The 208,481-nt window shown below is 43.0% G+C and carries 192 protein-coding genes, 5 tRNA genes and 12 pseudogenes; 115 read left to right on the top strand and 94 right to left on the bottom strand.

Annotation, left to right across the window (positions count from 1 at the left end; genetic code table 11):
- Positions 1-125: 125 nt before the first annotated feature.
- The 12 genes and pseudogenes from Bealeia2_RS09285 (at position 126) to Bealeia2_RS09230 (ending at position 11,519) form a co-directional block, all read left to right on the top strand.
- Positions 126-1,337: an MFS transporter gene (locus tag Bealeia2_RS09285; protein WP_331256753.1), complete on the top strand. Its 1,212-nt coding sequence runs from the start codon at positions 126-128 to the stop codon at positions 1,335-1,337.
- Positions 1,338-1,404: 67 nt separating this feature from the next.
- Complete coding sequence (locus Bealeia2_RS09280; RefSeq protein ID WP_331256752.1) at positions 1,405-3,003, top strand: hypothetical protein; 1,599 nt, start codon at positions 1,405-1,407, stop codon at positions 3,001-3,003.
- A 10-nt stretch (positions 3,004-3,013) separates the two neighbouring features.
- Positions 3,014-3,349, top strand: coding sequence for a hypothetical protein (locus Bealeia2_RS09275; protein WP_331256751.1), 336 nt, complete (start codon positions 3,014-3,016; stop codon positions 3,347-3,349).
- 154 nt (positions 3,350-3,503) lie between these two features.
- Entirely contained in the window at positions 3,504-4,244 is a 741-nt protein-coding gene (gene ubiG, locus Bealeia2_RS09270) for a bifunctional 2-polyprenyl-6-hydroxyphenol methylase/3-demethylubiquinol 3-O-methyltransferase UbiG (RefSeq protein WP_331256750.1), read from the top strand.
- 160 nt (positions 4,245-4,404) lie between these two features.
- The gene (locus Bealeia2_RS09265) at positions 4,405-4,632 is read left to right on the top strand and encodes an enoyl-CoA hydratase/isomerase family protein (RefSeq protein WP_331256749.1); all 228 of its coding nucleotides are present in this window, start codon (positions 4,405-4,407) and stop codon (positions 4,630-4,632) included.
- A 47-nt stretch (positions 4,633-4,679) separates the two neighbouring features.
- Entirely contained in the window at positions 4,680-5,303 is a 624-nt protein-coding gene (locus Bealeia2_RS09260) for an IS607 family transposase (protein WP_331255279.1), read from the top strand.
- Positions 5,287-6,483: an RNA-guided endonuclease InsQ/TnpB family protein gene (locus Bealeia2_RS09255; RefSeq protein WP_331255280.1), complete on the top strand. Its 1,197-nt coding sequence runs from the start codon at positions 5,287-5,289 to the stop codon at positions 6,481-6,483. Before Bealeia2_RS09260 ends, Bealeia2_RS09255 begins: the two co-directional genes overlap by 17 nt.
- Before the next feature lie 45 nt (positions 6,484-6,528).
- Positions 6,529-7,377, top strand: a pseudogene (locus Bealeia2_RS09250) (enoyl-CoA hydratase/isomerase family protein); the annotation flags it as partial.
- A gap of 18 nt (positions 7,378-7,395) precedes the next feature.
- Positions 7,396-8,286 (top strand): 3-hydroxyisobutyrate dehydrogenase, encoded by an 891-nt coding sequence (mmsB, locus tag Bealeia2_RS09245; RefSeq protein WP_331256748.1) that lies wholly within the window; start codon positions 7,396-7,398, stop codon positions 8,284-8,286.
- Positions 8,287-8,357: 71 nt separating this feature from the next.
- Positions 8,358-8,711: a hypothetical protein gene (locus Bealeia2_RS09240; protein WP_331256747.1), complete on the top strand. Its 354-nt coding sequence runs from the start codon at positions 8,358-8,360 to the stop codon at positions 8,709-8,711.
- A gap of 190 nt (positions 8,712-8,901) precedes the next feature.
- On the top strand, positions 8,902-9,360 hold the full coding sequence (locus Bealeia2_RS09235; RefSeq protein WP_331256746.1) for a MarR family winged helix-turn-helix transcriptional regulator: 459 nt from the start codon (positions 8,902-8,904) through the stop codon (positions 9,358-9,360).
- 89 nt (positions 9,361-9,449) lie between these two features.
- A complete protein-coding gene (locus tag Bealeia2_RS09230) occupies positions 9,450-11,519 on the top strand; it encodes a transglycosylase domain-containing protein (RefSeq protein ID WP_331256745.1) in 2,070 nt (689 codons plus the stop codon).
- Here Bealeia2_RS09230 and Bealeia2_RS09225 read toward each other — a convergent pair.
- Positions 11,463-12,095, bottom strand: a complete 633-nt coding sequence (locus tag Bealeia2_RS09225) for a thymidine kinase (RefSeq protein WP_331256744.1) — start codon at positions 12,093-12,095, stop codon at positions 11,463-11,465. The two genes, Bealeia2_RS09230 and Bealeia2_RS09225, sit on opposite strands and share 57 nt — an antisense overlap.
- Before the next feature lie 94 nt (positions 12,096-12,189).
- Between Bealeia2_RS09225 and Bealeia2_RS09220 the strand changes: the two genes are divergently transcribed.
- Entirely contained in the window at positions 12,190-14,370 is a 2,181-nt protein-coding gene (locus Bealeia2_RS09220; protein ID WP_331256743.1) for a GGDEF/EAL domain-containing response regulator, read from the top strand.
- A 103-nt stretch (positions 14,371-14,473) separates the two neighbouring features.
- Here the strand turns inward: Bealeia2_RS09220 and Bealeia2_RS09215 are convergent.
- Positions 14,474-14,549 (bottom strand) — tRNA-Lys (locus Bealeia2_RS09215).
- 250 nt (positions 14,550-14,799) lie between these two features.
- The gene (locus Bealeia2_RS09210; protein WP_331256756.1) at positions 14,800-16,053 is read right to left on the bottom strand and encodes a NupC/NupG family nucleoside CNT transporter; all 1,254 of its coding nucleotides are present in this window, start codon (positions 16,051-16,053) and stop codon (positions 14,800-14,802) included.
- A 162-nt stretch (positions 16,054-16,215) separates the two neighbouring features.
- On the opposite strand from Bealeia2_RS09210, the gene Bealeia2_RS09205 reads away from it, so the two are divergent.
- A complete protein-coding gene (locus Bealeia2_RS09205; protein WP_331256742.1) occupies positions 16,216-17,454 on the top strand; it encodes a DNA recombination protein RmuC in 1,239 nt (412 codons plus the stop codon).
- A gap of 3 nt (positions 17,455-17,457) precedes the next feature.
- On the top strand, positions 17,458-18,936 hold the full coding sequence (locus tag Bealeia2_RS09200; RefSeq protein WP_331256741.1) for a DUF4139 domain-containing protein: 1,479 nt from the start codon (positions 17,458-17,460) through the stop codon (positions 18,934-18,936).
- A gap of 9 nt (positions 18,937-18,945) precedes the next feature.
- Here the strand turns inward: Bealeia2_RS09200 and Bealeia2_RS09195 are convergent, their stop codons facing one another.
- Together Bealeia2_RS09195 and Bealeia2_RS09190 are read right to left on the bottom strand one after the other, a co-directional pair.
- Positions 18,946-20,268: an ABC transporter ATP-binding protein gene (locus Bealeia2_RS09195; protein ID WP_331256740.1), complete on the bottom strand. Its 1,323-nt coding sequence runs from the start codon at positions 20,266-20,268 to the stop codon at positions 18,946-18,948.
- Positions 20,269-20,277: 9 nt separating this feature from the next.
- The gene (locus Bealeia2_RS09190; RefSeq protein WP_331256739.1) at positions 20,278-22,026 is read right to left on the bottom strand and encodes an ABC transporter permease; all 1,749 of its coding nucleotides are present in this window, start codon (positions 22,024-22,026) and stop codon (positions 20,278-20,280) included.
- A gap of 328 nt (positions 22,027-22,354) precedes the next feature.
- Here Bealeia2_RS09190 and ftsZ point away from each other — a divergent pair, with 328 nt between their 5' ends.
- Both ftsZ and lpxC read left to right on the top strand, forming a co-directional pair.
- Entirely contained in the window at positions 22,355-23,836 is a 1,482-nt protein-coding gene (gene ftsZ / locus Bealeia2_RS09185) for a cell division protein FtsZ (protein WP_331256738.1), read from the top strand.
- 120 nt (positions 23,837-23,956) lie between these two features.
- A complete protein-coding gene (lpxC, locus tag Bealeia2_RS09180; protein WP_331256737.1) occupies positions 23,957-24,904 on the top strand; it encodes a UDP-3-O-acyl-N-acetylglucosamine deacetylase in 948 nt (315 codons plus the stop codon).
- Between the two features lie 24 nt (positions 24,905-24,928).
- On the opposite strand, the gene recR is transcribed toward lpxC, so the two are convergent.
- From recR to Bealeia2_RS09155, 5 genes are all read right to left on the bottom strand, one after another.
- The gene (gene recR / locus Bealeia2_RS09175; RefSeq protein ID WP_331256736.1) at positions 24,929-25,522 is read right to left on the bottom strand and encodes a recombination mediator RecR; all 594 of its coding nucleotides are present in this window, start codon (positions 25,520-25,522) and stop codon (positions 24,929-24,931) included.
- A 6-nt stretch (positions 25,523-25,528) separates the two neighbouring features.
- Positions 25,529-25,852 (bottom strand): hypothetical protein, encoded by a 324-nt coding sequence (locus Bealeia2_RS09170; protein ID WP_331256735.1) that lies wholly within the window; start codon positions 25,850-25,852, stop codon positions 25,529-25,531.
- A 150-nt stretch (positions 25,853-26,002) separates the two neighbouring features.
- Positions 26,003-28,087, bottom strand: coding sequence for a mechanosensitive ion channel family protein (locus Bealeia2_RS09165; protein WP_331256734.1), 2,085 nt, complete (start codon positions 28,085-28,087; stop codon positions 26,003-26,005).
- A gap of 287 nt (positions 28,088-28,374) precedes the next feature.
- Complete coding sequence (locus tag Bealeia2_RS09160) at positions 28,375-29,367, bottom strand: MBL fold metallo-hydrolase (RefSeq protein ID WP_331256733.1); 993 nt, start codon at positions 29,365-29,367, stop codon at positions 28,375-28,377.
- A 12-nt stretch (positions 29,368-29,379) separates the two neighbouring features.
- Entirely contained in the window at positions 29,380-30,156 is a 777-nt protein-coding gene (locus Bealeia2_RS09155) for a sulfite exporter TauE/SafE family protein (protein ID WP_331256732.1), read from the bottom strand.
- A gap of 88 nt (positions 30,157-30,244) precedes the next feature.
- On the opposite strand from Bealeia2_RS09155, the gene gatC reads away from it, so the two are divergent.
- Genes gatC through fliP form a run of 8 tightly spaced genes read left to right on the top strand, consistent with a single transcriptional unit; the run spans position 30,245 to position 37,151 of the window.
- Positions 30,245-30,532 (top strand): Asp-tRNA(Asn)/Glu-tRNA(Gln) amidotransferase subunit GatC, encoded by a 288-nt coding sequence (gatC, locus tag Bealeia2_RS09150; protein WP_331256731.1) that lies wholly within the window; start codon positions 30,245-30,247, stop codon positions 30,530-30,532.
- Between the two features lie 6 nt (positions 30,533-30,538).
- Positions 30,539-32,050 (top strand): Asp-tRNA(Asn)/Glu-tRNA(Gln) amidotransferase subunit GatA, encoded by a 1,512-nt coding sequence (gatA, locus tag Bealeia2_RS09145; RefSeq protein WP_331256730.1) that lies wholly within the window; start codon positions 30,539-30,541, stop codon positions 32,048-32,050.
- On the top strand, positions 32,047-33,522 hold the full coding sequence (gene gatB / locus Bealeia2_RS09140) for an Asp-tRNA(Asn)/Glu-tRNA(Gln) amidotransferase subunit GatB (RefSeq protein ID WP_331256729.1): 1,476 nt from the start codon (positions 32,047-32,049) through the stop codon (positions 33,520-33,522). Before gatA ends, gatB begins: the two co-directional genes overlap by 4 nt.
- Positions 33,523-33,563: 41 nt before the next feature.
- A complete protein-coding gene (locus tag Bealeia2_RS09135) occupies positions 33,564-35,459 on the top strand; it encodes a polysaccharide biosynthesis protein (protein WP_331256728.1) in 1,896 nt (631 codons plus the stop codon).
- A 60-nt stretch (positions 35,460-35,519) separates the two neighbouring features.
- Positions 35,520-35,732, top strand: coding sequence for a carbon storage regulator (locus Bealeia2_RS09130; RefSeq protein WP_331256727.1), 213 nt, complete (start codon positions 35,520-35,522; stop codon positions 35,730-35,732).
- Between the two features lie 13 nt (positions 35,733-35,745).
- Complete coding sequence (locus Bealeia2_RS09125; protein ID WP_331256726.1) at positions 35,746-36,087, top strand: hypothetical protein; 342 nt, start codon at positions 35,746-35,748, stop codon at positions 36,085-36,087.
- Between the two features lie 37 nt (positions 36,088-36,124).
- Positions 36,125-36,412 (top strand): hypothetical protein, encoded by a 288-nt coding sequence (locus Bealeia2_RS09120; protein WP_331256725.1) that lies wholly within the window; start codon positions 36,125-36,127, stop codon positions 36,410-36,412.
- Between the two features lie 4 nt (positions 36,413-36,416).
- Positions 36,417-37,151 (top strand): flagellar type III secretion system pore protein FliP, encoded by a 735-nt coding sequence (fliP, locus tag Bealeia2_RS09115; protein ID WP_331256724.1) that lies wholly within the window; start codon positions 36,417-36,419, stop codon positions 37,149-37,151.
- Between the two features lie 2 nt (positions 37,152-37,153).
- On the opposite strand, the gene erpA is transcribed toward fliP, so the two are convergent.
- Entirely contained in the window at positions 37,154-37,492 is a 339-nt protein-coding gene (gene erpA / locus Bealeia2_RS09110) for an iron-sulfur cluster insertion protein ErpA (protein ID WP_331256723.1), read from the bottom strand.
- Between the two features lie 85 nt (positions 37,493-37,577).
- On the opposite strand from erpA, the gene argS reads away from it, so the two are divergent.
- The 10 genes from argS (at position 37,578) to Bealeia2_RS09060 (ending at position 45,523) form a co-directional block, all read left to right on the top strand.
- Complete coding sequence (argS, locus tag Bealeia2_RS09105; protein ID WP_414437885.1) at positions 37,578-39,335, top strand: arginine--tRNA ligase; 1,758 nt, start codon at positions 37,578-37,580, stop codon at positions 39,333-39,335.
- Positions 39,332-40,201, top strand: coding sequence for an SPOR domain-containing protein (locus tag Bealeia2_RS09100; protein WP_331256721.1), 870 nt, complete (start codon positions 39,332-39,334; stop codon positions 40,199-40,201). Before argS ends, Bealeia2_RS09100 begins: the two co-directional genes overlap by 4 nt.
- On the top strand, positions 40,185-41,135 hold the full coding sequence (nagZ, locus tag Bealeia2_RS09095) for a beta-N-acetylhexosaminidase (RefSeq protein ID WP_331256720.1): 951 nt from the start codon (positions 40,185-40,187) through the stop codon (positions 41,133-41,135). The genes Bealeia2_RS09100 and nagZ overlap by 17 nt, the downstream gene beginning before the upstream one ends.
- A complete protein-coding gene (locus Bealeia2_RS09090; protein WP_331256719.1) occupies positions 41,122-41,559 on the top strand; it encodes a site-2 protease family protein in 438 nt (145 codons plus the stop codon). Before nagZ ends, Bealeia2_RS09090 begins: the two co-directional genes overlap by 14 nt.
- Positions 41,560-41,593: 34 nt before the next feature.
- A complete protein-coding gene (locus Bealeia2_RS09085; protein ID WP_331256718.1) occupies positions 41,594-41,794 on the top strand; it encodes a hypothetical protein in 201 nt (66 codons plus the stop codon).
- Between the two features lie 71 nt (positions 41,795-41,865).
- Positions 41,866-42,057: a twin-arginine translocase TatA/TatE family subunit gene (gene tatA, locus Bealeia2_RS09080; protein WP_331256717.1), complete on the top strand. Its 192-nt coding sequence runs from the start codon at positions 41,866-41,868 to the stop codon at positions 42,055-42,057.
- Positions 42,054-42,284: a Sec-independent protein translocase family protein gene (locus Bealeia2_RS09075; RefSeq protein WP_331256716.1), complete on the top strand. Its 231-nt coding sequence runs from the start codon at positions 42,054-42,056 to the stop codon at positions 42,282-42,284. The genes tatA and Bealeia2_RS09075 overlap by 4 nt, the downstream gene beginning before the upstream one ends.
- Positions 42,277-43,053, top strand: coding sequence for a twin-arginine translocase subunit TatC (gene tatC / locus Bealeia2_RS09070; protein ID WP_331256715.1), 777 nt, complete (start codon positions 42,277-42,279; stop codon positions 43,051-43,053). Before Bealeia2_RS09075 ends, tatC begins: the two co-directional genes overlap by 8 nt.
- Entirely contained in the window at positions 43,053-44,336 is a 1,284-nt protein-coding gene (gene serS, locus Bealeia2_RS09065) for a serine--tRNA ligase (protein ID WP_331256714.1), read from the top strand. Before tatC ends, serS begins: the two co-directional genes overlap by 1 nt.
- Positions 44,333-45,523, top strand: coding sequence for a LysM peptidoglycan-binding domain-containing M23 family metallopeptidase (locus Bealeia2_RS09060; protein WP_331256713.1), 1,191 nt, complete (start codon positions 44,333-44,335; stop codon positions 45,521-45,523). The genes serS and Bealeia2_RS09060 overlap by 4 nt, the downstream gene beginning before the upstream one ends.
- Here the strand turns inward: Bealeia2_RS09060 and Bealeia2_RS09055 are convergent, their stop codons facing one another.
- From Bealeia2_RS09055 to Bealeia2_RS09045, 3 genes are all read right to left on the bottom strand, one after another.
- Positions 45,524-47,326, bottom strand: a complete 1,803-nt coding sequence (locus tag Bealeia2_RS09055) for an ABC transporter transmembrane domain-containing protein (RefSeq protein ID WP_331256712.1) — start codon at positions 47,324-47,326, stop codon at positions 45,524-45,526.
- Positions 47,327-47,329: 3 nt separating this feature from the next.
- Positions 47,330-47,632 (bottom strand): iron donor protein CyaY, encoded by a 303-nt coding sequence (cyaY, locus tag Bealeia2_RS09050; protein ID WP_331256711.1) that lies wholly within the window; start codon positions 47,630-47,632, stop codon positions 47,330-47,332.
- A 33-nt stretch (positions 47,633-47,665) separates the two neighbouring features.
- Positions 47,666-47,741 (bottom strand) — tRNA-Ala (locus tag Bealeia2_RS09045).
- 154 nt (positions 47,742-47,895) lie between these two features.
- On the opposite strand from Bealeia2_RS09045, the gene Bealeia2_RS09040 reads away from it, so the two are divergent.
- On the top strand, positions 47,896-48,243 hold the full coding sequence (locus Bealeia2_RS09040) for a hypothetical protein (protein ID WP_331256710.1): 348 nt from the start codon (positions 47,896-47,898) through the stop codon (positions 48,241-48,243).
- 287 nt (positions 48,244-48,530) lie between these two features.
- On the opposite strand, the gene Bealeia2_RS09035 is transcribed toward Bealeia2_RS09040, so the two are convergent.
- Together Bealeia2_RS09035 and Bealeia2_RS09030 are read right to left on the bottom strand one after the other, a co-directional pair.
- Positions 48,531-48,674, bottom strand: a complete 144-nt coding sequence (locus Bealeia2_RS09035) for a hypothetical protein (protein WP_331256709.1) — start codon at positions 48,672-48,674, stop codon at positions 48,531-48,533.
- An 18-nt stretch (positions 48,675-48,692) separates the two neighbouring features.
- Complete coding sequence (locus Bealeia2_RS09030; protein WP_331256708.1) at positions 48,693-49,826, bottom strand: ISAs1 family transposase; 1,134 nt, start codon at positions 49,824-49,826, stop codon at positions 48,693-48,695.
- Between the two features lie 189 nt (positions 49,827-50,015).
- On the opposite strand from Bealeia2_RS09030, the gene truB reads away from it, so the two are divergent.
- From truB to Bealeia2_RS09000, 6 genes are read left to right on the top strand one after another with little or no spacing between them, the layout of a single operon-like run.
- Complete coding sequence (gene truB, locus Bealeia2_RS09025; RefSeq protein WP_331256707.1) at positions 50,016-50,933, top strand: tRNA pseudouridine(55) synthase TruB; 918 nt, start codon at positions 50,016-50,018, stop codon at positions 50,931-50,933.
- A 16-nt stretch (positions 50,934-50,949) separates the two neighbouring features.
- Positions 50,950-51,219 (top strand): 30S ribosomal protein S15, encoded by a 270-nt coding sequence (gene rpsO / locus Bealeia2_RS09020; RefSeq protein WP_331256706.1) that lies wholly within the window; start codon positions 50,950-50,952, stop codon positions 51,217-51,219.
- A 56-nt stretch (positions 51,220-51,275) separates the two neighbouring features.
- Complete coding sequence (gene pnp, locus Bealeia2_RS09015; protein ID WP_331256705.1) at positions 51,276-53,399, top strand: polyribonucleotide nucleotidyltransferase; 2,124 nt, start codon at positions 51,276-51,278, stop codon at positions 53,397-53,399.
- 25 nt (positions 53,400-53,424) lie between these two features.
- Positions 53,425-54,822: an NAD(P)H-dependent flavin oxidoreductase gene (locus tag Bealeia2_RS09010; RefSeq protein ID WP_331256704.1), complete on the top strand. Its 1,398-nt coding sequence runs from the start codon at positions 53,425-53,427 to the stop codon at positions 54,820-54,822.
- Between the two features lie 50 nt (positions 54,823-54,872).
- Positions 54,873-55,292, top strand: a complete 420-nt coding sequence (locus Bealeia2_RS09005) for a rubrerythrin family protein (RefSeq protein WP_331256703.1) — start codon at positions 54,873-54,875, stop codon at positions 55,290-55,292.
- Between the two features lie 12 nt (positions 55,293-55,304).
- Entirely contained in the window at positions 55,305-56,666 is a 1,362-nt protein-coding gene (locus Bealeia2_RS09000) for a (Fe-S)-binding protein (protein WP_331256702.1), read from the top strand.
- Here the strand turns inward: Bealeia2_RS09000 and glnA are convergent.
- Positions 56,663-58,069 (bottom strand): type I glutamate--ammonia ligase, encoded by a 1,407-nt coding sequence (gene glnA, locus Bealeia2_RS08995; protein ID WP_331256701.1) that lies wholly within the window; start codon positions 58,067-58,069, stop codon positions 56,663-56,665. The genes Bealeia2_RS09000 and glnA overlap by 4 nt on opposite strands.
- Before the next feature lie 587 nt (positions 58,070-58,656).
- Between glnA and Bealeia2_RS08990 the strand changes: the two genes are divergently transcribed.
- Both Bealeia2_RS08990 and Bealeia2_RS08985 read left to right on the top strand, forming a co-directional pair.
- The gene (locus Bealeia2_RS08990; RefSeq protein WP_331255234.1) at positions 58,657-58,995 is read left to right on the top strand and encodes an IS630 transposase-related protein; all 339 of its coding nucleotides are present in this window, start codon (positions 58,657-58,659) and stop codon (positions 58,993-58,995) included.
- A 22-nt stretch (positions 58,996-59,017) separates the two neighbouring features.
- Positions 59,018-59,518, top strand: a complete 501-nt coding sequence (locus tag Bealeia2_RS08985; RefSeq protein ID WP_331256568.1) for an IS630 family transposase — start codon at positions 59,018-59,020, stop codon at positions 59,516-59,518.
- Positions 59,519-59,569: 51 nt separating this feature from the next.
- On the opposite strand, the pseudogene Bealeia2_RS08980 reads toward Bealeia2_RS08985, so the two are convergent.
- Positions 59,570-59,794: pseudogene (locus Bealeia2_RS08980) on the bottom strand (helix-turn-helix domain-containing protein); the annotation flags it as partial.
- A gap of 363 nt (positions 59,795-60,157) precedes the next feature.
- Here Bealeia2_RS08980 and Bealeia2_RS08975 point away from each other — a divergent pair.
- The 4 genes from Bealeia2_RS08975 (at position 60,158) to Bealeia2_RS08960 (ending at position 63,532) form a co-directional block, all read left to right on the top strand.
- Positions 60,158-60,361 (top strand): cold-shock protein, encoded by a 204-nt coding sequence (locus Bealeia2_RS08975; protein WP_331256699.1) that lies wholly within the window; start codon positions 60,158-60,160, stop codon positions 60,359-60,361.
- A 98-nt stretch (positions 60,362-60,459) separates the two neighbouring features.
- Positions 60,460-62,046, top strand: a complete 1,587-nt coding sequence (locus Bealeia2_RS08970; RefSeq protein WP_331256698.1) for a DEAD/DEAH box helicase — start codon at positions 60,460-60,462, stop codon at positions 62,044-62,046.
- A gap of 186 nt (positions 62,047-62,232) precedes the next feature.
- The gene (locus Bealeia2_RS08965; protein ID WP_331256697.1) at positions 62,233-63,153 is read left to right on the top strand and encodes a bifunctional helix-turn-helix transcriptional regulator/GNAT family N-acetyltransferase; all 921 of its coding nucleotides are present in this window, start codon (positions 62,233-62,235) and stop codon (positions 63,151-63,153) included.
- A gap of 10 nt (positions 63,154-63,163) precedes the next feature.
- Positions 63,164-63,532 (top strand): cupin domain-containing protein, encoded by a 369-nt coding sequence (locus Bealeia2_RS08960; protein ID WP_331256696.1) that lies wholly within the window; start codon positions 63,164-63,166, stop codon positions 63,530-63,532.
- A gap of 18 nt (positions 63,533-63,550) precedes the next feature.
- Here the strand turns inward: Bealeia2_RS08960 and Bealeia2_RS08955 are convergent, their stop codons facing one another.
- From Bealeia2_RS08955 to fsa, 3 genes are all read right to left on the bottom strand, one after another.
- Positions 63,551-64,015: a hypothetical protein gene (locus tag Bealeia2_RS08955; protein WP_331256695.1), complete on the bottom strand. Its 465-nt coding sequence runs from the start codon at positions 64,013-64,015 to the stop codon at positions 63,551-63,553.
- Between the two features lie 145 nt (positions 64,016-64,160).
- The gene (locus Bealeia2_RS08950) at positions 64,161-65,114 is read right to left on the bottom strand and encodes a tyrosine recombinase XerC (RefSeq protein WP_331256694.1); all 954 of its coding nucleotides are present in this window, start codon (positions 65,112-65,114) and stop codon (positions 64,161-64,163) included.
- Positions 65,111-65,764, bottom strand: a complete 654-nt coding sequence (gene fsa / locus Bealeia2_RS08945; RefSeq protein WP_331256693.1) for a fructose-6-phosphate aldolase — start codon at positions 65,762-65,764, stop codon at positions 65,111-65,113. Before fsa ends, Bealeia2_RS08950 begins: the two co-directional genes overlap by 4 nt.
- A gap of 78 nt (positions 65,765-65,842) precedes the next feature.
- Here fsa and priA point away from each other — a divergent pair, with 78 nt between their 5' ends.
- Entirely contained in the window at positions 65,843-67,825 is a 1,983-nt protein-coding gene (gene priA / locus Bealeia2_RS08940; RefSeq protein ID WP_331256692.1) for a replication restart helicase PriA, read from the top strand.
- Positions 67,826-67,882: 57 nt separating this feature from the next.
- Here the strand turns inward: priA and Bealeia2_RS08935 are convergent, their stop codons facing one another.
- From Bealeia2_RS08935 to Bealeia2_RS08895, 8 genes and pseudogenes are all read right to left on the bottom strand, one after another.
- Positions 67,883-68,383, bottom strand: a complete 501-nt coding sequence (locus Bealeia2_RS08935) for an IS630 family transposase (protein WP_331255963.1) — start codon at positions 68,381-68,383, stop codon at positions 67,883-67,885.
- Between the two features lie 22 nt (positions 68,384-68,405).
- Positions 68,406-68,744 carry an IS630 transposase-related protein gene (locus tag Bealeia2_RS08930; RefSeq protein WP_331255234.1) on the bottom strand — a complete coding sequence of 113 codons (339 nt, stop codon included), beginning with the start codon at positions 68,742-68,744 and terminating at the stop codon, positions 68,406-68,408.
- A gap of 647 nt (positions 68,745-69,391) precedes the next feature.
- Positions 69,392-70,369 (bottom strand): methylmalonyl Co-A mutase-associated GTPase MeaB, encoded by a 978-nt coding sequence (meaB, locus tag Bealeia2_RS08925; RefSeq protein WP_331255265.1) that lies wholly within the window; start codon positions 70,367-70,369, stop codon positions 69,392-69,394.
- A 70-nt stretch (positions 70,370-70,439) separates the two neighbouring features.
- A pseudogene (locus Bealeia2_RS10690) lies at positions 70,440-71,446 on the bottom strand (integrase core domain-containing protein).
- Between the two features lie 187 nt (positions 71,447-71,633).
- Positions 71,634-73,010 (bottom strand): Trk system potassium transporter TrkA, encoded by a 1,377-nt coding sequence (gene trkA / locus Bealeia2_RS08910; protein ID WP_331256689.1) that lies wholly within the window; start codon positions 73,008-73,010, stop codon positions 71,634-71,636.
- A gap of 12 nt (positions 73,011-73,022) precedes the next feature.
- Positions 73,023-74,399 (bottom strand): nitrogen assimilation response regulator NtrX, encoded by a 1,377-nt coding sequence (gene ntrX / locus Bealeia2_RS08905; RefSeq protein WP_331256688.1) that lies wholly within the window; start codon positions 74,397-74,399, stop codon positions 73,023-73,025.
- Between the two features lie 14 nt (positions 74,400-74,413).
- Positions 74,414-76,615, bottom strand: coding sequence for a sensor histidine kinase NtrY-like (locus Bealeia2_RS08900; protein WP_331256687.1), 2,202 nt, complete (start codon positions 76,613-76,615; stop codon positions 74,414-74,416).
- A gap of 366 nt (positions 76,616-76,981) precedes the next feature.
- Positions 76,982-77,953, bottom strand: a complete 972-nt coding sequence (locus Bealeia2_RS08895; protein WP_422388038.1) for an IS701 family transposase — start codon at positions 77,951-77,953, stop codon at positions 76,982-76,984.
- 20 nt (positions 77,954-77,973) lie between these two features.
- Here Bealeia2_RS08895 and Bealeia2_RS08890 point away from each other — a divergent pair, with 20 nt between their 5' ends.
- Together Bealeia2_RS08890 and Bealeia2_RS08885 are read left to right on the top strand one after the other, a co-directional pair.
- Entirely contained in the window at positions 77,974-78,999 is a 1,026-nt protein-coding gene (locus Bealeia2_RS08890; RefSeq protein ID WP_462346304.1) for an integrase core domain-containing protein, read from the top strand.
- Positions 79,000-79,374: 375 nt separating this feature from the next.
- A complete protein-coding gene (locus tag Bealeia2_RS08885; RefSeq protein ID WP_331256685.1) occupies positions 79,375-80,646 on the top strand; it encodes a porin in 1,272 nt (423 codons plus the stop codon).
- Here Bealeia2_RS08885 and Bealeia2_RS08880 read toward each other — a convergent pair.
- The gene (locus Bealeia2_RS08880; protein WP_422388038.1) at positions 80,630-81,601 is read right to left on the bottom strand and encodes an IS701 family transposase; all 972 of its coding nucleotides are present in this window, start codon (positions 81,599-81,601) and stop codon (positions 80,630-80,632) included. The two genes, Bealeia2_RS08885 and Bealeia2_RS08880, sit on opposite strands and share 17 nt — an antisense overlap.
- Before the next feature lie 286 nt (positions 81,602-81,887).
- Between Bealeia2_RS08880 and Bealeia2_RS08875 the strand changes: the two genes are divergently transcribed.
- From Bealeia2_RS08875 to Bealeia2_RS08845, 7 genes are read left to right on the top strand one after another with little or no spacing between them, the layout of a single operon-like run.
- A complete protein-coding gene (locus Bealeia2_RS08875; protein WP_331256684.1) occupies positions 81,888-83,375 on the top strand; it encodes a replicative DNA helicase in 1,488 nt (495 codons plus the stop codon).
- A gap of 21 nt (positions 83,376-83,396) precedes the next feature.
- Positions 83,397-84,527: an alanine racemase gene (alr, locus tag Bealeia2_RS08870; protein ID WP_331256683.1), complete on the top strand. Its 1,131-nt coding sequence runs from the start codon at positions 83,397-83,399 to the stop codon at positions 84,525-84,527.
- Positions 84,527-85,300 (top strand): MlaE family ABC transporter permease, encoded by a 774-nt coding sequence (locus Bealeia2_RS08865; protein WP_414437884.1) that lies wholly within the window; start codon positions 84,527-84,529, stop codon positions 85,298-85,300. The genes alr and Bealeia2_RS08865 overlap by 1 nt, the downstream gene beginning before the upstream one ends.
- Positions 85,297-86,085: an ABC transporter ATP-binding protein gene (locus Bealeia2_RS08860; protein ID WP_331256681.1), complete on the top strand. Its 789-nt coding sequence runs from the start codon at positions 85,297-85,299 to the stop codon at positions 86,083-86,085. The genes Bealeia2_RS08865 and Bealeia2_RS08860 overlap by 4 nt, the downstream gene beginning before the upstream one ends.
- Entirely contained in the window at positions 86,085-87,482 is a 1,398-nt protein-coding gene (gene radA / locus Bealeia2_RS08855) for a DNA repair protein RadA (RefSeq protein WP_331256680.1), read from the top strand. The genes Bealeia2_RS08860 and radA overlap by 1 nt, the downstream gene beginning before the upstream one ends.
- Entirely contained in the window at positions 87,472-88,179 is a 708-nt protein-coding gene (locus Bealeia2_RS08850) for a CvpA family protein (protein ID WP_331256679.1), read from the top strand. The genes radA and Bealeia2_RS08850 overlap by 11 nt, the downstream gene beginning before the upstream one ends.
- Entirely contained in the window at positions 88,157-88,900 is a 744-nt protein-coding gene (locus tag Bealeia2_RS08845) for an SDR family NAD(P)-dependent oxidoreductase (RefSeq protein WP_331256678.1), read from the top strand. Before Bealeia2_RS08850 ends, Bealeia2_RS08845 begins: the two co-directional genes overlap by 23 nt.
- A gap of 18 nt (positions 88,901-88,918) precedes the next feature.
- Here the strand turns inward: Bealeia2_RS08845 and Bealeia2_RS08840 are convergent, their stop codons facing one another.
- From Bealeia2_RS08840 to Bealeia2_RS08825, 4 genes are all read right to left on the bottom strand, one after another.
- Positions 88,919-89,326, bottom strand: coding sequence for an EVE domain-containing protein (locus Bealeia2_RS08840; RefSeq protein WP_331256677.1), 408 nt, complete (start codon positions 89,324-89,326; stop codon positions 88,919-88,921).
- Between the two features lie 15 nt (positions 89,327-89,341).
- Positions 89,342-90,328 (bottom strand): NAD(P)H-dependent glycerol-3-phosphate dehydrogenase, encoded by a 987-nt coding sequence (locus tag Bealeia2_RS08835; RefSeq protein WP_331256676.1) that lies wholly within the window; start codon positions 90,326-90,328, stop codon positions 89,342-89,344.
- Position 90,329: 1 nt separating this feature from the next.
- Positions 90,330-91,349: a tRNA (adenosine(37)-N6)-threonylcarbamoyltransferase complex transferase subunit TsaD gene (tsaD, locus tag Bealeia2_RS08830; protein WP_331256675.1), complete on the bottom strand. Its 1,020-nt coding sequence runs from the start codon at positions 91,347-91,349 to the stop codon at positions 90,330-90,332.
- A 119-nt stretch (positions 91,350-91,468) separates the two neighbouring features.
- Entirely contained in the window at positions 91,469-91,885 is a 417-nt protein-coding gene (locus Bealeia2_RS08825) for a hypothetical protein (RefSeq protein ID WP_331256674.1), read from the bottom strand.
- A 148-nt stretch (positions 91,886-92,033) separates the two neighbouring features.
- Here Bealeia2_RS08825 and Bealeia2_RS08820 point away from each other — a divergent pair, with 148 nt between their 5' ends.
- From Bealeia2_RS08820 to Bealeia2_RS08805, 4 genes and pseudogenes are all read left to right on the top strand, one after another.
- Positions 92,034-92,387 carry a cupin domain-containing protein gene (locus Bealeia2_RS08820; RefSeq protein ID WP_331256673.1) on the top strand — a complete coding sequence of 118 codons (354 nt, stop codon included), beginning with the start codon at positions 92,034-92,036 and terminating at the stop codon, positions 92,385-92,387.
- Positions 92,384-92,842 carry an NUDIX domain-containing protein gene (locus Bealeia2_RS08815; RefSeq protein ID WP_331256672.1) on the top strand — a complete coding sequence of 153 codons (459 nt, stop codon included), beginning with the start codon at positions 92,384-92,386 and terminating at the stop codon, positions 92,840-92,842. Before Bealeia2_RS08820 ends, Bealeia2_RS08815 begins: the two co-directional genes overlap by 4 nt.
- Positions 92,843-92,862: 20 nt before the next feature.
- Positions 92,863-93,120 (top strand): annotated as a pseudogene (gene tnpA, locus Bealeia2_RS08810) (IS200/IS605 family transposase); the annotation flags it as partial.
- A 3-nt stretch (positions 93,121-93,123) separates the two neighbouring features.
- Entirely contained in the window at positions 93,124-93,543 is a 420-nt protein-coding gene (locus tag Bealeia2_RS08805; RefSeq protein WP_331256671.1) for a hypothetical protein, read from the top strand.
- Positions 93,544-93,760: 217 nt separating this feature from the next.
- Here Bealeia2_RS08805 and Bealeia2_RS08800 read toward each other — a convergent pair whose 3' ends face one another.
- From Bealeia2_RS08800 to Bealeia2_RS08785, 4 genes are all read right to left on the bottom strand, one after another.
- Entirely contained in the window at positions 93,761-94,273 is a 513-nt protein-coding gene (locus Bealeia2_RS08800; protein ID WP_414437876.1) for a DNA-3-methyladenine glycosylase, read from the bottom strand.
- Between the two features lies 1 nt (position 94,274).
- The gene (locus Bealeia2_RS08795; RefSeq protein WP_331256669.1) at positions 94,275-94,700 is read right to left on the bottom strand and encodes a hypothetical protein; all 426 of its coding nucleotides are present in this window, start codon (positions 94,698-94,700) and stop codon (positions 94,275-94,277) included.
- A 3-nt stretch (positions 94,701-94,703) separates the two neighbouring features.
- Positions 94,704-95,531: a GNAT family N-acetyltransferase gene (locus tag Bealeia2_RS08790; RefSeq protein WP_331256668.1), complete on the bottom strand. Its 828-nt coding sequence runs from the start codon at positions 95,529-95,531 to the stop codon at positions 94,704-94,706.
- Between the two features lie 209 nt (positions 95,532-95,740).
- On the bottom strand, positions 95,741-96,724 hold the full coding sequence (locus tag Bealeia2_RS08785; RefSeq protein ID WP_331255236.1) for an IS5 family transposase: 984 nt from the start codon (positions 96,722-96,724) through the stop codon (positions 95,741-95,743).
- A gap of 204 nt (positions 96,725-96,928) precedes the next feature.
- Between Bealeia2_RS08785 and Bealeia2_RS08780 the strand changes: the two genes are divergently transcribed.
- The 6 genes from Bealeia2_RS08780 (at position 96,929) to Bealeia2_RS08755 (ending at position 106,558) form a co-directional block, all read left to right on the top strand.
- Entirely contained in the window at positions 96,929-99,418 is a 2,490-nt protein-coding gene (locus Bealeia2_RS08780) for a penicillin-binding protein 1A (protein ID WP_331256667.1), read from the top strand.
- Positions 99,419-99,430: 12 nt separating this feature from the next.
- Positions 99,431-100,541, top strand: a protein-coding gene (gene prfB, locus Bealeia2_RS08775) for a peptide chain release factor 2 (RefSeq protein WP_331256666.1) whose coding sequence is annotated in 2 segments (ribosomal slippage) — positions 99,431-99,499 and positions 99,501-100,541 — 1,110 coding nt in all. Because the reading frame shifts where the segments join, the coding sequence is not laid out codon by codon here.
- 74 nt (positions 100,542-100,615) lie between these two features.
- Positions 100,616-101,881 (top strand): MFS transporter, encoded by a 1,266-nt coding sequence (locus Bealeia2_RS08770; RefSeq protein ID WP_331256665.1) that lies wholly within the window; start codon positions 100,616-100,618, stop codon positions 101,879-101,881.
- Between the two features lie 182 nt (positions 101,882-102,063).
- Entirely contained in the window at positions 102,064-103,839 is a 1,776-nt protein-coding gene (gene rpsA / locus Bealeia2_RS08765; protein WP_331256664.1) for a 30S ribosomal protein S1, read from the top strand.
- Between the two features lie 72 nt (positions 103,840-103,911).
- Positions 103,912-105,126: a Bcr/CflA family efflux MFS transporter gene (locus Bealeia2_RS08760; protein WP_331256663.1), complete on the top strand. Its 1,215-nt coding sequence runs from the start codon at positions 103,912-103,914 to the stop codon at positions 105,124-105,126.
- Between the two features lie 109 nt (positions 105,127-105,235).
- Positions 105,236-106,558 (top strand): MFS transporter, encoded by a 1,323-nt coding sequence (locus Bealeia2_RS08755; RefSeq protein ID WP_331256662.1) that lies wholly within the window; start codon positions 105,236-105,238, stop codon positions 106,556-106,558.
- Here the strand turns inward: Bealeia2_RS08755 and Bealeia2_RS08750 are convergent.
- Both Bealeia2_RS08750 and Bealeia2_RS08745 read right to left on the bottom strand, forming a co-directional pair.
- Complete coding sequence (locus Bealeia2_RS08750) at positions 106,555-108,363, bottom strand: diguanylate cyclase domain-containing protein (RefSeq protein WP_331256661.1); 1,809 nt, start codon at positions 108,361-108,363, stop codon at positions 106,555-106,557. The two genes, Bealeia2_RS08755 and Bealeia2_RS08750, sit on opposite strands and share 4 nt — an antisense overlap.
- Before the next feature lie 19 nt (positions 108,364-108,382).
- On the bottom strand, positions 108,383-108,763 hold the full coding sequence (locus Bealeia2_RS08745; protein ID WP_331256660.1) for a response regulator: 381 nt from the start codon (positions 108,761-108,763) through the stop codon (positions 108,383-108,385).
- A 96-nt stretch (positions 108,764-108,859) separates the two neighbouring features.
- On the opposite strand from Bealeia2_RS08745, the gene Bealeia2_RS08740 reads away from it, so the two are divergent.
- Both Bealeia2_RS08740 and Bealeia2_RS08735 read left to right on the top strand, forming a co-directional pair.
- Positions 108,860-109,465, top strand: a complete 606-nt coding sequence (locus tag Bealeia2_RS08740) for a DUF3501 family protein (protein ID WP_331256659.1) — start codon at positions 108,860-108,862, stop codon at positions 109,463-109,465.
- On the top strand, positions 109,462-110,088 hold the full coding sequence (locus Bealeia2_RS08735; protein WP_331256658.1) for an SCO family protein: 627 nt from the start codon (positions 109,462-109,464) through the stop codon (positions 110,086-110,088). The genes Bealeia2_RS08740 and Bealeia2_RS08735 overlap by 4 nt, the downstream gene beginning before the upstream one ends.
- On the opposite strand, the gene Bealeia2_RS08730 is transcribed toward Bealeia2_RS08735, so the two are convergent.
- Together Bealeia2_RS08730 and Bealeia2_RS08725 are read right to left on the bottom strand one after the other, a co-directional pair.
- Positions 110,081-111,547, bottom strand: a complete 1,467-nt coding sequence (locus Bealeia2_RS08730) for an NAD(P)H-hydrate dehydratase (protein ID WP_331256657.1) — start codon at positions 111,545-111,547, stop codon at positions 110,081-110,083. The genes Bealeia2_RS08735 and Bealeia2_RS08730 overlap by 8 nt on opposite strands.
- A gap of 23 nt (positions 111,548-111,570) precedes the next feature.
- Positions 111,571-112,317 carry a hypothetical protein gene (locus tag Bealeia2_RS08725; protein WP_331256656.1) on the bottom strand — a complete coding sequence of 249 codons (747 nt, stop codon included), beginning with the start codon at positions 112,315-112,317 and terminating at the stop codon, positions 111,571-111,573.
- Between the two features lie 117 nt (positions 112,318-112,434).
- Between Bealeia2_RS08725 and Bealeia2_RS08720 the strand changes: the two genes are divergently transcribed.
- Positions 112,435-112,524, top strand: a tRNA-Ser gene (locus tag Bealeia2_RS08720).
- A 61-nt stretch (positions 112,525-112,585) separates the two neighbouring features.
- On the opposite strand, the pseudogene Bealeia2_RS08710 reads toward Bealeia2_RS08720, so the two are convergent.
- From Bealeia2_RS08710 to uvrA, 3 genes and pseudogenes are all read right to left on the bottom strand, one after another.
- Positions 112,586-113,400, bottom strand: a pseudogene (locus Bealeia2_RS08710) (TIGR00282 family metallophosphoesterase).
- An 18-nt stretch (positions 113,401-113,418) separates the two neighbouring features.
- The gene (locus Bealeia2_RS08705; protein WP_331256653.1) at positions 113,419-113,781 is read right to left on the bottom strand and encodes a gamma-glutamylcyclotransferase family protein; all 363 of its coding nucleotides are present in this window, start codon (positions 113,779-113,781) and stop codon (positions 113,419-113,421) included.
- Positions 113,782-113,808: 27 nt separating this feature from the next.
- Positions 113,809-116,640, bottom strand: coding sequence for an excinuclease ABC subunit UvrA (uvrA, locus tag Bealeia2_RS08700; RefSeq protein ID WP_331256652.1), 2,832 nt, complete (start codon positions 116,638-116,640; stop codon positions 113,809-113,811).
- An 82-nt stretch (positions 116,641-116,722) separates the two neighbouring features.
- Between uvrA and miaA the strand changes: the two genes are divergently transcribed.
- Both miaA and Bealeia2_RS08690 read left to right on the top strand, forming a co-directional pair.
- The gene (miaA, locus tag Bealeia2_RS08695; protein ID WP_331256651.1) at positions 116,723-117,610 is read left to right on the top strand and encodes a tRNA (adenosine(37)-N6)-dimethylallyltransferase MiaA; all 888 of its coding nucleotides are present in this window, start codon (positions 116,723-116,725) and stop codon (positions 117,608-117,610) included.
- A gap of 123 nt (positions 117,611-117,733) precedes the next feature.
- Positions 117,734-117,808: transfer RNA gene (locus Bealeia2_RS08690), tRNA-Thr, on the top strand.
- A 14-nt stretch (positions 117,809-117,822) separates the two neighbouring features.
- Here the strand turns inward: Bealeia2_RS08690 and tssG are convergent.
- Positions 117,823-118,845, bottom strand: coding sequence for a type VI secretion system baseplate subunit TssG (tssG, locus tag Bealeia2_RS08685; protein WP_331256650.1), 1,023 nt, complete (start codon positions 118,843-118,845; stop codon positions 117,823-117,825).
- Between the two features lie 89 nt (positions 118,846-118,934).
- Positions 118,935-119,753: pseudogene (locus Bealeia2_RS08680) on the bottom strand (IS701 family transposase); the annotation flags it as partial.
- Here Bealeia2_RS08680 and Bealeia2_RS08675 point away from each other — a divergent pair.
- Complete coding sequence (locus Bealeia2_RS08675) at positions 119,739-120,719, top strand: IS701 family transposase (protein ID WP_462346303.1); 981 nt, start codon at positions 119,739-119,741, stop codon at positions 120,717-120,719. The pseudogene Bealeia2_RS08680 and the gene Bealeia2_RS08675 overlap by 15 nt on opposite strands.
- 62 nt (positions 120,720-120,781) lie before the next feature.
- Here Bealeia2_RS08675 and Bealeia2_RS10685 read toward each other — a convergent pair.
- Both Bealeia2_RS10685 and tssF read right to left on the bottom strand, forming a co-directional pair.
- Positions 120,782-121,114 (bottom strand): annotated as a pseudogene (locus Bealeia2_RS10685) (IS701 family transposase); the annotation flags it as partial.
- 32 nt (positions 121,115-121,146) lie between these two features.
- Positions 121,147-122,928 carry a type VI secretion system baseplate subunit TssF gene (gene tssF, locus Bealeia2_RS08665; protein ID WP_331256647.1) on the bottom strand — a complete coding sequence of 594 codons (1,782 nt, stop codon included), beginning with the start codon at positions 122,926-122,928 and terminating at the stop codon, positions 121,147-121,149.
- 73 nt (positions 122,929-123,001) lie between these two features.
- Here tssF and Bealeia2_RS08660 point away from each other — a divergent pair, with 73 nt between their 5' ends.
- The gene (locus tag Bealeia2_RS08660; protein ID WP_331256646.1) at positions 123,002-124,723 is read left to right on the top strand and encodes an ABC transporter ATP-binding protein/permease; all 1,722 of its coding nucleotides are present in this window, start codon (positions 123,002-123,004) and stop codon (positions 124,721-124,723) included.
- Positions 124,724-124,869: 146 nt separating this feature from the next.
- Here the strand turns inward: Bealeia2_RS08660 and Bealeia2_RS08655 are convergent, their stop codons facing one another.
- The 3 genes from Bealeia2_RS08655 to Bealeia2_RS08650 are packed head-to-tail and all read right to left on the bottom strand — an operon-like array spanning position 124,870 to position 126,886.
- Positions 124,870-126,135: an AAA family ATPase gene (locus tag Bealeia2_RS08655; protein WP_331256645.1), complete on the bottom strand. Its 1,266-nt coding sequence runs from the start codon at positions 126,133-126,135 to the stop codon at positions 124,870-124,872.
- 44 nt (positions 126,136-126,179) lie between these two features.
- On the bottom strand, positions 126,180-126,527 hold the full coding sequence (locus Bealeia2_RS10630; RefSeq protein ID WP_414437814.1) for an IS1 family transposase: 348 nt from the start codon (positions 126,525-126,527) through the stop codon (positions 126,180-126,182).
- Positions 126,464-126,886 carry an IS1/IS1595 family N-terminal zinc-binding domain-containing protein gene (locus tag Bealeia2_RS08650; protein WP_331255242.1) on the bottom strand — a complete coding sequence of 141 codons (423 nt, stop codon included), beginning with the start codon at positions 126,884-126,886 and terminating at the stop codon, positions 126,464-126,466. The genes Bealeia2_RS10630 and Bealeia2_RS08650 overlap by 64 nt, the downstream gene beginning before the upstream one ends.
- Positions 126,887-127,497: 611 nt before the next feature.
- On the opposite strand from Bealeia2_RS08650, the gene Bealeia2_RS08645 reads away from it, so the two are divergent.
- From Bealeia2_RS08645 to Bealeia2_RS08635, 3 genes are all read left to right on the top strand, one after another.
- Entirely contained in the window at positions 127,498-127,620 is a 123-nt protein-coding gene (locus Bealeia2_RS08645; RefSeq protein ID WP_331256644.1) for a hypothetical protein, read from the top strand.
- Between the two features lie 75 nt (positions 127,621-127,695).
- Positions 127,696-128,778: a GNAT family N-acetyltransferase gene (locus tag Bealeia2_RS08640; protein ID WP_331256643.1), complete on the top strand. Its 1,083-nt coding sequence runs from the start codon at positions 127,696-127,698 to the stop codon at positions 128,776-128,778.
- A 61-nt stretch (positions 128,779-128,839) separates the two neighbouring features.
- Positions 128,840-129,247 carry an HIT family protein gene (locus Bealeia2_RS08635; RefSeq protein WP_331256642.1) on the top strand — a complete coding sequence of 136 codons (408 nt, stop codon included), beginning with the start codon at positions 128,840-128,842 and terminating at the stop codon, positions 129,245-129,247.
- 6 nt (positions 129,248-129,253) lie between these two features.
- Here the strand turns inward: Bealeia2_RS08635 and Bealeia2_RS08630 are convergent, their stop codons facing one another.
- On the bottom strand, positions 129,254-130,018 hold the full coding sequence (locus Bealeia2_RS08630) for an NAD kinase (RefSeq protein ID WP_331256641.1): 765 nt from the start codon (positions 130,016-130,018) through the stop codon (positions 129,254-129,256).
- A 129-nt stretch (positions 130,019-130,147) separates the two neighbouring features.
- On the opposite strand from Bealeia2_RS08630, the gene Bealeia2_RS08625 reads away from it, so the two are divergent.
- Positions 130,148-131,563 carry a hypothetical protein gene (locus Bealeia2_RS08625; protein ID WP_331256640.1) on the top strand — a complete coding sequence of 472 codons (1,416 nt, stop codon included), beginning with the start codon at positions 130,148-130,150 and terminating at the stop codon, positions 131,561-131,563.
- Between the two features lie 8 nt (positions 131,564-131,571).
- On the opposite strand, the gene fliW is transcribed toward Bealeia2_RS08625, so the two are convergent.
- Genes fliW through Bealeia2_RS08610 form a run of 3 tightly spaced genes read right to left on the bottom strand, consistent with a single transcriptional unit; the run spans position 131,572 to position 133,532 of the window.
- Positions 131,572-132,090 (bottom strand): flagellar assembly protein FliW, encoded by a 519-nt coding sequence (gene fliW / locus Bealeia2_RS08620; RefSeq protein ID WP_331256639.1) that lies wholly within the window; start codon positions 132,088-132,090, stop codon positions 131,572-131,574.
- A 15-nt stretch (positions 132,091-132,105) separates the two neighbouring features.
- The gene (locus Bealeia2_RS08615) at positions 132,106-132,987 is read right to left on the bottom strand and encodes a hypothetical protein (RefSeq protein ID WP_331256638.1); all 882 of its coding nucleotides are present in this window, start codon (positions 132,985-132,987) and stop codon (positions 132,106-132,108) included.
- An 8-nt stretch (positions 132,988-132,995) separates the two neighbouring features.
- Positions 132,996-133,532, bottom strand: coding sequence for a hypothetical protein (locus Bealeia2_RS08610; RefSeq protein ID WP_331256637.1), 537 nt, complete (start codon positions 133,530-133,532; stop codon positions 132,996-132,998).
- Between the two features lie 106 nt (positions 133,533-133,638).
- Between Bealeia2_RS08610 and Bealeia2_RS10625 the strand changes: the two are divergent.
- Together Bealeia2_RS10625 and Bealeia2_RS10680 are read left to right on the top strand one after the other, a co-directional pair.
- Positions 133,639-134,067: pseudogene (locus Bealeia2_RS10625) on the top strand (IS701 family transposase); the annotation flags it as partial.
- Positions 134,068-134,092: 25 nt separating this feature from the next.
- Positions 134,093-134,425, top strand: a pseudogene (locus tag Bealeia2_RS10680) (IS701 family transposase); the annotation flags it as partial.
- A 62-nt stretch (positions 134,426-134,487) separates the two neighbouring features.
- Here Bealeia2_RS10680 and Bealeia2_RS08595 read toward each other — a convergent pair.
- Complete coding sequence (locus Bealeia2_RS08595; protein WP_422388038.1) at positions 134,488-135,459, bottom strand: IS701 family transposase; 972 nt, start codon at positions 135,457-135,459, stop codon at positions 134,488-134,490.
- A gap of 74 nt (positions 135,460-135,533) precedes the next feature.
- Between Bealeia2_RS08595 and Bealeia2_RS08590 the strand changes: the two are divergent.
- Positions 135,534-135,845 (top strand): annotated as a pseudogene (locus Bealeia2_RS08590) (transposase); the annotation flags it as partial.
- Here Bealeia2_RS08590 and Bealeia2_RS08585 read toward each other — a convergent pair.
- The 7 genes from Bealeia2_RS08585 to Bealeia2_RS08555 form a co-directional block, all read right to left on the bottom strand.
- On the bottom strand, positions 135,829-137,172 hold the full coding sequence (locus Bealeia2_RS08585) for a FlgK family flagellar hook-associated protein (protein ID WP_331256636.1): 1,344 nt from the start codon (positions 137,170-137,172) through the stop codon (positions 135,829-135,831). The pseudogene Bealeia2_RS08590 and the gene Bealeia2_RS08585 sit on opposite strands and share 17 nt — an antisense overlap.
- Positions 137,172-137,636 (bottom strand): hypothetical protein, encoded by a 465-nt coding sequence (locus Bealeia2_RS08580; RefSeq protein WP_331256635.1) that lies wholly within the window; start codon positions 137,634-137,636, stop codon positions 137,172-137,174. The genes Bealeia2_RS08585 and Bealeia2_RS08580 overlap by 1 nt, the downstream gene beginning before the upstream one ends.
- A complete protein-coding gene (locus Bealeia2_RS08575) occupies positions 137,614-137,964 on the bottom strand; it encodes a hypothetical protein (protein ID WP_331256634.1) in 351 nt (116 codons plus the stop codon). The genes Bealeia2_RS08580 and Bealeia2_RS08575 overlap by 23 nt, the downstream gene beginning before the upstream one ends.
- On the bottom strand, positions 137,961-139,130 hold the full coding sequence (locus Bealeia2_RS08570) for a flagellar basal body P-ring protein FlgI (RefSeq protein ID WP_414437882.1): 1,170 nt from the start codon (positions 139,128-139,130) through the stop codon (positions 137,961-137,963). Before Bealeia2_RS08570 ends, Bealeia2_RS08575 begins: the two co-directional genes overlap by 4 nt.
- A gap of 153 nt (positions 139,131-139,283) precedes the next feature.
- On the bottom strand, positions 139,284-141,044 hold the full coding sequence (locus Bealeia2_RS08565; RefSeq protein ID WP_331256633.1) for a hypothetical protein: 1,761 nt from the start codon (positions 141,042-141,044) through the stop codon (positions 139,284-139,286).
- A 13-nt stretch (positions 141,045-141,057) separates the two neighbouring features.
- A complete protein-coding gene (locus tag Bealeia2_RS08560; protein ID WP_331256632.1) occupies positions 141,058-143,562 on the bottom strand; it encodes a hypothetical protein in 2,505 nt (834 codons plus the stop codon).
- A gap of 147 nt (positions 143,563-143,709) precedes the next feature.
- Positions 143,710-144,348, bottom strand: coding sequence for a histidine phosphotransferase family protein (locus tag Bealeia2_RS08555; protein ID WP_331256631.1), 639 nt, complete (start codon positions 144,346-144,348; stop codon positions 143,710-143,712).
- 114 nt (positions 144,349-144,462) lie between these two features.
- Between Bealeia2_RS08555 and Bealeia2_RS08550 the strand changes: the two genes are divergently transcribed.
- The 5 genes from Bealeia2_RS08550 (at position 144,463) to Bealeia2_RS08530 (ending at position 151,590) form a co-directional block, all read left to right on the top strand.
- A complete protein-coding gene (locus Bealeia2_RS08550; RefSeq protein WP_331256630.1) occupies positions 144,463-145,521 on the top strand; it encodes an efflux RND transporter periplasmic adaptor subunit in 1,059 nt (352 codons plus the stop codon).
- Positions 145,522-145,548: 27 nt separating this feature from the next.
- Complete coding sequence (locus tag Bealeia2_RS08545; protein WP_331256629.1) at positions 145,549-148,644, top strand: efflux RND transporter permease subunit; 3,096 nt, start codon at positions 145,549-145,551, stop codon at positions 148,642-148,644.
- A 106-nt stretch (positions 148,645-148,750) separates the two neighbouring features.
- Complete coding sequence (gene lpdA, locus Bealeia2_RS08540) at positions 148,751-150,142, top strand: dihydrolipoyl dehydrogenase (protein ID WP_331256628.1); 1,392 nt, start codon at positions 148,751-148,753, stop codon at positions 150,140-150,142.
- A 14-nt stretch (positions 150,143-150,156) separates the two neighbouring features.
- Positions 150,157-151,050, top strand: a complete 894-nt coding sequence (gene lipA / locus Bealeia2_RS08535) for a lipoyl synthase (RefSeq protein WP_331256627.1) — start codon at positions 150,157-150,159, stop codon at positions 151,048-151,050.
- A gap of 114 nt (positions 151,051-151,164) precedes the next feature.
- A complete protein-coding gene (locus tag Bealeia2_RS08530) occupies positions 151,165-151,590 on the top strand; it encodes a type II toxin-antitoxin system RatA family toxin (protein ID WP_331256626.1) in 426 nt (141 codons plus the stop codon).
- Positions 151,591-151,694: 104 nt separating this feature from the next.
- Here Bealeia2_RS08530 and Bealeia2_RS08525 read toward each other — a convergent pair whose 3' ends face one another.
- Entirely contained in the window at positions 151,695-152,405 is a 711-nt protein-coding gene (locus Bealeia2_RS08525; RefSeq protein WP_331256625.1) for a M15 family metallopeptidase, read from the bottom strand.
- Positions 152,368-154,209: a PHA/PHB synthase family protein gene (locus Bealeia2_RS08520; protein ID WP_331256624.1), complete on the bottom strand. Its 1,842-nt coding sequence runs from the start codon at positions 154,207-154,209 to the stop codon at positions 152,368-152,370. Before Bealeia2_RS08520 ends, Bealeia2_RS08525 begins: the two co-directional genes overlap by 38 nt.
- Before the next feature lie 763 nt (positions 154,210-154,972).
- On the opposite strand from Bealeia2_RS08520, the gene Bealeia2_RS08515 reads away from it, so the two are divergent.
- A complete protein-coding gene (locus Bealeia2_RS08515) occupies positions 154,973-155,431 on the top strand; it encodes a flagellar basal body-associated FliL family protein (RefSeq protein WP_331256623.1) in 459 nt (152 codons plus the stop codon).
- Position 155,432: 1 nt separating this feature from the next.
- On the opposite strand, the gene Bealeia2_RS08510 is transcribed toward Bealeia2_RS08515, so the two are convergent.
- The gene (locus Bealeia2_RS08510; RefSeq protein ID WP_331256622.1) at positions 155,433-155,987 is read right to left on the bottom strand and encodes a RidA family protein; all 555 of its coding nucleotides are present in this window, start codon (positions 155,985-155,987) and stop codon (positions 155,433-155,435) included.
- A gap of 16 nt (positions 155,988-156,003) precedes the next feature.
- Between Bealeia2_RS08510 and Bealeia2_RS08505 the strand changes: the two genes are divergently transcribed.
- Together Bealeia2_RS08505 and Bealeia2_RS08500 are read left to right on the top strand one after the other, a co-directional pair.
- Positions 156,004-156,753, top strand: coding sequence for a 3'(2'),5'-bisphosphate nucleotidase CysQ family protein (locus tag Bealeia2_RS08505; protein ID WP_331256621.1), 750 nt, complete (start codon positions 156,004-156,006; stop codon positions 156,751-156,753).
- A 10-nt stretch (positions 156,754-156,763) separates the two neighbouring features.
- A complete protein-coding gene (locus Bealeia2_RS08500) occupies positions 156,764-157,669 on the top strand; it encodes an L-threonylcarbamoyladenylate synthase (RefSeq protein ID WP_331256620.1) in 906 nt (301 codons plus the stop codon).
- 30 nt (positions 157,670-157,699) lie between these two features.
- On the opposite strand, the gene Bealeia2_RS08495 is transcribed toward Bealeia2_RS08500, so the two are convergent.
- From Bealeia2_RS08495 to metK, 3 genes are all read right to left on the bottom strand, one after another.
- Entirely contained in the window at positions 157,700-158,080 is a 381-nt protein-coding gene (locus Bealeia2_RS08495) for a hypothetical protein (RefSeq protein WP_331256619.1), read from the bottom strand.
- Between the two features lie 138 nt (positions 158,081-158,218).
- Positions 158,219-158,899, bottom strand: a complete 681-nt coding sequence (gene trmB / locus Bealeia2_RS08490; RefSeq protein WP_331256618.1) for a tRNA (guanosine(46)-N7)-methyltransferase TrmB — start codon at positions 158,897-158,899, stop codon at positions 158,219-158,221.
- Positions 158,892-160,079 carry a methionine adenosyltransferase gene (metK, locus tag Bealeia2_RS08485; RefSeq protein WP_414437881.1) on the bottom strand — a complete coding sequence of 396 codons (1,188 nt, stop codon included), beginning with the start codon at positions 160,077-160,079 and terminating at the stop codon, positions 158,892-158,894. Before metK ends, trmB begins: the two co-directional genes overlap by 8 nt.
- A gap of 213 nt (positions 160,080-160,292) precedes the next feature.
- Between metK and Bealeia2_RS10675 the strand changes: the two genes are divergently transcribed.
- The 5 genes and pseudogenes from Bealeia2_RS10675 to Bealeia2_RS10615 all read left to right on the top strand — a co-directional run bounded on the left by Bealeia2_RS10675 (position 160,293) and on the right by Bealeia2_RS10615 (position 163,863).
- The gene (locus tag Bealeia2_RS10675) at positions 160,293-160,712 is read left to right on the top strand and encodes a hypothetical protein (RefSeq protein WP_331256616.1); all 420 of its coding nucleotides are present in this window, start codon (positions 160,293-160,295) and stop codon (positions 160,710-160,712) included.
- A gap of 133 nt (positions 160,713-160,845) precedes the next feature.
- On the top strand, positions 160,846-161,292 hold the full coding sequence (locus tag Bealeia2_RS08475; protein WP_331256615.1) for a ferritin-like domain-containing protein: 447 nt from the start codon (positions 160,846-160,848) through the stop codon (positions 161,290-161,292).
- A gap of 124 nt (positions 161,293-161,416) precedes the next feature.
- On the top strand, positions 161,417-161,632 hold the full coding sequence (locus Bealeia2_RS08470; protein ID WP_331256614.1) for a ChaB family protein: 216 nt from the start codon (positions 161,417-161,419) through the stop codon (positions 161,630-161,632).
- 260 nt (positions 161,633-161,892) lie between these two features.
- The gene (locus tag Bealeia2_RS08465; RefSeq protein ID WP_331255186.1) at positions 161,893-162,930 is read left to right on the top strand and encodes an IS630 family transposase; all 1,038 of its coding nucleotides are present in this window, start codon (positions 161,893-161,895) and stop codon (positions 162,928-162,930) included.
- 118 nt (positions 162,931-163,048) lie between these two features.
- Positions 163,049-163,863 (top strand): annotated as a pseudogene (locus Bealeia2_RS10615) (transposase).
- Positions 163,864-163,898: 35 nt separating this feature from the next.
- Here Bealeia2_RS10615 and Bealeia2_RS08450 read toward each other — a convergent pair.
- Positions 163,899-166,010: a polysaccharide biosynthesis protein gene (locus tag Bealeia2_RS08450; RefSeq protein ID WP_331256613.1), complete on the bottom strand. Its 2,112-nt coding sequence runs from the start codon at positions 166,008-166,010 to the stop codon at positions 163,899-163,901.
- A gap of 39 nt (positions 166,011-166,049) precedes the next feature.
- On the bottom strand, positions 166,050-167,957 hold the full coding sequence (gene acs, locus Bealeia2_RS08445) for an acetate--CoA ligase (protein ID WP_331256612.1): 1,908 nt from the start codon (positions 167,955-167,957) through the stop codon (positions 166,050-166,052).
- Positions 167,958-168,293: 336 nt separating this feature from the next.
- Between acs and Bealeia2_RS08440 the strand changes: the two genes are divergently transcribed.
- Positions 168,294-168,827: a transposase gene (locus tag Bealeia2_RS08440; RefSeq protein ID WP_414437874.1), complete on the top strand. Its 534-nt coding sequence runs from the start codon at positions 168,294-168,296 to the stop codon at positions 168,825-168,827.
- Positions 168,828-169,228: 401 nt separating this feature from the next.
- On the opposite strand, the gene Bealeia2_RS08435 is transcribed toward Bealeia2_RS08440, so the two are convergent.
- Genes Bealeia2_RS08435 through Bealeia2_RS08425 form a run of 3 tightly spaced genes read right to left on the bottom strand, consistent with a single transcriptional unit; the run spans position 169,229 to position 173,114 of the window.
- Entirely contained in the window at positions 169,229-169,609 is a 381-nt protein-coding gene (locus tag Bealeia2_RS08435) for a hypothetical protein (protein ID WP_331256611.1), read from the bottom strand.
- An 11-nt stretch (positions 169,610-169,620) separates the two neighbouring features.
- Positions 169,621-170,958 (bottom strand): HlyD family type I secretion periplasmic adaptor subunit, encoded by a 1,338-nt coding sequence (locus tag Bealeia2_RS08430; RefSeq protein ID WP_331256610.1) that lies wholly within the window; start codon positions 170,956-170,958, stop codon positions 169,621-169,623.
- Entirely contained in the window at positions 170,958-173,114 is a 2,157-nt protein-coding gene (locus tag Bealeia2_RS08425) for a type I secretion system permease/ATPase (RefSeq protein ID WP_331256609.1), read from the bottom strand. Before Bealeia2_RS08425 ends, Bealeia2_RS08430 begins: the two co-directional genes overlap by 1 nt.
- Before the next feature lie 115 nt (positions 173,115-173,229).
- On the opposite strand from Bealeia2_RS08425, the gene Bealeia2_RS08420 reads away from it, so the two are divergent.
- The 10 genes from Bealeia2_RS08420 to Bealeia2_RS08375 all read left to right on the top strand — a co-directional run bounded on the left by Bealeia2_RS08420 (position 173,230) and on the right by Bealeia2_RS08375 (position 181,677).
- Complete coding sequence (locus tag Bealeia2_RS08420) at positions 173,230-174,534, top strand: TolC family outer membrane protein (RefSeq protein ID WP_331256608.1); 1,305 nt, start codon at positions 173,230-173,232, stop codon at positions 174,532-174,534.
- Positions 174,535-174,602: 68 nt separating this feature from the next.
- Positions 174,603-175,394 carry a 4-hydroxy-tetrahydrodipicolinate reductase gene (gene dapB, locus Bealeia2_RS08415; protein ID WP_331256607.1) on the top strand — a complete coding sequence of 264 codons (792 nt, stop codon included), beginning with the start codon at positions 174,603-174,605 and terminating at the stop codon, positions 175,392-175,394.
- The gene (gene nth, locus Bealeia2_RS08410; protein ID WP_331256606.1) at positions 175,391-176,050 is read left to right on the top strand and encodes an endonuclease III; all 660 of its coding nucleotides are present in this window, start codon (positions 175,391-175,393) and stop codon (positions 176,048-176,050) included. Before dapB ends, nth begins: the two co-directional genes overlap by 4 nt.
- Positions 176,051-176,061: 11 nt before the next feature.
- Complete coding sequence (locus tag Bealeia2_RS08405) at positions 176,062-177,045, top strand: adenosine kinase (protein ID WP_331256605.1); 984 nt, start codon at positions 176,062-176,064, stop codon at positions 177,043-177,045.
- Between the two features lie 10 nt (positions 177,046-177,055).
- Entirely contained in the window at positions 177,056-178,876 is a 1,821-nt protein-coding gene (typA, locus tag Bealeia2_RS08400; protein WP_331256604.1) for a translational GTPase TypA, read from the top strand.
- A 61-nt stretch (positions 178,877-178,937) separates the two neighbouring features.
- Positions 178,938-179,300 carry a hypothetical protein gene (locus Bealeia2_RS08395; protein ID WP_331256603.1) on the top strand — a complete coding sequence of 121 codons (363 nt, stop codon included), beginning with the start codon at positions 178,938-178,940 and terminating at the stop codon, positions 179,298-179,300.
- Positions 179,301-179,458: 158 nt separating this feature from the next.
- Complete coding sequence (locus Bealeia2_RS08390; protein WP_331256602.1) at positions 179,459-179,809, top strand: NADH:ubiquinone oxidoreductase subunit NDUFA12; 351 nt, start codon at positions 179,459-179,461, stop codon at positions 179,807-179,809.
- Positions 179,806-180,282, top strand: a complete 477-nt coding sequence (gene mlaD, locus Bealeia2_RS08385; protein ID WP_331256601.1) for an outer membrane lipid asymmetry maintenance protein MlaD — start codon at positions 179,806-179,808, stop codon at positions 180,280-180,282. The genes Bealeia2_RS08390 and mlaD overlap by 4 nt, the downstream gene beginning before the upstream one ends.
- A 23-nt stretch (positions 180,283-180,305) precedes the next feature.
- A complete protein-coding gene (locus Bealeia2_RS08380) occupies positions 180,306-180,965 on the top strand; it encodes a DUF2155 domain-containing protein (protein ID WP_331256600.1) in 660 nt (219 codons plus the stop codon).
- Positions 180,966-181,041: 76 nt separating this feature from the next.
- Entirely contained in the window at positions 181,042-181,677 is a 636-nt protein-coding gene (locus Bealeia2_RS08375) for a hypothetical protein (protein WP_331256599.1), read from the top strand.
- A 64-nt stretch (positions 181,678-181,741) separates the two neighbouring features.
- Here Bealeia2_RS08375 and grxC read toward each other — a convergent pair whose 3' ends face one another.
- Together grxC and Bealeia2_RS08365 are read right to left on the bottom strand one after the other, a co-directional pair.
- Positions 181,742-181,996, bottom strand: a complete 255-nt coding sequence (gene grxC, locus Bealeia2_RS08370; protein ID WP_331256598.1) for a glutaredoxin 3 — start codon at positions 181,994-181,996, stop codon at positions 181,742-181,744.
- A 32-nt stretch (positions 181,997-182,028) separates the two neighbouring features.
- Complete coding sequence (locus tag Bealeia2_RS08365; protein WP_331256597.1) at positions 182,029-182,778, bottom strand: ComF family protein; 750 nt, start codon at positions 182,776-182,778, stop codon at positions 182,029-182,031.
- Positions 182,779-183,026: 248 nt separating this feature from the next.
- On the opposite strand from Bealeia2_RS08365, the gene Bealeia2_RS08360 reads away from it, so the two are divergent.
- The 4 genes from Bealeia2_RS08360 (at position 183,027) to Bealeia2_RS08345 (ending at position 186,945) form a co-directional block, all read left to right on the top strand.
- Positions 183,027-184,511: an ATP-binding protein gene (locus Bealeia2_RS08360; protein ID WP_331256596.1), complete on the top strand. Its 1,485-nt coding sequence runs from the start codon at positions 183,027-183,029 to the stop codon at positions 184,509-184,511.
- Positions 184,508-184,945: a response regulator gene (locus Bealeia2_RS08355; RefSeq protein WP_331256595.1), complete on the top strand. Its 438-nt coding sequence runs from the start codon at positions 184,508-184,510 to the stop codon at positions 184,943-184,945. Before Bealeia2_RS08360 ends, Bealeia2_RS08355 begins: the two co-directional genes overlap by 4 nt.
- Before the next feature lie 196 nt (positions 184,946-185,141).
- Positions 185,142-185,765 (top strand): IS607 family transposase, encoded by a 624-nt coding sequence (locus Bealeia2_RS08350; RefSeq protein WP_331255279.1) that lies wholly within the window; start codon positions 185,142-185,144, stop codon positions 185,763-185,765.
- Complete coding sequence (locus Bealeia2_RS08345) at positions 185,749-186,945, top strand: RNA-guided endonuclease InsQ/TnpB family protein (protein ID WP_331255280.1); 1,197 nt, start codon at positions 185,749-185,751, stop codon at positions 186,943-186,945. Before Bealeia2_RS08350 ends, Bealeia2_RS08345 begins: the two co-directional genes overlap by 17 nt.
- 16 nt (positions 186,946-186,961) lie before the next feature.
- Here Bealeia2_RS08345 and Bealeia2_RS08340 read toward each other — a convergent pair whose 3' ends face one another.
- The 10 genes and pseudogenes from Bealeia2_RS08340 to coxB all read right to left on the bottom strand — a co-directional run bounded on the left by Bealeia2_RS08340 (position 186,962) and on the right by coxB (position 197,130).
- Positions 186,962-187,279, bottom strand: a complete 318-nt coding sequence (locus Bealeia2_RS08340; protein WP_331256594.1) for a hypothetical protein — start codon at positions 187,277-187,279, stop codon at positions 186,962-186,964.
- 4 nt (positions 187,280-187,283) lie between these two features.
- Positions 187,284-187,880 carry a hypothetical protein gene (locus Bealeia2_RS08335; protein WP_331256593.1) on the bottom strand — a complete coding sequence of 199 codons (597 nt, stop codon included), beginning with the start codon at positions 187,878-187,880 and terminating at the stop codon, positions 187,284-187,286.
- A complete protein-coding gene (locus Bealeia2_RS08330; RefSeq protein ID WP_331256592.1) occupies positions 187,877-189,259 on the bottom strand; it encodes a hypothetical protein in 1,383 nt (460 codons plus the stop codon). Before Bealeia2_RS08330 ends, Bealeia2_RS08335 begins: the two co-directional genes overlap by 4 nt.
- The gene (locus Bealeia2_RS08325) at positions 189,259-190,470 is read right to left on the bottom strand and encodes a type II secretion system F family protein (RefSeq protein ID WP_331256591.1); all 1,212 of its coding nucleotides are present in this window, start codon (positions 190,468-190,470) and stop codon (positions 189,259-189,261) included. The genes Bealeia2_RS08330 and Bealeia2_RS08325 overlap by 1 nt, the downstream gene beginning before the upstream one ends.
- Positions 190,470-192,143, bottom strand: a complete 1,674-nt coding sequence (locus Bealeia2_RS08320; protein WP_331256590.1) for a GspE/PulE family protein — start codon at positions 192,141-192,143, stop codon at positions 190,470-190,472. The genes Bealeia2_RS08325 and Bealeia2_RS08320 overlap by 1 nt, the downstream gene beginning before the upstream one ends.
- A gap of 318 nt (positions 192,144-192,461) precedes the next feature.
- Positions 192,462-192,974 (bottom strand): hypothetical protein, encoded by a 513-nt coding sequence (locus tag Bealeia2_RS08315; protein WP_331256589.1) that lies wholly within the window; start codon positions 192,972-192,974, stop codon positions 192,462-192,464.
- Between the two features lie 82 nt (positions 192,975-193,056).
- Positions 193,057-193,584: a cytochrome c oxidase assembly protein gene (locus Bealeia2_RS08310; protein ID WP_331256588.1), complete on the bottom strand. Its 528-nt coding sequence runs from the start codon at positions 193,582-193,584 to the stop codon at positions 193,057-193,059.
- A 113-nt stretch (positions 193,585-193,697) separates the two neighbouring features.
- Positions 193,698-194,598 (bottom strand): annotated as a pseudogene (locus Bealeia2_RS08305) (heme o synthase).
- A 4-nt stretch (positions 194,599-194,602) separates the two neighbouring features.
- Positions 194,603-196,204 (bottom strand): cytochrome c oxidase subunit I, encoded by a 1,602-nt coding sequence (gene ctaD / locus Bealeia2_RS08300; protein ID WP_331256586.1) that lies wholly within the window; start codon positions 196,202-196,204, stop codon positions 194,603-194,605.
- Between the two features lie 11 nt (positions 196,205-196,215).
- A complete protein-coding gene (coxB, locus tag Bealeia2_RS08295; protein ID WP_331256585.1) occupies positions 196,216-197,130 on the bottom strand; it encodes a cytochrome c oxidase subunit II in 915 nt (304 codons plus the stop codon).
- Positions 197,131-197,255: 125 nt separating this feature from the next.
- On the opposite strand from coxB, the gene tldD reads away from it, so the two are divergent.
- Genes tldD through Bealeia2_RS08270 form a run of 5 tightly spaced genes read left to right on the top strand, consistent with a single transcriptional unit; the run spans position 197,256 to position 203,242 of the window.
- Positions 197,256-198,716 carry a metalloprotease TldD gene (gene tldD / locus Bealeia2_RS08290; protein ID WP_331256584.1) on the top strand — a complete coding sequence of 487 codons (1,461 nt, stop codon included), beginning with the start codon at positions 197,256-197,258 and terminating at the stop codon, positions 198,714-198,716.
- Between the two features lie 11 nt (positions 198,717-198,727).
- Positions 198,728-200,542, top strand: coding sequence for an extracellular solute-binding protein (locus tag Bealeia2_RS08285; protein WP_331256583.1), 1,815 nt, complete (start codon positions 198,728-198,730; stop codon positions 200,540-200,542).
- An 11-nt stretch (positions 200,543-200,553) separates the two neighbouring features.
- Positions 200,554-201,348, top strand: a complete 795-nt coding sequence (locus tag Bealeia2_RS08280) for a cytochrome c oxidase subunit 3 (protein ID WP_331256582.1) — start codon at positions 200,554-200,556, stop codon at positions 201,346-201,348.
- The gene (locus Bealeia2_RS08275) at positions 201,273-202,001 is read left to right on the top strand and encodes an SURF1 family protein (RefSeq protein WP_331256581.1); all 729 of its coding nucleotides are present in this window, start codon (positions 201,273-201,275) and stop codon (positions 201,999-202,001) included. The genes Bealeia2_RS08280 and Bealeia2_RS08275 overlap by 76 nt, the downstream gene beginning before the upstream one ends.
- Before the next feature lie 17 nt (positions 202,002-202,018).
- Entirely contained in the window at positions 202,019-203,242 is a 1,224-nt protein-coding gene (locus tag Bealeia2_RS08270) for a M16 family metallopeptidase (RefSeq protein WP_331256580.1), read from the top strand.
- Between the two features lie 257 nt (positions 203,243-203,499).
- On the opposite strand, the gene Bealeia2_RS08265 is transcribed toward Bealeia2_RS08270, so the two are convergent.
- From Bealeia2_RS08265 to Bealeia2_RS08235, 7 genes are all read right to left on the bottom strand, one after another.
- Positions 203,500-203,576: transfer RNA gene (locus tag Bealeia2_RS08265), tRNA-Met, on the bottom strand.
- An 83-nt stretch (positions 203,577-203,659) separates the two neighbouring features.
- Positions 203,660-204,832 (bottom strand): hypothetical protein, encoded by a 1,173-nt coding sequence (locus Bealeia2_RS08260; protein WP_331256579.1) that lies wholly within the window; start codon positions 204,830-204,832, stop codon positions 203,660-203,662.
- Between the two features lie 3 nt (positions 204,833-204,835).
- Entirely contained in the window at positions 204,836-205,747 is a 912-nt protein-coding gene (locus Bealeia2_RS08255; RefSeq protein ID WP_331256578.1) for a hypothetical protein, read from the bottom strand.
- A complete protein-coding gene (locus Bealeia2_RS08250; RefSeq protein ID WP_331256577.1) occupies positions 205,744-206,454 on the bottom strand; it encodes a uroporphyrinogen-III synthase in 711 nt (236 codons plus the stop codon). Before Bealeia2_RS08250 ends, Bealeia2_RS08255 begins: the two co-directional genes overlap by 4 nt.
- Positions 206,436-207,353: a hydroxymethylbilane synthase gene (gene hemC, locus Bealeia2_RS08245; protein WP_331256576.1), complete on the bottom strand. Its 918-nt coding sequence runs from the start codon at positions 207,351-207,353 to the stop codon at positions 206,436-206,438. The genes Bealeia2_RS08250 and hemC overlap by 19 nt, the downstream gene beginning before the upstream one ends.
- Positions 207,354-207,363: 10 nt before the next feature.
- On the bottom strand, positions 207,364-208,209 hold the full coding sequence (locus Bealeia2_RS08240; RefSeq protein WP_331256575.1) for an oxidoreductase: 846 nt from the start codon (positions 208,207-208,209) through the stop codon (positions 207,364-207,366).
- Positions 208,206-208,481, bottom strand: a 276-nt coding sequence (locus Bealeia2_RS08235; protein ID WP_331256574.1) for an FAD-dependent oxidoreductase, incomplete at its 5' end; no start/stop codon positions are given. The genes Bealeia2_RS08235 and Bealeia2_RS08240, both read right to left, overlap by 4 nt.

Here is a 208,481-nt window from a genome sequence, read left to right as displayed (position 1 = left end):
CCTTTCCAATATCCTCACTCAAAAATTTTCATGAGGTGGCCCTGACAGAGATGCAAGCTGTCATAGACAAATCTTACGGAAGTGTATAAAAAGAACTGCAAGCCCTTTAAGAGAGTTTTTTGACCTTGGAAATTACGAAAGCCCCTGTTTTTCATCCCCACATCCCTCGGGCTGTCTGGGCCCTTGGACTTTCCTCAATGTTGAGCAAAATTGCTTCTGTAATTAATTATAGTATTGTTCCTCTTTATATCAGTAATGTGTTGGGCGCCTCGACCATGACTGTGGGTGTTTTGGAGGGTTTTGTTGAAGCCCTCTCTCTTTTCTTGCGGATGTTCTCAGGATCCTTAAGCGACATTATACACAAACGCCGCAACATTATTGCTGTGGGATATGCACTTTCTATTATTTCAAGGCCTTTTATAGCCCTTTCTACCACGGTGGAAGGCGTTTTTTTTGCGCGCTGTTTGGATCGCGTGGGAAATGGGTTTGAAGCCTCTCCACGAGAAGCACTCATTGGTGATTATGCTCCCAAAAACATTAAAGGGGCCTGCTATGGCTTGCGGGAAACTTTGGGAAGATTTGGCTCAACCATTGGGTCTATTATTACTATTGGACTTTTGTGGTTTACTGCCAATAATTATTCTTTCGTCTTTTTCTTTGGGATGCTTCCCACCTCATTGGCTTTGTTGGTTTTGATCCTTTTTGTCAAAGACAAGCCACCTCAAGAATTAAAAGTCAAAGCCGAACGCTTAACATTTACAGAATGGAAAGCCTCAATCCGAAAACTTCCCATGAGCTTTTGGTTGATTATTTTCATGAGTGGCAACTTTATGCTTGCAAGTTTTAATAGTTCTTATTTGGTTCTCCGGACAGAATCGACAGGGCTTCCCAGTTACATGATCCCCATTGTCATGGTGACTCAAAATCTCGCAACAAGCCTTTGCGCATATCCCATTGGTTTTCTCTCGGATAAAATGGACCGCAGAATTTTGGTGGGTATTGGATTTTTGTTTGTGGGTGCGGCTAACTTTTTCTTGGCCACAGCATGGGGTCCTGCGGGCGTGCTTTTCGGTGTTTTCTTGTGGGGACTGCAAGTCGGTATGACCCAAAGTTTACTCGTCACATTAATTGCCGATACTTGCCACCATGAAGCGCGGGGAACGGCCTTTGGTATTTATTATATAGTTAATGGTGTTTGTATTTTAAGCTCGAATGTCCTTGTGGGCTTTTTGTGGGACTATATTAGTCCCGAAGTTGCTTTCATGGCGAGTGGCTTCATCGCCACAGTTGCTTGTCTTTGGTTGCCATTTATTCACAAACCCCAACGCAAACATTAAAAATCAGTTAATATTTGGTAAAATTTTTACTAAATATTATAGGCTTTCAGGGAGCTGGGGATTTGAAATGAAAAAACGCGTGTTCACAAAAAAATCACAAAGTTTACTTGCACTTTTGTGCACACTTTCAGGCAGTGCCACACAGGAAAAACCAATTGAAAAAATGATGGCACCCACCATTACTCGGGACACAACCTCGCTTCTCCCTGAACAAATTGCAATTCTCAAAGTTGAAGATATTGGAAAGCTTCGTTTGACCTCAAAGGATACAAAACTGCATCAACTGACATTGACCCATCAAAAAGATGCCATTTCCGCACAAAGAGAATTGGCGCAAATTCAAAACAAGCTTGAAAACGCCAATCGCAATAGTTTTAAAATGGCATCCTCCTATCGCAAATTTTTAGAGAGGTCAGATCCTGCAAAAGCCGAAAAGAAATTAACTGAACTGCAAAGTGCAATTGGAAAAACCACAGCCATCACCACCCAATTGCAAAGTCTCCATGAAAAATTAAATAACTTTTACGCAAGCACGAATGCAGATCTTAAAAACGTAAATGCAACCCCACAGGACCGGTCCAACCTGTCTCTTCTGAAAGAGTCAATTGAAAAGCTCGCTATTCTGACTCATGACGTTATGGAGATGACGGTAGGTCTCAATTCGCGTCAAGAACATTGGATTGGTCAAGAGCGCGTACGTGGGGCCCAATCCTCAAAATTCATGGGAAAATCATATACCTCTTTGGCGACACTTCCTCCATTTCCTGTGGTAGAAACGGGCCCCGATTTTTTGAAGAAACTTTCTGAAGCTCAAATCCGAAAAGCCCACATCCTGAGCCAAACACACAAATCCTCAACGTCATCCTTGCATGCCAATGAAGCGCCTAAAATTACGCCTCCGCACCCTATAGCGAAAATCTCAACCGCCCCGATTGCTTCAGTTTCATCTCCAAAGCTGGGAGCAAAAACGGCAAGTGCGCCGCCACAAAAACTTGAAGAAAAAGTAGCTGTAACTCCCGCTCCCAAAGAGACGGTTGATCCAAAAAAGGCTGACATGCAAATGGCGATGGGGGTGAAAAAGCCACCAGTTCTCGAGAAAAAAGTTGTTGAGGCCTCGGCGCCTGAAATAAAGTCTTCAGAAACTCACTCTCAACCGGTAATCCGAAAAATTGCGGAAGGACATCATAAGGCGCCAATAAAAATAGCATCCCCTCAATCTCACTTACCAGAGGGGTCCCTTGCACCACTTCCTAAGGCGGAGGTCAAAACGGCTGCTCCGATTATGTCCGTTGAAGCTCACGATGATACGTCGCCTCCCTCAGAAAAGATCATGGTTTCTTCTGAGCGCTTATCTCTGGCTGCGACTGCCCAAAGTCGACCTCCCTTGGCTATTGTGGATTTGAAAAAAGAGAATGCGCCTTATAAATGGTACACTTACGCCTCCGTTAATCGTGCTTTGGATACTGACCCGCAGGCTCATTTTGATGTTGTGGTTGTCTCGAGTCAGGCCAAACCTGGAAATGGAACTCAAAAAGGACAAGAGGTAATCGCAACTCTTTCTGAGATGGGTATTGATTCGTCGAAGTTCCAACTGAGGGAAGCTTTTGATGAGGCGATTACAAGCCCCCAAATCCATATTTACACAACATCTTCCAATAAATCTTAGGGGGGATGTCATGAAAAATTTGGTCTGGACTTTAGCCTTTACGCTTCTTTCCAGCTCAGTAGCTTTATCAGACGCGACACTACATTTTCAGGCCGGAAAATGGACAGTATATAATAGTCCCATTGGAACAAGCTATACGTTACCTAGAAATAAGCTAAATGAAGAAGTTATCATTTATTATTATCCGGCCAATAGCAACTCTACAAATGGGGCTCCAAATTGTTTTTTAACGACGAAGCCCGGACTTTTTCAAGACGATGTGGAGTATTTTGTGGCGGTCTCTTTTCCACCGCATTGCACTCCTCCCAAGGATAATAGCTGTTGCATTTCAGTTAATAGAAAGTAACCCTTTTTCACTCCACATTGTCATTCTCTGAGATGGAGGAAATGACATTGTATTTTTTTTAATGAAAAATGAATTTCATGAAAAAACTGTTTTCTTAATGATGCACATTTACTCCCCTCTCTTATTCAGGTTATATTATATTGCTATGAATACAATGAGACACACAAAACTGATGACCGTTGATGCACGCGAAATTGAAAATTTCTCAGCGCATGCAGCGTCTTGGTGGGATGAAAAGGGAGCATTTCGTATTTTGCACCGCATGAATCCTTTGCGCCTTCAATTTATTATCGACAATTTAAAGGCCGAAGGTGTTCCAAATCTTGAGAAGATGAATGTTCTTGATGTGGGGTGCGGAGGAGGCCTTTTGTGCGAGCCGCTTGCGCGACTTGGGGCCCAGGTTACGGGCATTGATGCTACAAATGACAGTATTTCAATTGCCAAAACCCATGCTAGCGCCTTGGGTCTTAATATTAATTATAGATCTACAACGGCAGAAGATTTGGCATCAGAGGGGCTCAAATTTGATGTTGTGATTTCTTATGAAGTGATTGAGCATGTTGCCAATCCTGAGGCTTTTTTGCAGGCCTTAACCTCACTCGTTGCACCTCAGGGGCACCTTTTTCTCTCGACGTTAAATCGGACAGCCCAGTCTTATCTTTTTGGAATTTTGACGGCCGAATATATTTTGAAATGGGCACCCAAAGGGACGCATACTTGGGAGAAATTCATCTCCCCACAAGAGCTTTCACGCCTTTTGAACCTTCAAGGGTTTACGCCCTACGCAACTCAAGGATTGACGTTTTTTCCTCTTACACGATCTTGGAAACTCACCCCTGATGTTTCTATGAATTACTTGATGTATGCACGACCTGAGAAATTGGATCTCAGATAAGCCTTCACAATTCCACGGTTTCGTGAGCTTTATTGTCGAGACGCTAAAGGATATAGTTCCTGGATGCCTCCTTGACATTTTAGGGGGTTATGAGATTTAATTCCATTTCAAATGAGCCATTTCTTAAATAAATACAAAATTATAAAAGGATCTCCATCTCATGACATTGCTCCCTCTCGAAATTGAACGTCCAGAGCCAGAAATTCTCACACACGTTGAATCGGGGGTGGGCGTTATTACCCTCAATCGGCCGCGAGCTTTAAATGCTCTTTCCCTTGCGATGATTCGAGGGCTTTGGGAGACTTTGCTTGCCTGGAGGAATGATTCTCAAGTTCGTCTTGTTCTTCTTCAAGGGGCCGGTGAAAAAGCCTTTTGTGCGGGGGGTTAATAACTGCTCTTTAAAACCTATCTAAACTTGTATATAGTTATCCAATTATGGATAAGTTATTGAGTATCAGAGAAGCCAGTCGTATTCTTGGAGTGTCAAATGGCACATTAAGGCGATGGGAAAAAGAGAGTCGCCTTGTTCCCGAAAGAACAGCGGGAGGACAAAGACGTTATCCTTTATCTGCCTTGCGCCCTCATCTTGTTCGCACTGAAAAGATAGATAGAAAAACGCTTTGCTATGCTCGTGTTTCCAGTCACGATCAACGGCAGGATTTGGAAAGACAAAAACAAGTCCTTGAGATGTATTGTGCAGCTCAAGGTTGGAAGTTTGAGACCATTGCGGATCTTGGCAGTGGTATGAATTACAACAAAAAGGGTCTGAAGATCCTGATTAGTGCCATTTTAGACAGAGAAGCAGGTCGATTGGTTTTAACCCATAAAGACAGGCTGTTAAGATTTGGAGCAGAATTAATCTTTTCCATTTGTGAGATGAATCAGGTAGAAGTTGTGATTATCAATCAAGGGAAAGAACCCTCTTTTGAAGAGGAACTCGCCAAAGATGTGTTGGAAATTATCACTGTTTTTTCGGCCAGATTGTATGGTGCGAGAAGTAAAAAGAACAAGAAATTATTGGAAGGTCTGAAAGAAGCCTACGATGCTGTTAGTTCATAAAGTAGAATTGAAGCCAAATAATAAGCAGGCGACTTATTTTAGAAAAGCCTGCGGTGTTGCACGCTTTGCTTATAATTGGGCTTTAGATCAATGGAAGAAACAATACCAGAATGGTGAGAAGCCTACAGAAATAAGCCTGCGTAAACTTCTCAATGCTTGTAAGGCGGAAGAATATCCTTGGATGCAAGAGGTCACTAAAAATGCCCCTCAACAAGCCATCAAAAATTTAGGATCAGCTTTTAACCGCTTTTTCCGCAAACAGGGAGGATATCCCAAGTTTAAAAAGAAAGGAATCAGGGATAGCTTTAGAGCGGACAATGGTCCGCCCCAAAAAGGAGAGTCTGCCATTCGTGTGACAGGTAAAAAGATTCAAATTCCTTGTTTGGGATGGGTCAAAATAACAGAGAATTTGAGATTTCAAGGACAAATAAAATCCTTGACGATCTCAAGAGTTGCAGACCGATGGTTTGCATCCATCAGTGTTGAAATAGACAAACTGCCTCATGTACGCAAGAACCAAGGTATTGTGGGTGTGGATTTGGGTATTACAAAACTGGCAACTTTATCCAATGGCATGGTTGTTGAGGGAGCAAAGGCACATACCGCTTTGCTGAAGAAGTTAAAACGATCTTCTCGACAGCTATCTCGTAAAGATAAAAAGAGTATGAATTTTAAAAAGCATACTCAAAAACTGGCACGTCTTCACGCCCGAATCGCTAATATCAGACGTGATTATCTCCATAAGGCAACAACCGATATTGTCCTGAATCATCATGAAATTGGCATTGAAAACCTAAATGTCAAAGGTATGTCAGCGAACAGAAAATTAGCTCGACATATTTTAGATCAGTCTTTTTATGAATTCAGGCGTCAATTGGAATATAAGGCAGGTCTCTATAATGCTCAAATTTTTGTTGCTGATCGGTTCTTTCCGTCAAGCAAGCTCTGCCATAGCTGCGGATGTGTTTATGCGGATTTAAAGTTGTCGGAGAGACATTGGACGTGTCCACATTGCAACCAATCTCATGACAGAGATGTGAATGCAGCCCTTAATTTACAACGTTTATGTACGGGCAGCTCGCCCGAAACTTATGCCTGTGGAGTGGGAAGCTCTGGCTCATTTGCTCGTCAAATAAGTGAAACTACCTGCGTTGAATCAGGAATACAACACCATGCGTAACTTTAGTAAAATATGGTTAGGTTTGGATAAGTTTGTAAGAGCGGTGATATCCGTGCGGTTTATGATGCGGGAAAATCCGAAAAATTTGAGATTTGTGATGCGTTTTTTCGCGAAGAGTACATACTCAACACTCTCATTCACCAATATCCTAAGCCTTACATCTCCATGATCCATGGCATTGCCATGGGGGGCGGCCTTGGGGTTTCGGTTAATGGGAAATATAGAATTCTCAGCGAATCTGTCATGATTGCCATGCCTGAAACGGGAATTGGCTTTTTCCCCGATGTGGGTGGAACCACCTTTTTGTCACAAGCGCCTGGCAAAATGGGGCTATATTTGGCGCTTACAGGCGCACGCTTAAAGGCATCTGATTCACTTTATGCGGGGCTTGGGACACATCACATTCCCCACGCAGAATGGGAGAAGTTTAAACGTGATCTTCAAAAAACGGAAGATCTGGAAGGTCTTCTCAAAAATTATGAGAAAAAGCTTGCCCCTTCAGAACTCGCTCAAGAACAAAAACGCATAGATGATCATTTTGGTCGGGATTCAGTTGAAGCTATTCTCAAAAGCCTTGAAAAGGATGCATCTCTTTTTGGAGAGAGGACCTATGAAACCCTGAAATCAAAATCACCTTTAAGCCTAAAAATTGCTTTTGAGCAAATCATAAAGCATGACAAATCCTCTCCCTTCTTTGAGACAATGAAGCGAGAGTTTCGCATTAGCCAACATCTCATGCATTCTCATGATTTTTATGAGGGTGTGCGCGCCGTTTTGGTCGACAAAGATCAATCACCACATTGGTCGCCAAGTACACTTGAAGGGGCAACGTCAGAGATGGTATCTTCTTATTTCGCGTCTTTAGGCGAAAAGGAGTTGACTCCACATATTTAAAAACAGAGGGGACACCACATGACAAAAATCGCATTTATTGGCTTGGGACACATGGGGGGGCCTATGGCCGCAAATCTTATCAAAGCCGGTCATGAGGTGGTAGGATTTGATCTTGTTCCCGAAGCGCTTGAGGCGCTTGTGGCTCAGGGGGGAAAGGTTTCGCCTTCCCTTAAAGATGTCGTTGAAGGCGCTGAGCTGATTATCACTATGCTTCCCGAAGGGCGCCATTCTGCCTCCGTTTATTTGGGCGAGAGTGGCATATTCGAAATCGCCCCTGAAACGGCCCTTTTTTGTGATTGCTCCACAATTGATATTGAAACCACAATACGATTGCATGAAGATGCCCAATCGCGCGGCCTTCGGTTTCTTGATGCGCCTGTTTCTGGAGGGGTTGGAGGTGCTAGAGCAGGAACACTTACTTTTATGGTGGGGGGAAGTCCGAAAAATTTTGAGGATCTCAAACCCTACCTTGAGTTCATGGGAAAACGCATTGTTCATTGCGGCGATGGGGGCGCAGGTCAAGCCGCAAAAATCTGCAACAATATGGTTTTAGGTATTAGTATGATTGGCATTTCTGAGGCGTTTAACCTGGCGGAGAAACTAGGGCTCTCTGCTGATAAATTTTTTGAAGTGGCCTCCGGATCTTCTACCCAATGCTGGGCTTTAACAAGTTATTGTCCTTCTCCAGGTTTGGTAAAAACAGCACCTTCTAACAACCATTATCAAGCAGGGTTTATGGCGCACATGATGCTTAAAGATTTGAAACTTGCAAGTCACGCTGCCGAATCCACAGCCACGTCCTGCCCCTTGGGTGCTGAGGCGATGTCGCTTTATAATCTTTTCTGCAATCAAGGAGAGGGTGAAAAAGATTTCTCAGGAATTATCAATTTTCTGCGAGGTAATGGTTGATTTTCAACTTGTAGAAAAAATCACGGCATCGTAAGTGTGTGTAGTGTCAACAGCTCAGTATGAGGTTCCCCATGTCAAAATACATTACGTTATTTCTCCTCCTTCTTGCAGGATTCATATCAACAGCTCTAAATGCTAGTGGTGAAGATCAGGACATGCCTGGAATTGAAGGGAGTCAAACTACACCTGCCCGGAAAGCTTCCCCCACATTGGAGGAGCAAATTCAAGCTGAGGAATTAAGAGCTCAAAAGCTTAAAGAGGAAGAAATGCGGCAAAGGCTTGCTGCATTAAAACAGCAGAATGATCAAAAACAAAAAGATCTTACTATTGGCCAAAAAGTCGGCAAAGAAACGGATAGAGTTTTAGATCAAGCTGCTAATCAAGTATTACGTTTTGGAAATCATCTTAAAAAAAAGAAATTCTAATTCTATTTAGTTGGATCTCCTCAGACTTTTTAAAAAGCCTGAGGAGATTGATTTTTAACACTTATTTTTATATTTTCCTTCCCTAAAATTTTTTTAATCCTGTATTTCAAAAACTTTCCCGGCATTAAATAAAATTTAACCTATTTTTGGTTATAATTTTATTAAAGATGAATATAACGGGGGAAAACCGATGAAAGAAGGATACTTAGACCTGATATCGGCCATCGAGCGTCTCCATCGCCAGTTTATGGAAGTTGTGAGAATTGAGCTTGATCGGATGGAACTTCACGATATTAATAATGTCCAATGCTTCATTCTTTATAATGTGGGGCAAGATACAATGACAGTGGGGGAAGTTGCCAATCGTGGCTATTACCTGGGATCCAACGTTTCTTATAATCTCAAAAAGCTCGTGGAAAATGGATACTTTATCCAAGAGGCGTCATTTCATGATAGACGCTCGAGCAAGATTCGCCTTTCGGAAAAAGGCCTCGCTCTCTACAAAAGGATGGATGAAATCTATGAAGAGCACTCTAAAAATCTTGTGCATAATGGATTTTATGACAAAAATATTGAGGATACCGTCAAGCTTTTGCGCAGGCTTGAATCCTACTGGAATTTCATTATTAGTCACGATGTTCGGATGTAGGTGAGAGCAGAAAAAAGCTACGTTGCAAATTGGCGCAATCTCAAGCATAGTCTTGGCGAAATAAGATCTGTTTTATTGATAAATTAATTATGACTGACAAGCGCAATTCAGGCTTTACAATTGACCCTCGGGAACGGGCGCCACTTTCTGGTGGCGTCGATGATCTTGAAAAAAAACCAAAAAAGAAAAAACGAGAGAGCTCCCCGAAATCAGAAAAACCAGCACGTCCCAAAAAAACGAAGGTCAAAAAAGAGAGAAAATTCGCGTTTTTTTGTTTGAAATGGGGCACAATTTTTGCGGTTTGGGGCGTGTTTTTCCTCGCTTGTGCTGTTATGTGGTTTGGATACGATCTCCCCAATTTAGACCAGATTTCCATGACTCCCCGAAAACCCAGTATTACGCTCGTGAGTCATGACGGCACACGGATTGCCACCTACGGTGATCTTCATGGACGCGCGGTCAAGGTGGATGAATTGCCCCCTCATGTTGTGCAAGCATTGATGGCCATTGAGGACCGGCGTTTTTATTCTCATTTTGGAGTTGATGTTTTGGGGCTTCTTCGTGCGGTTTGGGTCAATTGGCGGGTGGGTCATGTCGTTCAAGGCGGAAGTACGATCACCCAACAGTTGGCCAAAAATTTTTTACAATCCCAAAATCTATATGATGTGAATGACCGGTCGCTGCGACGAAAAGTCCAAGAAGCTCTCTTGGCCATTTGGCTGGAGCATAAATTTACAAAAGATCAAATTCTGACTATTTATTTAAATCGCGTTTATTTAGGGTCGGGTACTTTTGGAATTGAGGCTGCGGCCGAGCATTACTTTGGAAAACATGCGAGAGAGTTAACCCTTTATGAATCTGCGGTCATTGCAGGTCTTTTAAAAGCGCCGTCCCGCTATTCGCCCGCCAATAATCCGCAATTAGCCGATGGGCGCGCTGCTCAAGTTTTAACCAGTATGGTTGAGGAGGGCTATATTACAGAAGGCGCCAAAGAGGCAGCCCTCGTTATGGCATCCTCCCCCCCCGAAGTTCACCGCGGCCAAAATATTCGCTATTTTTGTGATTGGGTGGTGGATTCCATCGGGGATTATGTTTCCGCCGATGGGTCTGATTTGATTGTGACCACAACACTTGATTTAAATATTCAAAACAAGGCCGAAGAAAAACTTCAAAAAATTATTCAAGAACATGGATCTGTAGCCAATGCTCATCAAATGGCCTTTTTGGCTATGCGCCCCCAAGGCGCAATTGTTTCCTTAATCGGAGGTGTAAATTACGCACAAAGTAAATTTAATCGAGCCACCCAAGCGCTCCGTCAACCGGGGTCCGCTTTTAAAATGGTAATCTATTTGGCGGCCCTTGAAAAAGGATTACATCCTTACAGCATGGTGAGCGATCTTCCCATCACCATTGGAAAATGGAGTCCAGGGAATTTTAAATACAAACCTAAGGGAGAGGTACCGCTTCAAGATGCGTTTGCGTATTCAGCTAATACGGCTTCCGTTCGCCTTGCATCTTTTGTAGGAGCCACAGCTATAGCAAGCCTTGCAAAGCGTTTGGGAATTGGGCAAAAGCTCCCCCGGGATCTCACCATTGCTTTAGGAACAGGGGAGGTCACACTTTTAGACATGACTTCTGCTTTTGCCACGTTTGCCCACCACGGACAACATGTATGGCCTTATTCAATTGTAAAAATTGAAACGCCTTCTGGTGAGACGCTTTATCAACGTAAAACAGAAGTCGGAACGCAAATTATAGATCCTCAAATTGTCTCTGAAATGCGTCAACTTATGAGTGCCGTGATCGATTATGGAACGGGTCGGAACGCCAATTTGGGAAGGCCTGCCTTTGCCAAAACGGGAACTACGCAAAAAGATCGCGATCATTGGTTTGTTGGATTTACGGGTGACCTTGTGGCGGGCGCTTGGACCGGAAATGACAATAACGAATCATTAATCCCCATTTCTGGGGGGAGCCTTTCGTTGCGATTGTGGCGTGATTTTATGAAATCCGTTTATGGCGAATCTTCAAGTCCCGTGGTCCCTCAGCCTTCAGAAATTCAAGAGGACTCTCCAGAAGGTGAAGGTCAAGATAGTGGTTCCTCAGAAAGCGACCGAGAGGGCCTTGAACGGCTCCTTCAAGGTGTGTGGGGAGGATAATTCTTTTTGCGTCCAGTGCTTTCGGCACAAGGAGACATATTTATCATTTCCACCGATTTCGATCTGCTCGCCCTCTGAGACGATCTGCCCTTTTTCATTGACGCGGGCGCTCATGGTGGCTTTTTTTCCACAATGACAAATGGTTTTAATTTCAGTCATTTCCTCAGCCCAGGCCAAAAGGTACTTACTGCCCTCAAAAGGCTCTCCCCGAAAATCTGTGCGCAGGCCATAACAAAGAACTGGAATTTTGAGCTCGTCCACCACTTGGGTTAATTGAAGAACTTGAGCTTTGTTGATGAATTGAGCTTCATCAACCAAAATGCATTTAATGGGATGGGGTAATTTTTTGACACAACTTGAAACATAGTCAAAAAAATTAAAATCTGGATCAAAGGGAATCGCTTCTTGCTCCAAACCAATGCGGGATTTAATGAGGCCCTTTTTATAACGATCATCAACTGAGGGCGTGAACATCAACGTCAACATACCGCGCTCGCGATAGTTATGGTTAGATTGCAGCAATGTTGTTGTTTTTCCTGCATTCATCGCAGAATAATAAAAATGGAGTTTGGCCACGTTTGGTCCCTTCCGTTAATAATTTAGTAACCTAAAAAACTTAGACTATGATAAAATCTATTAACATAAAAAATAAAAAATCATAAGGGGCCCTATGGGAGATTTCACGGAAAATCAAGAGACGCCTAAGCAGATTATTCTGATGGTGGATCAAAGCCCTATTAACTTAATGCTTTTTCAGGGCATGTTGAAAGAGCTTAAAAACATAGATTTTATCTTGTTTGAAGACCCCTTTAAAGCTTTGGACTGGGCGAAGGAAAACTTCCCTGATCTTGTCTATGTGGATTATAATTTTGATCTTATCAATGGCGTGGATTTCATTAAACAATTCCGTAAAATTCCCAAATGTGGGTCTGTTCCACTTGTATTAATTTCTGCCGTTTATGATCAGCCCGTTTTATGGAAAGCTCTTGAATCTGGGGCTAATGATTTCATCACAAAACCTGTGGATCGATACGAATTTTTAGCCCGCACAAAAAACATGCTGGCACTCAGTGTAAGTCAAAAAAAACTCGCAGATCATGCCCACATGCTTTCCCAAGAAGTAGAACAGGCTACACGAGATTTGAAAACTAGTGAAGAAAGGTATGCGCTGGCCGCTCAAGGCGCCAATGATGGTCTTTGGGATTGGGATTTGGTTGCGGATAAGGTTTTTTACTCCTCCCGTTGGAAAGCAATGTTGGGATTCAAAGAGGATGAAATTTCCGAAAAACCTGAAGAATGGCTTAAGCGTATTCACCCTGAAGACCAAGAAACGGTGAAGATCGATATAGAGTCTCATTTGACAGGGATAAGCGAACATTTTGAATGTGAGTATCGTCTGCGCAATCAAAAAGGGCGCTATATTTGGGTCGTCTCACGCGGCCTTGCTGTTAAAAATGCGGAGGGAAAAGCCACCCGTTTTGTAGGCTCTCTGACAGATACAACAGAGCGTAAAAAAGCCGAACAACGTCTTGTGCATGATGCCTTTCACGACGTTTTAACAGGGCTTCCCAATCGAGCTCTTTTTATGGATCGTCTGACCCAGGTCCTTGTCAAACGCATTCCTCATGCCGTCCTCTTTCTCGATATGGATCGCTTTAAAAACGTCAATGATAGTATGGGACATAAAGCCGGGGATGAGCTTTTAATCGCTCTTTCCAAACGCCTTGAAAAATGCACCCGTGTAGGAGATACCATTGCGCGCTTTGGGGGGGATGAATTTACAATTCTTCTGACTGATATCCAAGGCCTTGAAGAAGTCTATTCCTTCGCCAATCGTCTTCTTGAAGCGGCTTCGACCGCTATCATCATTCAAGATCAAGAAATCTTCCCCACGCTCAGCATTGGGGTTGCTATGAGCGATGCACATTACAATCGGGCGGAAGAAGTTGTAAGAGATGCGGATATTGCCATGTATCGCGCCAAAGAAAATGGAAAAGGTCGTGTTGAGATTTTTGATGAAAGCATGCGTAATGAGACAATTGCCATGTTCAAACTGGAATCTAATTTAAGACGCGCCATTGAACGTGGAGAAATCATTCTTTACTATCAGCCTATCGTGAATTTAAGGACTGGTGAGATCAGCGGTTTTGAGGCTTTGATGAGGTGGGATCGTCCCAACCATGGAATTGTGACCCCAGGGGAATTTATTCCCTTAGCTGAAGAAACCAAAATGATTGTACCTCTTGGACGTTGGGCTCTTGAGACCGCATGCAGACAGCTTGTGGAATGGCATAAACTTTTTCCGTCTCATGAAAAGCTATTCATGACGGTTAATGTTTCTGGAAAACAATTAGAGCATAGGAGTTTTGTGCCTGATATTCTTCCCATCCTTAATCAGACCGCGATCAAAGCCTCTTGCCTCAAGCTTGAAGTCACCGAAAGCATCATTATGAATGACCCCGACAAAGCGGAGAGAGTTCTTCGCGAACTTAAAGGACTCGGTGTTAATTTGGCTATTGATGATTTTGGAACAGGATATTCTTCCCTCAGTTATCTCCACCGCTATCCTTTCGATACCTTAAAAATTGATCAATCCTTTATTTCAAAAATGAGGGAAGACGAAAAATTTGTCGAAACTGTCAGAATTATCATCATGCTCGCCTATTCCTTGGGTATGAATGTGGTTGCGGAAGGTATTGAGCATGAGGATGAGGCAATCCGACTGAAGGAACTCAGATGTACTTATGGTCAAGGCTATTATTTTGCACGGCCCATGCCCGCAGATCAAATCACGATTCTCTTAAATGAAAAGAAAAGCTGGCTGAATGTCCCTTCAGAAAAAAGGGCTTAACGGGAATTTTTAATACATTTAAAAGAGTTTCAGATTGTGTTTTTTCTCGCAGTTAACCCAGAGATCTCCTCAAAGAAAGCGAGCCGTAGTGTATTTATTTCCTTGGTGGGCGCTAGAGGATTCGAACCTCTGGCCCGCTGATTAAGAGTCAGCTGCTCTACCAACTGAGCTAAGCGCCCTCAAGGAATGATTGAATTTTTAACAAAGCGTTCTTGAAATGTCGATAGCTTATTTAGAAATGTACGAGTTCATTCAGAGTCATTGAATGCAAATAAAATTCTTTTAATATTTGTCCAGAAAGATAAAGCACTGACTCTTACGGGATTTACTGGCCTTTTTATTAATATAATTGCTGAGATTTATAATTCACATTTTTACCATAAAAAGCCCCTGAAATGATCAGGGGCTTTTTTTCAAGAATTAATTTCCTCAACCAAAGCTGGTGATGATACCAATCATGGCACCGCTCATACAACTGGCGACAGTCCCTGCAATCATGGCTTTGAGGCCAAGTGAGATGATCTCTTGGCGACGCTCGGGCACCATAGTGCCGATGCCTCCAATTTGAATCCCGATGCTACTGAGGTTTGCAAATCCACAAAGCGCATAAGTCATGATCAAACTGGTCTTAGCGCTGAAAATGCCTTGAGGGATTGAAGCCAAACTGATGAAGGCCACAATCTCGTTCAAGATTGTTTTCTTGCCCAAAAGACCTCCCGCGATAAGCGCTTCATCCCAAGGAATTCCCATGAGCCAGGCCAAAGGCGAAAGCGCATATCCCAAAAGAAGTTGAAGGCTCATGGGCTCGCCCCCAATGCCAGGAAAAAGACCCAGGATTGCATTGGTAAGAGCCACTAAAGAGAGGAAAACGATCAACATTGCCAAGATATTCATGAATAAACGCATGCCATCGCTTGTGCCTTGAGAAATGGCATCCATGGATCCTGAAAACTTATAAGGAACTACCAAATGGCCCGAAGTTTCTTCGCCCACTTGCGGGATCAAAATTCGAGAAATGGTAATGGCCGCAGGCACGCTGATGACGGAGGCTGTTAAGATATGTGCAATGGGATTCATGATGACTTTTTCCAGAATCATGCCATAAAGCACCATAATGGAAATGGAGGTTGTGGCCATTCCTGCCACCATTACGGTGAAGAGCTCGCTTCGTGTGAATTTCCCAAGATAAGGGCGAATCAAAAGTGGTGCCTCTGTTTGACCAAGGAACATTTTAGCCGCGGCACAAACACCGAGCGCTCCTCCAATTCCCATGACTTTTTGGAAGCCTTTGGAGAAAAACTTCACAAGAACTGGCAAAATTTGCCAATGGAAAAGGAGCATCGCAATGGCGCTGACCACAATTACAACGGGGAGGGCTTGGAATGCGAAAATAAAAGTGTTGGCGCCATCTTTGGCAGAGAAGGGAGAATCGCCACCTCCCAAATATCCAAAGACGAAGCTTGTTCCAGCGACCGTTGCGTCTTTAAGTGCCATTACGCCATCTCCTACGAAAAGAAACCCATTCCGAACAGCATCGATCTTAAGAACAAGAACGGCTAACAAAAATTGAATGAGGAGGCCAATAATGACTTGTTTGAAATTAACGTTTTTACGACTTTCACTAAATATCCAAGCTACTGCGATAAAGGTAACGATACCCAGTAGAGCTTGAGGAATTAACATATTATCCACTCTTTACTCCTCCATAACTATGGTCAATCACTCTAAAAAGGTGTATCCCTTAGAGCTAGGAGTTTTGATAAACTATGTGAGCTATTAAGGCCACAAAAATCGCATGGCTGATATGATTTTTTATACTAGATTTTAAAAACAAGGAATATTGCGTTGTCAGAAGAGCTGCTATTCGGAATTGTAGGCGGATTTGTTGCGGGAGGGATCTTGGGGTATCTCCTCAAACTTTATCAAGCTCGTTTGGAGTTCCAATACCTTGAGAGATTGACGGAAGAAAAGCTTAATGCTTTTGATGAATTGGAGAAAAAGTGGGAGCATACGTTTCGTTCACTGTCTTCGGAAGCTCTTCAAAATAATAATCAATCGTTTTTGGATTTGGCCAAAACAACTCTCGAAAAATATCAAGATTCAGCACGTCAAGATTTGACACAACGACAAAAAGCCATCCAAGATCTGATGACGCCTGTCAGCAAATCTTTGGAAACGGTGGATCAAAAAATTCAGGAACTCGAAAAAGTGAGGCAAAGCGATAATGATGTTTTGCGCCATCAAATCACTGAGCTCTCTCAAACGCAAAAGCTTTTAAAATCGGAAACCTCAAATTTGGTGAATGCGCTTAAAACACCTCAAGTGCGCGGACGTTGGGGTGAAATGCAACTCAAACGCGTGGTTGAAATGGCGGGGATGTTGTCCCATTGTGATTTCCAAGAGCAAGTTTCAATCAACCAAAATGATGTCCGTTTGCGCCCCGATCTGGTTGTTCATTTGCCCGGCGGAAAACACATTGTGGTCGATGCCAAAGCCCCGCTTGCGGCGTACCTTGAGGCCCATGAAGAACTGGATGATGAAAAGCGGATTTTAAAACTCAAAGATCATGCACGCCAAGTTCGTGTCCACATCAAAGCCCTTTCACAAAGATCTTATTGGGAGCAGTTTCCTTCCTCCCCAGAGTTTGTAGTTCTATTTTTACCAGGCGAGCCATTCTTCAGTGCAGCCCTTGAGCAAGATCCAGAACTCATAGAAATTGGGGTTCAAGAAAAAGTCATTTTGGCAACACCCACAACGTTGATTGCGCTTTTAAGATCTGTGGCTTATGGTTGGCAACAAGATCAATTGGCTCAAAATGCCAGAGAAATTAGCAACTTGGGGCGTGAACTTCACAAACGAATTATGGATATGGCTGATCATTTTTCAAAACTGGGACGCCATCTTGGGTCTGCCGTTCAATCTTTCAACCAAGCCATGGGAAGCCTGGAGCACCGGGTCCTTTCTAGCGCTCGAAAATTTGAAAGTTTAGGGGTGACTGCGCATGAAGTCACACTGCCCGCGCCTGTAACGCTTGAGGTGATTCCAAGAGAACTTCCACCCTCTGATATACAAAAAGCAGGATAAAAGATGATGTCTGTTAAATATGGAAACAAAGTTAAAAAACGTCACCCTGAATCTTTAGTCTCGGATTTAATTCGGAATCATTCAGGGTACCAAAAGATACTGAAACAAGTTCACGATGATAATTGTGGGGGGTGTAACAGCATTAATGTCTCCTTCCTCACCCTCATTTTTTTTCTTTTAACGCCGCCTCTTTCGAGTGCGTCCACAGAGCAAAACGTTACGCAAGCCCATCAAAGTCAAATTGAAGTCACCGTTTATCCCAAAGGACAAGCCCTTATTCACGAGAGGCGATCGATGAAATTGGTGCCGGGTTCCAATAAACTCGTTCTGCTTGATATCCCCAGTTCCATTGTCAAAGACTCTGTTCTCTTTAGGGCACTGAATGACCCCAACCAAGAATTAAAGTTGCTCGAATACACCTTAAAATCCGGCCCTATCTCAAGCCAAGTCATGCTTGAAAATGCCATTGATCAAGAGATCTTAATTCTGCCTTCTGCAGGCCTTGGAAACGATACCCTGAAAAGTAAACTTTTGGGCCTTGACGGTAAACGTGCTGTCGTTCAAGTTTTAAATCGTGTTCAATCCGTTCCGCAAGAAAGTCTGGCATTTGAACAACTCCCGGCTCGTCTTTCAACCCAGCCTGAGCTTATTATTAAAGTCGAAAGCCCTTATGTGAAAGAGACAGAAGCGGAGATCGTTTACCTTACGGATGGACTTTCTTGGGATGCTGCTTATACCGTTGTGATTCATGCTGATGCGAATTTCTTGGATCTCAATAGCTGGATCAATTTTCATAATGACAGCGGAATTGAACTTCAAAAAGCGATGCTCAATTTCAGCGATGCTCAATCTTCAAAGGAAAAATCAACTGGTCAAATTTTTAAAATTGAGCGACCCACAACTGTGGCCGATAGAACCTCCAAAAGTGTAGCATGGGTAGATCGCGATAATATCAGGACACGTAAAAGTTATCGCATTTATCCCAAAGTGAACCTTAATAAAAACGAAGAAGGTGTGGTGATGAAGCCACCTGTTGAAACTTGGCTTTCTATTGGAAATACGAAAGATAACCAGCTGGGAATACCTTTGCCCGCAGGTGTTGTTAAGGTCTACCAGCAAGGCGTTGACGCTAACCTCAGATTTGTAGGCGAAAACAAAACGCCGTCTTTAGGAATTGGGGATGAACTCAGTTTAAGGCTTTCAACAAATCCTGAAATTACAGCAGATATGTGGCAAACTGACTTCCGGAAACTTGGTGAACAAGTAATTGAGACGGGTTATCGACTGGACATCAAAAACAATTCGAAGATCTCTCAAAAAGTCACTGTGGTTCAAGATATGTCAGATAAAGATTGGCTGATTTTAAGAGAAACCCATCCCCATCAAGAAAAAAACCACCAGCAAGTTTTATGGGAAATTGATCTTCCTTCAGATGGCAGCGAATCCTTGCGTTATCGCATCCGGCAAAACTTGATGGAGTAAAGTTCTTCTTTATCCGAGGGCATGTTCTTCCGCCTGAGGATTTTCAAGGCTCAGGATTTCGGTCTGGCTATCATAGGCAAAAAGTTCTGCATATCTGCCCCAGTCAATAACAATGGAAATATTTTCTTCTGCCTCATCTAGCGGCATAAGGCCTTCCATTTCCCTGAGGAATTTTTCTTTGGTTACACGATTACGCGGAGTGTCTTGAAGAGCATGATAAATATGCTTGGCCAAGGGAACATGCCGCATCAAGTGGTAGGCAAATATTTTCTTCCTCTCCAAAATATCGGCCTGACAAAGTGCTTTTCCAGAATTGGTAAGTTCAATATCTCCCTTTGAAATTTGAGCAAATCCTAAAAACTCAATCGCTTCAAAAAGAGGAAGCGAATCTGTAACCGAAAGACTTTCAGAATCCGCCAATGCAAAAATATCAGCCTTTCCATGGTAAGGGGCCTCAAGCAATGAGTCCATGAGCCCTTGAAACATCTGAATAGAAACATCCGGCAATCTATAATCGATCCCAATAACACGTTTTGCTTTTTCTCCCTTCTTGAGAGAAGCGGGGTGTTCCGCCGTTGCCATCAATGTTGTGTAAACATCATCAACAATGGTTTGGAAGTGTTGACTTGTCTCATCGCGTGGATAGATCAGTGAGATATCAATTTCCTTAACAATTCGACCTGGATCATGATTCAAAATAATGAGACGATTTGAAAGCTCTACAGCCTCCGCCACATTGTGAGAAACCATAATGATGGCTTTTGTAGGAATATGTTTTTCAATCCAAAGTTCCATAAGTTCATTACGAATATTATCTGCGGTCAAAACATCTAAAGCAGAAAAAGGTTCATCAAGGAGTAAAATATCAGGATTAACCACAAGTGCCCGCGCAAAACCAACACGCTGCCGCATACCGCCTGATAATTCTTTGGGATAAGCTGATTCATATCCATCAAGACCGATGAGATCAATGGCCTCAAGGGCGCGTCTGCGCCTTTGTGCGTGCGTGAATCCCAAAGCTTCAAGCCCGAGCTCTACATTCTCTAAAACATTTAACCAAGGAAAAAGGGCATGAGATTGAAATACCATAGCGAGACGTGGAGAATCTCTTGTAAATTTTTTATTTTGATAAAGGATCTCGCCACTATTGGGTTCAATGAGTCCTGCAATAATTCGCAAAAGCGTTGATTTTCCACAACCTGAGCGCCCTAAAATGGTGACAAACTCGTTTTCTTTGATGCTCATTTGAATTTGATCAAGGACTTGTGAGGGCATCTCAGAACTTCCAAAAGATTTTGAAATCGAAGTCAGCGTTAATAAATTATTGGCCATGAGAGCTCCTTAATCCAAACGATAGCGTGTCGTCACAAAGAGATATAAGCGGCGCCATAAAACACGATTTAAAACAAGAACAAAACAGGTCAGGATCACAACCCCTAATAAAATACGAGTTTGATCTCCTGCGGCTGTTGAGGCTGCGATATAGGCTCCAACCCCATTGGCTTCCAGAGTCTTGTCTCCCCATGTGACATATTCTGCAACAATGCTCGCATTCCAAGATCCCCCCACTGCCGTTAAAAGTCCCGTGACGTAAGCCGGTGCAATTCCAGGTAAATAGAGTTTCTTCCACTGGAGCCATCCTTTGACATTGAAGTTTTTTGTGAGTTCTTGAAAATCAAAAGGAATGGTTGAAGCACCTCCAATGACATTAAATAAAATATACCATTGGGTTCCAAGAATCATCAGGGGGCTGAGCCAAATGTCATGATTCAGTTGGAATTTGACGATGAAGATAACAAAAATGGGGAAAAAGAGATTTGCGGGAAACGCAGCCAGAAATTGGACCCAGGGTTGCAAACGGCTTGCAAGCGGCCCATTCAGGCCAATAATAACGCCTATGGGAACCCAAATTAAAGAGGCCATTACACACAAGATTGCAACCCTGACGAGGGTTATTAAGGTTAGAAAGGTGACATGCTGGATTTCTTCAAAAGAAATTTCCGAAAAGATATAGGAGTAGGATTGAAGGGCATAATGAACACCCAAAATGATCGTGCATAACAAAAACAAAATGGCAATTAATTTTCGGAAAAAGTTATAAGGTTGGATGTGGCTTTTTTCCAAATGAGAAATCTTAAGACTGAGCCCCTGAAAAACAACATCCAAAGCTCCCAAAAACCCAAACCAAATCTGATTAAACACATGGAAAATTCTTGCCCGCCTGATCATGGTTAAAACCCATGAGGAAGGGATATTTTGACTGGCCGTCAGTTCTGCTTTAAATTTATCGCTCCATGCCAATAGTGGCCTAAAAAGAATTTGATTATATAAAATGATTACAATGAACATAGTCAAAATCGCATAAAAAATGGAGATGAGTGATCCTTCCTTAGAGGCCATTGCGATATAAGATCCAATCCCGGGAAGCATCAAGGTGTTTCCAGAAACAGTTATAGATTCTGAAGCTACTACAAAAAACCATCCTCCGGATACGGACATCATCGTATTCCAAAGCAGTTGTGGAACAGCATAAGGTACTTCCAAACGCCAATATCTTCGCCAAGGGGAAAGGCGATTGAGGGTTGCAACTTCTATGAGTTCTTTGGGAACACTGATGAAGGATTGATAAAGACTAAAGGTCATATTCCAAGCTTGCGATGTAAAAATCGCAAAAATGGCAGCACACTCAAGACCCAAAAGGTTTCCTGGGAAAAGAGCTATAAACCCTGTCACGGTGATCGATAAAAATCCTAAAATAGGTACGGATTGCAGAACATCCAGAAGGGGGATGAAAATTCGCACCCCTAATTTAGTTTTTGCGGCAAGGCTTGCGTACACAAAGCTAAAGAGCAGAGAGAGTAAAAGGGCAAATAACATTCTCAAAATGGTTTGCAAAGCATAGTCGGGAAGATTGATGGGGTCCAATGAAAGGGGGAGGCTTTTTTCGCCCGTAAATGGAACTGCCATTTCATGGCTTCCCGCAATAAAAAGCGTCAGCCCAATAATTACTACAATAAGCGCCACCACATCCCATTGAGAGGGAAGGCGGCGCAAATCATAAAAGGTGCGACTAGCTCTAAATTGAATCATTGAAATTCTTTTTTATATTGTGAAATGTAATTCTATCACAGGATTGAAGAATCCACCAACAATCAATGGATTATGTACAACATATTGTAATTAAATTAATATTTTTCTTTCTACTTTCTTTGGTGCACTCTTTTAGAATGGATTCTGAAACGATCACGGTCTTGGGATAGGCTCTGCTATGTGCTTTTTAAAAAATTGAATAATCAGAAGTGGTTATAATTTTTTAATTTTTTTCCAATATGTACTGTGGTGTTTTCTTGGAAAATATGGGATCATTAGCATTAAATTTTTTTATTAACATTTTGACTTACCTAAGGAGTTATTCGTTATGACTGCTGCAACTCAAGCCCCTGCACCAGAAACTGAGCTAAAGCCTCGTATTACCGTCATCGGAGTCGGTGGCGCGGGTGGAAATGCTGTCAATAATATGATCAGCTCAAAACTGGAAGGTGTTGAGTTTTTAGTGGCAAATACAGATGCTCAAGCCATTCAACAATCTTTAGCCCAGCTTAAAATTCAATTGGGCCTTGAGGTCACAAAAGGATTGGGGGCTGGATCTCATCCCACAATGGGACGTGCTGCTGCTGAAGAAACCATTGCAGATGTCATCAATCACATCAAAGGCAGCAATATGCTTTTCATCACGGCTGGGATGGGCGGAGGAACCGGAACGGGGGCCGCACCTGTTATTGCCAAAGCTGCACGGGAAGCCGGAATTTTAACTGTGGGTGTTGTCACAAAACCTTTCCATTTTGAGGGGAGTCACCGCATGCGCTCGGCAGAAGGTGGAATCTCTGAACTTCAACAATTTGTGGACACTTTGATTGTGATCCCGAACCAAAATCTTTTCCGCGTTGCCAATGAAAAAACAACCTTTGCCGATGCGTTTCGCATGGCAGACGATGTTTTGTATTCAGGCGTCAGAAGTGTCACAGACCTTATGATGAAGCCAGGCCTTATCAACCTTGACTTTGCCGATATTCGTGCCGTTATGGGTTCTATGATGGGTAAGGCTATGATGGGAACGGGTGAAGCCACAGGAGAAGATCGGGCTATTCAAGCGGCAGAAGCGGCGATTTCAAGCCCACTTTTAGACGATGTTTCCATGCGTGGCGCCAAAGCCGTTTTGATCAATATCACGGGCGGCTTGGATATGACGCTTTATGAAGTGGACGAAGCTGCCAATCGCATCCGTGATGAAGTTGATCCGGAAGCTAACATTATTTTTGGATCCACTTTTGATGAAACCATTCAAGGTAAGATTCGTGTCTCTTGTGTGGCAACAGGAATTGATTCCGAAGCGATTCGTCATTTTGTCCCAGCGTCGCAAACACAAACAGAAGCTACAGCGCCTGTGGTTGAAGAAGAGCCAGAGATTTCTATCTTTGAAGAATTGGGAATTCAAACGACAGAAAACACAACAGTAGATCCTTTGGGGTTTGAAATAACACCAACGGTAACAGCGCCTCAAGCTGAGACGACGCCAGCTGATCTTTTTGGACATGAAGAACATCACGAAGAAGAGTCTCATGTGGAATATACCAATTCATTGCGTCAAAAGATGTATCAAGATGCCCTTGCACGTCAACACCCTGAAGAAGAGCCTGAAAAACCAGTTGGATTTTTCCAACGGTTGATTGGTCGGAAAAGCCATCCTCAACAATCAGAGCGCCCTCGCCAAGTATCTCCTGATCCTGCAGTGCTCACACGCCCTAAAACTAAGGCTCCTGCGGCACGCCCTACACCGGCTGCGAGTAGCGAAGAAGATATGTTGGAAATCCCAGCTTTCTTAAGGCGTAAAGGAAAATAAAAAAAGGGGTCTTGGACCCCTTTTTCATTCTGTAACAATTCGCAACAAAGCTTGATTTTTTCAAAGACACAACTTGCCTTAAACTTCAAAAGTTAGAAAAGTCAACAAGCGGAGTTTTTCGTGTCTTTAGTGTCCTCATCGGTTTCCATTCAAAAACCAGCCAAGCTTCCTTTCCTGTTTGCTGTATTTAATCAAAAAAGTGAGCGCCCCGAGGTTGTGGAAAAGACGTTGAACAAAGTTTGTGAAATCAAGGGAATTGGTGTTCACTCCGGTGTCGATGCCACGTTAACAATTTTTCCCGCTCCTGAAGGACACGGCATTATTTTTGTGCGAAGCGATCTTAATGATTCAGAAATCAAAGCGTCTCACTCTTCTGTAGTTGATACGCGCTTTTGCACTACCATTGGAAACAATGAGGGCGCCACCGTCTCGACAATCGAACATTTAATGGCCGCCTTTTCAGCCTTGGGAATTGACAATGCCCGCGTTGAAATTGATGGGCCAGAGCTTCCCATTATGGATGGCAGTGCTGCTCCTTTTATCGCTGGAATTTTAAAAGCGGGAGTTAAAGATCTCATTTCCTCACGAAAAATGATTCGTGTTTTGAGAACAGTCACGGCCGAGGAAAATGGTCGTACAATTTCGATTTCTCCTTCTTCCAATTTTGAAGTGACATTGTCCTTTGATTTTGGAGGACGTCTTTCTGCAAGTCCTCAATGTTTTCATTATTGCGCTGAAGAGACATCTTTTGAAAAAGAGATTTCTTTTGCACGAACTTTTGGCCTTTTGGAAGATGCGCAAAAAATGTGGGCCGCAGGGCTCAGCAAAGGTGCTTCCTTGGAAAACACACTTGTGTTTGATCAAGGGCAGGTTATGAATGAAGAGGGGCTTCGTTATGAAGACGAATGTGTCCGTCACAAAATCTTAGATGTGATTGGTGATCTTCATTTGGCCGGAGGAAAGCTTCTTGGTCATGTAAAAGCCGATTCTACCGGCCATGGTCTTAATCACAAGCTCCTTCTGGCACTTTTCTCAGATCCGCAAAATTATCGAATCGAAAACGCGTAAAACCTTTTAAAGCAATCTCTTCCCTCAAACCGTCCTTCGCGATTGAAGGGCGGTCATGAGTGTCCCGTCATCGAGGTAATCCAATTCCCCACCAATGGGCACGCCACGTGCCAGTGTTGTGATATGAACTTCTGGAAAATCGGACAAGCGTTCAGTAATGTAATGTGCGGTCGCCTGACCCTCAACGGTTGCGTTCAAGGCCATAATTACTTCTTGAACGCCGGAGTGTACGCGTGCAAAAAGACCCTTGAGGCGCAGATCTTCAGGCCCCCGCCCATCCATGGCTGAAAGTGTGCCTCCTAAAACATGATATTTTCCAAAAAAGACCCCCGTGCGCTCAAGGGCCCAAAGATCTGAGACGGCCTCTACTACGCAAATTTGAGTCACGTCTCGACTGGGGCTCGCACAGATTTGACACGGCGAAATCGCATCCAAATTCCCGCACGTCTCGCATGATTTTACCTTTACGGCCACGTCCTGAAATGCTGCAGAAAGAGGGGACAACGCCTCCTCTTTCCGTTCTAAAAGATGAAGAGCAATCCGGCGCCCTGATCGTGGCCCAAGACCCGGTAATTTTGATAAAAGACGGATTAAATTTTGAAGGGGATCTTGGGTCATAGCAGATTACGACCCTCTCAGAAAATTGAGGATGGAAGGCATGTTAGAGCGTATCTGTTCGGAGCGAAACTGATTTTTCATTGCCCAGAAATGCTCTATTTGCTTTTCTATTTGATCACGTTCTTCAGGTGAATGAGCTCTGGAACGCAATTCTTCCCAAGCTTCAGCACATTCCTTGTATTCCTTTATAATTTCCTCCATATAAGATTCAACAACATGGAATTTTCCAGGAATGTTTCTGCAATGTTTTAAGGCCGAATTTTCCCGCTCGTCAATCTCTCCCAATAATACTGGTGCATAGAGTTTTGAACTTCCCACAAGCAAGGTCATGAGAATTAAAAGGATGTATTTGTGTTTCATAAACTTCTCTCCTGACGGGCGGTAGGTTAATCGTTTACCCAAAATTGGCACGATATTGTCAAATTGTCATGCTAAACTTAGGGTGCGGCATCCCAAAAAAATCCTAAAATTGCTATGAGATTACCCCATAATATCTTTTTTCTGTCCCACATAGGAAATGGCTTGAGGAATGGGAAGAGGAATGCCCGAGGCATCTAAATTCTTCTTCAGTGCGCGACGGAAAGCCCGTTGAACTTTGAACTGATCTGCAGGCTTTGTGCGCATATTTATTTTGATTTTAACATAATGATCGGTCATTTCTTCCACGCCGTTGATTTCAACAGAGGAAAGAATCCAAGATTTGGTGGGGGGGATTTTTCGCAGTTCTTCTCCTGTTTGTTTGATGATCTCGCACACCTGATCCACATCGGCCTTATAGCCGACTTGAATCATGAGAATGGCCACTGAATACTCACGGCTTTGATTGCTGAGTGTTGAGATTTTACCATAGGGAAACACATGCAATGAGCCGTCTTCTGCACGCACACGCAGGATTCGGACAGTGACCGATTCCAAAACCCCATTTTGTCCATTAACAATCAGTTGATCTCCCACCGCAAAGCTGTTTTCAAGAAACATGAAAAAACCCGTCACAAAATCTTCCACAAGTGATCTCACTCCAAAAGAAAGCCCCACAGAAAGAACACCCACTGTGGCCACGATGGGCGTGATATTAACCTCAAGCTCCCCTAAAATAAGAAGAATGGCCAAAACCCAAATCACAACTTTGAGGATGCTCCGGCTTACGCTATGAATGGTTTCATAACGCGCCTGGTGTTGTTTTTGACGATGGTCAATATCGACTTTCTTTTCAAAAACGAGATAGCGCGATAGAAGTCCGTCCCCGGATTTAATGGCAAAAAGCGCGCCTCCAATAATGATGAGAATGCTCAAAGACCTCTCAAGAATCATACGTCCCCATTCTGATGAGAGTATGAGAACAGGACTAATTCCCCAAAGAGAGAGAATTACTATAGCGGCAACAACAAAAACCAATCCTTTGATGACAAAATCGATTTGAGTTGCATGATAAAGCACAAAATGCCTGAGTTTAGGATTAAGGTCGTGCCTATGCGTCCGCAAAAACGAAACACGCCATTTCTTAAGGATAAATGCAAGAGCATGGAAAACAAAGATGAGAGCGAGAGATGTGAAAATCTTATGAGAAATTATATGAAATTCATAGGTTTCAATTTTGACCCAAGCAATGTAGTCATTGATAATATAAAGAATGAGGGGGATCCCTACAAAATCCAGATAAGATGCCAAAACTTTTTCACCCTTAGTCTTTGTTTTGTCGCGGCGGATTTGGGCCACCCAACTTCGAATTCCAGGTTGCAAAGCGAGAACCAAACGCACCGCCATTAAAATAATAATCAGGCCTGTCATCTGTAGTAATAAGCGATGTCCCGCATAAGGCAATTTGATAAGAACGCCTACTTTAATTGCATAGTACCCCAACAATTCGACAATGGCGATGCGTCGAATTAGCCTGTAAATTCTTGTCGAAAAATCCAAATCAAATGCCACCCAATAATGGAGCGTTGAAGGAGGCCTTAAAAAGAGACTAAAAAGGCTCAATAAAAACCAAGTCGTCACACCTCCCATAATCATAATAGAGGCGATTTCCAGATATACGGGTGCCAGAGGTTTGAGTAAAATAAACGTGCTATAAAGAACAAGGCCAAAAACAAACACCGGCAAAACGTAAAGGGCGACGGCAAGAATCAGTTTCCCCCACCGATGCGGAGTGTGACGGACTTGATACTCGAGGTTTTTATAAACCCATGGTCTGAGCCATCGCCTTAAAATTTGCTGCACAAAAAATGCAAGGGCCAGAGAAATGCCAAACTCAGAAAGAAATTCAAAAAGTTGAGCTTGGGCCTGTGGAGACTTTAAATTCTTAATAAGCCATTCTGCCGTTTCCAAAAAATCATGAAGAGAAATAATTCCACTTTTAAAATAATCATATAAAGCCGTGAATTGTTCGCAGGCGGCTTCAAAAAGTGAGGCATTCAAATCACTGACTTTAGGCGTTTGAAATTGAGGGGTGGATGCGGGCTCTTCTGACAACGTGTGAATTCCTCTCACATCTTGGGCATTGAGGGAAAACATCCCAAAAATTAAAAACAGCATCATCGTCAGAAATATCGTTTTGATTTTCATCTGTGTCCCCAAGTTCTCAATACGTTTTTGACTATATCGTAAAGATGGTCCCGCTGGCAATCAGTGGACTGGCCTACTTCAGGGCGCCTCATGAAAAAGTTTATCTCAAGAAGGTTATGTAATTTTTTTTAAAAATGAAACAGATATGTCAATCCTGAACTTTTTTCAGCTTCTTCTTTAGTGCAAACAATTCAAAATCTGTCTTTTTGACAACCTATTGAGATGTTGAAATAAATTCAGTGCGATCATTCGGGTGTTTTTTACTTTTCATGAGATGGGCCTAAGTGCTACTTCCCACAGGCACGCCAATAGAGCATGCCGCCTTGAAGGCTTTTTACGTCTTGAAAACCACGTGCTCGGGCCTCAAATAATGCCAGAGCCGATCTGCGGCCTCGCTCACAAATAAAGACATAAGGTGCTTCGGGATTGGCGGACTCGAGAAAGGAATTAAGATCCTCACCTAAAGTCGCAAGCACAATGCCTTCGATATATCCTGAAGGGCCCTTCAGTTCTTCTGCCCCTCTTACATCGACAAGAATTACATTGCCTGTTTCAGGCACTAATTCATCGGGAGTGATTTCAAATTCTTCTTTTTCCATTTTTCCACAACTCTGATTTAAAGGGACTGCGATATCCATCATTTTGGGGTAAGGTAATCTGTGTTCTTCCATAAATGCAATAAAATCTTCAAGCGTTTGGGAAAGCCCTAGTCGGGGATTGAATTTTTTTTCTTCCCCAATGGTTGAAACCATGCGCCCTAAATAATCATGAGCCGTATAGACAAGCGTTTCATCTGGAAGAGCAAATAATTTTTCGCGCACACTTTTAAAAAGTTTTTCATTGGAGCCTTCTTGAAAATCTGTGCGTCCACAGGCACGAATCATCAGGGCATCCCCTGTAAAAACTTTATTGTCCACCCAATAACTTGTGCAGCCATTGGTGTGCCCGGGTGTGTGAAGGGCTGTGATTTTGATATTTCCACACTCAAGATTTTCTCCATCTTCAATTAAAATGTCCGCACATTTAAGATTGGTCTTGCTTCCATAAACGGTTTTGGCTCCGGTGCGATCCCTTAAATGAGAGGCGCTCGTTACATGATCGGCATGGACATGAGTTTCAAGAATAAATTTGAGAGTGAGGTTTAATTCTTGAAGTAATTTTAAATCCCGTTCAATTTGAGATCTCACTGGATCAATTGAAATGGAATCCCGAGTTTCTTCATCCCCCAAAATATAGGTGTAGGTCGAAGATTTCAAATCAAAAAGTTGTCTAAAGATCATGATTATTATTCCTTAAATTAGTCTGATCAACGTAGAAACCATCGAAATCAAAATAACAGTGGTTAAAGTGAGCTTTCTTAAAACATCCAAAAGATGAGCGGCTGAGTTTGAGTCTACCGAGGCCGTCAAGCCTTTAATAGTTAAGGAGGCCACAAGAGCGCCGGCCCCCAAAGCCACAAGATTGGGCGTGGGAAGATTCAAATATCCTTGAACATAGGCCGAATAAGGGGCACTTAAGGCAATTGTTAAAAGACTACACGCCACAGACCGACTTAAATTGAGACGATTGATGGATGTGAGCCATGGCACCATAATAATGCCGCCTCCAAGTCCCGTCATTGTGCTTAGAATTCCTGTCAAAACACCACCTAAAGATGAGTGGGAAACGGAATGTAAAAAGGTATGTTTTTCTAAAGCGGTGGGTGCTGGAAGTCTCATGATCCACAAGCTATAAAGACTAAAAAGAGAGGCAAAATTAAGAAGGATAATCAAGGCCCAATCAGGTGAGGCGGCTTTCCATGGTGCTGAAATGTAAGAGCCCAAGAAAGAAAAAACGAGAAGAATAAGTACCACACTATAATTTGTGTATTTGCGTTGGGGAAGCCATGTCAATATTGCCCCAACACTAATCACAAGAAGACCATAACCTGAGGCTGCCTTGACGCTATATCCCCCCCAATATATTAGAATAGGGATGGCAATGATTCCCCCTCCTGCTCCTGCAAGACCCAAAACGCAGCCAGAGACAAGTCCCACAATAGCCCAAAGCATCCAAGGATCTAAAGACATTTTTCCTCAATCTTCATTTTTTTCTTAACGATTTTTGAAAAACACATTATGACTAAGATAAGTTAGAAATGAAACAGGAATTAAACTTATGTCCCTTGATTCTGCAACCGTGAAACGCGTAGGTCGATTGGCTCGCCTGAAAGTGCCTGATGAGAAAGTTGAGCCTTTGAGAGCGGACCTTGTTCGCATTTTAAAATTTATTGATCAATTAAGTGAGGTCAATACCGACGCTGTTGAACCTATGGTCGGATCAGGGCAGCGCCAAATGCCCATGCGTGAGGATATGATCACCGACGGAAACTATGTTTCTGATGTGCTCGCTAATGCGCCTGAAAGTGCGCAAAACATGTTCGTTGTCCCCAAAGTGGTGGAGTAATCTCAAATGACCCAGACGCAAACTGCCTTAAAACCAAAATCTGATTTGATCGAGCTCACTCTTGCAGACGCGCGGGATGGCCTTCACAAGAAATCTTTCTCCTCAAAGGAGCTGACCCAAGCCTATCTGGATCAAATGGAATCAACTCGGGATTTGAATGCTTACATTACAGAAACGCCGGAAATTGCCCTTGAGATGGCTGTTCAAAGTGACGCACGTTTGCATCAAGGTAAAGGGTGTGCCTTGGAGGGTTTGCCTTTAGGGATTAAAGATTTATTTTGCACAAAAGGCACGCTTACAACTGCCGCCTCTAAAATTCTTTATAATTATGTGCCCCGCTATGAATCGACGGTAACGCAAAATCTTTGGAATGCCGGTGCAGTTATGCTTGGAAAGCTAAATATGGACCAGTTTGCTATGGGATCGTCGAATCTAACGAGTGCTTATGGCGGCGTCAAAAGTCCTTGGATACGAAAAGCAGATTCAAGAGCTTTGGTTCCGGGTGGATCTTCGGGAGGTTCTGCTTCTTCTGTTTCTGTGGGATCAGCCTTGGCGGCCACGGCCACAGACACAGGTGGATCCATTCGACAACCTGCGGCTTTTACAGGAACTGTCGGGATTAAACCCACCTACGGACGCTGCTCTCGTTGGGGAATTGTGGCATTTGCTTCTTCACTCGATCAAGCGGGCCCGATTACAAGGGACGTTCGGGACGCTGCAATTATGCTTGATGTCATGTGTAGCCATGATCCGAAAGATTCAACCTCAGCTATTCAAAAGCCCACACAATTTGAAAAAGCTTTGGAGGGATCTTTAAAAGGCCTACGCGTGGGTATTCCTAAAGAATACCAAGTTGATGGAATGGATTCTGAAATCACTACCCTTTGGCAAAAAGGAGCCGATTGGCTCAAAGCGCAAGGTGCTGAGATTGTCGAAGTGAGCCTTCCTCACACCAAATATAGTCTGCCGTGCTATTATGTTTTGGCTCCCGCAGAAGCCTCCTCTAACTTGGCTCGTTATGATGGTGTGCGGTATGGATTAAGGGTCCCCGCCACAACCTTGGATGAGATGTATGAACTGACCCGCTCAGAAGGATTTGGAGAGGAAGTCCAGCGCCGGATTATGATTGGAACTTATGTTCTTTCCGCAGGCTATTATGATGCTTATTATTTAAAGGCGCAGAAAGTCCGAGCTCTCATCTCTCAAGATTTTGAGAAGGCTTTTGAGAAAGTTGACGTCATTTTAACTCCCACAACACCATCGGCAGCTTTTGCTATGGACGAAAGCCCCAAAGATCCCGTGGTCATGTATTTAAATGATGTCTTGACGGTTCCTGCTAACTTGGCGGGTTTGCCCGGAATTTCGGTACCTGCGGGCTATAATAAAGATGGTCTTCCTTTGGGGCTTCAGTTGATTGGCCCTGCATTTGGTGAGGAAACAATCTTACAAGCAGCGTACGCCATTGAGGGTGCCGCAAACTTCCAAACATTTCTACAGATTCAAAAAGGTGTCCTATGAGCGAGAAATATTATTTTGAAGGCAACACGGGCCCGTGGGAGTTGATCGTAGGCCTTGAGGTTCACGCACAAGTGTCCTCCCAAGCTAAGCTTTTTTCAGGTGCACCCACCGCTTTTGGTGCAGAGCCCAACACGCAAGTGGCTTTTGTAGATGCAGCCATGCCGGGGATGCTCCCTGTCATTAACCGTCTTTGTGTTGAGCAGGCGGTCAAAACTGGGTTTGGACTGAACGCCGAAATTAATCTCGTTTCGATCTTTGATCGGAAAAATTATTTTTATGCGGACCTGCCCTCTGGCTATCAGATTTCCCAATTCCAAAAACCTATCGTAGGTAAAGGGCATCTCGATATTGAACTTGAGGATGGCTCTACGCGTCGCATTGGTGTAACCCGCCTACACCTTGAACAAGATGCGGGTAAAAGTTTTCATGATCAGCATCCGGAAAAATCTTATATCGATTTGAATCGTGCTGGTGTAGCACTTATGGAAATCGTTTCCGAGCCAGATATCAGATCTCCAGAAGAAGCTGCTGCTTATGTTAAAAAATTGCGTGCAATTGTGCGGGCTTTAGGAACCTGTGATGGCAACATGGACCAGGGTAGTATGCGCGTTGATGTAAACGTGTCTGTCCGAAAGCCAGGTGCCGAAATGGGAACACGGGCGGAAATTAAAAACGTAAACTCGGTCAAGTTTATCACCCAAGCTATTGTTTTTGAAGCCACCCGTCAGATCGAAATTTTAGAAGACGGTGGCCAGATTGTCCAAGAAACCCGTCTTTTCGATTCGAATAAAGGCATTACTCGCTCGATGCGCTCAAAAGAAGACGCACATGATTATCGGTATTTCCCTGATCCTGACCTTCCCCCTCTTGTGATCGAAGCTGCATGGGTTGAGGAAATCCGTAAAAACCTTCCTGAATTGCCGGATGCGAAAAAAGCGCGCCTTATGACCAGCTATGATTTGCCCGCCTATGACGCCAGTCTTTTGGTAAGTGAGGCCGAGATTGCCTCTTATTTTGAATCCACCTTGAAATTTTCAAATGCTCAAGATGCCAAAACCGCCAAAATGATTTCGAATTGGATGCTGGGTGAACTTTTTGCAACATTAAATCGGGAAAATAAAACCATCTCTGAATCTCCCATTACACCAGAAAAATTGGCGGGGCTGATTCAAGAAATGAATAACGGCACAATCTCTGGAAAAATGGCCAAAGATGTTTTTCTACTGATGTGGGAAACGTCTAAAACCGCACCTGAAATTATTGAGGAAAAAGGGCTGAAACAAGTGAGTGATAACGGTGTTATTCTGGCTGTGATCGATAAGGTTATGGCTGAAAATCCTCAGATGGTTGAAGATTTCAAATCTGGAAAAGATAAACTCTTTGGGTTTTTTGTAGGCCAAGTCATGAAAGGCATGCAAGGCAAAGGCAACCCAGGGCTCATTAACGATCTTTTAAAGGAACGATTGAAGTAAGATCTCATTTTTGATCTCAAAACTTGAAAGACGAAGCCTACATGTTCAAATTGTATAATATTTATCAGCTATTTCAAAATAAGATTCCGTCAAAAATATTTAAATACGGGATCGACTTTTTGTCTTTAACCACTGCGTATTTGACAGCGCAATATATTCTTCAAATCCCACTGACAAGTCATCTTGCTGCTGATCTTGTGTTTTTATTTATATTCTCTATAGGAACGGCTTACTTTCTAAGCCTTGAAAAACACCTTTGGCGATTTACATCTCTTTATAGTTTGATCGATGTTTTTAAATATTGTGCGATAATATTAATTCTCTTTGTGGGTTGGAGATATCTCAAAGGTGAGGGTCTTGCCACTTTAATAAAGTTTTCTTTTTTATTCCTGATATTTTCGTTTTCCGCGCTCAACATGGTGCGCATTCTCATCCGTCTGGCTTTTGAAAGGCTTCGCCATCCTCAAGTGCAAACGGGAGCTAACACTGTGATTGTTTTAGGAGCCGGAAAAGGCGCTGAGCTTTTTATCCGAGAATCGATGAAACGTGCCGATAGCGCTTATAAAATTGAAGGCCTTCTGGATGATGATCCTAATCTGTGGGGCAAAAAGATTTTTGGTATTAAAATATATGGCCCTATAAAAGACATGGCGAAGTTTGTGGACTCCAGCACTATTCAAATGATTGTTATTGCTATTCCTTCCCTTGATCAAGACAAGTTGTGCGAGATTATTACAACGGCCGAAGAGTTGGGAATGCCTGTCAAAATTTTACCTTCTTTTGAAAAACTATTGATCAATAAAAATATCTCCCCCGAAGATATTTCCATGGAAGATCTTTTAGGGCGGGATGCTATTCAATTGGATGACACAGAAGTTTCAAATTTTATTAAAGGCAAAAACATTCTCATCACAGGCGCTGGTGGGTCTATTGGATCTGAAATTTGTCGACAGTTAATTAAATTAAAACCTAAATCTATGATTTTGGTCGATCACAGCGAATACAATCTTTATAAGATGAGTTGGGAGCTTGAGCATGTTTTCAAGTACACGCAATTTGTGGCAGTTCTTGCAAGCGTCAATGATTTTGAGGTTATGGAGGGGGTTTTTAGAACTCACAACCCTAATATAGTATTCCATGCCGCCGCCTATAAACATGTGCCTCTTTTAGAAAAACAAGCCAAGCAAGCCCTTCGCAATAACTTCTTTGGCACAAAAAATGTGGCAGAACTTGCCTCTCTCTATGGAAGTGAAAAGTTCATTCTGATTTCAACTGACAAAGCCGTTAACCCCACAAACGTCATGGGATCCACCAAAAGAATGGCAGAAGTTTTTTGTCAAAACTTTAACCAGTCCTCTGAGACAAATTATAGTATTGTACGCTTTGGAAACGTTTTGGGATCTGATGGGAGTGTAATTCCCCTTTTTAAAAAGCAACTCAAACAGGGAGGGCCTCTTACTGTAACTCACCCTGAGATCACGCGATTTTTCATGAGTATTCCCGAGGCCAGTCAATTGGTCATTCAAGCGGGAGCCATGGGGAAGGGGGGGGAGATCTTTGTGTTGGATATGGGGAGTCCCATTAAAATTACAGATCTTGCAGAACGCTTGATTAGTCTCAGTGGAAAAAGACCCTATAAGGATATTGAGATTGTTTTTACAGGACTAAGGCCTGGCGAAAAACTCTATGAAGAATTATTTTATGAAAGCGAAGGCCATATTCCCACAAAACGGGAAAAAATTTTTATTGCAAAATGCTCAAACAATGATTTTAAAGGTTTTGAAGAACGACTCCAAGTTCTGGAAAAATCAATAAATCATTTTCATGAAGAAAAACTTATCGAAATCATCTCCCATATGGTACCAGAAGCCACAATTGATTTTTCACCAAAAGCTATCTATGGCGTTGATGGTGGTTCAGGATCTGACGCGAATTAATTCTCAAAATTTTTCACACGCTCTTCCTATTGTGTGGTAAAGTGCCTGTGAGTAAATTTTATGCTATATTTATCACGCAAGCCTGGCGAATCCGTGATTGTCAATGGAAACATTGAGGTCATAGTGGAAGATGTCCAGGGGAAGACAGTCAAACTTGGGTTTTTGTTTCCGGAGCACGTTAATGTGTTGCGAAAGGAAGTGTTTGAGCGTATTGAGGCCGAAAATAAAGTCGCGGCTTTGGGGCTTCAGACTTTGAAAGATCTGAGATCATAATTAATTATAATTAATGGAGGACACCATGGCTCAAGATATTATTTCTCAGAAAATCAAATCTGCGATTGACTTGGCGTCAATGACTTATCAGTCAATTTCCTCAAAAGAAAACATTGATCTGGATTCCATTGAAGCCCATGTCCAAGAATTAAGTCGTGAGATTTCTTCTCTGGATTTGGCGTCTCAAGAAAGTGTGAAGGGAGATTTAAAAACCCTCGATACAGTTCTTGAGAAATTGGGGTCCTCTTTGGGACATCTTCAAAATGAGCTCTCTCGTAAAATAAGTGAGCTTAATGCTCACAAGCGGGCTTTTAATGCCTATGCACGTGTTGTGAACAATAACGCAACCGCATAAAGTTTTAGGATCGTGGAGATTTTTCAGGGCTGGACGGGTGCTCACATCACTTTTGGTTTTGGGGGGTATCGTCCTTGTAATCCCTTTTTCAATTCGTCTTTTTCAACGTTTTGTGGGCGCTCAAAACGCACCTTCAAGTTTTAAAACAATTTCTCTTCAAAACTCATTTTGGATTGATAATGGACGTAGACTTGTGAGTGTTCAATGGAAGGATCAAGAGATTCTTCTCCTTTTATCCTCAAAAGGAGATCAAGTGATTGCAATCCACCCCAAAAAAGAAGAAGATACAGTAATCTCAATCAAAAGGGCGGAGAAAACCGCTTGACTTTATGGCTTTGCGACTAATTCTATTCATCCTTTTAGGGTTTCTGTTTTTGACGGATCCTCTTTGCGCCCAATCCATTTCACTTGATTTGGGAGAGGGCCCTTCGGTCACCACTCGCTTTATTCAGCTTTTAGCACTTACCTCGATTTTAGCACTTGCGCCCTCAATTTTAGTCATGACGACTTCCTTCACACGTATTGTGGTCGTTTTTTCTTTTTTAAGAAATGCTTTGGGACTCCAGCAATCCCCCCCCAATACTGTGATCATCAGTTTGGCCCTTTTTTTGACAGCCTTTATTATGGGGCCGACTTTGGAGAAAGCTTATGAATCTGGGGTAAAACCTTACATGGCCGAAGAAATCACAGAAGAAGAAGCGTGGGAAAAATCTGTGGGACCCATCCAAGAATTCATGCTCAAACATGTGCGTGAAAAAGATTTGGGCCTTTTTATGGATATTGCAAAAGTCCCTTCCGTCAATAAGGCGTCTGAACTTCCACTCAAAGTTTTGGTGCCCGCTTTTATGATTAGCGAACTCAAACGTGCTTTTGAAATAGGGTTTCTTTTGTTTATTCCGTTTCTCATTATCGACATGGTGGTCGCCTCCGTCCTCATGTCTATGGGTATGATGATGCTCCCGCCCGTCACCATTTCCCTGCCTTTTAAGATTATTTTTTTTGTTCTTATTGATGGATGGCACCTTGTGGCTGGAAGTCTTATCCAAAGTTATGGAGGAGGGTAAGGCTAAACGGAAAAAGAATTTCCACATCCACAAGAGGATGACGCATTGGGGTTTTTAATCACAAAACTCGCACTCATGAGATCTTCATGGTAATCGATTTGAGATCCTTCTAAAAGACTTAGCGAAGCTTCATCGGCAATAACTTTGACGCCTTGAGATTCAAAAATCTCATCATCAGGATTCACGGCATTATCCAAAGAAAATCCATATTGAAATCCAGAACAGCCACCCCCGCTGATGGTGAGGCGTAGCATTAAGTCTTTCCCACCTTCCTTTTCCTCAGAAATAAGATGTGCTATTTGTTTGGCAGCGCTTTCGGTAATGGTCAAACGAGGATTCATATATAGGTGTAATTACAAAGATTGAGTTCTTAGAGGTCCCTATGCTACAACAAACCTATCTTAAAAATCAAATTTTTCGTGCATGATGAACTTTTTTGAAACTTACAGACACCATATCCTCACTATTTTGACACAACTCATTCAGGAAGGAAGTCTGCCTGAAGGCTTGGACTTGAACCGTATTACAACGGAACCCCCTCGCGATCCCAGTCACGGTGACATGTCCACCAATGCCGCTATGGTTTTGGCAAAACCCACAGGTTTGAATCCACGTGCTTTGGCAGAACTTCTGTTGCCCGCACTCCAAAAACTGCCTTTTGTATCAACTGTTGAAATTGCAGGGCCAGGATTTATTAACATTCGCCTTGAGAACTCTTTTTTCTTAGATCTTCTCAAGGATATTTTGGAAGTGGGCGATAATTTTGGAGCCTCCACTTTAGGCCGGGGAGAGAAAATCAACATTGAGTACGTCTCAGCCAATCCCACAGGTCCTCTTCATGCTGGACACGGACGGGTGGCTGTAGTGGCTGATGTTTTGGCAACGCTGCTTCAAAAAGTCGGATATGGCGTTTGTCGCGAGTACTACATCAATGACGCCGGAAATCAGGCCCGGATTTTAGCACGATCCACGTATTTGCGTTATCAAGAGGCTTTGGGCATTCAAATTCCTGAAATTCCTGAAGGATACTATCCGGGGGACTATTTGAAGGATGTCGGTAAATCCATTGCACTGCGTGATGGTGCGAAGTGGTTAAATCAAGATGAATCTCAGTGGCTTGAGGTTTTCCAAACCTTTGCCGTTGAGATGATGATGAAGATGATTCGCACGGATTTGGAACTCATTGGAATTCATCAAGACGTTTTTACATCTGAAATGGCACTTCAAAAATCAGGCGCTGTTGAAGATGCCGTTGACAGCCTTCAAAAGAAAGGCCTTTTATATGAAGGCATTTTGGAAGCTCCCAAAGGCAAAGTGATAGAAGATTGGGAGCCCCGTCCTCAATTGTTGTTTAAATCGACGGAATTTGGAGACGATGTAGATCGCCCTTTGAAAAAATTCGATGGCAGCTGGACCTATTTTGCTCCGGACATTGCCTATCATTTGAATAAATTTGAACGGGGCTTTTCCCGCATGATCAATGTGTGGGGAGCAGATCATGGCGGATACGTAAAACGCATTCGCTCGGCCGTCAAAGCTGTGACGGATCAAAAAGGCGATGTGGATGTGATCATTTGCCAGATCGTGAATTTTCTCGATAATGGCGTTCCCATGAAAATGTCAAAACGTGCGGGTACGTTCGTAACCATTTCTGATATTGTCGAGCAGGTCGGAAAAGACGTTTTTCGTTTCATGATGGTGAGCCGTAAAAACGATGCTCATTTGGAGTTTGATTTACAGCAAGTTTTGGCCCAATCCAAAGACAATCCTGTTTTTTATGTGAACTATGCGTACGCCCGGGTTCATTCTGTCAAGCGTATGGCAGGGGAGACTTTCCCACGGGTTGACTTCTCAAGAGCGGTTCTGAAAACCGCTGATTTTACTCAACTTCAAGATCCCGATGAATTGCGATTGGTTCAGCTTTTAGCGGGATGGCCACGACAAGTTGAAGGTGCGGCTGAGGCTCATGAGCCACACAGACTCACCTATTATTTGTATGAACTTGCACAACAGTTTCATATGTTGTGGAATAAGGGCAAAGAAGATGCCTTACTGAGATTTATTTTGCCAGAGAATCTTGAAGTGACAAAAGCCCGGTTGGCCTTACTTCAAGCGCTTGCGGATGTGATTGCTTCGGGATTGAAAATTTTTGGGGTTACCCCTCAAGAGGAGATGCGCGGATGAGCTTACGCATTGATGATGAAGATCGTTATTGGCACGATCATGAACACGATGAAAATATGGGTTGGTGGCGATTTGCATCCCCTTTGAAATACGTCCTCATTCTTTTAGGAGCTGTAATTTTGATCGTGGGCGGTTGGTATCTTTTTTTTAACGTGCGCCCAATACAATCTCAATCCATCCCTCTGATTCGTGCTGATCAAACACCTTATAAAATTCCTTCTGATGATAAATCGGTAAGTTCCGTCCAAAACCAGGACAAACTTGTTTATGAGCGTCTTCAAAGCAATCCAGAAGTGGCCCATGTCGAACATATTTTGCCAGAGCCAGAACCGGTAGCGGAAATCATACCGCCTGTCCAATTGGTGGATGAGGAAGATCCTGTGAAAATGGTGCCGCAATATCCCGATGTAGAACATGTTCCTGAGGCCGTAGCTCAGCAATTTGAGAATCTTCCCGAAGAAACAAATCTGATGGCAGAAGAAGATCCGGTTCTTGAGGAAGAGGATCCCATCTCTGCCCTTATTTCAAAAGCTAGTGTTGAGGAAAATGGGGTTGCAAACGATTCTCCCCAAGAAGAGAAAAAGGTTGAAGCCAAAAAAGAAGAAAAAGTGACTGGTGGAGTTCAAATTCAATTGGGGTCTTTGAAGTCCAAAGAAGATGCGGAGGACGAATGGAAACGTTTATCGAAAAAACACGCTAATGTTTTGGGTAAGCTTAAACATAGCGTTCAAAAAGTAGATCTTGGGGCCGAAAAAGGTGTTTTTCACCGCTTGAGAGTAGGGCATTTCACAACCCGCGAAAAAGCCAAGGTTGCATGTTCTGCCCTTAAAGAAAAGGGAGTCGAATGCCTTGTTGTCACTCCCTAAACCTATCATTTTTGGTTGTGAAGGTCACTCTTTGACCCAAGAGGAAAAAGTTTTTTTTGAAAAACATCAACCTTTGGGATTAATTCTTTTTGCGCGTAATATTGAAAACCCAGATCAGGTCCGTGCTCTCATTGAAGATTTTAAATCAAGCCTTAAACACAAAAATCCTCCCATCCTCATTGATCAAGAGGGTGGACGTGTGGCGCGCCTGCGGCCCCCCTTTTGGAAGGCGTATCCAACAGCTAAAACTTTTGGGGATCTGGCAAAATCTGATTTGGAAAAAGCCAAAACCGAAACTTACCGCAATTTTAAATCAATTGCTCAAGATCTGAAGGACTTAGGCATTTCGGTTAATTGTGCCCCACTGTTGGATTTGAATGTCGACGGCGCTGATCAAATTATTGGAGATCGTGCATTTTCAAGGGATTCAAAGATTGCCGGAATTTTAGGCCACGAGGTCATTCGTTCTTTTCAAGATTCAGGAATTACATCTATTATCAAGCATATACCAACCCATGGGCCCGCAGATTGTGATAGTCACGAAGACTTGCCCCGTGTAACGATGACGCATAAAGAACTCAAACCCCATTTTGAAGCTTTTAAAGTCAATAAAAACGCGCCCTGGGCGATGACGGCCCATATTATTTATGAAGCTTTGGACTCTCTTAATCCAGCAACACATTCCCCCAAAGTCATCTCTGAAATTATTCGAGGAGAAATTGGATTTCAGGGCATTTTAGTTAGTGATGATATCGGCATGAAAGCCTTGAAGGGAACCTTCCAAGACCGCGCACAAAAAGCCCTTTTGGCGGGATGCGATGTTGTGCTTCATTGTTCTGGAAAGATGGACGAAATGGAAGATACAATTCGTGGGGTTTTGCCCCTTTCTGAAATGACTTTAGCGCGGTGGGAGGCCCTCCATGGAGCTTTTTGAAAATATCATCACCTGGGGAATTCCCATTATTTTAGCGGTCACCCTTCATGAAGCTGCGCACGGCTATGCGGCCCTAAGATATGGAGATGACACGGCACTTCGCGCCGGGCGTCTTAGTATGAATCCGATCAAACACATTGATCTTTTCGGAACCATTTTGATGCCCCTTTTTTTGTTTATGTCAGGGGCTCCCTTTTTATTTGGATATGCCAAACCCGTGCCAGTGAATTTTGCCCGCTTAAGACGGCCCCGCCAAGATATGGTTGTCGTCGCTTTAGCAGGCCCATTAACCAATGTTTTTCTGGCATTCCTGTCCGCACTTTTAATCCACCTTGTGGCGTGGTTTCCTGAAGTCCTCCAACCCCTTTTAATGAAAATGCTCGGCGTCTCCATTTTGATGAATTGCGTTTTGGCCATATTATAATATGCTGCCCTTGCCGCCTCTGGATGGAGGGCGGGTGGCTGTTGGATTATTACCAGATGTTTTGGCCAAACCTTTGGCACGCCTTGAGCGTTTTGGATTTTTGATTTTAATTGGACTTTTGGCATTGCCAACACTTTTGGGGCTTCATTTTAGTATTTTAGGAGCACTGATTTCCGGACCTGTTGAAATCTTGCACTCTTTCATTACGACAATTACTGGACTTCAGGAAATTTAAGGTGTACTGAATATTAATAGTATCGTCATGCTGAATTCATTTCAGGATGAATTTTAAATGGAGAAAAAGTCATGGGTTTAAGTTTTAGTCACGTCTTACTCGTTCTAGTTGTGATTCTTATTGTCTTTGGCGCAGGCAAACTACCCTCAGTTATGGCAGATTTGGCCAAAGGTATGCGGGCTTTTCGCGATGGGATGAAAGAGGGTGGGGAAGAAGACAAACCACAAACTTTAATTGAGTCTCCAAAGAAAGATAAGCCATGAGTCTCGGAGGTTGGGCCGAAAGCATCGTCATTGCTATTTTGGCGTTGATTATTATTGGACCCAAAGATCTTCCTAAAGTCCTTCGTATGTTCGGACGTATTGTTGGAAAAATCAAAATGTGGAGTGGGTATTTTATGACAGAAATGCACAATATCCAAAATCTCAATGATGTTGAAACCCTGACGCAAAAGCGCAAGAAAGCAGCACAAATTCCTCAAGATGAATGACGTCCAAAAACCTTTACTCGAGCATCTCATAGAACTCCGGCGGCGTCTTTTGATTGTGGTAAGTGTTTTGGTTTTGGGCATGGGTTTGGCCTATTTCTTTTCCCAAGATATCTTTGAATTTTTAGTCGAACCTTTAACGACATTGTTGCAAGGTCAACCCGGACGACGTTTGATTTATACGGGCCTTACGGAAGCTTTTATAACCTATTTAAAGATCTCTTTTTTCGGAGGCCTCTTTTTATCCTTCCCCGTTTTGGCATATCAAGTTTGGCAATTTTTAAGCCCGGGTCTTTATTCTCAAGAAAAAAAATTGGCGATCCCTTTATTTTTAGGTGCCCCTCTCTTATTTCTTTTGGGAAGTGCTATGGCCTATTATGTTGTGTGTCCGGTGGCGTGGAAATTTTTCCTCAGTTTTGAAACGCCCCCCTCTCCTGGTGTTCTTCCCATTCAATTGGAAGCCCGCGTTGAGGAATATTTATCCTTGGTTCTCAAGTTGATTTTTTCCTTTGGCCTTTGTTTTCAGCTTCCTGTTGTGATGTATCTTTTGGGGCGATTGGGAATTGTGAGTTCTAAAATGCTTCAAGACAAACGTAAGTATGCCTTTTTGGGAATTGTTATTGTGGCCGCGATCATCACACCCCCGGATTTTTTTAGCCCCATTAGTTTGATTATTCCGCTTTATGCCCTCTATGAAATTTCTATAATTTTGGTAAAAAGAACAGAGAAAGTGCGTATAATGCAAACTCAAGAGAATGTGAAGGCTTCCTAATGCTCGATATAAAATGGATTCGCGAAAATCCGCAAGATTTTGATACCGCTATGAAAGCCCGAGGCACTGTGTTTCAGGCTACCGATTTAATTGCACTCGATGAATCGCGTCGTTCTAAAATTGCAGAAGTGCAAGATCTTCAAAATGCCAAAAATGCGCTTTCTAAGCGCATCGGTATGGCACGTGGCAAAGGTGAAGACACGACCAACCTGATGATTGAGGCGAATCAAATTTCTGAAAATCTTCCCCGCCTTGAAGACGAAGAAAAAGAAATCTCGCAAAAACTCGAATCTCTATTGGCGATTATCCCCAACGTTCCTTTTGAGGACGTACCTGTGGGATCAGATGAATCTGCCAATGTGCAGGTGCACATTTTTGGAGAAAAACCTCAATTTGATTTTACACCTCAAGAACACGGAGAGCTTGGCGAAGCTTTAGGTCTCATGGACTTTGAGGCTGCCGCCAAAATGTCAGGTGCGCGCTTTGTAGTTTTAAAAGGTGATCTGGCACGCCTTGAGCGTGCGATTGGTCAATTCATGCTCGATACCCATCGTTCCGAGTTTGGATATGAGGAGATCTCGCCGCCTTATTTGGTGCGCGATAATGCGGTTTATGGCGTGGGACAGCTCCCCAAATTTGCAGAAGATTTATTTCAAACCACCAATGGTTATTGGTTGATTTCTACTTCTGAAGTCTCTCTCACTAATTTGGTGGCGGATGAGATTGTTGATTACGAAACTTTACCACGCCGCTATATGGCGTATACACCGTGCTTTCGCTCAGAAGCAGGATCTGCCGGAAAAGATACCAAAGGGATGCTCCGCCAGCACCAATTTCACAAAGTGGAACTTGTAGGAATCACAACCCCTGAGGATTCCAAAGCCGAGCACAACCGGATGCTCAAAGCGGCTCAAAACATCCTTGAGAAATTAGGGCTTCATTACAGGACGTTGGTTCTTTCTACAGGGGATATGGGATCTCAATCCAAAAAAACTTACGATAATGAAGTTTGGCTTCCTGGACAAAATGCTTACCGCGAAATCTCGAGTACGTCCAATTGCGGCGATTATCAAGCACGGCGCATGAATGCGCGTATGCGGGATCCGGAAGGAGGCAAGAAAACAAAATTTGTGCATACCTTAAATGGATCGGGTCTGGCCATTGGTCGCACGCTTTTGGCAATTATGGAAAATTATCAAGAGGCCGATGGGTCCATTCGCATCCCTTCCATCTTACAACCTTATATGGGTGGTCAAACTCACATTACAAAGAGGACGTCATGAAAAAACTTCTCACACATTCCCCACGTCGCCACACGGAAATTGTTTCAGTATCTCTTTTGGCGTTGATCCTTTCTGCTTGTGCGGGAACCCCTGAACTCATCTCACCAGAGCCTCAAAAGAAAGGCCTCGATTTTTCAGCAAATCGGCCCAAGCAAGTGACAGTAGGCCCTGAAGACACCGTTTATGGTATTGCTTATCAAAATGGAATTTCCACAAAAGCGCTTGTGATTTTGAACGATATTCCCGCCCCTTATGAGCTTCGGATGGGGCAAGTTCTTGAACTGCCTCAACCCAATGAGCACATCGTCTCCCCAGGAGAGACTTTGCAGGATGTGGCCGCCATGTATGGCGTTAATATGGATGCTTTGGCGCGGGAAAATGAAATCACAACAACCGCATCACTTTCTCCCAAACAACGCCTCACCATTCCACCAGCAGATACAGATCCTGTGGTGGCACCTCCCACCCCAGTTATTGCAGCCAGTAGTTTGGCACCCTTACCTTTAATCGCAAAAAAATTGGATGAGCCTAAAGGATTGGCGGCAAAGACTCCCTCTAAAACGGCGCTTCTTCCAGATGATCTTGCAGACGAGCTTGCCCAAGAAACAGGAAAACCTAAAAAGAAGGACGAGCATGAAGATGAGCCGGGGGTTTTGCCTCTTGTGACAGGGGCAAGTGCGGCTGTGGGCACAACCATTGCTAAAACAACCTCTTCAAAACCAGATACGCCTAAACCACCTGTAGTGAAAGCACCTCCTGTTGCCGAGATACCTAAAGTTGCAGAACCTGCTCCCAAAGAAGAGGCTTTAGTTGAAGCGACAGAATTTGCATGGCCCGTTCAAGGACCTGTTGTTTCAAAATTTGGCACCAAAACAGGCAAAGCCAAAAATGACGGTATTAACATCAAAGTTCCCGAAGGCACCGCGGTCAAAGCGGCGCAAAGTGGTGAAGTCATTTATGCTGGAAATGAGCTTAAAGGTTTTGGAAACTTGATTTTGATCAAGCACCCCAATGGTCTAAAATCCGCTTATGCTCATAATAAAGAGATTCTTGTCAAAAAAGGCGACAAGGTCAAGCAAGGTCAACCTATTGCCAAAAGCGGTAAGAATGGTGAGGACGCACAACTTCACTTTGAAATCCGTGAAGGCACTAAAGCGATTGATCCGATGACAAAACTGGGATCGTAACTAAGGTTTCTCATCATATTGAAATTGGATGCTGGCCAAACGCTGGTAGAGCCCCTCTTGCGCCATAAGTTGATCATGGGGTCCTTCTGCCACAATGCGACCTTGATCAAGTACAATAATACGATGCGCATGGCGAATGGTGGAAAGCCTATGGGCAATCATCAACGTTGTACGACCTTCCATCAATTTCGTGAGGGCATTTTGGACATGCCCTTCGCTTTCAGTATCCAAAGCACTGGTCGCCTCATCCAAAAGGAGGATGCGGGGATTTCTTAAAATCGCACGCGCTACCGCAATGCGTTGACGTTGACCGCCTGAAAGTTGAACCCCTTTTTCGCCTACAAAAGTCTCAAATCCTTGCGGCATGCTTTCTATAAATTCAAGGGCATAAGCGGCCTCAGCGGCTTTTCTGATGTCGTCTTGTGTGGCGTTCAAATCTCCAAAGCGAATGTTTTCAGAAATCGTTGTGCTGAAAAGAATGGGATCTTGAGAGACATATCCCATGGGTCGCCTTAAATCATCAAGATTCAAACTTCGGATATCAACCCCGTCCAAAGTGACACGTCCAAATTTAGGATCATAAAAACGCAAGATCAAACTGATGAGGGTAGATTTTCCTGCCCCCGAAAGCCCTACAACGGCTACCGTTTCTCCTGAGGCAATGTCCAAAGAGAAATCTTCGAGAACCATTTTGTCGGGACGTGCGGGATATGTAAATGTAATGCGCTCAAACTTAATTTCGCCGCGTAAAGGGGACGGAAAAGGGGCAGGTGTAGAAGGGGATTGGATTTCAGATTTGAGGTTTAAAAACTCAATAATGCGATCACAGCCTCCGGCAGCCCGCAAAAGATCTCCATGAATTTCACTCAAACTTCCAGAGGCGCCAGCCACCGCTACCGCATAAAAAACAAAAGCTGAAAGGGCACCTGCTGACATCTCGCCTGTAATGACTTTTTGTCCGCCGATCCATAACACAACACTCACACCAGAAAAGACAAGAATCATTACAAAAGCGGTCAAAAGTGCACGGGCCTGAACGCGCTCCATCGAGGCGTCATAAGCCCTTGTGACATGCTCGGAAAATGAAATGGCCATATATTTTTCACGGCAATACGCAAAAACAGTTCTGATAAAGCCAAAAGTTTCATCAAGACGGATTGAGATTTCTGCCGTCTCCTCTTGGGTTTTGCGCGAGAATTTTCGTACCTTTTTTCCGTAAAGAATAATGGGGATCAATACAACAGGAATTAAAACCAAAATCACAACAGAAAGCAAAAGACTGGTGGTCATCAGCATTCCAATTCCAAAAATAATAATCAGAATATTGCGAATCGCCACAGGGATTGAGGTCCCCATCACAATTTGAAGAAGCGTTGTGTCGGTTGTCAATCGCGATTGAATTTCGCCTAATCGTGTGGATTCAAAAAAATTCACATCTTGTTTGATGAGATGAGTGAAAACAGCTTTTCTGATATCGGCAACAAGATGTTCTGCCAAATTCGAGACATAATAAAGTCGCATGTAACTGGCGCATGCCATCACAATAATCACCAAAAAAAGAACTAAAATAGCCCAGGTGAGAAGGGAGCTTCCGTTATTTTTAAATCCAAAATCCACAAGATATTTCAGCGCCGATCCTACAGCAATCACACTTCCTGCGGCTACGCAAATTGAAGTAAAGCTCAAGATCATAATTTTGGGGTAGGGCTTTAAAAAGGGGGTTAATTTTTTAAGACTTTGGATGGGAGCACGTGCACGGGAGGGTAGTTGATTTTCTTCCGCATAACTAGGCTCGCGCAACATGAGTTAGGCCACTTCTTCAAGTTCAGACTTGAGTTGAGATAAAAGGGAAAGGTCGACTCGCGTATCCATCCAATCTTGCGTCTCCCCATTATAAGCATAGTGATGCGCACCTGAAAGCGGGGAGGAAAGCCAAATTTGCTTTGAGATGGGATGAATATTAATTAAGAATTGCCTCTGATCAGAAAGTTCAATGGTAATTGAATCTTCCTCATCTTCAATGTCAAGGGCAGGATAGTGCGTTTCAAAAAAATCTAGAATTTTCGCCATGTAGGGCAGTACAACCCCCCTGAAATCAATCTCGTTCATGACGGCCTCATGTATTCTATTTTTGAGGAAAAGTGGTGGAGCCAGGCGGGATCGAACCGCCGACCTCTACAATGCCATCGTAGCGCTCTCCCAGCTGAGCTATGACCCCGACTTTAATGAGATGAAACATATCCAGGCTTTGCATAACTTTCAAGTGCTAAAATTAAGAAATGTGAGATGATTTTAATTTTTCACCCCTTGATTCGAATTCATAAGTGCACCTATTCTTTTTAAGAAAAGAATTAAAAAGAGCTGAATTCAAAATGACGAAAAAAATAGTATTTATGTCTCTGGCCCTTAGTTTTAGTGTCGTAAATCTGAGTGCTACGATTTATTGGACAAAAGATGATCTTGATTTCACACGCAGTATCCGAAAAATAACAGAAATTGGTGAAGTCAGAGATGGAAACAACAGGCTTATTCATCAAAATGTTTGTACGGATGTTGAATATTTTGATGGAATTGTTTCCAGAGAATTTTATAAATTACAAGGAACAGCGTGTGTACAAGCAGAGAGCAAAATTATCTCAGGCCCTCATCAAGATGGGAAAAATCCCCACAAACATGTTGTTATCGGAAAAGTCAATAAAGCCGATTTTATACGCGCATAAAACCATGGGGCTTGTCCCATGGATGAAGCGCCCCTCATATAATTAGTGATATGAGGCAAGCGCAGCTTGAACTTGGCCTTTAGTCCAACGAGATACCACGGGGCTTGCCCCGTGGAGGTTCACCGTTTACAAAAATATTGTGATCAAAACGTATATTGATTTACGAAAAGATTTGAAAGAATACACCCCTTGCCAATGAAAAGGCCTTATAAAGGCAGGGGAAAGCCAAAATAAGCGTTGTAATTCAATAAAATTTATGTAGTTGGGTGGGATAGGGCAGGGCCACCTCATGAAAATTTTTGAGTGAGGATATTGGAAAGGATGTTGTCATCCCAACCGGCCATTTTTCTAAGCCTTTTAATAGACTGACGCTTCATTTTATCTTTGGTAAGCTGTAAAAGATTTAAAGCCATATGTCGAATAATAGCCATAACTTGAGCAGGGCCACCTCATGAAAATTTTTGAGTGAGGATATTGGAAAGGATGTTGTCATCCCAACCGGCCATTTTTCTAAGCCTTTTAATAGACTGACGCTTCATTTTATCTTTGGTAAGCTGTAAAAGATTTAAAGCCATATGTCGAATAATAGCCATAACTTGAGGGGCGTTTTCTTTCCTGATGCGAGATTGATCTTCTCCAAAAGACATGTCTAAAACCCAATGAAGATTATTTTCTATCTCCCAATGACTTCGAATAGCCCCCAGGACCTTCTGAGGAGTTTCTTGGAGAGAAGAGATATAATATCGTGTTTCGTAAGTGGTTTTATCTTTGGTTTCTCGTTTAGAATCAATACGAATGATACTATGAATTGAGCTCCAATGAGGATGCCGCTCTCGCAGCCAGGCCACATCATGTGTGACCCAACATTGCCTTGTCTCAAGGCGGCCATGACCTTTATCGTAATCCTTAAAAGAGCTGATATTGTTAATTGTTTTCAATTCGCTATCACTCAAGCAGGTTGTTACATCTTCGCAAAGAGTTCCCTGATTTCCTTTTAAAGAAAAAATATAGTTTCCCTCTTTCTGAATGATTTGATCGGCAATGTCATATTGACATCCCATTGCATCAATGGTGACTGTTGTTCCTCTCAGGTCTAACCATTCCAAAAGCTTAGGAATCGCTGTGATTTCATTGCTTTTTTCTGAGACTTTTTCCTGCGCTAACACCAATCTGGCTTCTGACGCATAAGCGCTAACCATATGTAACATATCAGTTCCCTCATCAAAGCTATGCCGTGATGATTTTCCATCGATAGCAATAACTTTCTTTTGCATTTGAGATTTAAGACTTTCGACCCAACTTCGAAACAGCTCTTGAAATTCCTTGGGATCTATTGCTCTAAAAAATCGACGATAGGTATCATCGCTGGGAATTCCGTTCTTGTAAGGTAAGAATTGACGAAGGTAGTCAATCTTTGCCTTTCCAAAGTCTTCAACATCCTGCCATCCTTCTGCTCCAGATATTACAGCGCACAGAGTGACAAGGCGTATTTCTGACATTGTGTAGTCTCGATTACGCTCAGACCTTGGATCTTCTATATCTTTAAAATGATCTAAAAGACTAATTTCAACTTCTATTCCCATTTCTACCTCCTGTTTTTTTCAGGTAGGCTCTCATTTTTTCTATCTCTTAGCTATTTTTTTTCATGAGGTGGCCCTGGTGATCCAAGCAATCTCCATTGTCATTGCAAGCATTCAAAAGTATAAAGTTGCTTTTGAATGCTCGAGATGATGGTTTTTGAGTGATTTTAAAATGTGTAAAAAGGTTTTAATATGCAAAATGCAAATGGTCAGGGTGGGCGAAATGTCATCAATGGATGGGTTTTGATCGACAAACCTGTGGGGCTAACTTCGACGGATGTGGTTACAAAGCTCAAGCGCAAATTGAGGCCGCAAAAAATTGGACATGCGGGAACACTCGATCCTTTTGCAACGGGTCTTCTTCCCCTGGCTTTAGGGGAAGCCACAAAAGTGATTTCTTTTGGGATGGACGGCCTAAAAACGTATCAATTCACTCTCAAATTTGGAGAAGAAACTACAACTGAAGATACGGAAGGGGAAGTCACACGAACTTCACCCGTTAGGCTCACGGGAGAAGACATCGCAAAAATACTCCCTGAATTTTTAGGACACCTCCAACAAATCCCTCCAGCCTATTCAGCTCTCAAAATTCAAGGCAAACGGGCCTATGAATTGGCGAGGGCTGGGGCAGTCCTGGATCTTCCTCCACGGGAGATCTATATTGAAAGTCTGAGGCTTTTATCCCAAAATAATGCGGATGAATTTCAATTTGAAGTCATCTGCGGCAAAGGGACTTATGTAAGAAGTTTAGGGAGGGACATTGCCCGGAAATTGGGATCTTGGGGACATCTTATTCAGTTAAGACGAACGCAAGTGGGTCCTTTTTTAGTCCAGAATGCTTTTTTGCTAGATTCTTATCTGGAATTGGGGCATAAAGCAGAAATTAATAATGCCATTCTTCCACTTCAGTCGGTGCTGGACGACATCCTGGCCGTTGAAGTGTTGGATGATGAGGCGAGACGATTGAGACAAGGTCAGTCTATTTCAAGGCCAAATTTGTCTTATCCCGAAGATGCGACCGTGTTTGTAAAAACGCAAACATCCGAGCCCCTGGGCCTGGCACTGTATCACGAAGGAGCGTTGAAGCCTTATCGTATTTTTAACATCTAATTTGAAAGGTAAAGAGATGTCGATTACTGCAGAAAAGAAACAAGAAGTTATTAAATCCTACGCCACCAATAAAACTGATACAGGTTCCCCTGAAGTTCAAGTGGCCATTTTGACCGAGCGTATCAACTCTTTGAGTCAACACATGCAAGCACATGTTAAGGATTTCCACTCACGCCGCGGTCTTTTGATGATGGTTAGCCGTCGTCGTAAGCTTTTGGATTATGTAAAAGGCAAAAGCCTCGCACGTTATCAAGACCTCATTCAACGCCTTGGGATCCGTCGTTAATTTTTTGGCGAATTTAGGTCTCGGGCTTTTAAAAAATCATAAGGAAAAGAAAACATATGTTTAATGTCTATCGTGAAGAATTAGAATGGGCTGGCCAAAAGCTGGTTCTGGAAACAGGGAAAATCGCGCGTCAAGCGGACGGAGCTGTTGTTGTCAGTTATGGAGACACAGTCGTCCTCTGTACAGTGGTTGCAGCCAAAAAGGCGGCACCGGATGCGTCCTTTTTCCCCCTCACGGTGCATTATCAAGAAAAAACTTATGCTGTTGGTAAAATTCCTGGTGGATTTTTCAAGCGCGAGACCAAACCCAGCGATCGTGAGACTTTGATTTCTCGCCTTATCGATAGACCCATTCGCCCGCTTTTCCCTAATAATTTCTTGAATGACACACAAATTATTTGCACGGTTTTAAGCCATGACATGGAAAACACACCGGACATTGCAGCTATTGTAGGTGCATCCGCGGCATTGACAATTTCTGGCGTGCCTTTCTTAGGTCCTATTGCCGGAGCTCGCGTCGGCCTCATTAATGGCGAATATGTGCTCAATCCAACGCTTGATCAACAACAAGAGTCTTTGTTGAACCTCGTTGTTGCAGGAACACGTGAAGGCGTTTTGATGGTGGAATCTGAAGCCAAAGAACTCTCAGAAGCTCAAATGTTAGGGGCTGTGAACTTTGGACATCAGTCTTTCCAACCCGTAATTGATGCCATCATCCGTTTGGCTGAAAAATGTGCGAAAGATCCTTGGGATCTTCCTGTAAGCAATCCTGAATTGCCAAAGCTTGTTGCGCGCATGACAGAACTTTGCCAAGAAGAACTCGTTGCAGCTTATAAAATTCAGGAAAAGCAAGCACGCCATGAAAAACTAACCCTTGTGAAAAGCCAAACGATCGAAGCTTTAATCGAAGAAGGTTTTGACGGAAGTTTGGCCTACTCTTGTTTTAAAGATTTGGAAAAAGATCTTGTCCGTGGTGACATTTTGAAAACTGGAATGCGCATTGATGGGCGCGACACAAAAACCATTCGTCCTATCGTATGCGAAGTGGGTATTCTTCCCCGTACACATGGCAGCGCACTTTTCACACGCGGTGAAACACAAGCTATTGTGGTGACCACTTTGGGAACTGCCAGTGACGAACAACTCATCGATTCCATTGAAGGTGAATATCGCGAGCATTTCATGCTGCATTACAACTTCCCTCCCTACTCTGTGGGTGAAACGGGTCGTATGGGGGCCCCTGGGCGCCGTGAAGTCGGACATGGAAAATTAGCATGGCGTGCTCTGAACCCTTTGATCCCGAGCAAAGAAGAATTTCCTTATACTATTCGTGTTGTCTCTGAAATTACCGAATCCAATGGATCGTCTTCCATGGCTTCGGTGTGCGGTGGATCTTTGGCGATGATGGACGCAGGCGTTCCTTTAGCTCGCCCTGTGGCTGGGATTGCCATGGGCTTAATTAAAGAAGGTAAAGACTTTGCCGTTCTTTCAGATATTTTGGGAGATGAAGATCATTTGGGCGATATGGACTTTAAAGTGGCGGGAACCGAAGATGGTGTTACAGCCCTTCAAATGGACATTAAAATTACAAGCATCACCAAAGAGATTATGGAAATAGCCCTTGACCAAGCAAAGGCAGGACGTCTTCATATCCTCACCAAAATGGCATCCGCTTTAACCCAATCCCGCGGGGAAGTGAGCGAGCATGCGCCACGTGTTGTGAGCTTTACAATTAACAAAGACAAGATCCGTGAAGTCATTGGATCTGGCGGTAAAGTCATTCGCGAGATCACAGAAACTACAGGCGCTAAAGTGGACATCAATGATGATGGCGTTATTAAGGTTTCTTCAACTGATCATGCGGCCATTGAAAAAGCCGTGGAATGGATTAAAGGCATTGCGATGGAGCCCGAGATTGGCGTGATTTACAAAGGTAAAATCGTTAAACTCATGGACTTTGGGGCTTTCGTCAATTTCATGGGCGGTAAAGATGGTCTCGTGCATATCAGCGAATTAGCACCTCACCGCGTGGCTCAAACGAGCGACGTTGTGAAAGTTGACGATGAAGTTTATGTCAAAGTTCTTGGTTTTGATCGTGGAAAAGTGCGACTTGGTATGAAAGGGGTTGACCAGACGACAGGTGAACCTATTATTTCACCAGCAACTGAAGTTTCAAACTAAGTAGATTATTGATAGGAGTGTGGGCTTGAAAGCTTTAAACACGATTCGGTTATCCGGCAAGGAAGCCCTTCCTCTGATTGAAGGTGGAAAAGGCATCTCAATTTCCACAGGCGAAAGCTCGGGCGCTTGGGCTGCCGCCGGTGGCGTGGGTACGTTTTCAGCGGTGAATGCTGATTCCTATGACGAAAATGGAAATTTTATTCCTGTAGTCTACCAAGGAAAAACACGCCGTGAACGCCATCACGAATTGGTGAAATATTCTATTCAAGGGGGAATTACCCAGGCGAAGATCGCCCACGAACGTTCCAATGGACAGGGCGGCCTTCATATGAATGTGCTTTGGGAAATGGCGGCCGTTGAAGAAATTCTTGAGGGAATTTTAAATGAAGTTGCTCCTCTTGTAGATGGTGTCACCTGTGGAGCCGGTATGCCTTATAAAGTGGCTGAAATTGCCTCAAGTTATAACATTTTTTATTATCCTATCGTTTCCTCTGGGCGTGCTTTTCGTGCCCTTTGGAAACGTGCTTATCATAAATATCCCGAGTGGCTTGGGGGCGTTGTTTATGAAGATCCCTGGCTTGCTGGTGGTCATAATGGACTCAGTAATTCTGAAGATCCTCAAAAACCGGAAGATCCCTATCCACGGGTAGCAGAGCTTCGCCGGGTCATGAATGAGTTTGGACTTCAACATGTCCCTGTCATTATGGCGGGTGGCGTTTGGCATCTTAATGAGTGGGAGCATTGGTTAGACAATCCTGAAATCGGTCCTGTGGCGTTCCAATTTGGAACCCGCCCGCTTTTGACGAAAGAGAGCCCTATTTCTGAGGCCTGGAAACAACGCCTTTTGACGCTCAAACCGGGGGATGTTTATCTCAATCGTTTCAGCCCCACAGGATTTTATTCCTCCGCTGTTTCCAATCCTTTTTTGGATGAGCTCAAAGAACGCAAAATGCATCAAATTGCTTACACAACGGGACCTTTGGGAGATCACACCGAAAGCTTCCCCGTGGGCGCTCGTGGAAGGCCCGTCTATGTTACTCCCCATGATAAAGCAGATGCCTTAACTTGGGTTGGACAAGGATTCACGGAAGCCTTAAAAACACCGGACTCCACAATTATTTTTGTGACTCCACAAAAGGCCGATGAAATTAGGGCTGATCAAATCGATTGTATGGGCTGCCTGAGCGCTTGCCTTTTTAGTAACTGGTCTCAAAATGAAACTGGAACCACAGGTCACAAAGCGGATCCTCGTTCTTTTTGCATCCAAAAAACATTGCAAGCCATCGCCCACAGTGAAGAAATCAACAATCAATTGATGTTTGCTGGACATGCAGCCTATCGTTTTGCTCAAGATCCTTTTTATGCCAATGGGTATGTGCCCACAGTTAAAGAATTGGTCGAGAGAATCGTAACCGGTTATTGATTTTACGATTTAATTTCATTAAAGTTTTAACAATCTCAAAGGAGGATGATATGAGCCAATTAAAAGATTCCAAAACAGCCAAAAATTTGATGGACGCATTTGCCGGGGAATCCCAAGCCAATCGTCGCTATCTTTATTTTGCACAAAAGGCTGATGTTGAAGGTTTATCCGATGTGGCCGCTATTTTCCGTTCTACTGCAGAAGGTGAAACAGGCCATGCTCATGGTCACCTCGAGTTCTTGGAAGAAGTTGGGGATCCTGCAACAGGAAAGCCCATTGGAGATACTGCCCTAAATCTCAAAGCCGCCATTGCCGGTGAGACCCATGAATACACCGATATGTACCCAGGTATGGCGAAAACCGCACGAGATGAAGGTTTTGAAGAAATTGCGGAGTGGTTTGAAACGCTGGCTAAAGCGGAGCGGTCCCACGCGGGGCGCTTTGAAAAAGCCCTGAATAACTTATCATAAGGAAATCCAAAGATGAGTGAGGGAGCAGGAGCCAATCTTAAAGAAGGTGGCCTCCATGCCCCCCTCCGTCATCCCCTTGATTGGAAAAATCCAGATTTTTATGATGAAGAAAAACTCGATGCAGAGCTGCGTCGGGTTTTTGATATTTGCCACGGCTGCAGGCGTTGTTTTAATCTTTGTGAGAGCTTTCCCACACTTTTTGATCTGATTGATGAGTCCCAATCGGGTGAGCTTGATACAGTTCAAAGTGAAGGATTTAAGGAGGTTGCTGATAATTGTACTCTTTGCGATCTTTGCTTTATGACCAAGTGCCCCTACGTCCCGCCCCATGAATTTGATCTTGATTTCCCCCATTTGATGTTGCGTTATAAAGCTGTGGAACAAAAAAAAGGCGAGACGTCTTGGATTTCGGGTCAACTTTCTGAAACGGACCGCAATGGAAAAATCGCCTCCGTAGCGCCCGGACTTGTAAATTGGGCGAATCACAGAGACAATAAATACACTCGTCCAATTCTTGAAAAAGTGGCAGGGATTGATTCCCGCACCGAAATTCCTCAATTTCATGGAAAAACGTTTCTTCTGCGCGCGCAAGATGAAAAAATTGTGATTAATACAACTGCACCCGCCTATGGGCGCAAAGCCGTTCTTTATGCGACTTGTTTTGTGAATTACAATAATCCCGATTTGGGCATGACGGCGCGGCGTCTTTTGGCACATTTTGGAATTGAAACTGAGGTAGTTTATCCAGGATGCTGTGGCATGCCGCAATTCGAACAAGGCCGACTTCCTCAAGTAGCTACTAGCGCTCAAGGGATCTCTGAAGCCATGAAGCCTTGGATTGATCTTGGTTATGACATTGTGGCCCTTGTACCCTCATGTGCACTTATGATGAAATTTGAATGGCCGCTCTTATTGCCTGAAAATGGAACGATTCAAAAGCTGGCCGAATCAACTTTGGATCTTAGCGAATATATTATGACACTTCAAAAATCTGAGGGGCTCCCGGCACCCGTCAATGCGATTTCAGATCCAGTGACGCTTCATATTGCCTGCCATGCGCGTGCGCAAAACATGGGACGTAAGGCAGAGGAGATGTTGAAGTTGATCCCGGAAATCCAACTCAATGTGATTGAGCGCTGCTCCGGGCACGGCGGCACCTGGGGATTTATGAAAGAACATTATGAAGTAGCGCTGAAAGTTGGAAAACCTGTGGCGCAAGAAGCGCTTAAATATCAACCCGCAGTTGTCACCTCCGAATGTCCCTTGGCAGCAACTCACATCGCCCAAGGTCTTGAGGTTTTGGAGCCCTCTCAAGGGTTGATGCCGACGCAGCACCCTCTTGAGATTTTAGCTCGTGCTTACGGCGTCCTTTAAACCCCGTAATACATCTTAAATTCAATCGGTTGCGGTGTCATTTCAAGCGCTTTGGCTTCTTGCATTTTAAGTTCAATAAAGCCATCAATAAGTTCATTACAAAAAACACCGCCGGCATTCAAGAAATCACGGCTGTGATCGAGGGACTCTAGCGCTTCTCGAAGGGATGCTGAAACGGTTGGAATACCATGAGACATCCTCTCGTCATAAAGATTGGCTTCGTGTGCATCCCCTGGATGAATTTTGTTTTTAATGCCATCCAAGCCCGCCATAAGCATGGCTGCAAATGCTAGATAAGGATTGGCCGCAGGATCGGGGAAGCGGACTTCAATACGCTTTGCTTTTTTAGAGGGTGTGAAAGGCACACGAATGGCCGCAGAGCGGTTGCGCGCAGCATACGCCAGCATCACGGGCGCTTCATAACCTGGTACCAAGCGTTTGTAGCTATTTGTGGTGGGATTAGTGAATGCGTTTAAGGCTTTTCCATGACGAATGATTCCACCAATATAATAAAGGGCCATTTCTGAAAGATCTGCATAAGCATCGCCCATAAACAAGGGCTTGTCTTTCATCCATAAGGATTGGTGAACGTGCATGCCTGAGCCGTTATCTTTATATATGGGTTTGGGCATGAAGGTGGCCGTTTTCCCATAAATTTGGGCCACATTTTTAATGACGTATTTATAGACCTGAAGATGATCCGCTGTTTTTGTCAGTGTTGAATATTTAAAGCCCAATTCGTGTTGGCTGGGTGCCACTTCATGGTGATGTTTCTCAACTTCCAAGCCCATAGCTTGCATAGTTGAGAGCATCTCGGCGCGCATATCATGAATTTGATCCACGGGACCCACGGGAAAGTATCCACCTTTCACATCGGTACGATTGGCGAGGTTACCATTGGGTTCTTTACGTCCACTATTGTAAGGGCCTTCTGAAGAATCGAGATAATAAAATCCTTTGTTCATCTCAACGCCATAACGGACATCGTCAAAGATGAAAAATTCTGGCTCTGGTCCAAAATAAGCTCTGTCGGCAATACCTGAATCGATGATGTATTTTTCAGCGCGTTTAGCGACACCGCGGGGATCGCGCCTGTAGGCTCCTCCCGTTGTGGGTTCGATTACATCGCAAATAATATTGAGGGTGGAATGCGCCGTGAACGGATCCATAACCGCTGTCTCTAAATCCGGGCACATGAGCATGTCTGAATCTTCAATGCCTTTCCAACCTGGAATCGAGGATCCATCAAACATGACCCCCTTACCCAAGAGTTCTTCATCCACGCAAGAGGCATGAAAGCTCACATGATGCCAAACATCAAGTGTGTCGGTGAAACGAAAATCAACATATTCGATATTTTTATCTTCAATGAGAGAAAGTGTATTTTTAAGGGAGGAGGACATAATGAATAAGCTCGCGCAGTTAAGGGAAACGACGCTGTAGAGAAATAAACCCTTTTGCGAGGAAGAACAAGTGCTCTTTTAAAAAATGTAGGAGTTCATATCAAATGAGACTGATCTGACCTTGATGAAATTAATAGGTTTTCAGCCAGTCTTGTCAAGGTACATTTCACTTAAACCCTTGACAATCCAGGCTTTGAAAACCTCATTGAACTACCAAGGCCAAATCCTATAGGATGCTTTTTCCAAAGCGTCCTCTGATTAAATCTGTCTCACATCTATCTGAACTCAAACAAAAAGTTTTGAAGCCTTCTCTCACCTCAAATTTTGAAACATCTTTATCCCTTGTTTTGGAGGAGGAGCACCTTTGAGGACAGGTGGAGATGCAAGGGCGCCAATTATATTTCCCGGCTTTTGAAAAAAGGCCACCTCAAGATTGCCTTTTTGCAGAAGGGGAGAGAAAGTTAATTGACCACGAAATTTTGTAAATTTTGCCTGAAGGGAATCAGCACCAGAGGAAAAAGCTAGCACTATAGTCCTTCCCCTATAAATAGATAGATTTTTAGGAAAAGTTTAGGTATAAGGAGGGAATGGTAAAAGCATATTCGGAAGACCTGCGGAAAAAGGTCATCTCCTACATTACGAGCGGCGGCCGTAAGCGGGAGGCTGCAAAGGTTTTTAACGTTGGAGAAGCCACGATCTATCGATGGATATGTCTTCATAAACAAGGGGATATTAAACCGAAAAAACGCACTTCTTATCCGCGTAAAGTCGATGAGCAAAAACTCAGAGACTACGTCGCTCAAAATCCGGATCATACGCTCAAACAAATCGCCGAAGCTTTGGGGTTGAGATTCCAAAACGTGAGTAAATGGCTTAAACGTTTAAACATTACACGAAAAAAAGACGACGCTTTACAAAGAACGTAACGAAGACAAGCGGGCCGAATTTATAAAACAGCTTGAGAAAATAGATCCTGAAACAATCGTGTGGATTGATGAAGCTGGGATTGATAATCGCCTTTATCGAGAGCATGCCTGGGCGCCGCGCGGACAAAAGGTTTACGCGGAGATCCCGGGCCAAAAAAGAGAGCATGTCAGTATCATTGGCGGTCTCATGAAGGGTGCGTTCGTGGCGCCTTTCACCTTTCAAGGTGGATGTCATGCAGATCTTTTTAATGCTTGGCTTGAGGAGGTTTTATTGCCGAATTTATCAAAAAATACCACCCTGATTATGGACAATGCCGCCTTTCACAAATCGCCAAAAACGAAAGATTTGATTGAGAAATTTGGCTGCCATCTCCTCTTTCTCCCAACTGACTCTCCTGACCTCAATCCTATCGAACATTGGTGGCACAAAATCAAATCCATCCTCCGCCCCCTCGTCCAGCAAAACCCAGAAAACCTTCATCAACTACTTGATAAACTCCTCAGCCAATATCTATCCATATAATGGAGAAGTACTATAGATGTTGTCCTCAAGATGGCTGATCAGCTGCAAAGTTTGATGCGGGGTAAGATGGCTTTCAGAGCCACCATTTTCAGGATTAAGCTTTTTACTATTCTTGTAATCGTTGAGATGATTTTGAACAGTTTCATAGCGAATCCGCAAAGCTTGAGCGATTTGCTTTTGAGTCCAACCTTCTGCATTTAGTAAAACCGCTTTGATGCGATCAGCCACACGGCGATCTCTTTCTTTACTGTGCTGAAATTCTAGATCTTTTTTTCTTTATTTGTCAGTTCAATTTTCATGCCTTGTTTATACATAAAATTTTATTGAATTACAGCTCTTATTTTGGATTTCCCCTGCCTTTATAAGGCTTTTTTATTGGTGAGAGGCATATGAACTCCTACACAAGCCGAATAAAGTTGTTGTATTTTTGTTAAGAGCGGTATAGAGTACCAATTGCATGTGTAAAAAGAGACCCAGATTCTTGATTAACTCCTCCCAAACGTGAATGTTAATACAACTGCTCTTCTCAATTCTGAGCAGCAAGATCTCTATGGACGCTATTTTTCCCCATGTATCGGGTAACTTAGGGGTGTCTAAGTTATTCTTACATTATATAAACGCTTAAGGAGCTAATTTTAAATGAAAACCGGAACAGTAAAATGGTTTAACACAACCAAAGGATTTGGCTTTATTGCCCCCGACGATGGTGGAGCTGATGTGTTTTGCCACATCACAGCTTTAGAAGCTGCGGGAATCCGAAATCTTAACGAAGGTCAACGTGTGAGCTTTGAACTCGTTGAAAATCGTGGCAAAACTTCTGCTGGAAATCTTCAGCTGGCATAGTCGCGAGACAGTTTATCCTCAGATTAAGACCTCTCATTAAAATGTAAATTTATTTAAGGTCTTTTTTGTTGTAATATATAATTTTTAAAGGCCATAAAATGACTACATTTAGAGACATGGGTCTCCCATCTATGCTTCAACAAGCATTAGATGGGCTGGGGTTTACCCTCCCAACACCAATTCAAGCAAAAGCCGTTCCTCTTGCGCTTCAAGGATCTGATATTTTAGGATCTGCGAAAACGGGAACAGGAAAAACGCTTACTTTTGCCTTACCTCTTTTAAATCACCTTCTTGAGAACGTCGAAAGTTCCTCGGTGATTCTCTCTCCTACACGAGAACTTGCTCAGCAAATTCATAATGCCATTCGGGCCCTCATGGGTGGACGATTTGGCATGAAGACGGCACTGCTCATCGGTGGCGAGCCTTATGGAAAACAATTTTCACAACTCCGTATGAATCCGCGCATTGTCGTAGGAACCCCGGGTCGTGTGATTGATCATTTGGAAAAACGAACACTTGTGATTTCCGATTCAGATTTTCTCGTTCTTGATGAAACCGACCGAATGTTTGACATGGGATTGGGCGAACAGGTTGATGAAATTATTTCTCGCATGCCAACTCAACGTCAAACTTTGATGTTTTCAGCAACTTTCACACCGAAAGTCGAAGCCCTTGCACAAAAGTATTTGAAATCTCCTGTTCGTATTTTCGTTGATTCTGGCCACACAACGGCTCAAAATTTAAGAGAAGAAATCATCGAACTTAAAGACTCTGACAAAGATAAAACCCTTTTAAAAGCGCTCGATCAACGGGAAGGGTCCGTCATCATTTTCGTGAAAACAAAATCAGGCGCGGACCGTTTGGCGCGCTATTTAACGTCTGAAAATCATAGTGCTGCAGCCATTCACGGTGATTTGCGCCAGCAACGTCGGGAACGCGTGATGAATGCGTTTCGTCAAGGTCGTCATCGTATTATGGTGGCAACAGATGTGGCGGCACGCGGAATTGATATTCCCCACATTCGCCACGTGATCAACTATGATTTACCCCATTCCCCTGAAGATTACATCCACCGCGTAGGCCGTACGGCCCGTGCAGGTGCAGAAGGTTTTGCACTCAATTTTATTTCTTCAGGAGACCAACGTCGTTGGTATGCCATTCAAAGATTGATGCATCCTGATCAAGCCCGTTCGCAACGCTCCGAGCGCTCAGAGCGAAGTCGATCTTCGGAGGAGTCCCCACGTCGTGGAGATCGTCCGTGGGATCGCAAAAGATCGACTAGCAGAGTTTCTTCTGAAGGTCAAAAAAGTTTTAAATTTGGAAATCGAAAACCCGATTCCAGAGCAGAATTTGTTAAAAAACCAAGCAACTATGAAGGCAAGCCTCGTGATTATGAAGCTAAGCCTCGTAGTTACGAGGGGAAACCTCGCGACTTTGAACCCCGCGCAAAATCCTCCTTTTCAAAACCTCAGGGTGAGTCCAGTTTCTTTGCTAACAAGAAGCGCGATTCCGGATCTCAAAAAGATAAAAGCCGTCGTTTTGATTCATCGAAATCTGGGGCACCTTTTGGAAAATCTAAAACCGGTGAACGTTTTAAATCAAACGCAGGACCTGCAAAACCTTTTGCGGCTAAAAAACGGTCTTGGGATGGGAAAAAATCCCCAAGCTTTAAAAAAGCCAGCTAACCTCTAATTCTCCCTATTACGATCCCCTGCTTCGGCAGGGGATGCCTGATTCATTGCTCACTGCCTCTATTGTAATGATATCCTGGTTTTTTAATCGTATTTTTATCCACCTTAAATAGTTTTGACATTAAACTTTTTTATTGATAGATTCATTTTTATAGTTTGTCTTGTAAAAAAGGGTTAGTGATGTCTTTTGAAAAATCGGAATCTATTCGCCATTCCTCACGGCAGATTGTTCGTGAGTTAGGCTTTCTCAATAAATTTCCCAAATATGAGGATATTAGCGCCTCGCAAATTCATATGATGATTGAGCTTTCAACCTATGGGAGGCTCTCTGGTTCAGAGCTTGCTGAAAAGCTTCAATTGGACAAATCCACAATCAGTCGTTCCACCCAACTTTTGATGGAAAAGGGGTGGATTCAATCCAAAAGTCATGGAAAAGATGCACGCGCGAAAGATTATTCCCTGACGCCCTCTGGATTTGAGAGGATCAAGCTTTCCCATATTCGTGCCCATAGAATTGTGAATCGCGCTTTAAGCCAACTCTCTAGCGACGAGCAAAACATGGTCATGAAAGGTCTTCAACTTTATGGAAATGCCCTTGAAAAATCGAGAAAAATAGATTTTTTGGTGGCTGTGCTCCTACCCTCTTACCCCTTGAATGATATTGTTCATTTTATTAACTCCATTCAAATTCATGAGTTCTCAATTCCTGTTTCTGAGGCCATGAATGAAAGTCTTTATCAAGCCCCCACTTATTACCGTGACTCTCAAGGAGCGATTAATTTTTGGGTGGCAGAAGATGCCCAGGGAATTGTTGGAACGGTGGGGCTTAAACAACTTTCCAATAAAAGCGGTGAAATTAAGAAACTCTTTGTACGTCAAGATTGTCGTCACAAAGGGGTTTCTGTGGAACTGATTTCGCATTTGATGCAGCGGGCGCATGCGTTAGGACTAGAAACCCTATATTTAGGAACTGTCTCCCATCTTGTGGCTGCACAGCGGTTTTACGAAAAAATGGGTTTTTATCGAATCTCAAAGAATGATCTTCCTGAAACATTTGAGTTTTGCGAGGTCGATACTGAATTTTTTAAATATGAGCTATAGGAGACACAAGATGAGACTAGATAAGGCAATCAATTTTGAGGAGAAATTTTCAACATTATCAGAGGTTTGGACCCCTAAAATTCTTGCAAAATTTGATAATTATTATCTCAAAGCCGCAAAAATGCAGGGCGAATTCGTTTGGCATTCTCACCCCGAGGTAGATGAGCTTTTTATCGTTGTTTTAGGGTATCTCAAGATTCTTTTCCGCGATGGAGAAGTCAATATTGCACCTGGCGAATGTTATATCGTTCCTAAAGGTGTTGAGCACAAGCCAGTGGCGGAGAAGCAAGTTCATTGCCTTTTGATTGAAGTTGCAGGCACTTTGAACACAGGTAATTTGGGGGGAGATAAAACGGTCTCACAAGAAGAGTGGATTTGAAAAACACCCCCATCGCTTTTATTGATCCAAAGCCCTTACTTTTGAAGACGCAACGCAATTTTGACAAGGCGCATGTTCGTTTACGATTTTAAATAACGTGGGGTCCAATTTTTCCAGCGTTTTTTTATGCAAGGCCAAAACGTCGAGAAGTGCATTTTTGTTTATTTCCTCAGCGTCTTGCTGATTCTCGGCTTCAATGAGTTTACTGAGTAAACACTGCCATCCTGATATAATCGTCTTCACGGGATGTATGGGCTTTGGAAAACGTAAATCCTCAGAGTCTTTTTGTTCAGGCCTTAAATTAAATATCAGTTTGAGAGATGATTCATAAAATGCAATATTACTTGGCTTAAGATAAAGCTTAAACTCTTTCATGAGCCCTTCATACGTATAAGCTTCATCTTGAAGGGGGAGTGCTATATTGGCTTGTTTGCGAAATGAAGAAATCTCTTTCTCTTTTTCAGCGATTTTTATTTTCATCATGCTGCAAAGATCAGAAGTGGATGTAAATCCGATCAGGAAAAATAGAACAAAAAAATTAAGTAAAAATTTCATCTTTTAAAATGACCCCCATAAAAACGTTATTATGGAATGACCTTAAAAAAGAAATATCAGACTTGTCAAAGTCTTATTTACGAGGATGAGATTTTTGATAAATGTCAAGGAGATGCTGGGAATCGACTTGCGTATAAATTTGAGTTGTTGACAAGGAGGCATGACCCAAAAGTTCTTGGATTTTGCGCAAATCCCCGCCACTTGCTAAAAGATGGGAAGCAAAACTATGACGCAGCGCATGCGGCGTGAGAGATGCGGGGTAGCCCATAAAATTCCGAATATCCCTGAGTGATTTTTGGGCGGAAGACGGATTCAGGCGCCCCCCCCGTGCCCCTAAAAAAAGAGGAGAATTTGGGGCAAAGGCATAGGGTGCTGCCTTAAAATAATCCTCAATTTTTTCAAGAATGAGTGGCAAAATAGGGACCAATCGCTCCTTCCCACCTTTGCCTAAAATCCTTAAAGACGGTGACTCCTCATCCCGGTGAGGAAGATCAGAGACATTTAAATTCAGAGCCTCGCTAATCCGAAGCCCCGCTCCATATAAAAGTGTGAAGAGCGCCATATCCCGGAGTTCCTGCCAGGTTTCTGACCTGAGATTCACAAGCTCAAGAGCTTGATCTGCGGACAGGGGTCGTGGGAGAAGTTTCGGTAATCGAGGCGCTGAAAAAGACGCTGCTATATTTTTCTCAAGTTTTCCTTGCCGTTGCAGGTGTTTAAAAAAAGTTTTAAGACAAGAAAGCGTCCGCGCATTAGAGCGCTTTTGAATTTTCTTTTGGAGTCGACTTGAAAAGAAAGCACGCAAATCACTGGAGGTTAAAGATTCGAATGATGCAAACGAAACAATCCCCCCTTGATGCAACATCAAAAATTCAAGAAAAATCTTGAGATCAATCGCATAGGCCGAAAGTGTATGAGAAGACAGCCGCCGTTCATGCTCAAGCATTTGAAACCAGTCGCAAATAAAATCCAAAAGAGACGTCTCTACGAATGCTTGAATTTCATCGCGAAAAGCAGCACCACCCCTCACAAAATAGATTGCCCTGTTGAGGCCCAGTCCGCCGTAAACGTCTGGATGCCTTTATCGGTTAAGGGATGATTGTAAAGATCACGCAAGACTTTGGGCGGAATTGTCGCCACATGGGCTCCCAAACGTGCGGCTTCCACCACATGTAAAGGACTGCGGATAGAGGCGGCTAAAATCTCCGTTTCAAAATCATAGTTCGCGTAAATTTCTGCAATCTGACCGATAAGATCCATTCCGTCTTGACCGATATCATCAAGGCGCCCCACGAAAGGCGAAATAAAACTGGCCCCCGCTTTGGCCGCCAAAAGAGCTTGGCTTGGGGAAAAACAAAGGGTGACGTTAACGCCAATGCCTTCTCCGCGAAGGGCTTTACAAGCTTTGAGTCCGTCATAAGTAAGGGGGACTTTCACAACCACGTTGCTTGCAATTTTTGCCAGTTTTTTGCCTTCTTGAATCATGATGTCTGCATCCAAAGACGAGACTTCAGCACTTACAGGACCTGAGATAAAGCTCGAGATTTCTTTGATGACTTCAAGGAAATTTCCACCAGCTTTGGCGACAAGAGAAGGGTTGGTGGTCACGCCATCAATCAGACCCGTTTCGGCCAAAATACGAATTTCTGAGACATCAGCAGTATCAATAAAAAATTTCATCGTTTAAACTTTCATATCTTATTTAATCACGTTGAGAGGATTATGCGAGGGGACGGAGCATCTGTAAAGGGTCAGCGCGTGGGAAAGGTGTTAATTCCTCGTCCTTTTGAGGCCCCCTTTGATTATCTCATTCCAGATGATCTTGAGATTTCGCCGGGGTCCTGGGTCAAAGTCCCCTTTGGAAGATCGCAAATTTACGCCCTTCTTTGGGAAATTCAGGAGGACACCGTGTCTCCTTATAAACTCAAAACCATTTCAGAGGTTTTAGAATTTCCACCCATCGCTGAGACGATGCTGAAATTTTTAAATAAGATGGCAGAATACACGATGTCGCCTTTGGGCTCACTTTTGAAATTGGTTATTCCGCAAAGTGGATTTTTAGAAACACCCAAACGCGCCAAACATTTTGAATTCGGCAGACCTGATTTTGAAAAAGAAGCTCCCACCCTTTCCTTCCATCAGGCCGCAGCCAGTGCTGCTTTAAAAGAGCGCATTCAAGGGGGGCAGTATACGACTGTTCTTTTGGATGGCGTGACGGGCTCTGGTAAAACTGAAGTCTATTTTGAGGCTATTCGTGAGGCATTAAAATTGGGTGGCCAAATCTTGGTGCTTTTGCCGGAAATTGCCCTTACCTCTCAGTTGCTCTCGCGTTTTCAAGATGCCTTTGGTGTCATGCCCGCCGTGTGGCATTCAGATGTGGGGGCCGCTCAAAAACGCGAAACGTGGCAAGGTATTTTAAAGGGGGAAGTTTCTGTTTTGGTGGGGGCAAGGTCGGCCCTCTTTTTACCCTTTTCAAATCTGAAGCTCATCGTTGTGGATGAGGAGCACGACGGATCTTATAAGCAAGAAGAGGGTGTGATTTATAGCGCCCGTGATATGGCCGTCTTACGGGCCCAGTTTGAAAAATGTCTTTGTATTTTGGCGTCGGCCACCCCCTCTCTTGAAACGATGATGAATGTAGAGGACGGAAAATATATGGCCCTGAGTTTGCCCCATCGCCATGGCGGCGCTGTCATGCCTTCCATTGAACTTGTCGATATGCGAAAGTTGAAAGAAGATCGCAATCTCAAAGCCGAGGAGTGGATTTCGCCCACCCTTCAAGAGGCTTTAACTAATGTTGTTTCGCAAGGGCAGCAGGCGATGCTCTTTTTAAATCGACGGGGATATGCGCCCATGACGCTGTGTACATCGTGCGGAGAACGGATTTTGTGCACATCCTGTGAAACAACGTTGGTGCATCACAAGGGAGATGGAAAGCTCCATTGTCATCATTGCGAGTATGCGATATTCCCGCCCAAGCATTGCCCGGCCTGTAATAAAGAGGATACATTATTGCTGTGGGGGCCTGGCGTTGAGCGCGTCCATGAAGAACTTCATGCTAAAATTCCAGAGGTCCGTTCTTTGATCATGACAAGTGATACGGTGAAGTCTCCAAAAACCCTTGAAGGCACTCTTCAAAAGATTCATGGACATGAAGTCGATGTTGTCATAGGAACGCAGATGATTGCCAAGGGGCATCATTTTCCCCGCATGACTTTGGTGGGTGTTTTGGATGGTGATGCGGGACTTTCTGGCGCAGATTTAAGGGCCTCTGAAAAGACCTATCAAATGCTTCATCAAGTCTCGGGACGATCGGGGCGCGACAAAGAAAAGGGGCGAGTAATTTTGCAAACTTACTCGCCAGAGCATCCGGTGATTCTGGCACTGAAAGACCATGATCGTGCCCAGTTTTTGGCGCTTGAAAAAGTGGGTCGAGAAGCTCTCGACTTTCCCCCTTATGGACGATTGATTAGCATTGTGCTTTCAGGGTCCAATTTAGAGCTTGTGGAAAAGACAATGCGAAGCCTTGCCAAATCGTTTCCAAGCCTTGAAGGATGTGAACTTTTAGGACCTGCGCCTGCGACTTTGTCCTATTTAAAATCAAAATACCGATGGAGACTTTTAATCCAATCACCCCGAAACCTCAATATTCAACGTGTGGTTCAAAAATGGTTGAAGTCAGCTCAAATTCCCCCCATTTTAAAACTACAGGTGGATGTGGACCCTTATAGTTTTTATTGAGTCTAATTCATTTTAAAGCAGGGGTGCATGTCCGAGTTCAGCTATAGTACTTCTCCATTATATGGATAGACATTGGCTGAGGAGTTTATCAAGGAGTTGATGAAGGTTTTCTGGGTTTTGCTGGACGAGGGGGCGGAGGATGGATTTGATTTTGTGCCACCAATGTTCGATAGGATTGAGGTCAGGAGAGTCAGTTGGGGGAAAGAGGAGATGGCAGCCAAATTTCTCAATCAAATCTTTCGTTTTTGGCGATTTGTGAAAGGCGGCATTGTCCATAATCAGGGTGGTATTTTTTGATAAATTCGGCAATAAAACCTCCTCAAGCCAAGCATTAAAAAGATCTGCATGACATCCACCTTGAAAGGTGAAAGGCGCCACGAACGCACCCTTCATGAGACCGCCAATGATACTGACACGCTCTCTTTTTTGGCCCGGGATCTCCGCGTCAACCTTTTGTCCGCGCGGCGCCCAGGCATGCTCTCGATAAAGGCGATTATCAATCCCAGCTTCATCAATCCACACGATTGTTTCAGGATCTATTTTCTCAAGCTGTTTTATAAATTCGGCCCGCTTGTCTTCGTTACGTTCTTTGTAAAGCGTCGTCTTTTTTTCGTGTAATGTTTAAACGTTTAAGCCATTTACTCACGTTTTGGAATCTCAACCCCAAAGCTTCGGCGATTTGTTTGAGCGTATGATCCGGATTTTGAGCGACGTAGTCTCTGAGTTTTTGCTCATCGACTTTACGCGGATAAGAAGTGCGTTTTTTCGGTTTAATATCCCCTTGTTTATGAAGACATATCCATCGATAGATCGTGGCTTCTCCAACGTTAAAAACCTTTGCAGCCTCCCGCTTACGGCCGCCGCTCGTAATGTAGGAGATGACCTTTTTCCGCAGGTCTTCCGAATATGCTTTTACCATTCCCTCCTTATACCTAAACTTTTCCTAAAAATCTATCTATTTATAGGGGAAGGACTATAGTTTCTCTGGGGAGCGTTATAGAACACCCAATTTTCATTTTGATTGGACATAATAAAAGCCACGAACTACGTTCGTGGCTTTGAATTTAGAAATCGTGATTATTTTTTTGTGGGAATATCAGTTTAAGGACATGACTCGGTAATTGTTAAGATTCCATCACAGTTCTGAACTTGAAGACTCAACGCTTTCCATAGGTCAGATACTGATCCTGCTGGAGTATGGAAATTACTCAAATTAAGACTTGAGTCAGCATTTTGTTGATTTTTTCTTTTACATTCACAGTTCAAAAAACTATCGGATCTAATATTACAATTTTTACATGTAATTAAAAAACTCTTGTTATTGATAGGGACAGGATTAGGATTTGTAGCTTGCAAAGCAACTGCTCCAAAAACAAGAGATCCTAAGGTTAGAAACCTTGCAAAAGTGTGCATAATTTATACGCGCATAAAACCATGGGGCTTGTCCCATGGATGAAGCGCCCCTCATATAATTAGTGATATGAGGCAAGCGCAGCTTGAACTTGGCCTTTAGGCCAACGAGATACCACGGGGCTTGCCCCGTGGAGGTTCACACCGTGTTGGACTTCATACTTGAATGTGTCCCCCATTTTCGCAAATAATTCTTTGCGCCTCTTGAGAGGGGGTGGATTTTTTGTCTTTGATTAACGTAAGGGATTTTTGAATTTCAGCATCCCACGCCGTTTGAATTTTTTGCCACAATAGTGCTTTCATTTCCTCCTCAAGCCAATGCTGCGCTTGGGATTGCCTTCGTGTCTGCCACTCCCCAGATGTTTGGGTAACCACTTTATAATCTTCAATATCTTTGAAAAGAGCTTGGAACCCCTTGGATTCTATCGCAGAAATTACCTCAACTTTAGGTGTCCAGGATTGAAGACGTGGGCGACTCATCTCTAGGGCACCACGATAGGCTTGTGCTGTCTGGAGGCATCTTTCCTCAAGACCTGAGTCTGCCTTGTTGATGACAATCAAATCAGCAATCTCCACAATACCTTTTTTGATCCCTTGGAGTTCGTCCCCCAAAGCCGGTCCCAAAAGCAACAGAACCATATCTGAAAGATCATAAACGGCAAGCTCTGATTGGCCCACGCCCACGGTTTCAATCAAAATTATATCAAAACCTGCCGCTTCTGCGATACGAATAACATCTGTTGTGCGTTGCGCAGTGCCGCCTAAAATTCCACCAGAAGGGCTGGGGCGAATAAATGCGTCGGGACTTTGGGAAAGTGTCACCATGCGGGTTTTGTCCGCAAGAATCGATCCTTTAGAAAGGGTAGACGAGGGATCAATAGCCAAAACTGCCACGCGATGCCCTTTTTGGAGGAGATCACGGCCAAAGCTCTCAATAAATGTGGATTTTCCAACCCCCGGCGCACCCGAAATCCCAATACGAAAAGATTTTTCCGTAAGGGGCAAAATCATTGCAAGGAGTGCTTGGGCGTTGTGTTGATGCTCAGGACGCGAGGACTCTACAAGAGTCATGGCTTGTGCAATAGCGCGCCTATCCCCTTTCACGAGATTATCTTTGAGCTCTGAAATAATCATGCACTTAATTTATCACGAACCTAAAATGAGGGGTATAATCTTTTTTGTAGGAGTTCATATAGAATGAGACTCAAGAGGCCTCGAGAATATGAGAGTGAATATAGTGCATAGGAGTGAGGCCTTTCGCGGCGCGATGAGGCCGATAAGAATTATACTTTGAGACAGCTTGAGAGAGCTCAAAGCGCATAGAAGCTATGGAATCAGCCAGGAGGTTGTTTTGGTTGTAAAATTCCTCCCGGAATATTCGATTTCCCCGCTCAACGCCGCCGTTGTAAGTGGGCTTTTTGGGGGACAGAACAATCAACGGAATGCCCAGATCTTCACAGGCTTCCTCAAATTTTGCCATAAATTCAGAGCCACCGTCGACTTGAATGGAGTGAATTTTAAAGAGTGCACGTTTCACAAAATCGAACAAAAAGCGCTTGGCACTTGAGCTCTTCGCATGGGCATACACACTCGCATAGATAAATTTCGAGCCTCTTTCCCAAGCCTGGAAGTGCTTGAAACAGATACCATTTTTGGTGACTGTCATGTGGTCAATTTGCACCCGCTCACCAAGCGTCATCGTTTTATAATCCTTGAAAGTCCAAGGTTTTGCATGGCTTTCAAACGTCTTTTTCTTTTTGTTCTCAGGGCAGAGGGTGATTTTTGCACAAGACCCTTGTTTTTGAGGGAGGTCAGGAGACGGCCGACGGTGCTTTCGCTCAGGATTTGCCCATGGTCTCGCTTGAGAATGATGGCGATTTTCTCTTTGCCATAGGTGGGATTTTCGCGGCGCACTTTCACAAGCTGAAGTTCTGCCTCTCCCCAGTGCGGTTTGTTGAGATTTCGTGGCTTTTTTGAAGGGGGAACACTCCCTTTGTTAAGGTCCTTCAGGATCTTCTTGTGGCGATAATAAGTTGCGCGAGACATCCCGCAAATGTCTTGGCACGTGGAATCGCAAACGTTTTCAGCTTTCAACTTTTCCCAGCGCCTCACGCCGTCTTCATACCGTTTGCGATAGACGTCCAAATAGTCTTGTGTACGCGCATATGCATAAAGCCTATGCATATTTTTATGTAATCCGTGGATCCTCATCCAGTCCTCCATCAATAGGTTTTTTACATTTCCTATTCTTGAGGCCTGGTTTGGGTATGGCAATGGAGATGAGCCTCGCTACAGCGCAATTTGGGGGCACGCTCAGCTCATCTCCATCCCTCCCAATTTTGTCTCACTTCTATCTGAACTCGGACATGTCTCAATCGCGATGGGTATAATCGATTTCTTAAAAATATCCCAGTCTCACTGAAAATAATTTCTCAAATTTTTTGACACCTTCAGAAGTCACCATTACGATTAAACGATCATTGACTTTGATGATGGTTTCAGGGCGCGGAACGACGTTTTCGATACCTCTTAAAATACCGGAGACGATCATGGTTCCCGGTACGTTGATTTCAGAAATGGACATACCCACCACGGAGGATGTTCCCACCGCTTCCGCCTCAATCACCTCTCCGTACCCCTCGCGAATGGAATGAACTGATCGAATTCGGCCTCGTCTTACATATTGCAAAATGGAGGAGACCGTCAGGGCTTTGGGACTGATAACTGCGTCAATTCCAAGGGACGTCACCAGAGAAGAATAAGAGAGACTATTGACCAAACTTGTAACACTGTGCGCACCCAGGCGCTTGGCGAGAAGAGCTGCCAGAATATTAACTTTGTCATCGTCGGTCACGGCTACTACGATGTTGGTGACTTGTGCATTGGCTTCTTTTAAAATCTCGCGATCAAGTGCGTCACCACTCAGAACCACGGTCCTATTGAGCTGGTTTGCCACGAGTGATGCGCGGGTAATATCACGCTCAATCATCATGGTTGTAATCGCTGTGTGATTGGCCTCAACTTCTTGGGCCAAACATAATCCGACGTTGCCCCCACCTAAAATTAAAAGGCGTGTTGAGCGTTGCTCTGTGTATCCAAAAGCCTCGACCGCATTGGCAATTTGATCTTTCGGCACCAAACAATAGACTTCGTCTTCCATCTCAATACGGTCCGAATCATTAGGAACGAAGAAGCGTTCGCCCCGAACAATTCCCATAATGCTGAGGTCCAAATTTCGGAAAAGCCCCCCAATCAAACGCAGGGGCGTATTGACGATAGGACTTGTAGCGCGTGCCCGCATCCCCATGAAAATAAAGGTCCCGTCCCCAAACTCCAAAACCTCGAAGGCGCCTGGAATTTCAAGGCTGCGCCCGATGGCTTTGGCGACCTCAATTTCCGGCGAGATAATATGGTCAATAGGCATATGATCGGCGCGATAAAGATTGGACCACTGGGGTTCGAGATAGCTTTTACTACGCACGCGCGCGATCTTTAAAGGCACACCAAAAAGAGAATAGGCAATTTGGCAGGCGACCATGTTGACTTCGTCCGAATAGGTCACACCCACAATCATGTCCGCTTCTGCAATTCCGGCCTTAACTAAAACCTCAGGGTGAGACGCATGCCCCACAACAGCACGTACATCCAGCGTATCCGCTAAATGACTGACGATGGATTCAGACTGATCAATAACCGTAATGTCGTTATCTTGTTGGGAAAGATAACGGGCGATGCTGAAACCAACTTGACCCGCGCCGCAAATGACAACTTTCATGGGAAATAATCCTTAAGTGCCGTATTCCTTTTTGCGATCTACTTGTAGTGTCCTGAGTTTACGATGAAGAGCCGAACGCTCCATCCCGATAAATGTCGCCGTTCTTGAAATATTGCCTGAAAATTTATTAACCTGGGCCAAAAGGTATTCACGCTCAAAATGTTCGCGTGCATCCTTTAAAGGTAGAGAAAGAAGATCAACGCCAGTTCCTTCTTTTTGAAGTTGTCTTAAATCTTCGCTGCGTACATCCAAAGGTAATTCATCGGGCGTGATTATTTCGTCATTGGCCGCTGGCGTCATAATCATAAGACGTTCAACAACATTGCGAAGCTCCCGCACATTTCCGGGCCAATTGTGCGCTTTTAATGTGAGCATAGCGGGCTCTGAAAAAAGGCGCCCCGAAACACCGGCTTGTTTCGTGATGATTTGGGTCAAATGTTCAATGAGAAATGGGATATCATCGCGTCTTTGAGAAAGGGGAGGGATTTCGATGGGAACCACACTGAGACGATAAAACAAATCTTCACGGAATCGACCAGCTTCAATTTCGGCCTTAATATCTTTTTTTGTGGAAGACAAAATGCGTACATCCACTTGAACGATTTGCGTCCCGCCCACGCGCTTGAATGTTTGAGCTTGCAAGACTTGCATGAGTTTGGATTGAATTTCAGGGGTGAGGTCGGTCACCTCATCTAAATATAAGGATCCACCATGGGCTTGCTCAAGGATGCCAATTTTTTTGCCTTCAATTCCGAAAAGTTCGGCTTCCAAAGTCTCCGGGCTTAAAGAGGCACAATGAATAATATAAAAGGGTTTTGAGACTCTGGCGGAAAGACGGTGAATTTCTCGCGCCACAAGTTCTTTTCCGCATCCCATAGGGCCTGAAATCATAATACGGCTTGCGGTAGGAGCCACTTTCTCAATTGTTTTTTTGACTTTGGCCAAAGCTGGGGACTCTCCTACAATTTGGGTTTCTTCGTGAAATTGCTTTTTTAAAAGCGTATTTTCTTGCCGGAGTTGGGCCGTCTCTAAGGCCCTTGCGGTCACAAGTAAAAGCCGGTCTGTTTTGAAGGGTTTTTCAATAAATTCATAAGCTCCCAATTTGATGGCTTTGACTGCAGTTTCAATGGTGCCATGGCCTGAAATCATGACGACAGGAAGTGTGGGGTTGCTTTTACGGATCATCTCTAAAAGTTTGAGGCCGTCATATTGTGGATCCCCAAGCCAAATATCGAGAATGAGCAAATGGGGTTGACGTTTATTAATTTCATCAAGCGCACTTTGACCATCGGATGCCGTGCGAGTTTTATAACCCTCATCCTCAAGGATGCCTGAAATCAAACTCCGGATATCTTTTTCATCATCAACGATAAGGATATCTTGTTCCATTTTTTTCTTCTCCTTTAACTCGCAAGACGTTTTGAAGACACAACGACACGACCCAAGGTGAGCACCACTTCGGCTCCCCCGAGTTTACTATCCTGAAGTACGATTCGACCACCATGATCTTCCATAATCTTCTTCACAATGGCAAGGCCTAATCCTGTTCCTTCTTCGCGGAATGTGACATAAGGCTCCAGCAATTTCTCTCGCCCCTCTTTGGGAAGACCTGTGCCATTGTCATTGATTTTGAGGGTTAAACGATTGGGTTCAACATCAAGAGTAAGTTGAATTTCACCTTGAAAATGCTCATCCGCGTTTAATTTAGGAGTAATGGCATCGGCCGCATTTTGCAAAAGATTTGTGAGAGCTTGTCCCATTTGATTATCATCACAACGAATGATGATGTTTTTTTCAGGAGCACTAAATGTATAAGCAATTCTGGGGTGAGCCTGCTTTTGCAAAAACACAGCTTGCTCAATTAGCTCAATCAGATTTTTTTCTTTCATCTGTGGCGCGGGCATGCGGGCAAAAGCTGAGAATTCAGAAACCATATGCCCAATGTGTCCGACTTGCCTTACGATTGTATCCGTACAGGCTTGGAACGTTTCGGGATCATTATTGATTTGTTTCAGGTATCTTCGTTTTAGGCGTTCAGCCGCAAGTTGAATGGGTAAAAGTGGATTTTTAATTTCATGGGCAATGCGCCGCGCGACATCCGCCCAGGCCGCATTTTTTTGAGCCGCTTGAATTTCCGTAATATCATCAAACGTAATGACGTATCCGCGAATGCGATCACCTGTACGATCCACAGCCACCCGGAAAAGAAATGTGCGATATTCTCCTTCTTTGGGAAGGGTCAATTCTTGCTCAAGGAAATTATCCGTTCGCGTTGTGGTTTCGTCCAAAAGATCTCCAATGGGCGGAATAACATCGCTGAGTTTTTGACCCACGCGTCGCTTTAAATCTTTTCCAAGGAGAAGGGATGCCGATTTATTGGGAAGATAAATATGACCCTGCTGATCCAAGCCAATTACGCCGGCAGATACGCCCGCCAAAACCGTTTCTGTAAACCTGCGACGTTTATCGACTTGTTCATGGGCTTCAACAAGTTCTTTTCGCTGAGAAGCCAATTGCTCCGTCATGTGGTTGAAGGCTTTCGTTAATCGAGCGAGTTCATCATCGCTTTGATTGGTTATGACGCGCACGGACAAATCACCACTACTGACTTTTTCAGCCGCGTTAATTAATCGACTAATGGGTTTGACAAGGCGGTTTGCAAAAACGAGTCCACCCCAAATCGCTACCAAAAGCAAAAGCACTGCAATACCCACAAAGATGAGGGCAAATTTAATGGCAAGATAGGTGCTGTCGCCTTCAAGCTTTTCGTATTCATGGGCGGCCTTGGTGGCATTTTCGACGCGATCCAAAATTTGAGCATCGACCTTACGACCGACAAGGAGAAAAATGCCACGCTGAACATCAATCGGCGCCAAAGCTCTTACACGATGGCTCTCATCAGCTGTGTACGTCACAACATGACCACTTAAAACTTGTTTGATGTCATTAGATTGAATGGACTCAAAGGCCAGAGAATAAGAAAATTGAGAACGGGCCAGTACATTCATTTCTTTGTCAAAGATCACCCCCTCATCTAAAGAGCGATTTCGGACTTCTTCTGTGAGGCGTTCGGCCATGCGTGTAGGAGATAGCAGTAAAACGGGAAGCTCACGTGAAAGTGATGACGCAGAGGCCTGAGCATTGGCACTTATGACTTTTTCATGCTCCCGCAAATACCCTTCCGCAACGGCCATGGATTCTCCAACGGCAGTTTCCACACGCTGACTGAACCAACTTTGAACGCCGATGTTGAAGAAAAGAGCTGAAAATGCGGCCATTAAAATGGTGGGGGTAATCGCCAAAAGGCTGAAGATTCCAACCATACGACTGTGAAGTTGTGCCCCGGCTTCCCCACTTTTTCGTTTGACCCAAAGGGCTACAAATCGACGCGCGACCACACCGCCCAAAAGCAGCAAAAGAACAAGGTCTAAATAGAGGAGAAAAATCAGGAATTTTCGACCGCGAATAAGCGGTGGCGCATCGGTCAGGGCAATATACGTTGCAATGACAGAAACTCCTGTGGCAATAGCCAAAGCTACCGCCAGCTTTTCGCTAATGCGATGCTTTTCACTCCAAGCTGAAATGGTGCGAATTTGATTTTTCATGGTTGTAAGTATGCATCATCTGCGACGATTATGCCACAGTGAAATTAGAGGAGTTTGAAAGAGTTTACAAGTTGATCAAAATAATCGCCAGCTCTCTTACTCTCTAGAAAAAACATGTCGTCCTTCAAAGAGATGTCCGAATGCAGATAGAAGTGAGACAAAATTGGGAGGGATGGAGATGAGCTGAGCGCGCCCCCAAATTGCGCTGTAGCGAGGCTCATCTCCATTGCCACACCCAACCAGGCCTCAAGAATAGGAAATCTAAAAAACCTATTGATGGAGGCCTGGATGAGGATCCACGGATTACATAAAAATAAGCATAGGCTTTATCACGAGTTACGCAGTTTGCAGCAAAAGGGTGGGAATCTAAGCGAAAGACATGAGTTTTGTTATTTCTCTAGAGATATCATGCTTAATAACATCCCACTGCTGCTGATAAAAAGAGAAGCCTCCAGCAAGTCGTCTTTTAAATCTTTGAATCCAAGCCGAAATGGCAAGAAATATATGATTTCTTTGGGCTCGTCCCGTGCGAGACTGACAGCGTTCAAGACCGCATGTTTGCTTTAATTCCCGATGATAAACTTCGATTTTCCAACGCGATTTCATGACCAGTTCAATATGATCACGAGAGGGATTATCCCTATTGGTTCCGATATAATCCGTGCGACCGTTTTTGGCAACAAACCGGAAAACAGTAATCCATCCATATCCGCGTAAGTGAACTTTCAGTCCTTCATCTGGAATGTCCAGCTTTTCAAGAGTTTCTCCACGATTCACTTTCCTGTTTTTCTTCAACCCCATCACCCATGTCCAGCCTATGGATTCAATGGCCTTCAGATTATTCAAGCTCGAGTACCAAGCGTCTGCAACCACGTCATCCGGATTTATCCCTCTGTCTTGAGCCAGCTTTAACATTTCCCTGAAATGGTCATTCTTGCTTTTGCCATCGCTGGCTTTATCATAAATACGATAATCAACAGGAATAGAGTCATGACTCCTCAGGCCATGCCATACCAAATTGACAAGACCTATCCCCGCAATAACATCATGGGCATTCCCAGAATACTGATAATGCACAAGCTCTATCTTCTCGCTCCGATTTTTATCCAAAATTGTATCGTCACATACTAAAAAACAAGGTTCTTTCTTGTTAATAAGAGATTGAGTAAGATTCCACACTCCGCTCGGACGCAATGCACTAGAACTCAACCATCGATTGACGCTGTCATGCGACAATGGAATCGGTGACACCTCCGAAAGTGCCAACCCTGAATAGCGCACACTGCTGGCTTGTAAAAATGAACGATAAAGTGATTTTGTGCATTTGTGTCGAGACATCATTTCTTCTCATTTAATAAATATTCCCTCTCACCTTATCTCTTCTCTCTTCTCCTGCAAACTGCGTAACTCGTGTTTATGCATATGCGCGCACACAAGACTGTTTTGACGCCTATCGCAAACGGTATGAAGACGGCGTGAGGCTCTGGGAAAAGCTGAAATCTGAAAACGTTTGCGATTCCAGGTGCCAAGACATTTGCGCCATGTCTCGCGCAACTTATTATCGCCACAAGAAGATCCTGAAGGACCTTAACAAAGGGAGTGTTCCCCCTTCAAAAAAGCCACGAAATCTCAACAAACCGCACTGGGGAGAGGCAGAACTTCAGCTTGTGAAAGTGCGCCGCGAAAATCCCACCTATGGCAAAGAGAAAATCGCCATCATTCTCAAGCGAGACCATGGGCAAATCCTGAGCGAAAGCACCGTCGGCCGTATCCTGACCTCCCTCAAAAACAAGGGGCTTGTGCAAAAATCACCCTCCGCCCTGAGAACAAAAAGAAAAAGACAATTTAAAAGCCATGCAAAACCTTGGACTTTCAAGGATTATAAAACGATGACGCTTGGTGAGCGGGTTCAGATTGACCATATGACAGTCACCAAAAATGGTATCTGTTTCAAGCACTTCCAGGCTTGGGAAAGAGGCTCGAAATTTATCTATGCGAGTGTGTATGCCCATGCCAAGAGCTCAAGCGCCAAACGCTTCTTGCTTAAGTTTGTAAAGCAGGCCCCCTTTAAAATTCAATCCATTCAAGTTGAGGGAAGATCTGAATTTATGGCGGAATTTGAGGAAGCCTGTGAAGATCTGGGCATTCCCTTAATTGTTTTGCCCCCCAAAAAGCCCACTTACAACGGCGGCGTTGAGCGGGGAAATCGAATATTCCGGGAGGAATTTTACAACCAAAACAACCTCCTGGCTGATTCCATAGCTTCTATGCGCTTTGAGCTCTCTCAAGCTGTCTCAAAGTATAATTCTTATCGGCCTCATCGCGCCGCGAAAGGCCTCACTCCTTTGCACTATATTCACTCTCATATTCTCGAGGCCTCTTGAGTCTCATTTGTTATGAACTCCTACACTTGGTATTTCTGGTCTTGCAAAATGCCAGCAAAAAATGGACAATGCCCATCAGAGAATGGAAATTAGCACTCAACCAATTTGCTATCCTCTATTCAGATAGGGACCTCTAAATATTGACCCTATCTTTCACAACTTACACAAAATTTATGACACCCTCCTCCCTTTTTTATTTAGGACTTGAAGAGTCTGTGTTTCTTTTGCGAAATTAAATAAAAATAATTTAAAAAAAATTCAAAAAAATGGGAGGTCATTCAAGTGAAAAAAGGATTGTTCTTTACACTAACACTCCTTCTTTCTGCATCTGAACCCCCTCGAGTCTGTGCGCGTGGACCAATGGCGCGCTCTCAGATGCCGCAATTAACTGTTTCAGGAGAATCCACATTTAATGTTTGGTGGTTTCATAATCAAAATATAAAAAACAGCAATGACAACGACTTTGGTCAAGGATCCTTTCTCAATGAGAATCAAATTCCTTCATTGGCAGCGACTTTAACGTCGTCCTCGCTAAGCGGTGATACACAAAACGAATACGGACGTGGTTATATCTTTACCATGGACGATAGTCGCCTCAAATTTGATTTGTCTGGTGTCTCTGATTATGGCACGGACTATGGACTCGTTGTGAATATAGATACCAACACAGAACAAACTTTTGGCGATAAGACCATCAAAGAAACTTATGTTTGGATAGATGGAGTGTGGGGGTGTTTGACCCTTGGTAATACAAATGGTGTTGAAGAATTTATGGCTTTTGGGGGATACGATCCTCTTGGGGGTACAGGTGGGTTTGATGGTAACTTTGATCGTGTGGTCAATCTTGTAACAGGCACTGTGACGTCCGTAGGAATTGTGGAAGGAACAGATAAATCTACAAAAGTGATCTATCAAACACCCCGTTTTTACGGATTTCAAGGAGGTCTTTCTTTTGCCCCACAATATGGACACCTTGGAGAAAATAAGATTCAAAGCACAAAAGATTATTCTTGGAATGGTGATCTTCAGCCATTTGATCGCAGAAGTACTTCACTCGCCCTAAATTATATGAATGATTGGAAAAATGGACTTTCTCTTGGCGCTTCTTTGACAGCTGTGTTTGCAAAGACACTACCTGGTTTTTCAGGCTCTCAGTGGTTTATTGTTGACCAAAATAATACGGTTATTGTGCGTGGTGCTGGCAACCGTAAAAACACAGCAGGTTATGCAATGGGAACCAGCATGCACTATAAGGATTTTCAATTTGGGGTTGAATTTGGGGATAATGGGAAATCCCATGAAGTCAAAGACCTGAAAGTGCAAACTGGACAAGAAACTAATGCCGGTTGTTTTATGGATACAGGTATTGCTTATCATTTTGGTCCGACAAAACTCAGTTTTGGATATATGTACACCAAACGTAAAGCCATTCATTTGAATGTAAACAATACGTTTGGCAAAGCTCAAAATCGGACCCATATTTTATCAATCGATCTTGATCATAAATTGGCGCCAGGAGCAGGCGTTTACTTTGAATACGTTCACTTAGATATGAAAAATGAAGGTTTTAATGTAGATGCAATGATCAATAATACACGAGTTACGCAGTTTGCAGCAAAAGGGTGGGAATCTAAGCGAAAGACATGAGTTTTGTTATTTCTCTAGAGATATCATGCTTAATAACATCCCACTGCTGCTGATAAAAAGAGAAGCCTCCAGCAAGTCGTCTTTTAAATCTTTGAATCCAAGCCGAAATGGCAAGAAATATATGATTTCTTTGGGCTCGTCCCGTGCGAGACTGACAGCGTTCAAGACCGCATGTTTGCTTTAATTCCCGATGATAAACTTCGATTTTCCAACGCGATTTCATGACCAGTTCAATATGATCACGAGAGGGATTATCCCTATTGGTTCCGATATAATCCGTGCGACCGTTTTTGGCAACAAACCGGAAAACAGTAATCCATCCATATCCGCGTAAGTGAACTTTCAGTCCTTCATCTGGAATGTCCAGCTTTTCAAGAGTTTCTCCACGATTCACTTTCCTGTTTTTCTTCAACCCCATCACCCATGTCCAGCCTATGGATTCAATGGCCTTCAGATTATTCAAGCTCGAGTACCAAGCGTCTGCAACCACGTCATCCGGATTTATCCCTCTGTCTTGAGCCAGCTTTAACATTTCCCTGAAATGGTCATTCTTGCTTTTGCCATCGCTGGCTTTATCATAAATACGATAATCAACAGGAATAGAGTCATGACTCCTCAGGCCATGCCATACCAAATTGACAAGACCTATCCCCGCAATAACATCATGGGCATTCCCAGAATACTGATAATGCACAAGCTCTATCTTCTCGCTCCGATTTTTATCCAAAATTGTATCGTCACATACTAAAAAACAAGGTTCTTTCTTGTTAATAAGAGATTGAGTAAGATTCCACACTCCGCTCGGACGCAATGCACTAGAACTCAACCATCGATTGACGCTGTCATGCGACAATGGAATCGGTGACACCTCCGAAAGTGCCAACCCTGAATAGCGCACACTGCTGGCTTGTAAAAATGAACGATAAAGTGATTTTGTGCATTTGTGTCGAGACATCATTTCTTCTCATTTAATAAATATTCCCTCTCACCTTATCTCTTCTCTCTTCTCCTGCAAACTGCGTAACTCGTGTAATAGTTCAAATATGCTTCCCAATTCAACAGCACTGGCCTCTGGTAGTGTCACAGCAGGTCCCGTGGGCCCAAAACAAAAATCTGATGTCGTTGTTTTGGGGACTAAGGTTAAATTTTAACCTTAGTTTCTCAAACTCAAAATCCATGATGAAATTTATGACGGATGGTTATATAGTGAGATCCTAAATTCAGTTTGATCTCGTGAGTCCATGGTTAAAAAATCTTCAAATGCATTGCAATTGATCTCCTCTGAAGGCAGCTCTCTTGAGGCTATGATGGAACGCACTCTTCCCCAGAGTGTGGATGCGGAGCAAGCTTTACTGGGTGCACTTTTGCACAACAATCTCGTATATGAACGGGTTGCTGAATTTTTGCGCCCTGAGCATTTTGCAACGGCTGTGCATGGGAAAATTTTTCAAGCTTTGGGCACGCTCATTAATCGGGGGCAAGTAGCTGATCCCATTACGCTTCGTGATTATTTTGAAAAAGATGCCTCCCTTCAGGATGTGGGTGGAGGGCAGTATCTGGCGGAGCTTGCGACCAACATCGTCTCAATTATTAATAGCGAAGATTATGCCCGAAAAATTTATGATCTTTATTTGCGCCGCCAACTGATTGATATCGGTGAGGAGGTCGTCAATACGGCCCATACGTTTAATTTAGAAACAACCGCCTCAAATCAAATTGAGATCGCGGAAAAGAAACTGTTTGATCTTGCGACCTCAGGTCATCAAGAGCGTGGAATTCAGACTTTTACTTCTGCCCTGACGGCAGCCATTAAAACGGCAGAAATTGCTTACAAACGGGACAGCCACATAGTGGGTGTGACATCAGGACTTGTGGATATCGACAAACGCTTAGGTGGGCTTCACCCGTCTGACCTTTTGATTTTGGCAGGCCGTCCTTCCATGGGAAAGACAGCGCTTGCGACCAACATTGCCTTTAATGCCGCCAAAGCTCAATTGCAAAAACGCGAAGGGGCTCATGTGGCTTTTTTCTCTCTTGAGATGTCCGCCGAGCAATTGGCCAATCGTCTTTTGGGTCAAGAATCGGGAGTCTCCTCTGACAAAATCCGACGCGGTGAAATTAGCCAAAATGACTTCCCTAAATTTGTGGAAGTGAGTCGAGAATTAAGTCAGCTTCCTCTTTATATTGACGATACTCCGGCCTTGAGCGTGCCGGCCATTCGAACGCGCGCACGGCGTTTACAGCGCCAAGAAGGTCTCGGGCTCATTGTTATTGATTATTTACAATTAATTGGATCCCCAGGCGGCGGCAAGGGAAATGAAAATCGTGTGCAAGAACTTTCTGAAATTACCCGAGGCCTTAAAGCTTTGGCCAAAGAATTAAATGTACCCGTCATCGCCTTGTCTCAGCTTTCCCGTGCCGTTGAACAACGGGACGACAAGCGCCCTCAGCTTTCCGATTTGCGCGAATCAGGATCCATTGAGCAAGACGCCGACGTTGTGATGTTCGTCTATCGGGAAGAATATTATGAGGCTCGCAAGGAGCCCACGCCAGGCACGGATAAATATCGCGAGTGGGATGTTCATATGACCCAAATCCGAAATCTGGCAGAAGTCATTATCGCCAAGCAACGTCATGGTCCTGTGGGGACGGTCAAGCTTCACTTTGAGGGAGCTCTCACCAAATTCTCGAATTATATTGAACAGAGTTATTTGCCCCATGAACATTGATGTTAAGAGTGGATTCCTCACATGATTAACCCCTCTTTTTTTTCTCCCAGCACACCTGCAACTCTCATTGTTGATCTTGAGGCGATTCGAGAGAATTATAGAATTCTCTGTCGCGGGCTTGGACCGAAAACAGCCTGTGCCCCTGCTGTTAAAGCCAACGGATATGGTTTGGGCATGGAGCAGGTTGCGGAAGTTCTCTGGGTAGAAGGCGCCAAGACTTATTTTGTGATTCAATGTCAAGAAGGGGTGTCTCTTCGAAAAGTCCTTCCTCAGGCTCAGATTTATGTGCTTTCCACACTTATTTCAGGGGAGGAGGAAGTTCTTATTGAGAATAACCTTATTCCCGTTTTATGTCATTTCGAGCAACTTCAAAAATGGCATGGGGTTGCTTTAAAAGCGCAGAAAAAACTTCCTTGTGGCATTCATATTGACACAGGCCTTGTGCGGACGGGATTTCATGAGAAAGACCTTAAAAAAATTCTACATTCTTTCTTTGAGTTTCTTGATTTAAAATTGATTATGAGTCATTTGGCGTGTTCCTATACATTTGATCATCCGATGAATAAGGAACAATTAGAAGAGTTTCTTCGTCTAAAAGATCTTTTGCCGCAAGCGTCTTTATCTTTGGCCAATTCGGGGGGGGTTCATTTAGGTTCACACTATCATTTTGATCTCGTGCGTCCAGGGCTTGCCCTTTATGGATCGAATTTGACGTCTCCTGAGTTCAAGCCTGTGGCACATATTTTTGCCAAAATTCTTCAGATTGAAGAGATTCCCGCTGGAAAATCCATTGGCTATGATGCGACATTTACAACCGCCCGTTCCAGTCGTATTGCAACCTTGGGGATTGGATATGCAGATGGTGTTTTGCGTAGCCTTAGCAATCAGGGATATGTTTTTATTCAGGGGCACAAGTTCCCGATTGTTGGGCGGATTTCTATGGATTTGATGACTGTTGATATCACCGCGCATCATGGAGCCCCCATTCGTTCTGGGGATTGGGTTGAACTATTGGGCGAAAATATTCGCCTTGATGATGTAGCCAAATGGGCAAGAACGGCGCCTTGGGAAATTTTAACGAATTTAGGGTCTCGTTACGAGCGATTTTATGCTAAAGAGAATCAACGGAATTTGGAGAAAATTGCCTCGTGATTTCAATTTTAGCTGGCATTGGCCGCATCTTTTTAGAATTTTTAGCAAGCGTGGGGCGTCTTAGCCTCTTTTTGGGCAATAGCCTTTGGGAGGGATTCAAGCCCCCTTATTTTTTTAGGCAAATTCTTCGACAATTTTTAGAAATTGGGTATTTATCTTTGCCCGTTGTGGGGCTTACCGCACTTTTCACAGGTATGGTTTTAGCACTTCAAAGCTATACGGGATTCTCGCGTTTTAATGCAGAAAATGCTGTGGCTTCTGTTGTGATCCTGTCCATGACTCGTGAATTGGGCCCAGTACTTGCGGGGCTCATGGTGGCAGGGCGCATGGGAGCCTCTATGGCAGCAGAAATTGGTACCATGAGGGTTACAGAACAAATTGATGCTTTAACCACTCTTTCCACGCATCCTTCCAAATATCTTATTGCCCCTCGAATTTTAGCGGGAGTTTTGACATTGCCCCTTCTTGTGATGGTGGCTGATATCATCGGCGTTTTTGGAGGGTATTTGGTGAGCGTTTATAAGTTGGGATTTAATCCAGCCACCTACCTCAAACAATCCTGGGATTTTTTGGAGCGGGCCGATGTGGCTTCTGGTTTAATAAAAGCTGCCGCTTTTGGATTTATCATCACATCCATGGGGTGCTATCAGGGGTATTATTCCAAGGGTGGCGCCCAAGGCGTCGGAAAAGCCACGACGAATGCGGTCGTCTCGGCTTCCATTTTGATTTTGATTACGAACTATCTCCTCACCGCCATTTTGTTTGACGCATGAGCCAGAAAAACATCAAAATTCAAATCCGCAACCTCTCCAAATCTTTTGGACATAAAGTTGTTTTAAATAAACTTAATCTCGATATTTATGAGGGCGAATCTCTTGTGATTATTGGGGGGTCGGGTACGGGGAAATCTGTCCTGATTAAATGCATTTTGGGACTCATCCAGCCGGATTCCGGTGAAATTCTCATTGATGGAAAAAATATCGTGGGAGAAAGCGTGCGTGAACAAACAAAGCGTCTTTACAATGTCTCGACCGTTTTTCAAGGATCAGCCCTTTTTGATAGTTTGAAGGTTTGGGAAAATGTTGCTTTTGGATTGATTAATGCCAAGGGGATGTCCCGAAAAGATGCACAAGCCATTGCGCTTGAAAATCTCGCATCTGTGGGTCTTGATGCTGGTGTGGGTGAGCTTTTCCCCTCTGAAATTTCAGGAGGCATGCAGCGCCGTGTGGCTTTGGCACGCGCTATTGCTACAGCGCCTTCACTTATCTTTTTTGATGAACCTACGGCGGGACTCGATCCCATTTTTTGTGGGATCATCAACGATATTATTTCAAAAAACGTGAAGGATCTCAAAGCCACCGCTGTCACCATCACCCATGATATGGCGAGCGCTCGACATGTGGCCGATCGTATTGCAATGATTCATGAGGGGCATATCATTTGGTCGGGGCCGGCTTCTGGAATTGATCACTCTGGAAATCCTTATGTCGAACAATTTGTGACGGGAAGTCCCAAGGGGCCCATTCACCTTGAGACGATTCATAAAGAGGCAGCTTAATGGCACGAAAATCCGTTCAATATGTTTGCCAAGCGTGCGGTGAATGCACCACAAAATGGGCCGGGAAATGTGAGTCCTGCCAAAGTTGGAACACCCTTGTAGAAGAAGCAGCTCCCGATCTTTTGCCCAAAGGATTGGGCTCTGGAAAAGGACGTAAAATTGATTTTATGACCCTTGAAGGGGACATGGAAGATGCACCCCGCTTGGTGACGGGAATGAATGAATTTGATCGCGTCGCAGGCGGTGGTCTTGTTCCCGGATCCGTTCTTTTGGTTGGGGGCGATCCCGGAATTGGAAAATCCACAGTTCTTTTGCAAGTGGCTGCAGCCATCAGCAAAAAAGGAAAATGTGCTTACATTTCAGGAGAAGAAGCCATTGCCCAAGTGCGACTTCGCGCGCAACGCCTTCAGATCGAAAAATGCACCGTGGATTTGGCAGCAACCACAAATGTGCGCGACATTATTTCCTCTTTAGACGATCCTCAAGGGCCAGATGTAGCCATTATCGATTCTATTCAAACGATGTATATGGATACACTGGACTCAACGCCAGGCACGGTTTCTCAAGTCCGAGGATGTGCGCAAGAGCTTATCCGTGTGGCCAAACGTCGAGGTGTGACCGTAATTTTGGTGGGGCACGTGACCAAAGAGGGAATTATCGCAGGTCCCCGCGTGCTTGAGCATATGGTCGATACTGTCCTTTATTTTGAAGGGGAGCGCGGCCATCAATTCCGAATTTTAAGGTCGGTCAAAAATCGTTTTGGCGCGACCGATGAAATTGGCGTTTTTGAAATGACGGACAAGGGATTGATGGAGGTATCAAATCCTTCCGCACTCTTTCTTTCAAGTCGTCAAGGTCAGGTGAGCGGTGCCTCCGTTTTTGCAGGTATTGAAGGCACGCGACCTCTTTTGGTTGAGGTGCAAGCCCTTGTGGCCCCTTCGAATTTAGCCACTCCCCGGCGGGCCGTTGTTGGATGGGATCAAAATCGTTTGTCCATGATTTTAGCGGTCCTAGAAGCCCGCTGTGGCGTTAATTTTGTAGGCCGCGATGTGTATTTAAATGTGGCAGGAGGACTCAGAATTACAGAGCCTGCTGCGGATTTAGCCGTGGCTGCGGCTCTTTTGTCGTCTTTGAGTAATATTCCCACGCCTCAAGATGCTATCTTTTTTGGTGAAATTGGACTTTCTGGAGAAATTCGTGTTGTGGGTCAACAAGAAGCGCGCCTTAAAGAAGCCCAAAAATTAGGGTTCCAAGAAGCCTTTATTCCTGAGTCTGGGCGCGGGAAAAAAACATTTTCCACCCCTGGATTTGAAATTCATCCATTGTCTCATTTGGCGGAAGTTGTTAGTACTTTTCTTAAGAATGAACCCATGAAGAAGGTGAGCCATGGTGTCTGAAATCCACCACTTTAATGCCGTTGACGGCATTTTTCTCGCAATCATTGCGCTTTCCTCTTTAATTGGACTCATGCGCGGGGTCACGCGCGAAGTCATGGGTATTGCGGGTTGGGTCGGCGCCATTTTAGCCGTCGTCTACGGCCTTCCCGTTTTAAGACCTTTGGGACGAGAATATATCAAAAATCCTATGATCGCGGATGCGGTTGTGGCCATTGGTATTTTTGTGATAAGTCTTTCCGTTCTCATTATTATCAGCAGACTTGTTTCCAATCGTATCAAAGTTAGTATTTTGGGAGGTCTTGATAAATCTTTTGGACTTCTTTTTGGATTGTTTCGAGGAGGCGTTGTTATTTGCCTGATTTTCATGGCACTTACTTTTTTCTACGGGCACAAGCATCTTCCTGAGTCTTTAAGAACCGCCAAAAGTACGCCTTGGGTTCGAGAAGGCGCTCAATTCATTCATTCTTTCATTCCGCAAGAACTGATGGAGGGGCCTGAAACAAAACTCGCGATTCCCCCCTTGGATGCCAAAGATCTCATTGAAAATCATTTGGGTGATATTGAAAAAACAGTTCAAAATCTCTCAACGTTAAAACCTAAAAAAGACCCCAAACCTGAGCACGAGGGATATGAACCCGATCAGCTTAATGACATGGAAAGGCTTCTCAATGCCCATGACGATAAAAAAACGCCTTGAGGGCAAAGTGGCCCTCATCACCGGAGCTGGAAACGGCATTGGTGCGGCTATTGCTAAACGCTTTGCGCAAGAAGGGGCTAAACTTATCCTTGTGGATCTCAAATTAAGCGACCTTGAAAAAGTAGATGATGTGGTTCAAGCAGAGGGCAGCTCAGCCCTTTTGGTGCCTTTTGATTTGAAAGATCTCCCTCGAATTGAAGATCTCGCCACCGCCACATTTGATCGTTTCGGAGGCCTTGACGTTCTCGTTGGAAATGCGGGAATTTTAGGGGGACTTTATCCAACCCAAGACATGCCACCTTCCGTTTTTCATGATCTTTTCACGGTGAATTTCTTTGCCAATTGGCATTTGATTCGCTGCTTTGATGGTATGCTCAAACGCAGTGATGCGGGACGTGCCATTTTTACAACCTCAGGTTTTGTCCATCAAGAGATGCCCTATTGGGGAAATTTTCTCTCTAGTAAATCCGCCCTTGAAAAAATGGTGCTTTCCTACGCCTCAGAAGTCAAACTTACTAATCTGAAGGTCAATCTTGCCGATCCTGGTCAAGTTCGTACCAAGCAACATGCTCAAGCTTTGCCTGGCGTGGATCCTATGACCCTCCCTCATCCCGATGAGATCACAGAAGTCTTTGTAAGACTTTCAGAATTCGCCTGTCCTTATCATGGCCAAATCGTTAAGGTTGCGGATAGGGAAGGGGATGTAATCAAATTCGGTTAGAAAATCATTAAACAATCATTAAACCCCGCCCAAAGCACACAAATGTGTCCAAGATTGGGAATCCAAAGGAATAACGGAAAGGCGGCTTTGGCGCACCAGGGCAATATGTCTTAAATCTGGATCGCTTTTAATTTGGTCGAGTGTTACAGGTTTGAGAAGAGGTTTCACTGTTTTTACATCCACCATCACAAATCGTCCGGTGGGATCTGTGGGATCGCGCTCTGCCTCCCTCACAACTTCCACAATGCCAACGATTTGCTTTTCATGGACGGAATGATAAAAAAAGCAAAGGTCACCAATTTTCATGGCTTTCAGATTATTGGCCGCTTGATAATTGCGAACACCATCCCAATGAGTAATACCGGCCTTGGTTTGCATCTCCCAAGACCAACTTCCGGGTTCTGATTTGATGATCCAATAAGCCATGGTGACTCCTTAAAATTATTCGGCTTTGAGCGGACGAGAAAGCAGCCTTTCAATAGTCGTCTCAATATTGCCGTTATGATTCACGATATGATCCACAGCCTCACAAATGGGCATCTCGACCTGATGTTTTTTGGCCAAGATCATAAGGGAAGCCGCAGTATAAACACCTTCGGTCAACGGGCTTTCTTCGTTGCTTAAAACTTTTCCGTGGCCTAATTGAATACCTAAAGACATATTTCGGGATTGCTCAGAATAACAACTGAGCATGAGATCTCCCACGCCCGAAAGTCCATAAAACGTTTCCGGGTTGGCACCTAATGTTACGCCCAGCCTTTGAATTTCAACAAGGCCTCGGGTAATGAGTGCAGCTCTTGCATTTTCACCAAAACCCTTGCCCTGAAGAATCCCCGAGGCAATGGCTAAAACATTTTTAAGAGCCCCTCCCATTTGAGCCCCAATCATATCGGCGCTATAATAGGGACGAAAATATTGACTGGAAAAGGCATGGGTCAAAGCCTGCCCCCATTCCAAATGAGTTGTGGCCAGTGTAACGGCGGTAGGTAGTTTTTTTGCAACATCCATGGCAAAACTGGGGCCAGAAAGAATTGCAATTGGATTTTGAGGTAAATATTCGGGGATGATTTCGGTCAGTAGTTTTCCACTGCCCAATTCAATGCCTTTGGATGTTAAAACCAGTGGTGTTGAATTGGAAATATCCGCACTATAATTTTCCAGAAATTCGCGTAATTTTTGCGCAGGTGTTGCCAAAACCAAAACATCTAGGGGCTTTAAATCCTGAAAATCCGTGGTGGCTTTAATAAGGGGATTAAGGGAAATTCCCGGCAAACGAAACGTATTTTCATGGCGTGTCTCAATCGCCTCTACCAATCCTGAATTGAGGCTCCACAAGGTAACCTCACATTGTGCGCGTGAAAACGCCATAGCCAGGGCCGTGCCCCAAGCGCCTGCACCCACAACTCCGATTGTATATTTTTGCTTCATCTCATATCTCATCTAAAGGCCAACGGGGGCGTGGTGCAAAATCAAGGGAGGTGAAAAGACCGCGCTGAAATCGCTCAAGTCCGACCCAGGCAATCATCGCCGCATTATCCGTGCACAAACTCATTGGAGGGCACAACAATTGAAGTCCTGACTTTTGACACACGGTCTCAAGCCGCAATCGCAAAGACCCATTTGCAGCAACACCCCCTGCCAAAACAAGATCTTTGATTTTAGGATTTTTTTCAAGGGCCATTTCAATGGCATTCTGAGCACGGTCACATAAAATATCGCCCACCGTCTTTTGAAAAGAGGCACAAAGATCGGCAATGTCTTGATCGGATTTTTCAGAAATCTCTTGAAGCGTTTGACGCACCGCGGTTTTGAGTCCTGAAAATGAAAAATCACAGCCCGGTTTTTTCCACAACGGGCGCGGCAAAGTAAATCGTAGAGGGTCCCCCCTTTTTGCTAAATGCTCAATCTGAGGCCCTGCAGGATAGGAGAGATGAATGAGTTTTCCCGTCTTGTCAAAAGCCTCCCCCACTGCATCATCAATGGTGGCCCCCAGTTTGTGATAAAGGCCCAGCTCCTCCACTATCAAAAATTGGCAATGTCCCCCTGAAATCAAAAGGAGCAGATAGGGAAATTCAACGCCAGGATCAAGACGCGCTGTAAGCGCATGCCCTTCCAAGTGATTGACGGCCACATAAGGCAAAGAGTGAGAAAGTGCTAAACCTTTGGCGTACATCGTTCCTACAATCACACCCCCAATCAGCCCGGGGCCCCCCGTAGCAGCAATGGCATCAATATCTTGAAGACTGCAATTCCCATCCTGAAATGCTTTTTCAACGATCCTTTCAATGAGGTCTAAATGGGCGCGCGCTGCAATTTCAGGGACGACCCCTCCATAAAGTTCATGCTCGCGCAATTGGGATACGACTACAAGGGAGAGGATCCGCATTTGATCATCCACAATGGCCGCAGAAGTTTCATCGCAGCTGGTTTCAATTCCAAGAACACGCATAATCTCTGTTGAACCACGTTAGGAAGAGCGCGACAAGAAAAAAATGAGTGGGATAAAATCAACAATCCAGATCGCAAAGGCAGTATCCTAGCCTTGCGATCTGGATTTATGAAACGGGGTTATTCCTGAGGGGGGTCAGTAATGAACGAGCACGAGTACCGATTGTACTCGTTTTTAAGGGTGATTAACAAGGCTTGAGTTTTGGGGGTCACTTTTATAGTTTGTTTGGGAGTTGCACATTTCACAACATTAGGTGTAATCTCATTACTTGCGGGGTTAAAGACAATATTAAGCTTATATTCTACGTCATCGTGAAATTCTATTCCTTCCTGAACCTGTTGCCCTTGATCTGCTTTAAATCCGAGGCGCATGACCGGTAGGTCTTTCCCCATAAAGACGAACGTAAAATCAGCGGTTATTGAATCACGCGGAATTTGATTATCAAGAGTCAGTTTAACCTTGTGCGTTGTAGCTTCACAATTCATCGAAAGACCTGCCAATGTGGCAAACGCTATTAAAGACAATCCTATTTTCATGTTTTTTGATCCCTTGTTTATTGTTATTTTTCTTTATTTACTTATAGTAAATCTATCATACCCCCCCCGCCCCCCATAGCAAGTCAAAACTTGTCTTATGTGCCAAATGTGATTATCGTTCTCAACTTATACAAAAGGAGGAATTTTTATGAAATTTTTGACGCTATGTGTTTGTTTTATGTTTAGCTTTTCGTTGTGCGGTGAAATCCCCAAAACACATCGTGAGCTTCAATTTGAAAATGAAAAAGTCAAAGTTTGGAAAACCATAATTATGCCAAATCAGCCTCTTAAAATGCACCGCCACGAGCAGCCTCGCGTTGTTGTGGGGCTTAAAGGCGGAACTTTGAAAAAGATTGAAGAAGGTGGACGCACATCAGATCTCACCTTTGAAACAAGCAAAGCCTATTGGCTTGAAGCTGATCCTCAAGGCGAACTCCATGGCGATATTAACGAATCCAATGAGCCAATTGAAGTGATGGTTATTGAATTTAAGGGGTCGTGAATTTTTCAAAAATGAACTTTCTCCATGGCTGCAAAAATTTCATCTTGAGCCTTTTTCAAAAAACCACCATTGGCGTGCGTATTTTGGTTAAAAAAGAGGATTACATTCTTTTGGTACATCATACTTATGCGCCGGATTGGCATTGTATTGGGGGCGGTGTGGATCCTCACGAAACACCGCATCAGGCGGCCTGTCGCGAACTTTATGAAGAGGGGGGAATCCGCCCTAAAGGACCTCTCACTCTTTTTGGATTTTATTATAATCCTTATGCAGGACGCCATGATTATGTGGCGCTTTATATCTGTGAAGATTTTGATCAGGTCCCTGTTTCATCTCCTGAAATTGATGAAATCAAATGGTTTTCTCTGAATAATTTACCCCCCGATCTTTCTCCTGCTACAAGACGCAGGGTTGAGGAATACTTCAACTCACATTCAATTTCAGACAGGTGGTGAGGCATGAAAAACTGGAATAAAAATATTTTAAAGGAAAAAGCAGCCGGAAACTCTTGCAAGAGTTCGAACATCTGAGAAAAAAGTATTGGGGTCAACATTTGTGGGCAAGAGGATATTTTGCAGTGACTGTTGGCAACGTGAATGCAGAGGATGTTCAAAAATATTTAGAGCAGCAAGAAGAACATCACAAAAAGATGACTTTAGAATTTCAGAATTCTAGCGTTTACGCGTTGTTCTTCTTTGCAAGCGTTTACCAAAATACCGGCTTTAGTCGGTAGTAGTTGATGACACGCTCTATTGAAGAAAATGTTTTTGATCAGGCTGAACACTTATTGGCCGAAATAAAGAAAAATTCTGTAATCGGTAAAAAAATAAAAACTCTTCAAGGGCAGTTGGAAAAGGTGGATGCAACAATTGAAAAAATTCGTAAGGATGAAATAAAATTTGAGACTGTGGAATTAAGGAAAGACGCCCTAGAAATGTATCTCGATAATTCCAACCTACTGAAAGAAAACATTAAAACAAATGAAAAAGCGCTGGAAGACTGGTTGAACGAAAACAATAAGTATAATGAGTTGCATAAAATTATAAGCAAAAATCTTGTTGGAATGAAAGCCTCCAATGGCGAAATCACTCAAAAAGGCATAGATGAGGCTCTGAGTATGCTTGGATGGGAAGTAGACCCTTTCGCAGTAGTCTAATCTATTTGCGTTATATGAACACTCCATGAGGCAATCCCCGTGGAGTGTTCACGTTCTAAAAGCCAGATACCTGTCATTTTATCGACCGAAAAACGATTCCTGACCAAAATATATGGACCGTCACGAATCAGAGGACGTGGTGATTTATGCTTTTTAAGGAGGGTTTTACGTTAACTGTTGAAGAGTTTCTGCATTTACGTCCCCTGCTTCCCAAAAATTAAAACCTTTCGGCTATAAATCGCCAAAGTTTGTCGGTGCCTTGTTTGATGCCGATGCGAGGGGTTGCTCGAAATGGAATTGTGAGGCCTCCCTCATAAACGCCAAAAGTGGGGTGAAGGGTGAGATCCAATCCATTATGTTCTCGGGTTAAATTTAAGGTGCGACAGAGTTTTCCCGGGCCATCATAGTGCATATTTGAATCCTTCATTTTTAATCCCCGAATGAGAACAGCAGCAGGGAAGCCTTCCTTTTCTGTTACGAAATTAAGGCAATGGTACATTCCATAGATGAAATAAACATAGCTCACCCCAGGGGGGCCAAACATCACGGCATTTCGTGGCGTTATTCCACGGACTGCATGGCAGGCCGGATCATCTTGTCCAATGTAGGCTTCCGTTTCCGTGATGATGCCTTGGTGTTCGCCAAAGATCATGACCTTTCCAATGAGGTCTTGGGCAACCTCAAGGGTTGGGTTTTCAAAATATGCGCGATTCAAGCGAGGGAGATTCAAATCACTCACACACAATATGTGGGGCTTTTCCCACGTCTTGAAATTTACAATTCTCAAGGGGGGTTAGAAGTTTTAAATCTTCGGGGCGATAAATGAAATTCATCTGAGTTTTTGTGATTTTATCTTGATAAACACAATCTGGAAAACCATAGCTGTATTCGCCCAAAACAAGCTCCCACTGCGCTTTTGCAAAATCAAATCCCGGAATTATATCCACGGGTGGCCCATAAAAAGGAAGACTTCCTAAAACTTTAGTCCCTTCCCCCACATTCACAGATTCTGATGTGCAGACAAAGCTTTTGGGATCTTGATCAAAAATTTTGCAAGAAATTGTCTCTGCTTTGGGGCAATTGAACCCAGGGTTTGCCTGAAGTGGTGCGACACAAGAAAGCATCAGAATTGAGAATAAAAGAGTATCTTTTTTCATAATTTATATATCCTTTAAATTTTTTCGCATCAAATAGATGGTTTGTCCTCTCAGCCAATTTTTGGTGGTTGTGAGTACGCGAAAACCAATCTTTTCATAAAATGCTGGGGCTTGGAATTCAAAAGTTTCAAGGTCAAGTTTTGTGCATCCTTTGGATTTTGCAAAATCCTCAAGGATTTTCATGAACGCTTGCCCCTGTCCTTTTTTACGATGAGAGTCATCGACGAAAACAACATTTAAAAAGCAACTCTCTTGCTTGATAAATCCCGAAGCGCCTCCAATAAGAACATCGTTTTCGTGTGCAGCAAGGGTGAAATTTTGAGCTTTTTCAGACCCAAAATAAGGAGCATTAAAATCACGAAGACGCTTTAAAATCTCCTCATCAAGAGGGGTAAATGAATTCTCGTGAAGCATGATTTCAATTCCGTCTTTTTCTGAAGAGTGAAGACGGGGGTATTTGAGGGGGGATTCATAATGAAAGCTCTCCAACGGATGCCCGTCTTCCGCCTCAACGGTTTTAATATAAACACTTTTTTGAAAAGCACCGCTCTTTTCATTTTTCTTGGTGCGAGCAAGGTTTACTTCCTCCCATGTGATTTGCGACTGGGCTAAAATTGCATCCAAAACTTCCGCAACATCCGCAATTTCCTCGAGAAGATCTTGAGGAGAAGAAGCCTCATGGACTTCCTGCGATTCTTCAAGAAGTTTGTCTTTAAGCGCCTTGATTTTCTCTGGGGCAGATAATTCCTTTTGGACAAAGTGAATGCCTTGCACTTCTAAAATCTGAGGAACTTTGTCACGCACAATCTTTTCAAATCGAAATTTAGCCATAACTCAACAACCCAAATGAATTTTATGATTAATGAAAGTGATGGTCCTTTTTGTGAAAATAGTCAATCTAAGGCCATTGCATAATTAATAAAAATTCCAACTGAGGTCCTGAAAAGCTAATTTTTGAGTTTTTTAAATTGAGGGGGATGATATTTTTTCTTCGTCTCTTTGTTCTTTTTTTGCTCAAATACTCACTTAACTCGCCTGATTTATCCATAAGCAACCTTATTTGTGGCCTTTAAGAGGTTAAAGGCTATGGCTTTTAGGGCCATTTGTCCTTGAACTTTGGGTGTTGTAAAATAGGATGCTCTCGTGAATTTGAATTTTCGTTTTAAGGTTCCAAATCCTTGTTCCACCCTATATCGAATCTTCGAAATCATCCGGTTAAATACTTTTTGCCAATGGGTTAAGGGCTTATTTCTTTTCGCTTTCTCCATCAACCCGTTCTTAATCCCCTTAGACCTCAGCAAGTCTTTGTTTCCTTGGGAAGCATACCCTTTGTCTCCATAAAGCCTCTTATCTCGACGCTTCTTCACAACCTCTTCCAACTCTCTCACTTCAGAGACATGCGCAGGCGTCACGTGAACCTGATCAATATATCCGTCCTCCTGGTCAATGACCATAAAGCCTTTGTACCCAAAATAGCTCCGTTTCCCCTTCTTAAGCCATGTGGCATCTGGATCTTTGGAAAGGGTTACCTGCTCTTCAACAGCATATTCCTTGTCTTCTTCACGATCAACAGCCATCCCCTCCATTTCTTTCCGAGGACGTGCCGCTGATTCGATAAGCGTCGCATCTATAATCGCTCCTTGGGATTCTTTCACTTTTAATCCCTTTTGTTCTAGTTGATAATTGATCATTGCAAGGAGGTATTCCCAAAGGTTTTGACTGATCAACAAGTTGCGAAATCGACAGAGCGTCGTATGATCAGGCACCTTTTCCAACCCCGTGATGACCATAAAGTCCAACCGAACCCTCAAGGCTTCTTCCAACCCCTCATCGCTTAAGCTATGCCAAGCCTGCAAAATCAACGCCTTCAGTAAATTGACTGGTACGTACCCATTGGGGCCATAGCCAGATCTTCCTAGTTTCCCCATATTTTGCTTTACACTCTCCCAGTCGATAAGGCTAAAAGCTTGGATAAGTTGACTGTTCTTTAAACGCTCTCTGGCTTCACGATTTAAAAAGGACATTTTCGATCACTCCTGCTTTTCGGACTTTCCTCAGTATATCCTTTCTCTCCTCATCCCTCAATTATGCAATGGTCTTAATCTACTCTGCAAGAATTTTTATGGCCAACGGGTTTCAAGATCTTTTTAGGATTATTAAAATGAAATTGTCTTTTTAGTATAAACTCTGGTAAATCATTATCAGGATTTTTTGGAGTTTAAAAAATAATGTTGCGCTTTTTGGGCTGGCTTTTCACATTGATTATTATGGGCGCCGTGGCGGCAGGCGCTATTATTTTTTGCGCGCTTTATTATTATGGAAATGGCCTTCCCGATTACGAGCAACTTGCCCAATATGAACCCCCCGTTGTCAGTCGCCTTTATGCAACCGATGGACGGCTTTTTGCCGAATATGCAACTCAAAAACGCGTGTTTGTTCCCATTACATCTATCCCCGATCGGGTGATTAAAACATTTTTAGCCGCCGAAGATAAAAATTTCTACGAACACAATGGTCTTGATTTTACAGGAATCATCCGCGCAGCTGTTATTAATCTTGTGAATATCGGCTCAAACAAACGGCCCATGGGCGCCTCCACAATCACACAGCAGGTGGCTAAAAACCTTCTCCTTTCAAGTATCTCAACTCACGCCTCTTACGAACGCAAAATCAAAGAGGCAATCTTGGCGTTCCGCATTGAAAAGGCGCTCTCTAAAGACCGAATTCTTGAGATTTATTTAAATGAGATTTTCTTAGGAAATAGCTCCTATGGGGTTGCGGCAGCCGCTCTTAATTATTTCAACAAATCTTTAGAGGAGCTAACGCCCGCAGAAGCCGCATTTTTGGCAGGACTTCCCAAGGCCCCCAGCAGATATAGCCCCAAAACGAATTATGCAGCAGCAAAGGCAAGGCGAGATTGGGTCATTTCGCGCATGGTTGAAGAAAAAGTCATTACTACTGAAGAAGGGAAAGAGGCTTTAGAAGAGCCCATTACATTACGACAATCGGATCCCGCTCATGTGGTTCATGCCGATTATTTTGCCGAAGAAGTCCGCAGGAATCTTGTGACGCAATATGGTGAGGCGTCTCTTTATGAGGGTGGACTGACCGTTCGGACAACACTGGATCCCAAACTTCAAAAAATAGCGGATCAAGCTTTGCGTCAGGGGTTAATCTCTTATGATCAAAGACACGGATTCCGAGGTCCTGTAGGGCATTTGGATCTTTTGGATACGAATCCTGAAAATTGGATGCCTAAGCTTGCCAGTTTTATTGATCCTGCAGGTATTTCGCCATGGCAAACCGCTCTTGTCCTTGAACTCAAACCAACAGAGGCTTCAATTGGACTGAAGGATGGATCTGTTGGCAAAATACCTCTTGCCAATTTGAAATGGGCCCGCAAACACATTCCCCCCAATCAAGTGGGGCCGGAGATTAAATCTCCCAAAGACGTCCTTCAAATTGGGGACATTATTTTGGTTTCCTTAAGCGGTCAGGCGGGCGACTATAAACTTGAGCAAGTGCCTAAAGTCAGTGGCGCCTTAATCGCTCTTGATCCCCATTCGGGACGGGTTCTTGCAATGTCTGGGGGATTTAGTTTTTCTGAAAGCCAATTTAATCGAGCCACCCAAGCGCTGCGTCAGCCGGGATCGGCGATTAAAACCTTCGTTTATTTGGCCGCCATGGAGCGTGGATTTTCACCCGCCACTATCGTCTCAGATTCTCCCATTGCGATTTCTTTGGGCCGGGGCTTAGGCATGTACACGCCCAAAAATGTCACGGATCATCATTACGGACCTGTACCCTTGCGGATTGGTCTTCAAAAATCTTTGAACATGATGACCATTCGATTGGTTCATGAATATATTGGAATGAAACCCGTTAAAGATATTATTGAGAAATTTGGTGTCATCGATAATGTGCCTATTCAATTGGCTATTGCGTTGGGGGCCGGGGAGACAACGGTTTTAAAGCTTGCCAATGCTTATGCCATTTTGGCCAATGGGGGAAGGCAGGTCAAAGCGTCTCTTATTGATCGTATTCAAGATCGTCATGGAAAAACACTTTACCAGGCTGATCAAAGGCTTTGCCCCAATTGCAAAGATCAAAAATGGATGGGACAAGAGTCTCCCCTTTTGGTGGATACGGGAGAAACTCTTGCGGATCCAAGAAGTATTTACCAAATTACTTCTATGCTTGAGGGTGCTGTTCGAGCAGGATCGGCACAACGCGCCAAGGAGATTGGAAAAATTTTGGCGGTCAAAACCGGAACCACAAATGAGGAGCGTGATGCTTGGTCTGTCGGATATACCCCCAATTTGGTCGCAGCGGTCTTTGTGGGGTTTGACAATCCCCAACCTCTCGGGGACAAGGAAGGTGGTGCACGCGTGGCCCTTCCCATCTTTGTTGATTTTATGAAACATGCCTTGGAAGGCATCCCCAGCATTCCCTTTAAGATGCCTGCGGGTATGAAAATTGTGCGTTTGAATGAAATGACGGGACAGCCAGCGCAACCCGGGGATAAGTCCGTTATTTTTGAAGCCCTTAAAAATCAAAACTTTGAGGAACGGCAAACTTCGCCTGAGGGTACTATCACCTCTGAACCTCTTGAGTTTCAGGAAGAAGCATCTTATAACCATGTTGAATCTTTACGACCATCACTGCCTACGCCTCAGCCGGTTCAACCGGACTTTTCAGGGACAGGCGGCCTTTACTAAACGAGGATAATTGTGCGCGCAGAAATCGAAGCTCAACTCAGCTCCATCGAGGAGGCATTGGTTCTCCTGAGGAGGCATCTTTGACTGGGATCAATCTCTCGATCGTTTAAAAGAACTCGAGCTCAAAACCGAAGATCCCGATTTGTGGAATGATGCTGCTCAAGCTCAATCCATCATGAAGGAAAAAGATCAACTCAAGCGCTCTATTGATCGCATTCAAAAGTTTGATCAAGACACACAAGACGCCAAAGAGTTACTCGGACTGGCGGAAAGTGAAGGCGATGAAGCCACAGTCCTTGAGGCGGAAGCTGACATTGGTCGTCTTGAAAAAGAAATTGCCAGATTACGTCTTGAGAGTCTTCTTTCAGGAGAAGCTGATGCCAATAATTGTTTTGTGGAAATTAATGCCGGTGCCGGCGGTACAGAGGCGCAAGATTGGGCTTTGATGCTCACTCGCATGTATTCCCGTTGGGCGGAATCTCATGGATACAAGGTCGAATGGATTGAAGAAAGTTCTGGGGAAGAAGCGGGTCTCAAATCTGCCACTTTTAGAGTTGAGACGAAAGCCGCAGACCACCCTTATGGATGGCTCAAAGGTGAAAGTGGTGTTCATCGGTTGGTGCGTATTTCTCCTTTTGATTCGAATGCTCGTCGACATACGAGTTTTGCCTCCGTTTGGGTTTATCCTGAAGTCGACGATAATATCGATATCCAAATTGAGGAAAAAGATTTGCGAGTGGATACCTATCGTGCCTCAGGCGCTGGTGGGCAGCACGTTAACAAAACAGACTCTGCCATTCGTATCACCCATATTCCCACAGGGATCGTGGTGCAATGTCAAAATGATCGCTCTCAACACCGCAATCGTGCACAGGCCTATAATATGCTCAAGGCGCGTCTTTATGAGTTCGAACTCCGAAAGCGCGAAGAGGCTACTCAAGCTCTTAATAGTACCAAAACAGAAATTGGTTGGGGTCATCAAATCAGATCTTATGTTTTACAGCCCTACCAAATGGTCAAAGACGTCAGAACCGGTGTTGAAAAAGGAAACGCCAATGGTGTTCTTGAGGGAGACATTGACGATTTTCTGGAAGCTACCTTGGCGCAAAAGCTAGTGTCTTAATGCGGGCTGCTACTAATCTCTCAGAAACCCCGTTTACAAATTTTTCATCAGGTTTAAAATCATCCAATAATTAAATGCACGAGGATATTTCCGTGACTACAAAAATGAACATGACCATGAAATGGACATTGTGGTGTATTGCCTCACTCTTTTATGCCTACCAATACATTCTTCGCGTAATGCCGAATATCATGATTGGCGATATTATGACACAATACCAAATTGACTCCGCCGTATTCGGTCAATTTTCGGGTGTCTATTATATTGGTTATTCTCTCATGCATTTGCCGTTGGGGCTCCTTTTGGATCGCTATGGTCCTAAGAATATTTTGCCTCTTTTCATGGGATTCACCGTTTTAGGAACTCTGCCTTTGGTCCTTTCAGATTTTTGGCTTTATCCTATTGTCGGAAGATTCTTAGTGGGCATGGGATCGTCCGCGGCCATTTTGGGTGTGTTTAAAATTATTCGCATGACGTTTCCTGAAAATCGCTTTACACGCATGCTGAGTTTTTCGGTTATGATTGGATTGATTGGCGCACTTTATGGTGGACGTCCTGTGAATGATCTTAAGATGCTTTATGGATTCCATGATGTCATTTGGGGAGTTTTAATCATTGGAATTGCGCTTATTGGAATTACATATTTTATGTTTCCACCCCACACCCATGCTGAAAAAGAAGAAACAGCTTTTGAAGAAATCCGCACTGTCATGACCACAAAAAAAGCACTTTTGGTGTGCTTTTTAGCAGGGCTCATGGTGGGTCCACTTGAAGGATTTGCCGATGTGTGGGGAGCTCAATTTCTCAAAAAAGTCTATCAATTTGACGACAAAACAGCCTCAGGATTGCCTTCACTTATTTTTGTGGGGATGTGCTTTGGGGCTCCTGTATTGAGCTATTTTGCAGAAAAAACAAACGACTATGGCGTTATTATTTTAAGCGCTGTGGTGATGGCCATTTCCTTTTTATTGCTTCTTTCAGGGATTATGAATCAAACAACACTTTCCATTATGTTTGTGGTTGTAGGCGTTTTGTGTGCTTATCAAATTATTGCTATTTACAAAGCCTCAACCTATGTGCCCGAGAAAAATATTGGATTAATGACAGCCACAGCCAATATGATCATTATGATTTTTGGATACGTCTTTCATGGCATTATTGGCCAAATTATTCGCTATGTGGAAGGGGGCGGTGCTGATATTTCAACCTATAGTGCAAGTTCGTTCCTCTGGGGGATTTCCGTCATTCCTTTGGCTCTTGTGATTAGCTCACTTGGTTTTATGATGCTTCTCATTAGCGAAAAGAAATCTGAAATTCTTGGGAGTAAGGTAAGGGCTTAGATGCCTGTGATTGAGACACAAAAGAAATAGTAGACGAAAATCGAAAGATTTATTATGATCCTGCGTTTAATTAGGGATTTTATAGCTCGTCCTATCTTGTCCTGAGGTCTGTCACTCTAACCACTGTTGCGCTTAACTGACGAGAAGATTAAGGGCAAATATTTTTAAGGAATTCCATTTACATGGCAAAAGAACAAACTGCTTTTTCAGCAGAAATTGAAAACTTCGAATCCCTTCTGAACGAATCATTTGAGAAAAATTCAGCCCTTGAAGGCGCCGTTATCACCGGAACAATCATCACCGTCGATAAAGACATGGTCTTGATTGACGTTGGGCTCAAATCTGAAGGTCGCGTTCCTCTTTCTGAGTTCGCAATTGGCGGAAAACCAGCCGAGATTAAAGTTGGTGATAAAGTTGATGTTTATCTCGAACGTATGGAAGATAAAAACGGCGAAGCTGTTTTGAGTCGTGAAAAAGCCCGTCGCGAAGAGTCTTGGAAGATTCTCGAAGTGTCTTGTAACAAAGCTGAACCTGTCCAAGGTGTTATGTTTGGTCGCGTCAAAGGTGGTTTCACCGTTGATCTTAAAGGTGCCATCGCCTTCTTGCCTGGTAGCCAAGTGGATATCCGCCCTGTGCGTGATGTGAACCCACTTATGGGCATTGAGCAGCCTTTCATGATTTTGAAAATGGACAAGAGCCGTGGCAATATCGTCGTCTCCCGTCGTGCGATTCTTGAAGAGTCTCGCGCAGAGGCCCGTTCTGAACTAGTCTCCACATTATCCGAAGGTCAAATTTTGGATGGCGTTGTGAAGAACATCACAGACTACGGTGCGTTCATTGATTTGGGCGGCGTTGATGGTCTTTTGCACGTAACCGATATCGCATGGCGTCGCATTAATCACCCTTCAGAAGTTCTGTCTGTCGGTCAAAGCATCAAAGTTCAAGTCATCCGTTTCAACCAAGAAACACAACGTATTTCTTTGGGTATGAAGCAGCTGGAGCAAGATCCTTGGGCGGCTATTGAAGCGAAATTCCCTGTGGGCACGAAGTTCATGGGTCGCGTGACGAATATAACAGATTACGGTGCTTTCGTTGAGCTTGAGCCAGGTATTGAAGGTCTTGTTCACCACTCTGAAATGAGCTGGACGAAGAAAAACGTACCCCCTGCGAAAATCCTCTCCTCCAGCCAAGAAGTTGAAGTCATGGTTTTGGATGTGGAATCTGCAAAACGCCGTATTTCTTTGGGTATCAAGCAATGCGTCAGCAATCCTTGGGAAGCTCTTCTTGAGAAGTATGCTGTGGGATCTGAAGCTGAAGGCGAGCTCAAGAACATCACTGAATTTGGTCTTTTCGTGGGGCTGACCGAAGATATCGACGGTATGGTTCACATGTCTGATATTTCCTGGGATCTTCCTGGTGAGGAAGCCGTTACTGCTTACAAGAAGGGCGATACAGTTCGCGTGAAGATTCTTGATATTGATCCTGAGAAAGAACGTATTTCTTTGGGTATCAAGCAACTCACTGGTGATCCTTTTGCAGAAAGCATTGCAAGCTTTAAAAAAGGCGCAATTGTAACTTGCGAAGTCACAGGCGTTCTTGAGTCTGGCCTCGAAGTCAAATTGGCGGGTGGCCTTTCCGGATTTATACGCAAAGCTGAACTCTCCCGTGAACGCTCTGAGCAACGCTCTGATCGTTTTGCTGTGGGTGAGAAAGTGGACGCAAAAGTGACCGCAATTGATCGCAATACGCGGAAAATTAACCTCTCCATTAAATCTCGCGAGATCGATGAAGAGCGCGAAGTCATGGCGGAGTATGGTTCTTCTGATAGCGGTGCGAGCCTTGGCGATATCTTGGGTGCTGCCCTTGATAAAGCGAAAAGCAAGTCATCAAAAGCAGAAGCAGAAACTTCTGAAGAAAAACCAAAGCGCACACGTAAAAAGAAGGAGGAGGAAGCTTAAGCTTTCACTCCAAGATTCTTTTTGGTATAAAGTGAACCGTCCCCTTAGGGACGGTTTTCTTTTGGGGATTTTATGAAACCTTTTTCCACAACTCTTCATTCTTTGCCACATTGGGTGTTGGTGGGGCTGTTGTCGTGTCTTGCAGGTTTGGGTATTTTTTCAACATATATTTATCTTCCCTCTTTACCTGCCATTACAAAAGAGTTCGGATCTCAAGATTTCATGATCAAACTCACAATTGCTGTTGGTTTTTTTGGAGCCGGTTTGGGCCAGCTCATCCTAGGGCCATTTTCAGATTTCTTGGGAAGGCGCAAACTCGTCCTTCTTAGTTTGACCCTTTTTATTGTGGGAAGTTTGGGTGCGGCGTTTTCAACAACGATTCCTTTTTTAATTGTGATGCGATTTATCCAAGGGGCCTCTTCTGGAACATGCCTAGCTGTGGTCCGAGCCGTCGCCCGTGACCTTTTTTCAGGCAAAGATTTCACTAAATTTATGATGACCGTCGTTATGGTGATTTCAGTGTCTCTTGCGGTTGCCCCCATATTGGGGGGCTATCTTCAAACTTATTTTGGATGGCGCTCTACCTTTTATTTTTTAGCGTTCGCCTCCATGCTCATTTTTCTTTTTGTGGTATTGGCGATGTCAGAAACCAATGCATCTCAGCCCACAGAAAAATTAACTCATTTTCAAATTGTTAAGGGTGTTCACAATAATTATGGTATTCTGATTCGCGACTCTTACTTTATTGTCAACTGCTTGACGTTAGGCCTTGTGTTTTCAAGCACCATTTGCATGTCAACAATGTTTCCTTTTATCTATTCTGACTTTGGGTGGTCCATTCAGGCGATTGGCTATGTTTCGGGAACTTTTGCCGTTGGCAATATCTTGGGGAGTTATATCAGCCGCAAGGTGGCCGATTGGGCCCCAGGGCGTCAAATCATCATGGCGGCGCTCATGATTAACTTGTCCATCGTACTTTTGGCGGGAAGTATTATTGTTTTCTTTGAGATGAGCCCTTTCATTCTTTTGTGCTTTGTGGTTGTGATGCTGGTCTTTACCATGTTGATCCAAAGTAACTCCAGTGCCTTGGCGTTAACAGAGCATCCTAAACGTGCAGGTACTGCTGCCTCTTTGTTGGGAGGAATTCACATCGGATCGGGCGCCATTGGGGCCACCCTTGCCGGTGTTGTTCCTGATACGGTTTCGAATTTATTTTTGATCAATTTCATGGTCTTTATTTTTTGCAGCCTTCTCTTTTTCCCATTTGTCTACCTTAAAAGCCGATAAAATTATACATACAAACCAAGGGTTTTTGTATTTTTTAGGCGCGGGCACTAGAAAAATCTGACAACACCCAGTATGTTAATATGTCAATAATAAGGAGTGGATTTGCCTAATGGAGAAAGTTTTACGAATTGATAAGAATGTTGATAAATCCGTAAAAAACCACTCCACGTACTCAGAAGCTTACGCTTGGTTTATTTGGAGTTTTGCAGGCCTTTTTTATTGCTACCAATTTGTATTACGCGTATCTCCCAGTGTCATGACAGATTTTCTGATGCGAGATTTTGCCATTGAAGCGTGCTCCCTTGGAATCTTGAGTGCCTTTTACTATAATTCCTATACAACGCTTCAGGTTCCCATCGGACTGGCCATGGATAAATTTGGTCCAACGCGATTGATGCGCGCAGCAGTTCTTTTGTGCGTAGCAGGAACAGTCATTTTTTCAATTTCAGACTCTCTCTATTTTGCAGCCTTTGGCCGCTTGATTATAGGAATGGGTTCGACGTGTGCATTTTTAGGTTCTGTGAAACTTGCCACCATTTGGTTTAAACCTGAACGTTTAGCCCTTGTTGTCGGATTTACGCTTTTGGCAGGAAAAATTGGCGCCACTTTAGGTCAAGCACCCATGGCTTATTTAACCACAATGATGGGATGGCGGGGTGCGCTTTACATTATTTCAGGAATTGGCGTTTTAATCGCCATTGGAATTTGGATCTTCATTAAAGATGAGCCGCCTTATGGAGTTCAGGGCTTGGATAAAGACCATGATACGTCTTACAGGAAGTTATTTAGTCGCCTTAAGGATATTGCCATTAATTATCGTATTTGGGCCCTGGGAATTTATGGGTCTATGATGTACGTCCCCTTATCAGCGTTTGCAGATCTTTGGGGAACGCCTTATTTGATGAAGCTTTATGATATTAGTCGGGAACAGGCCGGATTTGCCACTAGCATGATTTTTATTGGGGCAGGGATTGGGTCCCCTCTTGTTGCGATAATTTCTGATTATTTTGAAGACCGGAAATGGACCATGATTTGGGGTGCCGTTTTGTCATTGGTTGTGAATGCGATCATCATTATGGTTGCCAATATTCCTTACGCAGCTATGCTTGGTCTTCTTTTGCTGGTGGGTATATTCTTCTCCTCTCAACCTTTGATTTTCTCATCTGTTTGTCAGATCACCCCTCATGCAAGCAATGGAACTGTGGTCAGCTTTGCCAATATGATTGTGATGATCAGCGGTGTCGTGATGCAGCCTCTTTTGGGATACCTCCTCGATTGGATTTGGACAGGCACTAAAGATAATGGCGTGCCACTCTATTCAATTTCGGATTATCGCTTTGCACTGACTTCTATCCTCATTTGTCTTTTAATAGGCCTTGTCATGATGATATTCGTCCCAGAGACCTTTCCCAAGGGGCAGAATAAAGCTTAATCTTTCTTCTTTTCTTTTTGAGTCCCATAAAAGTGATAAGATCCTTTTCCTGCTTTTTTGGCAGTATACATGGCGTCATCTGCGGATTTCATTAAATCTTCAGGGATTTTTCCGCCTTCAGGAAAAATGGAAATCCCAATACTTACGCCATAATTGGCCATGTGTCCGTTGTGAACAATGGAGGTTCCAACAGATTCAAGGACTCTTTTTGCAACTTTTTCAACCGATTCCTTGTTGGAGTAGCCTTGAATGATAATACAAAATTCATCCCCCCCCAGGCGCGCCACAAGATCTCCTTCACGCAATACCTCTTTAAGGCGTGCAGCCACTTGAATCAAAAGATAATCACCAAATTCATGGCCCAATGTATCGTTGACTTTTTTAAAACCATCAAGATCCATAAACAAGAGCGCCAGCGTTGTATTTTCAGTGCGTGCTTTTCGGAATGCGTTTTGAAGCTTATCTTCAAATTCGGCCCTGTTGGGAAGCCCTGTCAAAGGATCGTGATGTGCTAGATAAAGAAGATGTTCTTCTTCTCGTTTGCGTTGAGTGATGTCTTTATGAATTGAGACAGTTCCCTCATCCGGTGTTTTGTATTCATGGATTTCAACCCAAGTTCCATTTGACAGCCTCTGAATCCAAGGTTTTTTTGGTTTCTTATGATACATTCTCCGGGTTTCATACCAATCTTCAGGCGTTTCATTTTTTCTGCGATCGAGCATAAAGGTGCCATTGGCGAGGCCTTCTCTCAGAAAATCCTGATAGGTTGAATTTTGAGGCCCCATTTGAAAAAGCCAAGGGTACATATTTTCAAAAGGGGCATTATGCATCACCAGTTCATCCTTGGGATTAAAAACGGCAAATCCTTCTTCGATGCTTTGAATGGCCGTTTCTAATTGCTTTCGGGCGACAATCACTTCTGTCATCAAACTCTTTTCGCGATCCAAGTTTCTTTTTTTATGAAGACCCGCTGAAATTCTGGCTTTGAGAAGAACCGGATTAAAAGGCGTGGGAAGATAATCATCGGCACCTATTTTAATACAACGCACAATGCTTGAAAGCTCTGAGACAGAGGAAATCATAAGAACGGGAATATGTTTGAATTTCTCATCGCCCTTCATCCTTTCAAGGACTTCATATCCCATCATGCCCGGCATCATAATATCAAGAAGAACCAAATCAACGAATTTTTCGCGAATGGTTTGAAGTCCTTTATACCCATCGTTGGCAACAAGAACGGTAAGGCCTGCCTTTTCCAGGCGCCGGGAAAGCACATCACAATTGTCTTTGTTGTCATCAATGACAAGAACAGTTCCTTCTCCCTCAAACCAGACATCTTCATCGTCTGAAGCATGGAGGTCATACGTATCAATTTTGTATTCTGAGCCGATGAGATTAATAAGAGGGACAAGATCTTCTGCAGAACGGGAAATCCATTCAAAGGCAGAAATGAAATTTTCATGTTTTTTTTCTTCGGATTTTAAATCTTCAACTATCATTTCGGCATAGTTTTTAATCGCATTAATGGGCGTTTTGAGGTCATGTCGAATTTTCGACCAAAACTCCCCTAAATTTGAGTCATAATCTGGTTGTAAGTTAGGGAGATCTTCAAGGTTAGATTTGAGTTTTGTATTGGCGGATTTAATTTTTTCAAGGTCGTCGACAAACTCAGGAAAAGTTTTCGAAAACTCTTCTGAAATATCATTAATGTGATGTGTTAAACCCTCCTGAAGAAGCTCGAGCTTCAAAGGAATGCCATTCTTGATACTTGAATCTTGTAATGTCTCAGCGTTATGTTTCTTCATAAACTCTCATTATTGTCTTTTAAACGGCGATTTTTGCGATTTTTAAAGCAGCTTCAATTTTTCCAAGAAGCCTCTCCAGGTCAATGGGTTTGGTATCATAATCATCACATCCTGCCTCCAAAGCCTTGGCTTTATCGTCCGACATTGCGTGCGCAGTTAATGCAATGACAGGTATGCTCCTTGTCTTGGCGTCACCCTTGATTTTACGTGTGGCTTCCCAACCATCCATAATGGGAAGGCTCATGTCCATCAAAATCAGATCTGGATGAACTTGCCCTGCCAAAGACACACCTTCTTGACCATCAACCGCAATCTCAATTTCAAAACCTTTGCGAATGAGTCGGCGAGAGAGCATGTCTCTGTTCATCTCATTGTCTTCAACCAGCAGAATTTTTGTCAACTTTGGCCTCCCTAGCTTCAAACTAGTTCTTTATATTAGAAACATATTAACATATTGTGAATCGCATGAGAACACCGCTTTTGATAGGATTGCATTATGAATCAGATTTTACCTGACGACATCCAGCCCCTTCCTCTTTTTTTAGAAAATCGGACGATATTTCAAAAAGAAATTTTGGCAGTAAAAAAACAACGCAGACTTCAAGTGGGCCCTTTTATGACAGTTCTTTTTGAAAATAAAAAAACGCTCCTTTGGCAAATTCAAGAAATGGTGCGTATTGAAAAAGGTGGAGCGGAGCAGATTCTAGATGAAATCGAAGCCTATACACCCATGATTCCTCAAATGCGGGAGATTGTAGCCACACTTTTGATTGAAATTGATGACCCAGAACTCCGAAAACATCTTTTAGGGCAATTGGGCCATGTGGATGAAAAAGTGAGTTTGGAAATTGGAGAGGAGTCCATTTTTGCAAAGTCCACGGATGATCATCCCCGCACAACGGAAGAGGGGAAAACATCCGCCGTGCATTTTATCAAATTTTTTCTGACGCCTGATCAGATGAAAAATTTTGAAGACCTTTCGGAAAAAGTCATTCTCAAAGTCGCACATCCCCATTATGACTACGCAGAAGAATTACCAAATACGATGCGCACAGCGTTGATTGAAGATCTAAAAACATCATTAGGAAAGGACCATTCATGAGTCCCACAGGAAAAAATGCACTCATTGCATTTGTCATTATTGCAGGTGTCACAGGGATGGCTGCCCTTGGCATTTTAAAATCCCATGAACCCAAAGTTCAAGCGGGAGCGTCCTGGGAAGGGCCTTCCCAAGATTTGGGAAAGGGGCCCGTTATTGGGGGAGTTTTTCATCTCGTGGATCAAAATGGACATCCCAAAACTGAAAAGGATTTTTTGGGAAAACCTACACTCCTCTATTTTGGATATACGTTTTGTCCCGATATTTGTCCGATGGCTTTGGGAAATCTCACCCAACTTTTGGATGGGGTCGGGGCCGACAAGCTCAACGTAGCTTTTATTACTATTGATCCGGAAAGAGATACGGTTTCTCAACTCAAAACCTATTCAAGCAACTTTCATCCAAGTATTGTTTTGATGACGGGAACTTCCACACAAACCCAAGAGGCTCTCAAGGCTTATCACGTCTATGCTGCAAAAGTAAAAGATCCTGGTATGACAGATTATGTCATGGATCACTCCTCCATCATTTATGTGATGGACGGACAAGGGAAATATGTAAAATCCTTTAACCACAAATCTTCAGCTACAGAGATGAAAGCTGCATTGAAGGATGTGATTAGGTGAATATACATTTCATTTCCTGAGGCAAGGCCTCAATTAAATCTTCCGCGATGAGATAAGGTCCTACAATTTGGGAAGCACTCGCATGGACCCACACGGCCGCTAAAGACGCCTCAAAGGGGAGCAGTTTTTTTGAGAGAAAGGCGCCCAGAATTCCCGCAAGAATATCCCCTGTGCCGGCCGTGGCAAGCCAAGGAGAGGCAAAAGGTTGAATGGCAATTTTTCCGTTTTTTGCAATAAGGGTGTCTGCTCCTTTTAAAATTAAGGTGGCAGAAATTTGAGAAGATGCAGTTTTGGCCATCTCAATCCTTAGTTTTCCTTGAAGGTGAGGAAAAAGCCTCAAAAATTCGCCTTCATGGGGAGTGATTACGACGTTTTCGTGTAATGATTCAAAAAGATCTTCTTTTTGATTTTCAAAAGAACTTAAGGCTCCCCCATCCAGAACTGTGGGTTTGTGCCATTTCAAAATGGTTTTGACGATCTCTTGCGTTTCTAAGGAGGGGGGCATGCCGGGGCCAATCACAACCGATTGAAACCGTCCGCTTTGAAGTGCCATTTCAATATCTTCAGAGGTTTTATAGGATTTTATAATCTCCCCCCAAACACTGCCTTGAAGAAAGGCTTCAATTGTTTTGGGAACCATGAGTGTCACATATCCCGCACCCACTCTTCTTGCTGAAAGTGCAGCCATTTTAGGCGCACCTACCATATGAGAAGATCCGATCACAAGAACATTCCCCCGACTCAATTTATGATCGCGCCAAGTAGGAACTTTTAAAAAACTTTTCCAAAGTTCGGGGGTGTTCAGAAAAATCTGAAGATCTTCTGAATTTGAGTTCGGAATCCCAATATCTTTTGTAATAAGAATCCCGAAAAATTCTTTTCCGGGAAAAAGAAACGCTCCAGGCTTGGGTGCGTCAAAAGTTATTGTGAGTGTAGCTTGAATGGCCTTACCCATAATCTCCCCTGTATCACTATTGACCCCTGAAGGAAGATCCAGAGATACAATGGGCAGTCCCGATGCATTGGCTTTTGCAATGAGTATGTGCCAAGGGTTCTCAAGAGAACGTTTCAAGCCCGTTCCAAAAAGTGCATCGATAATGAGATCTTGATCTTCAAAATCGACTTTGTCCAAAGGCAAAATTCCGTCAACCTGATGTGCCATTTCTTGAGCCAAGGATGATTCCGGCGTTCCAAAAACGCGGACTGGCCATCCGGCTTCTCGAAGATGGCGGGCCACGACAAACCCATCACCGCCGTTTTTTCCTGGGCCAGCAAGGATGACGGTGCGTTTGGTGTCCCATCTTTTCATAATCTCAAGAGAGGCTGCTCTTCCTGCGTTTTCCATGAGAGTACTTAAAGTGAGGCCGTGAGACACTGCATGCGTCTCACGGGCGCGCATTTGGGAGACCGTATAAAGGTGATAAAAATTTTCAGTCATGAGGAATGAAGTCTCATTCATTTTTTGATCACTTTACCCCCAGGTTACTGAAATGGCCAGAGCTTCCATCCTTTCTTTTTTTGTGCATTTTCTTGAAGTTTTTTCTCCTGAACTAACTTTTCAAGCCGTTCTTTTTCAGCTTTTAATTCTTGACTTTCTTTTTCCAGGGCCTTCATTTTAACGACGTCTTGCAGTTCACTGAAAAGCTCTTGTCGTTCTGGCTTTTGAGATTCCGATTTGACCCACTCCAAATAACGGCGACGCTCTTGCGTGGACTCTGATTTTTTCTTGAGCTCTTCAACAGCATGTGTTCCCATAATTTGGCTGATCAAGGAGGCGGATTGTGAGGGTGGTTTGTTTCCTCCAATCACTTGAGGTAGAACGTTAATATCGACTTTCTTTAATATCACTTTGGAAAGAATATCGTGCGGGATTTCGAAAAGGATGCCAGGTTTTCCGGAGGTGATCTCTTTGAAAATTTTTTTTCCGTGCTTGATAAGATCCTGCCCTCCTTGGACAATTTTGAAAGCCCCTTTCTTTTTTTTCTCATTCTTATTTTCAAGGGTTGATGTTTCTTTTTTCACAACAAGGGCAGTGGAAAAATCCGGCGGAGGTGGTGGTGCTTTGGGAATAGTTTGATTAGGGAGCTCTTGGGATAATTTCCGAGGCGTTGTTTGGGGAGGCATAGTCTCTTTGTGAGAGTGTCTTCCTTTTTTGCCTGCCTCCAAATCCTCAGGCGCACAAAGTACAGAATAGGTTAAGACAGACACGAGAATGAATCCTTTTTTCATAATAGACCTCCAGATTTATTTTAGGGTCCTCCCATGCTCTGCCAAGTTCATTAAAAAGTCGTTAAGGCCATGACTTGAATATTTTTCAACTCTCAGTTAGGTTCAAAACACAAATACGGAGGGGTGCCGGAGCGGTTGAACGGGGCGGTCTCGAAAACCGTTGTACGCGCAAGCGTACCGAGGGTTCGAATCCCTCCCCCTCCGCCATTTCTTGACAAAGTGGCACATGATTTGACCAAAATAAAGGAGCTCGTGAAGTCAGCGTGCTCTAAAAAACTGGCCAAGCGGACTTCAAAAGCCCTCCCAATCGGAGGGGAACAATGTTAACGGCAAGGCCTGTTTGATCATCTGTTTCAACCACAACACCGCAAAGTGTTGCAGGACCTGTTGCGGGCTCCATGCGCTCTGTGGGCATTTTAGTCAGAAATTTTTGAAAGGCACATCCTTTTTCATTCCAATCACTGAATCGTAATCTCCTGTCATGCCCGCGTCCGTCATGAAAGCGGTCCCTTTAGGTTGTATGCGTTCATCCGCTGTGGGCACGTGGGTGTGAGTTCCCACAATCAGGCTTGCGCGGCCATCCACAAAATATCCCATGGCGGCTTTTTCGCTCGAAGCCTCCCCATGGACATCAATGACCAAGGCGTCCACATCATGTCCCAATTTCATAGTCTCAAGCTCTTTTTGAATGGCGCGAAAGGGATCGTCCAAAGTGTCCATAAATAATCGACACATCACATTCATGACGCCCACGCGTTTGCCATTCTTTGTCGTATAAATTCCAGAGCCTTGTCCCGGTGTGCCCGGCGGATAATTCAAGGGACGCAAAAGACGTGGCAGATCCTTCATACGGGGGAGAATATCTTTATTATCCCACATGTGATTTCCTGAGGTAATGACATCAACGCCCACCTCATAAAGCTCCTCACAAATTCTACCGGTTATTCCAAAACCGTGGGCGGCATTTTCAGCATTAGCAATAACGAAATCAAGATTGAGCTGCCGCCGAAGGCCGGGTAAATTTTCAACTACAACCTTCCGGCCAGAAAGGCCTACGAGATCACCGATAAAAAGAATTTTCAATGTGTGTTCCTTGTCTATTTAGGGATGATCGATACTCACATAAACCCAGGCCATTTGACCAGAGGCCAATTGCACTTTGATGCGCTTGTAATCAGCCACTTCGTAGTCATCGGCGTTTATGAGCTCTTGAGGCGTGAGCTCAAAAACCAAGCCCTCTACGAAATCTTCTGGATTTTTTGAGGGTTGAAGAATTTGGTGCACGGCTTTCCCACTGACTTGAATGACATGGGGATCCGTGATCTGAAGGTCGAGCAAATGATAACTTTGAAGTTTATCCGGAACGCCTTTCAATACGCGTGAAAAAGTAGCAATTTGGACAGACTTATCCCTTAATGTGCCATAGGAAAAAAGATAGACTTTGGAACTTTCTGTGGAAGACATGACAACACCTTTCGAAAACTTATGGGATCACCCTTTTAAATACGGTTTTAAATAAAGGCCGGTATAACTTTTTTCAACTTTCACAACATTTTCAGGGGTGCCAAAGGCTACAATCTCACCGCCGCCATCGCCACCCTCGGGCCCGAGATCAATAATCCAATCGGCCGTTTTAATCACCTCAAGATTATGCTCAATCACAATCACAGAATTGCCTTGATCAACAAGGGCATGAAGAACTTCAAGAAGTTTTCGGACATCCTCAAAATGAAGGCCAGTTGTGGGTTCGTCCAAAATATAAAGGGTTTTTCCTGTGGCCCGTTTTCCGAGCTCTTTTGAGAGCTTGATGCGTTGGGCCTCCCCTCCAGAAAGGGTGGTTGCCCGTTGTCCCACATGAATATATCCAAGCCCCACTTTGGCGAGGGTCGCCAATTTATCCCGCAGGCTCGGCATGAAATGGAAAAAATTGATAGCCTCATCCACGGTCATATCGAGAATGTCTGAGATGGATTTATCCCTATACCTAATATCTAAAGTTTCACGATTGTAACGTTTCCCATGGCATTTATCACATTCGACATAAACATCAGGAAGAAAGTGCATTTCAATTTTAATGACGCCATCGCCTTGGCACGCCTCGCATCGGCCGCCCTTTACATTGAATGAAAAACGACCAGGGCCATAGCCGCGGGCTTTGGATTCAGGCAGGGACGCAAACCATTCGCGAATGGGTGTGAAAATACCGGTATAAGTCGCGGGATTAGAACGTGGTGTTCGTCCAATAGGGGACTGGTCAATATCAATGACTTTATCGATGAGATCAAGGCCTTTTAGACTTTCATAAGGTTTTGGATTAAGATGATGTCCATGAATTTCATGACAAAGACCTTTGAAAAGTGTCTCCAAAACAAGGGAGGATTTTCCGCCCCCCGAAACACCGGTTACGGCTACAAATCCACCCAAAGGAAAATCAACATCAATTGATTTTAAATTATTTGCGGTTGCCTTTTTAATTTGAATGACTTTTTTGGAATCCAATTTCCGCCTTTTTTCGGGTAAAGGAATCCCGCGAGTATGACAAAGGTATTGGCCTGTCAAACTTTTGGGATTGTCTATAATTTCTTGAGGTGTTCCTTTGGCCACAATCTCACCGCCATGAGCACCAGCACCGGGACCCATGTCGATCACATAATCTGCCATACGAATGGCATCTTCGTCATGTTCCACAACAACCACGGAATTTCCCAAATCTCGAAGTCTCTTCAAGGTTGCCAAAAGACGGTCATTGTCGCGCTGATGAAGCCCGATGGAGGGCTCATCTAAAACATACAAGACTCCCATCAAACCCGATCCGATTTGAGACGCTAAACGAATACGCTGACTTTCCCCTCCCGAGAGTGTTCCCGAAGACCGACTTAAGGAGAGATATCCCAACCCCACACTCACCAAAAACCCAAGGCGTTCTTGAATTTCTTTTAAGATCCGGTGGGCAATATCGATCTCTTTTTGAGAAAGATGTTGGGGCAAATTTTGAAACCAATTTTCAGCATCCGCAATAGACAGTTCTGTGACCTCACCAATAGATTTTCCGGAAATTTTCACGGCCAATGCCTCTGGTTTCAGGCGATACCCACAACACACTTCACACGGTTGTGTGCTTTGGTATTTGCTTTGTTCGTCGTGAAAACCTTCTTTTTCTTTGCTCTCTCTCCAGCGGCGCTCGAGAGTTGGAATGACTCCTTCAAAAGACTTATTGTTTTGATAACTCCGCGTTCCATCTTCAATGCGCGTTGGAACCAAATCTTTACCCGAACCATATAAAATGACTTCCTTCGTTTTTTCAGGCAGCTTATGGAAAGGTATCGTCATTTTGCCGCCATATTTTTGGCACACCGCTTCGAGAGCCTGATTATAATAAAAAGCAAAGGAATTGGCCCAGGGGGCAACAGCTCCTCCCTCCAAAGATAATGTTTCATCAGGAATGATCAAATCTGGGTCAAAAGAGACTTTCATCCCCAATCCATCACAAGCGGGACAGGCACCAAAAGGACTGTTGAAAGAAAACAATCGGGGTTCAATTTCTTCAATGGTAAATCCAGAAACAGGGCAAGCAAACTTAGAGGAAAAAACGATGTCCTCTTGAGTTTCAGAGTTTAGGGCATACAAAAGTCCACCGGAAAGATTCAGAGCCGTCTCAATTGCCTCTGCCAAGCGGTTCCCCAAATCAGGTCCCACCACAAGACGATCGACCACAATCTCAATATCATGTTTGAGTTTTTTATTAAGCTCAGGCGCATCTTCAATATCGTACAGATTTCCATCAATGCGAATGCGTTGAAATCCTTTTTTACGCAAATCAAGGATTTCTTTTTTGTACTCGCCCTTGCGACCGCGAACGATGGGCGCCAATAAATAAAGGCGTGTGCCTTGCGGTAGAATTAAAATCCTATCGACCATTTCAGAAACCGTCTGGCTTTGAATGGGAAGTCCCGTTGCGGGAGAATGGGGCACACCAATGCGCGCAAAAAGAAGTCTTAAATAGTCATAAATTTCTGTGACGGTTCCAACCGTCGAGCGGGGATTTTTAGATGTGGTTTTTTGCTCAATAGAAATGGCGGGGGAAAGCCCGTCTATGCCGTCTACATCTGGCTTTTGCATGAGTTGCAAAAATTGGCGCGCATAGGACGACAAACTTTCAACATAGCGTCGCTGCCCTTCCGCATAAAGAGTATCAAATGCCAAGGAGGATTTTCCTGATCCGCTAAGCCCTGTGATGACGACAAGCTGATCCCGGGGGATTTCTACCGTCAGGTTTTTTAAATTGTGTTCGCGAGCGCCGCGGATCAAAATGGATGAGGACATGAAATAAACCATAAGTTAAATAAGTCAGGATCAATTTTTATCGTGACTCTCAAGTTGTCTAAACGTTATAAACATATTTACCATGAAAGAAAAGCAACACCTTCAGCATTACATTGTCGCAGGACCTACAGGGTCGGGAAAGTCCTCTTATGCGCTCGAATTCGCCCAAAAAGTGGGCGGCATAGTTATTAATGCGGACAGTCTCCAGATTTATCAAGACCTTCCCATTTTAACGGCCCAACCCTCAACTCAAGACAAAGAAATCGTACCTCATTGCCTTTATGGATTTTTGGGACCTGAAGGGCAATACTCCGCATTAAAATGGGTAGAGGATGTGACTCATATTTTGGAGGAAGCTACAAGTCCTTGCATTCTTGTGGGAGGGACTGGGTTTTATTTCAACACTCTTTTGGAAGGACTTTCCCCCATTCCTGACGTGCCCCAAGCGACCAAAGATTATGTTAGGCCTCTAAAGCTTTTGGAGGTTCGATATCTTTTAGAAACCCAGGACCCCCTTATGGCAGAACGCCTTCATCCCCATGATCTCCAGCGTAACGCTCGGGCTCTTGAGGTGCTTTTAGGAACGGGACGGTCTCTGTCCTTTTGGCAGTCTTTAAGGCGAAATCCCAGCCCTTATGCATTTTACAAAATCGGCATTTTTCCAGAGCGGGCTTCCCATGAAAGCGCTATGAAAGAGCGCGTTCTTAAAATGTGGGAAGAAGGGGCTATTGAAGAAGTTAGTTTTCTTTTGGAGAAAGGATTGTCTGAAATTGCGTCTCTTAGAAGTGCCATTGGGTTTGATGAAATTGAATCGTATTTAAAGGGCGATCTGTCTTTGGAGATTGCACAAAACCTTATGATGATCAAAACGCGCCAGTATGCTAAACGGCAGCTCACCTGGTTTCGTCATCAGATGAAATTTGACGAAATCCTCTCTAATATCATTGGGAGCAAAGAGCGCTCAACTTAGCGCGACAATCCAGGGAACATATTATTTAAAAATCGCTTAGTATGCCCATAATCTACCTTTTTTCAAAAAGGCATCACCTTCCTCTTGCATCACTCTCAGGCCTATGGCAGATTGCAGGCCAACGCCATCGTAGCTCAGTGGTAGAGCACACCCTTGGTAAGGGTGAGGTCGAGAGTCCGATTCTCTCCGATGGCACCATCTTCCCGGAAAATCTAAATCTGAGATCCCAAACGCACCCGAAGATCTGGCACGTCGTTTTTATGTTTTGCTTTTCCAAGCCAAGACGTCCAGCCAAGTGCATGTTGTTCATCGAGCTTGAGCGCAAAAATATCTTTCCGCTGAATCAGCAATTCAATTTCAAAATCCATGTTTGTGGGAACATAAAATTTAATGAGATCTGAAAGTCTTTGATAGGAACTTTTGTGTGGCAAAAAGCGCGCAAATTGTTTGGCCGTGAGTGGTCCTAAGATAACTCTGAAATGAGATTGGTAATCCCACATGGCCGTTCCCAAAGCGGCCGTTTTTCCAAGGGTTTGAAATTGCCCAGATTGCCCAATGCGCGTTTGATGCTCAGGATGAATGGCACGTCTTTTTCCCACACATTCTTCGATTGTAACGGGCACATTAAAATAGGTCATCAAAAGCTGGACAAGACCTTCACGGGAGTGGGGTTTTCGCCACACAAGGCCTGCATACTGCAACAATGCACGATCTGGCACTTTCATGCGCTTTTGCAATGATTTTGCATTAATCCCCAAAAATGCCTTCAGAGCTGTGGCATGAGGAATTTTATCGGGTTGTTTTGAAAAAAGACTGATCTGAGATTGTTTGCGAATGCGGTGCAAAATCGAGACCAATCGATGATTAAAGATATCTAAAAAATCTCTAAGACTACTATCTCCACTTCTTTGGCGTTGAATGATCATTTCACTATAAGGAAAAGGCAGAGGTCCTTGGACGCCTGCAATCCCCATAAAATTAATTTCCATAACGGGCGTTTGATGACGCTGCGTGGTGCTTTCAAGACTATAAATATCACTTCTCAAAGAATCAAAATGCGCGCGCGATTTGATCTCAACAGCTTCATCTTTCGCATTTACGCCTAAACCTAAAGGTAGCTTATCAGGCTCCATCAGCTCCAGAATTTGAATGGCGCGATGAAACTCGAAAAGATAAGGCTCCTGAAAAAGTTGGTCTTTTAAAGAAGTGTCTGTGCGCCGATTTGAGTTGGCCATTTTTTCCACAATTGAGTTGAGTCATTGGTCATAAGCGAGAGTTCAGTATAAGACACGAGTTACGCAGTTTGCAGCAAAAGGGTGGGAATCTAAGCGAAAGACATGAGTTTTGTTATTTCTCTAGAGATATCATGCTTAATAACATCCCACTGCTGCTGATAAAAAGAGAAGCCTCCAGCAAGTCGTCTTTTAAATCTTTGAATCCAAGCCGAAATGGCAAGAAATATATGATTTCTTTGGGCTCGTCCCGTGCGAGACTGACAGCGTTCAAGACCGCATGTTTGCTTTAATTCCCGATGATAAACTTCGATTTTCCAACGCGATTTCATGACCAGTTCAATATGATCACGAGAGGGATTATCCCTATTGGTTCCGATATAATCCGTGCGACCGTTTTTGGCAACAAACCGGAAAACAGTAATCCATCCATATCCGCGTAAGTGAACTTTCAGTCCTTCATCTGGAATGTCCAGCTTTTCAAGAGTTTCTCCACGATTCACTTTCCTGTTTTTCTTCAACCCCATCACCCATGTCCAGCCTATGGATTCAATGGCCTTCAGATTATTCAAGCTCGAGTACCAAGCGTCTGCAACCACGTCATCCGGATTTATCCCTCTGTCTTGAGCCAGCTTTAACATTTCCCTGAAATGGTCATTCTTGCTTTTGCCATCGCTGGCTTTATCATAAATACGATAATCAACAGGAATAGAGTCATGACTCCTCAGGCCATGCCATACCAAATTGACAAGACCTATCCCCGCAATAACATCATGGGCATTCCCAGAATACTGATAATGCACAAGCTCTATCTTCTCGCTCCGATTTTTATCCAAAATTGTATCGTCACATACTAAAAAACAAGGTTCTTTCTTGTTAATAAGAGATTGAGTAAGATTCCACACTCCGCTCGACACAAATGCACAAAATCACTTTATCGTTCATTTTTACAAGCCAGCAGTGTGCGCTATTCAGGGTTGGCACTTTCGGAGGTGTCACCGATTCCATTGTCGCATGACAGCGTCAATCGATGGTTGAGTTCTAGTGCATTGCGTCCGAGCGGAGTGTGGAATCTTACTCAATCTCTTATTAACAAGAAAGAACCTTGTTTTTTAGTATGTGACGATACAATTTTGGATAAAAATCGGAGCGAGAAGATAGAGCTTGTGCATTATCAGTATTCTGGGAATGCCCATGATGTTATTGCGGGGATAGGTCTTGTCAATTTGGTATGGCATGGCCTGAGGAGTCATGACTCTATTCCTGTTGATTATCGTATTTATGATAAAGCCAGCGATGGCAAAAGCAAGAATGACCATTTCAGGGAAATGTTAAAGCTGGCTCAAGACAGAGGGATAAATCCGGATGACGTGGTTGCAGACGCTTGGTACTCGAGCTTGAATAATCTGAAGGCCATTGAATCCATAGGCTGGACATGGGTGATGGGGTTGAAGAAAAACAGGAAAGTGAATCGTGGAGAAACTCTTGAAAAGCTGGACATTCCAGATGAAGGACTGAAAGTTCACTTACGCGGATATGGATGGATTACTGTTTTCCGGTTTGTTGCCAAAAACGGTCGCACGGATTATATCGGAACCAATAGGGATAATCCCTCTCGTGATCATATTGAACTGGTCATGAAATCGCGTTGGAAAATCGAAGTTTATCATCGGGAATTAAAGCAAACATGCGGTCTTGAACGCTGTCAGTCTCGCACGGGACGAGCCCAAAGAAATCATATATTTCTTGCCATTTCGGCTTGGATTCAAAGATTTAAAAGACGACTTGCTGGAGGCTTCTCTTTTTATCAGCAGCAGTGGGATGTTATTAAGCATGATATCTCTAGAGAAATAACAAAACTCATGTCTTTCGCTTAGATTCCCACCCTTTTGCTGCAAACTGCGTAACTCGTGATAGAGTCATGACTCCTCAGGCCATGCCATACCAAATTGACAAGACCTATCCCCGCAATAACATCATGGGCATTCCCAGAATACTGATAATGCACAAGCTCTATCTTCTCGCTCCGATTTTTATCCAAAATTGTATCGTCACATACTAAAAAACAAGGTTCTTTCTTGTTAATAAGAGATTGAGTAAGATTCCACACTCCGCTCGGACGCAATGCACTAGAACTCAACCATCGATTGACGCTGTCATGCGACAATGGAATCGGTGACACCTCCGAAAGTGCCAACCCTGAATAGCGCACACTGCTGGCTTGTAAAAATGAACGATAAAGTGATTTTGTGCATTTGTGTCGAGACATCATTTCTTCTCATTTAATAAATATTCCCTCTCACCTTATCTCTTCTCTCTTCTCCTGCAAACTGCGTAACTCGTGTAAGAATTAATGCCCACATAAAGTGAGAAAAATTGATTCAACACGCTGCACAATAAAAAGAGCCCAGAGCCCTCAAAAATATTTGAGGAAGTCGTCAAATTAATGGAGAGACCTTGCACAAATCCCCGCCATCCGTCTGTGCCAGTCCTTCGAACGGAGGTCTGGTAAGAAATTCCTTCAAGAGCGTTGATCTCAGGTTGCGCATCATAGCGGCTCGACCACATATAAAGACGCAACATTTCCTTCAATGTCACAATCGAATTGTTCGCGCACGAAAGGCTTAAATGATTTAAAGACAGCTGAGAAATCAATTGCCAGAGATTGTCCCCGCTCAAAAGTGGATTGACCTGAGGTGTAGGCCTCATCACACATGTAATGACCGCAGAAGGAATTGAGCCATCAACTTGAAGTGCCGCCCCTGCGGGTACAAAAGTTGCCAAATCCCGATTTGTACAAAGTGTGTGGGCATAAATCGACTGATTGCTCGGTGCATTGGGATTGAATTTAAAATCCACAAACGACAGCCACATGTCCGTTCCAATTGCATTGGGAACATCTGTGGGTTTGCGTTGGGCATACCAGAATCGACTTTGATCATTTTCCTCCATATCATGGTTGTAAGAAAAATAGGGCGAATAGGAGAGTGTATCTTTTTTGCCCGGAACGGCGGCCGTGACTTTTTGAATGGAATGGATTTCTGTGGAACCTTGCCGTCTTTGATCGGGAATTAATTTATAGGCAATAGATTGATTCGTCAGATCCAAAGGCTCTGAAATTTTCGGGAATAAATTCACAATTGGTGTGCAGCCCAATTTAAAATTATCTGATGAGACATGAATTTTATCCAACTTCACACTAGGATTTATCCCAATATAAATATCAAAATATTGATTGCAAGATTGTGGTGCAAGATTCTTCAAATCAAAGAACATGAATTTTTCAGGGAACATAAAATACTCACACAAAAGGCGATACGCTTCATGAGATTGTGGCGGATAAGGAATTAAATTTTCCCCCTCATTAAATCCCACGGGTGAGATCGAATCAGACGGCAAAACAACTGCCATGTCCATCGCATCCCCTTGGAATAAAATGGGGGAGGCGGCATTAGGGCTAAATCCAAAAATTGTCGAATAAATAAAGTTCGTAAGATATTTTCCGCCCAAAATCGAAAATCTCAAGGAACTGAAATTCAAGTCCGACATTGCCCCATCATATCTTTGAATGCGTAAATGATAAAACCACTGAGTATTGAAAGGAGCTTCGGGAAGATTGAGTTGATCTTGGCTGATGATTCCAGCTTCAATAATCTCAACAGGCCACATTTCCACAGGATAAATGGTTTGAAAACGACACTTCTCCCCGTTTTGTGCTTCTGTATAAAGTTGTGTTCCTTTGGGAACAACAGTGCCTGTCGCCAATTTTCCCAAATGGGGAGAGAGTTTAAAATGCGCAATGGAGGAAGACGGAAAAGGCTGAACAAATTGGGGATAAAGAACAGACAATAGGGTATTAGAAAAACGAGAAAACCGATCATCCACATCTTTTTGAAGTTTGGCGGTTAGAAAGGCAAAAGATTCCAGCAAACGCTCCACATGAGGGTCAGAGGTATCTGTAGCGGTTAAGTTAAGAGCTTCGGCAACATGAGGATATTGTTGGGCAAACCGGGCTCCAGAACGCCTTAAGTATGCCATCTCTTGTTGGTAATACTCTAAAAGCTCTTCTTGTGCGTTTTGAGCCACCCTATGCCTCTTGTATTTTTTATGTTAGGAACTCATCTTAACACGGTAAGCTGGTAGGCTTAAAGAGGATTTCATGGTTCAGCCAAATCTTAGTTTTTCAAAAGCTGTTTTTAAAATTTTATGGCCCTATTGGCGCTCCGAAAAAAAATGGGAAGCCCTCTTCCTTCTCTTATGCTCTGGAAGTTTTTTGGCAGCCTTTGTGTTTACACAATTAGAGCTCAATTATTGGGGAAATGATTTTTATACGGCCCTTCAAGAATTCAGAATGAACGATTTTTTTGGACTTTTAAAAAAATTCTCTTATCTTGCGGCCCTTGCCATTTCAACATACGTTTTGGCGTTTTATGCGCAAAAACACCTTGAACTCAGGTGGAGGAAATGGCTGACCCATTTTTATATTCAAAAATGGCTTTCCCATCGGAATTATTATCACCTCCTTTTGGCAGGATCTCAAACCGATAACCCAGATCAACGCATTGCTGAGGATGTAGGTCATTTTTGTAGTGAGACCATCCGCCTTTTTCTGGATGCCTTTAGAAATATTTTAATGCTGATTGCTTTTTTAGGTGTGCTTTGGGTTTTATCCGGAACGCTTAAAATTCCTTTAGGAGATAAGGTCTTAGAAGTTCCAGGCTACATGTTTTGGGCAGGCTTAATTTACGCAATCATTGGAAGTTTCATCAGCGTGAAAATTGGAAATCCTCTTGTTCCCCTCAATTATGAACAAGAAAAACGAGAAGCTGATTTTCGCTATAGCCTCATTCGTTTTCGAGAAAATGCAGAAGGGATCGCTTTATATAGCGGTGAAAACTCAGAGAATCAAACGTTTGGCAATCGCTTTGAATATGTTTATGATAACTTCAAATCCATTATCAAAAGATCTTTTATGATCAGCGGCTGGATCAGTTTTTATGGCCAAATTGCCTACGTTTTCCCAATTTTATTAATTGCCCCACGTTATTTCGCGAAAGAAGTGACCTTTGGGGCTCTTATGCAAACAATTGGTGCCTGTAATCACGTCAATACTGCCCTTTCGTTTTTTGTTGATCAATATCCCGCAATTGCCCATTGGAAGGCAACTACAAACCGTCTTTTAGTGTTCTTAGGCGAAATGGAGGAGTTGGAGAAGTTGCCCAAGGAGATTAGAATAAGTCCTCATCCTGAACCTTCTATTATCTCCTGCCGCAATCTCACCATTTTTCTTCCTCATGAAAAAATCCTTTTTGAAAATCTTAATCTCAAATTTCAAAAAGGCGAACACACCTTAATCAAAGGTCCCTCCGGTATTGGAAAAAGTACACTCATGCGAACATTGTCAGGACTCTGGCCCTATGGATCGGGTCAAATCCAATTGCCCACTCAAAGCCCGATGTTTTTGCCGCAAAAACCTTATATGCCTTTGGGCACGTTGAAAGAAATCCTCACCTATCCTGAAGATCACGCAAAGCTTGAAGAGAAAGATTTTCTCAATCTTTTGGATCTGGTGGGACTTGAAAATCTGAGTGGTCGCCTGAATGAGATTGATGATTGGGCGCGCGTTTTATCTTTGGGAGAGCAACAACGCGTTTCTATTCTCCGTGCCCTTATCCAAAAACCGCAATGGCTTTTGATGGATGAGGCGACGTCTTCTTTGGATGAAGACAGCGAGAGAAAGGTTTTTGAACTTTTGCAGCACGTGTTGAAAGAGACGACGTTCATCAGCGTGGGGCACCGCGCAAGTCTTTTGGCGTGGCATCCCCGCGTGATTAGCCTTGAGGACCTTTTTCAAGGGTCCTCAATGATGATAAACGCTTAATCAATTTTTAGTTTTTTAAGTCTCCAGTCGCCAAGAAACTTATCAATGATCGCGTGAGCATCTCTGAAAGAGTAGGGAGGACGAACAGCCTCTTTTTTCTCCTCAGGCGCCTCAACTCTTTCCAGATACTCAACTGTGCCTTTACGTCAGATTGATTGCGTTTCAGACTCCACAATTTCCCCCTTCATTAATTTTTTAGGAAGATAGGTCGTCATGACTGTGTCCAAAAGAAGATCCCTATCAACGATTTCAAGAGACGCCGTCTTTTTTTCGTGAAAACGATTTTTTAAAGCCGCTTCTTTAAAATTCAGATTTCCTGCCACCCATATGAACAAATGGCTGACATCAATGTGACGTTTCAAATAGGCGCTAAAGAATTTTTTGTTATTGGGCTCAAGGAAGGGCAAAAGAACAGACATCAAATTAGTATCATTTAAAACCCGATCCAATTCATCAAGGAAAAGAATTCCATTTCTGGCCCCTTGCATCTCACCCAGTTTTTCAAGCAAAAGCCCTGGGATTGTACTGGTTCCAAACAAACTGTCAGGGGTTGCTCCTGCTAAACAAATTGTGACAACCGGAAGATTCATTTTGCGTCCGGTTTCCTCTACACAATAACTTTTACCTGTTCCTGGTGTTGACACCAAATTGACAAATTCCCGTGTTTGAGGATTGAGCCCCAAAGTGGAGCTATAGGCTTTTTGATGATTGATGCAGGCACTGAGAATAATCTCTCTCGCCTCTTTGGAATAAAGTTGAAGGCTTTTTTCAATCTCTTTTACTGGCAAAGTGGGATTAACACTTTGCGTGGGTATTTTGAAAAACAAATTTAAAAGCTGCAAAGCGCCACTCATATTCATAGGGCTTCTTCGGGCAATGAGAAATTGCTCCTCTGGAAAGGGCACGGCCTTATATTCGGAGTAATTTTTCAAATCGTCTTTTGCATCTAAAAAGTTTAATAAGGGCTTCTTTAGGGCATACTCACGCTCAAAGGAATAGAGGGGATCGTTTTCAGGATACATCCAATTGGTGATAAGGGGTTTGAGAGGTTTTCCTCCGTCAATCAAATTATAAAGGATATTGATTCCAAAAAGAGTTGCTGCAAAACCACTAGAATCGATACCGGTGACTTCAACAGCCACTAAACCACCACTCAGAACAAGCGGTGTTATTAAGGTTCCCACGGTTTCCTGCTTCATCCCTTTTTGATAAAGTTGGCGTCGATTTTGGAGGTAGGCCCTTTCAAGGGCCTTTTCCAATTTTTCTTTATTGTCTTCAGGTCCCTTTTCCAAATCAATCAACTCATTTTGAGGAACGCGTTGATAAAGCCCCTGAAAGTATCCTATTTGCGGTTGAGAAACCTCTGGTAGCATCTCTGCAGTATACCCCATCTTTAAAAGAATTGGTCGCAATTCAAGATCTTTCAAAACCTCTATGATATCAAAAAGGGAGACTCTTAACTAAAGATAGATAAGAAAGAGTCCAGATATTTTTTGAAGACTTCAGGATTGGAGAGATGGTAAAGAAGAAGTAAGGAAAGATCTACCATTTCATGGCTTCGAGACGTGACCTTGGAGCGCCTTCGAAAGCGCGCGAGATAATGACGTGTGTTGCTGTTATCCTGCTCGATTGGGTAGGTTAAATCCTTGCCAGTAAAAAGTTGATGTTCAGGAATTAGACGATGAAATCCCTCCCAATCGTCCGTGATGAAAGTGAGATCCCTCGTGCCGATTTCGTCGATTAAGCTTTTGGCTGTTCGATCATCACGGCGACCCAAAGTCCAGGAGATAACTCGCCCTGACACAGGGTCAAAGGCTTTCCAGATCCAAATTTTGTTTTTTTTCCATTCACGTAATGCCACATCTCGTCGATTTGAACGAGCTTAAGGTCAGATGGAACGGCAGGCCTTTCCAATGATTTTGCCTCTTTTCGAATCCACTTCAAAACAGCGACATTACTGACTTTAAGAACCTTTCCGATCATTCCAAAGCTTGCATTTCCCAATGTATATAAAAGGATTGCCAAGGCTTTCATGGCCTCTGGCTTTCCGCGCTTAGGTGTATTTGTGAAGTTGCAGCCGCAGCTTTTACAGCGGTAGCGTTGGATCCCTCTGACCATTCCATTCTTAACATACTGAACTGAATTACATTTCTTGCATTCCATGGCCTATCCCCCTTTAAATAAGCCATCTTATCACGTTATCTATCTTTAGTTAAGTGTCTCCAAAAAGGCGCCCCGGTACATAATATTTAGCAATAGGGTCATAGTCTTCGCCAGCTGCTGATAAATTGAGGCACAAAAATAGAGATAAGAAAAACTTGAGAAGAAAACGACACATAGGATTCACCATAAATTAAATAATTGAAGAAAATGTATATTTGTCAAAGAATAAAAACTCAGCATTTTTTTGACTTAAGAAGAAAATTTACTCCAGCTTAACCGTCTTATATATAGGAGAAAATCGCATGTCAATATTTTTTTATTGATATACATTAATTTTTTTTAGATTTTAACCTGAGGTGATGTCTCTGGATTTTGAAAAAAATGTATTTTGTAAAGAAAGCGTAAGAAAGTCTGTAGATTTCCATAATATGGAACGTACCTTAATTGCTGGACGGATTAATAATCGAGAAGTGTACAGGGTAATCCGTTAATTGGATTGATTCCTGTGTTTTTTCAAAATTTATTTAATGAATATTTTTGATTAAAAAGATTGAAATATTCAATAATTTATTTTATAGAATTCAAAATAATTTGTTTTGGAGCCTTTAAATATGAAATTGTTTTTTGTGGGGTTGGCCTTAGTATCTTTAAGTTTTCCCGAAATAAGGGCTATTGACGAGCTCGAATATGAAGTAGGAAACTCTTCGGCCATTGTGATTAAAAAGGGAACGTAATCTTTAAAACGTATAGGTTTTGATGCGACTGATCCGAAATCTGACAACCGTCTCAATCCATCAAAAGGGCAGACGGTGTGGTTTCAAAAATCGAAACTCATCCAAATTCCAGGATATAAAAAACCTTTTAAAATTCCAGGTAATCTTGAAATTACACTTTCACCTCTCGCTCATCCCAATGATTGCCTGAAAGTTGGATATGGGCTTATGGGACACAATCGGCAATACCTCGAAAATTTTTCAGAAACGTTAATTTATTTGCCCCACTCTTCTGAACCTTTTGCCTGTGCTTTTCAAGAAAGTATTTCTGGTGCGTTTGATGATCTTCTTTTGCAGTTGGGGGCTTCTAAAACTGCAACCCTTTTGATGAAGCTTGAAAAAGAAGCCCTTCAAAAAGGGATTCGCCGTTCCTATATCTCTGTCAAAAATGGGAAGGAACCGATAGAGCCACTCAGTTTGACTCAACATGATGGATTTAAGTTGTCTGAGTTTTTGCGCACTCATGGGTATGTTCTTACAGGAGAAACTCCTCATCTTAAGGAACCAGTTTATACTCAGAATTTTTATAAAGAACTGCTGACGTCGGCAACATCAAAACAGGATCTTTGTGACAGAAAAAAATGCCTAAACCTCCAACTTCAAAAGTGGCAAGAGGAATTAAAAAAAGTTAAGGCATCAAAAGGAAAACGACGTCTCAAAACTTCTAAAATACATCACATTTCTAGTATGATTTTCGCATTAGAGGGTGAGATCAAGACTTTTAAGAACGCCTTTGAATGGAGAGTTGAACCTCAAGAGGAGTCTCCTCCTGTCCCTTTGGGAAACTTTGGTGTGTTTGTCAGAAAAAATGGAATTATTAAAGGGGGGCTTTTTGGAACACTTAACACAAAAGACGTGGTGATTCCCCATAGTGACATTGATATATTTTGGATTGACTCCAGTGTGCGTGGAACAGGCTTGGGAAGCAAGGTGATGAACGCTGCTCTGTCTTTTTCCAAATCTCAAGGGGCACACATTGCGCAATTGGGGACCATAGATTTTCAGGCACCTGGTTTTTACGAGAAAATGAACTTTCAAAGAATCAATACAAGTCCAAAGATTTTAAAAACTCTTAAAGGTAATTTGGTTAATGCCTATACCTATCGAAAGGAAATCTAGGAGATTTGCTTTTCAGAAAAGTTGGGGTAGTCTTTATTATCAACAAAAAAAGGACTCCACCATGTTCACTCTTGACCCGCGCCTGGAAGAAGACTCTGTCTATGTGACCGATCTTGAATTGTCTCAAATTCGACTGAGTTTGAATTCTACGTTTCCTTGGATCCTTTTAATTCCCAAGCGTCTCCATGTCCGTGAAATTATAGAACTTGAAGAGGGGGATCAAATTCAACTCATTAGAGAAATTGTCCGCGCCAGTCATGTCACCCAATCCATTTTTAGTCCTGATAAATTAAATGTGGGATCCTTGGGAAATATCGTGCCCCAACTTCATGTTCATGTGGTGGCCCGTTATGTGGGGGACAAGGCTTGGCCGAGTGCGGCTTGGAAGGGGGATTTTAAAGCTCCCTATACTCCCGAACACCTCGAAGAGACGATCGAAAAATTAAGAGCGGGATTTGAGGTCGTTTAAAAAACCTCACCCCACGTGGAATTGTTCTTGAAGAATGCGCTCTTCTAAATTATGCCCCTCGTCAAAAAGAACGGTTACATAATGGGTCCGATCTTCATGAATAGAGACAGAGATCACATCGCGGATTTCGGTAAAATCGGCAACGGCGGTCACAGGACGCTTTTCACGATCAAGAATGGTAAATGTAATATTGGCCGAATGAGGCAGAATGGCGCCGTGCCATCTGCGAGGACGATAAGCGCTGATAGGTGTTAAAGCTAAAAGTGGCGATCCTATGGGCAAAATCGGACCATGGGCAGAAAGATTATATGCTGTACTTCCCGCAGGCGTTGAGATTAAAACGCCATCACAAATTAATTCCGTTAAGCGAACTCTACCATCAATGCTAATTTCAATTTTAGAAGCTTGTCGTGATTCACGAATGAGGGAGACTTCGTTAAATGCAAGGGCGCGGTGTATTTCCCCGGCATTCGTTCTTGCGGACATTTTCAAAGGATGCAGATGGGTTGGGATTGCTTTTTTCACGCGGTCTTGAAGGGCGTCTTCAGAAAAAGAATTCATCAAAAAACCAACCGTTCCACAATTCATGCCATACACAGGCTTTGAAATCGAAAGGGTTTTATGGAGAACTTCGAGCATAAGTCCGTCTCCCCCCAAAGCAATGATCACATCCGCGTCTTCGACAGTGTGTTGAGGATTAATTTTGGAAAGCACCTCCAGTGCTGTTTTCGCTTCTGGGGAATCCGAACCTATAAATGCAAATTTTTTCATATTCTCACTTTGACAATTTCAAGAGAGAGGGTCAAGAAATTATGTTAAATCATCGAGAAGTCATTTCCAGAATTCCTTAAAAATTAAAATTTAATCAATTATTCTTAATCTATAAAAATGGAGACAGTAATGAAAAAGAAAATGATCAAAAAAATGTTAGCACTTTTAATGACAAGTGCAGCTTTGATAGCTTCGTTGAAAGCAGTTGATGATGAATATAAAATAAAGGGTTATCCTCCCGTTAAAATAAAAAATGTTGAATTGCCAGGAGAGATTTTTCAAAGAATAATTTTCTATATGGATTGGGAAACTCTCGAATCCCTGGCACTTATTGGGAAAACGTATAATTTTCATAGTCGAGAGCAACAAAATAAGATTGCCGCTCAAAAAATGATTGAGGTTTGGAATGTCAATGAAGATCCAAACAGATGGAATTTTAATTCCCCTGACTTAGCTGCTTTTGTTTGGAGCAATGAAGAAATTAAAAATATAAAAGAGAGAGCTTATGAAGGTGTTCAAAAAGAAAATGCGACTTTTTTAAGAGGGATGTACCGCATATTGGAAACTGGATTTCCTTTACATGTAATTGGGCAAAAAACAGGTATTTTACCCAAGGATAATTTGCAGAGAGAAAAATGTCAAAAGCTTCTGCTTTGTAGTCCTTTCTGGATGGCCAAGGCCAAAAACTTACATGAATTAAAAGAACGTTCAAAAATAAAACCCAATCATGATTTAAGTTTTTTTCTAAATCTTTGGGTTCCTGATGTCGAGCTCAAAGAGTTCATCGCACGAGCCCAAGTTATTAGTCAAAATATTAATATTTTGGCTAAAACTGATAAATTTAGTGATATCTCTACCTATAATTGGAAGCTCATAAACGCCATTTTGAATTTAGACGCGCAAACAAGTCTTGCACGTTTAAAAGTCATCCCTGAGTTTTTGGAGGCTTTTGGAAAACCAGAAGTTGATTGTTTTGCTTCACAGTTGTTGGAATTTACCTCTGAAAAATTGTCAGAAGGATTAGAGATTTTCAAAAAATCACCTGTTTTGAAATTTTTTGACAAACTACCCGTGCCTGACGAAAATCAGAGACAGATACCTTATCATACAAGTAATCTAAAATACTGGCTTTTCTTGGCTGTGATTCCGGGGAGCGCTGATCAAATTCAAGTTATCTCTAGTAAGTTTCAAAGCATTTATTTTCAAGTAGATGATAATTACCCTTTTATGGATTCGAGATGGTTTGATATTTTGAAAATATGGCTTGAACTGGATTCTCAGGAAATTTCAAATCGCATGAGTATTCTTGCACAATACAGGCACACCATTTTGTCAATTATCCCCCAAAATCCTGCTGCTCATTCATTGCGAATGAATATTTTAAAAGAATTGGCAAAATGTTCTGCTTCAAAAATTGAAGGTATTTTAAAGTTGCCTCAGGCTCAATCATTCAGCCTTGAAGAAGTGCAATCCTTGATCCATACTTGGCATGAGTGGCACAGTCAAAATGTGGAACTCAAAACCCAGAACGCTTCTGAAAAATAGAGGTGCCTTTATGTTAAGTCGTAACGGATTGGGTAATCCGGATTGATCATAACGTATTGTTGGGCGACCCTGCGATGAATATCCACCACAATGGGGGCGCGCATATTGGCGTAAATTTTGGCTTTGGGGCCTTCTTGCACAATCGAAATCACGAGGAGGAACAGGGCATCTTTAACAGGGCATCCCGTGGCCATAGCGGCTTCTTTTAAATCATTTTCTGAGATGAGTCCGATTTCTTCAGGCAAGGGCAGGGTCAAGAACGCTATATCCTCATTCTCTAAATTCTGAAGAAGGAAGAAGCCTTTATATTGCTTTTCAGGAAGGGCAATAAGGCTGAATTCTCTCGCATTATCAAATCCGGGAAGACCATGGACGAAATATATTTTTTTGTCATCCTGAGCTTCAATCTCCCCATACCGACTGGGATAAACACCCAACTCCGTCATGGGCAGTGTTGTATTTAGAATGATTAAATGTTTTTGAATTCCTTGATTCATTGTTTTTTGTACGATTTCACTTAAGACCATTTTTTTTCTCCTTTTTTAACGAATGCTGTTAATTAACGCTTTCATAGCGTCTCGAATTTCTGCATTAGCAATGAAGGCTCCTTGTATTTCTACAGACCTTTGTTGTATGGCCATTACGGCTTCCATAATCGATGCGTCTGCCAAACTGGAAATTTGGTTTTGTGCGTTGATTTGTGAGTTTGTCCAAGAGTCAATTCCAGTTTCGATAGTTTTTTGAGCATTTACGGTCAATGGTAATATTCCATCGCTCATGTCTTGGATTCCTTGATTGACAAGTTGCATTGCACTGGAAAGTCTAGCTTGATCTGGAGGTGGACCCATGGAGGCTGTATAGGCCATTTGAGCGCCTCGTAATAACATTTCAATTCCAGAAGAATTGGCTGTGATGGCTGTATCATTCAAACCTTGAAACCAAGTAAAATCGGGCGTGCTTCCTGTTGTTGGAGGGTTCACTAACAACGCCCGATTCGCAGGGGGCACGTTTAAAGCCGTACCTGAAAAAAGATAATCGCCATTATCGTTTCTAACATTGAGGGATTGAAAAATAGTCGTCAATTCCTGATTCATATTTTCTGTAAAGCTATTGTTCAGCCCATTGCCTCCAGAGTTGGCCTGAATGATTAATGTACTAATACGTGTGGCACTTTCAAGAATTTCATCTATAGAAGTTACACGTGTAGAGGCATCCACATCAATTTGTGTCAAAAGTTTAATTTTATGGTCCGCCCATTGTTTTTGAGCACTGTTAATCATAACCTCTTGTGCGGCATCTGGAGATTGAGAAAGGGTTTGGGCAATTTCTCCGCTTGAAACTTGCGTTTGTGCGTCTGTTAACTGAGAGTAAGCATTTAATGTACCTCTGAGATAAGCGGGGGGAAGTTGTGTATTTGTGATCATAATTTACCTCATGCAGCACGTGTTAATGAGAGAATAGAGCGCTTGGCTTCAAGAACCTGCGCCTGAGCTGTCATCAAAAAATTCATCAAAATTGTCACATCAGGAAGAGTCATTAATTCTTCTTCCGGATCAACTTTACTAAGGGCGTCATAATTGTCTTGAACAGCTTCGAGTTGGTGCGTTTGCGTCGTTTCTGCAGTTGCAAGATTTTCAGAAATACGTGCAATATTTCCAGAAACAACCGAGGAGTAACTATAAAAGGGTTGATTTGTCGCACTCAAAGATCCGACTGCAGGGAAATTAACAGATCTTGTTCTTAAAGGATCAACGCCTGAAATATTAAGTGAGGCATCTAAAACATAGAGTCCCGCGTTAGATACATCTCCAATGGAAGGACCAGGTGTTGTGCCGTCAGTAACAACTCCGGTATTCAAAGTTCCTTTGGGAAATAAAGACGGGTTCGTTTGAAATTTTGAACTCATCGTCACCACATTTGAAAGGCCCACATTTGTGCCTTCGGGATTAAAACCTGGTGCTGAAAACACGCTGTTAAACCCAAAATAATGAGAGATTCCTAAACACGAGTTACGCAGTTTGCAGGAGAAGAGAGAAGAGATAAGGTGAGAGGGAATATTTATTAAATGAGAAGAAATGATGTCTCGACACAAATGCACAAAATCACTTTATCGTTCATTTTTACAAGCCAGCAGTGTGCGCTATTCAGGGTTGGCACTTTCGGAGGTGTCACCGATTCCATTGTCGCATGACAGCGTCAATCGATGGTTGAGTTCTAGTGCATTGCGTCCGAGCGGAGTGTGGAATCTTACTCAATCTCTTATTAACAAGAAAGAACCTTGTTTTTTAGTATGTGACGATACAATTTTGGATAAAAATCGGAGCGAGAAGATAGAGCTTGTGCATTATCAGTATTCTGGGAATGCCCATGATGTTATTGCGGGGATAGGTCTTGTCAATTTGGTATGGCATGGCCTGAGGAGTCATGACTCTATTCCTGTTGATTATCGTATTTATGCACGAGTTACGCAGTTTGCAGGAGAAGAGAGAAGAGATAAGGTGAGAGGGAATATTTATTAAATGAGAAGAAATGATGTCTCGACACAAATGCACAAAATCACTTTATCGTTCATTTTTACAAGCCAGCAGTGTGCGCTATTCAGGGTTGGCACTTTCGGAGGTGTCACCGATTCCATTGTCGCATGACAGCGTCAATCGATGGTTGAGTTCTAGTGCATTGCGTCCGAGCGGAGTGTGGAATCTTACTCAATCTCTTATTAACAAGAAAGAACCTTGTTTTTTAGTATGTGACGATACAATTTTGGATAAAAATCGGAGCGAGAAGATAGAGCTTGTGCATTATCAGTATTCTGGGAATGCCCATGATGTTATTGCGGGGATAGGTCTTGTCAATTTGGTATGGCATGGCCTGAGGAGTCATGACTCTATCACGAGTTACGCAGTTTGCAGCAAAAGGGTGGGAATCTAAGCGAAAGACATGAGTTTTGTTATTTCTCTAGAGATATCATGCTTAATAACATCCCACTGCTGCTGATAAAAAGAGAAGCCTCCAGCAAGTCGTCTTTTAAATCTTTGAATCCAAGCCGAAATGGCAAGAAATATATGATTTCTTTGGGCTCGTCCCGTGCGAGACTGACAGCGTTCAAGACCGCATGTTTGCTTTAATTCCCGATGATAAACTTCGATTTTCCAACGCGATTTCATGACCAGTTCAATATGATCACGAGAGGGATTATCCCTATTGGTTCCGATATAATCCGTGCGACCGTTTTTGGCAACAAACCGGAAAACAGTAATCCATCCATATCCGCGTAAGTGAACTTTCAGTCCTTCATCTGGAATGTCCAGCTTTTCAAGAGTTTCTCCACGATTCACTTTCCTGTTTTTCTTCAACCCCATCACCCATGTCCAGCCTATGGATTCAATGGCCTTCAGATTATTCAAGCTCGAGTACCAAGCGTCTGCAACCACGTCATCCGGATTTATCCCTCTGTCTTGAGCCAGCTTTAACATTTCCCTGAAATGGTCATTCTTGCTTTTGCCATCGCTGGCTTTATCATAAATACGATAATCAACAGGAATAGAGTCATGACTCCTCAGGCCATGCCATACCAAATTGACAAGACCTATCCCCGCAATAACATCATGGGCATTCCCAGAATACTGATAATGCACAAGCTCTATCTTCTCGCTCCGATTTTTATCCAAAATTGTATCGTCACATACTAAAAAACAAGGTTCTTTCTTGTTAATAAGAGATTGAGTAAGATTCCACACTCCGCTCGGACGCAATGCACTAGAACTCAACCATCGATTGACGCTGTCATGCGACAATGGAATCGGTGACACCTCCGAAAGTGCCAACCCTGAATAGCGCACACTGCTGGCTTGTAAAAATGAACGATAAAGTGATTTTGTGCATTTGTGTCGAGACATCATTTCTTCTCATTTAATAAATATTCCCTCTCACCTTATCTCTTCTCTCTTCTCCTGCAAACTGCGTAACTCGTGCCAAAAACGGTCGCACGGATTATATCGGAACCAATAGGGATAATCCCTCTCGTGATCATATTGAACTGGTCATGAAATCGCGTTGGAAAATCGAAGTTTATCATCGGGAATTAAAGCAAACATGCGGTCTTGAACGCTGTCAGTCTCGCACGGGACGAGCCCAAAGAAATCATATATTTCTTGCCATTTCGGCTTGGATTCAAAGATTTAAAAGACGACTTGCTGGAGGCTTCTCTTTTTATCAGCAGCAGTGGGATGTTATTAAGCATGATATCTCTAGAGAAATAACAAAACTCATGTCTTTCGCTTAGATTCCCACCCTTTTGCTGCAAACTGCGTAACTCGTGCTAAATTTTTTCCTGTGGTTGTTTCAGATGCCGTTTGCACTCCGGTCAAAGAGACCATCGAAATTCCAAGGTTTGGATTGTTAGAATTGAGTTGAAGGCGATTGTTTGTGTCATACGCCGTTGTAAGTCCTGGAACCGTTGCAAATGCATTTCTCATGTCACCAATGGTATTAATATTTGCCATGTTAATATCGACGTGATTGGTAATAATATGCGTTGTCCTATCAATGAGTGCCACGCGAAGTGTACCTTGTCCTGTAAAAGGAGTTGTATCACCAGTGGGAGGAATAATACGTTCTCCCGTTAAAACACTATCCGGCGTATAAGCGGTTCCCTTGTTGGAAATAGCATTAAATTCAGTCATAAGCGTGGCTGTGAGGTTGTCAATGAGAGACTGAGCTTCGGGTAAAATCGTATCTCTGAGTTCTATAAGCCCACCTAAGCTGCCACGAGTTAGAGCATAAGTGACGTCATTTCCATCAGCATCTTTAATGCCCTGAAGGGTTCCTGTGCCGTTAATATTATAAAATTGTTGCGGCGTTAAAACATTTCCACCTTGAAAACTAATAGGTTCATTTTTTTGAAGCAATAAAGGAAAAGGCGAAGTAATATAGCTGGCTCCAGACTTTTGATCTTCAACTTTTAAAGGCAAATAGCTGGCCAGTTGTTCTATAATAGAATCATGCGGGTCCATTACGCGTGACACATCGTTCCCTAAACCAAAGATGCTGTTCAGTTGTGTGTTTGAATCGAAAAGATTCTGGAGAAGCGTATTTGTTTTTGTAACACCTGATGCGATGTCTTGCTCACATTGGGTTCGAAGCGTTTGAATACCATTGGTGACATCATTCAGCATAGAAGTGAGTTGAAGGAAAGAATCTTTCAAATCTGAAGGCGTTCTCGAGTTCGTGGGACTACTAACGAGAGCGTCAATTTTGCTAAAGACATCTGTAATTCGATTGCTGAGCGCTTTGTCATCGTTAAAGCGTCCCAAGAGATTAGAAAGTTGTGTTCCATAATTATTTTGAACTTCTGCTAAAGAAAGATCGCCTATGGCATCAAATCTCTGCTGCCGCATTACTGGATCAACGAGCCGTGCATATTTTTGAACAGATACAGAAGAATAGCCGCCCCCTGAAGTCGTGAGCGCAATGAGAGGATCTTTTTTTGTATAATCAGGACTCTGAGAGCTTCCCAAACGTTCAGCTTTGTTATTCAAAAGGCTTTTGGCAACGTTTGTTCCTGAAATCAGAAGACTGGATGCGTTATCTAGGGATGTAATGCCGGCCATTAAAACCTCCGATCGAGCGAGATCGCCCCAAAGGAATTGGAATAGGCGCGTGTTATCGGCTTGTAAAACGCCCCTGTGCGATTATAGGGCGCATTTTCTTTTAACTCTTTTTGGGCAATGTCCATCACGACTACCATGATTTTTTGGCATGTTTCATAAGCCGCGGTAATTGTGATTTCATTGAGAATTGAGATTTGGTGAAGTTCTTCGGCCTTATCCTCAAGGCGCTTTTTCTCAGAAGAACTGAGATTTTCTTTGAGAGAGGGATTCGATTTCATGATCGCAATGGCTTGCGCGTACTCATTCAAAAGTTCGCCTTTCTTATTTTGAAAAGTTACGGCTTCTTTATAATTTCGTTTTTGAATCAGGCGCGTTTCTTCTTTCACAATCGCAATAAGTGTATCTGTGAGATTTAAAACTTCTTGCACTTCTTGGGGTATTTTAGCTGTGAGACTTGTGTGCATTATAGCCTCCATTTTTTTGCATTTTCAGAAGGGACACCTTGAAATCTTGAACGAAAGATTCAAAGCCTTTGTCTTGTGCTAAGATCGCACCAATTTCAGTTTGGGAGAGAGATGATGTCAGACGACTGTAACCAGACGCCTGTCCGCTTTCTTCAAAATCATTTCCATCCCAAGATGTACTGATTCCACTGCGATCAAAAAGAGGGCCGTATATTTTTCCTAAAAAGACGGCCAAAAAATCTCGCGACTGTCTTTCCATTTTCTTATCATCTGGAGAAATAGTATCCAGGGCTTTGACATCTGTGGGTGCGATCATCGGTATCATCATTTCACCTCAATTTCGGCTTGAAGGGCGCCTGCAGACTTGATTGTCTCAAGGATCGTGATCATATCTCGAGGAGATACGCCCAGAGCATTGAGTCCATCAACGAGTTGTTGGAGTGTTGTTCCGCCATCAAGCACCACCATCTTTTTATTGGAGTCCTCTTTCACATCAATTCCTGTGCGCGCTACAATTTCTGTTGTTCCTCCAATCGAAAACGGATTGGGTTGGGAAACTTGAGGGGTTTCTGTAATCTTAATTGTGAGATTGCCATGAGATACGGCGACTTCACTAATGCGTACATTTTTACCCATAACAATGACGCCATTGGCTTCATCGATCACGACTTTAGCACCCAAATCTGGAGTAATCGGCATTTGCTCCACCTCTGTGATGAAGGCTACGGGATTTGCCGCAAATTTTGCAGGAATTTGTAGCTGAACTGTGGTTGGATCCAAAGCGTCAGCAACATGTCCAAATTTCACATTAACCGCATCGGCAATTCTTTTTGCAGTGGTAAAATCAGGATTAAAGAGGGAAAGCTTGAGACCATCCTGATTTTTAAGTTCAAATCCAATTTCTTTTTCGATAATAGCCCCATTGGGAATTTTTCCATTGGTGGGAACGCCCTTAGTAATAGAGGATCCAGAAGATCCACTGGCTTGAAAACTTCCCGTGGTAATGGGACCTTGAGCCACAGCATAAACGTCACCATCCGCACCCATAAGAGGCGTTACCAAAAGAGTTCCTCCTAAGAGATCTTTCGCGTCTCCCATTGCAGAGACACTAATATCAATGCGTGCGCCCTGGCGAGAAAAGGGGGGTAAATTTGCAGTCACCATGACAGCTGCCACATTCTTTGTTTTAAGATTGGCGAGCTGATCACGAATATTGACGCCCAATCGCTCAAGCATACTCACAAGACTTTCTCTCGTGAAAGGCGCATTCGTTAAACCATCACCTGTTCCATTAAGGCCCACCACAAGTCCATATCCTACCAATTGGTTGTCACGCACGCCCTCAAAGCTCACAATATCTTTAATCCTGGAGGAATGCGATGTTGAGTTTGAGGGGGCGCTAGAAAGGGAAGTTGACGACAACAAAACCATGAGACTTGCAAAAACTGTGAGCTGCAAGCTCGTCTTGAAATTCCTAGCCCTGTGCTGTGTCATTTTCATTGTCATGGTTTTAACCTTTCTCATGAGGAATCTATGCGAGAACCGTGCCAAAATGATTTTTGCGCAGGTTTTGTTCATAAAAAATGGGATTGAAGGAGGAGAGTGTCCGTGTTTTCAGAGGGGTAATGTGAGGTGAAGGCCGTTATTTCAAATCCTAGTCCAAGCTTTTCTTAATTCTTCTTCAAGGGGTGTAACTTTTTCTTGTGGTTCTTTTTTAGAAAGCGTGGATTGATGATGCTTCCATCCGTCCGTCCCCACAATCATATTAATGAGTTGTTGGGCTTCTTTTTCTTTTTTCTCTTCCAGCATTTTCAAAAATTTAGGTCCATGTTGTTTCATAAAATGCGCGTATTTCATTTCTAATGGACTGCTTTCATTAAATTTAAGGCGATGGATATCAAGCTCCTTATTTTGAGCCGCCCAATTGGAAAAAGCCTTGAGAAATTCCTCAGATACGGAAGTTTGAGAGTTCTTCTCTTTTCCTTTTGTCGTATGAAGGTTCCAGGCAAGTTTCAGTTTTTGTGTGAGTTTTTCAGAGGTTGTGTCCGTTGTCATCGATTTAAGGAGTTGAATAGATTTTAAAAAGAGATATTGATCGGCCACCTCAAAACCGTGTTGATTCATCAAGGTTGAGAAAATGCCAGGATGGCGGAATATTTTTAACTTTTCAAGAATCTCAAAAGGAGGAGTTTTTTTGGTGTCTTCCTCCTCAAGTTTTGAGTTTTTGAGTTCAAGTTTAGTGTCTTTGGGGGGTGCTTCCTCCTCCAGTTTTAAATTTTCAGTTTTGACGACTTTTTTTTCATCTTCCGTCTCATTTTTATCAAGTTTGACTTCCTCTTTTATAGGGGATTGTTTTGGGAAAATGTGTGCAGAAAGATCATCAAAAGGGGTTTGATATTTTTTGATGAGCTCATCAATGTCTTTGAACTCCAAAGGAAATGAGGAGTTCCAAGAATTGACTTCGGGGGGCAATATGTGACCTTTCAAGCTTTCAAAAACCTGAGAAGGGAAGAAGGTAATTTCCGACCGTGTGATTTCGGGTAATTCTTTTTCTTCCACAATTTCCCCTTCTATTTTAGGGCCTTCCATAATTTCGGGAGTTTCTTCTTTTGTCTCCTCTTTGGAATCACTTTCTTTCTTTTCAGATTTTTGATTTTTGGCCTGTTCCTTCTTTTGCCTTTCCTTTTCTTCTTTAATTTTGCGGCGTTCTTCCCGTTGTTGAGTTAATTGTTTTTGGAATTCATCTTCAAATACGCTTTCAATTAATTTGGCTTGCGCCAATTGAGTTCCCAGAATGAAACAGGGTGCTACAAAATCTGATTTTTCTTTTGTCAGCCAGTGTGCGGCAATAAATGAATGGATATTAAAAAGAGTGAGGTATCGTGTTTTAATGACTTGAAAGGTATCCAAATCCTCACCGATCATGGGAATACTTTTACGAATAAAATACTTTCCTAACTCATCACTATAGGCTTCTTGAAGTTTTTGGACACGTTTAGAGATTTCAACTATTTGATTTTTTCGAAATGCGGGATGGACAGAAGGCTGAACACCTTGAAAAAATGAGAGGTTTTTTAAAAAATCCCCCCAAATATCTTTGTCTGAAATTTGAAGCAAAAGGGCTTTTTGGTGAAGCTCTAAAATCTCTTTTTCAAGGGGCGTTGTTTGAATAACTTTGTTTTTTGAAGGAGCTTTCTTGGGATCTTCTTCGACTTGAAAAAGATGACCGATTTTTGATTTTGCGGTTTGAACTTGGGTATCTTTTTTAAGTCCCAGAGTTTCCACAAGGGTTTCAAATGTAGCGCCAAGAGGTGAGAATAGAAGGGTGGAGGCCAAAAGACTCTGGATCACGACACCCTTTAACTTCGATGTTTTAAAGGAGATTTTACGAAAACCACAACCTTCCATCTGCTTTTCTCCCCTATTGCAAATAGGACTCAAGGGTTAGCTTTCTTTGGGACGCATTCCAAATTGCATTCAATAAAGCTGCTTTCATTTTTGGATCAAGGTCGGGTTTGGCATCCACATCAAAAAACTGGCGGAGAAGAAGTACATCCTCGAATCGTTTTTCATTTTGAAAGAAGTTGGACGTTTTACGTTTGCTCCACCAAAATTTAACCAGCGATTCAGAACGCTTGAAATCCCTATGAATACTATAGGAACTGGTAGCAGCTTTATTGGCAAAAATGCCATTAAAACTAACCTTTTCGGGAAGAGGTCCCTTCAAAATTTTGTCGGCCTCTAAAATTTTATCCACGAACGGCTGGGTTTCTTTTTCATCAACCTGGATGTTTTGCATTTGTGATTTTGCCACAATTGGCTTTAATTGGTTTCCATATATTTTAATATCTGAAATGGCTTTACGATAACGCTCTGGTGTGAAATTCCAAATATTTTGGATCACCTCTAACTTTAATTTCCAATGGGGTTCATCACCCAATTGTGCCAAGAGATTTCCTTTGTTTTCAGAAGCCTCCTTAATTTGGGTTAAAAGATCTCGTGATTTTAAAAGCGACTGAAGAATGACTTTATCATCCTCTGTTTGTTGTAAAATACCCTGAATCCCTCCAAGAATACTATAAATTTTGACCGTAAGAGTATGGCGAAAAAGTACTTTTTGAGCTTGCTCATAAGGATGATCTTCCCACACCAACTTATGCAGTTTTTTTGATTCATCTGTATTTTGAGTGCCTTCCTTTTGTAATTTTTGGGAAGCCTCTTCCCAAATTTGAACGGCTTTTTGATCTTCTGGGGAAAGCTCTAGGGGCAAAGCTTTGATTTCAGGACTGCGACTCAAAAGCCAATCTTTTTGAATCTCATCTTCATAACCCTTGATACGCAGGAGAAGGCTTTTTGTAATTTCTTCAGTTTTTCTGTCTTCGGTTGCCAATTTCCACGTTACAAATTCAGGATGATTTGAAATCTCTAATTGCCCCATCACGCTGTAAATGCCAGTAATGATTTTTTCAAATCGTAATTTCTCTTCACTCGTAGCATTTGTGCCCTCAAATTCATCAAAAAACTCTCTATCGCCTTTAATAAAAAGATCCGTGTTTTTTTCATCAATATATTTGATCCAGCTACAAACTTCTTGAAATGCGTCGGTATTCCCCTTCAATGCGGTGTCATAAATTTTTTTGGCCTTCACGAGAATTTCGGCCAGACGCACATCAGCGGATTTTTTGAGATAACCCACGGATTCAGAATCCAACTTGCCATTATCGAGCACAAAGTGCATGGCCGCCACAAGATGAACATGTTGAAGGAGCCCATTAAAACCTGGTTGATTCGGAAGCTCTTCATTGGTTTTTAAACTGCGTCCCAAAACATGCTGTGCCCATTTTTGACGAAGTGAGCTTTCAGCCTCTTTAATTTTCTTTTGGATTTCTGGCAGTTTATCAAGATTAACCTGCAAGCCTCCCAAGACACGATAATTAATCTCGTTTATAAATTTTTGCCTTCCCTCCAATTGGAAGGCCTTGCTCAAAACGCGATTTGCCTCAATCTCCATCCCCAAATCCTGAAGGGGTTGAACTGCCCCTAATTTCACTGGGGAATTTGGTTTTGAAACATCATCATTGTCTCCCGACCATAAAACCGAAAAAGGGGTGTCGTAAAAAAATTTGAGATTTTGAAGTTCCTGATAGCTGTATTTGAAATTTTCTGGGACTTGAAACTCAGAAAATCCTTCCAGAAGATAAGAAGGCAGATTACTCAATTTTTTCCGTGTTAAAATGATTTCCTCAGGTTTTGTTTGATCCGTAATCTCAAAAAGTTGGCGCATCTCTGAGTCGTTTCCAAGATCATTCAGCGTCTTTAAAATGAGATCCATTTTTTTAACTTTCGCCAAGGCGTTCCATGTGGTTTCCATAGCCTCTTTATGGTGAGAATTGTATCCCACACGACGGAGAAAAAAGGGGCGTGCCATGATTTTTCGATCGGATTCAATAGCAGAAAAATTGCGTTTGATCCAAAGGGCAAGCTGACCCAATTGATTCACCTCTTGCGAGGAGAGTTTTTTTGTCTTATCCGAATAATCACGCACAACCTTGGCGGACATTTGATAAAATCCAAAAACTTTTTCAATCTGATTTCCAAAACCGGTGAGCGCTTCTCCATCTTGATCTTCTTGATGACCACAAGAAATGGAAGTTTCCACTTTTAAAATTTGGCGCAGAAAACTTTGGGAGGTTTCATGTTTGATATCTGATGTCACTTTTTCGATTTTCAATGCGGATTCAAAGGCAGAATCCAAATCTTTGGCACCTTTTAATCTCTCCTGTACCGTCTTTGGTGCGTTATTCCATTCGTTTTCAATGCCCACATTTTTGAACTCGTCAAAGCCGATAGAAAATGCTGAAAACGAAAATGAAACTGAAAACACAGACCCTAAAACAAGCGCACGAAAAGACACATGAGATTTCATAAATACCTCCTTGAGATTTAATTTATTATATTTTTTTAATGGGTTAATTCAGAACACAAGCTCTTAAGGCTGTCAAGCGAGGAAAGAGAGAATCACATTAAACATTAAAAAATGTGTGTGGGGGGTGTGGGATAAGCCTCGTCTTTTTTACGTTTTCTTCTTGGCCACAAAGACAATTCGACGTGCGTTGGTTTGCGTAATCTCAAAAACGACGTTGGCACTTTTTCCTAAAAGCGAAAGCAAATAAGGCTGAATTGTGCGCGGTGTAAGATCTTTTAAAGGCGCTTCCCCCAAAAGCGCTGATTTTCCATCAGGCGATACCGTAATATGATCGCCCTCAAGTTCGATTTCTGCACATAAATGATGTTCTTGAGGGACTTTAATTTTGAGCTCGCCTCCGCGAGGGGCACATTCATTAATCCATAAAACAATATTTAAAAGAAGGCGTCCCCATTGTGGAATATTGAGATTGGGCTCAAAAGGCTCTTCCCAAGAAAAAGTGAGTTTGCTGGGGGTGAAAAATCTCTCCACATGGCGTTTAACATCTCCCAAGGCAATTCCGCCACCGCTACTACCAAAAGCAGCTCGATAAAAACTCAATCGAGAAGACGCGGCAATCGCACTTTGGCGAATGAGATTTAAAATTTCTTCGCTGTCCCCTGACTTTCCACCCGCGTGCTCATCAAAAAGTTCAAGGCCTGTGTTAATAGCGCCCACCGGTGTGATGAGGTCGTGACATAAGCGAGAGCAAAGAAGTTCGGCAAAAATTAATTTTTCATCCCGCATATGAAATCACTCCCTAAAATTTTAGCTTATTGTTAACTTTTATAATTTATAGTATTAAAAATAGATGGGTTTGTGGAGACAAATCTGAAACAATCTACTAAGTGTTGGAAAAAAATGAAAACATATCAAAAAATCATTCTCGCAGCTGTCGTCGCCGGAGCCGGCTTTGGTGCCTTCCAATATTTCTTTGTGCATAAAAAAACCATGGATCTCCCTCAAAAAGAAGCTGTTCCTGTGGAGGTGACCATTGCCAAAACAGCAACAATTACCAATCGGGTAAAGTCTTCAGGGATTTTAACGGCTAATCAATCCGTCTCCATCCGACCCGAAGTAAGTGGTCAGATTGCAGAAATTCTTTTTGAAGAAGGGCAAGAAGTAAAAAAAGGAGCGCCACTTTATAAAATTAGCGATGCACTTTATAAAGCTAAAGTGAAGGAAGCCGAAGCTCAAGTTGCACTTTCCCGTGAGGAATATCGCAGGGCTACGTCTTTGCTTGAGAAAAAATTTGGCACTCTTCAAAATCGAGATAAAGCTTTAGCAACCCTTCAAGTCAACGAAGCCCAGCTTGATGAAGCTAAAATCAAATTGGAAGATACTATCATCAAAGCTCCTTTTGAGGGGGTGATGGGAATCAGCAATGTGAGTGTAGGTGCCCTTGTCTCAGAACAAACGGAACTTGTGAATTTGGTTGATTTAACCCCCATTAATGTGGACTTCAACGTTCCCGAATCTTTGCTGGGAAAAATCAAACCTGGTGATGTCGTCGATGCGACTATTGCGGATTATGATATTTTGCCCATGGATGCAACCATCAAAGCTCTGGCTCCTGAGGTTGATCCAGCAACGCATACCATTAAAATCAGGGCTACTTTACCTAATACGGATTTGAAATTACGTCCCGGTCTTTATGCCCACATGAGTATTGCTGCAGGAGAAATTAAAAACGCAGTGTTAATTCCAGAAACTGCAATTGAGCTTGAAGATGGGGAACCCGTTGTTTTTGTAGTTATGGATAAGATTGCCATCCGCACTGTGGTCAGCACGGGCATGAAAGACGGAAAAATGGTTGAAGTCACGAATGGGCTCAAAGAAGGTGATACTATTGTGATTAATGGCCAGTTCCGACTTCATGATGGTGATGAGGTTGCTGTCATGGAAGAACAAAAAAAGTAAATACTCATATAAGGGATATATTTTCTCATGCGTTTCGTTGAACTCTTAATTCGAAGGCCCGTTCTTGCAACTGTGATGAGCATCATCATCGTGATGGTTGGTGCTGTGAGCTATACTTATCTTCCTGTCAGGCAATTCCCTGAAGTTGACAAACCACTCATTAGCGTGAGAACGCAACTGGAAGGTGCAAGTCCTCAGATCGTTGAGCAGCAACTCACTCGCCCGCTTGAAGAAGCCTTAGGAGGGCTTCAAGGGCTTGAGTATATGACGTCCAGAAGTGGTCCTGATGAAAGCGTTATTAAACTTAATTTTCGCATTGATCGGGATATGGATGCAGCTGCAGCCGACGTGAGGGATCGCTTGAGCCGGGTACGCAATACACTTCCCGATGAAGCGCAAGACCCTGAAATTAAAAAAGCCGATGCTGATGCTGCCCCTACTATGTTTTTGGCGCTTGTGAGTGAACGGAAAACCGTCAGTGAATTGGCCGATTATGCGAACCGCTTTTTGAAAAGTGAACTTGAAACTTTAAAAGGTGTTTCAAGCGTTGAAATTTATGGTGGCGGAAATATCGAGATGCATTTGGTGCTCGATCCTGTGCGCTTGAATGCGTATAAAATCACAGCAACAGATATTGCTGGGGCCCTTAAAAAGCAAAATATTAAAAAACCTGCTGGACGTCTTAAAGGTGAAGAACGCGAGTATCAGCTCACAACAACGGCCAGTTTGAAAACTCAAGATGAATTTAACAATCTCATTATAGCCGATCGGGAGGGCAAATTAATTCGTCTTAAAGACGTGGGGCACGCTGAACTTAATTCTGAAGATACCCGCTTTATCTCTCGTTTTAACGGTCAAAATGCGGTGGGTATTGGCATTATTAAACAATCCACGGCCAATCCTTTAGAAATTGCAAAAGAGCTTTACACGCGTATTGATGAAATTCGGGCCTCATTGCCGGCGAGTATTAAATTAGAGGTCTCATCTGATAATACTGTCTTTATTCAACGGTCCGTAGATGAAGTTTACTCTGCAATTTGGGAAGCCTCCATTTTGGTAATTCTCGTTGTCTTTTTCTTCCTCCATTCTATCCGAGCATCTTTAATTCCACTTGTGACCATTCCGATTTCGTTGATTGGAGCCTTTGCACTCATGTATGCATTTGGATTTTCTATTAATCTTTTGACTCTTTTGGCTCTTGTGCTTGCCATTGGACTTGTGGTCGATGATGCCATTGTAGTTGTTGAAAACGTCTATCGCTATATCGAAAAAGGCTTAACGCCTATGGAAGCGGCCATTAAAGGCACCAAAGAAATCAGCTTTGCCGTTGTGGCCATGACCCTAACTTTGGCGGCTGTTTATGCACCTGTAGCTCTTTCAACCGGCATGACCGGAAAACTCTTTACTGAATTTTCGATTACCTTGGCCGGAGCCGTTCTCGTTTCGGGATTTATCGCACTCACGCTGTCACCCATGATGTGCTCACGCTTATTGGTAGGAGAAGATCATCCTGGGTTAGGAACATCAAAACTCGCGAGTTATTTTAATAAGTTTGCAACGTTTATGACGCGTATTTTAGATGCTTTAGATAATGGGTATGCTAGTGCACTGAAGTCCGTTCTTCACTTCCGTCTTTATGCTGTGATAGGTGCACTTGTGATTGCAGGATCAGGCGCCTATATTGGAAAATACCAACTTGAAAAAGAGCTCGCGCCCCGGGAAGATCAAGGTACAATTCGTTCGAGCATGTTGGCCCCTGCAGGCGCCACTCTTAAAGCTATTGATCGCCATGCGACAAAAGCCGACCAGATTCTCTCAACCGCCCCAGAGATTATGAAACGTATGATGGTCATTCAAGTGGGAGAAGATTCCTACTCTATGAACACGTTGGTGCCTTGGGAAGATCGCACGAAAAAATGTTCTGAAATTGCTAAAGAATTAAAACCTGAACTCGCTAAAATTCCAGGGCTTCAGATTAGCGTTTACTGTCCTAGCAAATCTCTTGTTTCAGGCTCCTCGGGCGAAGATCTTAGTTTTGTGATTCAAACCTCTCGCAGTTATGACGACCTCATGCATCAAATGCAGCGGATATGGGCTGCAATGGGACAGCATCCTGGTATTGAAGCTTCGAGCATTCAGCCTGATGTTGGGGCGCCTGTGCAGGATTACAAAGCCAAAATTAATATCGATAAAGCCGCAACTTTAGGTGTTGATCCTGAAAATATAGCACAAACTTTAGATACACTCATTGGAGGACGAAAATCCACGAACTTTGAGCGGGAAAATAAACAGTATCCTGTGCGTGTGTGGGTGGGTGAAAATTTCCGCAAAGGGCCTCAAGATGTGCTGGCCATGTATGTTCGGGGCAGTCGCGATAATAAGGAAACCTATGTTCCCTTGTCGGATCTTATCGAAGTAATTAGCCGGGAGTCCACCCCTGAGGTTAATCACTTTGATGGGCTTCGTGCGGTCACATTAGATGCTCGACTCAAAGAAGGTTATGGTTTGGGGCAGGTTTTGACGGATGTGGAAGCAGTCGCAAAAAGGATATTGCCTGATGGTTATTTCACAACAGTCAGCGGGGGAACGCGTGATTATATTAAAGAAAGCTATACCCTATATATGATTTTTGGCCTTGCGCTGGCCTTCATTTTCTTAGTGATGGCGGCTCAATTTGAAAGCTTTGTGGATCCTCTCATTATTATCTTGAGTGTTCCTTTATCCCTTGCCGGCGCTGTTCTAACATTATGGCTCACGCCTACAGGTACACTCAATATTTATAGCCAGATTGGTCTTGTGACATTGATTGGACTTATTACAAAGCACGGTATTTTAATTATCGATTTTGCCAACAAACTCCAAGATGAGGGGATGAGACCCTTTGAAGCCGTTATGGAAGCAGCGCGTTTGCGCTTACGTCCTATTCTTATGACAACTTTTGCGATGGTTTTGGGTGCCATTCCTTTGGCTTTGGCCTCAGGTCCAGGCGCTGAAACCCGCGAGCAAATTGGTTGGGTCATTGTGGGCGGTATGAGCTTTGGAACCCTTTTCACACTCTTCTTGATTCCTGCGGTTTATACTTATCTCAGCCGTCGAAAAAAAGTGGAAGACGTTCACGGGTAAATCTGGTCTATTATATCTCTTTGCTGGATGATTGAGCCCCCACTAGATCTTCGAAAATGATCGTGCTAACGTCAGCCCAGATTTAATGAACGAGGATTGAATACGAATGTCAGATTATAATCTTATTGTGATTGGGGGTGGACCCGGCGGATATGTGGCGGCCATTCGAGCGAGTCAATTGGGATTGAAAGTTGCCCTTGTTGAAAAAGCCCACATGGGCGGAATTTGTCTCAATTGGGGATGTATTCCCACAAAAGCCCTTTTGCGGTGTTCAGAGATTCATCATCTTTTGAATCATCTCGATGATTATGGATTTAAGGCAGAAAAAGTTAGTTTTGATTTTCAAAAAATCATCGAACGCTCCCGCGGAGTGGCCACCCAACTTTCCAATGGCATTCGCCATTTGATGAAGAAAAACAAAATTGATGTGATTGATGGCGAAGCCAAAGTTGACGGAAAATCTAGAGAACAACACCAAGTTAAAGTTGGAGATAAAATCTATAAAGCCAAAAATGTGATTTTAGCAACTGGTGCGCGTCCCCGCATTTTTCCAGGCCTTGAGCCCGATCATAAATTGGTCTGGACTTATAAAGAGGCGATGATTCCAGAAACTTTGCCGAAATCCCTACTCGTTATTGGTACCGGCGCTATAGGTGTAGAGTTCGCAAGCTTTTATAAAACTATGGGGTCTCAGGTCACCTTGGTGGAAGTCTTGGATCGTATTTTGCCCGTAGAAGATCCTGAGATTAGTGAACTTGCGAAAAAGGCTTTTGAAAAGCAAGGTATTAAAATTCACACTAGCACCAAAGTTGCAAATCTCAAAAAAGGAAAAGATACTGTTACCGCAACTTTTGAACGGGCTGGAAAATCTCATGAAGAAAATTTTGATCGTGTGATTGTGGCCGTGGGCGTCGTTGGGAATACAGAAAATCTGGGTCTTGAGAAAACAAAAGTGAAGGTTGAGAAAAACCAGATTATTACGAATGAATGGTGTGAGACGAATGAGCCTGGAATTTACGCCATTGGGGATGTGACTTCAGCGCCATGGCTTGCCCATAAGGCGAGCCATGAAGGCGTTTTGTGTGTGGAGAAAATGGCTGGACACCACTCCGCACATCCGTTGACTAAAATGAACATTCCAGGATGTACATACAGCCTTCCTCAAATTGCAAGCATAGGTCTCACCGAACACAAAGCCAAAGAACTGGGATATACAATTCAAGTGGGCCGTTTTCCCTTCATGGGCAATGGAAAAGCCATTGCCATGGGGGAGCCTGAGGGCTTAGTCAAAACTATTTTTGACGCCAAAACTGGAGAGCTTTTAGGTGCTCATATGATTGGTGCAGAAGTGACCGAAATGATCCAAGGATTTACCATCGCCAAAACTCTGGAAGCGACCGAAGAAGACCTCATCCAAACCGTTTTCCCACATCCAACATTATCTGAAATGATGCATGAGTCGGTTTTAAGCGCTTACGGGCGTGCGCTCCATATTTAAGAAGGATTGGTTTTGTGACGACATCTCCTCAAACCCCTTTGAAAAAGCCAGATTGGATTCGGGTCAAAGCGCCCGTATCTAAGGCGTATCAAGAAACACGAGATTTAATTCGTGAGAAAAAACTCAACACTGTGTGTGAAGAAGCGGCCTGCCCCAACATTGGGGAATGCTGGGCAAAAAAACACGCCACTGTGATGATTTTGGGCGAGGTGTGCACACGTGCGTGCCGTTTTTGTAATATTAAAACGGGCCGTCCGGATCTTCTCGATCCCCATGAGCCCCAGCGCGTCGCTGAGGCTGTGGCGCAAATGGGGCTTCATCATGTGGTCATTACTTCCGTTGATCGAGACGATCTTGAGGATGGTGGCGCCAACCATTTTGCCGAGGTCATTCGCAATATCAGGGCGTCATCACCGGGCACTACCATCGAAGTTTTAACACCTGATTTTTTGCGGAAAGACGGGGCCCTTGAGATCGTGGTGGAGGCGCGGCCTGATGTTTACAACCACAACCTTGAGACAGTTCCAAGGCTTTATTCGACAGTGAGGCCTGGAGCGCGCTATTTCCACTCCTTGTGGCTTTTAAAGCGCGTCAAAGAACTTGATCCTACGATTTTCACAAAGTCTGGAATTATGGTGGGATTGGGGGAGGAAAAGCAGGAAGTTTATCAAGTCATGGATGATCTACGCGCAGCTGATGTTGATTTTATGACCATCGGTCAATATCTTCAGCCCACACCCAAACATCACCATGTCGATAGGTTTGTCAGGCCTGATGAATTCCATAGTTATTCAGAAATGGGAAAAGGTAAAGGATTTTTGGTTATGGCGGCCTCCCCTTTGACGCGATCCTCTTATCACGCAGGCGATGATTTTAAAAGGCTTCAAGCAGCAAGATTGGGCAATTAAAGTTCTGAAACCTTGAGGGGATCTCGCGTGCTTTTGCGACCCCTCTTGTCATAAGAGTGATGAGTTCATAAAAAATTAAAGGAGAGCTTTCTTGAACATCAGAACGATTTTTCCATGATCCAACGTCAGGAATCCCACATTCTACCTTATCCTTTTCAAAATCTTTATGATCTGGTCTTAGATGTTGAGAAATATCCTGAATTTTTGCCCTGGTGTTTGGCGTGTAAAATTCGCGAAAAAGGGGATGATTTTTTCGTGGCCGATTTGGCAGTAGGTTACAAATTCTTCCGAGAAACATTTAGATCCCGCGTGGAGTTTGAGATCAATCAAAAAATCTCTGTGGAATATCTGTCTGGGCCCTTTCAGTATCTGAAAAACGAATGGGGTTTTACCCCCCTTAGTCCCACTGAAACGCAAGTGGATTTTATGATTGATTTTGAGTTTAAAAACAGATTTCTTCAAAAAACCATTCAGCCCCTTTTTGATGCGGCCTTTTTAAAAATGTTTGATGCCTTTTCAGAGCGTGCGAAAAACATATAATACCATTTCCGTGATATCAACTACTATCGGCTAAAGCCGGTAGTAGTTGATAAGACTGTGGCAATACAGCTCATCCATGGTTAGGATATTGTTGAAGACTAAATTCACGCCAGGGAAAAATTAAAGTAGGTGTCAGGGTAAGGCTCGTCTTTCAACGTAAAGTGCCACCATTCTGTTGTAATCCCTCTAAAACCATGCTTTTCCATGAGCGCTCTTAAAAGAAGACGATTAGCACGAACATGAACGGGAAGGTTCGGATTCATGGGGTGGGAGAGCTCGTCAAAGCAATCAAATCCTGTTCCCAAGTCGATACCATTGTCAGGAAACCGCTGATCGTAGGGAAGTCTGGAATCCAAAGTCGGGTCCCCAGGCCTCCATTGGCGCTGATGAGGTGATGGTAGCGGGACAAGTGTTAAATCCACAGTACTCCCCCGGGAATGTGTGGAACGTTTTGCGATATATCCCAAATCAAAAACATCAGCTTTGTTAATGTCGGGATAAAATTCTGCTTTCATGACTTGATCTTCCACATCTTCAGCCCAACGGATGAATTCATCCACGGCATCTTGAGGGCGATAGGCGTCATAAACTTTAAGCGTAAACCCAAAAGCATTAGCATCTTTTTGCGCACGTGTCAGAGCTCTTGCGGCAGGCTCCGTTAAAATAACACACGGCATATAGTAGCCTGGCAAAGGACGACCGAGAAAATTATGATGTGTGAGATATTTTAAATCACTCAGAATTGTGGGGTCAATATGATGAAGATAAACAAATTGGTCAGGCAGATTTTTGTTTTCGGGTTGGGGCAGATTCATCAGCTTGATCCTCAATGACATCACGATAAGAAACGGCAACATAACGGCCGGGGGCCGCTTCTATTTGAGGATAGGATGCCTTTAAAATTTTGTCGAGTTGAACTTTCTCCCCTTTATAATTTTCCATCCAATGGTCCCAGGTTTTCCACCAAGATCCTTGTGAAGTTTTTGCGTTTTTAAGCCAGTTTTCTGGAAGCGCTGAGTAAGTTGTATTCTGCCAATACTCATACTTATTTTGGGCGGGCGGATTCATCACACCAGCCACATGCCCAGATCCTCCCAGGACAAAAGTCACAGGGGCTTCCAAGACTTGGGTAATTTCATAACAACTTTTCCAAGGAGAAATATGATCATTTTGAGTTGCCAAACTGAAGATGGGAGTTTTTACTAAAGAAAGATCAATGGGAACGCCTCCCAAAGAAAAGGATTTTGGCTTCATCAAAAGATTGTCATGGAAAAGACTTCTTAAAACGAAGCTATGCATGGTAGCAGGAAGGTTTGTTGCATCCGAATTCCAATAGAGAAAATCAAAAGCTGGTGGTTTTTGCCCCATAAGATAATTTTTCACAAAAAATGACCAAATCATTTCATTGGCGCGCAACAAGCTTGTGATGCTGTTCATATTTTGCCCCGACAAAACATCTTTGGATTTCATGAGTTCTTCCGCCGCATCAATTTGGGTTTTGTCTAAAAAGACACGAAGATCCCCAATTTTTGAAAAATCAAAAATGGTCGCCAAAAGGGTTGCCGAAACGACATGAAGTGGCTCTTTCTTTTTGGCCAAATATCCCAAAAGGCACAATGTTAAAACACCGCCAATACAATATCCCATAAGATGGATGTCGGGAGAGACTCGATTTTTCACAATCGTTTTCATAGCTTCTAAAACACCGTGAATCATATAATCCGCAAAACTTTTTTCGGCCATATCCATTCCAGGATTCACCCAAGAAATAATAAAGACATCAAGACCCTGGCTTAGCATCCATTTCACAAAAGAATTGGAGGGACTTAAATCAAAAATATAAAATTTATTAATCCACGGCGGAATGATTAAAATGGGTGCCTGATAAATTTCTCTGACCAATGGCTTGTAATGAATGAGTTCGAGATAGTCATTACGAAAAATGACGTCGCCCGGTGTTGTGGCAATTGTTTTTCCCAAAACAAAAGCATTGATATCTGTGGTGGAAACGCCTACGCCGCGCATCATATCGGACATCAAATGCTCATAACCTTGCTTGAGATTCTCGCCGCCCGTTTCAATAGTTTTTTGAATGACCTCAGGGTTGGAAAACGGAAAGTTTGTAGGCGAAAGGGCGTCCGTCATTTGTTTGAGAGCAAAGCGCGCTTTTTGAGCATCGTCAGGGGACAAACCTTCGGCCTCACCAACCAAATCCTGAACCCATTGAGACGTCAAAAGATAGTACTCTTTAGAAAAATGAAAGTAAGGATTAGTTTTCCAAATATCACTTTTAAAACGCTTATCTCGACTCGATTGTATTTCTGTTGCTGCGTCTTTGGCTTTTTGAAAGGTGTCTTCCCAAAGTTCAAAGACTTGGGTCAAGAGATTCTGTTGGGCTTCGAGTAATTTTTCGGGATGCTCGAGTAAGCTTTGTGATGTTTTTAAAAGCGCATCTCCAAATGATGCGGGTGAGAGCATTTGTGGCCCCACTTGACCTTGCATCATTTGAGAAAGCGCTTGCCCCATGATCGAATTGTGTTCACGGAGAATCTCAAAGCCGTGATTCCAAGCGTCAAGAACCTCTTTTTGAGGGAGGAGGGTTTTTGAATTTTTTGTCATGGGATTCCCTGTGTTTTTTTACGGGAAGTGTAGCGAGAAGAAAAGCTTCAGGCAATGAAGAATGTCAACTTTGACAACTTCCCTGACAAGTTCATTCATGATATTTTTAAATTCAAGATAATAAAAAAATACAGAGAAAATAAAAATGCTGCGGGAATTATTAAACAACACAAATTTTTTTGAATTTTATAATTTTTTTCATTTACTTTACTGTAATTTTTTCTTTTTATAAGGAAGAAGGTTTAATTTGTAGGATTTCACTGATTTTTATTTTATTGTTTATATATTCTGCCAATATAGATTTCCTTTTGTTTCTTGAACATCCATTTTCTGGGCTTGTATCCGTTAGTTTTGAGCCAATGACAGAGAGTTGGCTTAATCCAGAAACTGTCTTGATAAAATAAAAATTGCTTAAGATTGCGTCATCCTCGTTGAGGAATCATGAAAATATCCTTAAGCTTAATCACGCAAGGGTGCTACGCTAAAAGATTTGCGCGGGTGCTCCACGTTGATAAACGACGTGTCTTTTAGGGCTTATCCCTTTGCAGTGCCTTCAGCGCGGCTACCCCAAGTCTTCTTGAATTTAAATATGTGCTGAACTCTTACATCTTATCAATCTTCTCTCGACTTTGGAGATGGATTCAAGATACAATTCAGAACAAAAGGAAATCACACAAAAGATTTCTAGAGTGCCGCACAGCACTCACAAAGGCTTGGCGGTTCGCAATTACAGTGAGGTTCATTCTCAATCAAGGGCGAGGATATGCTCAAAAACTGGATTTTATTTTTCATACTTATTTTTTCTACAGTCCCCGTTTATGCGGCAGATCCTCCCACGCTTCCCAATCGCGGATCCCGAGGATCTCACGATGATCCTCCTCATAATAACGTCACTCCGGATCATTTTGTGCATTTGAAACCTTTTGATATTCCAGTACTTCAAGAAGATTCTGTAAAGGGGTATGTCGGGGTTACGGTCACATTGGAGGCCCATACACCCGAAGAAGCTAATAAAATAAAGGATGTGATGCCGCGTGTGAGAAGTGAAATTCTCGTCGATATTTATTCCATCATGTATCTATTGTGGCATCCGGATTTTATGCCAGATATTGAGATGATCAAAAGTTATATTCAAAAATCAACGGATAAAATCCTTGAAGGTGACCTTGTGTCGGCCATTTACACAAAAGATTTTTATGTCAGGAAGGAGCCTGTTCCTTAAATTATTTTAAAAGAAACATCGCCTCAACTTCAACAGGGACGCCGAGGGGGAGGGAGTTTACGCCCACAGCAGCGCGGGCATGACGACCCTTGTCGCCAAAAACTTCGACCATAAGATCAGAGGCGCCATTGATGATTTTGGGTTGATCTTTGAAATCATCAGGTCCATTGACGAATCCCCCCAAACGGACACAACGGAGAACACGATTCAGGTCCCCTTCACACGCCATTTTCAATTGAGTCAGGATATTGATGCCACAAAGTCGTGCCGCTTTTTGCGCTTCTTCAAGGTTGATATTTTCTCCTACTTTCCCGAGATAAGGAAATTGTCCCTCCCATATGGGGAGTTGCCCTGAGATGATGACCATCTGGTTGATCACCACATAAGGTACATAATTGGCCACAGCAGGGGGCGGCGAGGGCAGCTCAATTCCTAGGTCTTTCAAGCGCGCATCAATGGACATCAGAAAATCCTTTCCATTCGTGAACAATACCCGCATAATCACATAAGAAAAACGAACGAGTCTATAGCCAAAATTGATTTCAGAAAAACTCATTGATGAGCTCATTGCCATGGGCCAGGAAACCTCGCAGTTACTTCTTAGTTTCTATGATAAAGGTTTTGAAGTTGAATCCAAGGATGACGGAAGTCCGCTCACCAATGCGGATTTGGCGGCCGATGCGTGTCTGCAGTCTGCCTTAAAAAAATTAACACCTGAGATCCCTATCGTCTCTGAAGAAAGCTCTCTTGAGGTTAATGAAAAAAGCGCACAATCCCCCCTTTATTGGATTATTGATCCTCTTGACGGGACACGCGGGTTTATCCGTAAAAATGGGCATTTTTGTGTGAATATTGCCCTTATGGAAAATCATAAGCCTCTTTTGGGGGTGATTGCGCTTCCGACCGAAAATGAAGTTTATGTGGGGCATGGAACTGCCTCTTTTAAAATTAAAGATGGTCTCCGTGAAGCCATTTATACGCGGAATTTCCCGGAAGACGGCGTAGACGCCATGGTAGGAAGCACAAAAGCGCAACACGATGATCTTTATGAGTCATTTTTTTCTCATTTCAAAGTGGCCTCCCTCAAAGCACGTGGTGGTGCTAGTAAATTTTGCTATATTGCGCGCGGTGATGTGGATCTTTATATCCGGTTTAGTAAATGCTATGAGTGGGATGTTGCTGCAGGACACGCCATTGTGGAAGCCGCCGGCGGCATTGTTCAAAATTTAAAAGGCGGAACTCTCAATTACGGAGACCCACAATTTGTCACACGCGGTTTTATGGTTTTTGGTCAAAAACATGATTTACCCACCTTCTCCTAAAAACATTGAATTGCTGTCTCAAAGACTTTTGGGAAGCGCAATCGTAGCCCTTCCGACCGAAACCGTTTATGGATTGGCAGGGCTGGCGTCTTCTGATCAAGCCATTGCGGCCATTTATGCCCAGAAAAAGCGTCCTCAGTTTAATCCACTTATTATCCATGGATACAACCTTGATCTTTTAAAGTCTCATGTCATTTGGAATCCTTGGGCGGAAAAATTGGCAGAGGCTTTTTGGCCAGGACCTTTGACGGTCGTCCTTCCTAAAAATCAAAATTCTAATCTCTCACTTCTGGCTTTGGCAGGGCTTGAGACAGTGGCAATCCGGATGCCTCAACATCCTCTCATGCACGCCGTGCTTTCAAAAGTAGGTCTTTTGGCGGCGCCTAGCGCTAACCCCTCAGGCTCCATCAGTCCAACATGTGCAGAAGATGTCGAAATCGCTTTTCACGGGGCCCTTCCCGTTTTGGATGGGGGAGCTTGCATCGTGGGTCTTGAGTCCACCATTTTGGATTTAAGTGGAGAAGCTCCTCAACTTTTGCGACCCGGTGGAATTTCTCTTGAAGATCTGGAAAATCTCTTGGGGCCCCTTACAAAAGGATCGCCTTTGGCAATTAAGGCCCCTGGACAACTCGAGACTCATTATGCGCCGAACTTACCATTACGTATGAACGTAAGTGTAGGTCAAAAAAACGAAGCCTTCCTCGCCTTTGGTCCAGAATATCCTGAAGAACAAGAAGGGCTTTTAAATTTAAGTCCAAAGGGAGACCTTCAAGAAGCTGCCAGTCATTTGTTTGCAATGATGCGAAAGCTCGATCAATCACATTATGCGGGAATCGCTGTAGCGCCCATCCCCCATCAAGGCCTTGGCCTTGCTATCAATGACCGCTTGAAGCGTGCCGCGGCCCCCCGAGGATAAGTGAACCAAGAACGGTTAGAGTTAGAGGTATTACTTCCCGCAAGAATAGGTGCAGGCTTGAAGCATTTTTTTCCCGCTGCCTTTACCTTTAATGGGCTCACAAATATCTTGTGTGCACTCGGCGGCTTTGTGTATTGAGGTCATTTTAAGCGTTAATTTATTACCCCGATTTCCATAGTTACAACTGAAAATAGCGATGCCATCTTTGCCGGTCTCGACTTTCTCTGTGCCGCTAAAAAACCAAAGCATTTTTCCAATTTCAGCTTCACCTTTCCAATCATTTCCGGCAGTGTGAGGTAGTTTCACGGCGCCCTCTAATTTGATCTCACGCGGTGAGGGACAAGATATTTTGGTAGGCTCTGCCGCAAGTGGAAGGGCACAGAAAGATAAAAGAATAGTAATTAATTTCATAAATTCCTCCTTGTTTTTTGTTAAATTAAAAAATCAAACCTTGTTTTCGGAGTGTAATCCCGCCTTTTCAAGTGATCATGCTGAATTTATTTCAGTATGACAATGGCGAGAAGATCTGCTCTCAATTTTTTTTAACGTCTATGCCCCCCTCTTTCGAAATTCATAATAGGCGCAAGGAATGGCTTGTCGGAGAGCCTTTTGTTCATAACGGGTGGGCGGCCACCCTTCGGGGCGCGCAGGCCAATTTTCTGGCGTTTCAAGAGATAGGGGACCAAAAACCTTTTCAAGTTCAAACCTCTCATGGAATATCTCATGAATGTGGATGAGATAATCGGCGTGATCAGAGGCCACACGAAAAATGCCCCCAGGTTTTAATTTGGGAAGAAGAAGGTCAAGAAATTCTTTTTGCAAAAGGCGTCTCATGTGATGGCGTTTTTTTGGCCAAGGATCGGGGAAAAGCACAAAAATACGGCTCAGACTTTTCTCCGGGATTTGAGGGAGTAAAAGTCTTACATCATCAGGTAAAAGATGAAGGCGTGGGAGGTCAGGATCCTCCACTGCTTTTAAAAGACTGGCCACACCATTCATGAAAGGCTCAACGCCGATGATATGAACATGAGGATTATTTTTGAGTTGAGATGCCAAATGTTCACCTCCCCCAAAGCCAATTTCAAGCCAGACTTCCTGAGCGTCTTCAAAAAAGGATAAAGGCGTCTCAAGCGGAATGAGCACTTGAGGGAGCTTATAATCAAGGGCATTTTGGGCCCGAGGGCGAAGGGCTTTGCCCTTCCTGCGTCCATAAAAATGTAATTTATGCATACTTTACTGAGTGGCCAAAATACGATGTTAATTCATTCACGAGATCACAGGTCTCCCAGGAAAATCCTCCATCCTCATCCGGAGTGCGACCAAAATGACCATAGGCCGCTGTGCGCGCATAGATGGGGCGGTTAAGATTCAAATGGGTTCGAATGCCGCGTGGCGTCAAATTGACGAGTTCCGGCAAAATGCGCAAGAGTTTTTCTTCATCCACTTTTCCTGTTTCAAACGTATTGAGATAAAGGGAGGTTGGATCTGCCCTGCCAATGGCGTAAGAGAGTTGTAGAACACACTTTTCAGCAAGGCCTGCAGCCACAATATTTTTAGCGATATATCGCGCCATATAAGCGGCAGATCGGTCAACTTTGGAAGGGTCTTTTCCAGAAAAAGCGCCCCCGCCATGAGCTGATGCACCACCATAAGTGTCGACGATAATTTTCCGACCCGTAAGGCCTGCATCTCCATCGGGGCCTCCGATTACGAATCGCCCGGTGGGATTAACATAAAGCTTGTCAAGGGGGCACATCCAACCTTTGGGCAAGACACTTTCAATCACAGGGGTGACAATGGCGCGAACATCGTCTTGAGTTAGAGAGGCGTCATGTTGCGTAGATAAAACAATTGCTGTGCATCCCATAGGTTTGTCATTCTCATATTTGATGGAAATCTGAGATTTGGAATCAGGCCCAAGTGTGGGGAAATCCCCGCGCGCACGGCCTTCAGAAAGGTGTCTTAAAATTTTGTGTGCATAATAAAGGGGAGCGGGCATGAGGGCCTTTGTGTCAGAACACGCATAGCCAAACATAATGCCTTGATCTCCGGCACCTTCGTCTTTTGTTGCCGAGGCCTTAACACCCATGGCAATATCAGGGGATTGGGCATGAAGATAATTTTCAATTTTCAAATTTTTCCAATGAAAACCATCTTGCTCATAGCCAATCTCTTTGACCGTCATGCGAATAAGATCTTCAATTTCGTCAGGCAACGGAGAAAATTCCGAGCTGACTTCACCCACCAAAATCACACGGTTGGTAGTGGCCACTGTTTCAATGGCAGTACGAGCTTCTGGGTCACGCTGTAAAAAAGCATCAAGAAGAGTGTCAGAAATCCGATCACAGATTTTATCGGGATGCCCCTCGGAAACGGATTCGCTTGTAAAAGTATAATTTTTCATAATTATTTTTCCTGCTCCTGAATTCAAATTGTCGGATCATATCAAGAAATGAAGAGAATCCCAAGACATAGAATGGAGTTCAATCAAAATGAAAAGAGTTTTTGTCACATCTCTTGGGTGAATACGCAGAGAACGCAGAAAACGAGCCCCTCTAGAAGGGTTACGCCATAAGGTCACGAAATTGTGAAAAGCAGAGCGTGAATGTGTTTGTCCTGTGATTTGGCCTTTTTGAATCAGGCAAAGATTTTCAAGGACAGAAATAATCATTTTGGCGAAATGGAAGTTTTTGAATCCGAGAGCGGGGCACGTTCGTTGCTTGATAAAAAAATGGCTTTACTCTATGGTTTAATTGAGAAATTTCATTTGGCGGATTGCAATTTTTTCCTCAGGAGCGGTTTGGTTGAAAGCGTCAAGGACCACCTTATTGCTACCACTTTTATCAATGTTGACCTTATCTGGGCGACCATTTTATTGAAAAGTCTTTTTGAAGAAAGCCTTAGCCGCTATGGGGTCACGCTTATTGCGAAGCAGAAAATCAATTGTATGGCCAAATTTATCAACAGCCTATCGAATCATCTTTCTCGGTCCTCCGATTTAACACCTCTTCTTTCCTCTTTCAACAGATGCGACAGAACCTAGGATCGCCCGGACAGGCCTCTATACTTCTTAAAAAATGAGCAATGCGGAAAATGCTAGGCAGATTCAACTCGCCGTAAACTTCGAAAACGTAATATTATAAATCGAAGTACAATTATTAAAAGTGGAGAAAACCATGATCAAAATTGTAGGATTGCAAGGTGATTTTATTACGGCCTTAAAGTATCTCGTTGAGCTTGATTATGACGCGGTAGCGGCCTATGAGTCTGCAATTAACAGACTTGAGTCCGCGCCATACAAAGCGACTTTAGAAAGGTTTAAGATCGATCATGAAGGCCATATCCAAGGTATTTCTGAGTTCTTGAGAAAAAATGACGAAGATGCACCTACAGGGCCTAGCGTCAAAAGCATTATGACGCAAGGGAAAGTCGTTATCTCTAACTTATTTGGAGACAAGGCAATCCTGAGGGCCATGAGGAGCAATGAGATTGATACAAACACAGCTTATGGCAGAATCAATAATTATGAAAGAATTCCAGACGAGATCAAGCAAGTGCTGGAACAAGGCCTCAAAGACGAGAAAAAGCATCTTGCCTGGATTGAGAAGAGTTTGGAGGCGTGATCCGAGTCTATTCATCCACGATACGAAGTATAAAGGGGCGTGAGCACGGTGTGAAATCGACAATCAATGTGCTGTGGATGTTGACCCAGTCACTCTGCATCCCATTTAGAAAGGAGCGAGAAAAATGACTTATGAAAGCGTCAAGTCCCTTCCTGAGCATGCACAAGAAATATATCTCAAAGCTTTTAACAGCGCCTTTAATCAATATAAATCTTCTGCCAAGCGGAGAGGGAATGAAACCCAGGAAGAAGCCGCACACAAAGTCGCTTGGGCTGCTGTGAAAAAGCAATATGAAAAATCCGGTGATCATTGGGTCTTGAAGTCGTCGCACAATCTTTAAGTAATAAACTCTTTTATAGTTTTGTCGTGAAAGAAAAATACTGAAGAAGTGATACAAAATAAGAAAGTTAAACAAATATATAATAATAAGCATTGTATTAAAGGAAAAGAATTCACGGAAGCTGTAAAACACTTTTTCGAGAAAACTGCTCATGAAATTAAAGACGTTATTCAGAGCCGTGTGACTGATAACTTCGAACGACCTATTACTCCGGCAATAAAACAGGAGACATGGGGAGACTAGTGTGATAAGTAGAAGGTATGAAATTAGGAGATGCACGAAAGTTAACGCAAGACGCCCAAGAAAGCCTTCGTTTGAGGGGGATTAAGGCTGTTGTTGAAGGCGGGAAAACGCATGCGGAAGTGGGGCATTTATTGGGAGTAGCGCGAGGCACTGTCAGCCGATGGGTTTCGAGCTATCGAAGAAGGGGCCAGGCGGCGCTATTGAAGAAAAAACGAGGGCGCCGGGCTGAAGACATGGTGCGCTTGAAGCCCCACCAGTGCGCCAGCCTCGTCAAAATGATCACCGATCGTTGTCCCGACCAGCTAAAACTGCCCTTTATGCTCTGGACGCGAGAGGCTGTGGGAGAGTTGATCGAACGCACTTTTGGCATCCGACTCTCGATTCGCTCCGTGGGGAACTATCTGAAACGTTGGGGATTTACGCCCCAAAAGCCGGTGCGTCGGGCTTATGAACGTCGCGAAAAAGAAGTTCAGGCTTGGCTTAAAGAGGTTTATCCGGCGATTGCCAAGCGGGCGCGCCTTGAAAATGCCGAGATTCATTGGGGAGATGAGGCGGGCTTTCGTTCCGATCATCAGACGGGCACAACTTATAGCCCCAAGGGTCAGACGCCTGTGATTTCAGGAACGGGAAAACGATTTCGAATCAATATGATCTCGAGCGTCACGAATCAGGGCACGTTGCGGTTTATGCTTTTTGAGGAGAATTTTACGCGAGAGGTTTTTCTTAATTTTCTCAAAAGGTTAATCAAGTCTTCCAAGAAAAAAGTGTTTCTCATTGTGGACAATCACAAAGTACACCACGCCAAAGTGGTCGGTGAATTTTTGAAGGAAAACAAAGAAAAAATTGAGGTATTTTTTCTGCCCGCTTACAGCCCAGATTTGAATCCAGATGAGCTTTTGAATCAAGACGTGAAAAGCAATGCTGTCGGACGCAAACATGCCAAGTCATTGCAGGAACTCAAAACCAACATCACAAAATATCTTTTTGGCACCCAAAATTGCCCCGAAATCGTTCGCTCCTATTTCCTCAAAAAAGAAGTTACCTACGCCTCCTAACGTCATCTGTTTTATTACTGGAGTAATATATACCTCTCGCCAATGAAGAGGCCTTATTAATCAGAGGAGTAAACGAAACAACCGTTGTAATTCAATAAAATTTATGTATAAACAAGGCATGAAAATTGAACTGACAATTAAAGAAAAACAAGAACTAGAATTTCAGCGCAGTAAAGAGAGAGAGCGTCGCGTGGCAGATTGCATCAAAGCCGTGATGTTAAATGCAGAAGGTTGGACTCAAATGCAAATCGCTCAAGCTTTGCGAATTCGCTATGAAACTGTTCAAGATCATCTTAACGATTACAAGAATAGCAGGAAACTGAAACCTGAAAATGGCGGCTCTGAAAGCCATCTCACTTCCCATCAAACTTTTCAGCTAATCAGCCATTTTGAGGACAAAATCCACCTCAAAGCTGAGCTTATTTGCGCCTATGTGGATTACACTTTTGGCGTCCATTTTACTGTTTCAGGAATGAACAAGTGGCTCATCCGCAACAATTTTTCTTTCAAAAAACCAAAGGAAACTCCTTTCAAAGCGGACGCCGTTCAATTTAGAAACCAGGAATGTTACCATTGCAGCCCATGAAACCATTGATAGCAAGGCCATGGAAAAGCATTTTGCCGCCTTGCGAAAGAAATATCCCAAGGCCCCAAAAATTCCCTTATACTATCAGCAAAGAAACAAAGCAGACTGCCGAGGACTATGAAATTGTCCTACATTATCTTCCTCCTTACAGCCCCAATTTGAACCCCATTGAGCGATTATGGAAAGTGATGAATGAGTGTGTACGCAATAATCGTGTCTTTAAAAGTACCGCTGAATTTAGGAAAGCCCTTGACGAATTCTTTGCCAAATGGTCAAAAATCGCCAGCTCCAGGATAGACTGCATTAATGATAACTTTCAAATCCTCAATAAGGCACCTTCAAGTTAAAGGGGTATATCTTCTCCTTAAGAAACTTCTTCTCCTTAAGAAACTTTTGCCTCACCGGAAGCATGATTTTTAGAATATTCGGGCACGAGTGCAGAGAGGATCGAAAGCACTTTTCCAAGTTCATTTTTCGAAATTGAGGTTTCAATCTCAGAAATAGCCCGTGAGATAAATCCAAAATCCGTAACTTTGGGGGTTTTGTGCCACAAATGAGGCACTTCAGTTGCGGTGAATTTTTCTCGTAAAAAGGGTGTTTCTTGAAGGCGATCTCCAGACCTTAATCCCAAAAGCTTCATTGAAATATCGTGATGCGGCCTGAGACCTTTCAAGCGAATCATATCCTCAGCCAAACTTTGGATGCGTTGTGGTTGATCCGGTTCAATCACATAAACCCGAGATGCGCCACTGTAATGACTGTGATAAAGTAAGCTTTCGAGAATCAAGTTGACGACATCCTCTAAGCAATGGAAGGATCTCTCAGATTCAGGATGGGTCAGCGTAATCGGGCGAAGGGATTCCACTTGATGATAGATTTTTTCCAAAACCGAACCGGGACTCATCGCGATATTTCCAAAGCGAATGGGCAGGAATTGCGTACCTTGCGGTTTGTGACGTTCCACCGCATCCAAAGACAACGCATACGTCTCTTCAAGGTGTTTGAGGGCCTCTAAAAGATTATGCGGATTTTGAGCTCCCAATGTGGAAAGGGCTACAAATGAGCGTACTTGATGGGCACGCGACACATCCGCAAGATTCCGAAGCCCCAACAAATTGGTCTCAAACGCGGCCATAGGATTATCCTCCACAACGGGGATATGCTTGAGTCCTGCGGCATGTAAAACAATTTCGGGCTTGTGCTGTGCAAATATGGCTTCAAGCCCCACCTTATGCCGAATGGAAGCCAAATGGGGGTGTATCCGAACATAAAGATCTTGGTGAGACAATTCCTCTACAATAACGGTCAGGCGATTTTCATCATGATCCACCAAAATGAGATCATGCGGCTTGCACTTCAGTAATTTTTTAGCCAAGGCTTGTCCTAATGTACCCCCTGCCCCTGTGATTAGAATTCGGGTATTTGCAAAAAAAGGGGTCAGCGCCGCTTGATGAGATCTTAAACTTAATCGTTTGAAAAAATCCTCAATAATGAGGGATCGTAAATGAGGAAGATCGGAATTATCATCGTCTTCTGCAATTTTGACTTCAACATCTTCTTCCAAAGCTGTGATCCAAAGTTGACGCAAAACCTCTCCCCGAAAGTAAGGGTCAACCACGAGTAATTTTTGAGAGGCCCGTTCTTGGAGGCGAAGTCGATTTAAAATCTCATCCAAATCCTGCACAAATCCTAAAAGCGGAACATCCATAAGAGCTGCACAAGATGTGGGCATTGTAAGAACAACGCCTAAAACTTCAAAGCGATGATCATACCGATTTAATAACGCCTGAAGATAATTAGAAAGATAAGGATCACCTCCCACCAAAATCACGCGGGTCAATGATCTTTTTTCAAGAGGAGCTACCGCTTTTAATTTCACCTCAATTAACTCAAAGCAAAAATGAGCGGCAAAAAGAATCAGGTTTAAAAGAACCCAATTGAGGATTAAGAAATCCCCCGAAAATTCAGAGCTCTGAGGTACGATGAAATAAAGGGGGGCAAAGATAAGGGTCAGAAGGCTTGAAAAAGAAAGAATTCTTAAGCTGGATTGCTCCGCATCAAATGTCCAAAGACCACGTTGATAAATTTGCAACCCTTGAAGGCCCAAAATACAAAGGGAATAGAGAAAAAAACTGACCCAAAAATCGCCAATCCCAAGGTTAACAATGTTGCGTCCTTTTAATAAGAAAAAGGAAAAGAAAAAACATCCCAAAGAAAGGAAGGTTTCACTTCCAATTAAGTAACGTGAGGAGGCCGCTTTTCTTCCAGTCCAGGAACCCGGCCGATGAAAAATATTTTTTAAGAATGAAGAGGGGGATTGCTTTGTTTTATCATGCTGAGCTTGTTTGGTTTCCCTAGCCGTTCTGGACCACTTCTTTTTAAAGGCGCCTAAAATAAGGTCAGGCTGACATTTCTCTTTAATTTTTTTCAACGCGCTCAATATTAAATTAACACTTTGACTTACCAACCCTTTAAAATCGATTTCAATCCGCATTCAGTTTCTGCCATCTCTTAAAATTTGCTGGAGCTGATACTAGCGGAGTCCTGCCCTTCCAGCAATCAAATCCTCAACCACTTGTGGATCGGCCAAAGTCGAAATGTCTCCCAAATTGGACAGGTCATTTTCTGCGATTTTCCTTAAAATACGACGCATGATTTTACCCGACCGCGTCTTGGGCAAATTAGGGGCCCATTGAATTTGATCTAAAGTTGCAATGGGTCCAATTTCGGACCGGACATGTTGGATAATTTCTTTTTTAAGATCATTACCGACACTTTCAGGATGTTTTAAAGTGACATAAGCATAAAGGCCCTGACCTTTCACATCATGATGAATCCCCACAACGGCTGACTCAACAACAGCCCAATGCGAATCAATGGCATCTTCAATTTCTGCCGTCCCCAAACGGTGCCCAGAGACATTAATCACATCGTCAACACGACCTGTGATCCAATAATCCCCCTCAGAATCCCGCCGCGATCCGTCCCCTGTGAAATAATATCCGGGATAAGTAGAAAAGTAAGTTTTGATGAATCTCTCATGGTCACCCCAAAGAGTTCTCGCTTGTCCAGGCCAGGACTCCTTTATCGCAAGATTACCTTCGCCTTCACCCATAATTTCTGTTCCTCCCGCATCCAAAAGAACAGGGGCAATTCCGTAAAAGGGTTTAGAGGCGGACCCAGGCTTGGAGGCTGTCATTTCTGGGATAGCTGAGATCATAATACCCCCCGTTTCCGTTTGCCACCAGGTATCCATAATTTGGGAATTTTGATGCCCCACCATATCAAAATACCATGTCCACGCTTCATGATTGATGGGCTCGCCGACCGTCCCCAAAAGGCGTAAAGACGTTCTTAAAGACTTGGCCAAAACTTCATCTCCCTCTTTCATTAAAGTACGAATAGCCGTGGGTGCTGTATAAAAAATTGAGACTTTTTCTCGATCAATAATGTCCCACCACACACTTGAATTGGGATGAAGTGGTGTGCCTTCAAAAAGAACCGTTGTGGCGCCATTTAAAAGCGGTCCATAGACCACATAACTATGCCCTGTAATCCAACCAATATCTGCCGTGCACCAATAAATATCGTCTTTCCGAAGATTAAAAACAGTCGCATGGGTGTGCGCTGCATAGGTGAGATAGCCTCCTGTTGTATGAACAACGCCCTTAGGTTTTCCGGTAGAACCTGAAGTATAAAGAATGAAAAGAGGATCTTCTGCATTCATTTCCTCAAGTGTAGTTCCAGAAATTGGAGTCTTCATAATGTCATCAAAATTGTGGTCTCTTTTGTCATTCCAAGCGCATTTGTTTTTTGTTCTTTGAACGACTACGACATTTTGAATTGTGGGACATTCGGAAATTGCTTCATCAACATTGGCTTTGGTGGGAATTATTTTTCCACCCCTCAGAGACTCATTCGTGGTGATCACAAGTTTGGCGCCGCAATCTTGGATTCTCTCATGCAAAGCTTTTGCAGAAAACCCTCCAAAAACGACCGAATGAATTGCCCCTATCCGCGCGCAAGCCAGCATGGCCACAATCGCTTCAATCATCAAAGGCATATAGATGATAACACGATCTCTTTTGGTGAGGCCCAAACTTTTAAGTCCTGAGGCAAATCGAGAAACTTGATCTTGAAGTTCTCGATAAGTAATGGTGCGGCGTTCGGCAAAAGCCTCGTCCCACCAAATGTAGGCAAGCTTTTCCCCGCGCGTTTCCAGATGACGATCAAGGCAGTTGTAAGCGGCATTCAATGTCCCATCTTCAAACCACTTGATCGAAACATTGCCTTTAAAAGAGGTGTTCTTGACCTTTGTAAAGGGGCTCATCCAATCTAAAAGATCTCGCGCCACATCACCCCAAAACATTTCTGGATCTTTTAGAGAAGATTCGTAAAGGGCGTCATAAAGTGATGATAAATCTTTGGATTGAGACAACATAGTTCCTCCCGATAATGCCAAGTTTTTAGAACTATGAGTCCATTTTTAACGGGAATCAAGAGACTTATCGTTCTCCAAATGCCCGATTGAGACCCTTGATAATGGGTTTCAAGAGGAATTTCATAATGGTGTGCTCGCCCGTAACGATGTTCACCTCACCATTTTCTCCAGGAATGATAGGGAGATCTTTTCCTTCATGGGTCAGATGATTAGTTTTGGTGCGTAAATAGTCGCCCCTGAAATATTACCTAACACGTTGAATCAAATTAATTTTATGCTGAAAATTTGATAGTATAATTGCAAGAAATGAGGATCAACGGATCGAAAGCTTGCAATATGAAACCGTCAAAAACAGATACATCTCAAACTGAACTTTTTAGAGAACGCCTGTCCAATCAGTTAAACCCGCAAGAGCCATTGTTTATTCTCGCGGGGCAAATCAACTGGTCATTATTTGAAGAATCCTTTGGCGCAGAATTTACAGATGGTCCTGGCCAACCTCCCAAGCCCATTCGATTAATGTTAGGGCTCATGATGTTGCAACACATGAATGCTTTGTCGGATGAAGAGGTTGTGAAGCAGTGGGTTCAGAGCCCTTACTGGCAATACTTTTGTGGCTTTGATTATTTTCAGTGGAAGATACCTGCCGATGGGAGCTCCATGACAAGGTGGAGAAAACGCATTGGGAAAGAAGGTTTAGAAAAGATTTTAGCACAAACCATCGTTGTCGCTTTAAGAACTGAAACCGTATCGTCAAAGGGTTTGCAAACCGTGAACTATAGCCATTACGGTTATTTTCCTGTGAGCTTTTACCGTGCTTGGCATATCCAAGATGGTGTCCAAGCTCGCCTTCGAGCGCCTTTTCGATGAGGGCTTTTTTGAGGTCGAGGAAGACGTTTTTCTCATTGAGGATATCGGCAGGATTGCCAATTAATTCGAGAAGTTCGTCAAGAGTTTCAGGTCTGATTTTGTGTGTTTTTGACATGTGTGTTGTCCTTGTGTGTTAGGGTTGTGGGGCATGGATATGATGCATAACTCTTACGAGTTCTGCACATACCCACACCCCCTTCATCAACTCCCATTTACACAAACTTTCTGACAGAACCGAGGTCAATGGTGTCTTATTCGTAGACCACTTCCCCCCCCCCCCCCCCCTCAAGGGGGAAATTTTGGTTCAGCGCGCACTTAATCCAAGAACTCTGAATATTGAAAGAGGATATGAGTTTTCATAAACTAAAGGTCTTAATCACGACCTTCCCTTATCTCGGAGCCTACTCCCAGCCAGGACATATATTATCGCCCGCACCTGATAACGTATTTGCTTTTTTCGGCTGATTATTTACATTTATATTTTTCGTGCATTTGTCAAGATAATCCTGTTCATTGGGATAAATTGAGCATGGAAAACCAGCACAACTAACAGTTATTTTTTGGCTTTTATCAGGCCAAGTTCCGGCTGACTTATCATAATAAGTACAGTAAGCGGTGCCACTCGCACACGATATCGCCAATACAGGACTACTCAAGCCCAGAGAAAACAGTAAGCCCAAGAAGAATACGGCCTGCTCTTTTCCAAATTCAGGAATTCTAATTTGAACTTTCGCAATCGCGCTATTTATCACCTCAGTGAAAACGAGAATCCACAAATACATTGTAGTAACTCCTATCTCTCTCCAAATGCCCGATTGAGACCTTTAATAATAGGTTTCAAGAGGAATTTCATAATGGTGTGCTCGCCCGTGACGATGTTCACCTCACCATTTTCTCCAGGAATGATAGGGAGATCTTTTCCTTCATGGGTCAAATGATTAGTTTTGGTGCGTAAATTAACACGATAATAACTTTGAGGTGGATTTGTTGTTTTATCCTCAAGTGTATCTGCGCTGATATCCACGACTTCAGCATCAAGCCCTCCGTAAATGGAGTAATCATAAGCGGAAACTTTGAAAATGGCTTTCATCCCAGGACGAATGAAGGCGACATCTGTCGGTGCCACTTTTGTTTCCACCAAAAGGGTATCTTCAGCAGGCTCAACTTCAATTAAATCTTGCCCCGATTGAATGGCAGAACCAATAGTTTTGACTTTAATATCTTTAACGATACCTTTCAAAGGCGCTTTTATTTCGGTTCGCGAAAGTTTGTTTTCAGCCGTTTTCATTCGACTTTGTGCATCCGCGAGTTTTGCTTCAATGTCTTGAAGTTTATCGGCATCTTGCACTTTGAATTCATATCCAATTTGTTCTTTTTTATTTTCAGCTTCTAAGAGGGCTGCTTTGAGTTTAGGGATGTCAATTTCAGCAGTTTGAACTTTGCCTTCAGTTTCTTGAATATCACGTTTGAGCCTTAAAACATCGCGTTTACTGATGAGCTCCTCTTTCACAAGAGGTGTAACAAGATCAAGTTCTTCCTTTAAAAGACCAAGCGTTTCTTTGCCATGATCAATTTGCGATTGAGCCTCAGCGATTTCTTGTTGCTTTTGGGCAATTTGATCATCCGCAATTTCAATTTGATTTTTAAGTTGATGCAAACGCTCGTGATAATCAGACATTTCTTGCGCAGCAATTTCTGGGGCTTGCTTTGTAACGACTTCGGGAACCACAAAATCTTTGCCTTCAATTTGGGCCTTAAGCCGGGCTTGAGCTGCAATATAGTTCAAATATTGTGTATGACTTCCTTCATATTCAGCGCCAACTATGGTTTTATCAATACTGATCATAACGTCTCCTGGATTAACTAATTGTCCTTCCTTAACATGAATCTCGTGAATAATGCCACTTTCAAGCGTGTCGATGATTTGTGTTTCTTGTGAAGCAATAACCTTACCTTGTCCGCGTGTGACTTCATTCATGGAAAAAAATGAGGCCCAGAAAATAAAAAATATGACAAATCCTCCAATCATCCACAGCATAATTTTAGAGAATCGTGAGGCCAATTTTTTAGTATCGCGGACTTTTTCTGGCACATAATCAAGCTCAAGAGGGTCTTTTTGTTCGAATGTCATTATGCTTGTGCTCCTTGAGAAATCTGTCCTTGGGCAAGGGCTTGTAATACTTGATCCTTAGGACCATCCGCGACAACACCCCCGCGATCAATCACAATAATGCGATCAACAAGTGCTAAAAGAGGGGGCCTGTGGGTGATAATGATCAATGTTTTGGACTCTGTATGTTGCTTGAGCTGTTGGATAAAATTCATTTCTGAACCTGAATCCATCATGGCAGTGGGTTCATCAAAAAGATAAATAGATGCTTTGCTGGTGAGCGCTCTTGCACAGGCAATGGTTTGTCGTTGCCCCCCGGAAAGACCACTTCCGCCTTCACCAAGGCGCATGCCATAACCGTGGGGATGTTTGCGAATAAAATCATGGGCACCCACCATTTGTGACGCTTTTAAAATTTCTTCATCCGATAATGACAGACCACCCATAGAGATATTATCTTTGATCGTTCCATAAAAAAGGAAAATATCTTGAGGGATGTAGGAGATATTATTTCTTAAATCGACAGGATCAATTTGACGCAAATCAATTCCATCAATCAGAACATTGCCTTCATAAGGGGGGTAAAATCCCATCACTAATTTTTCAATTGTTGATTTTCCAGAACCAATCCTTCCCACAAGCGCCACTTTTTCACCCGCCTTAATTTTAAAGCTCAGGTTATTTAACGCATAGGTTTCTTCCTCAGGATAAGCAAATGCCACATTTTTAAATTCAACTGCCCCTTCAATATGAGGCTTACTTAAAAACTGATGTCCTTTGGGACGATCTACAGGCAAATTAACAATCGTATTGAGCTTTTTAAGGGCTGCTTTTGATTGATTGATACGTGTCATAAGCCCCACAAGTTGGCTAATGGGTGTCATGGCACGACCAGCCAAGATCACGCATGCAACAAGCGCCCCCATTGTCATATTATGGGCGGCAATTTCATAAGCCCCCACAATCACAATACCCATATTGTTCAAATTTTGAGCAAGGAGTGCAAAGTTTACGGCCTTGGCATTAAGTAGTTTTGATTTGAGTCCGGTTTCTGCATTTTCTTGTAAAAAGCTTTCCCATTGGCGTTGGAGTTTTCCTTCAGCCCCTAAACCTTTTATAGTTTCAACACCTTGAACCGCTTCAATTAAAAGTGCATGCCGAACCCCCATTTGTTTGAGATTCAGTTGAGTTGTTGTCTCTAAGGGTTTTTGAAGGAAATAAGTTACGGCAACAACTGTAGGAATCACAACAAAAGGCACTGCCACAACCATGCCACCAATCACCCAAATGACACCCAAGAAAATAAATAAAAATGGCAGATCTGCCAAAGCCAAAAGCGTTGCTGATGACATAAATTCTCGTAAGCTTTCAAACTCACGAAGTTCATTGACAAGCATTCCTGCAGAAGGGGGGCGCTTATCCATGCGAATCCCCATAAGCCTATCAAAGAGCATGCTTGAGAGAAGAATGTCCGCGTTTTTACCCGCGGTGTCGACGAAATATCCACGGAGTCCCCTTAATATAAAATCGAAAATAAAGACGACAACAATTCCACTAACCAAAACCCACAACGTTTCAAAAGCCGCGTGAGGAATCACACGATCATAAACAGTTAGGGTGAAAATCGTTCCGGCCAATGTAAAAAGATTTATGAAAATGGAAGCAAAAATAGCTTGAGAATAAAGAGGCCAGAAGTGAGAAAGCGTTCCCCAAAACCAATGTTTTTTAAAAAGCTGTTTTTGATCTTGAAGTTCTGGTCTCATCTGAGGACGCGGTGCAATTGCAATAAACTGTCCCGAGTAATCTCGCTCCAACTCTTCTTTTTGGATAAATTGAGGGGATTCAGACTCAGAAGGAATGACTGCTGAAATTTCATCATCCTTCACATTCAAAACAATTGCAGCTTTTTCACCTAAAATGAGAATAAATGGAATCTTGCTTTTGAGAACATCTTCTAAGGGCGCTTCATGAACGGTGGCTGAAAGATAAGCTCTTGCAGCTGCTTTGGAAAAAAGTTCAAGCGTGAGCTTGCCATCCACCAAAGGAAGACCTGAGGAAAGGGCTGCGCGTGAGGAAGGCCTCTCATAATGTTGGGAAAGATACAGAAGGCAATCCAGGAGATCGTCGTTGACTTGGGGGACTGAAGGAGGCTCTGACTCTTGTGAAAAGAGTTTCATAAAATCCACAAACGCTGATTTAATTGAGTTCCACACGGATTTGCCTCTGGATCATTATTGTTTTTTTCATTAAGTTATCATAAATCATAACTAATTAAAAATCTATTAAGGGGGTATGTTGAAAAATAATTTTTTGTGGGGGACATCTTTTCTCGTTTTATGTTCTCAGCCACTTTTAGGAATTTCCCTTGAAGAGGCTATCCAAAAAGCCCTTGAAGCCAATCCTAACATTTTAGCTGATCAGTTTGCACAATCCTCAGCTAAAGAAGGCATTGGTGTGGCAAGGTCTACATTATTTCCTTCTTTAGATGTGCAAAATCGTGGTGGATATGATTATGTCCATACAAAATCTAAGAGTGCTTTTCCTTATTCTATTTCAGCTCATGCACACACAAGCCGCCGGGTTAACAACGCCTCTGTTACTTTAAGTCAAATCATTTTTGATGGTTTTGATACACTCTATAAAATTCGGGAATCGGAATCTGGATTTGAACAAGCCACACAACAACTAGGCCTTACACAAGAACAAGTGGCTTTTGACGTTTGCCGTGTATTTTATACAATTCAAGGAGAAGATGACCTCATCCGCATTTCTCAAGACAGTATCAAAAAACATAAAGAAATTTTGGACATGGTGAAAAAGCGCGTTAAGGGGGGAATTGGAACGCGTGCTGATGTAGAACAGGTCGAGTCCCGTCTTAAGGATGCAGAAGTTGCTTTAATAAGCAGTCAAGCTGAAAAAGATAAATCCATTGCGGAATTTATTTCTCTTGTGGGAGTATTTCCAGACAAACTGGTTGAAACACCACTTCCTTTAGATGAAATTCCTGCGGCTCTAGATGAAATTCTTGAAGAAGTCTCTCACCAAAATCCTTCCGTTAAAGTTGCGCTCAAGCAAATGGATGTGGCAAGTGCTCAATACGAAAGATCAAAAGCTCCTTTTTATCCATCGATCACTTTTCAGTCCTCCGCTTCAGAGAATATCAATCCAAGCGGTCAGCGATCAAAAAATGGTGATGTCACAGCTGTCGGAATTGTCAGTTACAATATTTTCAGCGGAGGAAAAAATATTTCTGAAAAACGTGCACAACAGGAACATCTTTCAGAAGTCAAACAAAAGGTTGCCGCCGCAAGGTGGGCCACAGAAAAGGACACGCGTTTAGCTTGGACAGATTGGAAAAGCTCAAAAGAGCGTATCCTCGAGCTCAACAAAGCGATTAATATCAATAAAAAGCTTTCGGACGATTATACCATTCAATTCCGCTTAGTGGATCGAAATCTTCTTGATATTTTAGACGCTTATAATGATTACTATCGCTCTCAGGCCGCCAAGGCCAACTCTGTTGCACAAGAAAAAATAAATGCAGCGCGCCTTCTATTTAACATTTCAGCCTTGGTAAAAGCGCCTGATACAGAATAATTAGAATTTTTGCAATTATTCTCAATTTGTGTGAAACTATACGAAAATTAAAAAAGCATTGAGGTCACATGTTAAAAGTCTCAGTCACTGGATCTACGGGCCGTATGGGTCGCATGATCATGCACGAAGTTCTAAAGCGGCCGAATCGATTTCATTTAACTTCAGCGGTGGTGCGCAGAGGAAGTCATTTGATAGGTGATGATATCTCCACACTTCTGGAGCTTTCAAAATTGGACATTGCCTTTGAGGATCATCCCGAAAAAGCTTTTAAAGACACAGATGTCGTAATTGATTTCAGTCAACACCAAGCTTCCCTTCAATATATCGCAGCCGCCCAACAAACTCAAAAACCCATCCTTGTGGGAACTACTGGTTTTTCCTCTGAGGAAAAAAATCTGATTATTAATGCTTCTGCTAAAATTCCAATTTTGCTCGCACCCAATACAAGTCTGGGCATTGCAATCATGAACAAATTGGTTTTTGAAACCGCAAAAGCTTTAGGCCCTGATTATGATGTTGAGATTGTCGACATTCATCACAATCTTAAAAAAGACGCCCCTTCCGGAACGGCCTTGAGTTTGGCAGAGTCCGTTGAAAAATCGGGCACGCATTTTGTGTCCCGTGATCATACAAAATCCTGTGAAAGAGAAAAAGGCGCGGTGGGGTTTGCAATCGTGCGTGCAGGATCTATTGTAGGTCAACACGATGTTATTTTTGCAGGCTCCAAAGAAAGTCTCACCATTTCTCACCAAGCTTTTGATCGAACACTTTTTGCCGATGGAGCTTTAAAAGCTGCAGAATGGCTCAAGGGTAAAAAAGCAGGTCTTTATACGATGAAAGACGTTATTGGTCTTTCATGACGCTTGCGGCCAAAAGACTTTTGACGCCTGTCGAAATTGAAGAATTCCTCAAAGCCCTTCAAAATGAAAATCCTCATCCTCAAGGTGAGCTCTACTGGACAAATACCTATACACTTCTTGTGGCTGTCACACTTTCTGCGCAAGCGACAGACAAAGGGGTGAACAAAGCAACTGCCCCTCTTTTTGAAGCCGCCGACACCCCTCAAAAAATGCTCTATTTAGGAGAAGACGGACTTAAATCTTATATCAAAACCATCGGTCTTTTCCCTTCAAAGGCAAAAAATATTATGGCTGCAGCTGAGATCTTGGTAGAAAAATATAATGGCCAAGTTCCCCGCACGCGGGAGGAATTAGTGACACTTCCCGGAGTGGGGCGAAAAACCGCAAATGTCGTTTTAAATGTTGCTTTTGGAGAGCCCACAATTGCCGTGGACACTCATCTTTTCCGCATCTCCAATCGCACAGGGCTCGCTTTTGGAAAGAACCCTGAAGTCGTTGAGAAAGAATTACTCAAACGTATCCCTCAAACTTACATTCATGATGCCCATCACTGGCTGATTCTTTTAGGACGATATGTTTGCAAAGCTAGAAAACCTGAGTGTTATCGTTGTGTTGTGAATGACATTTGTCAGTATCCTGAAAAAACAACTGCATAAGGAATTCTCTGATGACGATCCACACCGAACTCGATGTCTTAGGCGTTGGCAATGCCATCGTCGATATTCTCTGTCATGTCCGCGAAAATGTCATTGAGCATTTGGGGCTTGAAAAAAATGCAATGACCTTAATTGATTTAAAAGAAGCGGATCGGCTTTATCCGCACATGACATCTTCCATTGAATGCTCGGGCGGCTCTTGTGCAAATACGATGGCAGCCATTGCCGCGTTGAGCGGAAATGCCGCTTATGTTGGTCGTGTTCGAAATGACCAATTTGGAAAAGTCTTTTCCCATGATTTGATTTCTCTAGGTGTTGAATATTCAACACCTTTCGCGCAAGAGGGGGCAGAAACAGGACGTTGTCTGATTTTTGTCACCCCCGATTCAAGGCGCACAATGCAGACTTATCTTGGAAGTTGCATTGAATTATCCCCTGAAGATTTGGATCCTGATCAAATCATGCGCGCCAAAATTACTTACATTGAAGGGTACACCTGGGATTCTACTACAGCGCAAAAAACAAGTATCTTGGCCGCCACAATCGCCAAACAAGCTGGAAAGAAGGTCGCTCTCACCCTTTCCGATCATTTTTTAGTTAAAAGACATCAAGACAGTTATAAATCTTTTATTAAGAACTATTGTGATATCGTTTTTGCAAATGAAAATGAAGCAAGGTCTTTGGCGGGAACTGACAATACAAACAGTGCGTTAGAGACTCTTCAAGGAATGGCTGAAATCGTGATTGTCACATTTAATGAAAAAGGGTCTATCATTTTAACCCCAACCGCGCGTATACCTATTTCTGCTGAACCCGTTTTAAATGTTATTGACTCCACGGGCGCAGGTGATTTTTATGCTGCAGGATTCCTTTTTGGACTTGCCCATAAGTATTCGCTTCAAAACTGTGGAGATCTCGCGAGCCAATGTGCGGCAAGCGTTATTCAACATTTAGGAGCCCGTCCAGAGGAAAATTTATTATCACTTATAGCGTAGATAGAAAATCATGACAAACATTCGTAACCTTGCCATTATTGCCCACGTTGACCACGGAAAAACCACACTTGTGGACGTGATGTTGCGCCAATCGGGAACCTTCCGTGATAACCAGAACATTGCAGAACGGGTTATGGATTCAAACGCCCTTGAAAAAGAGCGCGGGATTACCATTCTTGCCAAATGCACATCCGTGGATTGGAATGGTCACAGGCTCAATATTGTCGACACACCTGGTCACGCTGACTTTGGCGGTGAGGTGGAGCGTATTCTCTCCATGGTCGATGGTGTGATTCTTTTGGTGGATGCCTCTGAAGGCCCCATGCCGCAAACAAAGTTTGTCGTTGCCAAAGCGCTGAAACTGGGTCTCAAGCCCATTGTGGTTGTAAACAAAGCAGATAAGTCTGATGCCCGCGTTGACGAAGTTCATGAAGAAGTTTTTGATCTTTTCGTAGCTCTTGAAGCTAATCATGAGCAACTCGATTTCCCAACCCTTTATGCTTCCGCGCGAGAAGGATGGGCTGTTCATGATATGAAAGATCCTCATGAAACATTAACACCCCTTTTTGAAACCGTATTAAAGCACGTGCCCGTGGCCAAGGGAGATCCAAAAGCGCCGTTTTCCATGCTCGTCAGTTTGATCGAATCGGATCCTTATTTGGGTCGTGTTCTTACAGGTCGCATTTATTCAGGTACCGCCAAAATCAACTCGACAGTTAAAGCTTTGAGTCAAAGTAGCTCTCAAATTGAACAAACGCGCCTGACAAAACTTTTGTCATTCCGTGGACTTGATCGGATTCCTGTGGAAGAAGCCAAAGCGGGCGATATCGTGGCCATTGCGGGATTCTCAGAAGCCACTGTTGCCGATACGCTTTGCGCCCTTGAAGTGGATATGCCCTTAAAAGCCACCCCCATTGATCCTCCAACACTTTCCATGCGTTTTTCCGTTAACGATTCGCCTTTGGCTGGGCGAGAAGGCACAAAAGTGACCTCCCGTATGATTCGTGATCGTTTGATGAATGAAGCTGAAGGCAACGTCTCCATTCGCATTACGGAATCCGAAAATAAAGAGTCTTTTGATGTGGCCGGACGGGGAGAACTTCAACTGGGCGTTCTCATTGAAACCATGCGTCGAGAAGGATTTGAACTTTCCGTCGGTCGTCCCCGTGTCATTTTCAAAGCAGACCCTGAAACTGGCGAGCGTCTTGAACCTATTGAAGAACTTCAAATCGATGTGGATGATGAGTTCACAGGTGTTGTGGTTGAAAAAATCGGTCTTAGAAAAGGCGAGATGATCGACATGCGTCCTTCGAGCGGCGGAAAAACTCGCATTATCTTTTTAACACCTTCACGCGGTCTTATTGGATATCAAAGTGAGTTTCTTACGGATACTCGCGGAACAGGGGTTATGAGCCGACTTTTCCACGCCTATGCGCCTTATAAAGGCCCTATCGAAGGTCGCAGGAACGGAGCCCTCATTTCTAGTGCCGATGGCGTCACTGTATCTTATGCCTTATGGAACCTTGAGGATCGCGGCGCCCTTTTTGTAGGCCCCGGTGTTCAAGTTTATGAAGGCATGGTCATTGGGGAGCATTCTCGGGATAATGATCTTGAGGTCAATCCTATCAAAGGAAAGCAACTCACGAACTTCCGTGTTTCTGGAAAAGAAGAAGCCGTTCGTTTGACAACACCGCGCAGCATGACGCTTGAACAAGCCATTGCTTATATCAACGACGATGAAGTCATCGAAGTCACTCCCAAAAACATTCGTTTGCGGAAATTGCTTCTAGATCCCAATGCGCGCAAAAGAGCCAGCAAAGCTGAAGGATGACTAAGTTAAGATTTTGCATTGATGCTAAAAAATTTAAAATAAAAAATGAAGGGAGACTGTTATGAAGAAGATCATTCTTGTAAAATCAATATTTTTGTTGATGCTTATGGGGTGGGAATGTGGATTAAATGCTAAAGTCAATGTGAATCAGTCTAAGGTTAAAGGATTCCCTTGTTTGCCTGGGGTACACGCTCAACCTATAAAAATTTCATGTCAGTCAGATGGAACATATCCAGATACAGTCTCTCTTACTTATTACCCTAATGATAATCTTCCATGGTGTGTAACTCAGAAGTGCGTATGTCCGTCTATAGAATACCCTGACAATCAAGTTAGCTATATTTGTGATGAAAATCCGCGTTGCACAAATGGTCAGAGCGTTGATGTGGAAGGATGTCGTTGGGACGTGGGTCGTAAAAGATAAGTCCATACTTTAATTGAAAAAACATTTAGCTTAAACCATTTGTCAGTATGAATGTTTAAGGTTTTGTGAAGTCGTCTTTTTCCATTCAAGCAGTATATGGACAGCCGCCTCGAAAAAATGCGATAGTACGCTTCAGGAATTTCACAAGGAATGAAGGCATGCTGGGCATAAAGGTTTTGACATGGCTCAAGGGCGAGCGCGTGGGGGAAGATGTTTTTGGAAACGTGTATTATAAAATGCGTGGATCAGTTTCTCCCAAAGATCGCCGATGGGTCATTTACAAAGGGCTTCCAGAAGCTTCCAAAGTGCCCGCAGAATGGCACGGATGGCTTCATCATATGACAAACGATCTTCCCTCCTTGCAGGATCAAAAAACATGGCCCTGGCAGCGCGAACATCTTCCCAATTTAACGGGGACTCTCCTGACTTATCGCCCTCCTGGACATACACTCAAAGGTGGGAACCGTGATGCGGCCGTAGGTGATTATACACCGTGGAAGCCCGAATGAAAGGACCTGCAATGCGCGCCAATTTAATTGAAGTCGTGATGGGGGCTGTTGTTTTGGTCGTCGCTATAGTGTTTATCGCTTTTGCCTATTCCTCAAGCCAACTTCAGCCCGTTCAAGGCTACAACATCACCGCCAAGTTTGATCGCATTGATGGCCTTATCCGGGGAAGTGATATTAAAATGAGTGGGGTCAAAATCGGCACCGTCACCGATGTGATTCTCGATCCCAAATCTTATCTTGCGGTTGTAACTCTGACTTTAAACCCAAACATTAAAGTACCTGTAGACACCGCCGCTGAAATTGTGGGTGATGGCCTTTTGGGAAGCAAATTCTTGGCCCTCGTTCCAGGAGGGGAAGACGATCTCATTCCCGAAGGCGGAGAGATTCAACATACGCAATCATCTATAAGCCTTGAGGCCTTGATTGGAAAGTTCATTTACAATTCTGATGCCAAGGACGAATCGAAGAAGTAATGAGACTTGTTTGTAACCGTGTAATGAGACTTGTTTGTAACCGTCATCCTGAACTCGTTTCAAGATCTCAAAAAAAGATGCTGACCAGAATAGCGGCGAAGGCCAAACAAGTTCAGCATGATATTAAAGTGATCCTCCGTTTCCTTACTTTCTTTCCGCTTCTCATTTCATCATTCACTCTTCAAGCCCAAAGTTTTGAAGATCTCTTGAATGAATTTTCCCAAGACATCGATAGCTTGGAAGATGATCTCAATGCTCCACCTCAAAACGGAGAGCCAGCCACAAAACCCAAGGAACTTCCTAAAGATTCTCTTGCTGTAGAAGCGGCAGCAGCGAATCCAGACGAAGAATTTGTTTCTGGGAAAATGGCAGAGACCAGCGGGATTACATTACAAGGCCTTGATAAACAAACGGCCCGCGTTTACATCATCGATGCACCTATTGGAAAAGCAATTGAATTTGGAACGTTGAACGTTTTGGTCTACCGCTGTCTTCAATCCTCCCCCGAAGACCAACCGGAATCTAAAGCCTTTGTTGTGATTTCAGAAAACAAAACGGATACGAATCAAATCCTTTTTTCAGGGTGGATGTTTGCCTCCTCCCCTGCCATCTCGGCCCTCGATCATCCCGTTTATGACGTTTGGGTCAAAGGATGCAAGACGATAAATTCTCAAAAAGATTAACTCAAAATTAATAATAAATTAACTTATTAAGTCAAAAATAGTCTCTCATTGTTAAAGCTCAACCCAGGAGGCAAAAATGAAATTCGGAGGTTTTTTATCCAGCATGGCACTAGGGGCACTACTTGCGATTTCCTCAACAGCCTATGGCATGAGCAATGGTGAGGAGGAGAAAAAAACTTCCTCCACGCCCCAAAAGAAATCCGAGGAGAAAACGTCTTCTGGAGCCACTTACACCTGGGGAAATTGGTTGACCAATAAGTATTTTGAGTGGACATCTAACACTACATATGAGAAGCAAAAATTTCCAGATATTAAGCCCTCAGATATCATAAAACATATGCAAACTGGAACAACTCTTGTGGATGCCAAAAAAATCTCATTTCCCTTTACAACAGGATCTTCCGTCAAAGCATCTGATTATTACAAGGGTGACGTTCATTTAGATGAGATTGATTATGGAACGTATACAGTGCCTTTTATCGATACTGAAAAAGGATTTGATCCCCACGCCACCTATATTTCGCTTACGAAGGATATCTATCCTAGTACGTTTATAAAAGAATCTTTCATTGAAGCCAAATGTGACAACACCATGTGCAAAGGCGACCTCTTAAAGGGAAAAGATACAAAAACACGTCTTATTTATGTTTTTCATAACGAAAAACAAAACAAGTATTTGCGCCTTGTTTTAAGACGGGAGCAGTCAGAATAAGCTCCATAAAAAAAGCCCCGGATCATGCTATTCTGGGGCAATTTTTAGATCACAACATGCCCCGTTAGGAAAACAGCGTGTCCAATTGTCCCTGAGCCTCAAGCGCATAAAGCTCCTCACACCCACCCACATGATAGTCTCCGATAAAAATCTGAGGTACGGTTTTGCGTCCTCCTGCTTTTTCGATCATTGCTTCTCGGAGATCCCAATCTCGAGAGATATCAATTTCTTCAAAAAGAATTCCTTTTTGAGTCAACAAAGCCTTGGTACGCACACAATAGGAGCAGACTTTTGCCGTATAAACAAGCACGGGCTTCATGAAAACACTCCTTTTCAACACAAGTAATGATGCTATATTTTATAAGGGTTCACAACTCTTGCCAAGGTGAGAATGCCAATTTTTCCCACCCCTCCTTTGCGTAACGTGCGTGCGGCAGATTTCAGCGTGGCGCCTGAAGTGTGGACATCATCTATGAGAAGAATATCGCGATTCTTTAAAATGAATTTTGCGCGGTTGTGAAGCGCAAAAGCACCACTTAAAATCTTTTTTCTCTCTTCCCTCCCAAAATCGCCCAAATAAGGCGTTTTTTTCTTTCTAATTAAAAGACTTGGCTGATAATCAAAGCCGCGCCTTTGAGCCAGCTTTTGCCCAATAATTGCGGATTGGTTATACATGCGTTTTAAAAGTCGCGTCCAATGGAGAGGAAAGGGAATCACAAGGGGGCTCTTGAGTTGGGGATAAATGTCCTGCCCTGTGCGGTCCAACCAGTCCATTAAAAGATTTGTGCCATGAAGAGCATCTCCATGCTTGAATTTCAAAATAAGGGGCTTGGATCCTTCATCATAAACAAAAGTGGCGCGGGCGATATCATAAGGCGGATGCTTTTGGATACAATATCCACAGAGTGCCTCTTCTGAAACTTCATACGCAAAAGGATATCCGCAACACGCACACAAAGGGGAGGCTATGAAATTAAGCTTTTTCCAACAATCTGGACATAACTGAGAAACCTCTTCAATGACATCTCCGCATGCATAACATTTGGGAGGAAGCAAGAAGTTAAGGATGGCATTCAGAATTTGAGTTTTTGAGATTTTCATTTTGAAATTGTACGCAAAAGAAGAAATAATGAAACATAAAAATCGGTGAGAAAACTGAATTGAAAAACGCCACATTCAAGAATGAAGTGCAACAGCGTATAAATTTTCCTTAAAGGCCTCGAGGGACGTGAGCTCCAATGATATTTTTTGGAGCATGGGAAATTTTTAATATTTTTCACCTTTGTATTCAAAATCTTAGATGTGTAATCATGATATGACTTTATGTGTTATTTGGGATTTAAAGGCGCGTGAGAAATTCTCTAGAGACATCTACCCTTGAAAAAACAATGCTTCGGGGTGCGTTAAAAGAGGTTAAAGCAGGTGGAATCCTCATTGACTCTAGGGGTACTATCATTAAGGTAAATCGAGAGTTTTTAAGGCTTATAAAGCAACGAGAAGAACAAATTTTAGGCCATAATCTTTCGGAATTTATGGGGGACGCTGACTTTAAAAAATATGTTCTTAAAAATCTCTCTTTCCTGTTCCAAAACAAAATCCAGCAGATTCAATTTGAATGTAATTGGATCATAAATGGCGCAAAATCCTTAAGTCTCTTTTTTCAAATTTACCCACCACTCAAGGGGCATAGTGAATTTGGATGTTTTGTTAAAATAATGGATTCTTTAGATTCCTCATTAAATTCAAAATATTTAGATAAAATATTAAATACGATCCATGCTATTATTTGGTTGAGAAGTGGCGATGGATCAAAATTCTATTACGCGAGCCCTAAATTCGAAACCTTTTATGGTTTTTCTTTGGATAAATTTAAAGAAAACCCTGAGATTCTTTTTGAGCGTATGCATCCTGATGATCAAAGCGCTGTTCGCCAAAGCTTTCTTAATAAGGATGGGAACGTCAGTTATCGTTATTTTATGACAGATGGCACGTGGCATCACTTTTCAGTTCATCGTTTTTTTATCCTGGATGAGTTTGGAAATCCTTCGAAAGTTGCAGCTCTTACAATTGATGATACAAGGTTTTTTGAAGCCCAAGAGAAGTTACTTTGGAAAAAAGAAAAATTAAAAGAAAAAAATGAGGAGCTCGAAAACGCTAAGAGTATGTTGGAGAGTTTTACAGTATTTGCCTGTCATGATCTTTCTCAACCACTAAGAGTTTTTGCGTCTTATTTCGAAATTCTTGAAAAACACTATTTACAAGACATTAACCCAGAAGCGCAATATCTCCTTTCTGGCGTTCATCAGGCCATCAAAAGAATGAAAGATCTTATCCAAGGCATTGCTGAGTTGTCTTTGCTTGAAAAAACGAATCAACCTGCTTCTCTTTGTAATGTGAGGGAGTTTTTCAAAGAGAGGATAGAACCGCTTTTGCTAAATGAACTCTATCCTGATTTGAAAATTGAAACAGGAAAGCTTCTCCCCTTAGCTGTAAGTGAAGATCATTTGGCTTCATTATTCATGAATATTATTGAAAATGGGATTAAATATAATACGCAGACTCCTCACATTAAAATTCGTTCTAAAGCCTTCAAAAAATGGATTGTCTATTCAATTCAAGACAATGGGATTGGCATCCCAAAAGAGAATAAAAACCAAATTTTTAACATGGGAAAGCGCCTTCATCACATGCGTACACAAAGAGGAAGTGGAATTGGACTTTATGCTTGTGCCAAAATTATGTCGCTTTATCATGGAAAAATATGGGTTCATTCAGGTGCTGGAGAAGGATCAACTTTTTATCTTTTATTTCCCCATCAGGACAAAACAGTATGACAAGAATATTCTACATTGAAGATACGCCAGAAGACATTTTTCTCATGGATTATTTTTGCAAAAAATATCCACATTTATTTGAAATGTATACATTTGAAAGTGGACGTCATTTCTTTGCCTTTATTAACAAAGAAAATGGATATGAAGACAGAGATTTGATATCAGGCCCCCATATTATTCTCCTTGATATCAATATTCCAGAATGGGATGGATTTCAGATTTTAAAAATGATCAAAACAGGAAAAAACAAAGATCTCAAAAAGATTCCTGTTGTTATGTTCTCATCCTCTCATAGACGTGCCGATCAGGAACTCAGCAAAAGCTTTGGTGCAGAATATTATATGCAAAAACCTTTTGATTTTGAAGCTCTTGAGGAATCAATGTGTATTCTTTTGAGTTATGCCTTAGATGCGGATGAAAATCTAAAAATTTAGGGGTTAGAGACCTCTTTTTTCTTTTCCCCGGAGATCTCCTCGGGCAATTGTCCCCTCTTCTAAAAGATAGCTTTGCCCCGGTTTTAAATGAAATGTCCGTTTGGAGCCTTGCGAGGAAGTCATAGAAAATGTCACGGAGGAAGGGTTAATAACTGCTCTTTAAAACCTATCTAAACTTGTATATAGTTATCCAATTATGGATAAGTTATTGAGTATCAGAGAAGCCAGTCGTATTCTTGGAGTGTCAAATGGCACATTAAGGCGATGGGAAAAAGAGAGTCGCCTTGTTCCCGAAAGAACAGCGGGAGGACAAAGACGTTATCCTTTATCTGCCTTGCGCCCTCATCTTGTTCGCACTGAAAAGATAGATAGAAAAACGCTTTGCTATGCTCGTGTTTCCAGTCACGATCAACGGCAGGATTTGGAAAGACAAAAACAAGTCCTTGAGATGTATTGTGCAGCTCAAGGTTGGAAGTTTGAGACCATTGCGGATCTTGGCAGTGGTATGAATTACAACAAAAAGGGTCTGAAGATCCTGATTAGTGCCATTTTAGACAGAGAAGCAGGTCGATTGGTTTTAACCCATAAAGACAGGCTGTTAAGATTTGGAGCAGAATTAATCTTTTCCATTTGTGAGATGAATCAGGTAGAAGTTGTGATTATCAATCAAGGGAAAGAACCCTCTTTTGAAGAGGAACTCGCCAAAGATGTGTTGGAAATTATCACTGTTTTTTCGGCCAGATTGTATGGTGCGAGAAGTAAAAAGAACAAGAAATTATTGGAAGGTCTGAAAGAAGCCTACGATGCTGTTAGTTCATAAAGTAGAATTGAAGCCAAATAATAAGCAGGCGACTTATTTTAGAAAAGCCTGCGGTGTTGCACGCTTTGCTTATAATTGGGCTTTAGATCAATGGAAGAAACAATACCAGAATGGTGAGAAGCCTACAGAAATAAGCCTGCGTAAACTTCTCAATGCTTGTAAGGCGGAAGAATATCCTTGGATGCAAGAGGTCACTAAAAATGCCCCTCAACAAGCCATCAAAAATTTAGGATCAGCTTTTAACCGCTTTTTCCGCAAACAGGGAGGATATCCCAAGTTTAAAAAGAAAGGAATCAGGGATAGCTTTAGAGCGGACAATGGTCCGCCCCAAAAAGGAGAGTCTGCCATTCGTGTGACAGGTAAAAAGATTCAAATTCCTTGTTTGGGATGGGTCAAAATAACAGAGAATTTGAGATTTCAAGGACAAATAAAATCCTTGACGATCTCAAGAGTTGCAGACCGATGGTTTGCATCCATCAGTGTTGAAATAGACAAACTGCCTCATGTACGCAAGAACCAAGGTATTGTGGGTGTGGATTTGGGTATTACAAAACTGGCAACTTTATCCAATGGCATGGTTGTTGAGGGAGCAAAGGCACATACCGCTTTGCTGAAGAAGTTAAAACGATCTTCTCGACAGCTATCTCGTAAAGATAAAAAGAGTATGAATTTTAAAAAGCATACTCAAAAACTGGCACGTCTTCACGCCCGAATCGCTAATATCAGACGTGATTATCTCCATAAGGCAACAACCGATATTGTCCTGAATCATCATGAAATTGGCATTGAAAACCTAAATGTCAAAGGTATGTCAGCGAACAGAAAATTAGCTCGACATATTTTAGATCAGTCTTTTTATGAATTCAGGCGTCAATTGGAATATAAGGCAGGTCTCTATAATGCTCAAATTTTTGTTGCTGATCGGTTCTTTCCGTCAAGCAAGCTCTGCCATAGCTGCGGATGTGTTTATGCGGATTTAAAGTTGTCGGAGAGACATTGGACGTGTCCACATTGCAACCAATCTCATGACAGAGATGTGAATGCAGCCCTTAATTTACAACGTTTATGTACGGGCAGCTCGCCCGAAACTTATGCCTGTGGAGTGGGAAGCTCTGGCTCATTTGCTCGTCAAATAAGTGAAACTACCTGCGTTGAATCAGGAATACAACACCATGCGTAACTTTAGTAAAATATGGTTAGGTTTGGATAAGTTTGTAAGAGCGGGTCACCTTCTCAATTTGAAAAGGAATAGCATCTAATAATTCACCAGCACGCACGACCTGATCATTCAGCCAAAGTGTCCAATTTTGAGCATCCATAAACATAATAGAAGACAGATAGAGCGCACCCACGGCCATGTCTGGGGATGGTAAACTCAGGTCGCCACCACCATGAAGGCGCTCACGAATCATATCAACTTCTTCCCGTTTAAAAAGAAGGGAGAAGTCTGCCACTCCAAAAAGGGGAAAGGGCAGAAGTGAGCAAAAACTGATGAGGATAATTCTTTTTTTCATTATTTTAATCCGCAGTCGCATCTGTGACCCAATTGAAAGTATATTCTCCGCGTACAAAATTAGGTTTATTATTTAAGACTAACTCATTTAGACTCTCTTCATTAAGAAGATCCTCTCGCAAAAGGCTTAAGGACGTAGGCATTGTGTGTCCTGAAAGACGCAAAGGAAGGTCTTCTATGAATTGGAAAACATCAGAATCCAAAACCCCTGAGAATTTCAAATGGACTTGATGTCCACGAATGCCTTCAGGGAGTGCGGTACTTTTTCCACTCAAGGGGATTAAAACATAATCCACTTGATTGAGATGATGGGTTTGCGCCAATTCCTCAATAGCTTGGGCGGCATTTTGGCGTTCTAAAGGTTTGCGCCAGCCTTTTTGAAGAAGGGCTTCAAAACGCGTCCGATGCTCCTTTAAAAATGCCACCTCTGCTTTTAATTCGCGAATGTTACTCAAAAGTCTTTGCTCGGTTTGTTTTTGTTGTTGAAGATAGTCTTCTTTCTCTTGAGACCACGATTCTAAATACAAAGTCATCCCCAAAAAACCCACAATGGAGAGTCCAAAAAACGTGAAAAGTCGTTGGTGGATTTTAAAAAAATTCATGGCCATTTGACCTCAACAAGACCTAAAGCCTCTTCTTCTGAATGATGATGATCCCTTTGATTGGTCGACCCTGAAAACAACCCTTCTGCATCGCGATTAAAGGGGGCTTTAAGCACGTTGATATTTTTTTGTCCTAATTTTTCTTCTAGAGAGTCTTTAAAATCTCGAAAGAGATCTGCAATAATCTCCCGATTTTCATCTTCGTTCACTTTCACATGAAGAAGAAGGATGGATCCTTCTTGATTTTGAGGAACATCCCAATGAAAATCAAGAATTGCAAGCTCGGGATTTTCTGGCATGATTGTGGCAATGGCCTCCAAATCCGAAAGGGGAGCAAGTGTTTGATTTTGGATCTGATCATACCTTTCAAGAACATGTTTCATGAGGGGGATATCATGATTTTCTGTTTCTTCCCGCAAATGCGTTTCTTCATAATTTAATTGCGCCAAACGCATCTCAAGGGCTGATAATTTTTCCGATGCCTCATAAAGATTTTGAAGAAGATAAGCATTTATTGTGAAGCCCAAAAGAATTGCAGCAATACCTGCGCTTTTGACCAGATAAAGAATCGTCTTGGGATTATACGTTTGAGAGTTTTTTGGAAAAAACTGCCATTTTGAAGATTTACGAGAAGACCACCACCCAAGAAAAGAAATTAGAGAGTCCTGGTCTAAAGAGAGAGGTTTCAGATGATTTTCAGGTGGACACTCTTGAAAAGAGGTAAAACCTTCAAGAGAAGAAACGTGCAAAACCCCTTTCTTTTTGAGATAAGAAAAGGTCTGCTGGAGATCTTTTGAAATGAAATTCTGAACTTCAGTTGCGTTCAACGTCTCAGGCAATTTTGTAAGACGGGACAGGAGAATTTTCCCGGAATCATAAATAATTTGAGTTAAAAACCCTGCCTCCAAAGATCCTACAAACATCCACGCTTTGTCTTTGAGAGTTTGATCCAAAAATACTCCATATTCCATCATCTCAAGAGGGTAAAAATAAATACCTTCATAAGGAATAGGAAGTCCCTCAATCCATCCTGAACCCCAAGGGGAGGGCTTCATATAAGAAGAATTCACGGTGTCTTTTTCGTACCGTACGTCTTTAAGCGTTATGGTCTCATCCAAAAGCTCTCGCTTGTGCTTAAGGTAAGAGAGCCTGTCCCAAAGTGAGAGCTTAGGAAGTGGCTCTGACTGAAATTGTAAGGACGAGGTTTCAATTAAAATCCGCAGAGGAAGGAGAGGTGATGATTTTAAAATTTCATCAAGCTTTGATTTTTCGGACAATACATTCAAGCTCAATTTTAGAAAAACTCCCTCTAATCCTGCTTCATAAAGGCGAACTTGAGCTTCCCCAATAAAAAGTATCCAAGAGGCTGTCTTTTTCATCAAAAAACCTCCAAATGGGAAGAGGCTTCATAAAGGGGCCAAAACATTGCCATCACAATCCACGCAATTACAGCACCCACCATCAACAACAGAGCGGGCTCGAGAAGTGCAATCAAACGATCGATTTCATTTTTAATATCTTGGGCATAATACTCATGCACGTGGGTAAGTGCATCGGAAAGAGAGCTTGATTGCTCCCCGATTTTAACCATGCGGATCGTCAAAGGTGACAGACGCGAGAACTCAGAAATGGCTTGTGATAAGGATTGTCCTGATGCCACAGCCCTTTGAATGGTTGCAATTTCTTCTTGGATGGGAGCAAAAGGAATAATCGTGCGTGAGACTTCCAAACATTCCAAAATATCGATTCCATTTCGAAACGTGATGGCCATAACATGGGAGAATTTTTCAATAGCCATTTTTCTTAAAAAAGGGCCATAAAGTGGAACTTTTAAAAGAAGTGTTTCCAGGTTCATGCGCATATATTTTGACCGATGATATAAACGGGAAGTTCCTAAAAAAAGGAATCCCAAACCCACCACACAATAAATTCCATAGCTGGTTAAAAAATACGTTGTAGACATCAAGATTTGGGTTGACCTTGAAAGCTTTACGCCCAGGGAACTTAAAAAATGGACCATTTGAGGGACAAGAATCACCAAAAGTGTAATGACGGCTGCTATCATCAACGTGCCTAAAAGCAAGGGATAACGAAGAGCACGTTGTGTGTCATGTTTGATGTTTTCCTTCCATTGGAGATGCGTTAAAATGTCTTTTAAAAGGGGCACTAACTTTCCCGTTTTCTCCCCCACATTCACAAGACCTAAAAACACTTCATCAAAGAGCTGATCGTGTTTTTGCAAAGCGTCCGAAAATGATGTCCCGCTTTCCACATCGCGAACAACCTCGACAATTGTATCATTAAGGGGGGAGGCCCCCAAATGAGTCGCAATTTCTTGTAAACTTTCCAAAAGGGGAACACCGCTCTCAAGAAGGCGAGATAGCTGAAATGAGAACTCTATCAAATCTCGGGTTTTGGGTTTACGATTCCAGTGAAAATCTAGAAATTTCTCTTTACGTTCTTTGGCCCAAATGAGGGTGATTTTTGATTTTTCTAAAAGACGGGAGAGATCATAAATGTTTTGGGCTTCCAAAACACCCCGTTGAACTTTTCCTGAAGGGTGGAGGGCTTTGTAGTGAAATTGCGCCATTACGCTCCCCGGAGATCCGCCGCTTTTGAAGCCTCTTGAAGACTTGTATACCCTTCCAAAACACGACGTCTGGCGTCTTCCGCAAGAGAGACAAATCCATTCGACATGGCATACTCTTTGATCTCTAGACGGGATGCTTTTTTGGCCACAAGATCATCGAGCTTTTCATCGAATGGCAAAATTTCAGCCACGGCCATACGCCCTTTATATCCCGTATTTCGGCAGTGTTCGCATCCGCCCGCATCAAAAATTTCCCGGCCGGGATTGGCTTTTAAAAGTCCCGCTTCAGAGAGCGAGAGTGTGTGGGGGATTTTGCAGTGATCACAAAGTTTCCTAATCAAACGCTGAGAGATAATCGCAATTAAATTTCCAGAAAGCATACTCGGGGAAAGCTCTAAATCTTCAAAACGGCCAATCGCACCAAAAGCATCATTCGTATGAAGTGTTGCAAAAACCTGATGCCCCGTCATCGCAGCCCTGAGTCCCATTTGGGCCGTTGCCGAATCTCTGATTTCACCGATGAGAATAATATCGGGATCTTGTCTTAAAATCGAACGAACACCTTCAGAAAAGGACATCCCTACATCTTCACGCACTTGAGATTGGCGGATTAAAGGAAGGCGATACTCAACAGGTTCTTCCAAGGTCATAATGTTGACCTCCGGAGAGTTCATATAGCTTAAAAGCGAATAAAGAGATGTTGTTTTTCCACATCCCGTAGGGCCCGTGATAATAAAAATTCCCTCCGGTTTTTTGAGAGATTGTTTGATACGACTGATAATCGTATCAGAATACCCCAACTCCTCCAAATTCATAAGAGAATTCATTTTATCTAAGATTCGAATAACTATATTTTCCCCATGCACAGTGGGATGGGAGGAGACACGCATATCAACCTCACGTGGGCCAATGTAAAAACTAAAACGCCCATTTTGTGGTTTTCGAGATTCGGCAATATTCATCTCGGAGATGATTTTGAGACGAACGCACATAGCCGGCCAATAAGAGACATGAAGGGTTCTTACTTGAGTTAAAACACCATCAATCCGATAACGAAGACGGATGAAAGACCCTTCTGGCTCAAAGTGAATATCAGATGCGCCCAATTTAATCGCATCCAAAATAATGGCATCGCAAAGACGTACGGTTGGATTCACGTAATCTTGTGCGGAAGAGGCTGCTTTTAAAGGCTCTCCTTCAATTTCACGCAAAAGACCATTAATCGACATCTCATATCCATAATACCGATCAATAGCGGACAAAATGTCTGTTTCCGAAACCAAAACTGGCTGGATGTGTTTAACATGGGAAAAGTTGGACCGAACCGCATCAATTCCTGGCAGATTATGAATATCCACCATTGCCAAACGCAAGACATCGTCTTCAAGAGTTAGGGGCAAAACCAGTTGAGATTCGGCAATCTCCCGGGGAATTTTTTGAATAAGATCAGCGTCTAAAAGAGCTTGCTTGAAATCATAATTCTCAATGCCTTCCAATTCGGCCTGAAAAGTGGTTAGGGCCCGCTCTGTCATAAACGCCAAATCAATGAGCGCGCGCTCCATCGTTTTTTGCTCTTTTTTAGACTCGAGTAGCGCAATCTCCAATTGATCTTTGGAAATTAATTGCTCTTGCAAAAGTGCATCATCAAGCGCGAGTGATCTTTGTGTCGACATAAGCTTCCCCACATTTTTTTAGAAACTATAGTCGAATTTTTAAGAAAAAACGAGGGGAGAGTTTTTTCAAGGTCTGGCGAGTTCGTGAAAAACAGAAAACAGCCTGCCCTTGAATGATTATGTTGAATTTATTTGGCTACGCTGCCGTTCCGGTCAGTATCTCAAAAATTTTAAAAAAATTTCATATTATTTTTTAAGACCACAATTCCAACATCGTCATGATGAATTTATTTCAGAATTTCCTTAAAAATGACGCGACAGCTCAAAAGATTTAGAGAAACGACTTCCTTGTCATCACAAGTCGCTCTTTTCAAAATCCTATGGCTTATGTTTTTCGGGTACTTGAGCTTTTTGAGTAAGAGTATGTTTTTTCAATTTTGAATTATTGGTAAACGTTACCTGTGTTTTTCGAGGATTACCTGTACAATCTTTATTTCCAAGGCTATAATGTATAGGTGTTTGATTATTATAAACATCCTCATTTGCAAAGAGACATCCATCAAGAAGATCAAGTTCAAAGTCGTTTTCAGAACAGAAGTTTTCGGCCCCTTGAGTGCAAAAAGAAATATCCATATCGCAATCCCCACTCATTCTATTATATTCATCAGTGCTATATGAAATTGATATTATTTTCGAAGTTTTCTTTGAAATAACGTGATTTATGTCACTCTGTTGAATAACAAAACAAACTGGATTTGGATCATCAAGTTTTATTAAAACATCGTGGTTAGAATCGTTTTTAATTTCAAGATTCACTGTAACTCTTTTATCAGCCCTCACAGAAGGGCTGAGGCCAATTCCAATAAGGGCTATAAAAAAGAACGATTTCATTGATTTCTCCTGATTTTATGATTCAATTAAGCCTTTTTTTGACTCTACAAAAAAAATATTAACAACGGGTTAAATTTTCCACTTAACTGCCCTTTAATTTAAAAAATGTATAGGAAAGAGTGATGGTATCAACATCCTTCATTGCGGGATCATCTGCAAAGGCTGGATCGATGAAGAATTGTACGGGAAAATCTGTTTCTTGAGAGGCCTCAAGATGTTGGCGCTCAAAACAAAAACATTCCACTTTGTTGAAATAAATGCCCGTTTTATTGGGAGTGACGTTATAAGTGGCCATACCTTCCGCAGGGGCATTATTGAGATTTTTCGCATGATAAAAAGCTAAACCCACATCTCCCACCCGCACTTTCACCTCCCCTTGCATTGGTTTAAACTCCCAAGGCAAATCAGGGTGGGTGTCCGCATTAAACCGGACCGTAATGATGCGATCGGTAACCCGGGCTGGAAAGACGACGGCTTTTTGGGTGGTGCCTCCAAATCCTGTCACTTGGCAAAACATACGATAAAGCGGAACAGACGCAAAAGCCATGCCCAACATTCCCAAAGTCAAAATCACAAGAATAATTAAGGTTTTTTTATTGGCTTCATTCACCCTTTAAGATCCCATGTGCACAAAGGAGGCTGCGTAAAAAATAAGAGACACCCCCAAAAGCACCCACAAGAGGGCGCGGTTTCGGGAGGATTGGGGAGAAATTCTATTTTTTATCATAGTGTAAATTTATCGACCCCCATCATTGCAAACAAGAAGAAAAGATAAAAAATAGAATAGAAAAAAACATTGAGAGGGGCTTTTGGGCTTTTCGAAAGGGAGAGGTATAAATTGGCAATCAAAAAGCCCAATCCTAAAATCAGAGCTGAGACACAATAAAGGGCTCCCATAAATCCTTCTCTGTAAAGCAAGAGAGTGGATCCGATAAGAAGAAACGTATAAATCCAAATTTGAATAAGCGTTGATTTTTTCCCCGCAACAACAGGCAGCATGGGCACGTTTGCGTTTTGATAATCCTCATTGCGATAAAGCGCCAAAGCCCAAGAATGAGGTGGTGTCCATAGAAAAATAATCAAAAATAAAATCCAGGCCTCAAGACTTGCGTTTCCAGTCACCGCTACCCATCCGATTAAGGGCGGGAATGCACCTGCGGCCCCACCAATCACCACATTTTGAGGCGTCGTTCTTTTAAGCCACATCGTATAGACAAAAACGTAATAGAGAATGGCCGCTCCTAAATAAATAGCGGCCATAAAATTCACAAGAAGACCCATAACCCCCACGGACGCAATCGCCAACACAACCCCAAATCCAAGGGCCATATCTGGGCTGATTTTTCCTTGGGGCAAGGGACGCCCTTGGGTACGTTTCATAATTTGATCAATGTCGTGGTCATACCACATATTAATGGCCCCTGCAGCGCCTGAGCCTACGGAAATACAAAGAATGGCAATCCAGTGCCAAGATTGGATGAATGTGCCCTGGGGCCAAAACAAGACCCACGATGCCTGTGAAAATCACCAAGGACATCACACGAGGTTTTAAAAGGGCAAAAAAAGTCCCCGCCTCTGTGTCATATCCTTGTTCTTGACCATAACCAATTGTTGATGCTGACATGTCCTTACGAAATCACAGGTGGTTTTTCAAACGTATGGAAAGGCGGTGGAGATGCCACGGTCCACTCGAGTGTGCTGGTTCCCTCGCCCCAGTAATTATCACCTACATGTTTGCCATAGCGGAGAGTCCGGAAAATGATGAAGAAGAAGAGCAGCATCGAAACCATCATGATCATGGCACCGGCTGTTGAAATCATATTCCATTTCGCAAAGGCTTCAGGATAATCTGGAATACGACGCGGCATGCCTGAAAGTCCGGCAAAGTGCATAGGCATAAAAATCATGTTCACACCCACAAATGTAATCCAGAAATGGAGTTTTCCCAATTTTTCCGGATATTGGCGGCCTGACATTTTTCCGATCCAATAATAAAATCCTGCAAACATTCCAAAGAGCGCCCCTAAAGAAAGCACATAGTGAAAGTGACCAACGACGAAGTAGGTGTCGTGCATGGACATGTCCATACTGGCGTTTGAAAGTGTAATTCCGGTAAGGCCACCTAATGTGAAGACGGCGATAAACCCAACGGCATAAAGCATGGGAGTATCAAATCGAATAGATCCTCCCCACATAGTCGCAAGCCAACTGAAGATTTTAATACCTGTGGGGACCGCAATAATCATGGTGGCTGCTGTAAAGTATGCATTGGCATCTACGCCCATGCCCACTGTAAACATATGGTGAGCCCAAACAACGAATCCCACAACTGCAATGGAAACCATGGCATATGCCATTCCTAAATATCCAAAAATAGGCTTTTTAGAGAAAGTGGAGATGACATGAGACACGATTCCAAAGGCTGGCAAAATCATAATGTAAACTTCGGGGTGTCCGAAAAACCAAAAAAGATGTTGGAACAAAACAGGATCTCCTCCACCTTGAGGCTCAAAGAAGCTTGTTCCAAATCCCCGGTCTGTCAAAAGCATAGTTAATCCTCCTGCCAATACAGGAACGGATAAGAGCAGCAGAAAGGATGTCACTAATATTGCCCATGCAAAAAGCGGCATTTTGTGCATCGTCATTCCAGGCGCACGCATATTAAAAATTGTGGTGATAAAATTAATAGATCCCAAAATAGAGGATGCTCCCGCTGAATGAAGTGATAAAATACAGAAATCCACAGCAGGACCAGGTGTTGCTGTAGGACCACTTAAGGGTGGGTAAAGTGTCCAGCCAATAGCAGGTCCGTTTCCAATGAAAAATGAAGTGATCAAAAGTGTCAACGAGGGCACCATCAGCCAAAAGCTAATGTTGTTCAAACGTGGGAATGCCATGTCTGGTGCACCAATCATGAGCGGCACAAACCAGTTTCCAAATCCTCCAATTAAAATTGGCATCACCATAAAGAAAATCATCAAAAGTCCATGAAGGGTGATGACCGTATTATAAAGATCGTAATTGGTGCCAAAAATAAGGCCTTCCGGATGAGCCAATTGCAAACGAATCAGAAAGGAGAATGTTGATCCAATGATCCCTCCAATAGCGCCAAAAATAATGTAGAGAGTTCCAATGTCTTTGTGGTTGGTGGAAAACAACCAACGACGCCACCCTGTGGGATGATGATCGTGGGAGTTGTGTGCAGAATGATCGGCGATCGTAGCGGACATGATACGTTCCCTTATTTTTTAGGTTCTTGAGGAGAGGATGGAGCAGGCGTTGGCACCGTTGTTTGAGGCGCTGTAGCAGCTGCAGGTTTAGCTTCAACGGGGGAAGTAGGAACAGATGGAGTTACGGCTGCTGGTGTTGCAACTGGTGCAGGAGGCGGTGGTGGAGCTTTCATCGCAATCCATTGTTGGAATTTTGCAGGGGAGACGGCCTCAACTACAATGGGCATGAAACCATGTTTTGTTCCACACAGTTCTGAACATTGACCATAATAAAGGCCTTCTTTTTTGACATTGAACCAAGTTTCATTAAGACGTCCGGGAACGCTGTCTCTTTTGACACCAAAAGAAGGAATAGCCCAACTATGAATAACATCGGCAGAGGTCGTAATTACACGAACATTGGTATTTACAGGCACAACGACATGGTTGTCAGTTTCAAGAAGCCTCATTTGACCTGGCTTGAGTTTATCGTCTTCGATGAGAAAACTATCAAAGGACACTTTTTGATCGGGATACTCATAACTCCAATACCACTGATGTCCTGTGGCCTTAATGGTGAGCTCAGACTTTGGAACCACATCCATGAAATAAAGAAGCTTGAATGAAGGAATCGCAATCACAATGAGAATGATAACAGGAACCGTAGTCCAAATAATTTCAATCAGGGTATTGTGAGAAAATTTTGCAGGAACTGGATTTTTGGAAGCTCTAAATTTAAAGATCACATAGAGAAGGAGGCTGATCACGAAAATCGCAATTCCGCCTTCAATCCAAATTAATAAGTTATGAAAGGAGTGAATTTTCTCCATAACTGGCGTCGCAGGTTCTTGAAAAGTCATTTCCCAAGGGCGCGGATAGTCAGCGAAAAGGCCGAAGGAAAGAAGGGTAACCCCTAAGAAAGAAAGGAAAGGTAATGTTTTTTTCAATATGCCTCGCATGAGCAACCGTCCGCTAATTTATTATTATGGGCGCATAATAAGCCGAAGCGATAAAATTTCTCAAGAGACTTATGGGATTCAATTTGCATTTTTTTTCAAAATGAGTAGAACTGTTGTCTATAGAATGCACTCAAGAGGTTGCAATGTCACCTTTTCAAAACCCGAACTATTTTTTTGAATCCTTTGATTTGGATCCTACCCAGGCGGAACGTCTTCTTAATCAAGCGTTAAATGGCAAAGATGATGGCGAACTTTTCTTGGAACATAAATCTTCCGAATCTTTTTCCTTGGATGATGGAACTCTCAAAGCTGCGAGTTACGATTCTCATCAAGGCTTTGGATTAAGAGGTGTTTTGGGGGAGGCCATGTCTTATGCGCATGCCTCTGAGATTTCAGAAAGCACCTTGAAGCGCGCCTGTGAATCCGTCCAATCTTTGGGGGGAGGCGGAACTTATGATGTAAGTCCGTCGAAAACCAATCAGAAGTTTTATACCGATCAAAATCCACTGTCTCAAATGAGTTTTGAAGCCAAGATCTCATTTTTAAATGAGCTCGATCATTATGTCCGGGCACAAAATCCTCAAGTGCGACAGATCAGAGCCAATTTGAGGGGATCCTGGCAAGTCGTAACGATTTTGCGAGCAGATGGATTTTTAGCCCATGAATATCGCCCCATGGTCGCGCTTACAATTTTGGTGACCGTCGAGAAAAATGGAAAAATTGAAACGGCCTATGTCACCCGTGGAGGACGATTCCTTTATGAAAATCTCTTGGTAGAAAATGCGTGGAAGCCTCAAGCTGATGAAGCTTTGCGAAAAGCCCTTTTGAATCTCGAGGCTCGACCCGCGCCGGCTGGCGAAATGCCTGTAGTTTTGGGATCCGGAATTCCCGGCGTTCTTCTTCATGAGGCGGTCGGCCATGGCCTTGAAGGCGACTTTAACCGCAAGGGCCAATCCACATTTTCAGCATCCATGGGAAAACGCATTGCAGCCCCAGGTGTGACCGTCATTGATTCCGGCAATGTCACAGATCTGGACCATGCTCATGGAAATCTGACCGTTGATGATGAGGGAACACCTACGTCCCGGACCACCCTGATTGAAGACGGAATAATGATGGGGCATATGCTCGATCGTCAAAATGCACGACTGATGGGAAAAACGTCAACTGGAAACGGGCGACGTGAAAGCTATGCTCATCCCCCCATGCCACGTATGACGAATACATTTATGTTACCTGGAAAACACAGTCCGGATGATATTATTTCTTCCGTGAAAAATGGAATTTATGCAGCGGGATTTAATGGCGGGCAAGTTGACATTGTCTCAGGAAAATTCGTTTTCACCACGTCTGAAGCCTATTTAATTGAGGACGGAAAAATCACAAGCCCCATCAAAGGTGCGACTTTGGTCGGGAGTGGACCTGAGGTCATGCAGAGTATTTCTATGATTGGAAACAATCTCAGTCTTGATCCTGGAATTGGGATGTGTGGAAAAGAAGGACAAAGCGTTTTGGTGGGGTTAGGACAGCCCACTTTATTAATTTCAAAATTGACTGTTGGTGGAACAGCTTAAGGAGTTAACGGATGAAGTTATTACGAAATCTTTTGGTAGGTGTGAGTTTGTGTAGTTTTCATCTCCAAGCAGAAGCGCAACATGGCATTGCTATGCATGGAGATATGAAATACGGAAAAGAGTTTAAGCACTTTGATGTGGTCAATCCCACAGCACCTCAAGGTGGTGAATACCGCATGGGATTGGTGGGAACTTTTGATAGCGTCAACCCCTTCATCACCAAAGGCAAAGCTGCTGCAGGCGTCCGCGAACTCACCATTGATGGTCTTTTAAAACGCTCCCCAGATGAGCCATTTTCGCTTTATGGACTGATTGCTGAAAGCGTTGACGTGGCGCTAGATCGCTCCTGGGTTATTTACACACTGAACCCCAAAGCCAAATGGCATGATGGAAAACCCATTACGGTGAATGACGTCAAATTTTCTCTTGAAATCCAAAGAGATCGTGGGAATCCCAGCCGCAAACTTTTCTTTGTGAAAGTTGATACGGTTGAGATCTTAAATGATAAACAAATTAAATTTACATTTAAAAAAATCGATGGCCAGTATGATGCAGAAATGCCTCTCATTATCGGTCTTATGGCTATTTTACCAGAGCATTATTTCAAAACGGTCGATTTTGAAAAAACAGGACTTACACCTATTTTAGGAAGTGGTCCTTATAAAATTTCGGAAATCGATCCAGGGCGAAAAATTGTTTATCAGAAGGTCGATAATTATTGGGCGAAGGACCTTCCCGTCAACAAAGGCATTTATAATTTTGATCAAGTCAGATTCGAATATTTTGGCAACACAACGGTTGCATTTGAAGCCTTTAAATCTGGCGAGATTGATCTTTGGGAAGAAACAGATCCCAGCGCTTGGATCAAAGAATATGATTTTCATGCCATTCAAGACGGACGTGTCAGCAAAGTCGAAATCCCGCATCGTCACCAAGTGGGCATGAATGCGTTTGCCTTCAATATACGCAATCCTCTTTTTGTAGATGAGAAAGTTCGGCGGGCTTTAGCCTATGTTTTTGACTTTGAATGGCTCAATAAAAATATTTATTATGGAACCTTAACCAGAACTTTAAGTTTTTTTGATAATACAGAACTGGCTTCCAAAGGGTTACCTCAAGGTGAAGAATTGGCTCTTTTAGAAAAATATAAAGAGAAACTCCCCAACGCTGTGTTTACGGAAGAGTATAAACTTCCCACAACCGATGGTTCGGGTAATATTCGCGAACATTTAAGGCAAGCCAAACGTCTTTTGGCAGAGGCTGGTTGGGTTACAAAAGATGGCAAGCTTCTTAATGAAAAAACAGGCAAGCCCTTTGAATTTGAAATTCTTTTGAATTCCCCTGCCAATGAAAAGGTAGCCCTGGCTTTTTCTCGGAATCTTGGACTTTTAGGTGTTAAAGCCAATGTCCGCACTGTGGATTCTGCCCAATATGAAAATCGCCGGGTCAATAAAGATTATGACATGATCATCAGCTTTTGGGGACACACGCTTTCTCCGGGAAGTGAGCAGAAATATTACTGGAGTTCTCTCGCTGCTGATGCACCAGGAACCCGTAATTACCCTGGTATTAAGAGTCCTGCCATTGATGCCCTGTGCGATGATGTAACGGCGGCCAGATCACGAAAAGATTTAATCACAGCGATTCGTGCCCTTGATCGTTCACTTTTAGCGCATCATTTGATAATTCCTATTGGCCATCGCAGTAAAGATTATATAGCATACTGGAATAAATTAGAGCACCCCACATTTGGTCCGGATGGCATTCCGAACTTTACGATGTGGTGGATGAAGACAAAAGAAAACGAAGGGAGTCAAACAAAATGAGTGGAGCAACCATGACAGAAAAACATCACCCCTATCATCTGGTAGACCCAAGTCCTTGGCCGATTGTGGGGGCGTTATCCGCCCTTGTTACAATGGTGGGGCTTGTCCTTTTTATGCATGGTTATGGCCTGATTGTCTCAGGTCTGGGTCTTGCCATGGTTCTTTTCACTATGTTTGCATGGTGGCGCGATGTGGTGAAAGAATCACAAACTCGCGTGCATCATACACCTCAAGTTCAGTTTGGCTTGCGCATGGGAATGGCGCTTTTCATCACTTCCGAAGTTATGTTCTTTGTGGCCTTCTTCTGGTCATTCTTCAACTCAAGCCTCTTTCCTGCTCCTGAAATTGGCGGCATCTGGCCACCTAAAGGTGTTGAACCCATTAACCCTTTTGATTTGCCGTATTTGAACACGCTTTTGCTTTTGCTTTCGGGCACAACCATTACGTGGGCGCACCATGAAATTACAAATCCAGAGCATCGCAAAATGGTTTTGCAAGGCCTTGGATTTACGGTTCTCTTAGGGCTGATCTTTACCTCTGTTCAAGCCTTTGAATATGCCCATGCAGAATTTGGATTTAAGGATAATGTCTTTTCCTCCAACTTTTATATGGCCACCGGATTCCACGGACTTCACGTAATCATTGGAACAATCTTTTTGATCGTCTGCTGGTTTCGCGCAAAAGCCGGACAATTCACGCCCAAGTCCCACGTTGGATTTGAAGCGGCTGCGTGGTATTGGCATTTTGTAGACGTAGTTTGGCTTTTCCTCTTTGTTTGTATTTACTGGTGGGGTTCAGGCCGTTGAGCCGAATTTTCTCACTAAAATTTTTTCTCCCAGGGGTTTTTATTTGTGGACTCCTGGGGCTTGGTTTTTGGCAATTGAGTCGTTACGAAGAAGTGAGTGTTATTCAAAAACAATTTCAGGCTACTCTAAATCGTCCTCCCACTGAATTTGAAACTTTAAAAACATATACGGATTTTCAACCTGTGATTGTTCGGGGAGAATATCTTCATTACTTTGAAATTTCTCTTCTAGCTAAAACTCATCAAGGCCGCGCGGGAGTCGTTATTTTAACCCCTCTCAAATTGGCGAATGGTCAAATTATTGCTATTAATCGTGGATGGACACCCTCTCCTAAAGGCATCCAAAAACCCCGAGGTCCCGTTGAAGTCAAAGGTGTTCTTCGCAATTATTTGAAAGACACCGGTTGGTTCACCCCACCCAATTCAAAAGGCGCTTGGCATACCATGAATTATGCAGATCTCAAATCATTTTGGAGACATGATTTATTGCCTGTTTATATCGCTGTTGATGCGCCTCAAGACGGATTGTATCCACATTTATTGACAAATTTGGGTAAAAATGACCCTCAAAAACATATCCATTATGCACTCACGTGGTTTGCGCTAGCTCTTGCTCTGACAATCATGACATTTTTCTTTCTTCGTAAATCCTGAAATTAAGGGGTCCTTTCGTGTCCATTCACATTTCTACATTATCCAATGGCCTTCAAATTGTGACCGAAAAGCTTGAGGGAGTTCAAACGGCGGCACTAGGGCTTTGGGTAGGATCCGGAAGTCGCATTGAAACAGCTCCCAAAAACGGAATTGCTCATTTTTTAGAGCACATGGCTTTCAAAGGGACAAAGGCAAGAACAGCCCTTCAAATTGCCGAGGAAATCGAAAATGTGGGCGGCCATTTAAATGCGTACACCTCTCGTGAAAATACAGCTTATTATGCGCGTGTTTTGGGTCAAGACACGGGATTGGCACTTGAAATCATCGGCGACATTTTGCAAAACTCCACCTTTGCTGAAGATGAAATTGCCCGCGAACGGGACGTAATTCTTCAAGAAATTGGCCAAGCTTATGATACGCCAGATGATATAATTTTTGATTATTTCCAAGAGACGGCTTTTCCTAATCAATCCTTAGGAAGACCAGTTTTAGGCTCGGCTGAAACCGTGAGCGCCATTGGTCCCGAAGATTTATTTGATCATATTCAAAATAATTATAGTGCTAAAAATAGCGTTTTTGTGGCCACAGGCGCCATCAATCATGATGAGATCGTCTCACAATGCGAATCTATCTTTGAGAGGTTGCCAGGTCATACCCCTCAGGCGTTTGAACAGGCTCTGTATCAAGGCGGGACCTGCTCTAATCTCCGTCCTGAGCTTGAACAAGTACATCTTGTGATGGGCTTTGAAAGCATTCCTTATGATCATCCGGATTATTATGCTTATTCTCTCATTTCCTCGCTTTTAGGCGGCGGTATGTCTTCACGCCTTTTCCAAGAAGTACGCGAAAAACGGGGCCTTGTTTATTCCGTGTATAGCTTTTTCAGCCCCTTTACAGATACTGGTCTTTTTGGAATTTATGCAGGAACAGGCGCTCATCAGCTTGAGGAATTGCGCCCTGTTGTCGATGACGTGCTTGAGGATTTCTCTAAGACTGTTTCTCAAAAAGAACTAGATCGCAGCAAGGCTCAACTTAAAACCGGCCTTATGATGGCACTGGAAAGCACTTCGGGAAGGTGTGAACAATTGGCCCAACAAATGCTTATCTATGGTCGCCCCTTGGATCCTGAAGATATCATCTCAAAAGTTGAGGCAGTGACTTTAGAAGATATAAAAATGACTTCTCAAGATCTTTTCGCCCGTCCCCGCACGACCACAACCGTAGGCCCTTGTGAGATTTGATTGTAAGCTCATAACTCCCTAGGTGTTAAAAAAAGTCTTTAAAATGAGGGGCAAAACCTTCATAAAGAGGGCACGAGCAAGAAAGATATTTTAATACAAATGTTTATGCAGGAGAACAAACTTCTGAAGGAGCGTATATAGGAATTTGAGCGTCGCTTGGGTCTGAACGAAGATGGTCCCAAACCCACGGGAAAACGCTTTTGCATTAATTCTCTTGCACTTCATTTTAAAGCTGGAAGATAGGAAATAATGGGAAATGGTAGCGGAGAAGGGACTCGAACCCCCGACACGCGGATTATGATTCCGCTGCTCTAACCACCTGAGCTACTCCGCCACAGGTGAAAACTTGTATATATTGCTTAGAAATGATCGTCAAGGGTTGGATCATCAATAACCGTAAAATTACAAAGCGGACTTTTACGCCGCAACTTCCAGTCCCTTTTTTAGCCACTCATAAGCTTGATCTTTTTGATTATATCCTTCAATCTCAAGTTGGGCCAAAAGCTGGTATACTTCAAGTGAGGGATTAATTTGAAGGAGCGTTAGCAGATGTTCTTTTGCTTCCCCCCAGAGCTTTGCAAAAAGGGCATAGCGCGTTAAAAGCAACAAAGACTCCGGATGCTGAGAATTCTTTTGACATAGTTTTTTCAGGTTTTCATAAATTTCCAAAGGGCTCATGTTCCCCAGGAGCCTCACATAAGCATCCCCCAGTTTTTGAGACGGATCGCTATTCCAAGTAGTGGTCATCACATCCAAGGCTTGACGCACTTTCCCTGTTTTCTTCAATGCCTCAGCCAGATTCATCGCAATCTCATTAGAGTTGGGATTGAGAAAATGAGCCTGCCGCAAACGCTTTCCTTTTTCTGTATCACTCAACTGAGAGCTTTGAGCTTCAAGAAAATAAAGATGAGCCCATTCTGTTTTTGTTTGAGCCTCTTCCAAATAGCCCTTATCTTCAAGGCGAGATAATAATTCCTTGGCCTTTTTAATGTCCTGAGAGGTTTTTAAGTTTTCATAAAGTCGTCTTAAAATCCAAATACTCTGAGGTTGCAATTCAAGAAGGGTTTCCAAAGTCGCTCTTTCTCCTAAAAGATCCTTTTCCTGGAGCTTTAAATAAGCCAGTCCTGAAAGCCCTATGAGTTTTAAATTGGGATTTTGAATGACGCTTTCAAAAAAGAGCTGAGCCTCTTGAGTTTTTCCCGATTTCAAAAGAGCCCTTCCAAAAAGGTAGATGAAAACAGGGTCCTCATTGTGATAACCTTTAACCTTTTCTGCATCAGCCAGGGCGCCCTGAACTTCATGATTCATTACATTTAAAAAGAAGGAAACAAAGTTTTTTTGATCTTGGAGGGATTTATGCCCCTTCCAGGCCTCTTGAAGGCGTACGGGAACAAAGAAAATCCAGTGAAGTACACCATATAAGAATCGCAAGAGAAAACTGGATATAAGCACTCCAATAATAACAACATTAAGCGATGTTGTGATATGATAATTAAATCCTTCAAAGGATACTTTTACCGGATGACCATAAAACCAAAAGGTGGCAAAACCAATAGCTAACGTGAGAAGGAAATATAAAACGATGCGCACTTGTTAGTTTTCTCCCGCAATGAGATTGAGAAATAATTGTCGTTGCTCTTGTCGAAGAGCCTCTTTGAATTGCAATTGATGATAGATGTCTTTCGTATTTTTCTGGAATTCTGGAGACAATTTTTCATAAACCGCAAGGCATCTCTCAACATCCTGTGTTTCAAGAGCCTTGAGAAATTCTTCATATACGCTTGACGGTGTGTTGTTCCCTTTTTCAACTTTAACAAGGGATTTTACCCAATGTTTTACTTTGTCAAAAAAGCGGTGGGCATCACCCTCGGAGGATACTGAATCTGGGATTGTTTTTGCCGCCACATAAAGGTCTTCAAAAGAAAAAACATTTTCCAAAGACAGCATCATTGTTTTTAAATGCTCAGATGCACCTTCAGGATGGCGTGCTATAAACCCTTTGAATTCTTCAAGTGAGAGAATTCCTTTTTCAACAGCGCTTAAGATTTGAGCGGATTTAACGGCGAATTCCCCTTTTCTCAATTGATCTATGCTTTGCTGAAGAGCACTTATATTAATTTCCCCGGCCTCATTTTTTTCTAAAGCTAGATGAGCGCGAAGAGTCTCTAGAAGCTCAGTCATTAAAGGGTTTTTTGTAGAACTCTCAGGCTCCGCGGGTGGATGCTCTCCTTCAAACGTGGAAAGCGGAGTTTCTTTGATAATAGGTTCCAATGAGAAGGCTTCCGCAGTGGATTGACTTCCTCCCCCAACATTTTCAAACTTGAACTTCGGCTCAAGATAGCGTTCCCATAAAACACCAATGAAAATCACAAAGATGAGGACTAAAAGGCATAGCACAAGGATTTTAGAAAATAGCTTAGGAGTTTTTGTCTTCTGCTTTTGTTGTTTTTGAGATCCCTCATGTGGTGAAAGAATATCGTCGTGAGAGATTTGAGACTCTGTCATAACAGCTCCATTAATGATTTTTCTGTGGCGGAATTAGTAATTTCAACCCCCTGCCACGGCATAGATTTAATTTCGTTTGCAATGGATTGGCTCAAACAAAACGCATGCACAGTTGAAAATTTCTCATATAAATTAAATTTATTTGAGATCTTAACAAATATTTTTGCTGTACGTGGAGAAAAAAATGCAATCCCTTGAAAAACTTTTCGATGGAAAAGATCTAAGACTTTCGGCGAAAGCGCTTGAGATTCTTTCATCTCATAGATTTTTTGAGCCTGAACACGGTATCCTTGAGGGCTAATGGCGGATTTCAAATCTTGCCTCACCACATCACCATGAAGATAGAGGAGTGATCCAAGCTCCGGAATAACGTTCTTTTGGATCCAGGAGAGAAGTTGATCCCCGTTTTCACATTTCCCCAGAACTGTCTCAATTCCCAGATTTTTAGCAAGCTCTGCCGTTTTTTCTCCTACACAAATGAGAGGCGTTTTTTCAAATAATGCTAATTTCTGAGAGGCCTCAAGTGATTTCAAAGCGTGTTTGCTTGTCACAATAATTGCCTGAAGCTCTGGTGGTGTCAGAATGAAATCCTTAAGATAGACGGGGTGTAAAAGGGGTTCTATTATGGGCGTATAACCCTTCATTTCAAGGAAAGGGACAAGCCTTTCAGAATCTTCTTGAGGACGGGTTAATAAGAAATATTGCATTCTTGGGCCTTCTTTTTCAGGACAATTCCCAGGTCTTTACCCAAATCTTGAGCCCGTGTCACCGCCCCTTTCTCATGGTGAAGCATGAGGATTTGTCCATTGGGGGAGGCGATAAATCCTTTGATGTAAAGCTCGCTTCCATGAACTTCTGCATAAGCGCCTAAAGGTGTGCGGCACGAGCCTTCGATCTCGCGCATAAACGCACGCTCAGCCAAAGTCGCAAGCCATGTTTCTCTGTGATTCAGGGCTTCTAAAAGTTTTTGTGTATGACGGTCTCCCTTGCGTGATTCAATAGCAATCGCCCCTTGCCCCACGGCGGGAATCATGTCCTCCGCAGAGAGAATCTCCGTTGCTAAATGAGCAAGAGAAAGACGATTTAATCCCGCCAACGCCAAAAGAGTCGCATCTGCATAGCCTTCCTCTATCTTTTGAAGACGTGTCCCCACATTTCCACGAATGGGCACCGCCTCAAAATGAGGATAGCGATGAAGGATTTGGGCTTGCCGCCTTAAGGAGGAAGTTCCAACTTTAGATCCCGGCTCCAAGTCTTTCAAGAATTTTCCATTTGAGGTGATCACAACATCACGCACATCTTCGCGTTCCATCACGGCACCAATCGTCAAGTCTTCAGGAAGTTCAAAAGGCATATCTTTAAGAGAATGAACCGCAATATCGACATCTTCCTTTAAAAGGGCTTCTTCAATTTCTTTAGTGAAAAGGGATTTCCCCCCAAGTTCAATTAAGGAGCGATCTTGAATTGTATCCCCACTCGTTGTCATCGGCACAATTTCAATGTGTCCTAAAAGATAGGGATGCCGATGGGTAAGGCCATCTCTCACTAAATGCGCTTGAGCTAAAGCAAGAGGACTTGCGCGAGTTCCAATTTTAAATGTTGTCATAAAATGTCTTTCATGCTGCGTTTAAATTATAATCAGCAGAACGGGACAGATCTTCATGTTTTTGGAAAATCTCGGTCTCGTGTTTGAGTTTTTCAGAAAATCTATCCACGGCAGAATTTCCTAAAAGCATCCTCAATGGTGGCTCTTTCATCTCAGTAATCTGAATCATGATTTGTGCAGCTTTGATAGGATCTCCAGGTTGTGTATTATGAAGATAACGTAACCTTTCCCGAGAAAGTGCCGCAGGTCCCTCTCGATAAGCGGGATATTCAGGTGACATAACTATGGAGCTTCCTGCAAAATCGGTCCGGAAGGGGCCAGGCTCAATGATTGTGACTTTAATTCCAAAACAAGCCACTTCCATGGCCAATGATTCCGACAATCCTTCGACCGCAAATTTCGTGGCACAATAAATTCCTGCACCGGCCATGCCCACAAGGCCTGCAATTGAGGAAACGTTGAGAATATGACCTGAATTTTGAGCGCGCATAATGGGAAGAATCGCTTGTGTGAGTGTGATAAGACCAAAAACATTTGTGTTGAAAACAGAGCGAATATCATCTATCGCACATTCTTCTAAAGCGCCCGATAAACCATATCCGGCATTATTCACAAGGACGTCAATTTTTGAAAAAGTTACGAGAGTTTGCTCAACCGCATTTTGAATGTCGTGTGTGTTGGTTACATCGCATTTCAGCGCAAGAATACGTTTTCCATATTGATCTTGAAGATCTTTGAGAACCTCAGGATTTCGAGCTGTTGCGACCACCTGAGCGTCCGTTGTTTTTAAAAGCTCTTCTACTAATGCGCGTCCAAATCCTTTTGAGCATCCCGTAATAAACCAAACCTTTGTCATCTCGATTCCTCCTTAGTCTTCCTCAGCCCACCATAGTGTTCATCTATGACTTTCGCAATAAACCTCGCCATGCGTTCTCCTGACTCGACAGCCCCTTCCATTGTACCAAGGGAATCCAAGATAGTTGTGTGTTCGCCGGCAAAAAAGATTTGATCATCAATGGGGCAAAAAGCTTTTCGAAACTTTTCTCCATGGTATGTTATACATTCGTTTAGCCAGGTACTTGTTCCAGGCGCTCGGTTTGTGTAGGACCCTTTCGCGTAAACATCGTC

Source organism: Candidatus Bealeia paramacronuclearis, from assembly GCF_035607555.1.
Taxonomy (GTDB): domain Bacteria; phylum Pseudomonadota; class Alphaproteobacteria; order UBA9655; family UBA9655; genus Bealeia; species Bealeia paramacronuclearis.
This window is presented reverse-complemented; position numbering and strand designations above follow the sequence as displayed.

Excerpts from the sequence above, each read along its gene's own strand:
- Bealeia2_RS09280 (WP_331256752.1), top strand. The coding sequence starts at position 1,405 with ATGAAAAAACGCGTGTTCACAAAAAAATCACAAAGTTTACTTGCACTT.
- Bealeia2_RS09275 (WP_331256751.1), top strand. The coding sequence starts at position 3,014 with ATGAAAAATTTGGTCTGGACTTTAGCCTTTACGCTTCTTTCCAGCTCA.
- ubiG (WP_331256750.1), top strand. The coding sequence starts at position 3,504 with ATGAGACACACAAAACTGATGACCGTTGATGCACGCGAAATTGAAAAT.
- Bealeia2_RS09265 (WP_331256749.1), top strand. The coding sequence starts at position 4,405 with ATGACATTGCTCCCTCTCGAAATTGAACGTCCAGAGCCAGAAATTCTC.
- Bealeia2_RS09260 (WP_331255279.1), top strand. The coding sequence starts at position 4,680 with ATGGATAAGTTATTGAGTATCAGAGAAGCCAGTCGTATTCTTGGAGTG.
- Bealeia2_RS09255 (WP_331255280.1), top strand. The coding sequence starts at position 5,287 with ATGCTGTTAGTTCATAAAGTAGAATTGAAGCCAAATAATAAGCAGGCG.
- mmsB (WP_331256748.1), top strand. The coding sequence starts at position 7,396 with ATGACAAAAATCGCATTTATTGGCTTGGGACACATGGGGGGGCCTATG.
- Bealeia2_RS09240 (WP_331256747.1), top strand. The coding sequence starts at position 8,358 with ATGTCAAAATACATTACGTTATTTCTCCTCCTTCTTGCAGGATTCATA.
- Bealeia2_RS09235 (WP_331256746.1), top strand. The coding sequence starts at position 8,902 with ATGAAAGAAGGATACTTAGACCTGATATCGGCCATCGAGCGTCTCCAT.
- Bealeia2_RS09230 (WP_331256745.1), top strand. The coding sequence starts at position 9,450 with ATGACTGACAAGCGCAATTCAGGCTTTACAATTGACCCTCGGGAACGG.
- Bealeia2_RS09220 (WP_331256743.1), top strand. The coding sequence starts at position 12,190 with ATGGGAGATTTCACGGAAAATCAAGAGACGCCTAAGCAGATTATTCTG.
- Bealeia2_RS09210 (WP_331256756.1), bottom strand. The coding sequence starts at position 16,053 with ATGTTAATTCCTCAAGCTCTACTGGGTATCGTTACCTTTATCGCAGTA.
- Bealeia2_RS09200 (WP_331256741.1), top strand. The coding sequence starts at position 17,458 with ATGATGTCTGTTAAATATGGAAACAAAGTTAAAAAACGTCACCCTGAA.
- Bealeia2_RS09195 (WP_331256740.1), bottom strand. The coding sequence starts at position 20,268 with ATGGCCAATAATTTATTAACGCTGACTTCGATTTCAAAATCTTTTGGA.
- Bealeia2_RS09190 (WP_331256739.1), bottom strand. The coding sequence starts at position 22,026 with ATGATTCAATTTAGAGCTAGTCGCACCTTTTATGATTTGCGCCGCCTT.
- ftsZ (WP_331256738.1), top strand. The coding sequence starts at position 22,355 with ATGACTGCTGCAACTCAAGCCCCTGCACCAGAAACTGAGCTAAAGCCT.
- recR (WP_331256736.1), bottom strand. The coding sequence starts at position 25,522 with ATGACCCAAGATCCCCTTCAAAATTTAATCCGTCTTTTATCAAAATTA.
- Bealeia2_RS09170 (WP_331256735.1), bottom strand. The coding sequence starts at position 25,852 with ATGACCTTGCTTGTGGGAAGTTCAAAACTCTATGCACCAGTATTATTG.
- Bealeia2_RS09165 (WP_331256734.1), bottom strand. The coding sequence starts at position 28,087 with ATGAAAATCAAAACGATATTTCTGACGATGATGCTGTTTTTAATTTTT.
- Bealeia2_RS09160 (WP_331256733.1), bottom strand. The coding sequence starts at position 29,367 with ATGATCTTTAGACAACTTTTTGATTTGAAATCTTCGACCTACACCTAT.
- Bealeia2_RS09155 (WP_331256732.1), bottom strand. The coding sequence starts at position 30,156 with ATGTCTTTAGATCCTTGGATGCTTTGGGCTATTGTGGGACTTGTCTCT.
- gatC (WP_331256731.1), top strand. The coding sequence starts at position 30,245 with ATGTCCCTTGATTCTGCAACCGTGAAACGCGTAGGTCGATTGGCTCGC.
- gatA (WP_331256730.1), top strand. The coding sequence starts at position 30,539 with ATGACCCAGACGCAAACTGCCTTAAAACCAAAATCTGATTTGATCGAG.
- gatB (WP_331256729.1), top strand. The coding sequence starts at position 32,047 with ATGAGCGAGAAATATTATTTTGAAGGCAACACGGGCCCGTGGGAGTTG.
- Bealeia2_RS09135 (WP_331256728.1), top strand. The coding sequence starts at position 33,564 with ATGTTCAAATTGTATAATATTTATCAGCTATTTCAAAATAAGATTCCG.
- Bealeia2_RS09130 (WP_331256727.1), top strand. The coding sequence starts at position 35,520 with ATGCTATATTTATCACGCAAGCCTGGCGAATCCGTGATTGTCAATGGA.
- Bealeia2_RS09125 (WP_331256726.1), top strand. The coding sequence starts at position 35,746 with ATGGAGGACACCATGGCTCAAGATATTATTTCTCAGAAAATCAAATCT.
- fliP (WP_331256724.1), top strand. The coding sequence starts at position 36,417 with ATGGCTTTGCGACTAATTCTATTCATCCTTTTAGGGTTTCTGTTTTTG.
- erpA (WP_331256723.1), bottom strand. The coding sequence starts at position 37,492 with ATGAATCCTCGTTTGACCATTACCGAAAGCGCTGCCAAACAAATAGCA.
- argS (WP_414437885.1), top strand. The coding sequence starts at position 37,578 with ATGAACTTTTTTGAAACTTACAGACACCATATCCTCACTATTTTGACA.
- Bealeia2_RS09100 (WP_331256721.1), top strand. The coding sequence starts at position 39,332 with ATGAGCTTACGCATTGATGATGAAGATCGTTATTGGCACGATCATGAA.
- Bealeia2_RS09090 (WP_331256719.1), top strand. The coding sequence starts at position 41,122 with ATGGAGCTTTTTGAAAATATCATCACCTGGGGAATTCCCATTATTTTA.
- tatA (WP_331256717.1), top strand. The coding sequence starts at position 41,866 with ATGGGTTTAAGTTTTAGTCACGTCTTACTCGTTCTAGTTGTGATTCTT.
- Bealeia2_RS09075 (WP_331256716.1), top strand. The coding sequence starts at position 42,054 with ATGAGTCTCGGAGGTTGGGCCGAAAGCATCGTCATTGCTATTTTGGCG.
- tatC (WP_331256715.1), top strand. The coding sequence starts at position 42,277 with ATGAATGACGTCCAAAAACCTTTACTCGAGCATCTCATAGAACTCCGG.
- serS (WP_331256714.1), top strand. The coding sequence starts at position 43,053 with ATGCTCGATATAAAATGGATTCGCGAAAATCCGCAAGATTTTGATACC.
- Bealeia2_RS09060 (WP_331256713.1), top strand. The coding sequence starts at position 44,333 with ATGAAAAAACTTCTCACACATTCCCCACGTCGCCACACGGAAATTGTT.
- Bealeia2_RS09055 (WP_331256712.1), bottom strand. The coding sequence starts at position 47,326 with ATGTTGCGCGAGCCTAGTTATGCGGAAGAAAATCAACTACCCTCCCGT.
- cyaY (WP_331256711.1), bottom strand. The coding sequence starts at position 47,632 with ATGAACGAGATTGATTTCAGGGGGGTTGTACTGCCCTACATGGCGAAA.
- Bealeia2_RS09040 (WP_331256710.1), top strand. The coding sequence starts at position 47,896 with ATGACGAAAAAAATAGTATTTATGTCTCTGGCCCTTAGTTTTAGTGTC.
- Bealeia2_RS09035 (WP_331256709.1), bottom strand. The coding sequence starts at position 48,674 with ATGGCTATTATTCGACATATGGCTTTAAATCTTTTACAGCTTACCAAA.
- Bealeia2_RS09030 (WP_331256708.1), bottom strand. The coding sequence starts at position 49,826 with ATGGGAATAGAAGTTGAAATTAGTCTTTTAGATCATTTTAAAGATATA.
- truB (WP_331256707.1), top strand. The coding sequence starts at position 50,016 with ATGCAAAATGCAAATGGTCAGGGTGGGCGAAATGTCATCAATGGATGG.
- rpsO (WP_331256706.1), top strand. The coding sequence starts at position 50,950 with ATGTCGATTACTGCAGAAAAGAAACAAGAAGTTATTAAATCCTACGCC.
- pnp (WP_331256705.1), top strand. The coding sequence starts at position 51,276 with ATGTTTAATGTCTATCGTGAAGAATTAGAATGGGCTGGCCAAAAGCTG.
- Bealeia2_RS09005 (WP_331256703.1), top strand. The coding sequence starts at position 54,873 with ATGAGCCAATTAAAAGATTCCAAAACAGCCAAAAATTTGATGGACGCA.
- Bealeia2_RS09000 (WP_331256702.1), top strand. The coding sequence starts at position 55,305 with ATGAGTGAGGGAGCAGGAGCCAATCTTAAAGAAGGTGGCCTCCATGCC.
- glnA (WP_331256701.1), bottom strand. The coding sequence starts at position 58,069 with ATGTCCTCCTCCCTTAAAAATACACTTTCTCTCATTGAAGATAAAAAT.
- Bealeia2_RS08990 (WP_331255234.1), top strand. The coding sequence starts at position 58,657 with ATGGTAAAAGCATATTCGGAAGACCTGCGGAAAAAGGTCATCTCCTAC.
- Bealeia2_RS08975 (WP_331256699.1), top strand. The coding sequence starts at position 60,158 with ATGAAAACCGGAACAGTAAAATGGTTTAACACAACCAAAGGATTTGGC.
- Bealeia2_RS08970 (WP_331256698.1), top strand. The coding sequence starts at position 60,460 with ATGACTACATTTAGAGACATGGGTCTCCCATCTATGCTTCAACAAGCA.
- Bealeia2_RS08965 (WP_331256697.1), top strand. The coding sequence starts at position 62,233 with ATGTCTTTTGAAAAATCGGAATCTATTCGCCATTCCTCACGGCAGATT.
- Bealeia2_RS08960 (WP_331256696.1), top strand. The coding sequence starts at position 63,164 with ATGAGACTAGATAAGGCAATCAATTTTGAGGAGAAATTTTCAACATTA.
- Bealeia2_RS08955 (WP_331256695.1), bottom strand. The coding sequence starts at position 64,015 with ATGATGAAAATAAAAATCGCTGAAAAAGAGAAAGAGATTTCTTCATTT.
- fsa (WP_331256693.1), bottom strand. The coding sequence starts at position 65,764 with ATGAAATTTTTTATTGATACTGCTGATGTCTCAGAAATTCGTATTTTG.
- Bealeia2_RS08930 (WP_331255234.1), bottom strand. The coding sequence starts at position 68,744 with ATGGTAAAAGCATATTCGGAAGACCTGCGGAAAAAGGTCATCTCCTAC.
- meaB (WP_331255265.1), bottom strand. The coding sequence starts at position 70,369 with ATGATTATTTCAGAGCTCAAAGATAATCTCGTGAAAGGGGATAGGCGC.
- trkA (WP_331256689.1), bottom strand. The coding sequence starts at position 73,010 with ATGAAAGTTGTCATTTGCGGCGCGGGTCAAGTTGGTTTCAGCATCGCC.
- ntrX (WP_331256688.1), bottom strand. The coding sequence starts at position 74,399 with ATGGAACAAGATATCCTTATCGTTGATGATGAAAAAGATATCCGGAGT.
- Bealeia2_RS08900 (WP_331256687.1), bottom strand. The coding sequence starts at position 76,615 with ATGAAAAATCAAATTCGCACCATTTCAGCTTGGAGTGAAAAGCATCGC.
- Bealeia2_RS08895 (WP_422388038.1), bottom strand. The coding sequence starts at position 77,953 with ATGTCTCGACACAAATGCACAAAATCACTTTATCGTTCATTTTTACAA.
- Bealeia2_RS08885 (WP_331256685.1), top strand. The coding sequence starts at position 79,375 with ATGCCGCAATTAACTGTTTCAGGAGAATCCACATTTAATGTTTGGTGG.
- Bealeia2_RS08880 (WP_422388038.1), bottom strand. The coding sequence starts at position 81,601 with ATGTCTCGACACAAATGCACAAAATCACTTTATCGTTCATTTTTACAA.
- Bealeia2_RS08875 (WP_331256684.1), top strand. The coding sequence starts at position 81,888 with ATGGTTAAAAAATCTTCAAATGCATTGCAATTGATCTCCTCTGAAGGC.
- alr (WP_331256683.1), top strand. The coding sequence starts at position 83,397 with ATGATTAACCCCTCTTTTTTTTCTCCCAGCACACCTGCAACTCTCATT.
- Bealeia2_RS08860 (WP_331256681.1), top strand. The coding sequence starts at position 85,297 with ATGAGCCAGAAAAACATCAAAATTCAAATCCGCAACCTCTCCAAATCT.
- radA (WP_331256680.1), top strand. The coding sequence starts at position 86,085 with ATGGCACGAAAATCCGTTCAATATGTTTGCCAAGCGTGCGGTGAATGC.
- Bealeia2_RS08850 (WP_331256679.1), top strand. The coding sequence starts at position 87,472 with ATGGTGTCTGAAATCCACCACTTTAATGCCGTTGACGGCATTTTTCTC.
- Bealeia2_RS08845 (WP_331256678.1), top strand. The coding sequence starts at position 88,157 with ATGACGATAAAAAAACGCCTTGAGGGCAAAGTGGCCCTCATCACCGGA.
- Bealeia2_RS08840 (WP_331256677.1), bottom strand. The coding sequence starts at position 89,326 with ATGGCTTATTGGATCATCAAATCAGAACCCGGAAGTTGGTCTTGGGAG.
- Bealeia2_RS08835 (WP_331256676.1), bottom strand. The coding sequence starts at position 90,328 with ATGAAGCAAAAATATACAATCGGAGTTGTGGGTGCAGGCGCTTGGGGC.
- tsaD (WP_331256675.1), bottom strand. The coding sequence starts at position 91,349 with ATGCGTGTTCTTGGAATTGAAACCAGCTGCGATGAAACTTCTGCGGCC.
- Bealeia2_RS08825 (WP_331256674.1), bottom strand. The coding sequence starts at position 91,885 with ATGAAAATAGGATTGTCTTTAATAGCGTTTGCCACATTGGCAGGTCTT.
- Bealeia2_RS08820 (WP_331256673.1), top strand. The coding sequence starts at position 92,034 with ATGAAATTTTTGACGCTATGTGTTTGTTTTATGTTTAGCTTTTCGTTG.
- Bealeia2_RS08795 (WP_331256669.1), bottom strand. The coding sequence starts at position 94,700 with ATGAAAAAAGATACTCTTTTATTCTCAATTCTGATGCTTTCTTGTGTC.
- Bealeia2_RS08790 (WP_331256668.1), bottom strand. The coding sequence starts at position 95,531 with ATGGCTAAATTTCGATTTGAAAAGATTGTGCGTGACAAAGTTCCTCAG.
- Bealeia2_RS08785 (WP_331255236.1), bottom strand. The coding sequence starts at position 96,724 with ATGTCCTTTTTAAATCGTGAAGCCAGAGAGCGTTTAAAGAACAGTCAA.
- Bealeia2_RS08780 (WP_331256667.1), top strand. The coding sequence starts at position 96,929 with ATGTTGCGCTTTTTGGGCTGGCTTTTCACATTGATTATTATGGGCGCC.
- Bealeia2_RS08770 (WP_331256665.1), top strand. The coding sequence starts at position 100,616 with ATGCACGAGGATATTTCCGTGACTACAAAAATGAACATGACCATGAAA.
- rpsA (WP_331256664.1), top strand. The coding sequence starts at position 102,064 with ATGGCAAAAGAACAAACTGCTTTTTCAGCAGAAATTGAAAACTTCGAA.
- Bealeia2_RS08760 (WP_331256663.1), top strand. The coding sequence starts at position 103,912 with ATGAAACCTTTTTCCACAACTCTTCATTCTTTGCCACATTGGGTGTTG.
- Bealeia2_RS08755 (WP_331256662.1), top strand. The coding sequence starts at position 105,236 with ATGGAGAAAGTTTTACGAATTGATAAGAATGTTGATAAATCCGTAAAA.
- Bealeia2_RS08750 (WP_331256661.1), bottom strand. The coding sequence starts at position 108,363 with ATGAAGAAACATAACGCTGAGACATTACAAGATTCAAGTATCAAGAAT.
- Bealeia2_RS08740 (WP_331256659.1), top strand. The coding sequence starts at position 108,860 with ATGAATCAGATTTTACCTGACGACATCCAGCCCCTTCCTCTTTTTTTA.
- Bealeia2_RS08735 (WP_331256658.1), top strand. The coding sequence starts at position 109,462 with ATGAGTCCCACAGGAAAAAATGCACTCATTGCATTTGTCATTATTGCA.
- Bealeia2_RS08730 (WP_331256657.1), bottom strand. The coding sequence starts at position 111,547 with ATGAATGAGACTTCATTCCTCATGACTGAAAATTTTTATCACCTTTAT.
- Bealeia2_RS08725 (WP_331256656.1), bottom strand. The coding sequence starts at position 112,317 with ATGAAAAAAGGATTCATTCTCGTGTCTGTCTTAACCTATTCTGTACTT.
- Bealeia2_RS08705 (WP_331256653.1), bottom strand. The coding sequence starts at position 113,781 with ATGTCTTCCACAGAAAGTTCCAAAGTCTATCTTTTTTCCTATGGCACA.
- uvrA (WP_331256652.1), bottom strand. The coding sequence starts at position 116,640 with ATGTCCTCATCCATTTTGATCCGCGGCGCTCGCGAACACAATTTAAAA.
- miaA (WP_331256651.1), top strand. The coding sequence starts at position 116,723 with ATGAAAGAAAAGCAACACCTTCAGCATTACATTGTCGCAGGACCTACA.
- tssG (WP_331256650.1), bottom strand. The coding sequence starts at position 118,845 with ATGGCCAACTCAAATCGGCGCACAGACACTTCTTTAAAAGACCAACTT.
- Bealeia2_RS08660 (WP_331256646.1), top strand. The coding sequence starts at position 123,002 with ATGGTTCAGCCAAATCTTAGTTTTTCAAAAGCTGTTTTTAAAATTTTA.
- Bealeia2_RS08650 (WP_331255242.1), bottom strand. The coding sequence starts at position 126,886 with ATGGAATGCAAGAAATGTAATTCAGTTCAGTATGTTAAGAATGGAATG.
- Bealeia2_RS08645 (WP_331256644.1), top strand. The coding sequence starts at position 127,498 with ATGAAATTGTTTTTTGTGGGGTTGGCCTTAGTATCTTTAAGTTTTCCC.
- Bealeia2_RS08635 (WP_331256642.1), top strand. The coding sequence starts at position 128,840 with ATGTTCACTCTTGACCCGCGCCTGGAAGAAGACTCTGTCTATGTGACC.
- Bealeia2_RS08630 (WP_331256641.1), bottom strand. The coding sequence starts at position 130,018 with ATGAAAAAATTTGCATTTATAGGTTCGGATTCCCCAGAAGCGAAAACA.
- Bealeia2_RS08625 (WP_331256640.1), top strand. The coding sequence starts at position 130,148 with ATGAAAAAGAAAATGATCAAAAAAATGTTAGCACTTTTAATGACAAGT.
- fliW (WP_331256639.1), bottom strand. The coding sequence starts at position 132,090 with ATGGTCTTAAGTGAAATCGTACAAAAAACAATGAATCAAGGAATTCAA.
- Bealeia2_RS08615 (WP_331256638.1), bottom strand. The coding sequence starts at position 132,987 with ATGATCACAAATACACAACTTCCCCCCGCTTATCTCAGAGGTACATTA.
- Bealeia2_RS08595 (WP_422388038.1), bottom strand. The coding sequence starts at position 135,459 with ATGTCTCGACACAAATGCACAAAATCACTTTATCGTTCATTTTTACAA.
- Bealeia2_RS08585 (WP_331256636.1), bottom strand. The coding sequence starts at position 137,172 with ATGGCCGGCATTACATCCCTAGATAACGCATCCAGTCTTCTGATTTCA.
- Bealeia2_RS08580 (WP_331256635.1), bottom strand. The coding sequence starts at position 137,636 with ATGCACACAAGTCTCACAGCTAAAATACCCCAAGAAGTGCAAGAAGTT.
- Bealeia2_RS08575 (WP_331256634.1), bottom strand. The coding sequence starts at position 137,964 with ATGATGATACCGATGATCGCACCCACAGATGTCAAAGCCCTGGATACT.
- Bealeia2_RS08570 (WP_414437882.1), bottom strand. The coding sequence starts at position 139,130 with ATGACACAGCACAGGGCTAGGAATTTCAAGACGAGCTTGCAGCTCACA.
- Bealeia2_RS08565 (WP_331256633.1), bottom strand. The coding sequence starts at position 141,044 with ATGGAAGGTTGTGGTTTTCGTAAAATCTCCTTTAAAACATCGAAGTTA.
- Bealeia2_RS08560 (WP_331256632.1), bottom strand. The coding sequence starts at position 143,562 with ATGAAATCTCATGTGTCTTTTCGTGCGCTTGTTTTAGGGTCTGTGTTT.
- Bealeia2_RS08555 (WP_331256631.1), bottom strand. The coding sequence starts at position 144,348 with ATGCGGGATGAAAAATTAATTTTTGCCGAACTTCTTTGCTCTCGCTTA.
- Bealeia2_RS08550 (WP_331256630.1), top strand. The coding sequence starts at position 144,463 with ATGAAAACATATCAAAAAATCATTCTCGCAGCTGTCGTCGCCGGAGCC.
- Bealeia2_RS08545 (WP_331256629.1), top strand. The coding sequence starts at position 145,549 with ATGCGTTTCGTTGAACTCTTAATTCGAAGGCCCGTTCTTGCAACTGTG.
- lpdA (WP_331256628.1), top strand. The coding sequence starts at position 148,751 with ATGTCAGATTATAATCTTATTGTGATTGGGGGTGGACCCGGCGGATAT.
- Bealeia2_RS08530 (WP_331256626.1), top strand. The coding sequence starts at position 151,165 with ATGATCCAACGTCAGGAATCCCACATTCTACCTTATCCTTTTCAAAAT.
- Bealeia2_RS08525 (WP_331256625.1), bottom strand. The coding sequence starts at position 152,405 with ATGAATCTGCCCCAACCCGAAAACAAAAATCTGCCTGACCAATTTGTT.
- Bealeia2_RS08520 (WP_331256624.1), bottom strand. The coding sequence starts at position 154,209 with ATGACAAAAAATTCAAAAACCCTCCTCCCTCAAAAAGAGGTTCTTGAC.
- Bealeia2_RS08515 (WP_331256623.1), top strand. The coding sequence starts at position 154,973 with ATGCTCAAAAACTGGATTTTATTTTTCATACTTATTTTTTCTACAGTC.
- Bealeia2_RS08510 (WP_331256622.1), bottom strand. The coding sequence starts at position 155,987 with ATGAGTTTTTCTGAAATCAATTTTGGCTATAGACTCGTTCGTTTTTCT.
- Bealeia2_RS08505 (WP_331256621.1), top strand. The coding sequence starts at position 156,004 with ATGGGCCAGGAAACCTCGCAGTTACTTCTTAGTTTCTATGATAAAGGT.
- Bealeia2_RS08495 (WP_331256619.1), bottom strand. The coding sequence starts at position 158,080 with ATGAAATTAATTACTATTCTTTTATCTTTCTGTGCCCTTCCACTTGCG.
- trmB (WP_331256618.1), bottom strand. The coding sequence starts at position 158,899 with ATGCATAAATTACATTTTTATGGACGCAGGAAGGGCAAAGCCCTTCGC.
- Bealeia2_RS08475 (WP_331256615.1), top strand. The coding sequence starts at position 160,846 with ATGATCAAAATTGTAGGATTGCAAGGTGATTTTATTACGGCCTTAAAG.
- Bealeia2_RS08470 (WP_331256614.1), top strand. The coding sequence starts at position 161,417 with ATGACTTATGAAAGCGTCAAGTCCCTTCCTGAGCATGCACAAGAAATA.
- Bealeia2_RS08465 (WP_331255186.1), top strand. The coding sequence starts at position 161,893 with ATGAAATTAGGAGATGCACGAAAGTTAACGCAAGACGCCCAAGAAAGC.
- Bealeia2_RS08450 (WP_331256613.1), bottom strand. The coding sequence starts at position 166,010 with ATGCGGATTGAAATCGATTTTAAAGGGTTGGTAAGTCAAAGTGTTAAT.
- acs (WP_331256612.1), bottom strand. The coding sequence starts at position 167,957 with ATGTTGTCTCAATCCAAAGATTTATCATCACTTTATGACGCCCTTTAC.
- Bealeia2_RS08440 (WP_414437874.1), top strand. The coding sequence starts at position 168,294 with ATGAAACCGTCAAAAACAGATACATCTCAAACTGAACTTTTTAGAGAA.
- Bealeia2_RS08435 (WP_331256611.1), bottom strand. The coding sequence starts at position 169,609 with ATGTATTTGTGGATTCTCGTTTTCACTGAGGTGATAAATAGCGCGATT.
- Bealeia2_RS08430 (WP_331256610.1), bottom strand. The coding sequence starts at position 170,958 with ATGACATTCGAACAAAAAGACCCTCTTGAGCTTGATTATGTGCCAGAA.
- Bealeia2_RS08425 (WP_331256609.1), bottom strand. The coding sequence starts at position 173,114 with ATGAAACTCTTTTCACAAGAGTCAGAGCCTCCTTCAGTCCCCCAAGTC.
- Bealeia2_RS08420 (WP_331256608.1), top strand. The coding sequence starts at position 173,230 with ATGTTGAAAAATAATTTTTTGTGGGGGACATCTTTTCTCGTTTTATGT.
- dapB (WP_331256607.1), top strand. The coding sequence starts at position 174,603 with ATGTTAAAAGTCTCAGTCACTGGATCTACGGGCCGTATGGGTCGCATG.
- nth (WP_331256606.1), top strand. The coding sequence starts at position 175,391 with ATGACGCTTGCGGCCAAAAGACTTTTGACGCCTGTCGAAATTGAAGAA.
- Bealeia2_RS08405 (WP_331256605.1), top strand. The coding sequence starts at position 176,062 with ATGACGATCCACACCGAACTCGATGTCTTAGGCGTTGGCAATGCCATC.
- typA (WP_331256604.1), top strand. The coding sequence starts at position 177,056 with ATGACAAACATTCGTAACCTTGCCATTATTGCCCACGTTGACCACGGA.
- Bealeia2_RS08395 (WP_331256603.1), top strand. The coding sequence starts at position 178,938 with ATGAAGAAGATCATTCTTGTAAAATCAATATTTTTGTTGATGCTTATG.
- Bealeia2_RS08390 (WP_331256602.1), top strand. The coding sequence starts at position 179,459 with ATGCTGGGCATAAAGGTTTTGACATGGCTCAAGGGCGAGCGCGTGGGG.
- mlaD (WP_331256601.1), top strand. The coding sequence starts at position 179,806 with ATGAAAGGACCTGCAATGCGCGCCAATTTAATTGAAGTCGTGATGGGG.
- Bealeia2_RS08380 (WP_331256600.1), top strand. The coding sequence starts at position 180,306 with ATGAGACTTGTTTGTAACCGTCATCCTGAACTCGTTTCAAGATCTCAA.
- Bealeia2_RS08375 (WP_331256599.1), top strand. The coding sequence starts at position 181,042 with ATGAAATTCGGAGGTTTTTTATCCAGCATGGCACTAGGGGCACTACTT.
- grxC (WP_331256598.1), bottom strand. The coding sequence starts at position 181,996 with ATGAAGCCCGTGCTTGTTTATACGGCAAAAGTCTGCTCCTATTGTGTG.
- Bealeia2_RS08365 (WP_331256597.1), bottom strand. The coding sequence starts at position 182,778 with ATGAAAATCTCAAAAACTCAAATTCTGAATGCCATCCTTAACTTCTTG.
- Bealeia2_RS08355 (WP_331256595.1), top strand. The coding sequence starts at position 184,508 with ATGACAAGAATATTCTACATTGAAGATACGCCAGAAGACATTTTTCTC.
- Bealeia2_RS08350 (WP_331255279.1), top strand. The coding sequence starts at position 185,142 with ATGGATAAGTTATTGAGTATCAGAGAAGCCAGTCGTATTCTTGGAGTG.
- Bealeia2_RS08345 (WP_331255280.1), top strand. The coding sequence starts at position 185,749 with ATGCTGTTAGTTCATAAAGTAGAATTGAAGCCAAATAATAAGCAGGCG.
- Bealeia2_RS08340 (WP_331256594.1), bottom strand. The coding sequence starts at position 187,279 with ATGAAAAAAAGAATTATCCTCATCAGTTTTTGCTCACTTCTGCCCTTT.
- Bealeia2_RS08335 (WP_331256593.1), bottom strand. The coding sequence starts at position 187,880 with ATGAATTTTTTTAAAATCCACCAACGACTTTTCACGTTTTTTGGACTC.
- Bealeia2_RS08330 (WP_331256592.1), bottom strand. The coding sequence starts at position 189,259 with ATGAAAAAGACAGCCTCTTGGATACTTTTTATTGGGGAAGCTCAAGTT.
- Bealeia2_RS08325 (WP_331256591.1), bottom strand. The coding sequence starts at position 190,470 with ATGGCGCAATTTCACTACAAAGCCCTCCACCCTTCAGGAAAAGTTCAA.
- Bealeia2_RS08320 (WP_331256590.1), bottom strand. The coding sequence starts at position 192,143 with ATGTCGACACAAAGATCACTCGCGCTTGATGATGCACTTTTGCAAGAG.
- Bealeia2_RS08315 (WP_331256589.1), bottom strand. The coding sequence starts at position 192,974 with ATGAAATCGTTCTTTTTTATAGCCCTTATTGGAATTGGCCTCAGCCCT.
- ctaD (WP_331256586.1), bottom strand. The coding sequence starts at position 196,204 with ATGTCCGCTACGATCGCCGATCATTCTGCACACAACTCCCACGATCAT.
- Bealeia2_RS08285 (WP_331256583.1), top strand. The coding sequence starts at position 198,728 with ATGAAGTTATTACGAAATCTTTTGGTAGGTGTGAGTTTGTGTAGTTTT.
- Bealeia2_RS08280 (WP_331256582.1), top strand. The coding sequence starts at position 200,554 with ATGACAGAAAAACATCACCCCTATCATCTGGTAGACCCAAGTCCTTGG.
- Bealeia2_RS08255 (WP_331256578.1), bottom strand. The coding sequence starts at position 205,747 with ATGACAGAGTCTCAAATCTCTCACGACGATATTCTTTCACCACATGAG.
- Bealeia2_RS08250 (WP_331256577.1), bottom strand. The coding sequence starts at position 206,454 with ATGCAATATTTCTTATTAACCCGTCCTCAAGAAGATTCTGAAAGGCTT.
- hemC (WP_331256576.1), bottom strand. The coding sequence starts at position 207,353 with ATGACAACATTTAAAATTGGAACTCGCGCAAGTCCTCTTGCTTTAGCT.
- Bealeia2_RS08240 (WP_331256575.1), bottom strand. The coding sequence starts at position 208,209 with ATGACAAAGGTTTGGTTTATTACGGGATGCTCAAAAGGATTTGGACGC.